This window comes from Vitreoscilla massiliensis (assembly GCF_001457815.1).
GTDB lineage: Bacteria > Pseudomonadota > Gammaproteobacteria > Burkholderiales > Neisseriaceae > Vitreoscilla > Vitreoscilla massiliensis.
Map to the genome: position 1 here is coordinate 111,677 of NZ_LN898217.1, position 225,516 is coordinate 337,192.

General features: G+C 49.9%; 240 protein-coding genes, 7 tRNA genes and 3 riboswitches (2 of these 250 only partly in view). Of the genes, 166 read left to right on the plus strand and 81 right to left on the minus strand.

The annotated features are described in order from the left end of the window. The 4 genes from BN3003_RS02785 to BN3003_RS02800 form a co-directional block, all read left to right on the plus strand. Positions 1–94: the 3' portion of a phosphatase domain-containing putative toxin gene (locus tag BN3003_RS02785; RefSeq protein WP_082625507.1), read on the plus strand. 512 nt of this gene lie to the left of the window's left edge; only the last 94 of its 606 coding nucleotides appear in the window; its start codon lies off the left edge, out of view; it ends in the stop codon at positions 92–94. 144 nt (positions 95–238) lie between these two features. Then, entirely contained in the window at positions 239–1,165 is a 927-nt protein-coding gene (pyrB, locus tag BN3003_RS02790) for an aspartate carbamoyltransferase (RefSeq protein ID WP_058305216.1), read from the plus strand. Beyond that, the gene (gene pyrI / locus BN3003_RS02795; RefSeq protein ID WP_058305217.1) at positions 1,162–1,620 is read left to right on the plus strand and encodes an aspartate carbamoyltransferase regulatory subunit; all 459 of its coding nucleotides are present in this window, start codon (positions 1,162–1,164) and stop codon (positions 1,618–1,620) included. The genes pyrB and pyrI overlap by 4 nt, the downstream gene beginning before the upstream one ends. Positions 1,621–1,762: 142 nt before the next feature. After that, a complete protein-coding gene (locus tag BN3003_RS02800; RefSeq protein ID WP_058305218.1) occupies positions 1,763–2,101 on the plus strand; it encodes a hypothetical protein in 339 nt (112 codons plus the stop codon). A 93-nt stretch (positions 2,102–2,194) separates the two neighbouring features. Here BN3003_RS02800 and BN3003_RS02805 read toward each other — a convergent pair whose 3' ends face one another. The 4 genes from BN3003_RS02805 to BN3003_RS02820 form a co-directional block, all read right to left on the minus strand. Continuing rightward, the gene (locus tag BN3003_RS02805; RefSeq protein WP_058305219.1) at positions 2,195–2,809 is read right to left on the minus strand and encodes a hypothetical protein; all 615 of its coding nucleotides are present in this window, start codon (positions 2,807–2,809) and stop codon (positions 2,195–2,197) included. A 96-nt stretch (positions 2,810–2,905) separates the two neighbouring features. Then, positions 2,906–3,205 (minus strand): I78 family peptidase inhibitor, encoded by a 300-nt coding sequence (locus BN3003_RS02810; RefSeq protein WP_058305220.1) that lies wholly within the window; start codon positions 3,203–3,205, stop codon positions 2,906–2,908. A 177-nt stretch (positions 3,206–3,382) separates the two neighbouring features. Beyond that, the gene (locus BN3003_RS02815; RefSeq protein ID WP_058305221.1) at positions 3,383–3,781 is read right to left on the minus strand and encodes a hypothetical protein; all 399 of its coding nucleotides are present in this window, start codon (positions 3,779–3,781) and stop codon (positions 3,383–3,385) included. 262 nt (positions 3,782–4,043) lie between these two features. After that, positions 4,044–4,676 (minus strand): nitroreductase family protein, encoded by a 633-nt coding sequence (locus BN3003_RS02820; RefSeq protein ID WP_058305222.1) that lies wholly within the window; start codon positions 4,674–4,676, stop codon positions 4,044–4,046. Between the two features lie 43 nt (positions 4,677–4,719). On the opposite strand from BN3003_RS02820, the gene BN3003_RS02825 reads away from it, so the two are divergent. Together BN3003_RS02825 and BN3003_RS02830 are read left to right on the plus strand one after the other, a co-directional pair. After that, positions 4,720–5,127 (plus strand): DUF3592 domain-containing protein, encoded by a 408-nt coding sequence (locus BN3003_RS02825; RefSeq protein ID WP_058305223.1) that lies wholly within the window; start codon positions 4,720–4,722, stop codon positions 5,125–5,127. A gap of 69 nt (positions 5,128–5,196) precedes the next feature. Further along, complete coding sequence (locus BN3003_RS02830; RefSeq protein ID WP_058305224.1) at positions 5,197–6,198, plus strand: adenosine deaminase; 1,002 nt, start codon at positions 5,197–5,199, stop codon at positions 6,196–6,198. 76 nt (positions 6,199–6,274) lie between these two features. On the opposite strand, the gene BN3003_RS02835 is transcribed toward BN3003_RS02830, so the two are convergent. After that, positions 6,275–6,601: a YnfA family protein gene (locus tag BN3003_RS02835; protein ID WP_058305225.1), complete on the minus strand. Its 327-nt coding sequence runs from the start codon at positions 6,599–6,601 to the stop codon at positions 6,275–6,277. Further along, positions 6,562–7,128, minus strand: a complete 567-nt coding sequence (locus BN3003_RS02840) for a hypothetical protein (RefSeq protein ID WP_147645312.1) — start codon at positions 7,126–7,128, stop codon at positions 6,562–6,564. Before BN3003_RS02840 ends, BN3003_RS02835 begins: the two co-directional genes overlap by 40 nt. 315 nt (positions 7,129–7,443) lie before the next feature. On the opposite strand from BN3003_RS02840, the gene BN3003_RS02845 reads away from it, so the two are divergent. Genes BN3003_RS02845 through BN3003_RS02865 form a run of 6 tightly spaced genes read left to right on the plus strand, consistent with a single transcriptional unit; the run spans position 7,444 to position 10,349 of the window. Continuing rightward, positions 7,444–7,677 (plus strand): RNA-binding S4 domain-containing protein, encoded by a 234-nt coding sequence (locus BN3003_RS02845; protein WP_058305227.1) that lies wholly within the window; start codon positions 7,444–7,446, stop codon positions 7,675–7,677. After that, on the plus strand, positions 7,674–7,850 hold the full coding sequence (locus BN3003_RS18315) for an oxidoreductase-like domain-containing protein (RefSeq protein WP_082625508.1): 177 nt from the start codon (positions 7,674–7,676) through the stop codon (positions 7,848–7,850). Before BN3003_RS02845 ends, BN3003_RS18315 begins: the two co-directional genes overlap by 4 nt. Continuing rightward, a complete protein-coding gene (locus BN3003_RS02850; RefSeq protein WP_058305228.1) occupies positions 7,840–8,667 on the plus strand; it encodes a PHP domain-containing protein in 828 nt (275 codons plus the stop codon). The genes BN3003_RS18315 and BN3003_RS02850 overlap by 11 nt, the downstream gene beginning before the upstream one ends. A 30-nt stretch (positions 8,668–8,697) precedes the next feature. Beyond that, on the plus strand, positions 8,698–9,000 hold the full coding sequence (locus BN3003_RS02855) for a hypothetical protein (protein ID WP_058305229.1): 303 nt from the start codon (positions 8,698–8,700) through the stop codon (positions 8,998–9,000). Positions 9,001–9,038: 38 nt separating this feature from the next. Continuing rightward, positions 9,039–9,659: an L-threonylcarbamoyladenylate synthase gene (locus BN3003_RS02860; RefSeq protein WP_058305230.1), complete on the plus strand. Its 621-nt coding sequence runs from the start codon at positions 9,039–9,041 to the stop codon at positions 9,657–9,659. Positions 9,660–9,683: 24 nt separating this feature from the next. Beyond that, on the plus strand, positions 9,684–10,349 hold the full coding sequence (locus BN3003_RS02865; RefSeq protein ID WP_058305231.1) for a site-2 protease family protein: 666 nt from the start codon (positions 9,684–9,686) through the stop codon (positions 10,347–10,349). A gap of 65 nt (positions 10,350–10,414) precedes the next feature. Here the strand turns inward: BN3003_RS02865 and BN3003_RS02870 are convergent, their stop codons facing one another. Together BN3003_RS02870 and recQ are read right to left on the minus strand one after the other, a co-directional pair. After that, positions 10,415–10,975 (minus strand): DUF2799 domain-containing protein, encoded by a 561-nt coding sequence (locus BN3003_RS02870; RefSeq protein WP_058305232.1) that lies wholly within the window; start codon positions 10,973–10,975, stop codon positions 10,415–10,417. Positions 10,976–11,007: 32 nt separating this feature from the next. After that, positions 11,008–12,849: a DNA helicase RecQ gene (recQ, locus tag BN3003_RS02875; protein WP_058305233.1), complete on the minus strand. Its 1,842-nt coding sequence runs from the start codon at positions 12,847–12,849 to the stop codon at positions 11,008–11,010. A gap of 112 nt (positions 12,850–12,961) precedes the next feature. On the opposite strand from recQ, the gene BN3003_RS02880 reads away from it, so the two are divergent. The 9 genes from BN3003_RS02880 to BN3003_RS02920 all read left to right on the plus strand — a co-directional run bounded on the left by BN3003_RS02880 (position 12,962) and on the right by BN3003_RS02920 (position 19,415). Then, positions 12,962–13,393, plus strand: a complete 432-nt coding sequence (locus BN3003_RS02880) for a surface-adhesin E family protein (RefSeq protein ID WP_058305234.1) — start codon at positions 12,962–12,964, stop codon at positions 13,391–13,393. Between the two features lie 17 nt (positions 13,394–13,410). Then, positions 13,411–13,746 carry a hypothetical protein gene (locus BN3003_RS02885; RefSeq protein WP_058305235.1) on the plus strand — a complete coding sequence of 112 codons (336 nt, stop codon included), beginning with the start codon at positions 13,411–13,413 and terminating at the stop codon, positions 13,744–13,746. Positions 13,747–13,753: 7 nt separating this feature from the next. Next, complete coding sequence (locus BN3003_RS02890) at positions 13,754–14,122, plus strand: ArsC/Spx/MgsR family protein (RefSeq protein WP_058305236.1); 369 nt, start codon at positions 13,754–13,756, stop codon at positions 14,120–14,122. Next, positions 14,109–14,777, plus strand: coding sequence for a YdcF family protein (locus tag BN3003_RS02895; RefSeq protein ID WP_058305237.1), 669 nt, complete (start codon positions 14,109–14,111; stop codon positions 14,775–14,777). The genes BN3003_RS02890 and BN3003_RS02895 overlap by 14 nt, the downstream gene beginning before the upstream one ends. A 9-nt stretch (positions 14,778–14,786) precedes the next feature. Beyond that, positions 14,787–15,203, plus strand: a complete 417-nt coding sequence (locus BN3003_RS02900) for a CopD family protein (RefSeq protein ID WP_058305238.1) — start codon at positions 14,787–14,789, stop codon at positions 15,201–15,203. Positions 15,204–15,211: 8 nt separating this feature from the next. Next, positions 15,212–15,673: a CYTH domain-containing protein gene (locus BN3003_RS02905; protein ID WP_058305239.1), complete on the plus strand. Its 462-nt coding sequence runs from the start codon at positions 15,212–15,214 to the stop codon at positions 15,671–15,673. Between the two features lie 162 nt (positions 15,674–15,835). Next, positions 15,836–17,110, plus strand: a complete 1,275-nt coding sequence (gene hemL, locus BN3003_RS02910) for a glutamate-1-semialdehyde 2,1-aminomutase (RefSeq protein WP_058305240.1) — start codon at positions 15,836–15,838, stop codon at positions 17,108–17,110. 265 nt (positions 17,111–17,375) lie between these two features. Then, the gene (gene gdhA / locus BN3003_RS02915) at positions 17,376–18,719 is read left to right on the plus strand and encodes an NADP-specific glutamate dehydrogenase (protein ID WP_058305451.1); all 1,344 of its coding nucleotides are present in this window, start codon (positions 17,376–17,378) and stop codon (positions 18,717–18,719) included. Positions 18,720–18,875: 156 nt separating this feature from the next. Continuing rightward, on the plus strand, positions 18,876–19,415 hold the full coding sequence (locus tag BN3003_RS02920) for a GTP-binding protein (protein ID WP_058305241.1): 540 nt from the start codon (positions 18,876–18,878) through the stop codon (positions 19,413–19,415). Between the two features lie 68 nt (positions 19,416–19,483). Here BN3003_RS02920 and mltA read toward each other — a convergent pair whose 3' ends face one another. Together mltA and BN3003_RS02930 are read right to left on the minus strand one after the other, a co-directional pair. After that, complete coding sequence (gene mltA / locus BN3003_RS02925) at positions 19,484–20,806, minus strand: murein transglycosylase A (protein WP_058305242.1); 1,323 nt, start codon at positions 20,804–20,806, stop codon at positions 19,484–19,486. A gap of 64 nt (positions 20,807–20,870) precedes the next feature. Continuing rightward, complete coding sequence (locus BN3003_RS02930; RefSeq protein WP_058305243.1) at positions 20,871–22,319, minus strand: capsule assembly Wzi family protein; 1,449 nt, start codon at positions 22,317–22,319, stop codon at positions 20,871–20,873. 116 nt (positions 22,320–22,435) lie between these two features. On the opposite strand from BN3003_RS02930, the gene mutS reads away from it, so the two are divergent. The 6 genes from mutS to BN3003_RS02960 all read left to right on the plus strand — a co-directional run bounded on the left by mutS (position 22,436) and on the right by BN3003_RS02960 (position 28,753). Beyond that, positions 22,436–25,033: a DNA mismatch repair protein MutS gene (gene mutS / locus BN3003_RS02935; protein ID WP_058305244.1), complete on the plus strand. Its 2,598-nt coding sequence runs from the start codon at positions 22,436–22,438 to the stop codon at positions 25,031–25,033. A 36-nt stretch (positions 25,034–25,069) separates the two neighbouring features. Next, a complete protein-coding gene (locus tag BN3003_RS02940) occupies positions 25,070–25,480 on the plus strand; it encodes a VOC family protein (protein ID WP_058305245.1) in 411 nt (136 codons plus the stop codon). Between the two features lie 108 nt (positions 25,481–25,588). Beyond that, complete coding sequence (gene hslV, locus BN3003_RS02945; RefSeq protein WP_058305246.1) at positions 25,589–26,128, plus strand: ATP-dependent protease subunit HslV; 540 nt, start codon at positions 25,589–25,591, stop codon at positions 26,126–26,128. A 55-nt stretch (positions 26,129–26,183) separates the two neighbouring features. Next, positions 26,184–26,657, plus strand: coding sequence for a hypothetical protein (locus tag BN3003_RS02950; protein ID WP_058305247.1), 474 nt, complete (start codon positions 26,184–26,186; stop codon positions 26,655–26,657). A gap of 50 nt (positions 26,658–26,707) precedes the next feature. Then, entirely contained in the window at positions 26,708–28,039 is a 1,332-nt protein-coding gene (hslU, locus tag BN3003_RS02955) for an ATP-dependent protease ATPase subunit HslU (protein WP_058305248.1), read from the plus strand. 84 nt (positions 28,040–28,123) lie between these two features. Then, on the plus strand, positions 28,124–28,753 hold the full coding sequence (locus BN3003_RS02960) for a DUF4870 domain-containing protein (RefSeq protein WP_058305249.1): 630 nt from the start codon (positions 28,124–28,126) through the stop codon (positions 28,751–28,753). 76 nt (positions 28,754–28,829) lie between these two features. On the opposite strand, the gene pdxR is transcribed toward BN3003_RS02960, so the two are convergent. Continuing rightward, the gene (gene pdxR / locus BN3003_RS02965; RefSeq protein WP_058305250.1) at positions 28,830–30,275 is read right to left on the minus strand and encodes a MocR-like pyridoxine biosynthesis transcription factor PdxR; all 1,446 of its coding nucleotides are present in this window, start codon (positions 30,273–30,275) and stop codon (positions 28,830–28,832) included. 99 nt (positions 30,276–30,374) lie between these two features. Between pdxR and BN3003_RS02970 the strand changes: the two genes are divergently transcribed. Beyond that, on the plus strand, positions 30,375–31,004 hold the full coding sequence (locus BN3003_RS02970) for an FMN-binding negative transcriptional regulator (protein WP_058305251.1): 630 nt from the start codon (positions 30,375–30,377) through the stop codon (positions 31,002–31,004). Between the two features lie 218 nt (positions 31,005–31,222). Here the strand turns inward: BN3003_RS02970 and BN3003_RS02975 are convergent, their stop codons facing one another. The 5 genes from BN3003_RS02975 to dinG form a co-directional block, all read right to left on the minus strand. Then, the gene (locus tag BN3003_RS02975) at positions 31,223–31,834 is read right to left on the minus strand and encodes an HAD family hydrolase (protein ID WP_058305252.1); all 612 of its coding nucleotides are present in this window, start codon (positions 31,832–31,834) and stop codon (positions 31,223–31,225) included. 116 nt (positions 31,835–31,950) lie between these two features. Continuing rightward, complete coding sequence (locus BN3003_RS02980) at positions 31,951–33,147, minus strand: branched-chain amino acid ABC transporter substrate-binding protein (protein WP_234333000.1); 1,197 nt, start codon at positions 33,145–33,147, stop codon at positions 31,951–31,953. Positions 33,148–33,718: 571 nt separating this feature from the next. Then, positions 33,719–34,192, minus strand: coding sequence for a hypothetical protein (locus tag BN3003_RS02985; RefSeq protein WP_058305253.1), 474 nt, complete (start codon positions 34,190–34,192; stop codon positions 33,719–33,721). Between the two features lie 10 nt (positions 34,193–34,202). Continuing rightward, complete coding sequence (locus BN3003_RS02990) at positions 34,203–35,009, minus strand: GNAT family N-acetyltransferase (RefSeq protein WP_058305254.1); 807 nt, start codon at positions 35,007–35,009, stop codon at positions 34,203–34,205. 402 nt (positions 35,010–35,411) lie between these two features. Next, the gene (dinG, locus tag BN3003_RS02995) at positions 35,412–37,544 is read right to left on the minus strand and encodes an ATP-dependent DNA helicase DinG (RefSeq protein WP_058305453.1); all 2,133 of its coding nucleotides are present in this window, start codon (positions 37,542–37,544) and stop codon (positions 35,412–35,414) included. A gap of 254 nt (positions 37,545–37,798) precedes the next feature. On the opposite strand from dinG, the gene BN3003_RS03000 reads away from it, so the two are divergent. Together BN3003_RS03000 and BN3003_RS03005 are read left to right on the plus strand one after the other, a co-directional pair. Further along, positions 37,799–38,251 (plus strand): DUF488 domain-containing protein, encoded by a 453-nt coding sequence (locus BN3003_RS03000; protein WP_199822539.1) that lies wholly within the window; start codon positions 37,799–37,801, stop codon positions 38,249–38,251. 275 nt (positions 38,252–38,526) lie between these two features. Next, the gene (locus BN3003_RS03005) at positions 38,527–38,796 is read left to right on the plus strand and encodes a hypothetical protein (protein WP_058305255.1); all 270 of its coding nucleotides are present in this window, start codon (positions 38,527–38,529) and stop codon (positions 38,794–38,796) included. A gap of 144 nt (positions 38,797–38,940) precedes the next feature. Here BN3003_RS03005 and BN3003_RS03010 read toward each other — a convergent pair whose 3' ends face one another. Then, entirely contained in the window at positions 38,941–41,508 is a 2,568-nt protein-coding gene (locus tag BN3003_RS03010) for a TonB-dependent receptor plug domain-containing protein (protein WP_058305256.1), read from the minus strand. 113 nt (positions 41,509–41,621) lie between these two features. Here BN3003_RS03010 and BN3003_RS03015 point away from each other — a divergent pair, with 113 nt between their 5' ends. The 3 genes from BN3003_RS03015 to BN3003_RS03025 all read left to right on the plus strand — a co-directional run bounded on the left by BN3003_RS03015 (position 41,622) and on the right by BN3003_RS03025 (position 45,257). Then, complete coding sequence (locus tag BN3003_RS03015; protein ID WP_082625511.1) at positions 41,622–42,737, plus strand: cytochrome-c peroxidase; 1,116 nt, start codon at positions 41,622–41,624, stop codon at positions 42,735–42,737. Positions 42,738–42,805: 68 nt separating this feature from the next. Continuing rightward, complete coding sequence (locus BN3003_RS03020; protein ID WP_058305258.1) at positions 42,806–43,837, plus strand: threonine aldolase family protein; 1,032 nt, start codon at positions 42,806–42,808, stop codon at positions 43,835–43,837. A gap of 691 nt (positions 43,838–44,528) precedes the next feature. Next, the gene (locus tag BN3003_RS03025; RefSeq protein ID WP_082625512.1) at positions 44,529–45,257 is read left to right on the plus strand and encodes a DUF4850 domain-containing protein; all 729 of its coding nucleotides are present in this window, start codon (positions 44,529–44,531) and stop codon (positions 45,255–45,257) included. Positions 45,258–45,337: 80 nt separating this feature from the next. Here the strand turns inward: BN3003_RS03025 and BN3003_RS03030 are convergent, their stop codons facing one another. The 3 genes from BN3003_RS03030 to speA form a co-directional block, all read right to left on the minus strand. Further along, entirely contained in the window at positions 45,338–46,099 is a 762-nt protein-coding gene (locus BN3003_RS03030) for a hypothetical protein (protein ID WP_058305260.1), read from the minus strand. Positions 46,100–46,161: 62 nt separating this feature from the next. Then, positions 46,162–47,556 carry a hypothetical protein gene (locus BN3003_RS03035; protein WP_058305261.1) on the minus strand — a complete coding sequence of 465 codons (1,395 nt, stop codon included), beginning with the start codon at positions 47,554–47,556 and terminating at the stop codon, positions 46,162–46,164. A gap of 143 nt (positions 47,557–47,699) precedes the next feature. Next, on the minus strand, positions 47,700–49,589 hold the full coding sequence (gene speA / locus BN3003_RS03040) for an arginine decarboxylase (protein ID WP_058305262.1): 1,890 nt from the start codon (positions 49,587–49,589) through the stop codon (positions 47,700–47,702). Between the two features lie 210 nt (positions 49,590–49,799). Between speA and BN3003_RS03045 the strand changes: the two genes are divergently transcribed. Continuing rightward, complete coding sequence (locus tag BN3003_RS03045; protein WP_058305263.1) at positions 49,800–50,183, plus strand: hypothetical protein; 384 nt, start codon at positions 49,800–49,802, stop codon at positions 50,181–50,183. Between the two features lie 75 nt (positions 50,184–50,258). Here BN3003_RS03045 and BN3003_RS03050 read toward each other — a convergent pair whose 3' ends face one another. From BN3003_RS03050 to BN3003_RS03055, 3 genes are all read right to left on the minus strand, one after another. After that, entirely contained in the window at positions 50,259–50,966 is a 708-nt protein-coding gene (locus BN3003_RS03050; protein ID WP_058305264.1) for a glutathione S-transferase N-terminal domain-containing protein, read from the minus strand. Positions 50,967–51,160: 194 nt separating this feature from the next. Beyond that, positions 51,161–51,283, minus strand: coding sequence for a hypothetical protein (locus tag BN3003_RS19195; protein ID WP_267886090.1), 123 nt, complete (start codon positions 51,281–51,283; stop codon positions 51,161–51,163). A 37-nt stretch (positions 51,284–51,320) separates the two neighbouring features. After that, positions 51,321–51,635: a cupin gene (locus BN3003_RS03055; protein WP_407701086.1), complete on the minus strand. Its 315-nt coding sequence runs from the start codon at positions 51,633–51,635 to the stop codon at positions 51,321–51,323. Positions 51,636–51,866: 231 nt separating this feature from the next. Between BN3003_RS03055 and BN3003_RS03060 the strand changes: the two genes are divergently transcribed. Further along, positions 51,867–52,253, plus strand: a complete 387-nt coding sequence (locus BN3003_RS03060) for a hypothetical protein (RefSeq protein ID WP_147645314.1) — start codon at positions 51,867–51,869, stop codon at positions 52,251–52,253. Positions 52,254–52,397: 144 nt separating this feature from the next. On the opposite strand, the gene BN3003_RS03065 is transcribed toward BN3003_RS03060, so the two are convergent. The 3 genes from BN3003_RS03065 to bioH are packed head-to-tail and all read right to left on the minus strand — an operon-like array spanning position 52,398 to position 54,840. Continuing rightward, on the minus strand, positions 52,398–53,273 hold the full coding sequence (locus tag BN3003_RS03065) for a patatin-like phospholipase family protein (protein WP_058305267.1): 876 nt from the start codon (positions 53,271–53,273) through the stop codon (positions 52,398–52,400). Positions 53,274–53,297: 24 nt separating this feature from the next. Further along, entirely contained in the window at positions 53,298–54,110 is an 813-nt protein-coding gene (locus BN3003_RS03070; RefSeq protein WP_058305268.1) for a methyltransferase domain-containing protein, read from the minus strand. After that, positions 54,100–54,840, minus strand: coding sequence for a pimeloyl-ACP methyl ester esterase BioH (gene bioH, locus BN3003_RS03075; protein WP_058305269.1), 741 nt, complete (start codon positions 54,838–54,840; stop codon positions 54,100–54,102). The genes BN3003_RS03070 and bioH overlap by 11 nt, the downstream gene beginning before the upstream one ends. 147 nt (positions 54,841–54,987) lie before the next feature. Between bioH and BN3003_RS03080 the strand changes: the two genes are divergently transcribed. The 3 genes from BN3003_RS03080 to BN3003_RS03090 all read left to right on the plus strand — a co-directional run bounded on the left by BN3003_RS03080 (position 54,988) and on the right by BN3003_RS03090 (position 57,570). Continuing rightward, entirely contained in the window at positions 54,988–55,479 is a 492-nt protein-coding gene (locus BN3003_RS03080; protein ID WP_058305270.1) for a hypothetical protein, read from the plus strand. A 258-nt stretch (positions 55,480–55,737) separates the two neighbouring features. Continuing rightward, positions 55,738–56,454 carry a ComF family protein gene (locus tag BN3003_RS03085; protein ID WP_058305271.1) on the plus strand — a complete coding sequence of 239 codons (717 nt, stop codon included), beginning with the start codon at positions 55,738–55,740 and terminating at the stop codon, positions 56,452–56,454. Between the two features lie 438 nt (positions 56,455–56,892). Continuing rightward, complete coding sequence (locus BN3003_RS03090) at positions 56,893–57,570, plus strand: septal ring lytic transglycosylase RlpA family protein (RefSeq protein ID WP_407701088.1); 678 nt, start codon at positions 56,893–56,895, stop codon at positions 57,568–57,570. Between the two features lie 77 nt (positions 57,571–57,647). Here the strand turns inward: BN3003_RS03090 and BN3003_RS03095 are convergent, their stop codons facing one another. Both BN3003_RS03095 and BN3003_RS03100 read right to left on the minus strand, forming a co-directional pair. Further along, the gene (locus BN3003_RS03095; protein ID WP_082625513.1) at positions 57,648–58,892 is read right to left on the minus strand and encodes a glycosyltransferase; all 1,245 of its coding nucleotides are present in this window, start codon (positions 58,890–58,892) and stop codon (positions 57,648–57,650) included. 16 nt (positions 58,893–58,908) lie between these two features. Further along, the gene (locus BN3003_RS03100) at positions 58,909–60,363 is read right to left on the minus strand and encodes a protein adenylyltransferase SelO (protein ID WP_058305273.1); all 1,455 of its coding nucleotides are present in this window, start codon (positions 60,361–60,363) and stop codon (positions 58,909–58,911) included. 513 nt (positions 60,364–60,876) lie between these two features. Between BN3003_RS03100 and BN3003_RS03105 the strand changes: the two genes are divergently transcribed. Next, the gene (locus tag BN3003_RS03105) at positions 60,877–61,479 is read left to right on the plus strand and encodes a LysE family translocator (protein ID WP_058305274.1); all 603 of its coding nucleotides are present in this window, start codon (positions 60,877–60,879) and stop codon (positions 61,477–61,479) included. 70 nt (positions 61,480–61,549) lie between these two features. On the opposite strand, the gene BN3003_RS03110 is transcribed toward BN3003_RS03105, so the two are convergent. Continuing rightward, positions 61,550–62,089: a YaeQ family protein gene (locus BN3003_RS03110; RefSeq protein WP_058305275.1), complete on the minus strand. Its 540-nt coding sequence runs from the start codon at positions 62,087–62,089 to the stop codon at positions 61,550–61,552. Between the two features lie 163 nt (positions 62,090–62,252). After that, entirely contained in the window at positions 62,253–63,320 is a 1,068-nt protein-coding gene (gene apbC, locus BN3003_RS03115; protein WP_058305276.1) for an iron-sulfur cluster carrier protein ApbC, read from the minus strand. 162 nt (positions 63,321–63,482) lie between these two features. Between apbC and rbsK the strand changes: the two genes are divergently transcribed. Next, complete coding sequence (rbsK, locus tag BN3003_RS03120; protein ID WP_058305277.1) at positions 63,483–64,388, plus strand: ribokinase; 906 nt, start codon at positions 63,483–63,485, stop codon at positions 64,386–64,388. Positions 64,389–64,397: 9 nt separating this feature from the next. Here the strand turns inward: rbsK and BN3003_RS03125 are convergent, their stop codons facing one another. After that, positions 64,398–64,994 (minus strand): hypothetical protein, encoded by a 597-nt coding sequence (locus BN3003_RS03125; protein ID WP_058305278.1) that lies wholly within the window; start codon positions 64,992–64,994, stop codon positions 64,398–64,400. Between the two features lie 186 nt (positions 64,995–65,180). Between BN3003_RS03125 and BN3003_RS03130 the strand changes: the two genes are divergently transcribed. From BN3003_RS03130 to BN3003_RS03190, 13 genes are all read left to right on the plus strand, one after another. Continuing rightward, the gene (locus BN3003_RS03130) at positions 65,181–67,124 is read left to right on the plus strand and encodes an autotransporter assembly complex protein TamA (protein WP_082625515.1); all 1,944 of its coding nucleotides are present in this window, start codon (positions 65,181–65,183) and stop codon (positions 67,122–67,124) included. A gap of 76 nt (positions 67,125–67,200) precedes the next feature. Next, the gene (locus BN3003_RS03135) at positions 67,201–71,061 is read left to right on the plus strand and encodes a translocation/assembly module TamB domain-containing protein (protein WP_058305280.1); all 3,861 of its coding nucleotides are present in this window, start codon (positions 67,201–67,203) and stop codon (positions 71,059–71,061) included. Positions 71,062–71,125: 64 nt separating this feature from the next. Beyond that, complete coding sequence (waaA, locus tag BN3003_RS03140) at positions 71,126–72,391, plus strand: lipid IV(A) 3-deoxy-D-manno-octulosonic acid transferase (protein ID WP_058305456.1); 1,266 nt, start codon at positions 71,126–71,128, stop codon at positions 72,389–72,391. 130 nt (positions 72,392–72,521) lie between these two features. Then, complete coding sequence (gene minC / locus BN3003_RS03145) at positions 72,522–73,373, plus strand: septum site-determining protein MinC (protein WP_082625516.1); 852 nt, start codon at positions 72,522–72,524, stop codon at positions 73,371–73,373. Positions 73,374–73,413: 40 nt separating this feature from the next. After that, positions 73,414–74,229, plus strand: a complete 816-nt coding sequence (gene minD / locus BN3003_RS03150) for a septum site-determining protein MinD (RefSeq protein WP_058305282.1) — start codon at positions 73,414–73,416, stop codon at positions 74,227–74,229. A gap of 3 nt (positions 74,230–74,232) precedes the next feature. Then, complete coding sequence (gene minE / locus BN3003_RS03155; protein ID WP_058305283.1) at positions 74,233–74,499, plus strand: cell division topological specificity factor MinE; 267 nt, start codon at positions 74,233–74,235, stop codon at positions 74,497–74,499. After that, entirely contained in the window at positions 74,496–75,416 is a 921-nt protein-coding gene (locus BN3003_RS03160; RefSeq protein ID WP_058305284.1) for a hydrogen peroxide-inducible genes activator, read from the plus strand. The genes minE and BN3003_RS03160 overlap by 4 nt, the downstream gene beginning before the upstream one ends. Positions 75,417–75,471: 55 nt before the next feature. Further along, positions 75,472–75,548, plus strand: a tRNA-Met gene (locus tag BN3003_RS03165). Positions 75,549–75,679: 131 nt separating this feature from the next. Next, positions 75,680–75,940 carry a PhaM family polyhydroxyalkanoate granule multifunctional regulatory protein gene (locus BN3003_RS03170; RefSeq protein WP_058305285.1) on the plus strand — a complete coding sequence of 87 codons (261 nt, stop codon included), beginning with the start codon at positions 75,680–75,682 and terminating at the stop codon, positions 75,938–75,940. Between the two features lie 43 nt (positions 75,941–75,983). Beyond that, positions 75,984–79,442 carry a DNA polymerase III subunit alpha gene (gene dnaE, locus BN3003_RS03175; protein ID WP_058305286.1) on the plus strand — a complete coding sequence of 1,153 codons (3,459 nt, stop codon included), beginning with the start codon at positions 75,984–75,986 and terminating at the stop codon, positions 79,440–79,442. 68 nt (positions 79,443–79,510) lie between these two features. After that, positions 79,511–80,152, plus strand: coding sequence for a hypothetical protein (locus BN3003_RS03180; protein WP_058305287.1), 642 nt, complete (start codon positions 79,511–79,513; stop codon positions 80,150–80,152). 122 nt (positions 80,153–80,274) lie between these two features. Beyond that, entirely contained in the window at positions 80,275–80,718 is a 444-nt protein-coding gene (locus BN3003_RS03185; protein WP_082625517.1) for a type II toxin-antitoxin system RatA family toxin, read from the plus strand. A gap of 60 nt (positions 80,719–80,778) precedes the next feature. After that, complete coding sequence (locus BN3003_RS03190) at positions 80,779–81,900, plus strand: DUF695 domain-containing protein (protein ID WP_058305288.1); 1,122 nt, start codon at positions 80,779–80,781, stop codon at positions 81,898–81,900. An 87-nt stretch (positions 81,901–81,987) separates the two neighbouring features. Here BN3003_RS03190 and BN3003_RS03195 read toward each other — a convergent pair whose 3' ends face one another. Further along, positions 81,988–82,479: a GNAT family N-acetyltransferase gene (locus BN3003_RS03195; protein WP_058305289.1), complete on the minus strand. Its 492-nt coding sequence runs from the start codon at positions 82,477–82,479 to the stop codon at positions 81,988–81,990. A 173-nt stretch (positions 82,480–82,652) separates the two neighbouring features. On the opposite strand from BN3003_RS03195, the gene BN3003_RS03200 reads away from it, so the two are divergent. The 6 genes from BN3003_RS03200 (at position 82,653) to BN3003_RS03225 (ending at position 89,114) form a co-directional block, all read left to right on the plus strand. Continuing rightward, positions 82,653–83,075: a DUF2147 domain-containing protein gene (locus BN3003_RS03200; protein WP_058305290.1), complete on the plus strand. Its 423-nt coding sequence runs from the start codon at positions 82,653–82,655 to the stop codon at positions 83,073–83,075. A gap of 84 nt (positions 83,076–83,159) precedes the next feature. Continuing rightward, entirely contained in the window at positions 83,160–83,891 is a 732-nt protein-coding gene (locus BN3003_RS03205; protein WP_058305291.1) for a peptidoglycan DD-metalloendopeptidase family protein, read from the plus strand. A 412-nt stretch (positions 83,892–84,303) separates the two neighbouring features. Continuing rightward, positions 84,304–86,589, plus strand: coding sequence for a TonB-dependent receptor (locus tag BN3003_RS03210; protein WP_234333004.1), 2,286 nt, complete (start codon positions 84,304–84,306; stop codon positions 86,587–86,589). 78 nt (positions 86,590–86,667) lie between these two features. Further along, positions 86,668–87,348, plus strand: a complete 681-nt coding sequence (locus BN3003_RS03215; RefSeq protein ID WP_058305292.1) for a Fe2+-dependent dioxygenase — start codon at positions 86,668–86,670, stop codon at positions 87,346–87,348. Positions 87,349–87,371: 23 nt separating this feature from the next. Next, on the plus strand, positions 87,372–88,508 hold the full coding sequence (locus BN3003_RS03220) for an alpha-hydroxy acid oxidase (RefSeq protein WP_058305293.1): 1,137 nt from the start codon (positions 87,372–87,374) through the stop codon (positions 88,506–88,508). 114 nt (positions 88,509–88,622) lie between these two features. Beyond that, positions 88,623–89,114 carry a GAF domain-containing protein gene (locus tag BN3003_RS03225; RefSeq protein ID WP_058305294.1) on the plus strand — a complete coding sequence of 164 codons (492 nt, stop codon included), beginning with the start codon at positions 88,623–88,625 and terminating at the stop codon, positions 89,112–89,114. Here the strand turns inward: BN3003_RS03225 and BN3003_RS03230 are convergent. The 4 genes from BN3003_RS03230 to rsmI all read right to left on the minus strand — a co-directional run bounded on the left by BN3003_RS03230 (position 89,111) and on the right by rsmI (position 91,437). After that, complete coding sequence (locus BN3003_RS03230) at positions 89,111–89,593, minus strand: GNAT family N-acetyltransferase (RefSeq protein ID WP_058305295.1); 483 nt, start codon at positions 89,591–89,593, stop codon at positions 89,111–89,113. The two genes, BN3003_RS03225 and BN3003_RS03230, sit on opposite strands and share 4 nt — an antisense overlap. A gap of 219 nt (positions 89,594–89,812) precedes the next feature. Beyond that, positions 89,813–89,897, minus strand: a tRNA-Leu gene (locus tag BN3003_RS03235). 509 nt (positions 89,898–90,406) lie between these two features. Continuing rightward, positions 90,407–90,491: transfer RNA gene (locus tag BN3003_RS03240), tRNA-Leu, on the minus strand. Positions 90,492–90,561: 70 nt separating this feature from the next. Continuing rightward, positions 90,562–91,437, minus strand: a complete 876-nt coding sequence (gene rsmI, locus BN3003_RS03245) for a 16S rRNA (cytidine(1402)-2'-O)-methyltransferase (RefSeq protein WP_058305296.1) — start codon at positions 91,435–91,437, stop codon at positions 90,562–90,564. A 54-nt stretch (positions 91,438–91,491) separates the two neighbouring features. On the opposite strand from rsmI, the gene BN3003_RS03250 reads away from it, so the two are divergent. The 4 genes from BN3003_RS03250 to BN3003_RS03265 all read left to right on the plus strand — a co-directional run bounded on the left by BN3003_RS03250 (position 91,492) and on the right by BN3003_RS03265 (position 93,709). After that, positions 91,492–91,842 carry a YraN family protein gene (locus BN3003_RS03250; protein WP_058305297.1) on the plus strand — a complete coding sequence of 117 codons (351 nt, stop codon included), beginning with the start codon at positions 91,492–91,494 and terminating at the stop codon, positions 91,840–91,842. Then, a complete protein-coding gene (locus tag BN3003_RS03255; protein ID WP_058305298.1) occupies positions 91,843–92,433 on the plus strand; it encodes a phosphoheptose isomerase in 591 nt (196 codons plus the stop codon). 21 nt (positions 92,434–92,454) lie between these two features. Next, positions 92,455–93,066: a BON domain-containing protein gene (locus tag BN3003_RS03260; RefSeq protein ID WP_058305299.1), complete on the plus strand. Its 612-nt coding sequence runs from the start codon at positions 92,455–92,457 to the stop codon at positions 93,064–93,066. A 118-nt stretch (positions 93,067–93,184) separates the two neighbouring features. After that, positions 93,185–93,709, plus strand: coding sequence for a hypothetical protein (locus BN3003_RS03265; RefSeq protein ID WP_147645318.1), 525 nt, complete (start codon positions 93,185–93,187; stop codon positions 93,707–93,709). A 29-nt stretch (positions 93,710–93,738) separates the two neighbouring features. On the opposite strand, the gene ptsP is transcribed toward BN3003_RS03265, so the two are convergent. The 6 genes from ptsP to BN3003_RS03295 form a co-directional block, all read right to left on the minus strand. Continuing rightward, complete coding sequence (gene ptsP / locus BN3003_RS03270) at positions 93,739–95,490, minus strand: phosphoenolpyruvate--protein phosphotransferase (protein WP_058305301.1); 1,752 nt, start codon at positions 95,488–95,490, stop codon at positions 93,739–93,741. Between the two features lie 13 nt (positions 95,491–95,503). Next, entirely contained in the window at positions 95,504–95,773 is a 270-nt protein-coding gene (locus BN3003_RS03275) for an HPr family phosphocarrier protein (protein ID WP_058305302.1), read from the minus strand. Then, positions 95,770–96,186: a PTS sugar transporter subunit IIA gene (locus BN3003_RS03280; protein ID WP_058305303.1), complete on the minus strand. Its 417-nt coding sequence runs from the start codon at positions 96,184–96,186 to the stop codon at positions 95,770–95,772. Before BN3003_RS03280 ends, BN3003_RS03275 begins: the two co-directional genes overlap by 4 nt. Positions 96,187–96,246: 60 nt before the next feature. Then, positions 96,247–97,077: a methylenetetrahydrofolate reductase [NAD(P)H] gene (gene metF, locus BN3003_RS03285; protein ID WP_058305304.1), complete on the minus strand. Its 831-nt coding sequence runs from the start codon at positions 97,075–97,077 to the stop codon at positions 96,247–96,249. 294 nt (positions 97,078–97,371) lie between these two features. Beyond that, positions 97,372–98,040, minus strand: a complete 669-nt coding sequence (locus BN3003_RS03290; protein WP_058305305.1) for a YczE/YyaS/YitT family protein — start codon at positions 98,038–98,040, stop codon at positions 97,372–97,374. A 206-nt stretch (positions 98,041–98,246) separates the two neighbouring features. After that, positions 98,247–98,495 carry a zinc-ribbon domain-containing protein gene (locus tag BN3003_RS03295; protein WP_058305306.1) on the minus strand — a complete coding sequence of 83 codons (249 nt, stop codon included), beginning with the start codon at positions 98,493–98,495 and terminating at the stop codon, positions 98,247–98,249. 97 nt (positions 98,496–98,592) lie between these two features. Between BN3003_RS03295 and purU the strand changes: the two genes are divergently transcribed. Continuing rightward, entirely contained in the window at positions 98,593–99,453 is an 861-nt protein-coding gene (gene purU, locus BN3003_RS03300; protein ID WP_058305307.1) for a formyltetrahydrofolate deformylase, read from the plus strand. A gap of 80 nt (positions 99,454–99,533) precedes the next feature. On the opposite strand, the gene BN3003_RS03305 is transcribed toward purU, so the two are convergent. The 3 genes from BN3003_RS03305 to BN3003_RS03315 are packed head-to-tail and all read right to left on the minus strand — an operon-like array spanning position 99,534 to position 100,930. Then, positions 99,534–99,893 carry a YbaN family protein gene (locus BN3003_RS03305; RefSeq protein ID WP_058305308.1) on the minus strand — a complete coding sequence of 120 codons (360 nt, stop codon included), beginning with the start codon at positions 99,891–99,893 and terminating at the stop codon, positions 99,534–99,536. Between the two features lies 1 nt (position 99,894). Next, complete coding sequence (locus BN3003_RS03310) at positions 99,895–100,455, minus strand: DUF1415 domain-containing protein (protein ID WP_058305309.1); 561 nt, start codon at positions 100,453–100,455, stop codon at positions 99,895–99,897. Continuing rightward, positions 100,448–100,930, minus strand: a complete 483-nt coding sequence (locus BN3003_RS03315; RefSeq protein WP_058305310.1) for an Lrp/AsnC family transcriptional regulator — start codon at positions 100,928–100,930, stop codon at positions 100,448–100,450. Before BN3003_RS03315 ends, BN3003_RS03310 begins: the two co-directional genes overlap by 8 nt. A 332-nt stretch (positions 100,931–101,262) precedes the next feature. Beyond that, positions 101,263–101,360, plus strand: a riboswitch (glycine riboswitch). A 28-nt stretch (positions 101,361–101,388) separates the two neighbouring features. Then, a riboswitch (glycine riboswitch) is annotated at positions 101,389–101,482 on the plus strand. A gap of 48 nt (positions 101,483–101,530) precedes the next feature. On the opposite strand from BN3003_RS03315, the gene gcvT reads away from it, so the two are divergent. The 8 genes from gcvT to BN3003_RS03355 all read left to right on the plus strand — a co-directional run bounded on the left by gcvT (position 101,531) and on the right by BN3003_RS03355 (position 110,526). Beyond that, entirely contained in the window at positions 101,531–102,628 is a 1,098-nt protein-coding gene (gene gcvT, locus BN3003_RS03320) for a glycine cleavage system aminomethyltransferase GcvT (protein WP_058305311.1), read from the plus strand. A 74-nt stretch (positions 102,629–102,702) separates the two neighbouring features. Then, positions 102,703–103,086, plus strand: a complete 384-nt coding sequence (gene gcvH, locus BN3003_RS03325) for a glycine cleavage system protein GcvH (protein ID WP_058305312.1) — start codon at positions 102,703–102,705, stop codon at positions 103,084–103,086. A 145-nt stretch (positions 103,087–103,231) separates the two neighbouring features. Further along, entirely contained in the window at positions 103,232–103,696 is a 465-nt protein-coding gene (yiaA, locus tag BN3003_RS03330) for an inner membrane protein YiaA (RefSeq protein ID WP_058305313.1), read from the plus strand. A 93-nt stretch (positions 103,697–103,789) separates the two neighbouring features. Beyond that, a complete protein-coding gene (locus tag BN3003_RS03335) occupies positions 103,790–104,362 on the plus strand; it encodes a DNA-3-methyladenine glycosylase I (protein WP_058305459.1) in 573 nt (190 codons plus the stop codon). Further along, positions 104,356–104,997, plus strand: a complete 642-nt coding sequence (locus BN3003_RS03340; protein ID WP_058305314.1) for a LysE family translocator — start codon at positions 104,356–104,358, stop codon at positions 104,995–104,997. The genes BN3003_RS03335 and BN3003_RS03340 overlap by 7 nt, the downstream gene beginning before the upstream one ends. Then, positions 104,994–106,178: an MFS transporter gene (locus BN3003_RS03345; RefSeq protein ID WP_058305315.1), complete on the plus strand. Its 1,185-nt coding sequence runs from the start codon at positions 104,994–104,996 to the stop codon at positions 106,176–106,178. Before BN3003_RS03340 ends, BN3003_RS03345 begins: the two co-directional genes overlap by 4 nt. A gap of 34 nt (positions 106,179–106,212) precedes the next feature. Then, complete coding sequence (gene gcvP / locus BN3003_RS03350; RefSeq protein WP_058305316.1) at positions 106,213–109,065, plus strand: aminomethyl-transferring glycine dehydrogenase; 2,853 nt, start codon at positions 106,213–106,215, stop codon at positions 109,063–109,065. 144 nt (positions 109,066–109,209) lie between these two features. Continuing rightward, complete coding sequence (locus BN3003_RS03355; protein WP_082625520.1) at positions 109,210–110,526, plus strand: PDDEXK-like family protein; 1,317 nt, start codon at positions 109,210–109,212, stop codon at positions 110,524–110,526. A gap of 60 nt (positions 110,527–110,586) precedes the next feature. On the opposite strand, the gene BN3003_RS03360 is transcribed toward BN3003_RS03355, so the two are convergent. Together BN3003_RS03360 and BN3003_RS03365 are read right to left on the minus strand one after the other, a co-directional pair. Next, entirely contained in the window at positions 110,587–110,925 is a 339-nt protein-coding gene (locus BN3003_RS03360; RefSeq protein ID WP_058305318.1) for a hypothetical protein, read from the minus strand. Positions 110,926–111,018: 93 nt separating this feature from the next. Beyond that, positions 111,019–111,130: riboswitch (SAM-I-IV-variant riboswitch) on the minus strand. 119 nt (positions 111,131–111,249) lie between these two features. Beyond that, positions 111,250–112,137, minus strand: a complete 888-nt coding sequence (locus BN3003_RS03365; protein WP_058305319.1) for an alpha/beta fold hydrolase — start codon at positions 112,135–112,137, stop codon at positions 111,250–111,252. A 227-nt stretch (positions 112,138–112,364) separates the two neighbouring features. On the opposite strand from BN3003_RS03365, the gene BN3003_RS03370 reads away from it, so the two are divergent. Together BN3003_RS03370 and BN3003_RS03375 are read left to right on the plus strand one after the other, a co-directional pair. Beyond that, complete coding sequence (locus tag BN3003_RS03370; protein ID WP_058305320.1) at positions 112,365–112,595, plus strand: hypothetical protein; 231 nt, start codon at positions 112,365–112,367, stop codon at positions 112,593–112,595. A 375-nt stretch (positions 112,596–112,970) separates the two neighbouring features. Beyond that, entirely contained in the window at positions 112,971–113,201 is a 231-nt protein-coding gene (locus tag BN3003_RS03375) for a hypothetical protein (RefSeq protein ID WP_058305321.1), read from the plus strand. 58 nt (positions 113,202–113,259) lie between these two features. Here the strand turns inward: BN3003_RS03375 and BN3003_RS03380 are convergent, their stop codons facing one another. Both BN3003_RS03380 and BN3003_RS03385 read right to left on the minus strand, forming a co-directional pair. After that, positions 113,260–114,306 (minus strand): Lnb N-terminal periplasmic domain-containing protein, encoded by a 1,047-nt coding sequence (locus BN3003_RS03380; protein WP_058305322.1) that lies wholly within the window; start codon positions 114,304–114,306, stop codon positions 113,260–113,262. Positions 114,307–114,443: 137 nt separating this feature from the next. Further along, positions 114,444–114,836 carry a hypothetical protein gene (locus tag BN3003_RS03385; RefSeq protein ID WP_058305323.1) on the minus strand — a complete coding sequence of 131 codons (393 nt, stop codon included), beginning with the start codon at positions 114,834–114,836 and terminating at the stop codon, positions 114,444–114,446. A 344-nt stretch (positions 114,837–115,180) separates the two neighbouring features. Here BN3003_RS03385 and BN3003_RS03390 point away from each other — a divergent pair, with 344 nt between their 5' ends. Next, complete coding sequence (locus tag BN3003_RS03390) at positions 115,181–115,684, plus strand: PepSY-like domain-containing protein (RefSeq protein WP_058305324.1); 504 nt, start codon at positions 115,181–115,183, stop codon at positions 115,682–115,684. Between the two features lie 3 nt (positions 115,685–115,687). On the opposite strand, the gene BN3003_RS03395 is transcribed toward BN3003_RS03390, so the two are convergent. Beyond that, complete coding sequence (locus BN3003_RS03395; RefSeq protein WP_058305325.1) at positions 115,688–116,572, minus strand: LysR family transcriptional regulator; 885 nt, start codon at positions 116,570–116,572, stop codon at positions 115,688–115,690. A 109-nt stretch (positions 116,573–116,681) separates the two neighbouring features. On the opposite strand from BN3003_RS03395, the gene BN3003_RS03400 reads away from it, so the two are divergent. The 3 genes from BN3003_RS03400 (at position 116,682) to BN3003_RS03410 (ending at position 118,794) form a co-directional block, all read left to right on the plus strand. Then, positions 116,682–116,981 carry a DUF3861 family protein gene (locus BN3003_RS03400; protein ID WP_058305326.1) on the plus strand — a complete coding sequence of 100 codons (300 nt, stop codon included), beginning with the start codon at positions 116,682–116,684 and terminating at the stop codon, positions 116,979–116,981. A gap of 99 nt (positions 116,982–117,080) precedes the next feature. Next, positions 117,081–117,827, plus strand: coding sequence for a dienelactone hydrolase family protein (locus BN3003_RS03405; RefSeq protein WP_058305327.1), 747 nt, complete (start codon positions 117,081–117,083; stop codon positions 117,825–117,827). A gap of 253 nt (positions 117,828–118,080) precedes the next feature. Next, entirely contained in the window at positions 118,081–118,794 is a 714-nt protein-coding gene (locus BN3003_RS03410) for an RsiV family protein (RefSeq protein ID WP_058305328.1), read from the plus strand. 118 nt (positions 118,795–118,912) lie between these two features. Here the strand turns inward: BN3003_RS03410 and ggt are convergent, their stop codons facing one another. Next, the gene (ggt, locus tag BN3003_RS03415; RefSeq protein WP_058305329.1) at positions 118,913–120,586 is read right to left on the minus strand and encodes a gamma-glutamyltransferase; all 1,674 of its coding nucleotides are present in this window, start codon (positions 120,584–120,586) and stop codon (positions 118,913–118,915) included. 134 nt (positions 120,587–120,720) lie between these two features. Then, a complete protein-coding gene (locus tag BN3003_RS03420; RefSeq protein ID WP_058305330.1) occupies positions 120,721–121,341 on the minus strand; it encodes an NAD(P)H-hydrate epimerase in 621 nt (206 codons plus the stop codon). Between the two features lie 118 nt (positions 121,342–121,459). On the opposite strand from BN3003_RS03420, the gene BN3003_RS18740 reads away from it, so the two are divergent. Continuing rightward, the gene (locus tag BN3003_RS18740; protein ID WP_058305331.1) at positions 121,460–121,975 is read left to right on the plus strand and encodes a tetratricopeptide repeat protein; all 516 of its coding nucleotides are present in this window, start codon (positions 121,460–121,462) and stop codon (positions 121,973–121,975) included. Between the two features lie 107 nt (positions 121,976–122,082). On the opposite strand, the gene BN3003_RS03430 is transcribed toward BN3003_RS18740, so the two are convergent. Next, positions 122,083–123,561: a hypothetical protein gene (locus BN3003_RS03430; protein ID WP_147645322.1), complete on the minus strand. Its 1,479-nt coding sequence runs from the start codon at positions 123,559–123,561 to the stop codon at positions 122,083–122,085. Between the two features lie 172 nt (positions 123,562–123,733). On the opposite strand from BN3003_RS03430, the gene BN3003_RS03435 reads away from it, so the two are divergent. Beyond that, the gene (locus BN3003_RS03435) at positions 123,734–124,672 is read left to right on the plus strand and encodes a L,D-transpeptidase (protein ID WP_058305333.1); all 939 of its coding nucleotides are present in this window, start codon (positions 123,734–123,736) and stop codon (positions 124,670–124,672) included. An 88-nt stretch (positions 124,673–124,760) separates the two neighbouring features. Here BN3003_RS03435 and BN3003_RS03440 read toward each other — a convergent pair whose 3' ends face one another. The 7 genes from BN3003_RS03440 to BN3003_RS18745 all read right to left on the minus strand — a co-directional run bounded on the left by BN3003_RS03440 (position 124,761) and on the right by BN3003_RS18745 (position 129,334). Beyond that, positions 124,761–125,318, minus strand: coding sequence for a hypoxanthine-guanine phosphoribosyltransferase (locus BN3003_RS03440; RefSeq protein ID WP_058305334.1), 558 nt, complete (start codon positions 125,316–125,318; stop codon positions 124,761–124,763). Between the two features lie 79 nt (positions 125,319–125,397). Next, positions 125,398–126,192: a YoaK family protein gene (locus tag BN3003_RS03445; protein ID WP_058305335.1), complete on the minus strand. Its 795-nt coding sequence runs from the start codon at positions 126,190–126,192 to the stop codon at positions 125,398–125,400. Between the two features lies 1 nt (position 126,193). Further along, positions 126,194–126,655: a D-aminoacyl-tRNA deacylase gene (gene dtd / locus BN3003_RS03450; protein WP_058305336.1), complete on the minus strand. Its 462-nt coding sequence runs from the start codon at positions 126,653–126,655 to the stop codon at positions 126,194–126,196. 114 nt (positions 126,656–126,769) lie between these two features. Further along, complete coding sequence (locus BN3003_RS03455) at positions 126,770–126,973, minus strand: glycine zipper 2TM domain-containing protein (RefSeq protein ID WP_058305337.1); 204 nt, start codon at positions 126,971–126,973, stop codon at positions 126,770–126,772. A gap of 352 nt (positions 126,974–127,325) precedes the next feature. Further along, positions 127,326–127,778 (minus strand): ExbD/TolR family protein, encoded by a 453-nt coding sequence (locus BN3003_RS03460; RefSeq protein ID WP_058305338.1) that lies wholly within the window; start codon positions 127,776–127,778, stop codon positions 127,326–127,328. A 9-nt stretch (positions 127,779–127,787) separates the two neighbouring features. Next, positions 127,788–128,450, minus strand: coding sequence for a MotA/TolQ/ExbB proton channel family protein (locus BN3003_RS03465; protein ID WP_058305339.1), 663 nt, complete (start codon positions 128,448–128,450; stop codon positions 127,788–127,790). A gap of 65 nt (positions 128,451–128,515) precedes the next feature. Next, the gene (locus BN3003_RS18745) at positions 128,516–129,334 is read right to left on the minus strand and encodes an energy transducer TonB (protein ID WP_159061378.1); all 819 of its coding nucleotides are present in this window, start codon (positions 129,332–129,334) and stop codon (positions 128,516–128,518) included. A 167-nt stretch (positions 129,335–129,501) separates the two neighbouring features. Between BN3003_RS18745 and BN3003_RS03475 the strand changes: the two genes are divergently transcribed. Continuing rightward, positions 129,502–130,137, plus strand: a complete 636-nt coding sequence (locus BN3003_RS03475) for a LysE family translocator (RefSeq protein ID WP_058305341.1) — start codon at positions 129,502–129,504, stop codon at positions 130,135–130,137. 192 nt (positions 130,138–130,329) lie between these two features. Here the strand turns inward: BN3003_RS03475 and recJ are convergent, their stop codons facing one another. Both recJ and BN3003_RS03485 read right to left on the minus strand, forming a co-directional pair. Beyond that, positions 130,330–132,024, minus strand: a complete 1,695-nt coding sequence (recJ, locus tag BN3003_RS03480; protein ID WP_058305342.1) for a single-stranded-DNA-specific exonuclease RecJ — start codon at positions 132,022–132,024, stop codon at positions 130,330–130,332. Beyond that, the gene (locus BN3003_RS03485; RefSeq protein WP_058305343.1) at positions 132,021–133,049 is read right to left on the minus strand and encodes a hypothetical protein; all 1,029 of its coding nucleotides are present in this window, start codon (positions 133,047–133,049) and stop codon (positions 132,021–132,023) included. The genes recJ and BN3003_RS03485 overlap by 4 nt, the downstream gene beginning before the upstream one ends. Before the next feature lie 293 nt (positions 133,050–133,342). Between BN3003_RS03485 and BN3003_RS03490 the strand changes: the two genes are divergently transcribed. The 5 genes from BN3003_RS03490 (at position 133,343) to BN3003_RS03510 (ending at position 140,329) form a co-directional block, all read left to right on the plus strand. After that, positions 133,343–134,644 carry a M23 family metallopeptidase gene (locus BN3003_RS03490; protein ID WP_234333006.1) on the plus strand — a complete coding sequence of 434 codons (1,302 nt, stop codon included), beginning with the start codon at positions 133,343–133,345 and terminating at the stop codon, positions 134,642–134,644. A 181-nt stretch (positions 134,645–134,825) separates the two neighbouring features. Then, positions 134,826–135,515, plus strand: coding sequence for a M23 family metallopeptidase (locus BN3003_RS19275; protein ID WP_082625525.1), 690 nt, complete (start codon positions 134,826–134,828; stop codon positions 135,513–135,515). A gap of 202 nt (positions 135,516–135,717) precedes the next feature. After that, positions 135,718–136,326 carry a hypothetical protein gene (locus BN3003_RS03500; RefSeq protein ID WP_058305345.1) on the plus strand — a complete coding sequence of 203 codons (609 nt, stop codon included), beginning with the start codon at positions 135,718–135,720 and terminating at the stop codon, positions 136,324–136,326. A 173-nt stretch (positions 136,327–136,499) separates the two neighbouring features. Continuing rightward, entirely contained in the window at positions 136,500–137,876 is a 1,377-nt protein-coding gene (locus tag BN3003_RS03505; RefSeq protein WP_058305346.1) for an exonuclease domain-containing protein, read from the plus strand. Positions 137,877–138,022: 146 nt separating this feature from the next. Further along, complete coding sequence (locus BN3003_RS03510) at positions 138,023–140,329, plus strand: Tex family protein (RefSeq protein WP_058305347.1); 2,307 nt, start codon at positions 138,023–138,025, stop codon at positions 140,327–140,329. A 478-nt stretch (positions 140,330–140,807) separates the two neighbouring features. Here BN3003_RS03510 and BN3003_RS03515 read toward each other — a convergent pair whose 3' ends face one another. From BN3003_RS03515 to BN3003_RS03535, 5 genes are read right to left on the minus strand one after another with little or no spacing between them, the layout of a single operon-like run. Beyond that, a complete protein-coding gene (locus tag BN3003_RS03515; protein WP_058305348.1) occupies positions 140,808–141,335 on the minus strand; it encodes a GTP-binding protein in 528 nt (175 codons plus the stop codon). Between the two features lie 52 nt (positions 141,336–141,387). Next, positions 141,388–142,272, minus strand: a complete 885-nt coding sequence (locus tag BN3003_RS03520) for a transporter substrate-binding domain-containing protein (RefSeq protein ID WP_058305349.1) — start codon at positions 142,270–142,272, stop codon at positions 141,388–141,390. Between the two features lie 38 nt (positions 142,273–142,310). Beyond that, entirely contained in the window at positions 142,311–142,763 is a 453-nt protein-coding gene (locus BN3003_RS03525; protein WP_058305350.1) for a chemotaxis protein CheX, read from the minus strand. Positions 142,764–142,765: 2 nt separating this feature from the next. Further along, entirely contained in the window at positions 142,766–143,131 is a 366-nt protein-coding gene (locus BN3003_RS03530) for a response regulator (protein ID WP_187119840.1), read from the minus strand. A gap of 16 nt (positions 143,132–143,147) precedes the next feature. After that, positions 143,148–145,250, minus strand: coding sequence for an ATP-binding protein (locus BN3003_RS03535; protein WP_058305351.1), 2,103 nt, complete (start codon positions 145,248–145,250; stop codon positions 143,148–143,150). Positions 145,251–146,036: 786 nt separating this feature from the next. Between BN3003_RS03535 and BN3003_RS03540 the strand changes: the two genes are divergently transcribed. From BN3003_RS03540 to BN3003_RS03605, 15 genes are all read left to right on the plus strand, one after another. Continuing rightward, positions 146,037–148,832, plus strand: a complete 2,796-nt coding sequence (locus BN3003_RS03540) for a hypothetical protein (protein WP_058305352.1) — start codon at positions 146,037–146,039, stop codon at positions 148,830–148,832. Positions 148,833–149,080: 248 nt separating this feature from the next. Continuing rightward, the gene (locus tag BN3003_RS03545; RefSeq protein ID WP_058305353.1) at positions 149,081–150,760 is read left to right on the plus strand and encodes an MFS transporter; all 1,680 of its coding nucleotides are present in this window, start codon (positions 149,081–149,083) and stop codon (positions 150,758–150,760) included. A gap of 15 nt (positions 150,761–150,775) precedes the next feature. Then, on the plus strand, positions 150,776–151,987 hold the full coding sequence (locus BN3003_RS03550; RefSeq protein WP_058305354.1) for an HlyD family secretion protein: 1,212 nt from the start codon (positions 150,776–150,778) through the stop codon (positions 151,985–151,987). After that, the gene (locus BN3003_RS03555; RefSeq protein WP_199822541.1) at positions 151,984–153,384 is read left to right on the plus strand and encodes an efflux transporter outer membrane subunit; all 1,401 of its coding nucleotides are present in this window, start codon (positions 151,984–151,986) and stop codon (positions 153,382–153,384) included. Before BN3003_RS03550 ends, BN3003_RS03555 begins: the two co-directional genes overlap by 4 nt. A 105-nt stretch (positions 153,385–153,489) precedes the next feature. Then, on the plus strand, positions 153,490–154,071 hold the full coding sequence (locus BN3003_RS03560) for a beta-class carbonic anhydrase (protein WP_058305356.1): 582 nt from the start codon (positions 153,490–153,492) through the stop codon (positions 154,069–154,071). Further along, a complete protein-coding gene (gene nadD / locus BN3003_RS03565; RefSeq protein WP_058305357.1) occupies positions 154,068–154,691 on the plus strand; it encodes a nicotinate-nucleotide adenylyltransferase in 624 nt (207 codons plus the stop codon). Before BN3003_RS03560 ends, nadD begins: the two co-directional genes overlap by 4 nt. 22 nt (positions 154,692–154,713) lie before the next feature. Further along, a complete protein-coding gene (rsfS, locus tag BN3003_RS03570; protein ID WP_058305358.1) occupies positions 154,714–155,097 on the plus strand; it encodes a ribosome silencing factor in 384 nt (127 codons plus the stop codon). Positions 155,098–155,185: 88 nt separating this feature from the next. Then, entirely contained in the window at positions 155,186–156,103 is a 918-nt protein-coding gene (locus BN3003_RS03575) for a DMT family transporter (protein ID WP_058305359.1), read from the plus strand. Between the two features lie 28 nt (positions 156,104–156,131). Then, positions 156,132–156,548, plus strand: coding sequence for an acyl-CoA thioesterase (locus BN3003_RS03580; RefSeq protein ID WP_058305360.1), 417 nt, complete (start codon positions 156,132–156,134; stop codon positions 156,546–156,548). 103 nt (positions 156,549–156,651) lie between these two features. Then, on the plus strand, positions 156,652–156,999 hold the full coding sequence (locus BN3003_RS03585; protein WP_058305361.1) for a hypothetical protein: 348 nt from the start codon (positions 156,652–156,654) through the stop codon (positions 156,997–156,999). A gap of 45 nt (positions 157,000–157,044) precedes the next feature. Next, on the plus strand, positions 157,045–157,359 hold the full coding sequence (locus tag BN3003_RS03590) for a hypothetical protein (RefSeq protein WP_058305362.1): 315 nt from the start codon (positions 157,045–157,047) through the stop codon (positions 157,357–157,359). Positions 157,360–157,463: 104 nt separating this feature from the next. Then, entirely contained in the window at positions 157,464–157,934 is a 471-nt protein-coding gene (gene rlmH, locus BN3003_RS03595; RefSeq protein ID WP_058305363.1) for a 23S rRNA (pseudouridine(1915)-N(3))-methyltransferase RlmH, read from the plus strand. A 108-nt stretch (positions 157,935–158,042) separates the two neighbouring features. Beyond that, on the plus strand, positions 158,043–159,920 hold the full coding sequence (dxs, locus tag BN3003_RS03600; RefSeq protein WP_058305364.1) for a 1-deoxy-D-xylulose-5-phosphate synthase: 1,878 nt from the start codon (positions 158,043–158,045) through the stop codon (positions 159,918–159,920). Positions 159,921–160,206: 286 nt separating this feature from the next. Then, positions 160,207–160,368, plus strand: coding sequence for a hypothetical protein (locus tag BN3003_RS18750; protein WP_159061380.1), 162 nt, complete (start codon positions 160,207–160,209; stop codon positions 160,366–160,368). Between the two features lie 149 nt (positions 160,369–160,517). Further along, entirely contained in the window at positions 160,518–161,018 is a 501-nt protein-coding gene (locus BN3003_RS03605; protein ID WP_058305365.1) for a MaoC/PaaZ C-terminal domain-containing protein, read from the plus strand. A gap of 67 nt (positions 161,019–161,085) precedes the next feature. On the opposite strand, the gene phoR is transcribed toward BN3003_RS03605, so the two are convergent. The 14 genes from phoR to BN3003_RS03675 form a co-directional block, all read right to left on the minus strand. Continuing rightward, positions 161,086–162,441 carry a phosphate regulon sensor histidine kinase PhoR gene (gene phoR, locus BN3003_RS03610; protein ID WP_058305366.1) on the minus strand — a complete coding sequence of 452 codons (1,356 nt, stop codon included), beginning with the start codon at positions 162,439–162,441 and terminating at the stop codon, positions 161,086–161,088. Then, positions 162,442–163,140 (minus strand): phosphate regulon transcriptional regulator PhoB, encoded by a 699-nt coding sequence (phoB, locus tag BN3003_RS03615; protein ID WP_058305367.1) that lies wholly within the window; start codon positions 163,138–163,140, stop codon positions 162,442–162,444. 100 nt (positions 163,141–163,240) lie between these two features. Beyond that, positions 163,241–164,377, minus strand: a complete 1,137-nt coding sequence (gene proB / locus BN3003_RS03620; protein ID WP_058305368.1) for a glutamate 5-kinase — start codon at positions 164,375–164,377, stop codon at positions 163,241–163,243. Positions 164,378–164,503: 126 nt separating this feature from the next. Beyond that, positions 164,504–164,983 (minus strand): hypothetical protein, encoded by a 480-nt coding sequence (locus tag BN3003_RS03625; RefSeq protein WP_058305369.1) that lies wholly within the window; start codon positions 164,981–164,983, stop codon positions 164,504–164,506. 132 nt (positions 164,984–165,115) lie between these two features. Next, a complete protein-coding gene (locus BN3003_RS03630) occupies positions 165,116–165,712 on the minus strand; it encodes a DUF4303 domain-containing protein (RefSeq protein ID WP_058305370.1) in 597 nt (198 codons plus the stop codon). Positions 165,713–165,742: 30 nt separating this feature from the next. Then, positions 165,743–166,201 carry a hypothetical protein gene (locus BN3003_RS03635; RefSeq protein WP_147645324.1) on the minus strand — a complete coding sequence of 153 codons (459 nt, stop codon included), beginning with the start codon at positions 166,199–166,201 and terminating at the stop codon, positions 165,743–165,745. A 95-nt stretch (positions 166,202–166,296) separates the two neighbouring features. Then, positions 166,297–167,253 carry a ribose ABC transporter substrate-binding protein RbsB gene (gene rbsB / locus BN3003_RS03640; RefSeq protein WP_058305372.1) on the minus strand — a complete coding sequence of 319 codons (957 nt, stop codon included), beginning with the start codon at positions 167,251–167,253 and terminating at the stop codon, positions 166,297–166,299. Between the two features lie 9 nt (positions 167,254–167,262). Next, entirely contained in the window at positions 167,263–168,204 is a 942-nt protein-coding gene (gene rbsC, locus BN3003_RS03645) for a ribose ABC transporter permease (protein WP_058305373.1), read from the minus strand. Then, positions 168,191–169,684, minus strand: a complete 1,494-nt coding sequence (locus tag BN3003_RS03650) for a sugar ABC transporter ATP-binding protein (RefSeq protein ID WP_058305374.1) — start codon at positions 169,682–169,684, stop codon at positions 168,191–168,193. The genes rbsC and BN3003_RS03650 overlap by 14 nt, the downstream gene beginning before the upstream one ends. 11 nt (positions 169,685–169,695) lie before the next feature. Beyond that, positions 169,696–170,085, minus strand: a complete 390-nt coding sequence (gene rbsD, locus BN3003_RS03655; protein ID WP_058305375.1) for a D-ribose pyranase — start codon at positions 170,083–170,085, stop codon at positions 169,696–169,698. A gap of 281 nt (positions 170,086–170,366) precedes the next feature. Continuing rightward, a complete protein-coding gene (gene topA / locus BN3003_RS03660) occupies positions 170,367–172,685 on the minus strand; it encodes a type I DNA topoisomerase (RefSeq protein WP_058305376.1) in 2,319 nt (772 codons plus the stop codon). 93 nt (positions 172,686–172,778) lie between these two features. Further along, positions 172,779–173,237 (minus strand): Smg family protein, encoded by a 459-nt coding sequence (locus BN3003_RS03665; protein WP_058305377.1) that lies wholly within the window; start codon positions 173,235–173,237, stop codon positions 172,779–172,781. Positions 173,238–173,252: 15 nt separating this feature from the next. After that, the gene (dprA, locus tag BN3003_RS03670; protein ID WP_058305378.1) at positions 173,253–174,356 is read right to left on the minus strand and encodes a DNA-processing protein DprA; all 1,104 of its coding nucleotides are present in this window, start codon (positions 174,354–174,356) and stop codon (positions 173,253–173,255) included. A 46-nt stretch (positions 174,357–174,402) separates the two neighbouring features. After that, positions 174,403–175,665, minus strand: coding sequence for a LysM peptidoglycan-binding domain-containing protein (locus BN3003_RS03675; protein ID WP_058305379.1), 1,263 nt, complete (start codon positions 175,663–175,665; stop codon positions 174,403–174,405). 168 nt (positions 175,666–175,833) lie between these two features. On the opposite strand from BN3003_RS03675, the gene def reads away from it, so the two are divergent. The 65 genes from def to BN3003_RS03995 form a co-directional block, all read left to right on the plus strand. Then, positions 175,834–176,337 (plus strand): peptide deformylase, encoded by a 504-nt coding sequence (gene def / locus BN3003_RS03680; RefSeq protein ID WP_058305380.1) that lies wholly within the window; start codon positions 175,834–175,836, stop codon positions 176,335–176,337. Further along, a complete protein-coding gene (gene fmt / locus BN3003_RS03685) occupies positions 176,334–177,266 on the plus strand; it encodes a methionyl-tRNA formyltransferase (protein WP_058305381.1) in 933 nt (310 codons plus the stop codon). Before def ends, fmt begins: the two co-directional genes overlap by 4 nt. Further along, the gene (gene rsmB, locus BN3003_RS03690) at positions 177,263–178,516 is read left to right on the plus strand and encodes a 16S rRNA (cytosine(967)-C(5))-methyltransferase RsmB (RefSeq protein WP_058305382.1); all 1,254 of its coding nucleotides are present in this window, start codon (positions 177,263–177,265) and stop codon (positions 178,514–178,516) included. The genes fmt and rsmB overlap by 4 nt, the downstream gene beginning before the upstream one ends. After that, positions 178,482–179,069, plus strand: coding sequence for a DUF4390 domain-containing protein (locus BN3003_RS03695; RefSeq protein ID WP_058305383.1), 588 nt, complete (start codon positions 178,482–178,484; stop codon positions 179,067–179,069). Before rsmB ends, BN3003_RS03695 begins: the two co-directional genes overlap by 35 nt. Before the next feature lie 2 nt (positions 179,070–179,071). Further along, positions 179,072–181,189: a sensor histidine kinase gene (locus BN3003_RS03700; protein WP_058305384.1), complete on the plus strand. Its 2,118-nt coding sequence runs from the start codon at positions 179,072–179,074 to the stop codon at positions 181,187–181,189. Further along, positions 181,189–182,466 carry a sigma-54-dependent transcriptional regulator gene (locus BN3003_RS03705; RefSeq protein ID WP_058305385.1) on the plus strand — a complete coding sequence of 426 codons (1,278 nt, stop codon included), beginning with the start codon at positions 181,189–181,191 and terminating at the stop codon, positions 182,464–182,466. The genes BN3003_RS03700 and BN3003_RS03705 overlap by 1 nt, the downstream gene beginning before the upstream one ends. Before the next feature lie 39 nt (positions 182,467–182,505). Continuing rightward, entirely contained in the window at positions 182,506–183,069 is a 564-nt protein-coding gene (gene rsmD / locus BN3003_RS03710; RefSeq protein ID WP_082625529.1) for a 16S rRNA (guanine(966)-N(2))-methyltransferase RsmD, read from the plus strand. An 84-nt stretch (positions 183,070–183,153) separates the two neighbouring features. Then, positions 183,154–183,408: a YfhL family 4Fe-4S dicluster ferredoxin gene (locus BN3003_RS03715; RefSeq protein WP_058305386.1), complete on the plus strand. Its 255-nt coding sequence runs from the start codon at positions 183,154–183,156 to the stop codon at positions 183,406–183,408. Positions 183,409–183,517: 109 nt separating this feature from the next. After that, positions 183,518–183,601: transfer RNA gene (locus BN3003_RS03720), tRNA-Tyr, on the plus strand. 30 nt (positions 183,602–183,631) lie between these two features. After that, positions 183,632–183,705, plus strand: a tRNA-Gly gene (locus BN3003_RS03725). Between the two features lie 11 nt (positions 183,706–183,716). Next, a tRNA-Thr gene (locus BN3003_RS03730) sits at positions 183,717–183,791 on the plus strand. 81 nt (positions 183,792–183,872) lie between these two features. After that, complete coding sequence (gene tuf / locus BN3003_RS03735; RefSeq protein ID WP_058305387.1) at positions 183,873–185,063, plus strand: elongation factor Tu; 1,191 nt, start codon at positions 183,873–183,875, stop codon at positions 185,061–185,063. A 13-nt stretch (positions 185,064–185,076) separates the two neighbouring features. Next, positions 185,077–185,152 (plus strand) — tRNA-Trp (locus tag BN3003_RS03740). Positions 185,153–185,211: 59 nt separating this feature from the next. Then, positions 185,212–185,661 (plus strand): preprotein translocase subunit SecE, encoded by a 450-nt coding sequence (secE, locus tag BN3003_RS03745; protein WP_058305388.1) that lies wholly within the window; start codon positions 185,212–185,214, stop codon positions 185,659–185,661. 2 nt (positions 185,662–185,663) lie between these two features. Further along, positions 185,664–186,197, plus strand: a complete 534-nt coding sequence (gene nusG, locus BN3003_RS03750) for a transcription termination/antitermination protein NusG (protein WP_058305389.1) — start codon at positions 185,664–185,666, stop codon at positions 186,195–186,197. A gap of 111 nt (positions 186,198–186,308) precedes the next feature. Next, on the plus strand, positions 186,309–186,740 hold the full coding sequence (gene rplK / locus BN3003_RS03755) for a 50S ribosomal protein L11 (protein ID WP_058305390.1): 432 nt from the start codon (positions 186,309–186,311) through the stop codon (positions 186,738–186,740). Beyond that, positions 186,741–187,433, plus strand: coding sequence for a 50S ribosomal protein L1 (gene rplA, locus BN3003_RS03760; protein ID WP_058305391.1), 693 nt, complete (start codon positions 186,741–186,743; stop codon positions 187,431–187,433). A 229-nt stretch (positions 187,434–187,662) separates the two neighbouring features. Further along, positions 187,663–188,163, plus strand: coding sequence for a 50S ribosomal protein L10 (rplJ, locus tag BN3003_RS03765; RefSeq protein ID WP_058305392.1), 501 nt, complete (start codon positions 187,663–187,665; stop codon positions 188,161–188,163). A 45-nt stretch (positions 188,164–188,208) separates the two neighbouring features. Continuing rightward, positions 188,209–188,580: a 50S ribosomal protein L7/L12 gene (gene rplL, locus BN3003_RS03770; RefSeq protein ID WP_058305393.1), complete on the plus strand. Its 372-nt coding sequence runs from the start codon at positions 188,209–188,211 to the stop codon at positions 188,578–188,580. 141 nt (positions 188,581–188,721) lie between these two features. Further along, positions 188,722–192,894, plus strand: coding sequence for a DNA-directed RNA polymerase subunit beta (rpoB, locus tag BN3003_RS03775; protein WP_058305394.1), 4,173 nt, complete (start codon positions 188,722–188,724; stop codon positions 192,892–192,894). A gap of 54 nt (positions 192,895–192,948) precedes the next feature. Next, positions 192,949–197,106, plus strand: coding sequence for a DNA-directed RNA polymerase subunit beta' (gene rpoC / locus BN3003_RS03780; RefSeq protein ID WP_058305395.1), 4,158 nt, complete (start codon positions 192,949–192,951; stop codon positions 197,104–197,106). 366 nt (positions 197,107–197,472) lie between these two features. Further along, entirely contained in the window at positions 197,473–197,847 is a 375-nt protein-coding gene (locus BN3003_RS03785; protein ID WP_058305396.1) for a hypothetical protein, read from the plus strand. A 243-nt stretch (positions 197,848–198,090) separates the two neighbouring features. Further along, positions 198,091–198,462 (plus strand): 30S ribosomal protein S12, encoded by a 372-nt coding sequence (gene rpsL, locus BN3003_RS03790; RefSeq protein ID WP_058305397.1) that lies wholly within the window; start codon positions 198,091–198,093, stop codon positions 198,460–198,462. A gap of 106 nt (positions 198,463–198,568) precedes the next feature. Then, complete coding sequence (rpsG, locus tag BN3003_RS03795) at positions 198,569–199,039, plus strand: 30S ribosomal protein S7 (protein WP_058305398.1); 471 nt, start codon at positions 198,569–198,571, stop codon at positions 199,037–199,039. 18 nt (positions 199,040–199,057) lie between these two features. Continuing rightward, positions 199,058–201,163: an elongation factor G gene (gene fusA, locus BN3003_RS03800; RefSeq protein ID WP_058305399.1), complete on the plus strand. Its 2,106-nt coding sequence runs from the start codon at positions 199,058–199,060 to the stop codon at positions 201,161–201,163. Positions 201,164–201,242: 79 nt separating this feature from the next. Next, complete coding sequence (gene tuf / locus BN3003_RS03805) at positions 201,243–202,433, plus strand: elongation factor Tu (protein ID WP_058305387.1); 1,191 nt, start codon at positions 201,243–201,245, stop codon at positions 202,431–202,433. Between the two features lie 15 nt (positions 202,434–202,448). Then, complete coding sequence (gene rpsJ / locus BN3003_RS03810) at positions 202,449–202,760, plus strand: 30S ribosomal protein S10 (RefSeq protein ID WP_019959443.1); 312 nt, start codon at positions 202,449–202,451, stop codon at positions 202,758–202,760. A 148-nt stretch (positions 202,761–202,908) separates the two neighbouring features. After that, positions 202,909–203,544 carry a 50S ribosomal protein L3 gene (gene rplC / locus BN3003_RS03815; protein WP_058305400.1) on the plus strand — a complete coding sequence of 212 codons (636 nt, stop codon included), beginning with the start codon at positions 202,909–202,911 and terminating at the stop codon, positions 203,542–203,544. Further along, positions 203,544–204,164, plus strand: coding sequence for a 50S ribosomal protein L4 (rplD, locus tag BN3003_RS03820; protein WP_058305401.1), 621 nt, complete (start codon positions 203,544–203,546; stop codon positions 204,162–204,164). The genes rplC and rplD overlap by 1 nt, the downstream gene beginning before the upstream one ends. Beyond that, entirely contained in the window at positions 204,161–204,472 is a 312-nt protein-coding gene (rplW, locus tag BN3003_RS03825) for a 50S ribosomal protein L23 (RefSeq protein ID WP_187119841.1), read from the plus strand. The genes rplD and rplW overlap by 4 nt, the downstream gene beginning before the upstream one ends. Positions 204,473–204,483: 11 nt before the next feature. Further along, positions 204,484–205,317, plus strand: a complete 834-nt coding sequence (gene rplB / locus BN3003_RS03830) for a 50S ribosomal protein L2 (protein ID WP_058305403.1) — start codon at positions 204,484–204,486, stop codon at positions 205,315–205,317. 4 nt (positions 205,318–205,321) lie between these two features. Next, positions 205,322–205,597 (plus strand): 30S ribosomal protein S19, encoded by a 276-nt coding sequence (gene rpsS, locus BN3003_RS03835; RefSeq protein WP_058305404.1) that lies wholly within the window; start codon positions 205,322–205,324, stop codon positions 205,595–205,597. Positions 205,598–205,608: 11 nt separating this feature from the next. Beyond that, positions 205,609–205,938: a 50S ribosomal protein L22 gene (gene rplV, locus BN3003_RS03840; protein ID WP_058305405.1), complete on the plus strand. Its 330-nt coding sequence runs from the start codon at positions 205,609–205,611 to the stop codon at positions 205,936–205,938. 9 nt (positions 205,939–205,947) lie between these two features. Beyond that, positions 205,948–206,649 carry a 30S ribosomal protein S3 gene (rpsC, locus tag BN3003_RS03845; protein WP_058305406.1) on the plus strand — a complete coding sequence of 234 codons (702 nt, stop codon included), beginning with the start codon at positions 205,948–205,950 and terminating at the stop codon, positions 206,647–206,649. After that, positions 206,633–207,049, plus strand: coding sequence for a 50S ribosomal protein L16 (gene rplP / locus BN3003_RS03850; protein ID WP_058305407.1), 417 nt, complete (start codon positions 206,633–206,635; stop codon positions 207,047–207,049). Before rpsC ends, rplP begins: the two co-directional genes overlap by 17 nt. After that, on the plus strand, positions 207,049–207,240 hold the full coding sequence (gene rpmC, locus BN3003_RS03855) for a 50S ribosomal protein L29 (RefSeq protein WP_058305408.1): 192 nt from the start codon (positions 207,049–207,051) through the stop codon (positions 207,238–207,240). The genes rplP and rpmC overlap by 1 nt, the downstream gene beginning before the upstream one ends. Then, positions 207,240–207,503 (plus strand): 30S ribosomal protein S17, encoded by a 264-nt coding sequence (rpsQ, locus tag BN3003_RS03860; protein WP_058305409.1) that lies wholly within the window; start codon positions 207,240–207,242, stop codon positions 207,501–207,503. Before rpmC ends, rpsQ begins: the two co-directional genes overlap by 1 nt. A gap of 180 nt (positions 207,504–207,683) precedes the next feature. Then, entirely contained in the window at positions 207,684–208,052 is a 369-nt protein-coding gene (gene rplN / locus BN3003_RS03865; protein WP_058305410.1) for a 50S ribosomal protein L14, read from the plus strand. Positions 208,053–208,064: 12 nt separating this feature from the next. After that, a complete protein-coding gene (gene rplX / locus BN3003_RS03870) occupies positions 208,065–208,388 on the plus strand; it encodes a 50S ribosomal protein L24 (RefSeq protein WP_058305411.1) in 324 nt (107 codons plus the stop codon). A 15-nt stretch (positions 208,389–208,403) separates the two neighbouring features. Next, on the plus strand, positions 208,404–208,943 hold the full coding sequence (gene rplE, locus BN3003_RS03875; protein WP_058305412.1) for a 50S ribosomal protein L5: 540 nt from the start codon (positions 208,404–208,406) through the stop codon (positions 208,941–208,943). A gap of 3 nt (positions 208,944–208,946) precedes the next feature. Beyond that, positions 208,947–209,252, plus strand: coding sequence for a 30S ribosomal protein S14 (rpsN, locus tag BN3003_RS03880; RefSeq protein WP_058305413.1), 306 nt, complete (start codon positions 208,947–208,949; stop codon positions 209,250–209,252). Positions 209,253–209,270: 18 nt separating this feature from the next. Further along, positions 209,271–209,663, plus strand: coding sequence for a 30S ribosomal protein S8 (rpsH, locus tag BN3003_RS03885; RefSeq protein ID WP_058305414.1), 393 nt, complete (start codon positions 209,271–209,273; stop codon positions 209,661–209,663). Positions 209,664–209,677: 14 nt separating this feature from the next. Then, the gene (gene rplF, locus BN3003_RS03890) at positions 209,678–210,211 is read left to right on the plus strand and encodes a 50S ribosomal protein L6 (protein WP_058305415.1); all 534 of its coding nucleotides are present in this window, start codon (positions 209,678–209,680) and stop codon (positions 210,209–210,211) included. A 14-nt stretch (positions 210,212–210,225) separates the two neighbouring features. Then, the gene (gene rplR, locus BN3003_RS03895) at positions 210,226–210,579 is read left to right on the plus strand and encodes a 50S ribosomal protein L18 (RefSeq protein WP_058305416.1); all 354 of its coding nucleotides are present in this window, start codon (positions 210,226–210,228) and stop codon (positions 210,577–210,579) included. Between the two features lie 21 nt (positions 210,580–210,600). Continuing rightward, entirely contained in the window at positions 210,601–211,110 is a 510-nt protein-coding gene (gene rpsE, locus BN3003_RS03900) for a 30S ribosomal protein S5 (RefSeq protein ID WP_058305417.1), read from the plus strand. Between the two features lies 1 nt (position 211,111). Further along, positions 211,112–211,297, plus strand: coding sequence for a 50S ribosomal protein L30 (gene rpmD / locus BN3003_RS03905; protein ID WP_058305418.1), 186 nt, complete (start codon positions 211,112–211,114; stop codon positions 211,295–211,297). A 1-nt stretch (position 211,298) separates the two neighbouring features. Beyond that, positions 211,299–211,736, plus strand: coding sequence for a 50S ribosomal protein L15 (gene rplO / locus BN3003_RS03910; protein WP_058305419.1), 438 nt, complete (start codon positions 211,299–211,301; stop codon positions 211,734–211,736). Positions 211,737–211,747: 11 nt separating this feature from the next. After that, positions 211,748–213,061 carry a preprotein translocase subunit SecY gene (secY, locus tag BN3003_RS03915; protein ID WP_058305420.1) on the plus strand — a complete coding sequence of 438 codons (1,314 nt, stop codon included), beginning with the start codon at positions 211,748–211,750 and terminating at the stop codon, positions 213,059–213,061. Between the two features lies 1 nt (position 213,062). Beyond that, positions 213,063–213,281 carry a translation initiation factor IF-1 gene (infA, locus tag BN3003_RS03920; RefSeq protein ID WP_019959421.1) on the plus strand — a complete coding sequence of 73 codons (219 nt, stop codon included), beginning with the start codon at positions 213,063–213,065 and terminating at the stop codon, positions 213,279–213,281. Between the two features lie 18 nt (positions 213,282–213,299). Further along, entirely contained in the window at positions 213,300–213,413 is a 114-nt protein-coding gene (rpmJ, locus tag BN3003_RS18330; protein WP_003697674.1) for a 50S ribosomal protein L36, read from the plus strand. A gap of 51 nt (positions 213,414–213,464) precedes the next feature. Next, entirely contained in the window at positions 213,465–213,827 is a 363-nt protein-coding gene (rpsM, locus tag BN3003_RS03925; protein ID WP_058305421.1) for a 30S ribosomal protein S13, read from the plus strand. Between the two features lie 18 nt (positions 213,828–213,845). Next, a complete protein-coding gene (rpsK, locus tag BN3003_RS03930) occupies positions 213,846–214,241 on the plus strand; it encodes a 30S ribosomal protein S11 (protein WP_058305422.1) in 396 nt (131 codons plus the stop codon). A gap of 17 nt (positions 214,242–214,258) precedes the next feature. Further along, a complete protein-coding gene (rpsD, locus tag BN3003_RS03935) occupies positions 214,259–214,879 on the plus strand; it encodes a 30S ribosomal protein S4 (protein ID WP_058305423.1) in 621 nt (206 codons plus the stop codon). A gap of 26 nt (positions 214,880–214,905) precedes the next feature. After that, positions 214,906–215,889, plus strand: a complete 984-nt coding sequence (locus BN3003_RS03940; RefSeq protein WP_058305424.1) for a DNA-directed RNA polymerase subunit alpha — start codon at positions 214,906–214,908, stop codon at positions 215,887–215,889. Positions 215,890–215,912: 23 nt separating this feature from the next. Continuing rightward, a complete protein-coding gene (rplQ, locus tag BN3003_RS03945; protein ID WP_058305425.1) occupies positions 215,913–216,287 on the plus strand; it encodes a 50S ribosomal protein L17 in 375 nt (124 codons plus the stop codon). A 100-nt stretch (positions 216,288–216,387) separates the two neighbouring features. Then, complete coding sequence (locus BN3003_RS03950; protein ID WP_058305426.1) at positions 216,388–216,777, plus strand: hypothetical protein; 390 nt, start codon at positions 216,388–216,390, stop codon at positions 216,775–216,777. Then, the gene (gene miaB, locus BN3003_RS03955; RefSeq protein ID WP_058305427.1) at positions 216,774–218,105 is read left to right on the plus strand and encodes a tRNA (N6-isopentenyl adenosine(37)-C2)-methylthiotransferase MiaB; all 1,332 of its coding nucleotides are present in this window, start codon (positions 216,774–216,776) and stop codon (positions 218,103–218,105) included. Before BN3003_RS03950 ends, miaB begins: the two co-directional genes overlap by 4 nt. A gap of 207 nt (positions 218,106–218,312) precedes the next feature. Continuing rightward, entirely contained in the window at positions 218,313–219,269 is a 957-nt protein-coding gene (locus tag BN3003_RS03960) for a transporter substrate-binding domain-containing protein (RefSeq protein WP_058305428.1), read from the plus strand. A gap of 64 nt (positions 219,270–219,333) precedes the next feature. Next, the gene (locus tag BN3003_RS03965) at positions 219,334–220,077 is read left to right on the plus strand and encodes an amino acid ABC transporter permease (RefSeq protein ID WP_058305429.1); all 744 of its coding nucleotides are present in this window, start codon (positions 219,334–219,336) and stop codon (positions 220,075–220,077) included. A gap of 2 nt (positions 220,078–220,079) precedes the next feature. Further along, positions 220,080–220,754: an amino acid ABC transporter permease gene (locus BN3003_RS03970; protein WP_058305430.1), complete on the plus strand. Its 675-nt coding sequence runs from the start codon at positions 220,080–220,082 to the stop codon at positions 220,752–220,754. Between the two features lie 8 nt (positions 220,755–220,762). Beyond that, a complete protein-coding gene (locus BN3003_RS03975; RefSeq protein ID WP_058305462.1) occupies positions 220,763–221,491 on the plus strand; it encodes an amino acid ABC transporter ATP-binding protein in 729 nt (242 codons plus the stop codon). Between the two features lie 399 nt (positions 221,492–221,890). Next, positions 221,891–223,255 carry a D-serine/D-alanine/glycine transporter gene (cycA, locus tag BN3003_RS03980; protein ID WP_058305431.1) on the plus strand — a complete coding sequence of 455 codons (1,365 nt, stop codon included), beginning with the start codon at positions 221,891–221,893 and terminating at the stop codon, positions 223,253–223,255. 164 nt (positions 223,256–223,419) lie between these two features. Continuing rightward, positions 223,420–224,496, plus strand: coding sequence for a histidinol-phosphate transaminase (hisC, locus tag BN3003_RS03985; protein WP_058305432.1), 1,077 nt, complete (start codon positions 223,420–223,422; stop codon positions 224,494–224,496). 42 nt (positions 224,497–224,538) lie between these two features. Continuing rightward, on the plus strand, positions 224,539–225,195 hold the full coding sequence (locus tag BN3003_RS03990; protein WP_199822542.1) for an MgtC/SapB family protein: 657 nt from the start codon (positions 224,539–224,541) through the stop codon (positions 225,193–225,195). Positions 225,196–225,301: 106 nt separating this feature from the next. Then, on the plus strand, positions 225,302–225,516 hold the 5' end (the start) of the coding sequence (locus BN3003_RS03995; protein WP_058305433.1) for a nucleoside recognition domain-containing protein. It continues 1,015 nt past the right edge of the window; 215 of the gene's 1,230 nt are visible here — the first part of the coding sequence; its start codon is at positions 225,302–225,304; its stop codon lies off the right edge, out of view.

A 225,516-nucleotide genomic window follows, 5' to 3' on the forward strand; every position in this document is an offset into this window, starting at 1 on the left:
TCACACGGTGTGGCGCAACATTCCGAAAATGTACAATCAAGACACCGTCAACCAAGTGCGCTTGGAATTGGCACGCTTGCGCGCCGCCCAATAAAGACGCCATAAAGCGGCCTGTAAACGCATCCGTGCAGGAGAATGTGGCTTTTTTCTGGCGGCAATTGGGCGTATCATATCAGCCGTTTGCGTGGCGGTTTTGTACCGCCACCGTCTTGCGATTCAGTTGCCTTGAAGGAAACCCATGCCCAATCCGCTCTATCGCCAACACGTCATCTCGGTCGCTGATTTGTCTGCCGATACCCTGACTCAGTTGGTCAAAACCGCTCTGCATTTAAAACAACATCCCCAACCTGATTTGCTCTCCGACAAACTCGTCGCCACCTGTTTTTTTGAACCGTCTACCCGCACCCGCCTCTCGTTTGAAACCGCCGCCCACCGCTTGGGCGCCGATGTGATTGGTTTTGCCGATGGCGCCAACACCAGTGCCAAAAAAGGCGAAACCTTGGCCGATACCGCGCGCATCATTTCCGGCTATGCCGATGCGATTGTGGTGCGCCACAATAAAGACGGCGCCGCGCGCGTGATGGCGGAGTTTTCCAGTGTGCCGGTGGTGAATGCAGGCGACGGCACCAACCAACACCCATCGCAAACCTTGCTCGACTTAATCACCATTTTTGAAACCCAAGGCCGTTTGGAAAACCTCAACATCGTCTTGGTCGGTGACTTGAAATACGGTCGTACCGTGCATTCGTTGGCACAAGCCCTGAGCAATTGGAACAACACCTTTTACTTCGTGGCGCCGCCGCAATTGGCGATGCCCGATTACATCACCGAAGAATTGGATGAAAAAGGCTGTGCTTACCACATCTTGGACAGCTTTGAAGAAGCTTTGAATCTGGCCGACATCGTTTACATGACGCGCGTGCAACGCGAGCGTTTCGATGAGCAAGAATTCCTGAAAATCCAAGGTTTGTATGTCTTGAAAGCGGCGATGTTGGCGAGCGTGAAACCGAATATGCGCATCATGCACCCATTGCCACGCGTGGACGAAATCGCCACCGATGTCGATGCCACGCCACATGCGTATTATTTTGAGCAAGCGAAAAACGGCGTGTTTGCGCGCCAAGCCATCTTGTCCGCGGTTTTGAATGAGGAGTTGCCAGCATGAATACCCAACAACGCAGCGTGGAAGCGATTTGCGACGGCACCGTCATCGACCACATTCCCGCCGGCTTAGGCTTGGTGATTTTGCGCCAATTTGGTTTAAACGACTTGGGCGAACGCGTGACCGTGGGCTTTAATTTGAGCAGTAAAAACATGGGCCACAAAGACATCATCAAAGTGGAAAACGTGCGCTTCGATACCGCCCAAGCCAATCGCTTGGCCTTGTTCGCACCGAACGCGACCGTGAACGTCATCACTGACTATCAAGTAGTCGAAAAACTGAGTCTGAACCTGCCTGAGCAAGTCAAAGGTTTGTTCCGTTGCCCTAACGACAACTGCGCCTCGCACAAAGAGCCAGTCATCAGCTCGTTCAAGGTCAAAACCGCCAATGGAGAAACCAAATTGCGTTGCCATTATTGCGAAAAAACCTACCCACGTCAGGCTGTGACTGAAAACTAAAACAGTACAGATGAGGTTTGCAACCTACTCAAGCGGCCTGTAACAGTGTTTACAGGCCGCTTTTATCTGTATCAAGCCTTAAAAGCGCATTGAGTTCATCTGCATTGATAATGTACACACTCTTAGAAAGACACACAATGAAATGAAAACCGTTTACGCCAGCCTGTTGGCCATGTGGCTGCTGCCCACATGGGCCAACGCCGCAACCAGCGATGCAGACCATACTAACTGCCGCGCTGATTACCACGCCGCTACCGCCATCATGAGTGCGCGCCAACAAGGGGCATCTTTGCCCAGCGTGTTGGACGAGATGGCAGGGCGCAGTGGTGCCCAAGTCGAAGCCATGGCCATGCGCGCTTACAAATTGCCGCTGCAAGAATTGGTGTACGCGCGCGAAACTGCGGTAAAAGAATTTGGCAATGCCGAATTCATGCGCTGTTTAGAGCTAGAGCAAGTTAAGAGCAAGAAGAGGTGGTTTTAAGCCTGTTTGATGGATGTGTAATGTCATGAATAAGCGGCCTGTAAATCAGTTACAGGCCGCTTATTTGTTTCTGGTTGATGTGTTGGTGTGGATTTAGACCATGCCCAAGCTGTCTACCACGACCCGCAGCAATAAGCACAAGGCCAGGCACAGACCCAAGGTGTCGACGAAAGACATGCCCCAGTTTTCGTGCAATTGGTAGGCAAGGCTGGTTTTGCCGTGGCGGTGGGCTGAGTATTTGAGCAGCGCAATTAACGGCACACTCAAACACAGGTAACAGCCAAACGCCAATAAAAACACCACGATTAATGGATTGTCGGCAGCCCAAATAAACGTGCTGAGCATAAACGCCAGCTTGAACACGCCAAAGCCGATGCAAATGGCCGCCATCGCTATCAGTATCAGGCCGCGCCGCAGCCATGTTTGCCATGCGGGTACGGCCATGCTCGGTAGCACCTGTACCCGATCAGGGTTGGGGCTGTGTTTGTCGGCATTGGGGTGGTGTCGTTTGTTCCAATAGCGCAAGGCGATTTTCGGGCGCAGATACGGCAGTGCCAAGGCAATGAGGATGACGCCGACCAAGTTTAAGGTCAGGGTGTGGCTGATGTGCAAGTGGAATACCGTTTGTAGCAACCACGGCATGAGCACGGCCAAGGCACTGGCCAATAGCAACACGGCGGCGCTGCGGCGTAAATAAGGGTGTTTCATCAGGTTTCTTAAGGGTAACAGTGCTCAGCATTATAAAACAGATGGCTGAGTCTGCTTACAGGCCGCATGAAGCGGCCTGTAAATGGATGAGGGGTTTTAACCGCAGTTGGCGTGCAAGATTTTCTTGCTGACAGGGTCGGTCACCACGGTGATGCGCATAAAGCGGTAATCCATGGTGGCCATGCCATTCGGTGCCAAATGGCGCACTTCAGTGGCGCCAGTGCGTTGCATGATTTCGGCATCGTTCAAGCCTTGCAAACCGCTGAGCGCTTGCGCTTGTTCGTTGATGCATTTGCCGGGAGCGTTGGCCGCATCGTCGGCAGGGGTGTGTTTAGGGGTGTGGGCGCAAGCGGCGGTGAGGGCAATCACGGCGAGCAAGCTGGCGTATTTCAACATGGCAGTCCTTAAACAAGTCTTGTGTGGACGCCCATTATAGAGGCGGTGTTTTTATTTGGGTGACATAGAAGGCAAGTTTTGCACAGTCTTGCATCTGCATGCGTTTGGGCAACACGGCTGATCATACAAAACACCCATGTTGCGCAGGCACACATGGGTGTGGGGAAGCGAGAGAATTTAAAAGCTTTTTTGCTTGTGCACGATTTTCACTGCCAATTCATAACAGTGGTCGATGTGGCGCTCAATGTCGGCTATGCCTTGGTGTTGCACCAGACTGCAGATTAATTGTAAGGACACATTATTGACTTTGCTGGCGTCTTGCGCGGTTTCGGCGGCCAATTCATTGACCAAGGCATACGATGCACGCCAATCGATTTGCTGCAACAATTCCGGTGCCGAGGCGACAAAATAGCTTTGACCGTGTATCGGTATCCATGAGGCATTGCGCTCGCTGATGGAAGGCTCGTGGTCAAACATAAAAATATCGCCCAAGGCATTCATGGCCACGCATTGGTGGCTGCCCAAATAAGGCACTTCCAAAATAAAACCATAGTAATTGAGTTTGATGGGGCTCATGACAGACCTCGATGATGATGATTTATTGTGTATTTTTTTGGATATAAACAGCGGTGTGACAGCTTTAAACAAGCAAAACACACGCCAATTTAGTGCAAAATACTCAACAATGAATCGCGTTTGAGTCAATAAAAATAGTGATTACAGAACAACAGTTTATGACAGTAAATTTAAAGAGCAATTGCTTTACATCAACAAAAACAGCCTGATTGAAGTCTCAATCAGGCTGTTTTGTAAAAAGCAAATATTCGTGCGGGTGAGCCTAATCCAAACGAATGGCAAATGTGTCGTCGCTGCGGCGCACTTTTTTCATGTGCAATAGCCAATCGTTGTGCTCATCGCGGTAGCCCAAAGGCAACAGCAATGTTGAGCGCAAACCTTGGGCGCGCAAATTCAAAATCGCATCGACTTTGTCCGCTTCAAAGCCTTCCATCGGTGTGCAATCGATGCGGCGTTCGGCCGCGGCCATCATCGCGCACATGGCGGACAAAAACGCTTGTTTGGCAGCGTGGTGGTGGTTTTCGGTTTCGCCCGCATGCAAGACATGTTCTAGCAAGCGTGTGCGGTAAGCATCGGTGACGCTGTCGGGTAGGTTGCGTTCGGCATTTTGGCGGCTGAAAAATTCGTTCACGCGTTCTTCGGTGTAATCGTCCCAAGCGGCAAACACCAATAAGGGCGAGCAGTTTTGCAATTGTTGGTTGCCGTACACACAGTGTGACAATTGCGCAATCAAGTCGGCATTGCGGATGACCAAAACTTGAAACGGCTGCAAACCTGAGGACGAAGGCGCCATGCGGGCGGCTTCTACGATGTAGTCAACGTCTGCTTGTGGCACGGGGGTGCCATTTAAATGTTTGGCAGCATAGCGCCAGTGTAAATCGTCCAGTAAACTCATGCTTCTGTGGTCTTTCAGGCCGCCTCTTCATGAAGGAATAGCCGTGTTGGTGGTTTTAATCATTGCCATCGTGTTGCTGATGGGCAGTGTGGTTTTGTCTGCCATTGTACCGCATCCCATCACTTGGTTGATGACGGTGATATTGGCTGTGGCTATCGCCCTGTTTATTTGGCCCAAATACCAAGCCGAGCAAAGCGTGCGGCAAAACGGGGTAGAAGTGTTGGCGCGCGTGACCCACATTCGTGAGTGGGACAGAAAAATTGGCGATGGCAATTTGCGCAGCCAGTATGAAGTCAGCGCCACCTGGACCCATCCAGACAGCGGTCAGACTTACACTTTTCTCAGCGTACCACACAGCGCGCCGCCGCCGTATCAAGTGGGGGATGAGATATCCGTGCGCCTAGACTGGGATAACCCCAAGCAATACCAAATGCAAGACTGGCGCGATTGAGCGCCGCGTAAGGAACATCACCATGTGGACACAGGCTGTGCAGCAAAGTGTCCACCAAGAAAGCAAAGTATGACGCAAAACGAATTGATACAAGCCTTGCCCAAGGCCGAATTGCATGTGCACATTGAAGGCACGTTTGAACCGGAATTGATGTTCGCCATCGCCCAGCGCAATGGTGTGGCCATTCCTTACCAAAACATAGACGAAGTCAAAGCCGCTTACCAATTTCACAATTTGCAATCGTTTCTGGACATTTACTATGCCGGTGCGAATGTGTTGTTGCAGCAGCAGGATTTTTACGATTTGGCGTGGGCGTATTTTGAGCGCTGCGCTGCCGATCGTGTGGTGCACACCGAAATCTTCTTTGACCCACAAACCCATACCGACCGTGGCGTGGCCTTTGCGACCGTCATCAATGGTTTACAGGCCGCTTGTGACGATGCCAAAAGCAAATTGGGCATAAGCTCACACTTAATCATGAGTTTCTTACGCCATTTGAGCGAAGAAGCGGCGTTTGCCACTTTGGAACAGGCCTTGCCCTACCAAAGCCAAATCATCGCCGTGGGCTTGGATTCAAGCGAATTGGGCCATCCGCCAAGCAAGTTTGCGCGGGTGTTTGCCAAGGCGCGTGAGCTGGGCTTTTTGGTGGTGGCGCATGCCGGTGAAGAAGGGCCGCCTGAATATGTGTGGGAGGCGTTGGATGTACTGAAGGTCAATCGCATTGACCACGGCGTGCGCGCCGAAGAAGACGCACACTTGATGCAGCGCTTAATTGCCGACAAGATGCCGTTGACGGTGTGTCCGCTCAGCAATTTGAAGCTGTGTGTGGTGAACGACATGGCGCAGCACAATATTCAGCGCTTGCTGAAGCAAGGCGTACAAGTGACGGTGAATTCCGACGATCCAGCTTATTTTGGCGGCTATGTGAATGCCAATTTCACCACCATCGCCGAGGCTTTGCAGTTGAGCGCAGATGAAATCAAGCAATTGGCGGCCAATTCGTTTGAATCGGCGTTTATCAGTGCCGAAGACAAGCAATATTGGTTGCAACAGATTGCTGCCATCGCTTAAGAAATCATCCGTATGAAAGCGGCCTGTAAACCTAGTAGATGGGGTTTACAGGCCGCTTTGTATTTGCTGATGAATGTTAATGGCTTTGCCACGGAGCGATAATTAACAACACGCCGCCCAAAATCACAGCCGCACCGAGCATGTCGGTGAAGCTCAGGGCGATTTTGTCTACCAAGCGCAGCCACAACAAGGCACTGATGACGTACACGCCACCATAAGCGGCATAGACGCGGCCTGACGCTTCGGGATGCAAACTCAATAAGTACACGAAAGCGAGTAAACACAGCGCGGCGATGGGCAAGAGCCAAACCGAGCCGTGTTGGCGCAGCCACATATACGGCAAAAAACAGCCCAGTAATTCCATTAAGGCGGTGATGAAAAACAAGAGGAGGGTTTTGAGCATTGTTCGGCCAAAAATTGTTGGTGTTGCGATTGTAAGGCCAAATACAAATCGTGGGCATCGACTGCCAACTCGTCGCAAGCGATGGCGACGGGAGTGTTGAACTTCTTAAAGCAGCGTTTGGCCTCGGCCTTGCGCTCGCCCACTTGCATGTCGATAAAGGCGATGGGGTGGTCGATGTGAATTAAGATGTGCGGGGTTTTTTTGTGCGGCCGGTATTCGATGCGCTCTATCGCCGCCCATGCCACGCGTGAGTCTTTGGCCAAGGCAATGCCGCCACTGCCCCAACGTATGGCCGGACGCTTGCGCACCACTTTGCGCAACGACAACCACGAATACTCGGCAAAGGTGACAAAAATCACCACCAACACGGGATAAAACAACCACGGCGAGTTCAATACGCCAAACAAAAACGTGTCGCGTATCTTGTCGGCACCGTCGAGCAACAAATACAGCGAGCCCACCACAATCAACAGCATGGGCCAGAGCGCAGCAAGCAGTAGCGATTTATTGTAATAAACTCGGGTCATGGTGTCCGTTGTGGGGCAAGATGAGGAACGGTTAAAAATGCATATGGTATTGCATCCATTGCCAAAACTGGCTTGATACAGCACAAACGGTAGTGTTTTCGCGTAAAATACACTTGGTCAGGGGACTTTATCGCCGTTCGCTATTAAAAGCATTGTGCATATAAAAAAATACCAAGCACACATGGGTTTACAATAGAGCCTGTTCAGACCTAACAGAAGCTGTGCCGATTTAAAAAGTCAGCAACCGCCCCCATATGACAGCCACAACATCCATGTCGCCGCGCTAGACGCGACGGCAGCAATAGAAAGCACACCATGAATGAAGTTTTTGATCTGCAAGCGCATGAGCACATTGCCTTGTGTGATTTGTTAAAAATAACCGGCGCTTCCGAAAGCGGCGGTCAAGCCAAGGCGATGATCAGCGATGGCTTGGTCTGGCGCAATGGCGAGGTGGAAACCCGCAAAACCGCCAAAATCAAGGATGGCGAGGTGATTACCCTGCCTGAATTTGATGTCACCATCCGTGTGACCAAAAGCGCGCTTGCATGAGTGGCTTATTGCCCGAGCCAGTAGCGCCCGAGGATTGGGAATGCTGCGGCAGCGATTGTGGCGATGCCTGTGTGTGGGAATTGTATTACCGCGACAAAGCCGCTTATGATGCGCAGCAACGCGACATCGCCCAATTGCAGCAAACAACACAGAAAGATGCAGATGAACATTGATTTGCACTGCCATTCCAATGTCTCCGATGGCGCTTTGCCACCGGCTGAGGTGGTGCGTTTGGCCAAGGAAAATGGCGCGACCATGTTGGCCTTAACCGACCACGACAATTTGCACGGCTTGCCTGAGGCGCGTGCCGAAGCGGCGCGTGTGGGTTTGCCTTTCATCAATGGCGTGGAAGTGTCGATTACATGGAACAGCAAAGTCATCCACATTGTCGGTCTGAACATGCGCGATGACGTCCCTGAGTTACAGGCCGCATTAGATGAATTGCGCAGCGGTCGCATCAGCCGTTTGCAACAAATGTCAGACAAGCTGGAAAAAAAAGGCATCACCGGCGCGTATGAAGGCGCACTGGCCTTGGCCGGTAATCCCGACAGCGTTGGCCGCGCGCATTTGGCGCGGTTTTTGGTGCAAGCGGGCCATGTGAAAAACATGCAGCAAGCGTTTAAAAAATACTTGGGCGATGGCAAACCGGCGTATGTGAAACACGAATGGGCGAGTTTGCAAGACGCGTTGATGTGGATTACCGCCGCAGGCGGTGTGGCGGTGATTGCCCATCCAGCGCGTTATGACATGAGCGCCACCAAGATGCGCGAATTCATTACCGAATTCAAAGCCGCAGGTGGTGTTGGCATTGAAGTCGCTTCCAGTTCGCATACTTTGAGCGAGCGCTTGAATTACGCCATGTTGGCCGAACGCTTTGAGCTGTATGCCAGCGCCGGCAGCGATTACCATGCCTTGCACGAAGGCGGTCAATTGGGCGTGCCGCCCGAATTGCCACCGATATGCAAACCAATATGGGAATTGTTTCACTGACACCGATAAACTGACTTTACAGGCCGCATCATGAACCCAAGACAACTGTATGTATTGAAAATGGCAAGCATGTTTTTTGGTTCTTTGATTCTGAGTTATCTGTTCACAGGCTCTGTTTTCAGTTTGTTTTCAGCCCTGTCTTTGCTGGTGACTGGGGGCATGTCGGTGTGGTGGTGGCGCCTTAATGGACGTGAGCAGCAGCAGGAACCCACAGAAGTTGCCATACCAACCGTTTACCAGTACACCCCACGTGAAAAATCTTGGTTGAAAGGTTTTTATATTTTTGCTGGCGTGATGTTGCTACTGATTGTGTGGATACAATTGGGTAAATAGCATCCGTCACAAAAGTGTTTATTTGAGGAAAACAGTGTATGGCCCAATTTTTTACCATCCATCCGGACAATCCGCAGGAACGTTTGGTGCGTCAGGCGGCGGACATCATCCGTGACGGTGGCGTGGTGGTGTTGCCCACCGACTCATGTTACGCCTTGGTGTGCGCCTTGGGCGATAAAAAAGCGATGGAGCGCATCATTACCATTCGCCACTTGGATTTGCGCCACCACTTTACTTTGTTGTGCCACAATTTGAGCGAATTGGGGCTGTATGCCAAGGTGGACAACAGCCAATTCCGTTTGCTCAAAGCGGCCACACCGGGCAGTTATACCTTTATTCTGCCCGCCACCAAAGAAGTGCCGGCGCGCACGCTGCACCCTAAACGCAAAACCATCGGTTTGCGCGTACCTGACCATGCCATTGCGCAAGCAGTGTTGTGCGAGGTGGGCGAGGCTTTGCTCAGCTGCACGCTGATGTTGCCGGGAGAAGATGAGCCGTTGACCGATGCTTACGACATCCGTGACCGTTTGGAACACCAAGTGGATGCGGTCATTGACGGCGGTTGGTGCGGTACCGAAGCGACCACGGTCATAGACATGACCGATGGTTTGGAATTATTGCGACAGGGCAAAGGCGATGTCGCGCCGTTTGGTTTATAAAGTTTATCAATAGGAAGACATATTTTGGGTGATTTTGACTGGAGCATCATCTTATTGGCCATCGTGCCAGTGTTGTTTGCATTGACCGTACAAGCGGTGGCGCAGGTATTGGCGGCGCGCCATTACGGCGACACCACCGCCGTGCAAATGGGGCGTTTGACCTTGAATCCGATGCCACACATCGATTTCATCGGCACCATCGTGTTGCCTTTGTTCAGCGTGTGGATGTTCGTCAACGCGAATTTGCCTTTGATTATTGGTTGGGTGAAACCGGTGCCGATTAATTACGGCAATATGCGCAACATCCGCATGGGCATGCGCATGGTGGCGGCTTCGGGTTGGATTGCCAACTTTTTGATGCTGATTTTGTGGGCAGTGATTCGTGGCATTACCCTGCATTTTGGCCCAGCCGCAGCGCCTGTAGCACAGATGGCGGAAATTGGCATTATTGTGAACATTGTGCTGTTGGCGTTTGGTTTCATCCCCTTATTGCCGTATGCCGGTGGTCGTTTTATCGACAGCTTTTTGCCGGCCAAATACTCGATTCCGTTTCAAAAAACCGCGATGTGGAGCAGCTGGTTGATTTTGGGCTTGATTGTGATTGCGCCTAAGGTATTGTGGCTGTACATCGCACCGATTTATGCGTTCTTTGGTGCGATAGCGCAAATGATTACCAACTTGTTCCTGTAAGTGAGCAAATGCCAATAAAAAGCGGCCTGTAAATGTTTACAGGCCGCTTTTTTGTGTTCATGGCTTTAATCCAGTTGGTATTGTTGTTTCAAACGCCGCACATCGTTGGCGCGCATCTGTACTTCGGTGCGGGCATCCAAGATGTCCATGCGCAAGAAGCGCAATTGTTGGCGGTAATACAGGTATTGCTCGCGGCTGATATTGTTGCTGAAATACAGATTGGAACTGAGTCTGTCATAGCGGTCTTCGGCGCGTTCTAACTCATCGACGGCGGTCAAATACGCAGCCGGCACTTGCTTGAAGGGGCGCAACTCGGCCTGTAAATCGTTGGGGCACACGCTGACACTGCCCAAGCCTTGCATGGCCTTGCTGAAGATGGTTTGCGGCTGGCAATACTGCTCTAACCCGAGTTGATAACCGTGTTGGTAAGCGTCGACATCGGGCACGATGCCGGCTTTTTGACACGATTTTTGGTGTTGTGCCAAACGCGTTGCCGCATAACCATTGCCACCATCGACTGTGCCGATGTGTTGCCAATCGGCTTGTTGGCATTGCTCAGGCGACAGCGTGGCGCAGGCGCTGAGCAGCATGCACACAGACAAGGTGAAAAGACCCACAGATTTCATCACATCAGCTTTCAAAAACAAGTCGATTGGGTTTACAGGCCGCTGTCACTTAACACGCCAGTGCGGTGTTCTTCTGCGGCGATGTCTTGGCACAAAGCCACCACTTCGGCGCCGTATTTGTCGATTTTGCTGCTGCCCATGCCGTAAATGCCATCCAAGGCGGCCAAGCTTTGCGGCGCGGCTTCGACCAAGTTTTGCAAAGTGCGGTCGGGGAAAATCACATAGGCCGGCACATTGTCTTGGGTGGCTCGCTGTTTGCGCCACACGCGCAAGGCTTGCCACAAACGCTCTTCGCGCTCGGTGCGCAAGACCGCTGTTGCCGGTGTGCTCAAGCCTGATTTTTTATCGCGTTTGAGCGGGCGCAGCCACAGCGATTGCTCGCCTTTGAGCACGGCTTTGGCCGCATCGGTCAGTTGCAAGGCTTGGTTGTAAGACAGGTTGATGCTGAGCAGACCGCCAGCAACGCATTGGCGCACCACTGAGCGCCATTCCTTGTCGGACAGCGTGTCGCCTATGCCAAACGTCGACAGTTTGTCATGCCCCAAGCGCGCCATCCAATCGTTGCTTTTGCCGCGCAACACATCAATCACATACGAAGTGGCAAAGCGTTGCTCGACCCGATACACGCACGACAATAGCTTTTGTACCAAGACCGTGGCATCGAAGCGTGTCGGTGGCTCCAAGCAATTGTCGCAATGGCCACAAGGCTCAGACGCCTCATCAAATTGTGCCAACAGCAATTGGCGGCGGCAGGAAGCGGTTTCGCAAAACGACAATACCGCATCGACTTTTTGCAATTCGATTTGTTTTTGCATCGCTTCGGCTTCGCCGTCTTGGATGCGTTGGCGCAGCAATACCCAATCGTTGAGGCCGTAACACAGCCATGAAATAGCGGGCAAACCATCGCGGCCAGCGCGGCCCGATTCTTGGTAAAAGTGTTCTATGGATTTGGGCATGTCCAAATGCGCGACAAAGCGCACATCGGGCTTGTCTATGCCCATGCCAAACGCGACTGTCGCCACCACGATGACATTGTCGTCTTGGCTAAAGCGCTTTTGGTTTTCCTCGCGTACCGCCATGTCCAAACCGGCGTGGTAAGGCAAGGCATTGAAGCCGTTTTCCTTCAATAATAAAGCCACTTCTTCGACGCGTTTGCGCGACAGGCAATAGACGATGCCGCTGACACTGTGGCCTTGGCTTTTGATGAATTGCAGCAATTGCTTTTTGCCATTGTTTTTTTCGATGACTTGGTAATAAATATTCGGTCGGTCAAAGCTGGCAATAAAGGTCAAAGCGTCCTGTAAACGCAAATAATGGCGGATGTCGGCACGGGTTTCTTCGTCGGCAGTGGCGGTGAGGGCGATGCGCGGGACGTTGGGAAATTCATCGGCGAGAAAACCCAATTGTTGGTATTCAGGACGGAAATCATGACCCCATTGGCTGACGCAATGCGCTTCGTCTATGGCAAATAAGCTGATGTGGATGGAATGCATAAAGCGGATGAATTTATCGCTGACCAAGCGCTCGGGGGCGACATAAATCAATTTCAACACGCCGCGAGCAATGTCATCGGCAATTTGGCGCAATTGCGCCGGCTCTATGCCGCTGTGCACGGCGGCGGCGGCGACACCAGCGGCCTGTAAGTTCGCCACTTGGTCGTCCATCAAGGCGATTAAAGGCGATACCACGATGGCCACGCCCTCGCGCAACAGTGCCGGTAATTGGTAACACATGGATTTACCGCCACCTGTGGGCATCAACACCAAGGCATTGTCGCCATGGGTGACTGCGCTCACAATCTCGGCCTGTCTGCCGCGGAATGCTTGGTAGCCGAAAGTGTCGTGTAAAAGTTGTAAGGCAGTTGCTGAGGTCATTGCGCTAAATCGGGCAGGAAAATGGGTATTTTAGACGCTTTGTGCTGCTAAATACAGTCAATTACTGCTACACTAGGCTTATCTATCAGGCAGTTAATGGACAGGAAATTGTATGTCATATAAAGTATTGGCACGCATCACCGCAATCACCACGCTCTTGGGTCTGGCCGCATGTCAAACCCCTACCGCTGGCAGCAATGATGGTGGCAAGTGGAAAAACATTGGCACTTCCGCCAATCAAAACGTGACGCATGAAATCGATACTGCAAGCATCAAACGCAATGGCGACGTGGTGTCTTACCGCACCCGCATGGTGTTGAAAAACGCCAGTTTGGAATCCACGCCGAACATCCCGGCCTTCAAAACCGGCATCAACCAATACCAAATGTATTGCAAAAACAAGACTTACCGCATTACCGACACAGAGTTGCGCAACGGACAAGGCGCGGTGGTTTACCAGCAAACCTTTGGCAGTCAAGTGCCATTGCAACGCATTACCGCAGGCTCGCCTGCACAAAAACAATTTGATTCAGTGTGCACTTAATGGATTGAGGACAGAGTATGAATTGGGTAGGCAAAGCAAGCATGGGAGTGGTTTTGGCATTGGGTTTGAGCTCGGTAGTGTGGGCGCAAACAGCAGCAGAATCTGAATTGTTGTCGGCTCAAAAAGCCTATCAAGAGGTGTTGCGTACCACCCAAAGTCAGAAATCCAGTCTGAGCACGAAACAAGAACAATTGAACACCGCCAAACAGCGTTTGACCGAGATACAAAACAGCATCAGCAAACTGGAAACAGAAGTGGCCAGTGCGCAAGCGGCAGACACGGCGGCGCAACAAGCCTTACAGGCCGCTGGTGCCAGATTGGATGCGGCTTGGACGGCAGTGAAGTCACAATGAGGAAGTCATGAAATACCGTTATTATCACAATGAGGCCTGTTCTAAATCGCGTGCGGCTTTGGCCTTGCTCACAGCAGCGGGCGTGAGCGTGGAATGCGTGCGCTATTTGGAACAAGTCCCTACGGCAGCAGAAATCGTGGGCTTGGCACAGCGTTTGGCTGTGCCTGTGCACGAGTTGGTGCGCAGCAATGAGGCCGAGTACGCCGAATTTGCCCATATTGATGTGGGCGACGACGCGGCTTGGGCGGCGGCGATACAGGCGCAGCCGCGCTTATTGCAACGGCCGATTTTGCTTAACGATGTGTCTGCTGTCATTTGTCGGCCGCCTGAATTGGCGCTGACATGGTTGGCTCAACAAGGTCATGAACGCGCATAAACACTCTTTTTGGTATTACCTAAGACGCGGCGTGTATATCAGCATACTCGCCGCGCTATTGCTGCAAGCTTGGGCTTTGTATCAAGTGTGGTATTACGCCCAGCCGCGCACCTTACAACCCGCCGATGCGGTGGTGGTGTTGGGGGCGGCGGCATGGGGCAAAAACCCATCGCCGGTGTTTAAAGAGCGCATCAATTACGGCCTGTCTTTGTACCAACAAGGTTTGGCACCGAAAATAATTTTCACCGGTGGCACGCCAGTAGAGGGTTATCCTACTGAGGCGGCGGTGGCGGCGCGTTATGCCGGCAAACGCGGCATGAAACAAGCCGATATGTTGCTGGAAACCCAGTCGCGCGACACCTATGAAAACCTGCTCAATACCCGTGCTTTGGCGGCGCAAAACGACATAGACAGCCTCATTGTGGTCAGCGATCCGCACCATTTGGCGCGCGCGCATTACATTGCCGAAGATTTGGATTTGAAGGTGCAAACCGCGCCAACACCGACCTCGCGCTATAACAACAGCGGCCGCAGCAAGCAGGCCAAGCTGTGGTTGCAAGAGAGCATGTTGTTGGTGTTGTACCAATTGGGGCGTTTGTTCCCCGACAGCCGCGATGTGGCGCGCACGCAATTATTACCATACCGCAATCTTTAGGGGCAAAACATGTATTTGTGGCTAAAATTGCTGCATGTATTTTTCACCATCATGTGGTTTGCAGGTTTGTTTGCCTTGCCACGGCTGTTGGTGAATTTGTCACAACTGACCACCGGCACGGTGGAATACCAACGCCTGTTGGCGATGGCGAGCAAATTGATGCGTTACATGACGCCGATGGGCATTTTGGCGCTGTTGTTTGGTTTGTTAACCGTCATCGTTGGCCATTTTTGGAGTGGCTGGGCGCATTCCAAAATCACCTTGGGTGTGGTGTTATTGGGTTACCATTTTTACAGCTGGCGTTTGCTGCAAGACTTTCGCGAAGGTCGCAGTGCTTACAGCCAACGCTGGTACCGCATCTACAGCGAAGTGCCCATCGTGATGATGGCTTTGGCACTGTATTTGGCGGTGTTTAAACCGTTTTAAGGACACACATGGCAGTAGAGATTGAGCGCCGTTTTTTGGTTAAAAATGAAGCATGGCGCGGTTTGGTTACCCCAAAATTGTTGTACCAAGGTTATTTGAGTGTGGAAAAAGAGCGCACCATGCGTGTGCGCATCGTCGGCGATGAGGCTTGGGTCACCATCAAAGGTTATATATCCGATGTTTCGCGGCATGAGTTTGAATACGCCATTCCCGTACAGGACGCATTGACCATCTTGGAACAAATGTGCCCGTTCAAAATGAAGAAACACCGCTATTGCATTGAGCACCAAGGCCATGTGTTTGAAGTGGACGAGTATTTTGGCGACAACGCGCCCTTGGTGGTGGCGGAAATCGAATTGGCAACGGAAGACACAGCGTTTGCTCGCCCCGAATGGTTGGGTGAGGAAATCACCCACGATGGGCGCTTTACCAATGCGTATTTGAGCCAACACCCGTATACCACATGGTAAGCGGCCTGTAAACCCAGACAGCCTACCCACATCCTCTCAGCGCTTGCGCCGTGACAATGAACATGGCGGCAAGTTGTTTTACAGTAAGCCCATGCGGCCTGTAGGCCCTAATGTGTTTTACAGGCCGCATGGGTATGAAAAATCGTGACTATGGACAATATTATGAATCGCAATGAAGCCTTATTTGAACAAGCCAAACAAGTCATCCCGGGTGGGGTGAATTCGCCTGTGCGCGCATTTGGCAGCGTTGGCGGCGTGCCACGCTTTATTAAAAAAGCGCAAGGCGCGTATGTGTGGGATGAAAACGACCAACAATACATCGATTACGTCGGCTCTTGGGGCCCGGCGATAGTCGGTCATGCCCATCCAGAAGTGATAGAGGCCGTGTGCGAAGTGGCTTTGGATGGTTTGTCGTTTGGTGCGCCTACCGAAGGCGAAGTGCGCATCGCCGAAGAAATCATCAAATTGGTGCCGAGCGTGGAACAAGTGCGCTTGGTCAGCTCAGGCACGGAAGCGACGATGTCGGCCATCCGCTTGGCGCGTGGCTTTACCGGCCGCGATAAAATCATCAAGTTTGAAGGCTGCTACCACGGTCACTCCGACAGCTTGTTGGTGAAAGCAGGCAGTGGCTTGCTCACGTTTGGCAACCCGAGCTCAGCCGGTGTGCCTGCTGACTTTACCAAACACACCATCGTGTTGGCTTACAACGATGTAGCACAATTGCAAAATACTTTCAGCCAAATCGGTGACGAAATCGCCTGTGTGATTTTGGAACCGATTGCTGGCAATATGAACATGGTGCAACCGTCGGCCGAATTCGTACAAGCCTTGCGCGGTTTGACCGAACAACATGGCGCGGTGTTGATTTACGATGAAGTGATGACGGGCTTTCGTGTCGCCTTGGGCTGTGCTCAATCCTTGCACGGCATTACGCCTGATTTGACCACCATGGGCAAAGTCATCGGTGGCGGCATGCCATTGGCGGCGTTTGGCGGTCGCAAAGACATCATGGCCTGTATCTCACCATTGGGTGGCGTGTACCAAGCCGGCACTTTGTCGGGCAATCCTTTGGCGGTGACCGCGGGTTTGAAAACCTTGGAAATCATCCAACGCCCTGGTTTTTATGGAACCTTGAATCACAATTGCGAACGCTTATTAAGCGGCCTGAACGCTGCGGCGCAAGCCGCAGGCGTGCCATTTTCAAGCCAGTATGTGGGCGGTATGTTCGGCTTTTATTTCAACGATAAAATTCCGCAAAGCTTTGCCGATGTGTCTGACAGCGATAAAAATGCATTCAAATCCTTCTTCCACGGCATGTTGGAGCGTGGTGTGAGTTTCGCGCCGTCGGCGTTTGAAGCCTCGTTTATGTCGGCGGCGCACACCGATGCCTTGATAGATGAAACCATCGCCCGCGCACAAGATTGTTTTAAAGCCTAGTTTCGCCTAGCAAAATAAACACTGATGCCAATGTTTGCGAGAACATTGGCATTTTATTTTGTTTGGCATAATTGTTCGATATCTTAATTCTAAAATACTGAATTAATTGCTTTAATATAGCAGATATTGCTTATTTCTTTCTTAATGTGGTCACGGTTTGTGCTAGAATTAAAATCAGTTTGAGTTTTATTGATTTCTAAGTGCTTGTTGCCTCACTGAACCAAGCATCGCTACTGTTTTTATCGTGTTACACAAGGATGTCATTTTGAAATACAGCAATGTGAACGAATTCCTGAATCAGGTCGCCGTTCGAGATCCAAACCAACCAGAATTTTTACAGGCCGTTAAAGAAGTGATGGGCAGTTTATGGCCTTTCATTGCCAAGAATCCCCAATATGGTGAACAAGGATTGCTTGAGCGTTTGGTCGAACCAGAACGTGCCATCCAATTCCGCGTCGCATGGGTGGATGACAACAATCAGGTTCAAGTCAATCGCGCTTACCGAGTTCAATTCAATTCAGCCATCGGCCCATTCAAAGGCGGCATGCGTTTTCACCCATCAGTCAATCTCTCCATCCTCAAATTCTTAGGTTTCGAACAAGTCTTTAAAAATGCTTTGACCACTTTGCCTATGGGTGGCGGTAAAGGCGGCTCTGATTTCGACCCTAAAGGCAAGAGCGATGGCGAAGTGATGCGTTTTTGCCAAGCCTTGATGGTGGAGCTGTACCGCCACTTGGGCCCGAATACCGACGTGCCTGCGGGTGACATCGGTGTCGGTGGTCGCGAAGTGGGCTATATGGCCGGCATGATGAAAAAACTCAGTAATGACGCCAGTTGCGTGTTCACAGGCAAAGGCATGGCATTCGGTGGCAGCTTGATGCGTCCTGAAGCCACAGGCTATGGCAATGTGTATTTCGCTGAAGAAATGTTGCGTACACGCGGCATGAATTTGAATGGTCAAACCGTGTCTGTATCGGGTTCTGGTAATGTGGCGCAATACGCCGCTGAAAAAGCCACCGATTTGGGTGCAAAAGTGGTGACATTGAGTGATTCCAATGGCATGATTTACGTTAAAGATGGCATTTCAGAAGACATGTTGCAAGAAATCATGGAGCTGAAAAACGTCAAACGCGGTCGTTTGCAGGATTTGGCCAATACCGCTGGGATTGAATACATTGCCGGTCAGCGTCCTTGGGCTGTGCCAGTTGACATCGCCATGCCATGCGCCACCCAAAATGAATTGAACGGTGACGATGCCGCGTTGTTGATTAAAAACGGTGTGAAATGTGTGGCTGAAGGTGCCAATATGCCTTCAACTTTGGACGCGGTGGACGCGTTTGTGGACGCCAAAATCCTTTATGCACCGGGCAAAGCGTCTAATGCCGGTGGTGTGGCCACCTCTGGTTTGGAAATGTCACAAAACAGCATCCGTTTGAATTGGACGCATGGTGAAGTGGATGAGCGTTTACACGGCATCATGAAGGACATACACGGCAATTGCGTGCGCTATGGTAAACAAGAAGATGGTTTCATCAACTATGTGAATGGCGCGAATATTGCTGGGTTTGTGAAAGTAGCAGATGCAATGTTGGCTCAAGGGGTGTATTAATGTGTCGCGTACAACATTAATTTAAATACTTCTTACCAGGCCCAGCATTGCGCTGGGTTTTTTTTTGCCTTATCGTATAATGCTTAAAAATAAATTCTAAAATAAAATTCAAATAGCACACCTTGCAAACACATACAGCAAGTGGGGAAAACACAGATGTTTGACCATAAAATCATCATTACAGGACCTGTTGGCGTGGGCAAAAGCACCGCCATCCGGACCTACAGTACATCTGCTGTGGTGGATACCGACGTGCGGGCAAGCGATGAAACGCGCCAAATCAAAAGCGATACCACGGTGGCCATGGACTATGGCACCATCGTTTTGGATGCAGAAACCAAAGTGCATTTGTATGGCACACCGGGGCAAGAGCGTTTCGATTTCATGTGGGAAATTTTGCGCAGTGGCAGTCGTGGCTTAATCATCTTGGTCAATGCCTTGGCCGCCGATCCTGCGCAAGAATTGCGTTTTTATTTGCATGCGTTTGCCGACATCATTAACAAAGTGCCGGTGGTCATTGGTGTCAATCAAGCGCCGAAAGACGAGCAAACTCGGGCGATGGTGGCAACATTGCAGCAAGTGGTGCAGGAAATGGGTGCAGAAGCCGAGGTATTGATAGTGGATGTGCGCAAACGCAAAGACGTGAACAAATTGGTGAAACGCATTTTGTTTTCTGACAAATTGTTCGCCGTGTAAGCATCAGACCAATAAAACACATAAGCGGCTTGGTTTACAGGCCGCTTATGTGTCATTTAAACCGTCATTTAAGGTTGGTAACGAGGTGTGTAACCATTGGGCAATAATAACCATACTTGTCCAGGATGTTTCATCTTGCCAGCCACTTCTCCTGCCGCATCGCCATAACCCCAATAATAATCGACCCGCACGCCGCCTTTGATGGCAGAGCCGGTATCCTGCGCCACAATCAGGCGATTGTGGGGTTTGTTTTGCAAGGGATGGGTGGTGGCGACAAAGATGGGTGCGCCCAATTCCACATGGTGTTTGTCGACTGCAGCCGAGTACTCACCGGTTAGCGGTGCACCCAAGGCACCGATAGGGCCTTCATCGGCAGCGCCGGTGGTGGTGCGGAAAAACACATAGCTTGGGTTTTGCCCTAACACTTCGGCCAACTTGCTCGGGTTTTGGCGCATCCATGCTTTGATGCCTTGCATATTGGTTTGGGCCAAAGGCAGATAGCCTTTGCCTGCCATATACGTTGCCACCGATTTGAATGGGTATTCGTTTTTGTCGGCATAGCCTAAGCGCACAAATTGACCAGATGGTGTTTGTAAGCGGCCTGAACCTTGAATGTGCAAGAAGAACAATTCCACCGCATCGTTGGCATAGGCCAAAATTGGTGCTTTGCCATTTAAGGCGCCGGCATTGATTTCGGCGCGGGTGTAATACGGCACAAATTGGTTGCCAACCACGCGGCCTTTGATGCTGCGGCTGCGATCGGTAATCGGGAAGGCATTCAAATTGGCGCTGTAACTGCCATTGCCGCTGATGACACCTTGGTTGGCGCCGGTGACCGCCACACGTACTTGGCCTTTGCGAATGCGGTTGTCATCGGATAAGGGCACGCTGACAAAATCAGTGGGGATGCCATAAATCGGGAAACGTGCTTGCGCGGTTGGGTGGGTATCACCCAATAATACCGGCTCGTAATAACCGGTGACCGTACCGCTGTTACTACCGTTGTCGCTCAACTGCCATGGTGTAAACAGGTTTTCAAAAAACAAGCGCGCGGCTTGGTCGTTGAGCGGGGTGATTTTGGCTTGCTGGCACACCGCTTGCCACTGCATTTTATTGCCCAACTGATTACAACCGCGTTGAAAAGACAGCAAGCTGTTTTTTAAAGACTGACCCGACCAATCTGGTACTTGGCTGAATGCGGCCGAGGTATAGCGCACCGCTTGTCCTGGGGTGCCATAGACTTGTCCCGGGGGGGTAGGTGGCAAGGCCGATTTGGGGCCACCGGTGTAAGGGCCACCACCTATTGGTTTGGTGGTTGGGCAAGCACTGAGTAACACTGCCAAAGACAGGGCGGCAGCAAGGCGGAAACGGGTCGAGGTCACTGTATTCATATGGGCTTTATATGACAAAAGCAGCCAAGGCTGCCTTTGTATTCATCGGAAATGAAATCACGCTTTATTTGAATGGCATTGATACTTTCACACCAACACCGGCACCATCATAAGTCGGTACATCGGCGGCGTAGTTGTACCACACGCTAGAATCGACGTTCAAACCATTTTTAAAAGTTTTACCGTAGCCGACTTCAAGCATGGCCATCTTGTCTGAATAAGACAGGATGCGGTTATTGTGGTTGTCGGTTGGGTTGACTTCGGCGTAAGTGACTTTGCCACTGAAGCGTTGTTGGTCAGGAGTGGACACCACCACTTTGGTGGTCACGGTTTGGGCATCGCCACCCAAAGTGTGGCCTAAAGGCGCACCGTCTTGGTAATAACCATTTTTGTAAATGTGGTGATTGTAAGTAGTGCCTTCACGACGACCAAATTCAGTACTGGTGTCTGCCCCTTCCACATACCAATTCAGAGCGTTTTGACCCAAGGCATGGCTGCCTTCTACGCCCAATAAATAAGTATTTTTAGACGGTAAGCCACCGGATTCGTCTTCACCTATGGCTTGAGCATAAACGCTGACTGGCCAGCCGGTCAGGTTTTGCAGCTTCAATTTGGCATCGAAGCCACCCAATTGGTTGCCGGGTTCATTGCGTTGTTGGTCGGCGCCGTAAGCATTGTCACCTTTGCCAATGAAGGCATTCCACAAAGACTTGCCTGATTGCGGACGGCCATCACCGCCCCATTGCATGGCACGGGAGGCACCGAGTTCAAGGTATTCGGTTGGTTGTAGATTCACACGCATGCCGATGAGTTTGGCATCGGGCACGGCTTCGTAATGTGCCAATTGACCGGCAAACACTTGGTATTGCCAACGGCCCAACCATGATAACCATGGGGTTTCAAACGGAGTTTGTTCGGCGCGTTGCAAGCTGAAGCCGGTAACAGGGCGAGCGGTATGACCCATAATCAAGCTGCCTTCTTTACCAGGGCCCCACCAGCGTTGTTGTTGACCAAATGACAGCCATTGGTTGCCCAATTTCACTGCGCCGTAAGAGCCATTGACATTGCCATGGCTGGCGCGGTCTACGCCATCGCCACCGACGGCATTGCCTTGCAAACGCAAGTCTACATAATTGTTTTGGTATTGACCTATGGCCGACAGCTGATGTTGGTCGGTGGTGGTGTCACCCAAGCCTTGACCCAAAGGATTGAAGTCGCTGGCGGTTTGACCTTGGACGATGAATTTGGCTTTCAAGGCGCTTAAGCGCGCGTTGACTTGGTCTAACATCAATTGGTCTTGGGTGGTTTGCGGTTTGGCATCGCTCAAAGCCACGGCGATTTCTTCGCTGCTCATTGGCCAAGTCGACAAGCTGATGTTGATGATGCCGCGATTGCTCAGCCAAGACAAATCTTGTTGTAATTGTTCATCCGGCAAAACCAAACCGTTTGCCATGGCGTGTGCGCCCATGAACACCAGAGAACTTGCCAAGAGAGTGCGTAACCAATGCTGCATAGCCGTCCTTAAATCATCGTAGGTCAAATAATCGCTTGATTATAGCAGTGCGGCGCGACAAGACAGAAGTGGCTTGGGTACAATAAGGCTTAATTTACATTTGTTTTAGCACAGACATGAGCGCAAAACCCACTGTTTCACCGATGATGAGCCAATATTTTGACATCAAACAACACCATCAAGACAAGCTGGTTTTTTACCGCATGGGCGACTTTTACGAGCTGTTTTTTGACGATGCGGTCAAAGCGTCGCAATTGCTCGACATCACCTTGACCAGTCGTGGCCAATTGGATGGCGAGCCAATTAAAATGGCGGGGGTGCCTTACCATGCGGCTGAGCAGTATTTGGCCAAACTGGTGAAACTGGGCGAATCCGTCGCCATGGTGGAACAAGTCGGCGATGTGGGTGCCAGCAAAGGGCCAGTAGAGCGCAAAGTGGTGCGCATTGTCACGCCGGGGACTTTGACCGACAGCGCCTTGTTGGACGACAAAGACAGCAATCGGGTGCTGGCGATTGCCAAATTGAAAAAACAGTGGGCGGTGGCGTGGGCGTCGTTGCAAAGCGGTGAGTTTCGCTGTCAATTGGTGCACAACAGTGATTTAAACCATGTGTTGGGGCGTTTGAATCCCGCCGAGGTATTGTTGGCCGACGGTAACAGTGTTGATTTGGGCAGCTATGCCAGCAAAGCCACACGTTTGAATGCGTGGCAGTTCGATGCCGACAGCGGTCGGCAATTGCTGTTGCGCTATTTTGAAGTGCAAGACTTACACGGCTTTGGTTTGGAGGGCGACGGCTATTTGCCTGCCATCGCTGCCGCCGGTGCCTTGCTCAATTACATCAACATGACGCAGCCACAAATGCCCAAGCATTTGGAAGCCTTGCAATGCGAACAAGCGCAGGAATACATCCAAATCGATGCCGCCAGCCGTCGCAATTTGGAAATCAGCCAGACCTTAAGTGGCAAAGCTGCGCCCACTTTATTGTCGAGTTTAGATTGTTGTACCACCCACATGGGCAGCCGTTTGTTACATACGTGGTTGCATCAACCTTTAACGCGCAAAGCGCACATCTTATTGCGCCAACAAGCGATTAGCGCTTTATTGCCGCATTACGCCGATTTACAGGCCGCCTTCAAACCCTTGGGCGACATCGAACGCATGGCAGCGCGCATCGCTGTGGGCAGTGCACGGCCACGGGATTTATCGGGTTTGCGCGATGGCTTACGCGTTTTAGCCGATTTGACGGTGCCGGCACATGCCGACAGCAGTTTGCTCAATACCTTGGTGCAAGTCTTGCCTGAAGGTTTGCCAGTGGCCGAACGTTTACAGGCCGCAGTCTTGCCTGAGCCGGCGGTATGGTTGCGCGATGGTGGCGTGATTAACCATGGGTTCAATGCCGAATTGGACGAATTGCGCCACATTCAAACCCACGGAGATGAGTTTTTGCTGGATTTGGAAGCGCGAGAGCGGGAACGCACGGGCTTGTCCACGCTCAAGGTGGAATTCAACCGTGTGCACGGCTTTTACATTGAATTGTCCAAAGCGCAAGCCGAGCAAGCACCTGCCGATTATCAGCGCCGTCAAACCTTGAAAAACGTCGAGCGCTACATCACGCCCGAACTCAAGGTGTTTGAAGACAAGGTAATGAGTGCACAAGATCAGGCCTTGGCCCTAGAAAAACGCTTGTTTGACGAGTTGCTGTGCGAATTACAGGCCGCATTGCCCTTGCTGCAACGCATTGCCAAGGCCGCAGCCAGTTTGGATGTATTAGCGGCTTTGGCCAAGACTGCGGCAACCGAGTTGTGGGTAGCGCCGGAATTGGTGGATTTCCCATGTGTGGAGATACGCCAAGGCAAACATCCGGTGGTGGCGGCGCAAGTGGCGCAATTCATCGCCAACGATGCGCGCTTGGATGGCAAACACAAATTGATGCTGCTTACCGGCCCGAACATGGGCGGTAAATCGACGTTTATGCGCCAAACCGCGTTGATTGTGTTGTTGGCGCATGTGGGCTCTTTGGTGCCGGCACAATCGGCGCGCATAGGCATGGTCGACCAAATTTTCACCCGCATCGGTGCTTCAGATGATTTGGCCGGCAACCGCTCGACGTTTATGGTAGAAATGTCGGAATCGGCTTATATTTTGAACCATGCCAGCGAACGCTCCTTGGTGTTGATGGATGAGGTTGGTCGCGGCACGTCGACGTTTGATGGTTTGGCCTTGGCGCAAGCCATCGCCGAATACCTGCTGCAAAAAAACAAATCGCTGACGCTGTTTGCCACGCATTATTTTGAATTGACCAAATTGCCTGAGCGCTTTCAAGATGCGTTTAACATGCATTTGAATGCCTTGGAGCAAGGCCAAGACATCGTGTTTTTGCACCAAGTCGAGGCTGGGCCGGCCAACAAGAGTTACGGTGTGGCAGTGGCCAAATTGGCGGGTTTTCCGACCAAGGCTTTACATTCGGCGCAACAATATTTACAACAATTGGAACAAAAACAACGTGAGCAACAGGCACAATTGGGCTTGTTTCAAGATTGGGAAGCCGAGGACAGCTTGGCGCCGCAGTCGCACAACACGCCTGTCAGCAGCGATGAACCTGAGCCATATGCGGCCTGTATTGAGACTTTGCAGAATTTGCAACCAGACGAGTTAACGCCGCGTGCTGCTTTGGACGCCTTGTACAAATTGCAGGCCTTATTGCCCGAAGTTTGACCTCGGTCTTAGCGTTCCAACCACAGGAGATTTATCATGAATTTCAGCCCGTTTGTGACGTTTAATGGTGATTGTGAGCAAGCGTTTGGGTATTACCACAGTGTGTTTGGTGGCGAATTGGAATTGTTGCGTTACAGTGATGCGCCCTTGTTGGAAATGCCTGAGGCGCAGATGGACAACAAAATCATGTATGCCGAATTGCAAAACCATGACCAAAAACTGATGGGGAGCGATGCGCCCGATGCCATGTACCAAGCGCAACAAGGGGTGTTGGTGGCGTGGCAAGGCGACAGTGTTGCCGAGGTCGAGCGGGTGTTTGCCGCTTTGGCGCAAGGTGGCATGGTCAGACAGGCATTGAATTACGCGTTTTGGACGCCGAAATACGGTTTGGTCGAAGACCAGTTTGGCGTGGTGTGGATGATTTCCTGTCGCAAAGATGGTGTTTAAGCGGCCTGTAAACACAATATTACACACAGCCTGCTTGATGTCAGGCTGTTTTGCCCTTATGTTTGGGGCAAACAAAGGCCTTAGGGTCGCATCAGTTAAGGAGTTAGTATGCAACAATTCGACGGCACTACCATAGTGTCGGTACGTCGTGGTGAACACGTCGCCATCGGTGGTGATGGTCAAGTCACTTTGGGTAACACAGTCATCAAAGCCACCGCCCGCAAAGTGCGCAAATTGTATAACAATCAGGTTTTGGCAGGTTTCGCCGGCGGTACCGCCGATGCATTTACCTTAATTGAGCTGTTTGAAAGCAAATTACAAAAACACCAAGGCAAGTTGATGGTGGCCGCCATTGAGTTGGCGAAAGAGTGGCGTACCGATCGCGCCTTGCGCCGCTTGGAAGCGATGTTAATCGTGGCCGACAAGCATTACACCTTAATCATCACTGGTAACGGCGATGTGTTGGAGCCAGAAGACAGCATTGCTGCCATCGGTTCGGGTGGGGCGTTTGCACAATCGGCGGCACGCGCCTTGATGGAAAACACCGATTTGTCGCCTGAAGTGGTGGTGAAAAAATCTTTGGAAATTGCGGGCGGTATTTGCATTTATACCAACCAAAACCACACCATAGAAACCTTACAAGCATAGCCCGTCTGTGCACAGTTACATGATGCGCCGCATCATTCGGAAAAAGGACATGAGTATGTTGAAACAATTGAGTTTGGGTTTGATGGTATTGGCAAGCACAGGTGCAGTGATGGCCGCAGGCATTACCGCTGAAGATGCGGGTATTTACGAAGTGGTAAAAATCAATAAAGACAACAAACCAGCCAGTTTGTCAGGCATACAAATGCGCATTTACCAAAAAAATGGCGATTGGTTGATGGACGGTAAAGACGACAATATTAAGTCGGGTCCGGCCAAGGGCAAATGGTTTGCAGTGTGCAATCAAGGCACCAAGTGTGAATTCAAGACCTCATCTAAAAGCCAATTGAAAGACATATTCCCAGATTTGGCGCGCATTCAAAAAACCGATGACATCGGTTGCATCCAAAACGACGTGCAAGCGATTTGCCGTTTGGACAGCAAAGTGCAAAAAGGCTATACCGCCTACATGACGGTGGTTTTACAATCCAAACCGCATGTGTACATGACTTTGCAACGCCGCCCATCATAATCATTACAGGCCGCTTGTGAACGAGCGGCCATCAGGAAAGCGAAATACCTATGTCAGCATCAGTGATGACACCTCAAGAAATCGTGCATGAGTTGGACAAGCACATCATCGGCCAAAACGCCGCCAAGCGCTCTGTGGCCGTGGCCTTGCGCAACCGCTACCGTCGCAGCTTGGTCGCTGAGCCTTTGCGCACCGAAATCGTGCCCAAAAACATCTTGATGATAGGCCCAACCGGTGTCGGTAAAACCGAAATTGCCCGCCGTTTGGCGCGCTTGGCCAATGCACCTTTCATCAAAATTGAAGCGACCAAATTCACCGAAGTCGGTTATGTCGGTCGCGATGTCGATTCCATCATTCGCGATTTGATTGAAAACGCGATTAAAAATGTGCGTGAAGTGGAAATCAAGAAAAACCGCGATCGCGCCCAAGATGCGGCCGAAAACCGTGTCTTGGATGCTTTGTTGCCACCGCCACGCCAAGTGGGTTTTGAAGGTGAAACCCCTGAAGCACAGCCTGAAAGCAACACGCGTCAAAAATTCCGCAAAATGTTGCGCGATGGCAGCTTGAACGACAAAGAAATCGAAATTGAAATCGCCCAAGGTGCGGCGGCCATGTCCATCATGGGCCCTCCGGGTATGGAAGATTTCACCCAGCAATTGCAAGGCATGTTTGCCAATATGGGTCAGGGCAAAACCAAGAAACAAAAAATGCGCGTTGACGCGGCGATGAAATTGTTATTGGATGAAGAAGCAGCCAAATTGGTTAACGAAGACGACATGCGTGAAAAAGCCGTGGAAGCGGTGGAACATCATGGCATCGTGTTCTTGGACGAAATCGACAAAATCGCCGGCAGCGACCGCGCCGGCGCCGATGTGTCACGCCAAGGCGTGCAACGCGACTTGTTGCCTTTGGTTGAAGGCACCACCGTGCAAACCAAATACGGCATGATCAAGACCGACCACATTTTGTTCATTGCTTCGGGCGCGTTCCATTTGAGCAAACCGTCTGACTTGATACCAGAATTGCAAGGCCGTTTCCCGATACGGGTGGAATTGGACAATTTATCGGTAGACGATTTCAAACAAATCCTCACTGGCACCGATGCTTGCTTGACCAAACAATACCAAGCCTTGCTCGCCACCGATGAAGTGCAATTGGTGTTTACCGATGAAGGGGTGGAGCGTTTGGCGCAAATCGCTTTCCAAGTGAACGAAAAAACCGAAAACATCGGCGCGCGCCGTTTGCACACCGTGTTGGAAAAACTGTTGGAAGACGTGTCGTTCAATAGCCCACGCGAAGAAGTGGTAATCGATGCCGCTTATGTGAACGAACGTTTGCAAGATGTGGCCGAACAAGAAGATTTGGCGCGTTATATTTTGTAATGACAAAGTGGTAGCATGGTCTACCACTTTATAATCGTCTTATCAGTCAACGTGTGAATTCATGTGTCAGAAAGAGGGGATGCAATGTCTTACCAAGCCGCGGGTTTTAACCCCAACCAAACCGCCATACGTTCCATGCAGCAAATTGCTGCGGGCGCGACGTCTGCCGCTGCGCCTGCCACACCAGTGGTGCAACCGATACGCTATGCCAAGGATTTACAGGCCGCTGTGACCGCGCCAGAAACCGTGGCCACGGTGGATACCGCCAGCCACACTGCTGAAGCAATCGCGACCGCTGCCGCTACCAGTGCTGCGGGTGCTGCGCATTCCAGTGGCAGCAGCGATCAAACGCCAACCCAAGCCTATGCCACCGCGCAAAGCTTGGACGCCGATGTGGCCAAAGACCAACGCGATATTGCGGCGGTGATGTGGTTGTCCAGTTTGATTTTCCTGTTGATCCCGGGCATGTTGGTGTTGCTGAATCAGAATGCCTCGCCGTATTTGAAACAGCAAGCGCGTGAGGCCTTGAATTGGACGGCGACGTTTGTGCTTGGCAGCATCGTGTGCACGATTTTGACCATCATCTTTATCGGTGGCCCGTTGCAAGTGTTATTAGGTGTGGCGCATTTGGTGTTCTGTTTGATGGGTGCTAACGCTGCTCGCAACGGTCATGCCTTCCGCGTGCCGATGACATGGCGTCCGTTGCAAGACTGATTTGAAATCATTAAATAAGCGGCCTGTAAATGTTTTACAGGCCGCTTTTGTATGGTTTTAACACCCTACAGTGTATTTACAATAATTGTTTCAATATGGCGACAGCGCTGTCCAATTGCGCTGTTGAGTAGCCACCAAAACCCAATAGCAAACCCGCTTGCTTTGCTGCACCCACATACGTCGGTGACAAGGCGCGCAGTGCCAGTCCAAGTGGCAGTGCTTGTTCTACCAAGCTGACATCGTTTATCGATGGCGGCAACAGCGCCACCATGTGCATGCCTTGGTCGCTGGGCAGCACTTGCAAAGCGGGAATCTCGGTGTGCAAGACGTGGCGCAAATGCGCTTGGCGCTGCGCATAGATTTTGCGGATGCGTCGGATGTGATTGTCAAAATGGCCGTGACACATGTATTCGGCCAACACATGTTGGTAAAAATCGGCAGTGCTGCGGCTGATGAGGGATTTGGCGCCGCGAAAAGCGGCGATTAAAGCATGCGGTACGACCACATAGCCCAAACGCAACGACGGTGCCAAGACCTTGCTGAACGTGCCTATGTAAATCACCTGTTGCGGATTCAGGCCTTGCAGGGCGGGAAAAGGCAGGCCGTGATAGCGCAATTCACTGTCGTAATCGTCTTCCACTATCCAAGCCTGTTGTTGTCTGGCCCATTCCAATAAGGCCCAACGCCGTGACATGCTCAAAGGCATGCCCAATGGGTATTGGTGCGAAGGTGTGACAAACACTGCCTGTGCCTGTATGCCTGAGGCGCTCAGTTGCGGCACCATCATACCTTGCTCATCCACATCCACTGCATGGATGTGCGCTTGTCTGTCTTGTAATACCGCCAATAAACCCGGATAAACTGGGTTTTCTATCACCGCCGTGTCATGCGCTTGCAGCAAGACTTTGCTGGTCAAATACAGTGCTTGTTGGGCGCCTTCGGTGATGATGATTTGCTCCGCATCGCACACCACGCCACGGGCTTGGCGCAAATACTGCACCAATTGTTCACGCAAACGCTGCTGCCCTTGGCTGGACTCATAACCTGTGGCGGCATACAGCGGCGACACGGCAATGCGTTTGCTCAGGCGTTGCCAATGCGCATCCAAACGCAATTGGTCTTGTGGTACGGCGATGGCAAAAGGCCGATGCGGCAGCGCCATGATGTGTTGTTGTGCCAACACCTGAGCGTGTGCTGGCACTGCACAGGTATGCGGCGGTTGCTTGGCTGGCGTTGCTAGGGGCAAGACCCCATGCAGCGGCAACTCGGCACAGACACGGGTGGCCGAACCTGCTTGGGCATGCACATAACCTTCGGCGATTAACTGCTCATATACGCTAACAATGGTGGAGCGAGCCAAATTCAGCGTGCTGGCCAAATGGCGGCTGGAGGGCAGTGCATCGTTGGGTTGCAATTGTCCCGATGTGATGGCGCGGCGCAAACAGTCGCTTAAGGCCAGTACATTGTTTTTTGGCTGTTTTTTGAAGCTGGCCAAGGCCGGAATAAGGGTGGTTTTGGACATGGGCTTGCCTTAAGTGGTCTGCTTCATTATGACCAAACTGGTACTTAAAAACAAACCAGTACTGGCTATACTGTCACAGTCTGTGATTTGGAGCTTGATATGCACTGTCCTAAAGTATTTGAAGAACACCGCGCCGAGATATTGTTGACCTTGCTACAGCAATACCCATTGGCCACTGTCATCAGCCATGCCGATGCGGGCTTGGAAGTGAATCTGTTGCCGATGTTGTTGCAACAACGCGATGGCAAGGCGTATTTGCTGGGGCACATGGCCAAGAACAATGCGCAATTGCAGGCTTTGGCGCACAGTGACGAAGTCTTGTGGCTGTTTCAAGGCCCCAATGCCTATGTGTCGCCAGCGTGGTATCCGTCTAAGCAAGAGCATGGCAAAGTGGTGCCCACGTGGAATTACATCATGGTAGAAGTGCGGGGCAAGGTGCGCTTGTTTGATGATGCGGAAGCGCTGTTGCAAGTGGTCCAAGCCTTGACGACAGAACATGAGCTCGGGCGAGCACAGCCTTGGCAGGTAAGCGATGCCCCAAGCGCCTACATCACCGCCCAATTGCGCGGCATCGTTGGCATAGAAGTGGAAATTACCAGCATGCGCGGTAAGTTCAAACTCAGCCAAAATCGCTCAGAGGAAGATCAAGCGGGTGTGTGCGCCGGTATGGCAGCCGAACAGCCAGCACATGGTATGTTGGCATGGATGCCGACGCGTGAGGCAGAGTAAGGATGGCGCAGTTGTGTGCGTTCTATTGCGGCATGGTATTGGCTACTTGCGGTTTTGTTATTGGATGTCACAGCCCAAGCACAGACAGCATGAGTATCGAGATAGGTTTGTGCTTCCGATTTATACAGAATGGGATGAGGTGAACAGAGCACACAATAGATAAATAAGCGGCCTGTAAATGTACAAAAGTATTTACAGGCCGCTTATTTATGTCGTTATTAGCAAGACACACCCAAATAGCGCAATTGCTGCGCCACGCTGTCTGCTTGTTGAAAGTGAATACTGTGTATGCCCAAAGCTGCCGCCGCTTCAATATTGGGCAGATGGTCATCAATGAACACGGTTTCATCAGCCTGCAGATGATGTTGTTGCAACACATATTGAAAAACCGCAGGATGGGGTTTGGTCATGCCTGTTTCAGCCGAAACCACCACTGCTTGAAACCAGTGCCAAAAATCGTATTGTTGGAGCAAATACACCATGATTTCACGCACATTGTCGGTTAAGGCATATATTCTGTAACCTGCTTGCGCCAGTTGCGCCACCAATTCCTGGCTTTGGTAAATGGGAATTTGTGTGGTCTTGATGTAATAAAACAAGCGTGCGGTGATTTCGGGGCTTAAGCTGTACAGCGCTTGGTATTGTTGTTGTGCCGCAGCTTCGCTGATGAGGCCTTGATTGAGTTGTTGCCATATTTCATGCTGGAAAATTTTCTGTATCCATGCCTCGGTTTGACTTGGATCGGCAAACGTCAGGTTGATGATTTCACTGGGCGACCATCTGACCAAAACATTGCCCACATCAAAAATAAGATTGCGTATGCTGGTCATGGTGGCTTTCAATATAGTAGATAGAAGTCATCATGGCATGGAGGTTTGCGCATTGCAACAGACAAAAAAGCGGCCTGTAAACATTTACAGGTCGCTTATTAACTTAAGTTTGTGACTTATTGAGCCACTTCCCATTTGCCACCTTTGATGGTGTAAATGGTCACCACACCGTCTTTCAAGTCACCGTTTTCGGTGAAGGCGATTTTACCGGTGATGCCGTCATATTGGCTGGCAGCCAATTCAGGCAAGTATTTCGCAGGGTCGTTAGATTGGGCTTTTTTCATTGCCGCAATCACGACATTGGTTGCGTCATATGCGTATGGAGAGTAAGCCACCACTTCGCCACCAAAGGCTTTTTTGTATTTCTCAGCAAATGCGGCACGACCTGGCATCTTGTCATCAGCGACAGAAGCGGTAGAAGCAAATGCACCGTCAGCAGCATCGCCGGCCAAAGTTGGGAAGTTGCTGGTTTTCAAACCATCCGCACCCATGTATTTGGCTTTCACGCCTTGCTTACGCAATTCTTTCAACAATGGCGCGCCTTGTGGGTCCATGCCACCGTAGAAAATCAAATCAGGCGCAGCGCCTTTCATGGCAGTCACAATCGCGCCAAACTCGGTCGCGCTGGTGCTGGTAAATTCAGTAGCAACTTTTTTCGCGCCAGCGGCTTCAGCAGCGGCGGCGAAGTCATTGGCCAAGCCTTCACCGTAAGCAGTTTTGTCGTGTATCACGGCAAAGGTTTTCGCACCTAAGGTTTTCACGGCGTAAGCACCCAAAGCATCGCCTTGTTGCTTGTCATTAGAAATCACACGGAACACGCCTTTAAAGCCTTGTTGGGTGAATTTCGGGCCGGTTACAGAGTAAGCAACCATAGGAATGTTGTGGTCGTTGTAGACGATAGACGCTGGCAAAGACGCACCTGTTACCAAGTGACCAATCACCGCGCTGACTTTGGCATCCACAAAACGGTCAGCCACTTGTGCTGCGGTTTTAGGGTCGGCCATGTCGTCTTCAGACATCAATTCAAATTTAACTTTTTGACCGTTCCAAGTTAAGTTTTCAGCATTGGCTTCATCAACAGCCAATTTCACACCGTTGGCAGCGTCTTTACCCCATTCGGCAAACGCACCAGTCAATGGGTTGGCAGTACCCAATTTCACCACCAATTCGCCGCCAGCTGGAGCGGTAGCGTTGCTCGCACCTGCTGGTGCAGCAGAAGCTGTTTTGTTTTCAGGAGCGCCGCCACCTTGGTTACACGCAGCCAACAACATGGCTGTGGCTACGGCAAAACCCATTTTACGTAAAGTCAACATAGTCAATCCTAACCTAATCCAATGATAAAGAATTGTGCCTGTAGCCGAGAATCAGTCACCCGTCTGGGAGTGTGTGCTGAAGCTGCAAAACAGTACAAATCGAACGCACTCTGCGGTGCATATCGTTAAGAATTGTTGCGGTTTTTAGATAAGGCGTCAAGTACAGGCCGGTGTTTGGGCACGAAAGTAGCGACCTGTCAGCATTTCTGACACGATTCTGTCATATCTTCTTTATAAATAAACGGTTAATATAGAAAATTGCAAAAAGGCATATTTTATTAGAATAATCATCTTGTATAAATGTGCAGAAATCATCGCGCAGCCATCTGGTGATATTGGTCTGTATCGAGCTAAGAAGGCTGTGGAGGTTGGATTTTTTCAGCCAGTACACACAAGGAAAGTACAGTATGCAGGCGGTATGGGTTACAGTTAAGAATGAGTATTGTTTAAAATTTAATGTCATTAATTATTAAATTATTGGCAATAAATACCGATTATGAGTCGACTGTCTGGAGGTGGAAAGTTGCGAAATTTCCCGTTTACAGCACAGAAATAAATATTTTGTGGCGTTTTAAAATTGCTGCACAAATTGTGTGTTTGAGGCGGTATCTGCGGCATAGGGCAAGGCCAAAAAGGCAAATAAGGCATCGAAATCGGTAAAGCCGATGATGTTGCCCAAGTGCACAATCTCAGCATCGTCTTCTGCCAGTTCGGCGATGCGCAGCATTAAATCGGCCAAATATTGGCGCCAAGAGGCGAATGTGTGTAAGGGTTGCTGCGGCAATTCGATGCTGTATCGATACAGTGCCCCTGTGTGCGGGTGCAGCAAGATGGCGGTATCGAAACTGCCCTCATCCAAAATCGGTATCAACACATTGTTGGTGTATTGGACTTGGATTTCGGGGGTGATGAAAAACACTTCAGGCGGCCTGAAATACAGCTCCATCATGTCAGGCAGGGTTTCTTGCTGATAGCATTGCAAGAAAATTGGGGCGAGATGTAGCGATGCCAGTGCGGTGTAACATTGTTCACGGGTCACTGGCATGATGTCATCCTTACAGGTTGCGACGGAAGTGGTGGCTGGCGATGAAGAAGTCTTTGTTGTAACACAGACTGTGCATGGCGCTGCGTTCAGGCGATACATTGGCATTCAAGTGAATCTCGGTGCAGCCGAGTTTGCGCGCTTCTACCGTTACTGCATCCATCAAGGCATTGGCATAACCACGGCGGCGGAATGTTTGCTGAGTGACGATGTCATCAATGTAAATGTAGCGACCCCAAACCAAGTTGTGAGTCAAACGGAAACCGCACACGGCCACGGCTTCTTTTTGCTCAGGCACAAACACCGCAAACAAACGGTAGCCCGCGCCGCGTTGGATGTTGTCGACTTGGTTGGTATACGATTGCGCGGTTAACAAGCTAGGGCGCAATTCCTTCATCACATCGAAGGTCAAATCGGTATCGGGTGGCAACACTTCTTTGATGGTGTAAGCCGGTTGTACCGGTTTGGGTGCGGCAGTAGGTGCAGGAGTCGCCACCGGTGCGGCTTGGGGCGCGGTTTCAATCACCGATTCGGCTTCGCCCATTTCCTTACAATCGACCAAACGCAAATCATTGTCTTGGGCGAAGTCCATCAAGAATTGGAACATTTCCGGATGCAATTCTGCCAATTTCTTGTCCACGGCCACACAGTTGACATTGTCCACGCTCAAAGGGCGCACATATTGGTGATAGGACAAGCGGCCTGTATTGAATGAAGACAAGATACCGGATAAACGTTCAGACCAGTCGCTGGGACGGAAGCGTTTGCCTTTGGTGGTGATGCCTTGAATCAGAATTTCATACGGATTACATACTTGCATAAGATTCGCTCTTTCAGGACGCGCAGACAGCGTGGGTGATTAGAATGAGCGCTATTATAACGCACTGTGGCACAGCTTAGTATCCAACTGCTGCGCCCAACAGGGGTTTTCGCGACACTTGCGTCCGATAGGCGGAACATCGGGTGGTAAATGACTGTAAAGAGCGCTGTTTGCGGACGAATGTCACTATTGGTCTGTTCATCTTAGCTATCTTACTCGGGTTCTAAACAGGTCACAGAAGCAATGCTTGTTAGCCGAGTCTGGAGTGGTTTTCATACCATGATGAATGCGGTACAGCATCATGTGTTATTGATGTGCAAGAATGAAATAAAGCGGCCTGTAAACCCTATTGAAGGTTTACAGGCCGCTTATTTAGTATTGAATGCGTAATGTGATGAAGATTTAGATGCGTTTAAACGGTGGCAGCGCCGCCAGCATTTTTTTGCCATAACTGGCCGAGGTCAAACGGCTGTCGAGTATGGTCACGCGCCCCATGTCGCTTTCGGTGCGTATCAAGCGCCCCACTGCTTGTATCAGCTTGATGCTGGCTTCGGGCACGGTGATTTCCATAAACGGGTTGCCGCCTTGGTCGGAAATCCAATCGCTGAGTGTTTTGTCGATGGGATTGTCGGGCATGGCAAACGGCAGCTTGGCAATGATGACGTGCATGCAGGCAAAGCCGGGCAAGTCCAAGCCTTCGGCAAAACTGTCCAAACCAAAAATAATGCTGACTTGGTTGGCCTGAATTTTTTGCAAATGTTGTTCCAACAAGGCCGCTTTGGGCATGTCGCCTTGCACCAATAAGGCATCCAAATACTCAGTCGGCAGGCGCAGCGCCACTTCTTGCATTTGCTTGCGCGACGAGAACAACACCAGCGTGCCTATGCCTTGTCTGAGGTCTATCAATTGGGGCAACCATTCAGCTATCATCATGGTGTGGCCGTTGGCGTCTTTGGGGCTGACCGGCAGGCGTGGCAAATACAATTCGCCTTGGGTGCCAAAATCAAATGGCGATTCCAAAGCCAATGTGGTGGTGTCGGGCAACCATTGCAAACCGGTTTGGCGCAGCAATAAATCAAAACTGCCCAAGCTTTGCAAAGTGGCCGAGGTCAATACCGCACCGGCAGCACGGCGCCACAAACGGCTGGCGAGCAGGCCAGCGCTGGAAACGGGCGAGGCGCAAAACAGATAATCAATTTTGCCTTGGCGTTTGGCCACGATCCATTTGGCCAGTGGCGGCTCTTTGTCGTGCGGCACGGTTGCCATCAAGTCCCACACCGCATTGATTTTCTCGGCCATGGCGATGGCCATGCCCAATTCGCTGTTGGTGGTGTCGATGACCATGGTGTCGCTGTCTTTGCTGCGCCGCTGCGCCGCCAAAGCATCGTTCAAACCGTACAAATGTTTCAACACCATGCGCGCGCTGATGGCGCAGTTGTCGACCAAGCCTTCCAAACCTTCGGGAATGAGACCTTTGTCCCACAGCCACAGCGGATCGCTGCCGGAAGAATTCGGCGCCAATTCGTCGGCTTGTTGCACTTGCCACATCCACTCGCTTAAGTGTTCAAGCAGGGCGGTGGCGGCTTCATCGGCCAAATTGGCGATTTCGGCCTTGTCGGCCAAGGCGGCCACTTTGCCGGTTAAGGCGGGCAAGCGTTCCAAGAAGGTTTGCGCTTGACTCAAGCTGTGCTCGGCGGCGAATTGGTTGACCGCTTTTTTGGCCAAGTGGTGCGCCTCGTCTATGCAGTAAAACGCGTTTTCAGGCGCAGGCAAAATCACGCCGCCGCCCATGGAAATGTCTGCCAACAGCAAATCGTGGTTGGCCACCACCACATCAACGGTTTCGAGCACATCGCGCGCCAAGTAAAACGGACATTCAGGCCGGTTTGGACAGCCTTGTTTGAGGCAACCATGTCTGTCGTTGGTGATGCGTTGCCACAAACCATCGTCGATGTTTTCCGGCCAAGTGTCGCGGTCGCCATTGAAACGGCGCGAGGTAAACGCATCAGCAAGCGCATGCAGTGTATCGAGTTCGGCCTGTTTGGGTTTGTGGTCCCACAACGCGGCGGCGCTGTTGTCTTCCAGTCCCAACGAGGTTTGCGCATTCATATTGGTCAATTGGTACAGGCGGTACGGGCACAAATAGCGACCGCGGCCTTTGGCCAAGGCAAAGCTCAATTCCAAGCCGCTTTTTTCCACCACAAACGGCAAATCGCGGTTGACCAATTGTTCTTGCAAGGCGATGGTGGCACTGGTGACGATGAGTTTTTTCTCACGCGTTTGCGCCATGATGCCGCCAGCGAGCAAATAGGCCAAGCTCTTGCCCACGCCTGTTGGCCCTTCGATAACGGCGATGCTTTCGCCATTGCGCTCGATTTCCTCGTCTTCACTGCTGCGGGTTTTGCTGCGGCTGAAGGCATTGGCGATTGCTGCCAACATTTCCCGTTGCGCGGCGCGCGGGCGGAAATTGGGCAGATTTTGGGCAATGTTTTTGTAATGGTCGGAAATGGCGTTTTTTTCGAGGTCGGTGAGCATGGCCACGCACTGGGATGGAGGAAACAGCGCCCAGTATAAAGCTTTCTGAAACAGAAGCCTATGCTTGTGGCACAGATGCGCTTGATTTGTGTAACCAATGTGCATCTGCCACTGGGTTTGTGTGGTCATGGCTTTACAGACCGCTTAAGTGGCCATGCGGCCTGTATGCCGCAGCAACTTGTGGCGTGAGTGTGACTCTGTGCATACTGGGCACACTGTATGGATGCGATGCGAATTTGCTCAAGGAGGGGATGATGTCTGAGGCGATGACGGTGTTCAGCTTGGGTTTTACCAAGAAAAATGCCGAACAGTTTTTTCAGTTACTGCGCGCCAACCAAGTTAAAACCGTGCTGGATGTGCGTTTGAACAATGTGTCGCAATTGGCTGGCTTTGCCAAGCGCGATGATTTGGCGTTTTTCCTGCGTGAAGTGGCCAATATTGATTATGTCGCCATGCCCAATTGGGCGCCGACCGAAAGCCTGATGAAGCAATACAAAAACGGCGACATCGCGGCCGAGCGCTTTGAAGACGAATTTATGGACTTGATGGCGCAGCGCAATATTGAGCGCGATGTGCCGCACGCCTTATTGGAACACGGCTGTTTGTTGTGCAGCGAACACGAGCCATACCAATGTCATCGCCGTTTGGTATTGCAGTATTTGCAACAGCACAGCGATTTGAACTTGGACATACGCCATTTGTTGTAACTGTTTCATACCAAGTAAAAGCGGCCTGTAAACCTGATGTTATGGTTTACAGGCCGCTTTTTATCGGTGTTGTGGTAGCAGCATGGGAATATTAAGTACGGTTTTGTTCTGTATGTCTAGGCGAAAATGGATGAGATGCTCCGTCTTTGCTAGTTCATTTACTTTAAGTTAACGCTGTATTGAAGATTTGCTAGTGTTTTCAACTCGCAAGAAGCAATACACTGCATACATCGAATCAACAAACAAACAACAACTTACAGTTAAAGGCAAACAAAATGAAAAAAACCATCATCACCACCGTATTGGCCGCATTGAGCATCTCTACTGCCATGGCAGCCAACATCGCTAACTTCACCAATGCCACCGAACAACAAAATCCATACGCACAAAGCAATGCCCAAGTGCAAAGCCAAGCCATCGCTACCGAACAAGTGAATTACGGCAAAGTGAATGGCAAAGTGGTGAACCCATTGTTCAAATACACCGGTGAAACCACTGCCAGCCAAGTGTCAGTTGAAACTTCTGGCGTGCGCGTTAGCCACTAAACTAGCTACAACGGTACTGGGTAGCACATGGGTTTATCCCTACTCCTGAAGCCAGTGTGATACCTAAAGCGGCCTGTAAACCCGATATCAAAGGTTTACAGGCCGCTTTTCCCTTATTGGCATTGATATTATTTGTATTGCTGCTTACCAGCGATACGCTGCGCCCAACCAGAATTGGCGACCGACTTCGTAAGTGCTGCTGTATTGGCTGCTGGTGCCGCCAAGATAGGTCGAGCTGGCATCGCTGCCGGCGACTTTGTTGTCCAACACATTGAGCACGTCCAAGGACAGCTCAAACTTCTGCTTGCCGCGCACGGGGATGTCGACCAAGAAACGCCAATCCAAGGTAAACGCGTCTTTGTAGCTACGCTTGGTGTAGTCGTACACACGGCCTTCCCAATCGCCACAGGCTTCCGGCTGGCTGGACTGGGCACACGACAACACCGTGCTGCGGTTGTAATGGGTATAGCCATCGCGGTAATTCAAGCGATGCGTCCAGCGCAAGTGCCATGTGGGGAAATCGGTTTGGATTTCTAAGAAAGCGTTCCACGGCGTGTTGTAATTGAATGGCGGCAAATCTTCGGCCGATTCATAGCGCTTGCCCTCAAACAGGTAATACGGCGTGGTGACTGTGGTCACGTCGGCGAGCAGCGATTCGTCGTAATTGCCTTGGTTATTGGTTTTGGTCTTTTGATAACGGGCGCCAAATTGGTAGCCCAATTGCAACGGCCCCCATTCATAGGCTTGTTTGCTGGCCAAACCCAAACTGAAGGTGTTGGCACTGGTAGCGCCTTCATTGCTCATGATTTTCACATCGTCATCGCGGCGGCTGGATTTGAATTGGTCGTGGCTGTCGCGGTGCACGAATTTTGCGCTGAGCACATGGTTGCCTAAAGTGTAATCAAAGCCGATGTTGGCCTCATCGCTGTACGGTGTTTTCAAATCGGAAGTGTCCCAAGCGACCGAATTGGCGGCGTATTTTTCAAACGTCCAATCCGATTCACCGTTATTTGGGTCATTTTTACGCGTGTACGATTCGTTATACGGCACTTTGGCGCGCAGCGCGTAAGCGAGCATGTTGCCAGCGTAATAGCGGTTTAAGCCACCAAAAACATGCAAGCGCTCATTGCCCAAGGCATCAATATTGAAGGCAAAGCGCGGGCTGATGTTGAAATTGCCCAAAAAATCATCGTAATTGAAGTTCAGGCCGGGAGTGAGGGTGACGCGGCCGAGTTGCATCTCATCTTGCGCATAAAATGAATAATTGTTGACCTGCACGCTGGTGTCGTAAGCACGGTACTTCACCATCGAGTTTTGGTATTGCTCACCGGGTATGCAGTCTTGGCAGCCATTGCTGGTGGGCGGCAAAGCCGTACCGGTATAACTCATGTAGCGGACATCTTGTGGGCGGCTGGCATGTGCTTGAGCGAGGTCTATGTTCCAACCGGCGCTGAAGCTGTGTGCAGCGCTGTCACCTGCGGCCAAGGCATCCCATTGCCAATCTTGTTTCAGCGTCCATGTTTTGGTGGTGGATTCCAAGGTGCCCAAACCGCCTTCGCGTGACCACAAACAATCGCCACTGCTGGTACTGCGCAAAGTGCACCAATCCAAGCTGTTGGAGGCTTTCCAGTTGTAATAATCATAGCCCGCATCGTAGCCTATCTTGTTTTTGTCTTGGGTATAGGCGAGGGCGGTTTCGACCTTGCCGCCGTCAAAATCGTGTTGCCAATTTAAGTTGGCGCGCCAACCGCCGCCTTCACTTTGGTAGCGGCCATTTTTGACATTGTTGGCGTAATAGGTGTTTTCATGTGGCGAGTACATCAAGGTCGCGGTCAAACGGTTGTCTTCATTCGCTTGGTACAAGCCTTTGAGCATCAACGTTTGTGCCAAACGCTTTTCTTCCACGCGTTGACCCAAGATGGTGTGGTTTTCAGGGATGCGTGATTGGGTGCGGTTATAGCTGAGCAATAAGGCGGCGTTGTCGCTTAATGGTTGATTCAAGCTGAGGTTGTAAGTCTGTTTGACAAACTCGGGTTGCACATCGTCAGTAGCGTCGATTTCGCCGTATTTTTCCACTTGCTCATCGGTGTAATGCAGTTGCGTCCAATTGTCGCGGGTGGTGCGAAAGCTGACCGAACCGCTGGCGGCTTGGGTGTCTGGGTCTTTTAATTTGGCATCGACCACACCGCCGGTAAAGCGGTTGTATTTGGCCGGCACATTGCTGTCGTACACGTCGACTTGCTGCACCAAAGCGGTATCGACTTGAAAGGCTTCAGGGCTGCCCGGTGCCAAATACATGCCGGTAGGGCTTTCAAATTCTTCTTCTGATGTGAAGCCGCTGTTGCTGGCACCGGGGTTCATACTGTCGTTATTGGAAAAACCATCGAGCATAAAGGCATTGTTGTAATACGGCTCACCATGAAAAGACACGGTGTCGGAGCTGATTTCGCCGGCTTGGGTAGATGAATTGCTGCTGTTAGAAAACTGCACTGCCGGATTGGTGCGCAGCAAATCGACGATATTGCCATTGCGCGTGGGCAGGCGCTGGATGTCTTGTTCATTCAAATGTTGCACATCGCTTCTGGCCTTGGCTTCGATGACAATCGGTGCTAATTCGGTGGTTTCGCTATTGAGCTCGTCGGCGTAACTGTGGACAGGCAAGAGGCTGAGGCAGGACAAGGCCGTTGCCAAGATGGGTTTTTGAGGAAGCATGATGTGCGTGTATGCGAGTTAAGTATTGTTAATGTTGTAAATGATAATCGTTAATGTTTATAGATACAACTTATTTTAATAATCATTATCATTTATAATAATGATTTTAGGCGATGGCTACAGCAGTGATGAAGCGATATGTGTGGGGTGGGGCGGTAATGGTGGTGTTGGCAGCGTGCCAAACCGCATCAACGCGGGTGTTTGACGGGCAAGGACAAGTGGTCTGTAATGTGGCTGAGCCTGCGTGCTTGCGTGCGGTCTACAGCGCCGACAGCCGTTATTGGCCCAAGCCGCAGATAGATGACGGGGTGGTGTTTCAAGAATTGCAGCCTTTGTCGCCCAATCCGCCGCCCGCGCCTGAGCATCCTGAACAAGTGGCTTTGGGCAAGGCGCTGTTTTTTGAACCGCGTCTGTCTGACGATGGCCAAGTCAGCTGCGCTTCGTGCCATTTGCCGTATCAAGGTTTTGCCGAAAAAAGCGCGGTGTCGACTGGTGTGTACAACCGCCAAGGCCGTCGCAATGCGCAAGCCTTAATGCATTTGGGTTCGGCGCATGGCCTATTCTTTTGGGATGGTCGTGCCAGCAGTTTGGAGCAACAAGCGTTAATGCCCTTAACCGACCACGTGGAAATGAACCAAGATTTGGCCAAAGTGCCGAGTATTTTAAAGCAAGCGGGCTATGAGCCGCGCTTTCAGGCCGCTTTTGGTGAGGGCATTAACATTGCTGCCGTGGCCAAGGCTTTGTCGGAATACCAACGCACCTTGCGACCAGAATCGACCAAGTTCGATGCGTTTTTATTGGGCGACAAGCAAGCGCTGTCGGACGAGGAATTGCAAGGTCTGCACTTGTTTCGCACCAAGGCGCGCTGCATGAATTGTCACACTGGCCAAATGCTCACCGATGGCAAGTTGCACAACCTCAACCAAACCTTGGCAGGGCGCAAATGGGAAGACTTTGGCCGCTATGAAGTGACCCAAAATATCGAAGACTGGGGCAAATTCAAAACCGCCAGTCTGCGCAATTTGAGCAAAACCAAACCGTGGTTTCACCATGGCTTGTTTGTCAATTTGCAAGGCGTGGTGGCGATGTACAACATCGGCATGCGCGAAGGCTTGGCCAAAGGCGCGCCGGCCGAGTCGCACCAGCCGCATCTAGACCCCTTGATTAAGCCTTTGAATCTGACCCCAGACGAGCGCCGCGCCGTGACCCGCTTCCTTGAAACTTTGTAAGAATGCCGTGACAGCAGTGGCGGCAGCGTTACAATGGGCTTCTTTACACATTACAGGACGCATGTCGGATGATTTCCTTGCAAAACGATTACAGCGAAGGTGCCCACCCACGCATCTTGGCTTTGCTCACCCAAACCAATCTGGAACAGAGTGCGGGCTATGGTGAAGATGCGTATTGCTTACAGGCCGCATCTCATATCCAGCAACACCTGAATGCCCCACAAGCAGCCATCCACTTTGTCAGCGGCGGCACCCAAAGTAATACCGTCATCATCAAGTCGGTGTTGCGCCCGCATGAAGCGGTGATCGCGGCACAAAGCGGCCACATCGCCGTGCACGAAACCGGCGCGATTGAAGCCACAGGTCACAAAGTCATCACCATGCCGGTGGCCAACAGCGGCAAGCTCACGCCTGAAGCGGTAATGACTGCGGTCAAAACCCATACCGATGAGCACATGGTCAAACCGCGTATGGTCTACATCTCGCAAACCACCGAAATCGGCAGCGTCTACAGCGTGGCCGAATTACGGGCGCTGCGTGCGTGTTGCGATGACTTGGGTTTGTATTTGCACATAGACGGCGCACGCTTGGGCGCAGCCTTGGCCGCCAACAGCGAATTGAGCTTGGCCATTATGGCCGAAGTGGCAGACGTGTTTTACATCGGTGGCACCAAAAACGGCGCTTTATTGGGCGAAGCCATTGTCATTGTGAATCCAGATTTACAGGCCGACTTTCGCTATGGCATGAAGCAACACGGTGCTTTGCTGGCCAAAGGCCGCATCTTGGGCTTGCAGTTTGTCGGCTTGTTTGCCGAGCAAGTGTTTTTTGAATGTGCCCACCATGCGCACGAACAAGCCATGGCTTTGGCCGATGGTTTGCGCGATTTGGGTTGCGGCTTCTTAACCGCGCCACAATCGAATCAAATTTTCCCGATTTTGCCCAATGCGGTGATTTCTGCATTGCAGCAAAAATTCACGTTTTACCATTGGCAAGACATCCATGACAGCGACAGCGCCGTGCGTTTGGTCACTTCTTGGGCAACGGAACCTGCCAATATTAAAGAGTTTTTACGTGTTACCGCCGAATTATTACGCAAATAACCTAAATACCAACCCCTTAGAATGCTATATTCGAGAAGCATTTTTTTGTGGGTTGGTTTTAAATTTTTTTTAGGCGCAGTCAAGATGAAAAGACCTTGAACGCCATCGTGCTGCATGCCTTGTCTGCTGTGGTTTTCGCCTAAAAATTGAGCAGAAGCACCATGCTCAAATCGCGGTTGCAAACGGCCGCACCCATCACCCATCACACAAAATTGCCAAGAAAAAATCACATGCTGGTATGAGTATTGCATATACAGATAGGGCGGATGTGAGTTTCGCTGGTGGCATGATTCCCTCACCATCAAGCCGCCATGGCGATGGCACAGACGCAATTACATTATGGTAGAAATCCGCTGTTGCGGCAGGTGTCGGCAGACATCATACAAAAGCCCAAACAATGGCAATCCGACTCAGACAAGCAGCAAACACACCCACATGCCCAATATTGAGAAACAACGGGCAGCGTTAAGCAAGTGTGTTCAGGCATTGAAGCACAATGCCCCATCTGTACCTCACAGGTGTGCACACGCTGTTGGTGTGTTTGGCTGAGCTTGTGTCTGACGCAAGGTGGATTTTTACCCATGGAAAACCCGCTAGAGCAGCGGCCATTGTGACCCACTTTAAGGCTCAGCCTACAGACTACACCACACAATGCCGCATCAGTGCTCAGACAGAATAAAAGGACAAAACCATGCGTCACTCTTTACTTATCGCCTTAATGATAGGCAGTTTCAGCGGCATTTCTGAAGCTCAGGCTTATGAAGCCAGCGTACCGCAATTTGCACAAGAGCGTGCGGTGCGCCAAATGCAAAACCAATGGCAAAACATAGGCAAAGTGTATTTGGCCGATGGCAAAACCTTGCCGGCTGCTGCCATCAGCGTCAACAATCCGATGGACGACGGTTTGTTGCAAGATAAGGTTGCATGCACGCCGAAAAGCTGCGATTTGAATGTGAGCCTGACTGCGGCACAAAGCGAGCAATTGCAAGCCTTGCGCATCAGTGGCATCGGTTGGGTATTGGCGCCACGCGGCTGGAAAGATGTGGAAGCGGCGGTGGGTGTGAACGGTTCGCAATCGTTCTTGTTAAAAAGCCCCGATGGCCGTGAATCCATCAGCTATTACAACAGCGGTGCCTGTGTTGGCTGTGCTTACAGTGCCGCCTCACCGTTTTTCCCGCAAGCTTTGAAACTGGCCAAAGAAAATGAATTTGGCTATAACGACCCAAGCGCGGCGATTAAAATTGTGCGCCCTAATAGCACCAATGCCTTGTTCAGCTATACCTTAAAAGGCCAATACACCACCCATGGCAAAGCGGTGTTTGACAGTGGTGAAGACATCCCTTACCAAAACCTGCGCGCTACCTTGAAACCGGCGCAACAAGATTTGGCCGGTTTGATTTTGAACACAGGCATCCATTAATGCCTTGTGATTGCTGAACACAATATTAGTTAACAAGCGGCCTGTAAATGATTTACAGGCCGCTTTCGTATGCGCAAAACTCAATAATCAATGTCGTTCAATGGAAAGTTTTTTGGAGCCACATACTGGCCTTTGGCGGCATTGAAGGGCACCCCATAGGTTTTTTGTGGGTGTTTTTTGCCATTGCTTTGATTGTTGACCTTGAACACCAATGGGTACATGCCCGCAGTGGTTTTGCCTTGGGTGTTGATGTAAAACTTGGCGTCTAAATCGGCGTATTTCTTGCCGGTTTCCGATGCGCCCTCAGTATTGTAAGACGCGCCTAGCCAGCTGCGGGCAACGCCTTGTTTCCATGGGGTGAGGATGACGTAGTGGCTGCCCGCATAGCCGTGGTGCATGTCGGCATGTTGGCTCAAATAGCCATAAGTCTTGGGGCCAAACTGGTGCAAAGACCAAGCCTTAGCGCGCGGCGCCGTGCCATAAGCACCGATGTGCTCAGGTTTGCCCTTGTGGCGCAGCTGCCAAGCATTGCCGACTTTTTGGTACACAAACAGCGCCGCCACGCCGCTGTAAGCATGCGCTTCTATGGTTTGCTTTTCGGCATAATCATAGGCATCGCCCAAGGCCAGTGCATACAAATAGCTTTGCCCATCGATGCGCACTTCGCGGCTGGGGCCAGCAAACAAGCAGTAATCCGTTTGCTGTTCATCGCGGTATTGCAAACAGCTGCCACTGCTTTTAAATTGCTTGGCCAACAGCGCGCGGGTGTCGGTGCTGGCGTGGGCGGCGGGCAACAGGCATAAGCCGCTTAAGGCCAATAATAAGGTGCGTGAGTAAGACATGGGTTTCCTTCAAGTATCCAAGCTGCAAGTATTAAAGTGTGTTTTGTGAGTTTACAGGCCGCTTAAGGGGTGTCGCTGATGGAATCATCATCGAAATGCCAGCGTGACATTTCGGCCAAATCGGCCGCCTTGGTAAACACACAAGCGGCCTGTAAGTCTATCGGCTCTGTGCCTGTTGGCAAGGCCACGTTTTGGGCGATGCGGCGGATGTTGCGAAAGCGTGCCAAACCGGAACAGCGGTAATGGCTGCGCTTGCCTTGCCGCGGCTGAAAATCCAGCCCTTGCCAAGCACCGTGCGGCGGGAAGTCGTCACACACCGCATTTAAAAATTCCACCACCGCATACACCACGGTTTTGTGCGCCATCTGCACCGCCCACTCGCCATGACAATACAGCAATAGCCATCGTCCCGTTGGCAACGGCAGCGCATACACATCGCCGGCGGCGATGTCAGCTTCTATGTGTGGATAACGCAGTTTGGCCGCGACCTTGGGCGCAGGTGCGAACAGCGGCATTGCCCACTCAGGTAGCGCTACTGCTGGTGGTCGCGCAGGCAAGGGCGGCTCGCTGCTGGGTACGGACAAATGACCAAAACATTGCTGTAACAAGGCCTCGTTTAAACCCATGTCGCTTTGCCACCATGCCAAAGGCCCACCCACTTCCACCCGCACATTTGGCCGCGCATCGCGGGCAGCGCCGCTGCGCCATGTTTCCAACAAGCCGGGGTGTTCGGGCACGTTTAAAAAGCCGCAATCGGCCAAGGCTTCGAGCAAGCTGCTGGCGGCATGGGCACGGATGCCAAACAATTTGGCCACAGGTTCTCGCACCTTGCTGTAGCGCAGCTTGGGCGGCAAGGTGCGCAGCAAGTCCAATAATTGCTGCCATTGGTACACATCGTGTGGTTGCGGCTGTGGCCATAGGGGCAGCGGCGTTTGCAAGGCTTGTTGCAACACAAACCAAGTGTGCAGCGGGCCAAAAATCGTACCGTAGTCCCAACTGTCTTGGTGCGCCAGCCACAGTTGTTGCATATCGTAGTCTGCACTGGCGGCGGGCATAAAACACTGGCGGCAAGTGCTGGAATTAACGCTGTAAGCTTGATATTCATGCAGCGGCATCGCCTGCGCCAAGGCCCAAGCCGGCAACACATCGCGCCACCATGCCGGCGCCGAACTGATGGCGGCGACAAAGGCATTACAGGCCGCTTGTTGTGGAATGCGCGCCACCAAGTCTTTGATGTCGGCCAATAGCTCGGCATGTTCAACCGTGTGTTTGGCATCTGCTCCCAAACCAACCGCGTGCAAATGCGCTTGTGCCTGTGCTTGTGAGAGGACATCTGCGGGCACAGCCGCTGTTGGGGTGGTCGCAAGCTGGTTGTCAGCAGACAAGCGGTGCAATAAGCGTGCTTCCAGCGAGTCTTGCGGCCAAAAATAGTCTGGTATCTTGGGACTGCGTGGCATCAGAGGTGCTCCTAGTGCGCATGGCGGCATCAGCCGCAGTGCTTGAGTCAAGACCCCATCTTAACCAGTGTGGCATGTTGTGACCAAATAAAAATGCGGCCTGTAAATGGTTTTACAGGCCGCATGTGCATCTACATCAGGCTTTATACGCTTAAGTAAGACGATTGTTTTAAGCCGTGGCAGAACTCGGCGAAATACACTTTTTCATCGGCATAGCTGAGGCCAGCCAAGCGGATTTTTTCCTCGTATTTGTTGAGGATTTCCTTGGAGGACAAGTGCACATAAGCCAACATGTCTTCGATGGTGTCGTGTTCTTCCAAACCGTCCAAACGCGTGCTGCCGTCGTCGTTCAAATACACATTGACCGAGTCGGTGTCGCCAAACAAATTGTGCATGTCGCCCAAAATCTCTTGGTAAGCGCCGACCAAAAACACGCCCAATAAATACGGCGTACCGTTCAAAGCGTGTATGGGCATGTTGTTTTCGATGGATTGCTGGTCTATGTATTGACCGACTTTGCCATCGGAATCGCAAGTCAAATCTTGCAATACCGCGCGGCGGGTGGGCTGCTCGTTCAAGCGGTGCAGCGGCATAATCGGCAACACTTGGTTAATCGCCCAAGTATCGGGCAGGCTTTGGAATACCGAGAAGTTGCAGAAGTATTTGTCGGCCAGCTTGTCGTTCAAAATGTCGAACACTTGGCGCTGCGAGCGTTGGTTCGCCAACAACAGCAATTGCTTGTGCATGCGTTGGCACAACACCGAATACACTTGCTCGCCCATGGCTTTTTCTTCCAAACCGATTTTGCCCTCGGCATACAGCGCCGTCAGTTCATTGAAATAGACGGTGATGCGGTGGTAAGTCTCGGTGACCATTTCTGAATCGTTGACGCGGGTATAGTCGAGCAATTTGCGTGCAGGAAACGACAGGTTTTCCACATCACCGATTTCCGGCCATTCCGATGGCAAGGTTTCCACATCGGTGACGTTCATCACCAATACCGCGTGGTGGGCAGTCATGGCGCGACCCGATTCGGAGAAAATATTCGGCACCGGCAAATCGTTTTCCAAACAGAATTCTTGCAAGCTGCTGACAATGATGTGCGCGTATTCGCTCATGGAGTAGTTAATTGAGCTGGCATTGCGCGAGTGAGTGCCGTCGTAATCAACGCCCAAGCCGCCGCCCACGTCTATGGTTTCAATCGGCAAACCGAGCGCGCGCAATTCGGCGAAATAGCGCAAGGCCTCTTTAAAGCCCAAGCGGTAATCGGCGATGTTGGCGATTTGTGAGCCCATGTGAAAATGCATCAAGCGCACATACCCAGCCAAACCAGCGGCCTGTAATTTCTTTTGGGCCGAAATCAATTGGCTGGCCGACAAACCAAACTTGCCTTTGTCGCCGCCGGTATCGGCCCATTTGCTGGAAGCCAACGACGACAAGCGCACGCGCAAACCCAAATTGGCGCACATGCCCATGTGTTTGGCTTCTTCAATGATCAAATCAACTTCGGATTCTTTTTCAATGACGATGAACACATTGTGGCCCAGCTTCTGACCAATCAACGCCATGCGGATGAATTCGCGGTCTTTATAGCCATTGCACACAATGGTGCCGCCGATAGGTGAGAATGCCAACACGATCATCAATTCCGGTTTGGAACCGGCTTCCAAACCGATGGACACGCCTTGGTCGTGGGTGGCGATGATGTTTTTCACCACCGATTCTTGTTGGTTGACCTTAATCGGGTAGATGGCGGTGTACTTAGCATCGTAATCGTATTTGTCTATTGCCTTGTCAAACGCGCCGCACAAGCGCTTGACCCGATCTTGCAAAATATCGGGAAAGCGAAACAACATCGGCAAGTCTTGGCCGCGCTGATTCACTTGCGCTACCAAGTCGTACACATCTATAGATTGTTCTTTGTCTGCACGTGGCTTTACCGCCACATGTCCTTGGGCATTAATGCCGAAATAGCCGTCGCCCCAGTGGTTGATGCCGTAGACGCTGGCCGCGTCTTCAATACTCCAACTCATGCTATTTCCTCTCATTGTAGGTTTCATGGGGCGCATGGTAACGTAAAAACTCCCTACTGTGCGGCTTGCATGGTGGCTAGGGCAGGGTTTTTACGGCACAGCTTAGGTTAAATTTGGTAAGTTTATGATTGAATTGAATTAAAAATGCAACTCGTGTGAGCGTGCACTTGTCATTTGCAGACACAATGCATTGGTATAAAGGAGTGTGGGATGAAAAAATACCTCGCAATTTTGGTGGTGGCCAGTGCCATGCCTGTGCTCAGCCACGCGGCAGTGACGTATGGCAATCAGTGGGCAGTTGGGACCAAAAACACCTTCTATCACACCTTGGAAGCGCCAGCGGGCAAATACCGTTTGGACATCCAAGCCTCAGACACCGCTCCCATCACGGTCTACCATGATGGGGCTGGTAAAAAAGCGGTGTTGTTGCGCTTGAATCAAGGGCAACAAGGCAGTAGCGGCAGCGCCGAAATACCGCTGCGCGCCACCAAACCCGGCCTTGCTTATGGCTATGCGCGCATCAGTGTGCAAGTGGGTGTGGGCCAAAAAACCGGCAGCGGCAGCTACCAAATACAACTGATACCGTTGTTTTGATGACTGAACAACGCAAGCGGCCTGTAAATCGTTTTAATAGATTTACAGGCCGCTTTGATATTGCTTACATGCTATTTAGGCGCGCGGTGGGATTTCCAAGCCTTTTTGTACCGCCGGGCGTTTGAGCCAGTTGGCGAGCACGCGGTTGACCTCGGCGTAAGAATTGAAATTGACCAAATGGCCGGCGTCGTAATACTCATTGATGTTGCGCAGCCACGGCAAGATGGCGATGTCAGCCACCGTGTATTCGTCGCCCATCATCCATTGTTTGCCGCGCAAATGTTGGTCGATAACGCCTAACAAACGTTTGCTCTCAGCCACATAGCGCTCCAATGGGCGTTTGTCTTCAAAGTCTTTGCCGCCGTATTTGTAGAAGAAGCCCACTTGTCCCATCATCGGGCCCACGCCGCCGACTTGGAAAAACAACCATTGCATGCACTCATAGCGGCGCGCCGCGTCTTGCGGAATCAGCTGGCCAGTTTTCTCAGCCAAATACCACAGTATCGCGCCCGACTCGAACAATTGCAGCGCCTGACCATCGGGCCCATTCGGGTCGAGGATGGCGGGGATTTTATTGTTCGGGTTTAAAGACAGAAACTCCGCCGACATTTGGTCTTGGCGCTCAAAGCTGACGGTGTGCGCATCGTAAGGCAGGCCGATTTCTTCCAACATGATTGACACTTTGACGCCATTCGGCGTCGGCAAAGAATACAGTTGTAAGCGTTCAGGATGTTGGGCAGGCCATTTTTGGGTAACAGCAAAATCATTCAGTGCTTGCGACATGGTGTTTCCTTTGTGAATGTGCGCGCGCAAGATTTTTTGCGCATGCAAACAGATAAGTAGCGATAGACAGTATAAGAGATACGCTGGCACGGCGCCAATGTGGCGGTGTGGGTTTGCAGTGAGTGAAACGGGTTGAATGCTATGGAGGCTGCGGTGGCTTAACTTTAACGGCTATCAATCCATGTCAGTGCTCGTCAGTGTCTGCAAGCGGTTCCGTCGCTTTGCCATTTGCCTGAGTTCAGATAACCATTGTAAGCGGCCTGTAAATCGCTAGGGTGCACAGTATCAAAACGCCAGCGGCTTAAGCCATTATCCATTGCCCATTATGGCTGTTCTTCAATAGGCCAAACACGTTTACACACTGCCGGCGGTTTCGATCACCAAGATGCGCGCCGCGCCAACAGGGTGCGCCACATGTTCACAGCCGACTTCGGCATGAAAAATATCGTCAGCTTGCAAACGCACACAGTGTTCTTGTCCTGCCTCGCGGTAAAACATGTCAACACTGCCATCGACCACCACAAACACCTCTTGGCCATCGTTGACATGCCACACATACGGCGTGTCGGTCCAATGCAGGCGCACGCTGGTATTGCCAAACCGTGCAATGTCCAAAGCGCCCCAAGCGCGCTCAGCGGTAAAGTCTTGTGGGTGGGTGATGGTGGGCATGGTCGTGCTCATTCAGAAGGGAGCTTCATCTTAAGACCAAACCCTGTTCCTGAATAGCACAATGGCACGCTTGCAGGGTAAAGAATTGTTTTTGAGTTGGTCATCTACAGTTAAATCAAGGAAAATACGCTGCTTTTGCCGCCAATAGCGCCAGTTGCGTGCGCTGCCATCTCAGGCACGGTGGTGATGTTGGTGTGTTTGCTTCTTTATTCATTGGAAAAAGGTTTTGTGATGAAAAAATTCATGTTGTGGATGTGCTTATTGGGCGCGACCCCTGTTTTTGCTGAAAACACGGTCACAGAAGTGTTTAATTACGAGTCGTTGATGGCGCAAGCGCAGGCCAATCCTGCCGAGTTAAACGAAAAACTGGCGCACGACATGGTGTTGGAAATCCAGCCCAAAGACTATAAATTCACCACCTTCAAAAACATCCTCATCCTCAGCAAGGGTGAACACGAAGCCGACCCGCAAAAAATCAAATTATTGGGTTTGTATTTCGATAACAACAGCCGCGCAACCTTAAAAAACAGCAAAACCGTTAGGGTGTCCTGCGCCAATAACCGTGCCAAAGTCGACCAAACCGTGTTAATCAGCTTGGAAGCGTGCAAAGTCTTGTAAGCCTTGCCGTCACCTTGCACATACAAAGTATTGCTATACGATGTGCATGTACAATAATCGCCATGACTGCTATGTATATGCATAAAAAGCGGCCTGTAAACATTTACAGGCCGCTTTTTTATCTCTCAAGCTGTTAAATCCGCATCAACGGTATTTCGCCAATTGCGCTTTGATTTGTGGCAAGGCTTTGCGGGCGGCTTCTTCGCCGAGTTTAATCGCTTGGTCGCGCTGGTTAAAGCCGCCGACCGCGCCCAATTTTTGCACTTGCGGGGTGATGACGACGTTGGCTTTTTTCAACTCATTGTTGAGAGCGGCCACGCTCATGATGTTGAGGCTTTGGTCTAGCTGCGCCAAGAAGCCAGTCGCGCCTTTGGCTGGGCGTTGTGAAATGTCGACGGCGATGACAAAGTTGGCGCCCATATTGCGGGCAGCGGTGACAGGCACAGGAGCGGTGAGGCCGCCATCGACGTATTTGTGACCACCGATGACGGTAGGCTGGAACACATTCGGAATGCTCACCGAGGCGCGCACGGCTTGGCCGGTATTGCCTTGGGTGAAGTTCACCATGCGGCCTGTACCGAATTCGGTGGCCACGGCGCCGAATTTAATCGGCAATTGTTGCAATGGGCGGTTTTTCACCTTGGCATTGATGAAGTCTTGCAGCTTTTGGCCTTTGATAAAACCGCTGGTCGATAAGGTCAAATCCACCAAATTGGTTTGGTCGAGAATTTGCGCTTCCAATTCCAAACGGTCTGGGCTCATGCCTGAAGCGTACAAGCTGCCGACCACCGCGCCAGCACTGGTGCCGGTGACGATGTTGACAGGGATGTTGTTTTCGCGCAGCACCTTGATCACACCGATGTGGGCGAAGCCTTTGCTGGCACCGCCACCCAAGGCCAAACCGACCACGGCTTTGGGTTTGGTTTGTACCACATTGGTTGGCGATTTCGAGGTGTTGGTCGTGCCACAAGCGGCCAAGGCCAGCACCATGGCGGTACTCAGGAATACATTCTTATTCATGTCTACTCTTTATCAATAAACAAACTATTGGGGTTTGGACGGATAAAAGCTGATTAAAGACTCATTCTCAGGCAAAAGCAATTTTTTCACCGCATGGCCAAACACGATTTCCAAGGTCACGCCACTGAGCTCACCGCTCTGTATCGCTTGGTTGACGATGGTTTGCGCGCTTTCTTGCTCATCGTCGCTGATTTGCAAGGCTTGCCAAACTTGCAACACTTCCATGTCGCGCCAGAAGCGTTGTGGGTTTTGGTAGGTTAAGTGGATGCGGTCGACGTCCATGACGGGGTCGTAAAAACCATGGTGGAACAACATGTCGCCCAAGTCGTGCATGTCGATGAAGCGTTTGTCGCTGATGCCGATGCCGTGGCCTTGCAACAAGCGCACGATTTCGCGCAAGGTGTCGGGGCCAAAATGGGTGAAATACAATAAGCCGTCTTTGCGCAACACTTCTGACCAATGATCGAACAATTCGGTTGGCTCATAATGGTGGACAAAGGCCAAATTGCTCCACAATAAGTCGGCGCTGGCGGTTGTGCCAATTTGCAATAACGAGCCTTGCACTTGCACGGTTTTCTTGCCCAACAGTTTTTTCCACATCGAGCGCTTCTTGGCGCGTTCGGCCGCGCTCAATTCCAAGTATTCAGGCCGCTCGTCCAATTCGGTTAACTGCGCTTGTGGGTAACGTTGGTGTAAGGCGTGGTGACTCAAATCAAAGTCGGCACCGATGATGGTGATGTCTTGCGGGGCGTCTTTCAAAATGCTCAAACGCTCATCCATTTGTGCAACCAAACGTTGGTGGATAAACCAATCGTTTTCTTGCCAATCAAGCTTCATGCTGGCTCCAAAATTCTTGTAATGCCGCCGCCATCAATTGCGGATGCGAAATAAACGGGGCGTGGACTGCTTTTTTAATCAATAACAGGCGCGCATGCGCCAAATGCTGGCGCAAATATTCACCCAAGCGCGCAGGGGTAATGGTGTCTTTGTCGCCGTACACGCACAACACGGGTACGCTGATGCGCGCCAAATCGGCGCGCAAGTCGGCATGGCCAGCGTATTCTTGCGCGCTTTGTAAGGCGGTCGGTGCGGCGTAAGCCGTGACCGCTGGCAATATGGCTTGTACCGCCGTCTTGCGCTCAGGTGTGTACAGGATTTGCAATTGCAAAAACTGCGTCATGGTCTTGGGATAATCGGCCTGAAACACCGGAATCATGCCCAAAAGCTTCGATTCTTTTAAACCTGCCTCATAACCATCGGCCTGTAACAATTTCGCAAACGTTGCACACAAACACAGCGATGCCACTTTGTCAGGATGGCGCAGCGCCAATTGCATGGCCACTTGCCCGCCCAAAGACCAAGCCACGACATTGGCAGGCACGTCTATTTGCGCCGCCAATTCATCGGCAAACGCGGCGGCATCAAAGTGCGTGCGCACATCGGCACCGTGACCAGGCAAATCGGGAGCGAGGATGGGAACATCGGGCAAATACTGGCGAAAATCATCATACACATGGTGATTGGCCGCCCAGCCGTGGATTAAGACGATGGGGGAGGTTAGGCTCATGGTGTGTCTTTGCTTAAATCTGGCACTGCACTGAGGCAGACGCCACAACGGCGGCTATTATGCCACGATTTGCTTAAGCAGTTGTATTTGTGTGCGGATTGTGCCACTGTTTTGCGCTGTGGATAAGCTGTTGGCGCCAGAGGGTTTATGCAAACATATTACAAATTATTGCCGCCTTTGTGCACGGGCGAGGTGCTGATACAGACCAGACACAGGCACAAATGGACAGATTATTTTATTGGCGCCACTGACCAAGCACTGGGTTTGGATGGGGCGATATTTGATGCCAGCATCGACCATAGCTTGCTGCAAGCTGGACGGGTGGATTATTTGGATGTGGCTGCGTATGTACCGGCTTTGTCGGAACGGGCAGTATCGCTACTGCCAGCAGACTGTGTGCGTGAATTGGCTTTGCATGAAGTCAATATTGTGTGTACTGGGGGCAGTGCGCGCTTTTACGCCTTCAAAGCCTTGCGCACATTGCCATTGCTGGATGCATCGCGTTGCCAATTTCTGAAGCTTGGGCCTGTGCAGCATTTGCAGAAGCCGGCATTTTTACCTCTAGACAGCGATTTTTATGTGGCCAGAGACGTTTACAGGCCGCAATTCATTGCCTATTCAGCGCCATTCATCGCCTAGATAGCAGCGCAGCAATTGGGCATTGCCTATCTACCATTCCCCTCTTAAAGCATCGTGCGTGTGTTTAGGCGGCCTGTAAGGGTATTGGCTGCGATTGCGGTGGTGCGCAACGCAAGTCATATGCTTATCTTTATCTCCCTTGTTATCACATGCCAGTGCTGCTCTGGTGAACGCGGCTTGGTTCTTGCAATCAGAGAGGAAATAAGGCGTGTGGGTGTACCACCGTCTGATGGTAACTCAATAGATAGGAGGTCGGTGATGGGCTGGACTGGTTTGAAAACTCACATGGCGCAGTGGCTGCCACCGCCACTTTGTCTGTTGTGTGATGGGGTGGCGACGCATGCGCATGCGCATGCGTGTGACGATTGTTGGGCCTTATTACAGCGCCTGCGCACGGGCAGCGATGTGTGCCCTTTGTGTGCCAAACCCAGTTTACAGGCCGCTGTGTGTGGCGAGTGTCAGCGCCATCCGCCGCATTTTGAGCGTTTGTGGGCCAGTTACCGTTTGGCTTGGCCGCTGCACAGCGTCATTGCCGCTTACAAATACCAACAACAATGGGCACATGCCCGTGCTTTGTCTGCATGGATGGCGGCAGCACCGCCGCCGTGGCTGTCTGCTGTCGCCATAGATGAGGTCGTCGCCATGCCTTTGAGCCGTGTGCGCTTGCTAGAGCGTGGCTACAATCAGGCCGCCGCCTTGGTGCAAGGTTTGCAAGCTCAATCGTCGTTAATATGTTCCTACTCTAATTCTGTTTTTATCGAACGCCAACACCGGCCGCCTCAATCTACATTAAAACATGATGAACGCATGCGAAATATCCGCGGTGTTTTTGCACTTAAAACGGATGTTAATAAGCGTAACCTGTTGTTAATCGATGACGTAGTGACCACATCTGCAACACTGAATGAATTGGCGCGAACGCTAAAAACGGCGGGGGCTGCGTCGGTGTCGTGTTGGGTATTGGCGCGGGCGTAAGTGCAAAAAATTTGACCTGAAAAGTGATGTATTGCATAGTGACGTCTGCCTAAGTGATTGATTTAACTGTTTTGCTGTAAAAATTGGCTCTAATTTACACACTGAGAGCCGGTTTAAAACAGGGAAAATTTGGGCATAAAGCCACGTTTTTTTGTTGCAACTGTGCAGCGGATTTTTGCTTAGCAAGCGGGTTTTAAAACACACACCATCAAGCTGATTGTCCATGTTTTAGTTTGTCTCTTGACTTTAGGATGAATGCTCAATCCTGCCTTGATGTACACACTTATCCACTCAAGAAAGTAGCCAAGTTTGTCTAAGAAGAATGTCTTTTTCTGCACAGTTGCCGCCGTTGCAATCAGCAGTACGCTCATCAGCCACGCTGTGGCCGATACCAACAAAACCAGCAAGAACACCATTGCGATGCCTAGCCAAAAAGCGATGGCCACCCAATTGAAACTTGCCAATCAAGCTGGCCGTGTACACATGCTGACCCCCGACTCGGTCATTCGTGCTGAGAAACTTCATCCAAGTGCCAATTTAAGCTATCAGGTTAAAGGTACGCGTTACCAACCGATTCAAAAAGTTTCAAATTTCAGTCAAGAGGGCAAAGCCTCTTGGTACGGTAAACAATTTCATGGCCGCAAAACAGCTTCGGGCGAGCGCTATGATATGAATGAAATGACTGCCGCTCACCGTACTTTGCCGATTCCGAGCTATGCCAAAGTCACCAACTTGGCCAATGGCAAAGAAGTCATCGTGCGCATCAATGACCGTGGTCCCTTCCACAGCAACCGTGTGATGGACGTGTCGTTCGGTGCAGCGAAAAAATTGGGCATGGTCAACACCGGTACCGCCCGCGTGCGCATCGAACAATTGGTTCCTGGCCAATTGGCGCAAGCAGATGCTCAACCAATGTTTGTCAGCTTACAAAAGTTTGATCAAGTGCAAGACGCGCAAGCATATTTGCAACGTGTGAACGCTTTGGTCAGCAAAGACAACCATGGTAAAAAAGTGAGCATGGTGCGTGAAGGTGGAAAATATGTGGTTCAGGTAGGCCCGTTCCAGAGCCAAGAAAAAACTGAACCCATCAAACAAGCAATGTTAACCGCGCTGTAAGGTGTGGACATTGTAGAAGCGGCCTGTAAAACATTTACAGGCCGCTTTTGTATGCGCGTTCGTTGTGGATTGGAGTTTTAAGCTGCAAAAGCTTGGGCAAACCAGCTTAACATGCCTGCGCGTTTGTGACGGGTGTCGTCGGTGTGCAATTGCTGCATGGCGGCGATGCGCTGCTGAATTTGCTTGGCATTGGCAAAGCTGTCGCGCTCGATGTGGGCTTTTAAGGCTTCCAAGATGCTGAGGATGAAGTTGTTCAAGGCATCGCTGTGTTCGATTTGATTGAGCAAGTGTTTGGCCGAGGCATATGCATCGTCCCACAGCGACAGTTTCACCGCGTGTCGGCCCAATTCATACCAAATCACATAGCGGTGCACTGGCTCGTTCACAAACAAGGTGGTGTGCGGCACCGGGTCGGGCAGGGTGATGGCTTTCTTGGCCACTTCCAAACCCAGTTGATGGCGCTCCAACACATACAAATACTCGGCAATCAAGCCCAAGGCTTCGGCGTTTTGCGGCATGGCATTGTAAGCATTCCACCACGCTTCCAGCGTTTTGGCGCTGTCATTGAGTTTGCGGTACTCGGTGCCCAAGGCGATGTAGCTGAAACGCACTTCTTCGCCGACTTTGCTGCACAATTCAATATTGCGCTCATACCAAGCGGCGGCTTGTTCGGGTTGGTTGCAATCGCGGTAAGACTGGCCGCAATAATAGGCATAACGGCGCTTGAGGGCAGGATTTTGCTCTTGCGCAAAGGCCTCTTCCAACATGCGCGCATCGTCCAAATACTTGTTGGGGTTTTGATTGCGCGCGCCAAAGCGGCCTGAAATCACATGGTAATCGCCTTCAATATAGGCTTCGTTGGCGGTGGCGGCATTCTTGGCGGTAATCACCTCATGCAAGACACCCACCCATTCGCACGAGCCATCGTTTTTTACCAGCAAACGCCGTGGATAACGGGTGGTGCGCACCATATTGGTGAGGTAGAAATTGTACAAAGTGGCAGTAAGCGTTTCGGGCAGTATAAACGTACCTTCAAAACGGTCATCGGCATCAAAGAAAAAGGCGTAATCGCTTTTGCCTTGCGCCGCTTGCAAGGCCAGTTCGCGGTTGTGGCCGAAGTTTTTCCATTCGTGTTGCAACAATTCACCGGGGATGCCGCGCTGTTGGAAAAATTCGCGTATCACCTCTTGGGTACCATCGTTAGAACCTGTGTCGGCGATGACCCAATAATCAAGGTGGATGTGCGCCAAGACATTGGTCAAGGTGTCCACAATGATGGAGGCTTCATTTTTGACAATCATGTTAAGACAGATGGTACTCATAAGCGGCCTTATTCGGTTAACTCGAACATGATACACAAATTCCCGCCGCCCAATCGGGTGGCAAGGCGGCGTAGGCTTGATATTCGGGCTGCTCGTCGTATGGATGCGACATCACCAGCGCCAATTCGTGTACGCCACTGGCGTCCCCTTGCTGCGCTTGCTCAATAGCGGCCTGTAACAGGTATTGGCGCAACACATATTTGGGATTGACCGCGTTCATGGCGGTGGCGCGTTCGGCATCGCTTAAGCTTTCGGCCTGTAAACGTTGGCGGTATAAGGTCAACCATTGCTGCAAACCCGCTTCGGGCAGTGGCCACAGCGCAGCCAAGTCGGCCGGAATGTCGTTGCCATCGCGGCTGACTTGGCTCAATAAGCGCATACACAAACTGTAATCCACGCGCTGCGCCGCCATCGCTTTCAATAAACCATCAACCAACTCTTGGTCGCCGTCTACAGGCCGCATCAAACCGAGTTTGGCACGCATGCGCGCCAAATACGCCTGTTTGTATTGCGCCACATAATTGTTCAATACTTCCACCAATTCGTCTTCGGTGGCCAAAGGCAGGAAGCACGAGGCCAAACATGACAGATTCCATTGCACGATGGACGGTTGCGCATGGTAGGCGTAACGGCCTTGGGTGTCGGAATGGTTGCAAATGTGGTGCGGGTCGAAGGCATCGAGAAAGCCAAACGGGCCGTAGTCTATGGTCAAACCCAGCGCCGACATATTGTCGGTATTGAGTACACCGTGACAAAAACCGACGCTTTGCCACGCTGCCACCAATTCGGCGCTGCGCAAACTGATGGCGGCAAACATGGCCAAATACGGATTGTCGGCCTGTAAACATTCCGGATAGTGTTGTTCCAGTAATAAGTCTGCCAACAATTGCCCATCGGTGTTTTGGCCGCGGTGATACCAATGTTCAAAATGGCCGAAGCGCAAAAACGATGGCGCGATGCGCGTGACCACGGCAGCAGTTTCCGCTTGTTCGCGGTAAACGGTATCGGGTGAGCCCATTAAAGCCAGTGCACGCGTGGTGGGGATGCCCAAGGCGTGTATGTATTCGGAACACAAATACTCACGTATCGACGAGCGCAATACCGCCCGACCGTCGGCGCGGCGTGAATACGGTGTTGCCCCTGCGCCTTTGAGTTGGATTTCCCAGCGCTGGCCTTGTGGATCGCTGATTTCACCCAATAACATGGCACGGCCATCGCCCAATTGTCCGGCCCAAATACCGAATTGGTGGCCGCTGTAGACGGTGGCAATAGGCGTTTGTGGCGGGCTTGCCAAGCTGCCAGCGAGCCACAAGCATTTGTCTGCGCTTAATGCTGCAGCACTTGGCAGACCCAGTTCTGCTGCCAAGGCATCGTTATAGGCCAGCAACGTGGGTGCGTGCACAGGCTGGACGGGGATGTGGCTGTAATGGTGCTCAGGCAGGCTGAGCAAACGCGAAGGCAATGTGTTCATGATGTGGACTTTGTGCGGTTGAGGACGGCGGTGACGCCTGACAGATGATAAACAATATGGGGGCGCAGGCGGTGAAATAAAAGCCGCGCTGATGGTGGTCGTGCTAAGGGCTGTGCTTGGCGTTGTGGGCGCCATTGTGGCGGGCTGGTCTAGCGCATTTCGTGTTAATTTAAAATAAATGTTTGAAATCAAAAATTAAACGGTAGTAATGTGCGCTCATCGGCTTGAACTCATGCCACATCTGCCAGTCCTAGAAGTGCATTATTTCCCTTATTTTGGCCGCCGAGTTTGGCGGCTTTTTTTGTTGGTTGAGAGGCCAAATTATGCGGCCTGTAAGCGTTGTCTGATCTGCCATTCAGCAAGATGCGTTTTAACGCGATGGCAGCGTGTATTACAGCATGATGCGCATTTTTTATGGCGATGGGCAATGGCCATAAATCCAATATTCTGCACCAGATTATCGCCTATAATGGCGCCACATATTGATGATTTTTCAACTGAGGATGCATGCCCATGGTGTCATGGTGGTTTATCGGTTTGGTCAGCGGCATTTTGTTTACGCCTGGGCCGACCAATACCTTGTTGGCCACAGCCGGTTTGCAGCGCGGCTGGGGGCAGGCGTTGCGTTTGATTCCGTTTGAACTGCTCGGTTATGTGGTGGCCATCAGCGTGTGGGGTTATGGCATGGCGCAATTGACGGCGTGGTTGCCACAATTGCCAACGGTGATGAAAACCATCAGTGCGCTGTATTTGGCGTTTTTGGCCATGCGGCTGTGGCAACACGCGCAAGCGGCCGATCAGGTGCTGACAGGCCGCATTTCTGCCAAGACCTTATTGGTGGCGACGCTGCTCAATCCCAAAGCCTTGTTGTTTGCCACCGCGGTGTTTCCGGCGGCAACATGGCAGTCGTGGGCAGGATATGTGACGGTAGTGGGCGAATTTGCGCTCATGGTCGCGGTGGCGGCGGTGTGTTGGATTGCTTTGGGGGCGAGCATGCGCCAACCGCAACATCCGTGGTTGAAACAAGCGCATTTGCAACGCGTGGCGGCGTGTGTGTTGTCGGCGTTTGCACTGGCCTTGTTGTGGTCGGTATTGCCGGCTGATTTATTGGTTTGAGTGGCAGATGTAATATAAAAAAGCGGCCTGTAAACGATTTACAGGCCGCTTTTTCATGCTTGCTACAGGCTTATTGCCATTGTTCCCATTCAATCACCGCTTGCGCTTCGTCGCTGATGAGCGTCCATTCGCCGTCCATGATGTTCAATTGCAAGTCCATACCGCGTGTGCACAGCGCTTGCACGGCTTCGGTGGAAGCGGTTGACAAAGCCCACACGCTGACATTGTTCAGTGTTTTGAGTTTGCTGCTTTTTTGATACCAATCTTGGGCGGTACTGCCGTAGGCGACCACGGCCACACGTTCACAGCGGGCGCTGGCTTTTCTGACCTTGTCTTCATCGGGCAAACCGACTTCAATCCACTGCGTTAACATGCCCGTCAAATCGTGTTGCCACAATGCCGGTTCGCCGGTTTCAAACAAGTCTTTGGTGAATTCCAAGCCTTCGCTGTCAGGCGTGGCGAAGCGGCAATACGCCAGTAAGCGCACCATCAAGCGTTCTTCGGTTTCGGATGGGTGGCGCGCCATCGTCAGCGCAAAATCGCCGTAAATGTGCTCGTCCATATTGGCGACGTTGATGTTGGCTTTGTATATGGTTGCTTTGAGTGCCATTGCTGCAGTCCTAAAAAATGTGCGCACAGCATATAAGATTTTGGCGGTGGCGTCAGGTTTAAGTAGCCTAGTCTTGCGAAAACAGCAAGATAGCGTGAGAGACAGATGAAAAAGCGGCCTGTAAATCGTTTACAGGCTGCTTGAATGTGTACAGCAGGATGGCTTATTCGACCACGATTTTTGGGAAGCGGCCGCTGAAGTCACGACCCATATCGGCCACTTTCAAGGCCACTTGCCATGCCGCTTGTTGGTACAAATCGGCAATCGCGTGCTCTTGCGCATGCAATTGCGCGCCCAGTCCGGCGTCCATCGCCTCGCGTATCGGCAAACTCAACGGCAGTTGTGCCAACAAAGGCACGTTTAATTTGTCTGCCAAGGCTTTGCCGCCGTCGCTGCCAAAAATCGCTTCGGCATGGCCGCAATTCGAGCACACATGCATGGCCATGTTTTCAACAATGCCCAAAATCGGAATGTTGACCTTGTTAAACATGTCGACTGCTTTGCGCGCATCGAGCAAGGCGATGTCTTGCGGCGTGGTCACGATGACTGAGGCGGTAACAGGGATTTTTTGTGACAACGTCAATTGCACATCGCCGGTGCCTGGTGGCAAGTCGATGAACAAATAATCAACCTCGTCCCATTGGCTTTGGAACAGCAATTGTTGCAAGGCTTGGCTGACCATGGGGCCGCGCCACACCACGGCTTGGTCGGTGTCTATCATAAAGCCGATGGACATGGTTTGGATGCCGCTTTCAGACACGACTGGGATGAATTTGCCGTCGCGCTGCTCGGGTTGCAAACCGGCCACGCCCAACATCGTGGGTTGGCTAGGGCCGTAAATGTCGGCATCAAGCACGCCAACACGCGCACCCATATTGCTCAAGGCGATGGCCAAATTGGTGGTGGTGGTGGATTTGCCCACGCCGCCTTTGCCCGAAGCCACGGCGATGATGTTTTTCACGCCGGCAATGGTGTTCACGCCTTGTTGCACTTTGTGCACGGCAATATTGCTGTCGATTTGCAATTGAATGTTGGCAGCGGCATGGCCGGTTGCGGCGGCGATGGCGTCGGTCAATGCGGCCTGTAAATGTTGTGCGGGATAGGCAAAGCGCAATACCACATGTAAATCGCTACCGCGCACGTCGGCGCTGACCAAGGCTTTTTCAGAGCCAAGACTGCGTTGGGTATGGGGTAAGGTGATTGCCGCAATGGCGGTTTGTATCGGGTCCACGAGCGTGCCTTTTCTGAAACGGATAGTGAGGATGAATGTGCCCTCAGATGGGGGCAAAATCAGCAGAAACAATATGGTTTTACATTGTAAGCTTTACAGGCCGCTTTTTCCTGTGAGGACAAAAATTTGTTATCCTTACGCCTTGAAATACGAAAGAACATTATGAGCAGCAATATTTTGGTGGTCGGCAGCATCAACATGGATTTGATTACGGTGTTGGCGCGTTTTCCTAAAGTCGGCGAAACCTTATTGGGTGAAACCTTTACCACCGCTTTGGGTGGCAAAGGTTCCAATCAAGCCGTGGCCGCCGCGCGTTTGGGCGCACAAGTGGCGATGATAGGCGCGGTCGGTGACGATGCCAATGGCGACGTTGCCTTGAAAATTTTGCAACAAGAAGGCGTAAATTGCAGTGGCATCGCCGTTAAAACCGGCATGAGCACCGGCATTGCCAGCATTACCGTGGCCGAAGGCGACAACCACATCATCGTGGTATCGGGCGCCAATTTTGCCTTGAACCCAGCCGACATCGCTGCGCACGAAGCCTTGTTTGCCGCTGCCGATGTGGTGTTGTGCCAATTGGAAATTCCTATGGATTGCGTGCTCTTGGCGGCGCAATTGGCCAAACAACACGGCGCGACTTTCGTGCTCAATCCTGCACCGGCGCAAGCCTTGTCAGCAGAATTATTGGCCTTGGTCGATGTGATGACGCCTAACCACACCGAATTAAAACAGGCGTTTACCTTGGCCGAAGCTGCCAGCGATGCCGACATCGCCGCTATCTTGCCAGCGCACATGCAATTGGTGATGACCGCAGGCGCGAACGGTGCCAGCCATTACAGTGCCGCCGGCAAACGCCATTGGCCTGCATTCAAAGTTGAGGTGGTGGATACCACCGGCGCGGGCGATACCTTTAATGCCGGTTTGGCCGTGTATTGGGCGCAAGGCTTGGATGTGGCGATACAGCACGCGCAAGCAGCAGCAGCTTTGGCGGTGCAAAAACTGGGCGCACAAACAGCAATGCCCACAGCGGCAGCCGTGGGCACGTTTATCCAACAACAAGCGCAATAATATTCAATATTACAGACGCGACAATTCAGATTGCATGGCAGAAATGCTGGCGCGACGGTCGGCCACTTGGCGTTCCAATTGGCTGGCATTTTTGCCTGATTTGCGCGCACTGGCCAAATTGCTTTCAGCGGCACGCAGTGCCGCTTTTTCACGGTTCAATTCATTGCGCACGATTTGCGAGCGCGTCAATTGTGGTTTCACTGCCACAGCTTTTACCGGTGCTGCGCGGTAAGCGGTTTTGGTTACTTGGGCCGCAGGCTGGTTTTTCACTTTGGTTTTCACGGCCACAGGCTCGCTGTGACGCAAATCCACTTTCAGCGCCACCTCTTTGGCCACCGGTTTGGGCAAGATGGCCACATCATCGGTTAAGGCAATCAAGGCTTGGTCTACGGCCAAATTAGAAGTGGTAGAGGCGGCCATGGCTTGGTCTGCTGCGGTCGCCGCTTGGGTGCTTAAATTGTGCTGGCGCACGCACACGCTGGTGGTGGCATTTTGCTGGCTGGCAGCACAAGGCAGCTGCGCAGGCTGAGACGCTACTGCACCGGTCAGTGAGAAAGTGGTGAATAAACAGGCCAATACGGCATGGCGACGACGAAGTATGTGCATGATTTTGATTATGATGCTAAAAATTAAAAACCAATGAATTATAAGGCTTTTTTTGTTTACTGGTGCGCCGTTCATGCAAAGCTGCGTTAAAACCTGCCAAATCGGTCGGCTCGTTGTTGCAGCGCCTGAAACTGAGTAATTACCTGTGTTAGAATTGGCCTCATTTGTGGCTTGTATGGACCGGTGATGAGGTTAGAAGTTCGGGAGAAGGTGTTCAAACCAATGCGACGTTTGGGCTTGTTGATAATGCCGGTGGTATTGTGTCCCGTGAGTGCGTGGGCATCCGAGGTGGCTGTCCAAGACGGCTTAAGCGGCATTAAACAAGCCAATTGGGGCAATGTGACCATTACCGCCCGTCCTTTGGCGGTGGCCGAACAAGAGGTGGTGAATGAGCGCAAGAAAGCGGCCGGTAAAGATGGCAAGGAAATTGAATTGCCCAAGCCGAGTGAATTGCAATACCCAATTAGCATCGAAACCGAAGACAAAGTCGCCACCGAGATGTTGAATGAACATTTGCCGCTGATTGTACAGCAGCAAATGAACACCACCATCGATGCCGAACAGTTGCAATTCTTAATTGAAGACACGCCGCAAGACGCCAAAGACATGCTCGATACCTTGGGCTATTTTAATGCCGTGGTGACGGTGGCACCGCATGAAAAAGGCTATGTGGTCAAAGTGGCCTTGGGCAAACGCACCATGATAACAAGCGTGACCATGAACTTGGCCGGCCCGATTTTGGACGATGAGAAATTGGGTGAGTATTACGCCAATGCCATGGAAGGCTGGACGGCGCATGTGGGCGAACCGTTTTTACAGGACGCTTGGAGCAGCAGCAAAAGCGCTGCCGTCAGCGGTGTGCGTCGCAAGCAATACCCATTGGCACGCATGACCCATTCCAAAGCCACCATAGACCCTGTCGAGAATTCGGCCAAAATGGAAGCCGAAGTCACCAGCAATCAAGCCATCTTCTTTGGCGAATTAAAAGTCAACGGCACCGAGCGTTATCCAGAGAGCATCGTGCATAAACTGTCCAAATTCAAAGCCGGCGACCCTTACGACAGTGATCAAATCGTCGATTTGCAAAACGCCCTAGAGCAAGACAGCCATTACAGCGGTGTGTTTGTGACGCCCAAATTCGACCAATTGCAAGGCGACCGTGTGCCCATGGAAGTGACGGTACAAGAAGTGCCGCGGCAAAAATTCGATGCCGGCTTAAGCTACGATTCGGAAGAAGGCCCTGGTATCCGTTTGGGCTATGAGCATTACAATGTGTTTAACCGTGGCTATGTCGGCTCCAGCTTTATGTCGTATAACAAATACGAGCAAAGTTTCGGTGTCGGTTTGAGCCAGCCGCGTGAAGTCGATGGTTCTTACAATACCGCCGCCATCAATTACAAAAATGGCACGGTGCAAAAAGTCAAAATCGCCGCTTGGAATGCGGGGGTATGGCATGTGAAAGAGCGTGAAAACAGCGAAATGCGCTTGGGTTTGGAGTATTACCGTGACGACAGCTATGTGGAAAACGGCCCCGACTATGGCATCAATTACGCCGCGATGTTGACCGCGTCGTGGCGTTACAACACCATAGAAACCAAGGCGCGACCACAGCGTGGCTATTTTGTGTCGGGCAAAGTCGGCAGTACCGTCGGCAATTTATTATCCAGCGCTTCGATGCAAATGGTGAAAGCCGATGCCGCGTATTATTACACCCCTGAAAAGAAAAAATACGGGACATTTATCGTGCGTGGCCAAGGTGGCTTGGTCAATGTCAGCGATGAAATGAATGCACCGCAATCGCTGTTATTCCGTACCGGTGGCGCCAATTCGGTGCGCGGTTATGAATATGAAAGCTTGGGCATACGCGGTTACGATGATGCGGTAATGGGCGGTAAAGTCATGGCCACCGCCAGCTTTGAATACCAATTACCGATTAAGCAAGACTATGCCTTGGCCATTTTCCACGACATGGGTGGCGTGTCTAACAACATCAATGACTTTACCTTGAAACACGGTACGGGATTGGGTGCGCGTTGGTACAGCCCGTTTGCACCGATTGCGTTTGACATCGCCTATGGACACGATGACCAAAAAATTCGTTGGTACATAGGCCTGGGCACCCAGTTTTAATCCCATGCAGTTTTTACAGGCTGCTTATGGGCCTGTGTTCATTTATCAGAGTATTTCAGAGTTTTGAGTATGGTGTATGAGCCAAATCAGTGTAACGAATGAAGATTTAGAACCACAAGCAGCACCCACACCACCGCCGCGCAAACCGGTTTCCAAATGGCGGTGGTTGAAGCGTGCGCTGTGGTCATTGTTGGCGCTGGTGGCGGTGTTGATGTTGACTTTGGTATGGTTGACCAAGACCGAATCGGGCTTGCGTTTTACCTTATTCCGCATCCCCGCTTGGTTTGGGGTGGAAATTACTGCCGACAAATTGTCTGGCTCGGTGTGGAATGGGTTTAAAGGCGAAAACTGGGTGGTGAAAACCGAGGGCGCCAATATTAACTTGCGCAATCTGAACATCGATTGGGCTTCGAGTGAGTTGTTTTCGCGCACCATCCATGTGCGCAAAATCGACATCGGTGAAATGCACATCGATGTGATGGCGGCCGAACCGCGTCCGAAGCAAGAATCGAAATTCCCTGACAGTCTGCGTCTGCCTGCCAATGTGCATTTGGACGAGGTCAACATAGACAAAATTACCATGGGCAAAAACCACGATGTGATTTTGAACCAAGCCAAACTGAACTACCATTACCAGCACGGCCAGCCGCACCGTTTGAACATAGACAAACTCGACAGTGTGTTTGGCATGGCCGATGGCCATGTGTCTTTGGGTGAGAGCAAACCGTTTGCCACCGATGCCAAACTGAATGTATTGGGCAGCCGCGACGGCATTACCGTGCAAGGTGGGGTAGGCCTCAGCGGTGATTTGGACGATACCTTGGTCAAAGGCAAGTTCAGCGGCCAAGGCGTGAATTTGGACATAGACGGCAAGCTGCATCCGTTTGCCAAAACCTTGAATGAGCAGTTCGACCATTTGAATATTGCTGGCGAAGGTTTGAACCCAAAAACCATCATTCCAACCTTGCCCGAAGCCGAATTGAAACTGAATTTGGCCATAGAACCGATTGCCGGCAGTAATGAATTGTCGGGCGTGTTGAATGTGCTCAACAGCAAGCCTTTGCCTGCCGATGGCAATGGCATTCCGGTAAAAAGCGTCGATGGCCAATTCAAACTCGACCACGATGGCAAGCTGGTATTGGCACCATCGCGCATCACCACCTTGCAAAAAGGGGTACTCACTGCCGCCGGCACAGTGGACGTGCCCAAGCAGCAATTGGATTTGGACGTGGGTTTGGCCAGCTTGACTTTGGCAGACGTGATTCAAAACCCGATGGCCGGCACGCTCAATGGCAATATTGCGGTATCGGGTCAATTCGATACGCCGCAAGCCGATTGGCAGCTAAAAACCGAGCGTTTGCAGTCTACAGGCCGCTTTAACATGATTAAAGACCGTGAAAACGGTCAGCAAAGCTTGAAAGTCAGCCATGCTCGCATCGCCACGCCCGATGGTGGCGCATTGGGTGTGGCCGGCACGATGAATTTGTACAAAGAGCAGGAAATCAAGCTGGCCTTGGTCAGCCACCGTTTCAATCCGGCGGCCTTGTCTAAGGATTATCCACAAGGCAATGTCAATTTGGACGCACGCGTGCTTGGTACTTTGGCCGGTGGTCCGGTGATACGCACGCTATTGGACTTGGGCAACAGCACGCTTTCCGGCGCGAAATTGATAGGCAATGGCGATGTGGTGTTCCAACAGCAACACCTGAGCCGCGCCAACCTCAATGTCTTGCTCGATGGCAACCGCATCAAAACCGATGGCAGCATCGGCAAGGCTGGCGACAAATTGAATGTCGACATCCACGCGCCGCGTTTAGACCAATTTGGTTTTGGCTTAAGCGGCTTGCTCACCGCCAAAGGCCATGTGGCCGGCGACCCGAAAAAACTCGACATCCAATTGGCCGGCACGGCCCAAGGCTTGAAATTCCAAGACGCGGTCAATGTGCAGCAATTGCGCTTTGATGTCAGCGCCTCACCCGACATGGCAGCACCGATGAAAGTGGACGTGCACGGTAACACCATGAAGTTCGGTGGCACTGCCGTCGATGTGATTAATTTGGGCATCAAAGGCACGGGTCGCAATCACAGCATACAGGCCGATGGTGGCTTGAGCATGGACAACAAACCGTACAAATTGAACTTGGCTGCGGCCGGTGGTTTGGACGACAAAATGCAGTGGAAGGGCGCGGTGTCTACCTTGGACATCAGTGGTGCTTTCAATGCCAAATTGCGCAACCGCATGCAGCTGGAAGCCGGCAGCGAACGCGTCAGCATGAGCAGCGCGGCATGGGGCTTGATGGGCGGCAGCTTGAATTTGCAAAACTTTGTGTGGGAAGCAAAAACCGGCTTGCGCACCAAAGGCAGCGCTACTGGCTTGGACATCCGCCAAATCGACAATTTGGTGCACATACCGATAGAACAAAACGTCATCATCGGTGGCGATTGGGATGTGTCGTATGGCCGCAATATGGCCGGCTTCTTGCGCTTAAACCGCCAATCCGGCGACATTACCTTGCCACAGCGCAAGCAAATGTTGGGCTTGAGCCGTTTGCAAACCGACACCCGTTTTGCTCCAGGCAGCATCAATACCAAAGTCGACATCGTTACCCAATACGCGCGTGCCAATGGGCAGGTGAACATCGGTCAAAACTATGGCAGCGCCTTCAGCAATGCGCCTTTAAGTGGCGGCTTGAATGTGGTGATTGATGACATCGCCCGCGTGCGCAATTTCTTGCCAGTGGGCATGGAAGTAACAGGGCGAGCGCAAGCCAATATCCGTTTGGGCGGCAGCGTCGGTGCGCCGACCTTGTCGGGGCCGTTTACCGGCAGCAATTTGAGTTATTTGGACCGTTCAAGCGGCCTGTATTTGAAAAATGGCAGCTTGCAATCGCATTTCTCTGGTCAGTCGTGGATTATTGAAGGCTTGACCTTCCGTGAAGGGGCGGGCTCGGCGCGTTTGCATGGTCGCGTGAATTTGATTGGCACCGATCCCGATGTGGATGTGAAAATCACTTTGGATCGTTTTGAAGCCTTATCGAAACCAACGCAGCAATTGACCTTAAGCGGCGAAGCCAATTTGCTGTATTTGCCGGTGAAAGGCTTGACCTTAAATGGCTTGGTTAAAGTCGACCGTGCGCGGTTTGATTTCCCCAAATCCAGTGCGCCGTCGCTCAGCGATGATGTGGTGGTATTGGGGCGGCCTGAAAAAGAACAATCGACCAGTACGCCGATTAATTTGGATTTGACCCTCGATTTGAACAATGCCTTCCGCTTCAATGGTCAAGGCTTGGATGTGTTGATGGGTGGGCAGCTGCGCTTGTTGGCCACGCCGGGCGACGATGTCAAAGGCCAAGGTCAAATCAAAGTGGTGCGTGGTCGTTACAAAGCCTATGGTCAAGACTTGATCATCCGCCGCGGCTACATCACCTTTATTGATGAGTTGAGCAATCCGACCTTGAACATCCGCGCCGAGCGTCGCGCCTCACCCGTGGGTGCTGGTGTGGAGGTGACCGGTAGCTTGGACAAACCAAACACGGTGTTGGTGGCCGATGAAGCGATGAGTGACAAAGACAAATTGTCGTGGCTGATTTTGGGTCGACCGTCTTCGGGCGACAGTGACGATGCGGCTATCGCCGCGGCAGCGGGCGCATGGTTGGCAGGCAATATCAATGATAAAGTCGGTATTGTAGATAATATTGGTTTGGAAACCCGCCGTACCCGCAATACCCAAACCGGTGAAATGAACGCGGCCGAGCAGGTGATTAATGTCAGCAAGCGCTTGACCAACAAACTCAGTGTTGGCTATGAATACGGCTTGACCAGCGCCGAATCGACGGTGAAACTGATTTATTATATCAGCCGTTCTTTCCAAGCCATTGGGCGCATCGGTTCTTACTCCAGTGGCGGCGAAGTGCGTTATACCCGTCGTTTTGATTAATGAATGAGCAGTGTTCAAGCGGCCTGTAATTACAGGCCGCTTGTGTTTCAGAAAGTGGCACACCATGTTATTAGGTGTTTATCAGTTGTTGTGGCGCGTGGCGCCGCCGTTGGTGCGGCGCTATTTGCGCAAGCGTGGGCGTTTGGCGCCGGCGTATTTGCAGCATTGGGACGAGCGTTTCGGCCAGCCTTATCCTGAACCTGTACAAGGGGCGATTTGGATACATGCGGTGTCGGTAGGCGAAACCCGTGCCGCCGCGCCTGTCATTGCCGCTTTGCAACAGCATTTCCCGGCTGCGCCGGTGTTGTTGACGCAAATGACGCCGACTGGCCGCGCCACCGCCGAGCAATTGTTTCCCGACGCGCAATGCCGCTATTTGCCTTATGACCGACCCGATTATGTGGCGCAATTTTTGCAAGAGCACCGCCCTTTGTTTGGGGTATTGATGGAAACCGAATTGTGGCCGCATTGGATTATCGGCGCAGCGCAGGCGCAAGTGCCGTTGTTTTTGGCCAATGCACGGCTGTCAGAAAAATCCTTACAAGGCTATCAAAAAGCCGCGTCTTTGTTCACACCCGTCATGCAAAAACTCACCGCGGTGTTTGCACAAACCGAGGCCGATGCGCAGCGTTTACAGCAATTGGGGGCACAGCAAGTCAGTGTGTGTGGCAACAGCAAATACGACATTGTGCCACCGGCCAGCGCCATGACGTTGGCTGCCGAATTTAAAACCCGCATCGGCGCGCGGCCTGTCATTGTGTGCGGCAGTACCCGTGTTGACAAGCAAGGGGTGGATGAGGCTGAGTTATTGTTACAAGCATGGCAAGGCGCAGACAGCGAGGCTTTGTTGGTGATTGTGCCGCGCCATCCTGAGCGTTTTGAGGCTGTGTTTCAGGCCGCCTTGCAATTGGGTTTCAAGGTGCAAAAGCGCAGTGATGGCGCTGCCGTTGCCGCTGATACCCAAGTGTGGATAGGCGACAGCATGGGCGAATTGTTTGGCTATTATGCGTGCAGCGATGTGGTGTTTGTCGGCGGCAGCTTGGTCGATACCGGCTGTCAAAATGTGATAGAACCGATTGCCTGCGGTAAGCCGACGCTGTTTGGTTTTTCCACTTACAATTTTCAGGCCGCTTGTGCTGCTGCTTTGGAAGCGGGCGTGGCCAAGCAAGTGAACAGCCCTGATGCATGGCGCACAGCCATCTTGGACTTGTTGCAAAACCGCCCAGAACAAGAACAGATGCAACAACAAGCACAAGCGTTTATCCATACCCATCAAGGTGCGAGTGCGCGCATTGCTGAACAAATAGCCTATTGTTATCGCAAGCCTTAGTCTGATAGCATTGATTTGGATGAACACTGCATACATGACAGTGCAGTAAAATAGGCCGTGCTTGATTGTGTCCACACAACTATCACGGTAAACTCTAGCCACTAAAATTAAGCTTTTCTTGTAGATTAGAATGAATTCACTATTTGACGTAAAATCCGCCCGACTCGATGTGCTGTCCTTGCAATTGCGCAATGATGATTTTGGCCAGTTGGAAACCGCCTTAGAGCAGCGTTTAAAGCAATTGGGAGATTTTGCGTCCATGCCATTTGTGCTGGACTTGGAACAAGTCACCAATGCGGCCGATTTGCCCATGGACAAACTCATCCGCATGTTCCGCCGCCATGGTTTGCAATTGGTGAGTTTGCGCCACCACGATGACAGCGTGGCGCAATTGGCGGCCAAGCATGGTTTGTCATTCAGTGTGTTGCCTGAGAGCGCTGCCGATATCCAAGTACGTGCCACTGCGGCGCAAATGGCACCGATTATGGCAGAGCCTGTTGCTGCGGTGGTGACCACACCGGCGGCTGAAATTGCCACAGAAACAGAATCAGGCTTGCTAAGCGACCGTTTGGCCAAAGAAGCCAACATCACCAGTTTCTATGACAAACCGAAATTGGCTGAGCCGATTGCCGATGTGCCTGCCAAACCGACGGTGGTGATACGCCAACCGATACGCACCGGCCAGCAAGTGTATGCGGAAAATGCCGATTTGATTGTATTGGCCATGGTCAGTGTGGGCGCGGAAATCATTGCCGATGGCAATATCCATGTGTACGCACCGTTGCGCGGTCGTGCCTTGGCCGGCGCAGGTGGCAATAAGAAAGCACGCATTTTTGTACAGCACATGCAGGCCGAGTTGGTGTCGGTAGCAGGTGTGTACCGCACGTTTGAACAGGATTTACCCGCTGATTTGCGCAATCAAGCGGTACAAGTGTATCTGGAAGACGATAGGCTGGTTGTGAGCGCACTTAACGCTCATTAAATCGAAGACATGATTTTAAAAACTCAGTAAGGAACGAATTGTGGCAAAAATAATTGTCGTAACTTCAGGTAAGGGTGGTGTGGGCAAAACCACAACCAGCGCCAGTATTGCCAGTGGCTTGGCACTTCAAGGACACAAAACCGCAGTCATAGACTTTGACGTGGGTTTGCGTAATTTGGATTTGATCATGGGTTGTGAGCGCCGCGTGGTGTATGACTTGGTCAATGTGATTCAAGAAGAAGCGACCTTGAACCAAGCTTTAATCAAAGACAAGCATTGCGATAATCTGTACATTTTGCCAGCGTCACAAACACGCGATAAAGATGCCTTGAACCGCGATGGTGTCGGTCGCGTGCTGAAAGAATTGACCGAAAACATGGGCTTTGAATACGTGGTGTGCGATTCGCCTGCCGGTATTGAGCAAGGCGCGTTAATGGCTTTGTATTACGCCGATGAAGCCATCGTTACCACCAATCCAGAAGTATCGAGTGTGCGCGATTCAGACCGCATCTTGGGCATTTTATCCAGTCGCAGTCGTCGTGCTGAAATGGGTGAAGAGCCGATTAAAGAGCACTTGTTGATTACCCGTTATTCACCATCGCGTGTGGTAACCGGTGACATGTTGTCGGTGGATGACATCACCGATATTTTGCGCATCCCATTATTGGGCGTGATTCCTGAATCAGGCGCGGTATTGCAAGCTTCTAACTCAGGTTCGCCAGCCATCCATTTGGCCAATACCGATGTGTCGGAAGCGTACAAAGATGTGGTGGCACGGTTGACGGGCGAAAGCCGTCCAATGCGTTTTTTAAACGATGAGAAAAAGGGTTTGTTAAAACGCTTGTTCGGAGGATAAGGTATGTCTTTATTGGATTTATTGCTGGGCCGTAAGAAGAATACGGCCGCCACAGCAAAAGATCGGTTGCAGATCATCATCGCTCAAGAGCGCGTTCAATCACAGGCTCCAGATTATTTGCCTATGCTCAAGAAAGAGTTGTTGGAGGTGTTGGCCAAATATGTGAATATTTCGCCAGACGACATCCGCATCTCACAAGAGCAACATGACGGCATGGAAATGTTGGAGTTGAACATTACCCTGCCGGAACCTAAGAAAGCCTCTACATGACCTTAACTGAGTTACGCTATATTGTTGCTGTGGCGCAAGAACACCATTTTGGTCGTGCTGCCCAACGCTGTTTCGTCAGCCAACCCACACTTTCGATTGCAATTAAAAAATTGGAAGAAGAATTGGGTGTGGCCTTGTTCGACCGCAGCAGCAATGAAATACGCCCTACCGACGCCGGCTTGCGCATCTTGGATCAAGCGCAACGGGTGTTGGAAGAGGCCGACATGATCAAGCAATTGGCCAAAGAAGAGCAAAATGAGTTGGAAGGTTCATTCAAACTCGGCTTGATTTTCACCGTGGCGCCGTATTTATTGCCGAAATTGATTGTGTCTTTGCGTGATTTGGCTCCGAAAATGCCATTGATGCTGGAAGAAAACCACACCGCCGTGTTGACCGAGATGTTGAAAAAAGGCGAACTCGATGCGATTGTGGTGGCCGATCCATATCAAGAAGCCGGCGTGGTGACCATTCCTTTGTACGATGAGCCTTTCTTTGTGATCACACCCAAAGGCCATGTGTTTGAAGAGATGGATGAGATTACCACGCAAGAATTGGCCGACGAACAAGTGTTGTTGTTGACCGAAGGCAATTGCATGCGCGACCAAGTATTGGACAGCTGTGTGGAATTGGCCAGCCGCCAACGCATCAAAGGCTTGACCAATACCTTGCAAGGCAGCTCCATCAATACCATTCGCCATATGGTGGCGTCTGGTTTGGGCATCAGTGTGTTGCCAGCGACGTCTTTAACTGAAAATGATCACATGTTATTCAGCATCATTCCGTTTAAAGCGCCAGCGCCAGAACGTCGCGTGCTTTTGGCAGCACGTCGTCACTTCGTGCGTCAAAAAGCATTAGACACCATACAAACCGCTATTTTCCATTCGCAATTGGCAGGCGTGAAGTTCGTTAATCAATAAATTTAACAAAAACTCTTGACGCAGTGCAGCAGATGAATTATAGTTACATTTCTGACGCGGGGTGGAGCAGCATGGTAGCTCGTCGGGCTCATAACCCGAAGGTCGTAGGTTCAAATCCTGCCCCCGCAACCAGTTTCTAAAAACCAGCCTAATGGCTGGTTTTTTACATTTCAGGACGCTATTTTGCCTGAGCTAAGTTACAATGAGATGGCAATGCGGTATTGATGCTTTCCCTTTCGACCCAACTTATGCGAAGGAGTGTTATGAATCCCAGTGAGAACAATCCATTTTCTTTGTGGCAGCAGTTTTGGCAAAACGCCAATCCGCAAATGGCGCCTTTCTTGCCACCGATGTCGGCCGAAGAAGTACAGAAGAAAATTTCTGAATTGCAAAGCGTCGAGCTGTGGTTAAGTTTCAATTTGCAAATGGTACAATCCCAATTGGCAGTGTTGGAACAGCAAAAGCTGTTTTTCAACTCTCTCAGTCAAATGAGTGAAAACCTCAACACGAACAAACCAGATTAATCTTGCAGCGGCTTTACAGGCCGCTTTTATTAGGCTGTAACACATGACTTTCCCTCGCTACATTCCACTGCGCATGCACACTGAGTTTTCGATAGAAGACGGCATGATACGCATTAAAGAAGCGGTTAAACATGCCAGTGCCATGGGTTTCGCGGCTTTGGGCATTTCGGATTTGATGAACCTGTTTGGCATGGTCAAGTTTTACAAGGCTTGCCGTGGTGCGGGCATCAAACCGATCATAGGGTTAGACGTGTGGGTGCAAGACGATGCCGAGGGTGAGGGCGACAATAAGCCTTACCGCTTGATGTTGATTGCGCGCAATCAGCCAGGGTTTAAGCGTTTGTGTGAGCTGATTACCCAAGCTTATGTCGATGATGACCGCGATAAAATGGATTTTCGCTTGCGCTATTCATGGCTGAAAAACGGCGATAACAGCGGTTTGATTTGTTTGTCTGGCGCGCACATGGGCAGCATCGGTCAACATTTGTTGGCAGGGCGGCCTGAACAAGCACAGCAAGTGGCGACAGAACTGGCGGCGTTGTTCCCGAACCGTTTTTATTTGGAATTGCAGCGTCTGCCGGAAAAGCCTGAATGGGAAAACGCGGTCGTAGGCAGTTTGCACTTGGCGCAGGCTTTGGATTTGCCGATAGTCGCCACCCATCCGGCACAGTTTTTGAACAAAGACGATTTCCAAGCGCACGAAGCGCGCGTGTGCATTGCCTCGGGCTATGTGTTGGCGGACACCCGCCGTCCTAAGAATTTCTACCCATCGCAGTATTTTGTGCCGGCGGATGAGTTTGAAGCGCGTTTTGCCGATTTGCCCGAAGCCTTACAAAACTCGGTCGAAATTGCCAAACGCTGTAATGTCGAAATCGTGTTGGGCGAGCACTTTTTGCCGCAATTCCCAACCCCAGACGGCATGACGCTAGACGATTATTTGGTGCATTTGTCCAACGATGGTTTGGCCGAACGCATGGCGATTTTGTATCCCGATGAGGCTGAGCGCACGGCGCGCTATCCGGAATACCAGCAGCGTTTGGATTATGAGTTGCACACCATCATCCAAATGGGTTTCCCCGGTTATTTCCTCATCGTCCAAGATTTCATTAACTGGGCCAAACAAAATGGTTGTCCTGTCGGCCCCGGTCGGGGTTCGGGCGCGGGCTCGTTGGTCGCGTATGCGCTGAAGATTACCGATTTGGACCCACTCAAATACGCCTTGCTGTTTGAGCGCTTCTTGAATCCAGAACGTGTGTCCATGCCTGACTTCGACATTGACTTTTGCCAAGCCAACCGTGGCCGCGTGATTCATTATGTGCGCGACCATTACGGCCACGATGCCGTGAGTCAAATTGTGACTTTTGGCACGCTGTCGTCGAAAGCGGTCATTCGCGACGTGGGACGGGTATTGGATTTGCCGTTTAGCCTGTGTGACCGTTTGTCCAAGCTGATTCCTTTGGAGCAAAACAAGCCGCTGAGCTTGAAGAAAGCGATGGAAGCCGAGCCGCAAATTGCCGAAATCATCGAAGCCGAAGAAGCAGATGAATTGATGGTATTGGCGCAAAAACTGGAAGACTTGACCCGCGGTACTGGCATGCACGCAGGTGGGGTATTGATTGCACCGGGCAAACTCACCGATTTCTGTCCCGTCTACCAAGCGCAAGGCGAAGACACCTCACCGGTGTCCATGTTCGACAAAGACGACGTCGAGCAAGCCGGCTTGGTGAAATTTGACTTCTTGGGTCTGCGTAACTTGACCATCATCGAGATGGCGCAAAACTTCATTAAAGAAGTGACCGGTGATGTGGTGGATGTGAATTACATTCCGCTGGATGACGCCGATACTTACCAGCATATTTTCGCTGAGGGCAATACCACGGCGGTGTTCCAGTTCGAGTCGGCCGGTATGCGCCGCATGTTGATGGAAGCCGAGCCGAGCAAGTTTGAAGAGATCATTGCCTTCGTGGCCTTGTACCGCCCCGGCCCTATGGACTTGATACCGGATTTTATCCGCCGCATGCACGGCGAGAAATTTGAATACCTGCATGACTTGTTGTCGACGGTGTTGGAGCCGACTTACGGCATCATGGTGTACCAAGAACAGGTGATGCAGGCGGCGCAGGTGTGTGGCGGTTATACACTTGGTGGTGCCGACTTGTTGCGCCGCGCCATGGGTAAGAAAAAAGTTGAGGAAATGGTCAAGCACCGCGGCATATTCGTCGAGGGTGCGGCCAAAAATGGCATTACCGAGAAGAATGCCAATGAAATTTTCGACTACATGGAAAAATTCGCCGGCTATGGTTTCAACAAATCGCATGCCGCCGCTTACGCCTTGGTTTCCTACCAAACCGCGTGGCTCAAATACCATTATCCGGCCGAATTCATGGCGGCAACGATGTCATCAGAGCTGGACAATACCGACCAGCTGAAAATCTTTTACGACGATGCCACCAGCCGCATCAACAAAATCAAATTCCTGCCGCCATCGGTGAACGAATCTTACTACCGCTTCCATCCCGAAGCGGGCAAGAAAATCCGTTACGCCATGGGCGCCATCAAAGGCACGGGTGAAGCGGCGGTGAACGCGATTGTGGAAGCACGCGAACACGGTGGGCCGTTCACTAGCCTGTTTGATTTCTGCGAACGCGTTGGCAAACAACACGTCAACAAACGCACCGTCGAAGCCTTAATCCGTGGCGGCGCGTTTGATGAAATCGAGCCGAATCGCGCCATGTTGCTCGGCAATGTCGGTTTGGCGATGGAATATGCCGACCAAAAAGCCGCCAATGCCAACCAAGGCGGTCTGTTCGACTTTATCGACGATGCTTCGGCCATGCCTGAAGTGGAAATGGAATACGTGGCGCCGTGGTCGGAATCGGACAAATTGGCCGAGGAAAAACAGGCTTTGGGCTTTTACTATTCAGGCCATCCGTTCACGCCGTATCGCGCCACCATCCGTGGATTTGCCAAAAAAGACTTGGCTGACATCAAACCTGCCGACCATAAGCAGTGGATAGGCGGCTTTGTCACCGGCGTGCGCACCATCATGGGCCGACGCGGCAAAATGGCCATTGTGATGGTGGAAGACGAAACCGCCAAACTGGAAGTGGTGGTGGCCGGCGGCTCGTATGAACAACACCAACACCTGCTCAAAACCGACCAAGTATTGCTGTTTGAATGCAAAGTCGCGCGCGATGAATACAATGGTGGTGGCGGAGTGCGCATCAATTCAGACGGCATTTACGATTTCGATGGCGCACGCAGCGCGTTTGCCCGCAGTCTGTGCCTAACCATGACGCCGCACACCGATGTGGTCAAACTGTCGGCCTTATTGGGCGGCAGCCGTGGGCAAGGCTATGTCGGTCTGAAAGTCTCATACGAACACCCACAAGTGCGCGCAGAATTAAAACCGCAAACGCCGTGGCAAATCGGCATAGACAGTGTCTTGCTCAAGCAATTGAGTGAATTGCTGGGACAAGATGCGGTAGAAGTGGTGTGGTGATGACATAAACAAGCGGCCTGTAAATGATTTACAGGCCGCTTTTTTTGAATGCAATGGGGAGGCGGTGCATGCAGGAGGAATGGGCACAAGAAAGTGCAGGGCAAATGTTGGCTCGGGTTGAATATGCACTGACACATGAGCAGGCATCCATTTCTTGGGGGCTGCCGTCGCCGCGTTGGAGTTTGCAGCAAGACCAGCGCCATCGCCGTTGGGTAGGGTGGCATTTGGGTTTCAGCATCGTGTTGGGCTTGCTGTGCCAGCAATTTGCGCCTGCAGATTGGGACGGCGTGCGGTGGCTGTGTTGGTGGTATGTGTTATTCAGTCTTATGCTGAGCATCTGGTTTTTTGTCTGCCCGTATGTCTACCCTAGGAGGGTGCTGATAACAGACCAAAATTATCCGCGCACTGAAGGAGGCATCATGCGTTTTAGAGAAGATGTGTATGCGTATTGGCGTCATGCACCACCGGCAGGCCATTGCCATTTGTATGTGCACAGAGCCAAGCTCATCATTGAGTGTGGTGCCAAACAACACATTGTTGATTTGCAAGCAGGCCCATACCAATTGGAAATCTGTGGCGGGTATGCACTGATCTTAAAGCCCATCGGAGCGGGAGAGGGTTGGATCATTATGGACACTTGGAGCAAAGACCTAGACCGGGTGGCCAAGCTATTGGCACAGCGGTTTCAGCTGCGTGTGATACGGTATTGATAAATGCGGCCTGTAAATGATTTACAGGCCGCTTTTTATGCATATTTATTTTATGAAAATAAGATAGTTGGATTCCAATTTGCTTGTGATAATTGATTAGAGCTGTGTTGAAGGGGAATGCCATGAAGACCATCCGTACTGCAATCAAAATTGCCCAGCCACAGGAGGTGGTGTTTGATTTGACCCAAGACTATTCCCGTCGTTTGGAGTGGGACCCGTATTTGAGTGAGGCCTACTTGTTGAAAGATGCGCCTGAGCCGGCGGTGGGGGTGGATTCGTATTGCAAAAACCACAATGGTTCGGTGATGGTGTCGCGTTATATTTCGTTCAACCGACCGGCAGTGGCGGCGGTGCAAATGGTCAAAGGCCCGAAAATACTGAAGCGTTTTAGTGGCGCATGGAATGTGCACAAAATTGATGCCAACCATTCAGAAGTGATTTTTACCTACCATTTTGATTTGCGTTGGGGCGTGCTGGGTGAAATGCTCACGCCGTTCGCACGTTGGCATTTCAAGCGCGATATGGACAAGCGTTTGCAGGCTTTGAAACAATATTTGGAGGCTTGAGGATATTTACAGGCCGCATCATGGTCTGTGCATGGGGTGCATGAATCTGGGGAGACGGGAATGGGGTTTTTGCAGAAGTTATTGGGCCGAGATCAGGCCATCGTCGTGAACAATGTGGTCAATGATAAAGACACGTTTTGGGCTTGGTTTCAGGCGCAGTCGCCGCATTTTCATCAAGCGGTATTGCAGCAAGAAGAAATTGAAAGCGTTTTTTTTGATCCCTTATCGGCATGGTTAGACCGCATGCACGAGGGGATTTATTTTTTGGCTGGCGAGGCCGAAGCGGGCGTGGCCGAATTGGTGTTTACCGCCGATGGGGTGTACAAGAATTTCGCCTTTATTGAGGACTTGGTGGCGGCTGCGCCCGACATTGCCGGTTGGCGTTTTGTGGCTTTGAAACCTGCCTGTCACCTAGAGGGTTTTGGCATCAATATGGCCGGACGCACATACAGCGCCGATACCTTACATTTTTACCCACGTGAAAACAGCGCTTACCCGCATGTGGTGGACATTGCCATCGTGCACAGCGATGCCACAGCCACTGAAAACGAACTCAGCAGCGGCGTGTATGTGTACATGGACAATTTGCTGGGAGAATGGGTTTCGGTCACCCACATCGACAAACTCGACATTCTCAGCCCGCGCGAGGCCACCCAAGCTTTGCGACCTATGGCGGAATTGGCAGCGTATTTGGCCAGCAAACACCAAGCGTGGCAACAGGCTTATGGCGATGTGTATTACAACAGCGACCAAGACGAGTTCGCCAGTTTTGAAGGCGAAACCGACAATGGCCAACTCATCGTCGGCATCATAGACAGTACCTTATTGGCATGGCCGCACAAGCCCTCGCATCCGTGGATGTTGACGCTGCACATAGCTTACGATGGCAGCGGCTTGAATGGCATGCCGTCCAAACACATTTACCAACAGATGGAAGCGTTTGAAGAGGCAGTGGTGGCGGCCTTGCCAGAACACGAAGGTTATTTGAATTTGGGGCGAGAAACTGGGGATGACATGCGTTTGGTTTACATTGCCTGCAAACATTTTGTTGAAGCAACGCGGGCATTGGAGCGTTTGATGCCGCAATACAGTCAAGAGATGGACATCAGCTACGATTTGTTTCAAGACAAATACTGGCTGTCGCTGCAGCGCTTCGAGCGCATGGCACATGAAGATGATTAAACCTGCATGTGTGAACAAGAGGATAAAAGCGGCCTGTAATTATTTACAGGCCGCTTTTTTAAACTTATACAGCTTACAAAATACAGCTTACAAACGTTTGCCCAATAACACCACGCTGACCTCGTCTTGGTCCAATTCACACACATTCGGCAAAGTGCCCCACAGGCTGAAGCCGTTTTTTTCAAACATGCGCACGCTCGGAGTATTGTGGGCAAAAATCACCGCAATGACGTTGCGGATATTCAGCGCCGGTGCGAGGTCTAACATGTGTTCCAGCAAGGTTTGTCCCAAGCGTTGGCCGCGTTGTTGTTCGTCCACATACAGACTGATTTCGGCGCTGATGTCGTAAGCGGCGCGGGCATAATAATCGCTGAAAGTGGCCCAAGCCAACACTTGGTCTTGCTCGTTGCACAAAACCATCATGGGACGATGCGGTTTTTGATGGGCATCGAACCAAGTTTGGCGTTCGTCTACGGTGACGGGTTTTAAATCTGCGGTCACTTGGCGGCCGGCAACTGTGCTGTTGTAAATGGCGACGATGGTGGGTAAGTCGGCAGCACGCGCTTGGCGTATCGGCATTGTGTGTATCCTTGTCACAACATTGAAGAGGGAAGACAACAGTATAAGAACTAAGTATGCGGGTAGTTACTCTAAAATTTCAAACACATGTTTGAAAAAACGTGATTCAATAGGCTCAACCATCAAAACCATTCTAAACGGTGGCATGATTTTCCTACATTTGGAGACGAGAAATGATTAAACATGTTTTATTGCTCAGTATGTTGTGTTCCGCCGGCTTGGCCATGGCGCAAGACATCTCAGGCAAATGGCGCACCATCGATGATGAAACCAAAAAGCCCAAAGCCATCGTGCAAATCAGCAAAAATGGCGACAGTTATTCAGGCCGCATCATCAGTTTGGAAGCCGGTGTGGAAAACAAATGTGCGGGCTGTAGCGGCGCGCAAAAAGGCGGCCCGTTGGTGGGTTTAACCGTGGTGCGTGGCTTAAAAGCCGATGGCGATGGCTACAGCGGTGGCAGCATTTTTGACCCGAAATCGGGTAAAACCTACAAAGCCAATGCCGAATTGGCCAACGGTGGCAAATCCCTGAAAGTGCGCGGCTACATTGGCGTGTCGGCTTTGGGTCGCACCCAAACTTGGCAGCGCGTTCAGTAAGCCCGTGCAAAAATAAGTAAGGCCGCCCATCAAGGCGGTCTTTTTATTTGCCCGCAAGCCAAGGCAGACGGTATTATCAGCCACATGAAAAAGACCGCCTTAATCACCAGTTTGTCCGTTGTGAGCGTGTTGCTCATCAGCGCTTGCCAGTCCTCATCCAATGTCGATGTGCGTACTGGCACCGGTTCACAATACAAAAACAACGGCCCCGTGCCCGCCGGCTACCACCGTGTTGTCCGCGGTGAAAACCTGTACCGCATCGGCTTGCGCTACAACCAAAGCGTGGCAACCTTGACGCGCTGGAATGGTTTGCGCGATGCCAGTCAAATTGAAGTGGGACAATTGATCCGCGTCAGCCGCAGTGCGACCGGCAATGTCGCCAGCAATACCTCAAATAAAACCACTGCCTCCAAACCGACTGGCGCTTGGTCTGCACCGAGCTCTGCGGTTAATGTCGGCAATGTGCGTTTGAGCCGGCCTGTAAGCGGTTCGGTATTGGCCAATTTCAATGGCGGCAGCAATAAAGGAGTGGATTTTGCCGGCAACCAAGGCGAGGCGATTAAAGCCGCTGGTGCGGGCAAAGTCGTGTATGTCGGCAATGCCTTGCGCGGCTACGGCAATGTGGTGATGGTGCAGCACAGCCAAAGCCTGCTTACCGTGTATGCGCACAATGACCAAATCAAGGTCAGCGAGGGCGAGCAAGTGAAACAAGGCCAGCAATTGGCCACCATGGGCTCGTCTGGCGCGGATAGGGTGAAATTGCACTTTGAAGTGCGCCAAAACGGCAAAGCCGTCAATCCGAATTTGTATTGGTAGCAGTGGGCTTTCACTACTGCTTATTTTTGATTCTCTAAGGCGATTCACTAAGCGCTTCTCCGCCAAATCACTGTTTACAGGCCGCCTCATTTGAAGCGGCCTTCGTCGTTTTGACCACACATCATCCATAAGCCAGATTTTTTCTGCAAAATCGCAGTGACTGAAAATGCGTATTAAATCAAAATGATAGCAATAATTCTTATCATTTATTCCAAAATCCATGCAGGTAAATGGATAAAAATGCTGTGAAAAACCTTTACTTAACTTTATACTACGAATCTTAAAAAGAATGATTCCTATTTATAAAGTGTTTTCACACAGATGATTAGGAAGCATGCTTGGGAAATTGCTGCCCTGTGCCAATAGTGCACAGCTCAGTCATCTGTCTAGTCTTGAAGGTCACTCAACCATTATGAAAAAAACGAATCGCAAAGCGACGTCGCGTCAAGACGCCGCTCAATACGTTGCCCCAACCATGGCAGCTTTTTTGTTGACCATGCCGTTTGCCACCAGTGCATGGGCAGCGCCTGCAGTGGAAGCAGACACTGAGTTGTCGAATATTGAAGTCACAGCGTCACCAAGCAATCCAGTGCAAGTGAAGGAATCGGCTTCAAACAAATTCACCGCACCACTGCGTGATACCCCTAAAACCGTGCAAGTGATTTCGCGTGAAGTGTTGGACCAACGCGGCACCAATACCTTGGAAGAAGCCTTGCGCTCAACCCCAGGCATCACCTTCGGTGCCGGCGAGGGCGGTAACCCAACCGGTGACCAACCGTACATCCGCGGCATCAACTCACAACAAAGCATTTCCATCGACGGCTTGCGCGACATTGCTGCCGGTTCACGTGAAACCTTTAACGTACAGCAAGTAGAAGTCATCAAAGGCGCAGACTCAGCCTTTAATGGCCGTGGCGGTGCCGGTGGCAGCATCAGCATCGAAACCAAAAAACCACAAAACACCGACTTCACCCACATTGATTTGGGCGTGGGCACAGACAAATACGTCCGCGGTAGCGTTGATACCAACTGGTCTACCGACAATGGCATGGCCTTCCGTTTCAATGCCATGGGCTTGAAAGAAGATGTGGCCGGTCGTGAAGGTCCTGAAAACAAGCACTGGGGTTTCGCGCCTTCGGTGGCATTTGGTTTGGACACCGACACCCGCTTGAGCTTGGCTTATTACCACTACCAAACAGACGACATTCCTGATGGCGGCGTGCCGTTCTTATACCCTGTGGGCAAATTGCCAACATCAGGTGAACATGTGTACCGTCCGACGTTTGGCGGCAACCGCGAAAACTGGTACGGCATGTTGAACCGCGATTTCCGCAAAGAAAAAACCGACCAAGGTACGGTGACGTTTGAGCACGATTTCAGCGAAGACATGAAATTGCGCAACGTCTTCCGCGCCGCGCGTTCTAGCCAAGACTACGTATGGACCCAACCTGACGACAGCAAAGGCAACGTACAAAACGGCATGGTATGGCGCCGTGGTAATGCGCGCAGCAGCGACACCACCACTTACCAAAACGTGACCGATTTGACTGGTAAATTCGACACTGGCGCGTTGAAACACAGCTATAACGTCGGTTTGGAATTGGCTTATGAAAAATCAGACGTACAAAGCATGGCCGTACAATCGGGCAGCAATACCTGTAAAAATGGCACGGGTGCGGCTGGTGACTATATGTGTACCGACTTGAACAACCCTACGCCTAACGACCCATGGTTGTTCGATTACACCTTGCCAGATGCGACCAAATACCGCACCAAAACCACATCTGTGTACGCGTTTGATACCATAGAATTCAACCCACAATGGTTGTTGAATGCCGGTGTGCGTTTTGACCATTATGAGTCTAGCTCACAAGCACCTGATGCGGAACGTTTCAAACGCACCGACAATTTGTGGAATTACCAATTGGGCTTGGTGTACAAACCTTTGCCTAATGGCAGCATTTACGCCAACATCGCTACCGCTTCTACCCCAGGCAACTCATTCTTGGGTCAAGGCTTGGAAGACCAAGGCATTAGCAACAGCACCACCGGTCGTAATCCTGTGAACAATGCCAACGATATGGCACCAGAAAAAACCCGTTCTTACGAAATCGGTACCAAATGGGATGTGCTCGACAACCAATTGTCGTTGACTGGCGCCATCTTCCGCAATGAAGTGACTAACACCCGTATCGTGGAAAACGGCATTGCACGCATGGCCGGTGAAAAAGTGGTCGACGGTTTTGAATTGGGCTTTACAGGCCGCATTACCGAAAACTGGGAAGTGTTCGGTGGCTATACCTTTATGAGCAGCGAACAGAAAAAATTGGCGAAAAATGCTGATGGCTCTGACAACGTGGCGCAAGGCCGTGACTTCTTCAATACCCCACGTCACAGCGGCAGCTTGTGGACCAGCTACAAAATCACGCCTAAATTGACTGCGGGTGTGGGCATGTACGCACAAAGCGATGCAGTGGGCAGCTACACCAAAAACGGTGATGCGGTATTGATCAAAGGCATTCCTGGCTACGCCCGTTACGATGCGATGCTGTCTTACCAAATCAGCAAAAATGCCAAAGCGCAGTTGAATGTGTACAACTTGACCGACAAAGAATACTACAGCTCAACTTACTCTACCCATTACGCCACTTTGGGTACAGGCCGCGCGGCAGTGGCCAGTTTGAAACTGACATTCTAAACATTCTTTGCGTTTAGGATAAAATCACAACCCCATCCTCGTTTAAGATGATGGGGTTGTTTGTATGAAGGAATGAAAATGTTGCTACAAATTCCAGCGCTGCTGAGTGTGACCGAAGCGGCGCGCTGTCGTGCATTATTGGAACAGCAAGAGTGGCAAGATGGCCGCTTGACCGCCGGTCACATCGCCCAACATGTGAAAACCAATCAGCAATTGCCGCGTGACAATGTGGCGGCGCAGCAAGTAGGGCAATTGATTTTGGAAAAGCTGGCGCAAAACCCCTTATTCATGTCGGTGGCCTTGCCGTTGAAGGTGTTGCCACCGCTGTTTAATCGCTATGCAGGCGGCACCACGTATGGCGACCATATCGACAATGCCATCTTCACCATGCCGCATACGGGCGACAAAGTGCGCAGCGATGTGTCGACGACGGTGTTCTTGAGCGATGCCGATGCTTACGAGGGCGGCGAGTTGGTCATCAGCGATACCTATGGCGAGCAACGGGTGAAATTGAATGCTGGCGATGCCATCGTCTATCCTGCCACCAGTTTGCACCGCGTTGAGCCTGTCACTGCTGGCACACGCATAGGCGCGTTTTTCTGGACGCAAAGCTTGGTGGCCTCGAATGAGCAAAGGCAAATTCTGTACGATTTGGATGTGGCCATCCAGCAAGTGTTACAGGCCGATGCCAAGAGCGAAGCTGGCCGCCGCTTAAGCGGGGTGTACCACAATTTATTGCGACAATGGTCGCACACCTAAACCCGTATTGAGGAGAGTATTGTATGACGCAGCCACAACATGCCCATATTTTACAGGCCGCATTGAGGCAGATACCGACCGAGATACAGCATGTGCGTGATTACGAAGTGTGGGCGCGCGATTTTATTGCCGACGACATTTGGCATTACATCCAAAGCGGCAGCGACCAAAACCTGAGTTTGGCCGCCAATCGCTCATCGTTTGATGACATCGCCTTGTTGCCACGCGTATTGCGTTCGGTGCACCAAGGCCATACCGGTGTCGATATGTTTGGCCGCTTTCACCGTGCACCGCTGTTGCTGGCGCCGGTGGCTTACCATGGCTTGGTGCATCCCGAGGCCGAATTGGCCACGGTACAGGCCGCGGTGGCGCTGCAAACGGCGATGGTGGTCAGCACCTTGTCCAGTCGCCGCTTTGCTGACATCCGCCGCACTGCAGAAGCCGCAGCGCATGATTTAAAGCGGCCTGTACCGCCGCTGTGGTTGCAATTGTATTCCCAGCCCACACGGAAGCAGACGGCGGCAGTGTTACAGGCCGCTGCTGATGCCGGTTTTGAAGCCATCATGTGGACGGTAGACGCGCATTACAAGCGCAGCAGTTTGAATCTGCCAGCGGGTGTGAACGCGGTCAATGTCGACATGGATGCGCAACACAAACACACCAGCCAATTGTTGGATGAGCGCTTGGTGTTCGGTTCCAGCTTTACCGAACATGCGCCCACGTGGGAGGATTTGGCGTGGCTGCGGGCGCGCACTGACAAGCCGATTTTGGTCAAAGGCATCGTCGCCCCTGCCGATGCTGTACAAGCCATTGCTGCCGGTGCCAATGGCATCGTCGTCTCCAATCACGGTGGACGGGTACTCGATGGCATGGTGTCGCCATTAACCGTGTTACCACACCTACGCGCCGCCGTGGGTGCAGATGTGCCATTACTGCTTGATGGTGGCATACGTTGGGGCACGGACATGGTCAAAGCCTTGGCGATGGGCGCCGATGCGGTGATGGTGGGGCGGCCGCAATTGCATGCTTTGGCAGTCGCTGGCATGTTGGGCGTGGCGCACATGTTGCACGTGTTGCGGGTGGAATTTGAATTGGCGATGGCGCAAGTAGGCTGTGCCCATGTGCAGGAATTGGATGAGTCGGTATTGTTCCGCGCTTGATGTCCTTATGGATGTGTCACATGCGGCCTGTAAACTTGCTGAATCGGTTTACAGGCCGCTTTGTATGCAGGTATGGCTGTAATGGTATGATGTGGTTTTTTGTGCGGGTGCAAAATGGCAGAAACGTTTTACCAACAAAGCGGCAGCAAACAAGAGCAATACCAAAGCCTGTTGCCACAGATTCAAGCCTTAATCAGCGATGAGCGCGATTTTGTCGCCAATATGGCCAATGTGTGTGCGGTGTTGAAACAGCAATTCGATTGGCTGTGGATAGGCTTTTATGTGGTGCGTGGCGAAGAGTTGGTGTTGGCGCCGTTTCAAGGCCCGATTGCGTGCACGCGTATTGCAAAAGGCCGCGGCGTGTGTGGCAGCGCGTGGGCGCAAGCGCAGACCATTGTTGTGCCAGATGTGAACCAATTTGCTGGCCACATTGCTTGCAGCAGTTTGTCGCAATCGGAAATTGTCGTGCCGATGCTATTGGGCGAGCGTTGTGTGGGCGTGCTCGACATAGACAGCGCCGACTTGGCGATGTTTGACGACACCGATGCCGAATTTTTACAGCAAGTGGTGGCGGTATTGTTGGCAAGTTCGGACGTGCCCGCTTAAAACGGGTTGTTCATTGATTCCCGCAGCGCTTTGCGCATGGTAAGAGTTGGCACTGCGGTGCCATTTTCTTTGTGTACGGTTTCGCTGGCCACACAGACAAAACCCAGACCTTGGTAGAGCGCCACATTGCGGCTGACTTCGGCGCGCACTTTGCATTCCATTGCCGTGTAACCGTGCGTCAGTGCGAGCTTTGCTAAAGCCGCTAATAAGTGTTTGACATGGCCTTGTCCACGAAAGCTGGGCAAGACGGCCAAACGCGCAAAATACAGCACATCTTGCCGCCACTGGGTTTTCACCATCGCCACAGTTTGCTGCTGGTGTTGCCACACAAAGGCGCGCATGCCATTGTGTAATTCCAGCTTGATGCTGTCTATGCTTTCATCCAAAGCACTGGAAGGCGAGGCGTCGTGGCGGTATTCGGCAAAAGCCTGTTGCATGATGTGGTGCAGTAATGCCGCGTCTTGGGTTTCAATCAACATGGACTAAGGGCAAGGTCAAAACACATACTGTAAACGCGGAAGATGACAATCGTGTGGGTATTACAGGCCGCTTATTGAATATCGTTTTGAGTAGTGGCGTGGGCGCGACATGGTGTGAGAGTTGAGGCAGATAGGGATGCCAAGTAGATGGCAGCTGCTATCGTTTTTTGCGTTTGCGACAGGCAAAAAAATAACCGCAAGAATGCGGTTTATTTTCCATGGTGCCCAGGGTCGGACTCGAACCGACACACCTTGCGGCGGGGGATTTTGAGTCCCCTGCGTCTACCAATTTCGCCACCTGGGCAGTGGATTTGGCTTACTGAAGACCGACATTATAAAGCATAATTGATGACTGTCAACGCTTTTTTGCGAGAGTTTTTTAAAAAATCGGCACTATTTTTGAAACAGCCATAAAAACAAAATCTTAAATAAATGTCGATATTGGAAATAGTTTTCTTGTGACCAAATTCCGTGCAAAAAAGAGGGATGAACAGATGTGAAGTAAGCAATAAATAAGCAAAAAATAAGGAGAGAAATGCTCAGCCATGGTCGGCAATGTGTCAAACAGTACAGTCATATGCTGGAAATCTGTGTATGAGAACATTCCCTATGCAGAAGAATCAGGTCAGGGCAGATTATTTCTTATTGCGTTGCTAAGAAGGATACTAAACATTCATCCATATGAATGACGTGCCCTGTTGGGCAAAACGAGATACTGACTAAAGAGGGTGGTACTGAAACCGACACCAGCACAATGGGATAACACAGAAACAACAGACAAAAAAATAACCGCGAATCGCGGTTTATTTTCCATGGTGCCCAGGGTCGGACTCGAACCGACACACCTTGCGGCGGGGGATTTTGAGTCCCCTGCGTCTACCAATTTCGCCACCTGGGCAGTGGATTTGGCTTACTGAGGATTGGCATTATAAGCCTATCATTTTTCTTGTCAACACAATGTCACACATTTATTTCGACTTTAATGTTAAACCCAAGTCATATAACTGTTTTTTGTTGGCAGAAAAAGTGCGGTGCACGATGTCACAGGCTTTTTTCAATGGCATGTCGTCCAATAACAGGTTTAATAATTGTTCAGCTTCGGGCGCAATCGCGTCTTCATGGCTGTTTTCGAGCGGGTGCACGATTAACACCATTTCACCGCGGCTTTGGTTGCTGTCTTGTGCCAAAGCGGCCTGTAACTCACTCGGCGTACCGATTAAGAAGGTTTCAAAGGTTTTGGTGATTTCACGTGCCAACATCACCACGCGCTCTGGAAACAAAGCCTGCATGTCGGCCAATGTGGCTTCAATGCGGTGCGGTGTTTCGTAGCTGACGATGGTTTGGGCGATGTTTTGCCATGTGGTTAACACGCTGCGGCGCTCGCTCGGTTTGGATGGAATAAAACCGGCAAAATAAAAATCAGGCGCGGTAATGCCGGCCACAGACAAGGCGGCAATCACGGCACTGGCGCCGACCACAGGTGACACTTTGTAACCCGCCGCACGCACGCCAGCGACCAAACGCGAACCGGGGTCGCACACGGCCGGAGAACCTGCATCAGACACTTGGGCAACGATTTGGCCTGCGGCCAAGGCTTCGATGATTTTGACCGTCATCGCTTGTTCATTTTGTTCGCGCACGCTGATGAGTTTGGCTTTGATGCCATAAGCGGCCAGCAATTGCCCTGTGACTCGCGTGTCTTCTGCGCACACCAAGTCTGCTTTGCTTAAAACTGCAAGAGCATGTAAGGTAATGTCGGATAAATTGCCAATCGGCGTGGCCACCACATATAATGTTTGTGGCTCTAAGCGCTCTTGGGCGCGTTCTATTAGGGGTTGTAACACTGTAGTCTCATTGGGCATTTCAATGGTGTGATACTATCATATGCGGAGAGTGGCATGCGCTTACAACATCCGACAGGCATGGCTGCAGAAGAGCGAGCTGCCCAGTATTTGCAGGCGCAAGGTTGCCGTATCGTGGTGCGCAATTGGCATTGCAAAAGCGGCGAAATAGACTTGGTGGCTTGGGATGGGGCGGTGTGCGTGTTTGTGGAAGTGCGGCTGCGCAGCTCTGAGCAGTTTGGCGGCGCAGCGGCGTCGATTACTGCCAGCAAACAACGTAAATTGCTGTTAAGTGCCCAAACCTATCTGCAAGCCGAACACCAGACCGAGCCCGAATGCCGTTTTGATGCGGTGTTAATCAATGGCGAAGGCCACATCGAGTGGCTCAAAAACATAATTGGAATGTAAATGAATTTAAGCGATCGCGTATTTGACCATTTTGCAGAAAGCATTAAGGCCAAACAAGACAACCAAGAATTATTGGCAGAGGCTACTGCCGCCGCCATCGAGTTGATGTTTGCGGCCTTGGTAAACGATGGCAAGGTATTGGCGTGTGGTAATGGCGGTTCGGCTGCCGATGCGCAGCATTTCGCCGCTGAATTGGTCGGTCGTTTTGAAATGGAACGCATGGGTTTGGCCGGCATCGCCTTAACCACCGATACTTCAGCGTTGACAGCGATTGCCAACGATTACGATTTTAACCGCGTGTTTTCCAAACAAGTGGAAGCCTTGGGTCGCAGCGGCGATGTGTTGTTGGCGATTTCAACTTCTGGCAATTCTGCCAACATCATTGCCGCCATTGAAGCGGCACACGAACGCGATATGCGTGTGGTGGCTTTAACCGGCAAAGACGGCGGCAAAATTGCGCACTTATTGCAAGACCAAGACATCTTATTGAATGTGGCGCACCAACGCACCGCGCGCATTCAAGAAATCCATATTTTGTTAATCCACGCAATCTGTGATGGCATCGATCAACTTTTAATGGGCAATGTGTAAGCGGCCTGTAAGGACTATTGCATGAAAAAAGCATTAACAGCAGCACTCATCGGTTTGAGTTTAACCCAATTGGTCAGCGGTTGCGCGGCTTTGGCCGTTGGTGGCATCGCCGCAGGTGGCTTGTCGGCATTGGATCGCCGCAGCACTGGCGCACAAGCCGATGACCAAATGATGGAATTGCAAGTGAGCAATACTGTTAATGGGTATTTGAAAGAACAAAGCGGCAAAGATGTGTATGTTAATGTCAAAACAGTCAGTTACAACCGCAATATCTTATTGCTAGGTGTGGTGCCGAATCAAGAGGCCAAAGACTTTGCCGAACGCGTGGCGCGTTCACAAACCGCTGTGAACAATGTCTATAACCACATTACCATCGGCCAAGCGCGCGACTTTAATGCCGCCCAAGACACATGGTTGACCTCAAAAATCCGTACCATGTTGTTAAAGCCACAAGGCTACAATCCCAACCATGTCAAAATCACCACCTTCAATGGCGTGACCTATGCCCAAGGCGTGTTGACGCCGGATGAGCAAGCCGCAGTCAGCGCCCAAATCAGCACCACTTTGGGCGTGCAAAAAGTGGTGACTTTGTACGAAACCTTTGTCCCAACTACCAGCACCACTTCGCCTTAAGTCGAGTTATCTGGCCGCTGCGCGGCCAGATACAGACGCATTAAAGTATTTGTGTTAAAGTGGCGGCGATATTTTGTTAATTTATCAAGGTCATATGGACACTTCGGATGTGAATACCATGGAAAACAGCACTGCAACCATCGCCAACAAAACCAAGCCACGCCGTTCGCGCATAGGCAAAGCGTTTTGGGGTCTCATTGGTTTGATGGCCATCGTGTCCATCGGCTTGATCAGCATGGCCGTTGTGGCGATGAACAAATACACTTACGCGACAGAAAACACCCAAAAACCCAAAGACCCAGGTGTGGAAATCATGGATTTGGGCGGTGGCAAAAGCCGCGTGGTCAGCGGCAATACCTTGCCTGCCAAACCGGCTGATGTGGATGAATCAGTAGTAGACAGTGGCACTTCTGGTAAAACTGCTGAAACCATGGCCGAAACCAAACATGCGGGCACGGCTTTGGTCGACAAAGTGGCGGTGAAACCGGTAACAGCGCCTAAGAAACAGCAAGTGGCGGTGGCCGAAGTCAATAATGAAGACAAGCCCAAATCCAAGGCCTCGGTTTCTGCCAACAAAGCAGACAAAGCCGCTGTGAGCAAACAACACAAAGAGTCGAATAAACAAATGGACAATTTGTTTTAAATGCAGCCTGTAACTAAAAAACCGCTGCCTTAGGCAGCGGTTTTTTGTGCATCCAATTGATTGAGTTTCTTCAATAAATCATCGACTTTGTTCGGGTCATCATTGCGCAAAATGCGCCAAACCTGTTTTTCCACCTCATCGGTATTGCTGTGCACAATCATGTTTTTCACCCGCAAAATATTCGATGGGTGCATGGAGAATTGGCGCAAACCCATGCCCAGTAACAAACGGGTATAGCGGTCGTCGCCGGCCATTTCACCGCAGATGGACACTGGTTTTCCTGCTTTGATGGCGCTGCGCAAAATATGGGTCAACAGTTTCAACACCGCAGGATGAGCCGGTTGGTACAAATAGCTGACCGCATCATCACTGCGATCGACGGCCAGCGTGTATTGAATCAAGTCATTGGTGCCTATGGACAGAAAATCCACTTGGCGCAGCAAGCTGGTCACCATCAAGGCGGCTGCAGGGATTTCAATCATGCAACCGGTGGGTATGTCGGCCTGAAACACGATGCCACGGTCAGACAATTGTTGCTTGGCCAAATCCAAATGGGCATGGCACAAACGCAATTCGCTTAAAGAACCGATCATCGGCCATAACATGCGTATCGGCCCATGCACGGCTGCACGCAAAATGGCACGCATTTGGGTACGGAACATGATGGGTTCGGCCAAACACAAGCGTATGCCGGTTAAGCCCAAGGCTGGATTCAAGGCATCGCCGTGGCTGAACCAGCGCGGGTTTTTGTCCACGCCCAAATCGACGGTGCGTATGGTCAGCGGCTTGCCCTTCATGCGTTTGACCGCATCCAGATAGATTTCGTATTGCTCGTCTTCAGTGGGCAAGGTATCGCGGTTCAAATACAAGAACTCACTGCGGAACAAGCCAACGCCGTCTATGGCATATTTGTGTGCGGTAGCGATGTCGGACGGTGCTTCAATATTGGCAAAGATTTGGATGTTGACATCGTCGGCAGTGGTGGCAGCGGTATTTTTTAACTTGTTCAGTTGGCGTTTTTGATTGCGGTAGATTTTGGCGCGTTTGCGGTATTCGGCCAAAATTTTCTCATCAGGGTCGATGATGAGCACGCCGTCTATGCCATCGACAATCACCCACTCATCGTCTTGGATGATTTGGCGGGCATTGTGTAAGGCGATGACAGACGGAATGTCCAAGCTGCGCGCCAAAATAGCGGTGTGGCTGGTTGGGCCGCCGACATCGGTCACAAAAGCAGCGACACGGCTGTCTTTGAAGAAGATGGTGTCGGCAGGCGAGATGTCGTGTGCAATCAAAATGGTGTCATCGAACAAGTCGCTGTTCACATTCAATTCGATTTCATGGCCGCGCAGGTTTTTGAAAATGCGCTCGCCCACTTGCAACATGTCTTGTTTGCGCTCGCGCAAATACTCGTCTTCGATGACATCAAATTGCTGTGACAAACGCTCAAGCTGTACTTGCAGCGCCCATTCGGCGTTGATTTCTTTTTCTTCGATGATGTCTATCGGTTCGCGTGATAAGGTCACATCGGTTAACAACATCAAATGCAAAGAGATGAACGCACCCAATTCGGTGGGGGCATTCTCAGGAATGGTATTGCGCAATTGTTCCAGTTGCCGCCGCGTCAGTTTGACCGCGGTTTGAAAGCGCAAACACTCGTCTTTCACCTCATTCGCTTCGATAGCGTAATGGGGAATGTTGTCCAATCCTTGTTGCAATAAGAGGGCGCGACCTATGGCAATGCCGCCGCCCACGGCGATGCCGTGTAACACGATGCTCATGCTGCTCCTTAGACTATTCTTCCTCGCCGAAGTAGTCGGCAATCAGTTGTTTCAAGGCATTCATGGCAGCTTCTTCGTCCACGCCATCCACTTCCAAGGTAATCACCGTACCTTGTGCGGCCGCCAACATCATCAAACCCATGATGGATTTGCCATTGACGCGACGGTCTTTGCGCGACACCCAAATTTCCGATTGGAATTGGGCGGCGGTTTGGGTGAATTTGCTGGAAGCTCGGGCGTGTAAACCCAATTTGTTTTCTATGGTAAGGTCTGCGCTGATCATGTTCGTGTCGCTTCTTCTGGTTCGTAGGTTAGTGCCATAATGCCGTTTAAGGCCGCTTCTTTCACTTCTTGGGTGAGTGAGTTCAAATCATTGCGTAATGCAGAATACTGGATGGCTTTCACCATCATCGGCGCATTCAGGCCGGTTAACATCATCACATCATCGGATTGGATGAGTTTGCGTGAGATGTTGCACGGCGTGGCGCCAAAAATATCGGTTAAGATTAACACGCCTTGGCCTTGGTTTACTTCATGTATCAAGGCAGAGGCGCGTTCCAAAATGATGTCGGGGGTGTCATCTTTGGCCACGTTGAGCAGCCTGACATTGTCAGGGCAGGGACCAAAAAAATGACTGACCAAAGAACTGAAGGCATGGCCTAAAGTTTCATGGGTCACTATGAGCAATCCTATCATGCTGCTAACTCGCTGATTAACATGGCCGATATCAGCGATATGCGGCCTGTAAGTGGAATATCAATAACCCAAACGTTGGCACACGGTCGACACCAAACCCGCTTGGTTTAAGGTGTAAAAATGCAAACTTGGTGCACCTTGGCTGAGCAGGCGGTCACACAAATCGGTAACCACGTCCAAACCCAAAGCCTTAATCGACGCCGTATCGTCACCATAGGCTTGCAATTTCAAGCGCAACCAGCGCGGTACTTCAGCGCCACACATGTCGGAGAAGCGGCACAAATTGCTGAAGCTGGCGATGGGCATGATGCCCGGCACGATGGGAATGTCTATGCCTTTGGCGCGCACTGCATCGACAAAAGCGAAATACGCATCAATATTGTAGAAATACTGCGTAATCGCTGAGTCGGCACCGGCGCGGCATTTTTGTACAAAAAAGTCTATGTCGGCTTGGGCGCTTTTGGCCTGTGGGTGGTATTCGGGGTAAGCCGCCACTTCAATGTGGAACCAATCGCCGTGTTGTTCGCGGATGAAGCTCACCAATTCATTGGCGTAGCGAAAGCCATCCATCATGCCCATGCCCGATGGGATGTCGCCGCGCAAGGCCACAATGTGTTTGATGCCATGTGAACGGTAGGTGTTCAAAATGTCGCCGATTTCTTCTGGGCTGGAACCGACACACGATAAGTGCGGAGCTGCGGGCGTGTCTTCTGCCATGATGTCGAGCACAGTTTGCAAAGTGCCATCGCGGGTGGTGCCACCAGCGCCAAAAGTGCACGAGAAAAACTCGGGGTTAAATTGGCGCAATTGTTGGCGGGTAATCGCGACTTTTTTCCGTCCTTCTTCGGTACGGGTAGGGAAGAATTCAAAGCTTAAAGGGGTGCGGTTCATTTGTTAATATTTCGCCAGAAGAAAGGTCTTAACCATACCTTAGCATCGTCTTTAGGGCAATCGTTAGCGTTGATAAAGAGTATATGCCAAGTGAGCAAAAAATGTTGGCTTATTCACATACCTGCGGCCAGTCATCAGCATTTGGAGCAAGTGCGGCAACATTCGTTCGATTTTCACGCTGGCCAAGCCAGATTAGAGTCTTCATCATACAAGAAAAAGCATAAGCGGCCTGAATTATTTTACAGGCCGCTTATAGGGGGTTTGAACGGCGCAATCGCAGCCGTAAGAATGCGCTTAATGGGCGTTTTGGTGGTGGGTGTGGGCGTGTACCCAGGCCAATAAGGCGGGTTGGATTTTTGGATTCAAAAAGCCCATGATTTTGCCTATGCTGATGGCAGCCACGGCCGTACCTATGCCGATGGCGCCCCATTGCTGTAAGAATATCCAGCACAAACTGGCCGATACCAGCACATTGATGACATCGCCGCTGATTTTGGCGCGACTGAAAGTGACCTCGAAACGGTTTTTAATCGCAAAACTCAAGGCATCGTAAGGTAAGAGCGGCAGTTTGGCGGTGAAATAGCCGATTAAGCCACACGAAATTACCCACAAGCTGATGATCAAATAAGCGGCCTGTAACCACCATGTGTTCGCTGCAGGCAAGAACGCCAATAACCACAGTGTTGCGTCCATAAAAAAGCCAAAGATGACGCTCAGCATCATTTGCAAACAGGCTTCGCGCAAATCGACACAGCGATTCAAAATCATTTGGATGGCAATAAACACCATGTACACACAGACACTGGCCGTGCCGACCGACAAGGGTGTAATCAAATGAATGGAATAGGCCAAAGAGGAAACAGGCGATACGCCCAGGTGGGCCATGATGGAAAAACTGCAACCTAAGGCCAAGATAAATAAGCCACTCACATAGAGTGTTAATCGTTTGTATATTGTTTTCATTAATACATTATATCAACTTGAAGTCCTAAAGAGTATCAATAAAAACTTTGATTATTATGGATTTTATTTAAAATTGAATGAATTTTACTGAGAATAGGGTAAGAAGCCGGCGCATTGTCCAGTAAATCATGAAAGTATTATATTGTTAGTTTGGTGAATGAATATCGGCCTGTATGTGAGCATATTGTTGCATTTGGTGAACAGCATCATTCGGCAGCTTCTGTGGGTTTACAGGCCGCATCGGGCAAGAATTTTTCTGGTAACACGGTGTGGCATTGCTGGCAGCGCAATGTGTGTTGTTCCTTGCCTATGGGAAACAAGGGCAGGAAAAACACCGACACATACGAGCGCTGAGCCCGCCATTGGTAAGTGGTGGTGGTTTGGCAAATGGGACAATTGAATGCGCCGGTTTGCACCGAGGTTTGCTTGGGGCTGATGCCGAAGATAAAAATCATAAGTAGGCTGGATAAAAAAGAGCGGCAGACGCGACATTTTAGCCTGAGCATGGCTACAATAGGGTATTGTTTTCCAGCATAAGGTAAATGCAACAACATGAGTAGCGAACACACCGCAAGACTGTTAATTCATTGTCAGGACCAAGCTGGCATCGTCCAAGCAGTTTCAGGATTTTTGTTTCACAGCGGCGCCAACATCACTTCTTTAGACCAGTACACCACTGAAGCTGTGGGCGGCGATTATTTTATGCGGGTGGAGTTTGTGTTGCCGCAGTTGCCGCAGCAATTGGACAGCTTGACCGATAATTTTACCCGCAACGTGGCTGAGCGCTATCAAATGAATTGGCGCTTGAGTTTGGTACAAGAGCGCAAGAAGATTGCCTTGTTGGTGTCCAAACACGATCATGCGCTGATGGAGTTGCTGTGGCGCCATGCGCGTGGCCAATTGCCGTGTGACATCGCCTGCGTCATCAGTAACCATGAAGATTTGCGCCACGCGGTTGAACATTTTGACATTCCATTCCATGTGGTGAAGGTACAGGCCGATACCAAGGCCGCGGCCGAAGCGCAAATCAATGAATGGGTGGCCGATTGTGATGTGTTGGTATTGGCGCGCTACATGCAAATACTCAGCGCTGAATTCACCGAACAATGGGCGATGAAAATCATCAACATCCACCATTCGTTCTTGCCTGCATTTGTGGGCGCCGATCCGTATCGCCAAGCGTATGAAAAAGGCGTGAAGCTGATCGGAGCGACCGCGCATTATGTCACCGCCGATTTGGATCAAGGGCCGATCATTGAGCAAGATGTGAAGCGGGTAGACCACCGCTATACCGTGACCGAATTGCGCCAACTCGGCGCTGAAGTGGAGCGTCAGGTATTGGCTCGCGCGGTGTTGTGGCATGTGGAAGACCGCATCATTGTGTTTGGCAATAAGACGGTGGTGTTTGAATAAAACCCGTGATGAGATGTAAAAGCGGCCTGTAAATGTTTTACAGGCCGCTTTTAAATGCATGATGCAAGAGCGTGGTGTATTCAATGATGGGGCAAGCGCCAAATCCAAATTGCCACACACAAGCAGGTGACGCCGCAGGCGCTCCATACCCACACCAATTCAGGAAAACGGTAATACACCATCCAAGTGGACAAAGCCATCATGGTGCTGGAGAGGATTTTGGCCGGCAAGGGCACGGCGCGGTGTTGCTGCCATGCGCTGACAATCGGCCCGAAGGTACGGTGTTGCAACAGCCATTGATGAAAGCGCGGTGAGGCTTTGGCAAAACACACCGCCGCCAATAACACAAACGGGGTGGTGGGCAGCAAAGGCAGGAAGATGCCTATGGTCCCCAGCGCCAAAGACACAAAGCCTGCCACCAATAACAGCCAGCGCAACATATTAAGAGGCCTTATCTTGTTTCCATAAAGCTTGCCAACCTTCTATGCCCATTTGTTCCAGCAAGGCGATGTTGCGCTCATAAATGGTCGCGGCATCGGGAAATGCTTGCATGGCTTTGTCTATGCTGGCTTCGCGGATTAAATGAAACGTTGGGTAAGGTGAACGGTTGGTGTAATTGCTGATGGCATCGGCATCGGCATCGGCAAATTGAAATTGCGGGTGAAACGGGGCAATTTGGATGATGCCGTCCAAGCCATGTTCGACCAATACTTGGTCGGTAATGTCCAAGACCTCATTGAACAATTCAAAGTCCGCAAACAAGTTAGGCTCGACCACCAAGGTGGTTTCCAAGGTGTCGGCAGGGGTGTCGCGCAGCAACAGCAATTCGCGGTCGAGCAATTCTAAAAAGTCGTCTAAATGACGGGCACGGCTGACTTCGATGCGGATCAAATCTTTGTTGTACGCCGCTTTGGCAAACGGACACAGGTTCAAGCCGATGACAGCGGCCTGTAACCAATGGCGCGTTTGGGCGCTGATGTCTTGGATGTCGGTATCAGTCATTGTGCAAATGGTTCAAAGGCAAGGCGGTGGTTTTTTTCACTTCGCGCAGTACAAAGCTCGAACGCGCGTCTTGTACGCCTTCTTGATTCAATAAGACTTCTAAGACAAAGTGGGAGAAGTGTTCCATGTCGACAAAGAAGGCATGCAACATATAGTCGGTTTCACCGGTCAGGGCAAAACAGCTCAAAATTTCTTGCCAACCTTGTACCGCTTCATCGAATTTTTCACGGCCGCCACCGGCTTTGTTCAAAGTCACGCGGATAAACGCTTGCAAGCCCAACTCTATCGCTGCTGGGCTTAACAAAGCCGCATAGCGTTGTATCACGCCCGCGTCTTCCAATTGTTTTAAACGGCGCAAACATGGAGAGGGTGAAAGGGCAACGCGTTCTGACAATTCCACATTGGTTAAGCGCCCGTTTTCTTGCAACACTTGCAAGATTTTCAAATCGATTTTGTCCAATACTATATTTTGCATATGAGTGGCCCCCTTTGCGCGCCATTTCTTCTTAGGTACGAGTAGACATTTATTTTATTTGATTTTGATTGTGCGAGTGTTCACAAATATCACAAATCAACGTTTCAGGAACATAATATGACAATATTTTAACCCAAAAGCCATTATTTTTTATAAAAAATTATGGAAATGCAAAATTGATGTGAAATATTGTTATTTTTTCAGTCTGGCTCAGGCGAAATTGACAGTGGTGGCGCTTGGGTTTGCTTGTGGTCTTGATGCTAGAGCAAAAGTTTGATTTAAAATAAGTATGTTCACCACCTTGCCAAAATATCCGATTCATTCAATAATGGCGGCGTTTGGCAGGAGAACGACGGAAATAGATAAATTTCTGTCTACCGAAGGCGCATACACCCTTAAATCGCTCAGGTAACCGGACTGCTTAACCCTCGTCTTTGCTTATCATATTCATACCAAGACGCGGCAAATCTGGAGAGTGGCTTTTGCCCACCGAAGGGGGGAAGAATGAGTCTATCATTCGAAAATCTCAGGTATCAGGACAGATAGGGAATGGCTTTTGTTACGGCAATGGCATTCTTATATTCTATGGAGTGATGGCAAATGAGTGAACCCCAAAAAACCCCGTTTTATAACGCCCATGTCGCTGCTGCAGGCAAAATGGTCGATTTCTCAGGCTGGGATTTGCCCATCCATTATGGCTCTCAAATCAAAGAACATGAATTCGTGCGTACCGATGCCGGTATGTTCGACGTGTCACACATGGTGGTAACCGACATCTCTGGCGAAAAAGCCAAAGCATGGTTGCAATACCTGTTGGCAAACGATGTAGACAAATTGAAATTCGTTGGCAAGGCTTTGTATTCTCCGATGTTGAATGAACAAGCCGGTGTGATAGACGATTTGATCGTTTACCTCTCTAACGAAGCCGAAACGGCATACCGCATTGTGTCTAACGCGGCAACCCGCGACAAAGACTTGGCACAATTCGCCAAAACTGCTGCTCCTTTTAATGTACAAATCAAAGAACGCCCTGAGTTGGCGATGTTGGCTGTGCAAGGCCCCAAAGCCATTGAAAAATTATTGCAAGCCAAACCAGAGTGGGCTGAGCAAGTGAATGCGTTGAAACCATTCGTGGGCGTGGACTTGGGTGGTGATTGGTTTGTGGCCAAAACAGGCTATACCGGTGAAGACGGTGTGGAAGTGATTTTGCCTGCGGCTGAAGCGGTGCCATTCTTCCAAGACTTACAGGCCGCTGGTATTCATCCTTGTGGCTTGGGTTCACGCGATACCTTGCGCATGGAAGCGGGCATGAATTTGTATGGTCACGACATGGGCGAAGAAATCAACCCATTACAGGCCGGCATGGGCTGGACTGTGGCTTGGAGCGATGAGCGTGATTTCATCGGTAAAGCCGCTTTGTTGCAAGCTAAAGAAACCGGCGTGCCTGAAAAACAAGTGGGCTTGGTGATGGAAACCCGCGGCGTGTTGCGTGAAGGCATGCAAGTGACGGTACCGGGTGTGGGCACAGGCGTGATTACCTCTGGTACGTTCTCACCGACCTTGAAATTATCGATTGCGATTGCGCGTGTGCCTAAAGCCACTACCGATACGGCCCAAGTTGACATTCGCGGCACCATGACCGATGTGCGTGTGATCAAGTTGCCTTTCGTGCGCAATGGTCAAAAACAATTTGATTGATTAGTGTGTAGGCGTCTTGGTGTGACAAGACGCCTTTTGTATGTAGATGAAATCTAAATGTGGAGTTTAACCTCATGAGCAATGTTCCAGCAGAATTAAAATATGTCGCCAGCCACGAGTGGTTGCGTCTTGAAGCCGATGGTTCTGTAACCGTAGGCATTACCGATCACGCCCAAGAATTGTTGGGTGACATCGTATTCGTTGAATTGCCAGAAGTGGGCGCGAGCTTGGCTGCTGATGAGCAAGCCGGTGTGGTTGAATCTGTGAAAGCAGCTTCTGACATTTACGCGCCGATTGCTGGTGAAGTTTTGGAAGTGAACCAAGAATTGGTAGACGCGCCTGAAACAGCCAACAGCGACCCTTACGGTGCTGCTTGGTTCTTCCGCATTCAACCTGCCAATGTGGCTGATTTGGATGCCTTGTTGGATGCAGCGGCATACGAAGCTGAAATCAACTAAGTCGTAATCGCATGACCATGAAGTAGCAAGTGTTGCACTGATGCAGTGAAGTACTTGCTACTTATGCTGAAAAAACACCCACTTACTCAGATTTCCTGCATGATGGGTTTACCTAAGTCGGTAAATCAAACAGGGGAGTGATGAGATGGCTTTACAAGAACCAAGTCGTGCTTTTGTGGGTGCTTCGTGGACAGCGTTGGCTGTCGGCACCATTACCTATTTGGTGGGTTTGTGGAATGCACAAATGGCCTTGAGTGAAAAAGGCTATTACTTAGTATTGCTCTTATTTGGTTTGTTTGCGGCCGTTTCCTTGCAAAAAGCAGTGCGCGATCGCTTAGAACAAATACCGGTAACCGAAATTTATTTGGGTATTTGTTGGTTTGGTTTGATCAGTTCTATCGTGTTATTGGCTGTGGGTTTGTGGAATGCCACCATGGCAGGCACGGAAAAAGGGTTTTACGGCATGAGTTATTTGCTCAGCCTGTTTGCTGCGGTGGCGGTGCAAAAAAATGTCCGCGACACCTTGCAATTTCGCCGTGAAAATGGCGATGATGCGGCAACTCATTCGGGATCGTTTTTACAACGACGGTTCGGCAAAGATGAGGAATAACCCAAGAACCGTTCACTGAACCAATCCCAGTTTCCTACCGGTGACAGCATGGCTGTGACCGGTTTATTTTTTTTGATGGTTAATTCAATTGCAATGACTTATTGCCAATTTGCAGCGACCTTGGCCGCTGACAGTACCGACCCGAATAAGCACTACCACGACCATGTGTATGGCTTTGCGGTAGCGGCAGACAATGAATTGTTTGCCCGCTTGGTATTGGAAATCAACCAAGCGGGGTTGAGCTGGACCACCATACTTAAAAAATGGCAAGGCTTTTACCAAGCTTATGCCGATTTTGACATCGCCACCGTGGCCGCGTTTGATGAAACCGATGTGGCACGTTTGTTGGCAGATGCGAGCATCATTCGCAATCGTTTAAAAGTACAGGCCGCTATATACAATGCGCAGCAGATTTTGGTGTTGCAGCAAGAGTACGGTTCTTTTAAAGCTTGGCTAGACCAACATCACCCATTGGACAAAGACGCTTGGGTGAAGCTGTTTAAACAACAATTCAAATTCGTCGGTGGTGAAATCGTCAACGAATTTTTAATGAGCACAGGTTATTTGGCGGGTGCACATGATGAAGACTGTCCAGTATTGGTACGTGTGCTGGCAAGCAAGCCTTTATTTGCACACACTGATGGACAGGATGATTCAGCATGTTAGGCATAGAAAACTATTTGGGTTTTATCGTGGCGGCCTTGGTGCTGAACATCACCCCCGGTTCGGACACGATATACATTTTGAGCCGCACCTTGGCACAAGGCAAACGTGCTGGCATCGCCTCGGTACTGGGCATTTCCAGCGGGGTGTTGATTTGGGGCTTATTGGTTTCTTTTGGTTTGGCGTCGTTATTGAAAACCATGCCTTCGTTGATGTTGGCAGTGAAATTATTGGGCGCGGCATACATTGTGTGGATAGCGGTACAGATGTGGCGTCACAGTGATTTGGATGCGGCAGCGTTACAGGCCGATGTGCATCACCTCAGTGTGCGTAAGGTTTACCAGCAAGGCATCATCACCAATTTATTGAATCCCAAAGTGGGCTTGTTCTTTTTGGCGTTTTTGCCGCAATTCATCAGCAGCGGCACGGCATCACCGTTGCCATTTTTAGTGTTGACGGCCACGTTCATCATGACTGGAACCATTTGGTGTTTGCTGTTGGTCGGTTTGGCCAGTTTGATCAGCAAACATTTGCAACATCAGCCGCGGATGGCGACTTATATCAGCCGTGGCAGCAGTGTGATATTGGGGGCGATGGGCATACACATCGGCCTGAGCAGTTTGAAAGAGGTGTTATGACCGAGGTGCAAACTGCCGAACGCATCAACATCGGTTTGGCTTTGTCGGTCTTTGTCATCGGCGTGTTTGCGTTTTTGGAAGTGTATGCCATCCAAGCCATCTTGCCGAATTTGATGCACGATTTTCAAGCAACACCGGCGCAAATTGGTTTTACGGTAGGGGCAACGGTATTGGCGGTGGCAATCATGTCGCCGTTTATGGGCATGTTGTCCGACGCCATAGGGCGCAAAAGTGTGATAGTGGCCTCGCTGTTGTTTTTGGCCTTTCCGACGGCAATGTTGGGCTTTTCCGACAGCTTGAGCCAAATGAATGTGTGGCGGTTTTTACAAGGTTTGGCCGTACCGGGCATCACCGTGGTGTTGATTGCTTACATCGGTGAAGAATTCTCCGGCAAAGCCATGACGCGTTTGATGACGCTGTATGTGTCAGGTACGGTATTGGGAGGCTTTTCAGGCCGCTTTATCTTGGGCCATTTAACCGAATACATGTCGTGGCAACACGCGTTTTGGGTGATGGCAGCGATGATGTTGGCCGGTGTGGTGATGGCGGCGACGCAATTGCCTGCCTCGAAAAATTTTGTGGCCAATGCGCATTTGAAGCCAGCACTGCAAGGCTTGTGGTCGCATTTGCACAATCGCTATGTGCTCAGTGCGATGTTATTGGGCTCGTGTGTGTTGTTTTCCTTGGTGGGGTGTTTCACCTTCATCAATTTGCATTTGGCTGCCGAGCCGTATCGCTTGGGCAGTGCGGACTTGGCCAATATTTACATGGTGTATTTGATAGGCATGGTGATTACGCCGCTGTCGACGCAAATCATCAGCCGTTTTGGTGCCAAGAAAACCGTGTTGATGGCGGTAAGCGTGTCCATGCTTGGGGTGGTGGGTACCTTGGCGACGCCTTTGTGGGGCATCGTCTTGGCCTTAGCGATTATGAGCACAGGGGTGTTCATTACCCAAGCGGCGACCATCAGTTACATTGCCAAGAACGTCACCCAAAACCGTTCTTTGGCATCGGGTTTGTATTACATGGGTTATTACACTGGCGGCACCATCGGTGCCACGGTGTGTGGTTTGGCTTATGCGCGCGGGGTTTGGAGCATGACGGTTGTGACCTTGCTCGCGGTACAGGTGTTTGCTTTATTGGTGGCGTCTTACATTATGGTGGCTCGTAAGGCGTCCTGAAAAAACGATGGTTTTTGTAACGAAGGATTCAGTTATGAATTTTAATGATTTGTTCCACGCCGATGAGTTTGTCGGTCGCCATATCGGCTTGAATGCTGACACGGCGCAGGAAATGTTGGCAGTGGTTGGTGCGACCAGCATCGACGACTTTTTACATCAAACAGTGCCCGATTCTGTGCGCATGCCAGGTGAATTGAATTTGCCTGACAGCATCACCGAAACCGATGCCTTGAAACAGTTGCGCGGCTTGGCCGACCACATCACTGTGAACCGCAGCTACATCGGTTTGGGCTATTACCCAACCCGCTTGCCTTACGTGATTCAACGCAATGTGTTGGAAAACCCAGGTTGGTACACCGCTTACACCCCTTACCAAGCTGAAATCGCCCAAGGCCGTTTGGAAGCCTTGTTGAACTTCCAACAAGTGTGCATAGACTTGTCTGGTTTGGAATTGGCTGGCGCGTCTTTGCTCGACGAAGCCACTGCTGCTGCTGAAGCCATGGCTTTGGCCAAACGCATGAGCAAAGTGAAATCAGACCGCTATTTTGTGGATGCACGCGTGTACCCACAAACCTTGGACGTGATGCAAACCCGCGCCAAATACTTCGGTTTTGAATTGGTGGTCGGCGACTTGGCGCAAGCACAAGAAGGCGAATACTTCGGTGCTTTGTTGCAATACGTGGGCAAAGACGGTGACGTGGTTGATTTGACCGACGTGATTGCCGGCCTGAAAGCCAAAGGCGCCAACGTGGCTGTCGCCGCTGACGTGATGAGCTTGGTATTGTTGAAATCTCCTGCCGACATGGGCGCGGATGTGGCTTTGGGCAACACCCAACGCTTCGGTGTGCCTATGGGCTTTGGTGGCCCACACGCGGCTTACTTTGCCTTTACCGATGCAGCCAAGCGCTCGGCTCCAGGCCGCATCATTGGTGTGTCTGTTGACGCCGGTGGCAAACGTGCTTTGCGCATGGCTTTGCAAACACGCGAACAACACATCCGCCGCGAAAAAGCCAACTCCAATATCTGTACTTCACAAGTATTGTTGGCCAACTTGGCTGGTATGTACGCGGTTTACCACGGTCCAGAAGGCGTGAAACGCATTGCTACGCGCATCCATGCCATCGCTACAGCTTTTGCCGATGCCATCCGCGCGACAAGCGGCCTGAAAGTGGTACACGACCAATTCTTCGACACTGTTTTGGTTGAAGCAGGCGTACAAGCCCACGACATCAATACCAAATTGCTCAACAAAGGCATTAACGTGCGCCAAGTGGGCGAAACCGCTTTGGCCGTTGCCTTCCACGAATTGTCTAGCGCCAAAGACTTCGCTGATTTGACCGAAGCCTTCACAGGCAAAGCTGCCAGCTTGCCTAGCGAAGCCAAAGTATCGTTGCCAGACGCGTTGTTGCGTAAAGATGCCATTTTGTCGCACCCTGTTTTCAATAGCTACCACACCGAACACGAGATGTTGCGTTATTTGAAAAAATTGGAAGACAAAGACTTGGCGATGAACCGCAGCATGATTTCATTGGGCAGCTGCACGATGAAATTGAACGCCACTGCGGAAATGATTCCTATCACTTGGCGCGAATTCAGCCAAGTGCACCCATTTGCGCCACGCGACCAAGTGGGCGGCTATTTGCAAATGATTGCCAGCTTGCAAGACTATTTGAAAGCGATTACCGCATTCGACGAAATCTCCATGCAACCTAACTCAGGTGCGCAAGGTGAGTACGCCGGTATGGTGGCGATTCGCCGTTACCAAGAGTCACAAGGCCAAGCACACCGCGACATCTGCTTGATTCCTCGCTCGGCTCACGGTACCAACCCAGCCACTGCCAATATGGCCGGCCTGAAAGTGGTCGTGGTTGAAACCGATGAACACGGCAACGTCGACATGGCCGACTTGAAAGCCCAAGCTGAAAAACACCAAGACAATTTGTCGGCATTGATGATTACCTATCCTTCAACCCACGGTGTGTTTGAAGAAGGCATACGCGAAATCTGCGACATCATCCATGCCAACGGTGGTCAAGTGTACATGGACGGCGCCAACTTGAATGCGCAAGTGGGCTTGATGCAGCCAGCTGAAGTGGGCGCAGACGTGTTGCACATGAACTTGCACAAAACCTTCTGTATCCCTCACGGCGGTGGCGGCCCAGGCATGGGTCCGATTGGCTTGAAAGCACACTTGGCGCCATTCATGGCCAACCACGTTGTGTCTGCTGTGCCACACGCACAAGCAGGTCAAGGCGCTGTGTCTGCCGCTCCGTTCGGTTCAGCCAGCATTTTGCCGATCACATGGATGTACATCACCATGATGGGCAAAGACATCAAGAAAGCCACCGAAGCGGCTTTGTTGAGCGCCAACTACTTGGCAAGCAAATTGGGCGAAGACTACCCAATTTTGTACAGCGGCAAAAACGGCCGTGTGGCGCACGAATGCATCGTGGACTTGCGTCCATTGAAAGCAGACAGCGGCATCACCGAAGTCGACATTGCCAAACGCTTGATGGACTACGGTTTCCACGCGCCTACCATGTCATTCCCAGTGGCCGGCACCTTGATGATTGAGCCAACCGAATCGGAAAGCAAAGCCGAATTGGATCGCTTCATCGCTGCGATGAAACAAATCAAGCAAGAAGCATTGAAAGTGCAAAACGGTGTATGGCCTAAGGACGACAATCCTTTGTGCAACGCGCCACACACCAACTTCAATGTCACCGACGGCGAATGGACCCATCCATACAGCCGCGAAGAAGCCGTATACCCATTGGATTACGTGCGCGAACACAAATTCTGGCCTACCGTAAACCGCATCGACGATGTGTACGGCGACCGCAATTTGATTTGCTCATGCCCTCCTATGGAAGCATATGAAGACTAAGTTTTAAGATGTGTGTGTAGTAAGCAAGCGGCCTGTAAGCAATTACAGGCCGCTTTTTTGCAGTGATTTAGTGATTTTATATACTACAATGAAAAAATTGATTTTTAATTGAATGCTAATTGAGTGAATTAGTTAACAGGGGGAATGATGCATTTGCAACAGATAGGCTTTTTTTTAACTGATATTTATCATTTATTTAAAAAGTATGAAAGAAAGCAAAATAATCTTAGTCATCAGTTTAATCTTTTTTCATTATTTGGTTATGAGCGAAATGAAAATATCCATTCTGATTTTATTGCTGAGTTGTTGAAGCCGAATGGCATGCATGGACAAGGTAGTATTTTTTTGAATTTATTTATGCAAAATTGTATACCAATACTATCAAATAAGAGTGTTAATAATTATCAAACGGCCAGTGTCAATAGAGAATATTATTTAGGAAAGGTAAATTTAAAGAGAGTTAATGGTGGTCAAGTTGATATTAGGGTTCAGTGCCAGAATCAGATATTGTATATTGAAAATAAAATTGATGCGGAAGCGCAAAATTTACAATTAGAGCGGTATTTAGCAGCTTGTAATGATGTGAATCATATTGTGGTTTTATTAACGCTTAATAAAGAATCTGAAGCTAAATATTTAGCTGAGAAAACTGAGCTTACAAATGCTATAGACAAAGGTCAGTTAGTTACTATTACTTATCAACATCATATTATCTCTTGGCTTGAATGTTGTAAAAAAGAAATGGCTGATACTAATGGCATAAGAGAAGTTATTAATCAATATTTATATTGCTTAAAAAAAATAACTAATAGGATTGAGGATAATATGAGTAAAAATGAGCTTATTGATACTATTATGCAAGATGCTCGTAGTATTAAGAGTTTTCTATATTTAAGTCAAATAGAACAAGAAGAAATTTACATCAAACTACATGCAATGGTATTCGATAAGATTATTAATATTGTTGAGGCTAAGTTTAAGACATTAATTACACCTCAATATGTGCATAAAGTTGAAAAGTGTAACTATTTGAATAGAGAACAATTCTATGCAGATAAGCGAAGTTGGCTAGGTTTGAATTTTTATAATGATGATGTTGAAAAGCAAAATTTAAGAATACGTTTTGAGTTTGCGTATCGAGAAAAAGCATGGCCGTTTATTGGGTTATGCTTTACTCCGACAGAATGTGACGGGGTTGTTAGCAAGCAACAACAATTTATACTGTCACAAGTAAAAAATTATTTGAATAGTGGTAGTCGTACAAATAAAAGTTGGCTATATCGTACAGATTTTTTTGAGCATGCAGATGAAAAAATAAATTTTGGTGAGTGGATTTATGAACCTGAACTTTTAGATTATTTATTAAGTACAAGTAGATATATGAATAATGGTTTTTCAGAAGACATAGTGAAATTTATTGAAGTGGTGTTGGAAGCATGTAAAAAATCTAAATTAGTATAAAAAGAGGCCTGTAAAAGATTACAGGCCTCTTTTTTATCTACCTAATTTCAATTCACTTTATTAATTAAACTGCACCCGTCTTTGCTTAAACTCAGCCAAACGCTGTTGTGCAAACGCGGCGAGGGTTTCTTTGATGACTTGGCTGGCTTTGAGGGTGTCGTGTATGCCTAGGCGCAATAAGTGCAGGCGTAGGCTTTGCAATTGGTTGTCCAAATCGGATTCGGATTCGGGGTCGCTGATGTCGTGTTTGGTGAACCACAATTGTTGCGATGGGATGAAGGTGAGCAAATGCGGCGTGGCGATTTGGGCGTTATTCAGTACGGCGAGTTTGATGTATTCGCTGGCGGGCACGGTGGCGGTGGTGAAGCTTAAGTGCTCGATTTGAAATTGGCTGGTCATGTTGTGTCCTTTTTAGCATTGAGGTTGCAATAGGGAATAAATCACCTTGGGTTTTTAAACACGCGGGCATAAAAATACCCACCGTTTCAAGGGTGGGGTGCGTGTGATTGCCGTTACCGGCCGCATCGATTCGTTGGAATCATCCACCTTACTTTGCGTTGCAAAGCAGGTTGGCTTAGGGTTGCCCCCACTCTTGATGTGGTTTCACTATAGGCTGAATAAGCTTGGCTGTCAAAGAAGTCTGTGCTACTTGCATAGAAGCAAATTGCATAAGCAAGCGGCCTGTAAAGCTTACAGGCCGCTTATTGCGGCATGAACACTTGATTAAGGCTGTTCGGTAGGGGCATGGATAACAGCGGCAATGCTGGCCAACACATCTTGAAACACCTCGCCGCGCTGGTGTTCGTGCAAGATTTCGTGGCGCAATTTCGGGTATTGGATGGTATTGACCTCGGCTTGCCAGTGTTGGCGCAGAAAATTGGTTAAGCGGTAGCTGCTTTTGCCAAAATTGGTGCACGGGTCTTGTTCGCCCCACAGCAACAATATCGGTAAGGTAGTGCCCATTTTCAGCAATTCTTGCGGTTCAAAAGCCATGCGCATCAGGTTCAGCATCTCTTCAAAATAGCTGATGGAAATGGGATAGCCGCAATGGGGGTCTGCGATGTAGCGGTCGACATTGTCGGTGTTGAGGCTGAGCCAATCATACGGTGTGCGGTTGGGGGCGAAGAAGTCATTGAATTTGGCGGTTTGGCGGCACAACATCGATTCTTTGTTGGCACCTTTCACCCGTTTTTCAATCACGGCGGTATGGTAGGCCAAATTGAAAAAGCGCGCGCTGCGATACGGTACACCGCTGAGAATGAGGTGGTGCACATTGTGGTGCAATTGCGCATAGCGCAGTGCAATCGCCGAGCCCATGCTGTGACCGAACAAGACATTGGGCAAGCCGTTGTCCCAATAGTCAAAATACGCGGCGATTTGTGCAAAGACATGGGGCAAACCTTCTTCACCAAAATTGCCCAATTGTTCGGCATTGTGGCCAAAGGCGCCGTGGCCAGGCAAATCAAAAGTGATGACATTGCCGCCATGCTCGCTTAAAAAAGTGGCAAATTCATGGTAGCGGCCAGCATGCTCTTGCATGCCGTGCACGATGACGAGGTTAAACGTGGGCGCAACTGTGGCAGGGTAGGCAGTGTGTATGTGTTTGTTCATGGCGTCAGAATTATTATGTGGTGCTCTTATAGATGCACAGGGTATGCCATCAATAAAAATCTGCTCTGATTTAACGCAAACAATAAACAGCTTTTGGTCAACTAAAATAGACTGTGTTTACAAAACTTTAATGACATAAGATTATAAATTTGCATAAGTATTTGATTTTTGGCATGAGCATTGCATATATGTAATTAAGATAAAAAATACTTAAAAGGGTCAATACAATGTTTACCAATATGCACATCGCCAAAGCCAATGCCACCGAATCTCAAATCGAAATGGAATTGTTGTTCTTGTCTGAATCTACCCAAGCCGCTTGCTTGGAATTGATCATGAGCTTGGAAGCCGAAGACCGCATAGCTTACTTAAACCAATTCATGCAAAAAATCGCCGCCATCAGCGCTGCCCAAGAAACTGCAGTGGCATTTGAAATGGAATGGTTGTTGGCCGCTTAATTCCCTCATAACAACAACAAGTTTGACCCTGACTTTTGAGATGGCATAGCCATCTCTTTTTATTTGTCTGTTAGATATGATCAATGGCGCAAATGGGCGCAGCCAGAGGACAGTTCAGCCCCAAAACTGACAGCATGGCGCAGCCAAAAGATGCGCAAGAGTAGATGCATAAAAAATGCACCCGACATGCTAAAAATATTGGCAATGCATTAAGCCACTGACATGCAGATGTGGCGGGAGTTTGCAGAAAATATTCAATACAAATACAGATATTTAATGCAATTAGAGTAAAAATCTTCTTAAGTAATTGATTTTTTGGCATGTGTATTGCATATATTAAAATAACTAACAAACATACTTAAAAGGGTCGAAACCATGTTTACCAATATGCACATTGCCAAAGCCAACGCCACCGAAGCTCAAATCGAAATGGAATTGTTGTTCTTGTCTGAATCTACCCAAGCCGCTTGCTTGGAATTGATCATGAGCTTGGAAGCCGAAGACCGCATCACTTATTTAAACCAATTCATGCAAAAAGTGGCTGCGATGACAGCCACCCGCGAAGCCGCCACTGTGGTGGAAACACACTGGTTGATGGCCGCTTAATAATACCGATTTCCTTTTCGACCCTTGATTGAGATGACATCCGTGTCATCTCATTTTTTTATGGTTTTGCTGCTAATGCGGTTGGCAGGCCTTGGCGGATGAGGCGGGAGTATTCGGCACTGCTCAATGAGGGATAGCTATTAACGCGTGGATTGACATGGGCATGGCGATACCAAGTTTGCATGTCCCATTGCGGTGACAAAGCCTTGAGGTCGTACAGATAATTGGGCAAATAGCCTGAGGCGATTAAGCGGTAATCCAGCGGCAGCTTGGCGCGCGACACCGATTTGGCCATGTCGTAGACCAAGGTGGTGCAATTGCTGCTGAGTGAGTTATACCAACTGGGCTGTGCACGCAGGGCATCGGCTTGCTGCAAATAGGCCAAAAACAAGGCTTGCATTTCTTGTTGACTGAGGTGGTTGATGGGGAAGAAATACACTTGCTCACCGCGCACATTGCTGCGGGTATAGACGATGTCGTGCTCATCGGCGGCAATCAAACTCAATTCAAATTGGCGAAAAAAGCCACCTATGGCCGAAAATTGTTCGTTTTGCTCTTTGCGTATCTCGATGGAAAACACCAATGGCGCTTGGTTTTTGAAATCGAAGCTGACCAAAGTGTGCGCAATTTGTGGCCCCATCCAGTACGAAGTCATCACATTCACGCCGGTGATTTGGCTCAAGTCATAGCGGCGGGTTTCCCAGCGCTCATCATAATGGCTTTCGCTGTGCCAATTGAAATTGCGCACATTGTGTAAGGTGATGGTGTTGCCATCGCGTTCGTAAGACAGTTGTTGCGCCACTTCGGGTGCCCACTGCCTGTCTTGTTTGGCCGGAATATTGAAATACCACAGCAAACCCAGTCCAAATAAAACGCTGTAGCTCAGCCACAAGCGTGGGCGATACGGTTTGAGTTTGTTTAGGCCGCTGCCCAAAGTCAGCGCCGACAGTGTGAGCCAAACAACCATCACGCTGATGGTCAGAGCCAAAGGCAGAGGCTGCTGTATCCACACCGCCATGGCCAACCACAGGCTACACAATAATATAAGCAAGGTGATGAGCAGATGCTTGCCTACACGTAAGCACAGCGCGGCAACAGAACGCATGGTGTTTACCCCATTTCAAAAGACACTATGGCTGCCATGCATGCAGCCCCATCAATGCGCTTCACTGTAAAACAACAGGCCATACATATACAAGCGGCCTGTAAAGATTTACAGGCCGCATTTGGCTAAGCACGGCTTTAAATCGCTGCCAATTTGAACCACAGGTTTAATAAAAACACCAATATCGCAATGGCGAGGCTGATGTACAAAATGGCCGATGGATGCGGCTTGCGCTTTTTCAATTTGGTGCGGGTGGCCAAGCGATTGGGGGCTGCGGTATAAGCAGGCAGGTCTTCATCTGCGCTAACGCCAGTCCACAAACCATCGGTGGCAAATTCGGCATCGTGTCCCACACTGGCCAAACGCGCATCATGGTGTTGGCGCAAATGCGGGGTGAGCAATACCTGTTTGATGTGCACCTCTTGGGTGGTATTCAATTGGTAAGTCTGCTTTTTGGCGGCGATGGCCGCCAGAATTTCGGCTTCGCTGGCATCGGCGTCTATGCCCAACCACTCATAAATATTGTCCATATGGCTGTCCTTCGATGTGATGGAGTAAGTGATGGCCTTGAAGGTGTGGGTGGTCTCACTGGTTTTTTAGCTGTTATGACAGGAATTTAGCATTGAAATAAGTTTAGATAGTGCTGGTTTTGGTTAAGAATCATTAATAAGCTCTAAACTTTAAAATGACAAAATTGAGCAGATTTGCCGATAATTGCGGCTGAAAGTGGTTACTGATAGCCACAAAACGGATGCTTTATCAGCCCAAGCATCAAAATAAGCAAACGTAAATGATTGCTAATAAACTGGTTTTTGCCACATGGCTGCCCCATGTGTTGCCATATCCCACTATGAAAATACGAAAAGGAGTGATGATGCGTAAAACGGTATGGTTATTGAGTGTTTTGCTGACCAGTGCGGTGGCCATGGCCGACACCGTGTATTTGCTGGACTCTGCCCATCCAAGTGCCCAAAGCCGGGCGCCGAAAAACAGCGTACAGGCCGCTCATTTGGCACCGGCGGCGCAGCAATTGCCTGCGGCACAAGCGCAGTGGTTGCAACAGCAATTTGCTTCGCCATTGGCGTCCTACAAGATAGACCGTGATGAGCGTGGGGTGGTGGTGTTTGAAACCGAGTTGCGCGACGGCTCGGAAGTGGATGTGGATGAACACGGTGTGTGGCGCAAGGTTGAGCGCCGCCAAGGCGTGGCCGCATCGCTGTTGCCTTCGGCGGCGCAGCAATATTTACAACAATATTATCCCAAACAGCGCATCATCCAAATCGAGCGTGATGACGACGATGGTCACATTGAAGTGGACTTGCAGCGCGGCACCGAGTTGAAATTTGATGCTACAGGCCGCTTGCTTCAAGCCAAATAAACCTTATGGCTGGCTGTGCAAAGCCTCAGCCACATACTGTACCCACGCCAGACACCGGGCGCTGGGGCTTTTCGGAAACACCGCATACAAATCGACGGCACTGGCATGGTAAGCATCCAGTGCCGTACTCAATTGGCCATTGCTCAATGCTGCGGCGATGTCCCATGGCGCTTGCAAGCTGATGCCGTGGTGTTGCAGCGTCCACTCCAACAGGATTTGGTTGTCATTGGCGACGCGCTGGCTGTGCACTTTGATGTTGTGGCTGTGCTCACCCTCTTGAAACGTCCACACATTGTTTTGTGCACCGGGCTTGGCAGTGTACAAACACTGATGTTCGGTTAAGTCTTGTGGCTGCAGCGGTTTGCCATGTGTGTGCCAATACTGCGGACTGGCGCACAGCAACATGCGGCCTGTAAGCAAACGCTTGGCGCGCAAACCCGAATCAGGCAAAGGCCCCATCATGATGGCCACATCCAAACGCGAGGGTTGCAGATTGACCTCTCGGTCGCTTAAGAGCAGATGCACCGCGATATCAGGGTGCATCGCCATAAAGCCATCAATGATGGGCAATAAGCTCTGGCGCGCAAACACGCTGGGTGCGGCAATGTGAATGTCGCCGCGCAGCGTTTGCTGCGGCTGCACCGCTTCGAGCGTGTGTTGCCATTGCCGCAGCAAGGTTTGCGCATGTTGATAAAACAATTGACCTTCTTCGGTGAGACTGACTTTGCGGGTGGTGCGTTGCAACAGCGGGCTGCTCACTTGCTGTTCCAATTGTTGTACCGCCAAGGTCACGGTCGATACCGCCAAGGCACGGCCGCGCGCCACGGCGGAAAAACTGCCGACATCGGCCACTTTCACAAACAAACGCAGTGCATCCAAAGTGTCCATTATTCGATTTTCTCCAATGATGATTTCGATTTTAGCCTATTTTTTCAACAATCACGCTGGCTTATCATGGTTTGGATACGCAGCCTGTTGCTGCGAACAAGGAAAAATCATGTCTGCACATCAATACCGCATCAGCGTTGAAAAAATCGAAGCTTCTGCCACCCGTCATGTGATGACGTTTGCAGCGAGCAACCACGACGACATCGAGAAAGTCTTGCAACATTTGCAGCGCAAATTGCCGGTCAGCAAGGCTGAGCAACAAGCATTTGCCGTGGGTTTGAAACTGTTTTCGGAAGTAGTCTTGAAACACCGCAACGAAGCGCCGTTTGACGAGTTGTTTGGCATCATTGGCAGCTTGATGCGCACGGTCAAACAATTGCCGGATGTGGCACCCACTGCCGCAGAATAGGTTTACAGGCCGCTTGTGTGTGCCAAAGTGCTTGTATTGCAAACATATTGTTCTTTATGATGTTTGCACATTGTCAATACAGAGACACAGGAGCACACCATGTTCAAACAGAGTATTTGGGCAGTCTTGGCTTTGCTGGCTGCGGGCTTTTCATGGGCAGAATTGCGGCCGGTAGATTACCGCGATGGCAAACAAGCCTTGCAAGGCTGGGTGGCCGAACCGACGGCCTTGCGCGCGCAAGGGCAAAAAGCGGTATTGATTTTGCCGGCATGGAAAGGCGTCGACAATGAGGCACGGCAAGCGGCCGAGGACTTACAGGCCGCAGGTTATCTGGCCATGGTGGCCGATGTGTATGGCAAGGGCAAGGCACCGACCGACAATGAAGCGGCCAAAAAACTCAGCAGCCAGTACAAAAGCGATTATGCGTTGTACCAAAGCCGCATACAGGCCGGCATAGATGCCTTGGTGCGCCAAGGTGCCGACCCTAAGCACATTGCGGTCATTGGTTATTGCTTTGGTGGCACGGGTGCACTGGAGGCGGCGCGCGGGCAATTGCCCGTGCGGGCGGTGGTGTCGATACATGGCGGCTTGAGCAAGGGGCAACGTGCGAATGGGCCTATCGCGCCCAAAGTTTTGGTCTTGCACGGGGCGGAGGATGCGTCTGTGCCTGAGAGCGATGTCGAAGCTTTACGGCAAGAATTGCGCGCGGCGAACAGCGATTGGCAATTGATTTACTACGCTGGCAGCAAACACACTTTCACCAATCCCGAATCGCCTGATTACAATGCGCTGATGAGCCAACGTGCATGGCAACACACACTGCAATTCTTGGCCGAGGTGTTGTAATGAAAGTACTGTAATGGAAGTGTTGTAATGAAGCACATGCTCATGCACCAAGTGCGTCATCATTAAATGCGGCCTGTAAGGCTGTTGTGACGGTATGCACTGCTGTGAGTGGGCACAGTGTCATTTTGGAGCCAAGATAAGTGGCATGGTTTGCCACTTGGTAGCGCATGCGCTTTGTAGACACACGCCGCCATTGCCACAGCCAAGCAGCATGATTATGCTGTGAACACACACTGACGCTAAAGGAGTTGTCATGAAAGCCGTGAGTCTTGCGCTGTTGTTGGCCAGCATCAGCCCGATGTTGTGGGTACAAACGCCGGAGTTAAAAACCTCGGTCACCCAATTGAGCGGTAAAGAAGAAGCGATTTGCATCATGGAAGACAGCGTGCCTTTTTGTGCGCGCTATGACGTATCGGGTTTGCACACCAATTGGCCGTGGTTAAATGAGCTCATCCGCAAGCGCGTTGAGAACGATCAGCCAGTGTTAACAGCCAAACACCTGCCTGTGCCGAAAGATTTTCCTGAGCAAACCGAGGGCAATAACCAGCGCCAATACGATGTGTCCTTGGGCAGCCATTATCGCGATTTGGTCAGCATACAATATGCGGGTTGGGATTATGGCCAAGGCGCGGCACATGGCAATCCTTACGCTTCTTATGTCACTTACGATGCCAAAACCCAACAAGCAGTGAGTTTTAAAGACATGGTGTTGCCAGAGAAACGGGCGCAGTTGGAGCTGGCATTGGCGCGCAGTTTTGCCGCATGGTTACAAAGTCAAGGCGGTGATGCTGAGGGACAAGAACAGCCGAAAATCACCGATGATGTGGTCTTCACGCCGGATGGGGTGATGTTTTACTACAATGTGTATGCACTTGGCCCGTATGCGATGGGGGCTCCAGAGTTGAAGCTCACTTGGAAACAGGTATTGCCATTGTTGAAACCGCAATGGCGGCAACGTTTGCAATAGTGATTTTTAAGAAGAAAGCGGCCTGTAAATCATTTACAGGCCGCTTTTTTATCCTTCATGATGGTTGCGGTGTTTTAAAACTCAATGTGGCAGTTCATTCATCCGCATACACTCCATATTAAGGCTGTAGCACCGCATTGTGGCCGCGACCACGCGCATCGGAGGCGGCGCTGACTTTGCCGTCTTTCACCTGTATCGCTTGGATGTCGCCCAAGCGCCAGCCTTGGTCTTCAACGGTATAACCCATCAGTTTCAATTGCGCCGCCACTTCGCCAGTAATCGGCGCGTAATCATCGTAGTAAATCACGTCTTTGGGCAGCAATTGGTGGTGGAAGCGCTGCGCGTTCACCGCTTGTTGCAAAGGCAGGTTGTAGTCGTACAAATTGTTGATGACTTGGAAGATGGAGGTGAAGATGCGTGAGCCGCCAGGGGTGCCGATGATGAGATTGACCTTGCCATCGTGGGTCATGATGGTCGGGCTCATAGACGACAACATGCGTTTGCCCGGTTCAATGGCGTTGGCATCGGAACCGACCACGCCAAAAATATTCGCCGCGCCGGCTTTGGCGCTGAAATCGTCCATTTCATCATTGAGCAAGAAGCCCGCGCCTTCTACCACCACGCCATTGCCATAATCCCAGTTCAGCGTGTAAGTATTGGCGACCGCATTACCGTCTTTGTCGAGTATCGAAAAGTGGGTGGTGTGCGCAGGTTCCAAGCCCGGTTTGACGTTTTCGGTGACAGAGATTTTTTCTGCATTCACTTCAGCCGCGCGTTTTTGCAAATAGGCATCGCTGGTAAGTTTTTTCACCGGTGCCTTGGTGTAATCGGGGTCGCCCAAATAATCGGCGCGGTCGGCAAACACGCGTTTTTCAATTTCTGAGACCAAGTGCATGTATTGCGCTGAATTCAGAGGTACATCTTTGAAATCAGCGGCGCGGTATTCTTTCATTGCCAATAGTTGGCGCAAGGCGATGCCGCCAGAGCTTGGCAATGGCGCGGTATGGATGACGTTGTCGCGCCATTTGAAGCTCATTGGTTTGCGCCATTTGACTTTGTATTTGTCCAAGTCTTCGGCACTGATGAGGCCGCCATCGCGCTGCATTTGTGCCACCAATAATTTGGACGTTTCGCCGCGATAAAACTCATTGGCGCCATTTTGGGCAATGCGGCCCAAGGTTTTGGCCAATTCCGGTTGTTTGAAGTTGACGCCGGTTTTCAAATCGCCGAAGTATTTGGAGAAATTGGTTTTACCGTTGTACATTTTTTCGACATCGGTGCGGTACAGCGATTGGGTGTCGGCAACGGTAAAGCCGTTTTCAGCATAGCCTATGGCAGGCTGGATGACGTCGGCCCATTTGAGTTTGCCAAAGCGTTGGTGCGCTTCCCACAAGCCCATGACTGTGCCCGGTACACCGGCGGCTTTGGCACCGACCACGCTCATGTTTTCGATGACTTCGCCTTTGGCGTCCAAATACATGTCTTTGGTGGCGGCTTTGGGCGCGACTTCACGGTAGTCGATGAAATATGGCTTGCCGTTCATGTACACCGTCATAAAACCACCGCCACCAATATTGCCGGCTTCGGGATAGGTCACTGCCAGTGTGAATGCGGTGGCCACGGCCGCATCGACCGCATTGCCGCCTTGTTTGAAGATGTCTTCCACCACTTTGGCGCTGTAGCCATCGGGCACGGCATACGCGGCCTGACCACTGACGGGGTCTTGGGCGAAGGTGAGGGAACTGGCAGAAATCAGAGCGGCAGACACCGCAATTTGCAGGTATTTGGACATGTGTAGCGCTTCCTCTATTGTGCTTTGAGATGACGATGGCGACGGCCATCTGGCAAATATCATAATGAAAACACCATATTCTGCCTAGCAACTTTCATGTGCGTTTGCAAACCGATTGCAAACAATGACTTGCCTCACATGCCTATGTCCAAGACCTCAATCTCGCCACAATATTTTTGCACCGCTGGCATGGTGTGGGCAGGTTTGAAGCTGTGAAACACATAACACACATCGGCCTGAAAACTGTGGGCCGCGATGTGGCCGCTGTCGGCATTGATGCCGCTGGGAATGTCCAAAGCCACGCGCAGCGCCGGTCGTTGTGAGCACGCATGCAGCAAGGCTTGCAAATCGGCGCTGAGTTCGCCGTCAAAACCGATGCCAAACACCGCATCGATGATGCAATCGTATTCGGCCAATACCGCTAACGCCGCTGCTTGTACCACGACGCTAGCGGGCAAAGCGGCCAAATTTTGCGCCGCCAAATCGGTGCTGACCGTGTCTTGCACCAAGCTGACAGTCACGTGTATGCCCGCTTGTGCCAATAAACGCGCCATCACCAAGCCATCGCCGCCATTATTGCCTTTGCCACACAAAATCCACACACGCTGTAAGTTGGCAGGCCGCTGTAGCAAAGCTTGGGTGGCGGCAGTGCCGGCGGTTTCCATCAATTGCGCGAACGAGCTGCCCGCATCTACCGCAGCTTGTTCCGCTGCGCGGGTTTGGGTAATGCTCAATACGGTGGGCTGTGTGTGCATGAAAGCGGCCTGTAAAAATAGAATGGGAATCTGTTTGATTTTACAACAGATTAAGTGCTGCGATTTTAGAGCAGATGTCGTTATACTCGCGTATTCACACAATGATAAGGGAATAAGCATGAAATTCAAATCATGGGGCATGGTGGCGGCTTTGGTATTGGCCTTGCCGAATGCGGCGTGGGCATGGCAACAAGAATGTGAACCGCAGTTTGACAGCTTGGCTCAAGTGCAAGCCCAAGCGAACAAAGGCAATGCCGAAGCGCAATACTGGTTGGGCGAGGCGTATTTTGATGGCAGCAATGTGTTGGAGGCGCCATTGGAAGTGGATTATGTGCAAGCGCGTGCTTGGTATGACAAAGCGGCCAAACAGCAAGACGCTTGTGCCCAACATGCGATAGGTTGGATGTACGACAGCGGCGAAGGCGTGGACGAAGACATGACGCAAGCGTTTGCATGGTATGAAAAAGCTGCCAAACAAGGCTTGAGCAAATCGCAATTCAATTTGGGCGTGTTGTACCGCGATGGCGTCGGTGTAGAACAAAACATGAGTGCGGCCAAAACATGGTTTGCCAAAGCGGCAGCGCAAGGTGATGAAGAAGCGGCGGCCGAGTTGACGGATTGGCCACAAGAATAAGCATCATGGATGCGTGGCAATAGGCTGAAAACACAGTCCAAGCCATGGCAATGCGGCCTGTAAACCTTGATTGGGGTTTACAGGCCGCATTGTTTGAATAGAAGTACTTATTTGCCGCGGATAAACCACCACACCATCAGCAAACCCAACAAATTTAAGCCTAAGGCCAATAAGGCAAACAATTGCTGGCCTTTGGCGCGGTAAGAAACGTTGCGGCTTTGTTGGTTGACCAATTCAGCCATCAATACCATGCCGACCATGGCGGCGATGCCCCAATACACGCCGTATTGAAATTGGCGTGCGCCCAATAAATACATCAAGATGGCCACCGGTAGCAGTGCCACCAGCAAGATGCGGCTGGCAGGGCGGTAGACAGGGTCGCGCAAATCACCGCTAAACACGCAAGCCAAGCCCAAGATGCACACGCAATACAAAGGCCAAGCCAAGGCAAAACGCAGGCCCAACACGCCTTGTGTCCACGGCATCAGGGCGCTGGCCAAGCCGATGAGGGCAAACACGCTGATGAGGATTTTTTGCAAACTCATGCCCATTAACAAAGGTGCGGTGCGGTAATCGGTGGCTTTGACATGGCCGCTGACATCACCATTTTGCGCGGCGATGTAAGCGGGGATGTTGTTTTGTTTGTCGTACAAGCGGCGGTTGCCAGGGTTGACCAACATGTTTTGTGCTTGGCGGATCAATTCTTTGTCGCGGCCTTTGAGGCGGGCATTGCGGATGGCCACTTTGATTTCTTGAAAGCTGGCATCGCCACGTATGCTTAAGAATTGGTACCAATTGTCGCGTTTGAATTGCGGTTTCGGTGCCGCAGTTGGCGCGGGCGTGGCTTTAATAGCGGCCTGTAAATCGGTGTCAGAGCTGCTGTTGATATCGCCATCGTCAAACGATAAGGCTTTGCTGGCGGCGCTGGCGAGACCGCTGTCTGTATCGGGAATCTCGTCTTGCACAGACTCAGGTTGCACGCTGACAGGCGCGGCGTGTTTGCGTTTGCCAAACGACAGCCATTTGGGCAAGCGCAAGCCGGTGTGCGGCAAACGGCTGACCGGTTCGGCCACATCGACGATGGCCGCCGCCGATTCTATGCCATGCTCGGCGTCGTAAGCGGCGCGGGTATCGGGGTCGAGCAAGGTTTCGCGCGCCAATTGGATGGTTTTGCCATTCAAGCCTTCCAATACCGCTTCGTCTATCGCATCGGCCAATTCGGCATACGAGGCTTTGGTGCGCACGCCTAAGAATTGGTACAGGTGTTCGTATTCGAGGTCGGAGCTGCTGGGGATGAGTTTGCTGTCGACATGGTATTGCGCGGCGGCAGGTGCGGCCACCGGTTCTGAAGTCGGTGCGGGGGTGCCAATTTCGGCAAACAATTTGCGGTCGTATTGTTCGCGTATGCTCGGATTGAGCAACCATTGTCTGGCCGCCGCCACGATTTTGTCATCGGCATCATCGCGCAAGCGGTAAATGGCAATACCGGCCTGTATGGATTTCTCAGTGGCTGAGGGCTCGATTTTTAAAATTTCATACAAATTTATCATGGCGGGTCTGAACAAAGACAATTCAATGTGCATCATTATGACGCTTTTTAAGGCAAATACCCAATTTAAATTGCCATCGTGGTAAACAAACGTCATGCCTTGTGGATGAATGGCAGAATTAGAGAATATCCCCCAATAGCCGCTTGTTTATCACCATGATATCAGCGACAATGTGCCAGCAAAAACCATCTTAAGTAGGGAAAACTCGGTGAAAAAACAAATCGCAATGGCGCTGATGTTGTCAGCGATGACTTATGGCGCATCCGCTGCCGAATTTATGAAACCCAATACCGAAATCAACAATGCCGGTAAACATGTGGTGATTAACATTCCGCAATTGCGTCTGTTCGTGTATGAAAACGGCAAATTGGCCAAATCATGGCCCATCGCCGTGGGCAAAGGCCGTACCCAAACCCCACCGGGCGAATACCTGATTGGTGTCAAAGCATTCAATCCGACTTGGCACATTCCCGCCAGTATCCAAAAAGAGCGTGCCGCCAAAGGCTTGCCAGCCATCAAAACCATCCCACCTGGTCCTAAAAACCCATTAGGCCCCGTGTTTGTGCGCTTTGGCGACCCTAAATTGGGTTTAGGCATACATGGCACCAGCGCGCCGTCGAGCGTACCAAGTTTTGCCAGCCATGGTTGCGTGCGTTTGCGCAGTGAAAATGCGTTGGAATTTGCCAAATTCATCGACAAAGGCTCACGCGTGTCGGTGTTGTACAATGAGTCGGCCTTGAATTTGGACGCCAGCAACAATTTGTGGTTGTCGGCTTACAAAGACCCGTACAATTTGAAAAAAATGAATCCTGCCGCGGTCAAAGCACAGGCGCAAACGATTGCGCAAAAATACGGCAAAACCGTGAATGAAAAAATGCTCACCCAAGTGTTGGCCAACCGTTCAGGCCAATTGAATTGCATTACCTGCGTTAAAGGTTCAGGCAAGGTACAAGGCGCGTTGCGCCCTGTGAGCATGACGTTCAAATCGCCACCGCCACCCCCTGCGAATGCCAATCCTACCCCATTGCCTTCTTCTGCGCCGATTACCGAGCCGGGTGACAATGGTGAAGATTACATCAAACCGCATACCCCTGTGGATTGGAGCAGCCAAAACGAAAGCCGCGATTCTTTTGCCCGTTTGTGGTAAATCGCGTTAGCATCAAAAAAAACAGGATGGGTTCTCCATCCTGTTTTTTTTATCATCACATGCGGCCTGTAAACTCAGGCCATACCGTTTAGTGGCCTTTTAAGGCGTAAATGGCAGACAGATTGCGCCAAGCGCCGCTCACGTCCATGCCGTAACCAAACACATAGCGGTTAGGCACATCCAAGCCCACATAATCGGCGGTAATTGGTTTTTCATGGTCGAGCAATTTGTTGGCGAAAACGGCGGTTTTGCATGATTTCGCACCCATGGCCATCACTTGTTCTTTGATGACGCGCATGGTTTGACCCTCGTCCAAGATGTCATCCAAAATCAACACATCGCGACCAGCAATGTTTTTGTCTTGTGGTGCGCGCGTCCAACTGAAGTTGCCGCCTTCCAATTTGTCGCCGTAGCGAGAAACGTGCACATAGTCAAAATCCAATGGGAAGCGCAACAATGGTAATAATTTGCCAGTGAACACCACCGCGCCGCCCATCACAGGCAACACCAAGGGATATGAATGACCCAAGTCACGGGTGATTTCGGCGGCCATGCGTGCCAATGCTTCTTCACATTGGGCCTCGCTGAACAACAAATCAGCGGTATCAAGTATGGATTGGGTTTCTTCGCGGTTGCGTGTCGTCATGGTGTGACTCCAAAATGGGCTCATTATACCGAGCTATGTGTTGAGATGAAATCAACAGGCGATTGAAAAAAAGTATCAATCACGCTCTAAACTGTTTGCGCATGTGCCACAGGCGTTTGCGCAGGCGAACTTCGTACAGCACAGAACTGAATCCCAGCAATAACAGTAACAAAGACAAAGGCAAGACAAAGCGGTATTGCACTTGGTGAAAACCCCAAGTTCCCAGCACGCCGCCGATGACAAAACTCACCACCAAACCGGTGCACAGCTTGAATTTGGACACGTTCACACCGTGCAAACTGAAGCGTCGTTGCTGCATGGAGTGAAACAGAAAGCGGGCGCTTTCGATGCCGATGTCGGTGACAAAGCCAGTCATGTGGGTGGAGCGGATGACGCCATTGGACAACATCGTCATCACCGTATTGTGCATGCCCATGATGAAGCACATCAACACCACCGTAATCGGCACCAACAATTGAAACCGCGCCAAACTGGCGCCAAGTAAGCCAAACAGCAACATATACGCCGCTTCTACCCACAAGGTTAATGCATACGAGCTGCGAAAGCGGGCGTGTTTCGCCCACAATATGCAAAACGCCGCATGGCAGGCGCCAGCGATAAAGCTCAACACCATCACCCCCGACACCCAGGCGATGCGCCATTCTTGCGTGTACAAATGGTCGGCCATGCGCGCCAATTCGCCCGACATGTGCGAGGTGTAGCGTGCCACCGCAAAAAAACCACCGGCATTGATGGCGCCGCCGATTAAGGCCATCACATAGCCAAACACACGGTGCCCAAAAGTATGCACATCGGCATGGCGCAAATGGGTAAGCGGCCTGTAAACCTTACGGCCAGTGGCAGGGCGGTGCATATTAGAATTGCTTGGCGCTGTCGAGCAGCAAGGTCACGGGTCCATCGTTGCACAGCGTCACTTGCATGTGGGTTTGAAATTCACCGGTGGCCACGGTCAAGCCATGGCCGCGCAGCAGCTTGGCCACCAATTCATAGCCATGGGTGGCCATTTCCGGACGGGCAGCTTGGGTGTAAGACGGGCGTCTGCCGTTTCTGGCATCGCCATACAAGGTGAATTGTGACACCAACAAGACCGCGCCATTGACATCCAATACCGACAAATTCATTTTGTCTTCGGCATCGGTAAACACGCGCAAATGGGCGATTTTGTCGGCGATGTAGCGCGCATCGCCATCGGTGTCGCCATTGCCCACACCGAGCAAGACCATCAAACCTTGCTGTATTTCACCGCTGAGGTGGGAATGATTGCCATCGACAACCTCAACTTGGGCATGGCTGACCCTTTGTACCACTGCGCGCATTGTGTTCTATCCATTTGATTCACATGGAATACATTGTAACAGAGTCGCGACGCAAAAAAGCGGCCTGTAAATGCTTTACAGGCCGCTTTCACACACACACGTGGCAACAGGCAATTAACGGACTTGGCTACCAATCACGCCGCCCAAAGCCGCACCGCCCAAAGTTGAGCCAGTATTGCCACCGATTAAGTGACCTGCAGCGCCACCGATGACCGCACCTGCGGCAGTATTGCGTTGTTGACGGTCTAAATTGGCACAGCCAACCAAAGACGCACCTAAGATTCCGATTAAGGCAAATTTTGCCACCAATGTTTTCATTGCTTGCTCCTATGGGCTGTCATCGCATATTCTGGGGCGATACAGCAGGTTGAACTTCTGACAGACGGTCTTATTTTCTGATGATTAGTGAATTTTGTCTGTGTGCCCGCGGTTAATCATGGTTAAAGCTGGCTAAGATAAGTTTAATTATTGCAATTTGAACGATTATTTTAGAGGTTTGTGCTCGAATTCTCACTAAAATGAAATACTCTGTTGATAAGTGGCGCTAGGACAAGCAGCATCGATAGCAAAATGCAGGCCGTGGCCTTACATGGGGAACGCACTGATATCAATGCGCAACAAAAAGCCGCTTGTCATCACAACAAGCGGCTTGATTACAGCAATGAAACGGTTATTGCGCCGACAATACCGGCGGGGTTTCGGTGACAAAGCCGACTTTGGTCAAACCCGCGTCTTGGGCGGCGGCCAGTACTTTGGTCAAAGCCTCGTGTTCCGATACCTTGTCGGCAGCGATGGCCAACACGGTTTCAGGGTCTTTGGCCAAAGCCTCTTTTAAGCGTTGGCTTAAGGCCTCAGGAGTGATTTCTTCGTCTTTATTGATGCCGATGTAGTATTTGCCATCGGCGGTAATGCTCAAACGCAACGGCTCTTTCGGCTGCTCTTTCAGCGGCTCTTGCTGTTTCTCAGCCGCCGTCGGCAAATTCAATGGAATCGAGTGCGTGAGCACCGGCATGGTCACCATAAACACAATCAACAACACCAACATCACGTCTACCAATGGGGTGACATTGATTTCTGCCATAGGCGTGTCGTTACCGCCGTCATTCATAGAGCCAAAAGACATGGTGTGCTCCTAGTGGTTTTTGTCAGCCAATTGCGCATGCAAATCATGGGCAAAGCTGTCGAGTTCGTTAGACAGGGTTTTGTTGCCGCGCACCAAGGCGTTGTAAGCCAATACCGCAGGGATGGCGACAAACAAGCCAGCAGCGGTGGCCACCAAAGCCTCACCGATGGGGCCGGCGACGGCGGCAATGCTCATTTGGCCAGAATTGGAAATGTTCACCAGCGCGTGGTAAATGCCCCATACCGTACCGAACAAACCGATAAATGGCGCGGTGGCACCAACAGAAGCGAGCGTGGTCAGGCCGCTTTCAAACGGGCGCAAGGCCTTGGTCATGGCATTGCGTATGTGGCGCACCATATAGGCATCGAAAGAAATTTGTGCCGACAAATTGCCTTTGTTGCTGCGCTCTTGAAAGGTGTTTTTGCTGTCTATCGACTCGGTAATCATTTGTGCCAACGGTGAGTATTGCGGATTGGCGATGCGCTGTGCTTCTTCAACCGACGAGGCTTCCCAGAATTTTTCCGCTTCGATGCGGTTGGCTTTTTTGGCCTTGATCAAGCGATAAGAACGCCAAATGATGATGGTCCAAGTGGCAATGCTCATCGCTACCAATAATAAGAAGACAAAAATCAGAACACCATCGCCCTTTTGAAATACCAAACCTAAGTTCATTTTAAAAAATCCTGTTTCAAATCATTCGTATTGCTGCCGCATTCCTTAACGGAAGTACCACAGACCTATTTGTTAATCTTAAAGGTATAAGGGCGTGAGTAAGCATTTTGTACGGGCACGCCGCCTTTCATTGCCGGCTTAAACTTACACGTCTTCGCCTTGCGCAGCGCCGCTTTATCCAAACGCGCTGAACCACTGGAACCGACCACCTCTACACTGATAATGCCACCGTCGGCACCCACAACCCAGCGCACACGCGCCACACCGGATTCACCTTTGTCTATCGACTCTTGCGGGTAATCGGGACGCAAACAACTGTCTGAGCCGGCTATTTTCACGCTGGTGGTCGGGCCATCGCCGCTGCCACCACCGGCACCTTTGCCGTCGCCACCGCCTTTATTGCCGTCACTGCCTTTGCCACTGCTATTGTTGCTGTTGCCCGTGCCTTGCGGCGAGTTGCCTTTGCTTTGGTTATTGCTGGCCAAAGCCTGATTGTTGGCTGGCTGTTGGCGTTGCTCCGGTTTTTGCTCAGGCTGTCTGTCTGGCTTGCGCTCAGGCTCAGGTTTGCGCTCCGGTTTCAGCAAAGGTTTGGGGTCGGGCTTGCGTTCGACCACAGTGTTTTCCTGCGGTTTCTTCACAATGGTGCGCTTGATTTCTGGCTCAGGCGGACGCTCACGTTTGGGTTCAGGCTTGGGCTGTACCACTGGCGTCGGTGCGGCCGCGGCAGCAGGGGCGCCGCTGCTGAGCTCAACAAACGTCAATTCCTCTTGCGGCGCCACCAATTCGGCAGGTTTGTCCTCAAAATTGGACAAAGCCCAAATGCCAGCGATGTGCAGCAAGCTTACGGCAGTAATGGTTAAGGCAAAGTGCGTGTTTTTTTTCATGGTGGCCAATTGTAACTGAGAATGGTTTTTATTAACAAGCGATTTGGCACACAATATGGCATCGCAACAGCAAAAATCTGCTGAATATACAAACCAAAGCAGCGCAGGCATCGACAGCATGGATTTGAGGCGGCAAAATAGCGTTTCCGTGTTATCAAGGTGAGCAAGTGGCTGTTTCGCAGTGGTTGTTGTTTGTGGTGAGCACGTTTTTTATTTCGGCTACCCCCGGTCCCAATATGTTATTGGCGTTTCAATATGGTCTGAATTACGGTTTTAAGAAAACCGTGTGGACTTTGGCGGGTTTGACCTGCGGGCTGGTGATTTGGTTGGTCTTGTCGATTTCCGGCGTGGCGGTACTCAGCCAGAAGATGCCAGTGGCGTTTGAAGCATTCAAATGCATGGGTGCGCTGTACTTGGCTTATTTGGGTTGGCAAGCGTGGCAAAGCAAGGGCAGCGAGATGCAAAGCGATGCCGAGCATGTGGTGCCTACGCCGTCGAAATTGTTCCGCATGGGTGTGGCGGTATCGCTGTCCAATCCGAAAGCGATTTTGTTTTTTGCCGCGTTTTTCCCCAAATTTGTCGATGCTTCCTTGCCGCAAGGTCCGCAATACTTGGTGTTAACGCTGTCGTTCTTTGTCATCGAAACCATATGGCAATTGATTTACACCGTCAGCGGCAAGGCCTTGGCGGCGTGGTTGCAACAAGGTCGCCGTTTGCAAAACCTGAATCGTGTCTGCGGCGCCATCTTTATTGTGATTGCCATCAGTTTGCTGTGGGACAGTGCCCATACCTTATTGGGTTAATCTTTATAGACTAACAAGCGGCCTGTAAGCCATATGTGTGCTTACAGGCCGCTTGTTTATTTGGCCCATGGCTAGGATTAACGATATTCACTCTGTTGATGCGGTTAAAACACCATAGGTAAGCACTTTGCCATAGCAAGCGGCCTGTAAATCCATTAAAGATTACAGGCCGCTTATTAATGCTCAACTGGTTTACAGCGCTTCCCAATACTCGCTGTGCAATTGCAATTCGTATTGGCCGCGCCATTCGTTGGCGACCATGCGGTAGACCATGCGGATGCGTTCGGGCAAATCTTCCTCGCAGCGGAAAAACATTGCCTCCACTTCGGCGCTGCCTGTTTTGCGCACGCCGGCTTTCTTGTGGTTCACACCGACCGCACGCTGCCATGTCACCTCAAATTCATCCACAAACATCGGCGGTGCAAAACCTTGCCCCCACACTTCGGCGCGCAATTGTTGCGCGGCCTGTAAGCACAAAGTATCGGCATCCAGCGCGCCATCGGTAAGGTAAGTCTGAGTCAAATCGTCGTGGCTCAACTGCTCGTTCACCGCTTGCTCAAAGGCGGCCTGAAATTCGGGCAAAGCCGATTCGGGCAAACTCAAGCCGGCCGCCATCGCATGACCGCCGAATTTGCTGATCAGATGGGGATGGCGTTTGGAGACCAAATCCAAGGTGTCGCGCAGATGCAAGGCAGGAATCGAGCGACCAGAGCCGCGCAATTCGCCATCGTCACCGGGGGCAAACACGATGGTGGGGCGGAAATAGCGTTCGCGCAAACGCCCTGCGACGATGCCGATGACGCCTTGGTGCCAATCGTCGCGAAACGCCGTGACCGTCATTTGGCTGTCGGCGACTTGGAATTCGGGCAGGTTGAGCGCTTCTTTGAGCATGGATTGCTCGATGCCGCGGCGTTCGCGGTTGAGGCTGTCCAGTTCGGCGGCCAAGGTTTGCGCCGTTAATGCATCGTCGGCGAGCAAACAGCGTATGCCTATGCTCATGTCGTCCAAACGGCCGGCGGCATTGATGCGCGGGCCGATGGCAAAGCCCAAATCAAACGGCTCGGCTTTGCGGATGTCGCGTTTGGCCACCTCAAACAAGGCTTGTATGCCCAAGGCGGCTTTGCCGGCGCGCATGCGCTTCAGGCCTTGCGCCACCAAAATGCGGTTGTTGTGGTCTAGCTTCACCACATCGGCGACCGTGCCCAAGGCCACATAATCCAGCAATACCGCTAAATTCGGCGCGGCTTGGTTTTCATAGCGGCCTGTAGCCTTGTAATGCGCGCGCAGCGCCAACAACACATAAAACATCACCCCACAGCCAGCCAAATGCTTGCTGGCAAACGTACAGGCCGGCTGATTTGGATTGACGATGGTGCAAGCGGGCAAACTGTCGGCAGGCAGATGGTGGTCGGTGACCAACACGTCTATGCCCAATTCTTGCGCCCGCGCCACGCCGGCCAAAGAGGCAATGCCATTGTCGACAGTAATAATGAGCTCGGCCTGGAGGGCAGCGGCTTCTTCCACAATTAAGGGCGTTAAGCCATAGCCGTGTTCAAAACGGTTGGGCACCAAAAAATCCACTTTGGCGCCAAACATGCGCAAGCCTTTGATGGCAATCGCGCACGCAGTAGCACCGTCGGCATCGTAGTCGGCGATGATGAGCAAGCGCTTGCCCGCGTCTATCGCTTGCGCCAATTGTGTCGCCGCCGTGTGTATGTGTTTGAGCTCGCGAAAATGCAGCAATTGCGCCAATTCATGGCTGGTTTCATTAACGCTGTGAATGTCGCGCGCGGCATACAATTGCGCCAACAACGGGCTGATGCCAGCGGCTAGCAAATCGCTGCACAGTTGCTCATTGCGGCTGCGGGTGAGGATGTGCGGTTTCATTCGGCAGATGCGGCCTGTAAATAATGCGCAAAGCCGTCACCGCCGCGTTTCCAAAACGCCAAACGGTTGCGTTTGTGCGCTTCGCACACCAAGCCTTGTGGGCCGTCGGTGATGAGGGTGATGCTTTTGAGGCTGCCGTTTTGCAAGGCCGCGTCCAGCGGTTGCAAAAAGCGCGTGTTCAAGTCGGCAAACGCGTCTTGGTAGCCCCAAATGTCGGCAAACATGCTCGGCGCTTCCAAGCTGTTGAGCCACAGGTGCGCCGCTGCGGGCGTGCCGATTTCGGCCAACCACGCTTGCGCTGCCGCCCAATCATACGGTGCATCGGTTTGCTGACGGGCTTGGCCTTGCAATAAGGGCGCATCGCTCATCAAGGCAATGTCGGCGCTGCACGGTGTTTCAGACGGCAAATCGCGCCAAAACCACACGCCATTCACTTCGGGCTGGTAAGTGGCTTGGCGCTGTTTGTTGACCGGATGTTGTGCCAACAGCATTTGTAACTCGGCCTGTAAAGTCTGCAATTTTGCCACCATGTGCGCATCATCGCTGTGTGGGCGCGGCACGGTTTTCAATTGGCCTTCGATGTCGCACACCGGCGGCAAATACCAACTCGGTTCACTCGGGCAGGTCACCAACCACAAATACTCGCGGTAAGGCAGAAATTTGTAGCCGCTGTCGGCGTTGAAGGCATTGAAGTCGCGGCAAATGTCGACCGCTTCGCGTTTGCTCAGATTCAGATTGCTGCCATCGCTGATGCTCATGCTGTGTAAGTCGACGCGCTGCAACACGGGGCTACAGAAAAACGCGGCTTGATTATCGGGCAAACCCAGCTCTTGTTTGCACTGTGCCAACAAGCTGCTGTGGCTCATACACTGAGCATATAACTGGCTGCGGCTGCACGCGTGAGTGGTGGTGTTGCCAAAACGCAACCAATTGTCCAGTGTTTCGGTTGCCGTCAATTTCGGCGTTTGACCGGTGGCGGCAGTGTGGGGCCATAATAATCCAGGCAGATAAAGCGACAGGTGCATGAGCAAGCATCCCTATGGAGACAAGACCGTCATTCTAACCCATCGCACACACAGCGTGTACTGGCGATGGTCTGGGTTTGGCGGCGGGAATTTGAGCAAACACACCTGCATCTGAATGTTAAGTGTGTTGATTGCACTGGATTAATTTTGGTCACGCTATTGTAAAGTGGTGGAAAAAGATTAGATTCAGGCCGACAAGTGGTCTTATAATTGTCACCATATTAATGAATGATAGATTTGCGCCGCCGAAGTTCGTTTGACGGCGCATTTGATATTGAAGGATAAAACCCCGCGTGTGGAATTTAAAACAATCAGCTACCGTTAAAAAAATGCGTTGGACCGCAGTGCCTGTTGCCATGGCCTTGTTCGGTTCGGTAACGGCGTTTGCGGTCAGTGATGCCAAAGAAACCCACAAGCCAGAATTCACCAAAGTGGTGGAGCGGTTGGCTAAACCGAAATTACAGCAACAACCATTGGTCGAAAGCTATTGGCGTGAAGAGCAAGTGGCCGAAGGTGAAAATTTCAACTCATTCTTAAACCGTTTGGGCATCAGCGATACCGAAGTGCACAATTTATTGGCGCAAAAAAGCTTCAGTCCCGATTTGGTCAAACTGCGTGCCAACCAAATGGTCAGCATCCAAGCCGACAACAAAGGCGGCTTGAGCGCGATACAGTTTTTCAGCGACGATGACGATGGCGAAAAAATCTTATTGGCCTTGGAAAAAGTGAATGGCACATGGCAAGCCTCTGCCAACGAGGTCGAAACCGTCACCTTGCCGACTTTGCGTGCGGTCAATGTGGTGACGTCTGCACGCGGTGCGTTGGCGCAAGCGCGTGTGCCAGTGGAAATCCGAGAAGCCATCAGTGAAATCTTCAGCGACAAATTTGAGCTCGATGATTTGAAAGAGGGCGACACCGTGCGCGTGTTGTACGAGAGCCATTATTTCCGCGGACAAGAAGTGTCTACAGGCAATATTTTGGCCTTGGAAGTCGGCAAAACCGGCCGCTTGTACCAAGCGTATTATTTTGACCACGGCGACAATACCGGTGCGTATTACGACCACCGTGGCAAAGCCTTGAGCAAAGGCGAATTCGCCAAAATACCGGTCAACGCCACCCGAGTCAGCTCGCCTTACGGTACACGTTTCCACCCAATTTTGAAGACTTACCGCATGCACAGCGGCATAGACTATGCTGCACCGAGTGGCACCCCGATCATGGCACCTGCCGATGGCGTGGTGTCGTTTGCCGGCGTGAAAGGTGGTTACGGCAATGCGATTATGCTCAATCACCGCAAAGGCATGGAAACCTTGTACGGCCACATGAGTGCGTTTGTGTCTGGCGTCAGCGCTGGTAAAGCAGTGAAAGCCGGTGATGTGATTGGTTTTGTTGGTTCTACAGGCCGCTCAACTGGCCCTCATTTGCATTATGAAGTGCGCATCAATGGCCAAGTGGTCGATCCGTCTACCGTGGCTTTGCCAGCGCGTACCTTGAGCAATACCGAAGTGGCTGCGTTTAAAGGTCGAGTGAAATCTGCCGACCAAAAAATCGCGGCGATACGCGGTTTGCCAGTGATGGTGGCACAACTGGATTAAGTCCGTATTAACGGTGTTTTAATCGCGGCCTGTAACGCTTTACAGGCCGCTTTTTTGTGTTGTAAACAAGGTGTGATTTACAAACCTTTGAATTTATTTGATAAATTTACAATTACTTAACACACAGCTTGGGTACTATCCGTCCTTTCGTAAATATTTCATTCTTAAGGATAAATCATCAATGCTGAAGTCATGGATGACGGGTTATGTTGCCGCCGCAGCATTGGTAGTGCCCTTATTTGCCCTCGCGGCGCCCAAGCCTATTTCTGCTTTAGAGCGCCACCATTATTTAATGCAAGAAACCCAATCCCACAAACCTTCGCGTTTTTTAAACCAAAACAGCGTCGCTAACAGCAGCGAAGTGGGCTTACAAAAAACGGTGGTGGCTTCCAAAGGCAAAGGCTTGCAAGTGAATGTGGCGCGCGCCACGTCTGAATACGGCACCCGTTTCCATCCTGTGTCCAAACGCTATAAATTGCACCAGGGCGATGATTACGCCGCGCCAGCAGGCACACCCATCATGGCGCCGGCAGCTGGCATTGTGTCGTTTGTTGGGCGTAAAAATGGCTATGGTAATACCGTGATGTTGCGCCACAGCAAAGGCCAAGAAACGCTGTACGCACACATGAGCCGCTTTGGTAAGAATTTGAAAGTCGGCGATGTGGTACAAACTGGCGATAAGATTGGTTATGTTGGCTCTACTGGCATTTCGACTGGGCCACACCTGCATTTTGAAGTGTGGGTGGATGGACAGCGGGTGCGTCCTGCCAGTGTGAAGCTGCCAAGCAAAGCACTCAATGCCAGCGATGCCGAAGTGTTGCGCACGTATTTGAAGCCTACGGGCAAAGCGGCGAAAACCATACAGCTTTAATACCGTATCAAATCTGAGTGTGCGAGTGTCACTATCAGTGTGAATGCGGCCTGTAAGCCATTACAGGCCGCATTTTGTGTTTGTATGCCCATTCATTAACACAGATTTAAACTATTTTAACCACGATACCAGCGTCATTAACATTGGGAGCAGGTATGATGAGGGTGTCTGTCAGACTCCATTCAAATATTAGGAAAATAACATGAATGCATTGAAATCTTCTTTGCTGGGTTTGACCGCGGCTGCGGTTTTGGGTGTGTCTGCAATGGCTGTGGCCGAAACCAAACCTGCTCCGCAACAACGTCCACAACTGACTGAACAACAGAAAGCCCAAATCGCTGACCGCCGTTTTGATCGCCGTTATGGTGATTTGAACTTGAGCAAAGCGCAACAAAGCAAAATCAAAGCGATTGAAGAGCAATACCGTCCACAAGCGCCTGCGCCTGTCAGCGATGCCGAACGCCAAACATGGGCGGCCAATGCTGAAAAATTGCGTCAAGCGCGTTTGAGTGTGATTCAAGGCAAAACCTTTAACGAGGCTGCGGCCCAACAACTGTTCACCCAAGAACAGGCTGTGCGCGCTGAAATGCAACAAAAACACCAACAACAACGCGCCCAAGGCGAGTTGAACCAATTGCGCAAAGAACACGCGATTTTCCAAGTATTGAACAAAAAACAGCAGCAACAGTATTTGGAACAAGCGAAACAACCGCGTCCGATGATGCGCAACAATGGCCCGAAAGGCAAACCACACCACCGTGGCCCAGGCCCACGTCGCATGGATGCCCCACAAGCCGCACCTGCCAAATAAGGCATTGGTCATGACATCCACCCTGTTGTTCATCCAGACAACAGGGTATTTTATTGGGCGCTGCTAGCCTGTGTGCATAAGCAGTTCCATCTTGGACTTGGTCTGCGACAGAACTTACGATGGGCTTACAGGCCGCATTCGGTTACAGTAAGGCATTGCTTCAGGGGCTGAACATGAATCAAGCACAGGTTTACGCATTTGTGGATTTGGAGACCAGCGGCGGCAGCGCCGAACATGACCGCATCACCGAAATCGCCATCATCCGCGTCGACGGCGAGACCGTCAGGCGCTACCAAACCTTGCTCAATCCGCAAACCCACATTCCACCTTTTATCACCGCCATCACCGGCATAGACAATGCGCTGGTGGCCGATGCACCGACGTTTGCGACCGTGGCCGACGAGGTGTGGACTTGGCTGCAAGACTGCATATTCTTGGCGCACAATGTGCGCTTTGATTTTGGTTTTCTCAAACAGGCATTTGCGCATGTGGGCAAGGATTTTAATCCCGAGCAATTGTGTACGGTCAAGTTGTCGCGCCGCCTTTATCCCGAACACAAACATCACGGCTTAGACCAATTGATACAGCGCCACGGTTTGCGCATGCCACAGCGCCACCGCGCCATGGCCGACGCCGATGCGATTTACCAATTTTGGCAAATGGTGCAGCAAAGCTTTGATGCCAAAACCTTACAGGCCGCTTGTCAGAAGGTGATGAATCGGCCGAGTGTGCCGGTGCATTTGCAGGCGCTGAACATAGACACGCTGTACAACGGTTATGGCGTGTATGTGATTTACGGCGACAACGATGCGCCGCTGTACATAGGCAAAAGCAAAACCGTGAAAACGCGTTTGTTGGCGCATTTTCGCAACGATGTGCGCAGTGGCAAGGAAATGCTGTTGGCGCAACAGGCGCGGCGCTTGCAGATTATCGAATGCGCGGGCGAAGTCGATGCTCTCATCACCGAGGCGCGCTTGGTCAAACAGTGGCAACCGAGTTTGAACCGCCGTTTGCGCCGAAAAGATGCGCTGTACAGTTGGCAATGGCAACGCGGCGATGATGGTTTTGATGGCTTGGTCTTGGTGGACGCGGCCACTGCGGTGTTGGATGGTTCGAGCGTGTATGTGGGCTTGTGGCACAGCCGCAGTGAGGCCAAAAAGCAGCTCAAATCGTATTTGGAACCGAGCACGCTGTGTTGGCAATGCTTGGGTTTGGAAGCCGGCATGACAGGCTCGCCGTGTTTTCGTCAGCAAATCAAACAGTGCGCTGGTGCTTGCATCGGTTTGGTTGAAGCGGCAGCGCACAATGCCGAATTGGCTCGGCGCTTAAAACCACATCTGTTGGCAAGCTGGCCAGTGGACGGTGTGGCGGTGTTAATCGAGGAACAGCGCTGGCATGTGTTAGACGATTGGCGTTATTTGGGCACGGTCAGCGATGTGCATGAGGCGACGGCGCTGTTGGCACAGCCACGGCCACGCTTGGACAAAGACATCTACCAAATCCTGTACAAACACCGCGCTTTATTGCATCCGCTGGCCAACATGCTCTAAGCGGCCTGTAAATATTAAATCAGCTGGATTAAGGTCTAAGCAAACCCTTGCACAGCCGCAATTCAACACAGTGCTGAGCCACACAGATGACAAATAGAGCAAATTTCTTTATTCTCACTCGCTTGTTTTGACCATTTTGGGACGCTATGAACATTACCCACATCTTGGCCACGGAGTTGGCGGCCAGAGCCGAACAGATACAGGCCGCAGTTGGCCTGTTGGACGAGGGCGCGACCGTGCCATTTATTGCCCGTTACCGCAAAGAGGTGACTGGCGGCTTGGACGACACACAATTGCGCAATTTGGCCGAGCGTTTGCAATACTTGCGCGAATTGGTGGAGCGCAAAGCCACCATTGTTAAGAGCATAGACGAGCAAGGCAAGCTCACGCCGGAATTGGCGGCGCAAATTGAGGCGATAGACAACAAAACCGCGTTGGAAGATGTGTATTTTCCGTACAAACCGAAACGCCGCACCAAGGCACAAATTGCCCGCGAAGCCGGTTTGGCGCCGTTGGCCGAAACGCTGTGGCACACACCGACCACCGACCCTGAAACCGAAGCGGCCAAATATTGGAATGCCGAACACAATATCGCCGACAACAAAGCGGCTTTGGACGGCGCACGCGCGATTTTGATGGAGCAATTCGCCGAAGATGCGGCCTTATTGGGGCAATTGCGTGAGCGTTTGTGGCAAGTGGGCGAAATACGCAGCGAGGTGGTGGCAGGGCAAGAACAAGGCGGCGAAAAATTCCAAGACTATTTCAAACACCAAGAATTGTTGCGTGCCATTCCATCGCACCGCAGTTTGGCCTTGTTGCGCGGGCGCAATGAGGGCGTGCTCAGCTTGAAAATCGTCTATCAACCTGATGACACGCCGATTACCGAGGCGAGCGAATTTGAGCAAACCATCGCCGCACATTACGGCATTGCCGACCAAAAACGCGCTGCCGACAAATGGCTGAAAGACACGGTGCGCCTGACATGGCGGGCGAAATTGTTCTTGTCTTTGGAGCTGGATGCGTTCAATCGTTTGAAAACCGAAGGCGATGCGGCAGCGATTACCGTGTTTGCGCGCAATTTGAAAGATTTGCTATTGGCTGCGCCAGCCGGCCGTTTGGTGACTTTGGGTTTAGACCCCGGCATCCGCACCGGCGTGAAAGTGGCGGTGGTAGACGATACCGGCAAATTGTTGGCCACCGACACGGTCTACCCGTTTCAACCGCGCAATGACAAACACGGCGCGATGGCGAGTTTGGCACGATTAATCAAGCAACACGGTGTGCAATTGATTGCCATCGGCAATGGCACCGCCAGCCGCGAAACCGACCAATTGGCGGCCGAGGTGATGAAGGCTTTGCCTGAAGCGGGCGTGCACAAATTGGTGGTGTCGGAAGCCGGTGCTTCGGTGTACTCGGCTTCAGAATTGGCAGCGCAAGAATTCCCGGATTTGGATGTGTCTTTGCGCGGCGCAGTGTCGATTGCGCGGCGCTTGCAAGACCCGTTGGCAGAGTTGGTCAAAATCGACCCGAAATCCATCGGTGTCGGTCAATACCAGCACGATGTCAATCAAGTGCAATTGGCGCACAGCTTGGATGCGGTGGTGGAAGACTGTGTGAACGCGGTCGGCGTGGATGTGAATACTGCCTCAGCACCGTTGTTGGCACGCGTGTCGGGTTTGAATGCGACTTTGGCGCACAATATCGTCGCCTATCGCGATGAAAATGGCGCCTTCAAAAACCGCAAACAATTGAAAAAAGTGCCGCGTTTGGGTGACAAGACGTTTGAACAAGCGGCCGGCTTCTTGCGCATTCAAGGCGGCGATGAGCCGCTGGATGCTTCGTCTGTGCATCCCGAAGCCTATCCTATCGTGGCGAAAATGCTTGCCGACACTGGTAGCAGCGCGGACAAATTGATTGGCAATGTGACGGTTTTAAAGACTTTACAGGCCGCTCGTTACATTGATGCGCAATTCGGTTTGCCGACGGTGATGGACATCTTGAGCGAATTGGAAAAGCCCGGTCGCGACCCGCGCGGTGAATTCAAAACCGCCACCTTCACCGATGGCATAGACGACATCAAACATTTGGTGGCGGGCAGCATCATGGAAGGCGTGGTCACCAATGTGGCGGCGTTTGGCGCGTTTGTCGATATCGGCGTACACCAAGACGGTTTGGTACACATCTCGGCCTTGAGCAAGACTTATGTGTCCGACCCACACACGGTGGTGAAAGCCGGGCAAGTGGTGAAAGTGAAAGTCTTGAGCGTGGACGTGGCGCGCAAACGCATCGCCTTGAGCATGCGTTTGGACGATGACATTGAAAACACCGGCGCACGTGGCCAAGGTGCGGGCAACGAGGGCAAGCGCGAACAACGTGGTGCGCCACGCGGCAAACGCGAAGAAGCACCGGCCAACAATGCGATGGCGGCGGCATTTGCCAAACTCAAGCGTTAAAAGAGTTACAGCAGACTTTGCAGCGATGAGCTGTGTCAGTCACCAACAAGCGGCCTGTAAGCATTTACAGGCCGCTTGTTTGATATCAAAGCGATGAGCCTGTGGTTTTAAGTCACAGAAATGTGTGCCATGCGCAGTATCCGTATCAGCACAGTTATTGAGTATTGGTGTGGGAATGAATCAACACCGTTAATGCAGTGGGTGTTTTGAAGCAGAACTAGCGGCCTGTAAACCTTTACAGGCCGCATTTGTATTGATTTGAGCCGCTAAGAAGGTGGTATCTGCCAGTGTGTCATCCTGTTGCCATAACACCGCAAGTGCTGTAACAGCTCAGTTTGGGCGAGGTTTATCAGAAACTGATAACACTGTATTGGATGCAATAGCATGATACAAACCCAGTAAAACACAGCATCGCAACAGCAATGCGGCCTGTAAACATTTACAGGCCGCATATTTAACATCGTTGACAGGCAACAGTTTAAATCGTAAAAAACAAAGTCATCACCAAGCGGCGCACGTCTCTGGCTTCGCGCACATCGACCATCAATACCGGAATGTCGTCGCGAAATTCTTCCGTCACGGCTTGGTAATATTCCAAGTCGTGGTTGGGATTTTTCTTGTCGACGCGGTTGATGCCAATGACCAAAGGGATGTGTTCATCGATGATTAAGCCTTTGAACGCATTCAGGTAAAAACGCAAGTCGGCGGCCGGGTCGGGTGCGGCGGCGTTAATCAATATCGCCAAACCCATACTGCCTTTACTCAAAATCTCCCACATGAAATCAAAGCGCTGCTGACCGGGGGTGCCGTACATGTGCACTTTGGTTTCTTCATCCAATACCACCGAACCATAATCCATGGCGACAGTGGTTTGGTCTTTCATGTTTGCAACATCATCGGACGGTCGCACCTCAGTCAAAATCGGTGCGTCGTCACTAAAAGCTTTAATCAATGTGGTTTTACCCGCACCCACAGGACCGGTAAAAATGATTTTGTGTTCAAACATGCTGTCTCCACCCTTGCTCAGGGAAATCTCAAGTGTGACTTGGACGGCAGTATCAGCTCGCTAGTGTGCCTGACGTCCAGGGTAAAAAGTTACGCGGTACCGGTTTCTTAAACCATTTAAAATAGATTTTATCGTAAGTTCCGTCAGTATAGATTTGTTTCAGGCCGTTATTTAACTGATCACGCAATTTTGTGTTGCCTTTTTTCACAGCGATGCCGATGCTCACCTGCGGTGCATCGGGCAGGGTAAACGCTTTGGTCGGAATGTCGGCATAGCTTAAGGCAAAGTAATCCATCACCGCACCGTCACCAATCACCGCATCGGCATTGTCGGCAAACATTTCTTTTAAAGCCAAAAATTGGCTGTCACGCGTGATGATGTTTTCCGCTGCCACACCGTGTTGGATGGTCATGTCTTTTTGAGACGAACCAGCCAAGGCCGCGACTTTGCGCTGTTTGCTGACCAAGTCTTGGTATTGGTTGATGTCGGTATTGCTGGCTTTAACCAAAAATGTATCACGCATGGTGAAATATGGGTAGGTGAATTCGTATTGTTGCTCACGCTCGGGCGTCATGTTCACGGTGGAGATGATGATGTCGCGTTCGCCGTTGTTGAGCGTGTTCAAAATCCCCTCCCACGGATGGGTTAACACGGTGACATTGAATTTTTGTTTGGCGGCTATGGCATACATGATGTCCATGTCAAAGCCAATGGATTGACCGTTTTCATCGCGAAACTCAAACGGGGCATACGAACCCATGGTGCCGACCAAATAGGTTGGGGCATCTGAGGGAATGCTGCTGTCCATGTATTCTGAGGGTTTGGCGATGTTGGTTTCAGCGGCACTGTTTTTGTCAGCATCCGCTTGGCACGCGCTCAATAAGCCCACACTTAACACCCAACCCAATAATGAACCCAAACGGCGATAGGCAAACATGTTTTCTCCTGTTGTGACTGGCAAGCTGGTGCGAGGCATTAAGATTTACGCAATGAAATCACGATGGCCGCTTGGTGTTTGCGCCATTCCAATGGAATCACAAACGAGCGGTCTTTGCGTGGCAACAAGATTTCATCGGGGATGCCACGGATGACGATGGGCACGGAAATTTGAAACTGCTCACCAAATTCACTGCGGGCATTGCCGGCAATGGTATTGGCCACTTCGCCGACCAAGTCGGTCATATTGTCTTCAGACAGGTCAGGCTCATTGATGCTTTGCAACATGTGCGCCAGCAAGATGCGCGGGGCGGTGAAATACACGATGCCGGTATTGTTGCCAGAAATGCCGATGATGCCGGTGTAATCATGGGCGGCAGGCATGTTGTTTTCCACCAAGAAAGGCGTGCCGACGATGATTTCTTCTTTGTCGATTTGACTGAAGTAAGTCTGCGCGCCTTCAATGAAAATTCGTAATTTGTCTTCTTTCATAATCAATCCTGCACCAATTCGTTTAAGGCTTCAATCAATTCGTCTTCGGTAAATGGCTTACAAATAAAACCACAAGCGCCCAGTTCTAAGGCTTTGATGCCGGTGGATTTGTCCGATAAGGCGGAAATCACCAAAATCAGCGTGTCAGGATTGATGGACATGATGTTGTTGATGCATTCCAAGCCATCCATTTCTGGCATGGTCAAATCCATCGTGATCACATCAGGACTGTGTTTTTTGAATTGGTCTAATGCTTCCACGCCGTTGCTGGCAGTGGCGACGAGTTCAAATTGCATGGCATTGAAGCCACGTTTAATCCGATTGCGGATGATGTTGGAATCATCCACAACCATCAATTTATACACCATGGTATGGCCTTATCGGTTAAGGGTTGAGTGGGAAGGTGAAGCTGAAACGGGTAAATTGGTTAGGCTGTGAATGTATGCCTATCTTGCCGCCCAATTTTTGCACTCGGTCTTTGACCAAGTCCAAGCCCACGCCACGACCTGCATCCTCATCGGTTTGGCCATAGGTAGAGAAGCCTGAGCTGAACAGCAAGCCCAACAATTTACGGTTATCCCATGCAGCGATTTCTTTGGCAGAGTACAGGCCGATGGCGATGGCGCGTTCGCGTATGGCTTCGTAATTGATGCCTTGGCCATCGTCTTCGATGATTAACTGCGCTTGGTTTTCGGTTTGTTGCAATTGAATTTGCACATGGCCCATAGGATTTTTCTTCTTGGTGCTGCGCAGACTAGGCGTTTCGATACCATGCACCACGGCATTGCGCAAAATCTGAATGGCAATGTCACGGATGGCATTGTCTATGGCCGGAATCGATGTGGTTTGCTCCAAGTCTTGCGTGGTCACGCGCACTTGTTTGTATTGGCGTTTGGCCAAGTCTTGTGCGAATTGCTGCAGCTTTTGCGCCATCGCTTTGCGCGGTGCTTGCGTTGGCTCGGCCGCGTGTTGGGCGGCGCTGCTTGGGCTGATGCGTTGGTTCAATTGGTCAATAATTTGCGTGAGCTTAATCAATTCATCCAAAGACACGGCCAAAGGCAAGAAATCATCGCCTGAGAGGTTAGGCTCGGCCTGTAAAGCCTTAATTTTGTCTTCAAACGCATTGCTCACATTGGTAAACGCAAACAGATTCAAGCTGGAGGCAATGCCTTTGACGCTGTGTATCTCACGGAAGATTTGTTTTAATTTGCCATGCAAATCGCTTTGGCTGGTACCGCCGGCTTTTAAGACATTGTTAATGGTGACGTTGTGTTGGTTCACGGTGCTGATGAAGTCGTTAATCAACAAGGCATCGGTGTTCAAAATCGTCGTCAACATGTCGATTTGCAAGTCGTTGTTTTCACGTTCTTGCATCAAACGCTGTTCCAGACGCACGGTGTCGGTAATGTCGGCCACGTTCACCAACACGCGGATGATGTCACGGCCGCTGTACACGCGTGAGAATTGGAAGTCCAAGAAGCGGGTGCGTTGGTAGCCAGACAAATCGTCCACGCTGGTTTCAATGCGCGACAATGGATTCAAGTCGGCAATCAAGCGTTCTTTTACCTTGGGGTTGTACAACTGCTTGATGAAACCACGGGTGGTGGTCATGTCTTCATCCGAAATCATGCTTTCGAGAATGTCGGTAAAGTTGCGTCCACCGATTTCGCGGTGACCAATAATGCCTTCCAATTCTTTGGAGTATTGGTGACCGATCATCAAGTCTTCGTCCAACAAGAACAGGCCGGTTTTTACCGTGTCCAAAATCTCGGTGGTTTCACGGCGCGCCTCATTCGCTTGCGCATCCGAGTTGGTCAGACGGCGCACGAAGTACAGCATAAACACGATGAAATACAAGACCGCCACACTGATGGCGCCCATTTGTAAGTAACGAATCAAGGTCGCTTGTTTGTGTGAGGCCGCATCCACCGCCGTCACAATCGCATTACTGCTGTTGTAAATCGCAATCGACGCACCCTGAGCCGAGTCCACCGCTTGGTCCAGAATCAACACCGGCGCACGCAAATTGGTGGCGACTTTCAGGTATTGGTCGAGTTTGCCATTGAGCAGCGTCCATTGGGTGTCGATGATGTCCAGATGGGTTTTATTCGCTGCGCTCAAGGCATTGACCGAGAAGGTGTCGCCCTCGGCATTGCTGATGTCGCCGCTTTGTTTAAACGCCAACAGAATTTTGGAAAAGCTTTCCTTACTCTTGGACAAGCGTTCTACCGTGGACTGAATGTGCGGGCTGCGGATGTCCTCACCTTGGCTCAGCTTTAAGTCGTATAAGTCACGGGTAATGGTTTGGGTCAGGCCGCGCAATTGCTGTGTCGCCGCCACTTGCGCGGCATTGCGTTCAATCAAATACGAGGTATAAATATTGAATACCAATACGGCAATCACCAACAGCAAGAACAGCAAAATGGATTTAATCAAGCCGCTATAACGTGCAATAGCCGCTGAATTGAATGTAATACGTCTTGCCATAACGGTGAACCTCGGTTTCTATTGTGTGCAAAAAGTGTGTCGCTGTTGGGTAGTGCAGGTGGTATTGCGAGTATGTGTATGTATTTGTTATGAATTAATAATGTTTATTAAGATTATTAATTCATTAACCCTCAAGTTGTCGCAAGAATATGCTATTCAGTTTACTTTTTGCAGAATTATCATTATCTTTGTGTATTCAATTTGAATATCTGCAAGCAGAAAAACTTGGCTATCCTAGTGGGGCTTAAAAAAATAAGCAACCATTAGAATAATTATTTAGTTTCTATAAAACAAAGTCTTGTTAAGTAAAATATAGATTATTAATGACAAATGGAAACTTAAATTGCATAAAATATTTGCGCATGGTCAAACAAAATTGAAAAAAACTTTATAAAGTGGCTAAGAGCATGTAGGGCTGCGCTAAGCTGTTTCATTTCACCAAAACACAATTGTAAAGTTAGAGCAGTTCAATACAATTTTTTACAAATAGAGCCAAAATTTGCAGTATGCTAAGTGGCTAAATGAATCACAGTTCAGCAAAAATACAAGCAGCACCAACTACGACAAGACCCACCATGATGGCTTTCATCGGCAATGATGCAAGGGTCAGACCAGCAGTCCTTCGACACCATGGCAGTAACAACACAGTTGCAACGCGAGTTGATTTTGTGGGCATCGCAAAATGGCTGGCCAACATCAATCAAGACAGGTTTTGCCAACAGCGGCCTGTACCATAGCGAAGAAGGGTGAAATCAACGTTGATGAAGAGAAGTGGATAAGGCAAACATGAACACACTCAAGCTGATATTGGGTTTAGGCGGTTTGGCAGAACCCAACCAAGCCACCATGGCCACGGCGCACACCTTAAGCGACAGCCACACCATTTGGCTGAACAGTCCACACCCGCACGACGCTGCCACTTCGCATCCGAATCATCTTTATACTCACATTGACTTTCCCGCGTTTGACGGCGCCGCTTTGCAAGCGAATGCGCGTGAACGCGGCATGAACATCCCCTTATTCACTCCAACCGTGTGCGCGACCTCGAGACGGGTGGCGCGTTGGTATTTTTGGCAACACCAAGCCTTGCTGTGGTCGGCTTGCGACGAGGTCATTGCTAAGCGGCCTGTAAATACGTTGGTGCAATTCATGTTGCTCATTGATGCCGGCGACCATTTGGCCAGCAGTCTGTATGTGGATTGCCTGTACCAAATTCGCCAGCGCTATCCGCAAGTCAGTTGCCATTTGGTGTTGTTGATGCCACATCCCGAACACGAAGATGTGTTGCTCAAGGCTCGTGCTGGTGCCTTGATGGCGGAATTGAATGCCTTGGGGCAACGCACTTGGCAGCCCAGCGATTTGCACACCAAGCAAGCGTATGTGTTGTCACAGCCATTGTGGGATAGTGCCCATGTGCATGGCTTGCCGCAATACCCCGAAATCAGCACCGATTACTATCAGCTATTGGCCCATGTGCAGGCCTTGATTGCGCCCAAAAGCAGTGAGCACCCGTTACAGGCCGCATGGCAAGACGAGCAGAACAAGCGCCACAGCAAACCCAAAGAGCCGCGTTTGCCGCGCATGGTGTCTTCCATGCAAGTGTCGCTGCAATTGAACATGGGGCGCTTGCATTTGGCTTTGCAACAACATGTGCAAGCACATTTACTGCAAGCCTTGGCCGATGCCGAACACCAAGCCCCAACAGCGACATTGGATGTGGTGGCACAGGCTTGGGCTTTGGATGAGCAAGCCTTATTGCTGAATGTGGCCAGCGGCGACGGCAACACGCCGGCGCCCGAACCCATCGTTAAAGAATGGCAAAAGCGCGGTGATTTTTTCATCCAACAAGCGCGGCCACACGACGGTGCTTGGGACGAGCAAATGCGCAATCTGCACGCCAATTTTCAAAAAGTGTATGAAAAACACTTTCGCGGCATGGGTGCGGAGCTGTATTACTCGTTGTCGCAAACGCGCATGGAAAATTGGGTGGCGCAACACATGTTGAAAGTGGAGCACACGATGTGGTCGCAATGCCTGAGTGGCAAGGTGAGCGTGGCGGTGTTGCTCAACCATTTTGCCGACATCCACAGCCATTACCGCCAATTACAAGAACATTACGAAATCGAGCAACGGCGCTTGGTGCAAGCGATAGACGAGCGCCGCAAACATTGGCACACCATCATGCAGTCGTGGGAGGCTGCGCCCAAACGCGACCGCGCCAAGTTGCAACAAGAATACCATTTGAATTTCATGAACCAATTGTTGGTGGAATGGTTTACCTGGCAATGCGAGTACAAGGCGGTGTCGTTTGCGTTGTATTTCATACAAAGCCTGTTGCCCGAATACCAACACATCCAAGCCAGCTTGCAACACATCACCGCCATGTGGCAAAAAGCCGCTACCAAGCAACAGCAATTGGCACACGGCACTTGGGTAGAACAACAACAGCAATGGCTGCAACAAGTGGGGGTGGAAAACAGCCACCAATACCTGTTGCAACCAGACGCGAGCATGTTGCAAGACTTGCTGCAAACATGGCAGACCCAAGCCCCAACATGGTTACACGAAGTCACCAGCACATGGATGCGCCGTTTGGGCAATTTCGCCACGTTTGAGCAATGGCAATTGTGGTTGCAACAAGGGCAATGGCAAAGTCTGACCGCGCGCATCGCTCAAGATTGCAGCCGTCAATTGATACAAGAACAGTGCACGCCAGCATTTTTACAGGCCGCATTTGCCAAACGCGTGGCCATATTGAGCAACATGCAATGGCAGCAATTGTGCAAACATGCCACCGATACCTTAAGCCGTTTGTACCAGCGCAATATCCAGCCTTTGGGCAAGGTCTTGTCCGAATTCAGTGCCCAGCAAGCGTGCGTGACGGTGTTGTATCCTGCCGCCTTAGAAACCAGCGAGGCAGTGACACAATTGCTAGAGGCGGCGACGCAGCGTTCACCTGCACCGGTGCAAGGGCGGCTCAGCACTTGCGCCGAGCGCATCGAAATTCTGTTGACCAGCACATGTTATTTGCCCGAATGGTATGGCCATGCCGCGCTCAGCGCCGCTTACCGCAGCTGCACACAGGAAGACAAATCGCTGTGGTATTGGCATGTCGATGGTGAGATTCCGGTATTGCGTGAGGCGCTCTTTGTGGCCGAAGCGCGCAACCGCGATTTGATCCGCCAGCAATTGCTGTTGGCGCAAGTGTTCAACCATTTGTATTTTTGCAAAGACCACTACAACCTCAATTTGGCCGATGGCGAGTCCGACATCAGCATTGCTGCCAATCATTTGGCCGAATTGGTCGAGCGCATTCCTTTGACGCTGGTCAGAAAAGTGCTACTTCGCAACCGTGCACTGCGCGATGGTCAAAACATGCCGGCTTTGAAATACATGCACAAGCAATTGGACATGATTTTGGCCGATTTCAGGCAACACATTTTGCCCGCAGGCGTGGATTTGGCCGATGCCGATTGGAAAGACGCTGGCCGCTATGTGGTGTGGGTGCGAGCGGTGCAACACATCAAGCAATATTGGTTGCCGCAAACTGCCAAAGAAACGGCAGTTTCAGCCAGTTCTTAATTTACCTGATTCAAAATGCGGCCTGTAAACAGTTACAGGCCGCATTTTTGGGCTCTAGGCGCTTAAATCAAAATAGGAGTAGAATCGGTAACGGTTGTCTCTGTCTGAAACACGGTCATCACGATGAGCCATCACCGTATGCCACCTGCACCCTGCTTCGGGGTTTCACAGGGGTAATTCATTTAAGTATCTTGCCATGTTCTCGCGACCGCAGTCGCAAAGACGGCACCCAGTCAGTATCGTACACCATGAAAATCAAGAAACTGTGGCAAACGCCACCCGTGACGTATACGTTTAAAAGTCACGAACAACCGGCCATGATAGGCTCTCCGGGGGTGCCGGATCACCCCACCCGACGCAAAGTGTTTTACGCTTTGGTCGGCATCGTCTTAGCCATCACTGGCGGCATGCAAAACGGTTTGCTTACCGCCGTGTTGCCGCAATTACAAGGCTCATTGGGCTTGACACCGGTGGAAGGCGGCTGGATTTTGGTGGCTTACAATATGGTCAATGCCTGCATGAGCATGTTGTTATTCAAGTGTCGGCAGCAATTCGGTTTGGCGCGTTTTATCCGTGCCATCATCTTTGCCTTGGTCTTGTGCAACCTCATCCAAGTCACCACCCACAGCTACCACAGCGAGTTGTTGTCGCGCGGCATCAGTGGCTTGGCCGCCAGCGGCATGAATGCCTTGGCCTTGTTCTATTTCATCCAAGCCATGCCGGTGAAATGGCGGCTCAAAGGCATTGCCTGTTCCATCAGCTTGTCGCAAGTGGCGCTGCCGTTTGCACGCGCCATCGCCCCGGCTTTGATGGACGATGGCAATATCCAAGCGGTGTTTTGGCTGCAATTGGGCATGTCCTTGAACGTGTTGGTCTTGGTGTCTTTATTGCCGCTACCACATGGCTACACCCAAAAAGCCATCAGCAAAACCGATTTGATTTCCCTGCTGTGTTTTGCTTGCGGGGTGGCGGCGCTGTGTGCGTTTTTCGTGCAAGGCCGCATCGTGTGGTGGGACAAAATCGAATTGGGACAATTGCTGTTGGTGGCCTTGATTGGTTTGGGCATCACCTTATTGATGGAGTCTAATCGCAAAGAGCCGATGATTAAACTCGATTGGCTGCGCAGCAAGGAATTGTTGTGGTTGGGTGTGACCGCGGCATTCTTGCGCATGGTGATGTCGGAACAAAACGTCGGTTCGGCCGGTTTGCTCACTGCCTTGGGCATGGGCAACACGCAAATGGTGCCGTATTACTGGGTCTTGACCGCAGGCGCGTTGACCGGTTTGGCGGTGACTTTGTGGTTGATGGAGCCGCAAAATCTGAAACCACCGGTGATGTTGGCGTTTTTCTGCATCGCCGTCGGTGCATTTTTGGATGTCGGTGCCAACAGCTTGACCCGACCCAGCCAAACCTATGTCAGCCAGTTTCTTATCGCCATGGCCAGTGTGTGTTTTGTCGGGCCGTTGATGATAGAAGGGATGTTGCGTGCGTTTTCCAAAAGCCCGTCCCACATCATTACCTTTATCGCCTTGTTTGGCCTGTCACAAACCATAGGGGGTCTATTGGGTTCCGCGGCCTTATCGGCTTTTCTCACCATACGCACCAAAGAGCATTTGACCCGCTTTGGTGAGCAATTGTCCAGTACCGACCCCACGGTGGCGGCGCGGATACAAGCGTATGCAGCGCAATACCAAGGCATCATCGGCGATGGCTCACTGCGCCAAACCCAAGGCGTAGCCTGCATCGTGGCACAAGCGCAGCAACAGGCGACCGTGTTGGCCTACAACGACACCTTTTGGTTATTGGGCTTGGGCGCGACCTGTGGTTTTTTGTTTGTGAGCGCGGAATGGGCGTATTACAAATACCACGGCACCAGCCACATGGCACCGGTATTGGCCGAATTGGCCAGAAAAAAAGCCAAGAAATAATTTTTGGAGCACAAGATGTCAGAATCATCAAACAACAATGAAGCACAGCGGCCTGTAAACGCAGACACAGCGCCGACCAAACCAGCAGCAGACGTTGCAGCCAAATCTGATGGCGCTGCCCAAACCGCCGTGCCAGCCGATGGCGGCAAAAGCAAGACCACAGTGTCGGTGGCCGACAATTGGCACCCACCGAAAAAAACCCGTTTGAAAAACGCCGTCATCATCGCCATTGGTTTGGTCGCCATTTCCTTGGTGTTGTACGCTTGGAAGCTGCCGCCGTTTCAAAGCGCGGTGGTGAGCACAGACAATGCCTATGTGCGCGGCCAGACCACTGTCATCAGCCCGCAAGTGACGGGCTATGTCACCAAAGTGTATGTGCAAGACTTTGAAAACGTCAGCGCTGGCACGCCGTTGGTGCAGATAGACCAACGCATTTACCAGCAAAAAGTCGACCAAGCACAGGCGCAAGTGTTGGCGGCGGAATCGAATTTGAACAACAACCAACAAAGCCTGACCTCGAATCAATCTACCGTGATTGCGCGCAATGCCAGCATTGCCAATGCCGAAGCGATGCTGAAAAAAGCCCAAGCCGATATGGCGCGGGTGCAAGAATTGGTGGGTTTGGGCTCGCTGTCGCCGCGTGAGGGCGACCAAGCGCGCGCGGCTTTGCAACAAGCACAAGCGGCGGTGGCCGAGGCGCGGGCGCAAAAAGCGGTGGCCGAACAAGGGGTGAAATCCACCCATGTTGGCAAACAAGGCTTACAGGCCGCTGTGGCGCAAGCGCAAGCGCAAGTGCAATTGGCACAAATTGATTTGAGCAATACCACCATCAAAGCCCCACAAAATGGGCGTTTGAGCGAAATCAGCGTTAAGCAAGGGCAGTTGGTCAATGCCGGTACACAGTTGATGTATTTGGTGCCCAATCATGTGTGGGTGGTGGCGAATTTCAAAGAAACCCAAACCGCCAATATCCGTGTCGGCCAAACCGCCAAAGTGCGCGTGGATGCCTTAGGTGGGGCCGAATTGACTGGCAAAGTAGAGCGCATCGCGCCGGCGGCCGGCAGTGAATTCAGCGTCATCCGTCCTGACAATGCCACCGGCAATTTCGTCAAAGTGGCGCAGCGCATCGCCGTGCGCATTCAAATTGATGCCAAACAAGACTTGGCGGCACGTTTGTCACCGGGGATGTCGGTGGAAGCCAGCGTTGATACTGGGAGCAAACCGTGAGGCGCGTGTTGGCTGCAGTGGCGGCCGTGAGTTTGAGCGCGTGCGTGCCCAAATTGCCGCCGCAACCTGCCGATGCGGCCTTAAATCCACCCGCACAATGGTTACAGGCCGCTTCTAACTCACATGCGGATTTGGGCGTGACTTTGGCCGAGCCACAAGTGTGGTGGGCACAATTGGGCGATGCGCAATTAAACCAATACTTGGAACTGGCCTTGCGCTATAACAGCGATGTCAACATCGCCGCGGCGCGGGTGCAGGCGGCGCTGGCGCAAGAGGCGATCAACCGCAGCGTGTTAATGCCGAGCTTGTCGGTGGGCGGCAGTGGCAGCACTGGGCGCAGTGTCAATGCGTTTGGCGTGCCGACCGAATCGGCCTCAGCACAACCGGTGTTCCAAGCCAGTTATGAAGTGGATGTGTTTGGCAAAAACCGCCACGCATGGCAAGCGAAAAAATGGCAAACCGCTGCGGCCGAGGCGCAGCAAGGTGCAACACGGCTGAGCGTGAGCACGGCGGTGGTGCGTTTGTATGTGCAATTGGCGGCCTTGCAGGCGCAAAAACAATTGTTGCAAAACACTTTGCATGCGCGTGCACAAGCGCTAAAAATCGCCCAAGACAAGGCGCGCGTGGGTTACAGTTCGCAATTGGAATTGAATCAAGCACAGGCCGAATACGCGGCCACCCAACAGCAAATTCCGGTGAATCAAAAAGCGATTGCGCAAAGCCAACACGCGCTCAGTACCTTAATCGGCACGGTGCCACAAGCCTTGCCCACCGCCACCAGTTTGCAAGCGTTGCGTTTGCCGGCAGTGCCAGTGAGCATGCCAGCGACGGTGCTGAATCAGCGGCCTGACATTGCCGCGGCAGCCTATGCCTTGGCGGCAACAGATGAGCAATTAAAGTCCAGTCGGGCGCAGTTTTTGCCTACGCTGCAATTGAGTGCCAACAGCGGCGTGTTATTGTCGTCGGCCTTGCACATCGACCCTGTCAGCATTTGGTCGCTCGGCGGCAGCGTGTTGGCACCGCTGTTTCAAGGCGGCCGTTTGACGGCGCAATTTGAACAAGCGACCTCGGCGCGCGATGAGGCCGCATGGCAATACCGCGCCAGCGTGCTCAAAGCCTTGCAAGAGGTGGAAGACCAATTGGTGGCCGAACAAGCATTGCGGGCGCAACTGGCGGCGCTGCATGAGCAAGTGCGCGCGGTCAGCTCGGCCTTGCAACACGCCAATAACCGCTACCACGCCGGCTATGCGCCGTATTTGGAAGTCTTGGATGCGCAGCGGGCCTTGTACCAATTGCAAGTACAGGAAATTCAGGTCAACAGTGAGGTGTTGTTGAGCCAAGTGGCTTTGTACCAAGCTTTGGGCGGAGGTTGGACGGGGTCAAAAAATGTTAACTAGAGTGAAATCCTCAGTTTTAGAGTGTTACCCAGTGAACGCTTACAGGCCGCTTGTGGTAGCATAACCGCCTACAAAAATCATCACTTAATCATCAGAGTAAGAACCATGACTTTATTATCAGAAATTTTGGATCACAATCAAGAGTTCGTCGAAGCGGGCGAATACGTACAATTTTTCAGCGATAAATTCCCAAACCGCGGTTTGGCCATTTTGTCTTGCATGGATGCGCGCATCATTGAATTGCTGAACCAAGCCTTGGGCTTGAAAAACGGCGATGCCAAAATGATTAAAAACGCCGGCGCCTTGGTGACCCATCCTTGGGGTTCGGTGATGCGTTCGTTGTTGGTGGCGGTGTTTGAATTGCGCTGCAAAGAAATCATGGTGGTGGCGCATTACGATTGCGGTATGCGTGGCTTGAGTTCGAAACACGTGTTGGAACAAGCCGAAGCGGCGGGCATTTCTGCCACCAGCATCGAAACCTTGCGCAATGCCGCCATCGATTTGGACGGTTGGTTGACCGGTTTTGAAGACGTGGGTCAAAGCGTGCGTCACTCAGTGAACATGATACGCAACCACCCATTGATGCCAAAATCCATCCCAGTACACGGTTTGGTCATTCATCCAACCACAGGCAAATTGGACATGGTTGTGAATGGCTATGACAATGTTTCGGATGACATTAAATGAAATTAGGCTTGTTTGGCGGTACGTTTGACCCGATACACAACGGTCATTTGAGCATGGCAGCGGCGTTTGCGGACGAATTGGCACTGGATCAAGTGGTGTTCATCCCCGCAGGCGACCCGTATCACAAAACCACTGCCACGCGCACTGCGGCCGTCAAACGTTTGGCCATGGTGGAAGCGGCCATTGCGAATGATGACCGTTTCGCTGCCAGCGACATCGACATGGTGCGCGAAGGCGCGACTTACACCGTCGATACGCTGCAAATTTTGCGACAGTATTACCCCAATGCTGAGATGTGGTGGTTAATGGGCATGGACTCCTTGCTCGGCCTACACACTTGGCATCGTTATCAAGACATATTCAAGCTCGCCAATGTGGCGGTGGCGGCGCGTAATGATGAAAAAATCCAACAAGTTGCCCCCGAAATGCGTGCTTTGGTGGCACAAGGCTTAAGTCAAGCAACAAGTGCAAGCAGAGGACAGCTACGTTTGTTACAATGGCAGCCTGAGGACATCAGTTCCACCCAGATACGCAATGCGGTCAAGGCGGGCACACCGATTGACGCATGGGTCCCTAAACCAGTGCGCGACTACATTAGCACCCATGGTTTATACCGTTAACCGCTTTTATGAGTTTTAGAATATGACAGATACCGTAGATTTACAAAAAATGGTCGATGTGGCCGTGAATGCCTTGGAAGACGTGAAAGGCAAAGACATTGTGGTTTTGGACGTGAGCGCCAAAACCTCGTTGTTCCAACGCATGATCGTCGCCAGTGGCGACAGCAATCGCCAAGTGAAAGCCTTGGTCAACAATGTGGCTGTGGATTTGAAAGAACAAGGTTTTGAAATCATCAGCACCGAAGGCACAGACAGTGGCGAATGGGCTTTGGTCGATGCCGGCGATGTGGTGGTGCACGTGATGTTGCCAGCCGTACGCGATTATTACGACATTGAAGCCTTGTGGGGCGGTGAAAAGCCATCGTTCCATTCGGGTCACGCCAAACCTTGGCACGCAGCTGACTAAGCTGCCGTTACCACCGAGCATCAATAGCAGCGGCCTGTAAGTTACAGGCCGCTTTTTTATGGCACACGCCAGCAAGATGGGGAATCAGATGAATTCAAAAACCAGCAGCGCCGTGGCATGTTTGCTGTTGACCAATGTGATTTGGGCGGGCAATGCCTTGATTGCGCGCCACGCCGGTGGCAGCGACATGCAGCCTTTGAGCATGAATTATTTGCGTTGGCTCATCGGCGCTTTGGTGTTGTTGCCGTTTTGTGGGCGCGAAATTTGGCAGCAGCGCAAAGTGTGGGGACAGCCGGCGGTGTTGTGGCGCATGGCGGTGTTGGCCTCTTGTGGCATGGTGGTGTACAACACCTTATTGTATGCCGCCGCGCATTACACCACTGCGATTAATATCTCGCTGCTCAATACCTGCATTCCGTTGGCGACTTTTATTACATCTGGGCTGATTTTAAAGCAATGGCCGAAACCGGCAGCGTGGCTGGGCCTGTTGATTGCGGCGACGGGTTTGCTGTATCTGATCAGCGCGGGGCAATGGCAGGTGTTGGTGTCTTTGAGCTTTAACCGTGGCGACTTGATGATGCTCATCGGCGTACTCGCTTGGGCAGTGTATTTGGTGTTGTTTATGCCGTGGGGCAGCCGCATGGGTTTGTCGGCAATGTCTATGTTGAATCTGTTGATGTGGACGGCGTTGTTCATCATGACACCGCTGTTTGTGCTGGAAGTGAGCCGCGATGGTTTGCCAGCGATGAACCAAGGCAATGTGTTGACGTTTGCCTACATCGGCGTGTTGGTGTCGGTGCTGTCGTATCTGGCTTGGAATTATGGCATCGCCCACATTGGTGCGGCCAAGGCCTCGCTGTCTTTGTACACCATGCCGGTGTTTGCGGCGATATTGAGTTACCTCATCTTGGGTGAGGGCTTAAAAGCCTACCATTGGATAGGCGGCGCCATCATCGTCATCGGTTTGGTGTTGGCGAGTGTGTTGGGCAAACAGCGCACTACATAAGCGGCCTGTAACACGATAGGAGCAAGATATGGCGGTATTTGAACAACACATCACGGTTTTGCCGGCGCATTGCGATGGCTTGGGCCATGTCAACAATGTGCAGTATTTGCATTGGGCCGAGGATGTGGCGTGGGCGCATTCGGCTGAGTTAGGCTTGGGCTTGGTGCGTTATCAGCAATTGGACTGTGCGATGGTGGCGCGTGAGCATGTGCTCACTTACTTAGCGGCCTGTTTTGCCGCAGATGTGTTGAGTGTGCAAACATGGTTGAGTCACAACGATGGTTTGCGCTTGCGCCGTCAATACCGTTTTGTGCGGGTGTCGGATGGCAAAGAGGTGTTTCGCGGCCACACCGATTGGGTGTGCGTGCAATTGTCTACAGGCCGCCCCAAACGCATGCCGGCTGAGTTTCAGGCCGCTTATGCGGTGCAAGAGACGGTATCGTAATCGGCGCGGGTCAGCAAATCCGTGGCAACACACGCAGTGTATCGCAACACGGTGCACTTATGGTTGCGCTGCTGGGCAAGCAAAATGGCTTAAGGAGTAGCTCATGGCAACACCCAATCCATACCAAAGCTCGGTGCTGGCCGAACCAGTGTCAACACTGCCGCGCAGCCGCATAGGTCTGGCGGCATTGCTGTGTGGTGGTGTGGCTTGGTTGAGTGTATTGCTGTGGGTGCTGTCTTGGTTTGGCCTGTTGGCTGAGCGGCTGCGGGTGGATGGGTCGTGGTTGGGGTTGCTCAGTGTGTGTTTGGCTTTTATCGGCACTTTATTGGGCTTGATGACGTGTTTCCAAATTGGTGTGAACAAGCGTCAAGGTGTGGTGGGTTTGGGGTTAAGCAGCCTATTACTGTTGGCTTTGCTGGGCTGGGTATGGTGGCTCGGTGAGGCGGTTTAAGCGGCCTGTAAACCCATGAATGCATGTGGAGCCAAAAGGGTGCATATGAAGGACAACTATCCTTATCGCAGCACGGTATTAAAACCGACGGTCAAGCGCGCTCGCGGCAACCGAACTTTGTCGCAACTGGCTTGGGCATGTGCGCTGGTGGCGGTGGTGTGTTATGTCTGGCGCGAGTATGCGTATGTGGCGTATGGCATTCATAATCTCACGGCTTTGGTGTTGCTGATGATCACGTGGTTTGCAGTGGGGTGTGGTTGGCTGTTGTCCATGCGGGCGCTGCTGCTCAATGCTGCTGGTCAGCCTGCTTGGGCATGGTTGTGCCATACGGCGCTGTTGCTGTGTTTGTGGTTGATGTAAGGGCATATGATGGTTTACAGGCCGCTTAAGCCTTGTTTTGCGCACTTACACCTAAAGCGACACAATCCGCTATAATCACCCATTGCCTCAGAAATGCACAATCAATGAACATCACAGTCTTGGCGGTAGGAAACAAAATGCCGCGTTGGGTCAGCGAAGCGACCGAGGAGTATGCCAAACGCTTTGGCCGCGAAATCCATTTCAGCATCAAAGAACTGAAGCCAGAAAAACGTGGTGCCGGTGTCAATGCCGAGCAAGGCATGTTGGCCGAAGAAGCACGCATCTTGGCGGCGATACCGCCAGGCAGTTTTGTGGTGGTGTTGGATGAGCGTGGCCAAGCGCCGACGTCGGTGCAATTGTCCGAACACATGGGACGCTGGTTACAAGAAGGGCAAGATGTGTGTTTCGTGATTGGTGGCGCCGATGGAATGACCGATAAGGTCAAACAACAAGCGCGTTTGATGATGCGCCTCTCTAGTCTGACCATGCCGCATGGGATGGTACGCGTATTGCTCACCGAGCAGTTGTATCGTGCCGTGTCCATCTTGCACAACCACCCGTATCATCGCGAATAAGCGGTGAAAAACGCGTGAATTTATGTGAACCGGCCGAATCAATTCCGACAAGTGTAGCCGAATCGGCTAAAATGAACCCAAGTCTTAGCACCTTACGATACCAAAAATATGACCACACCTCTATTAGACCAGATTGAATTTCCTGCTGATTTGCGCCAAGTGGCGGAAGCCGATTTGCCGCAAGTGGCGGATGAATTGCGCGAGTTTTTATTGCAATCGGTGTGCGCAACAGGTGGCCATTTCGCCAGTAATTTGGGTGCGGTGGAATTGACCGTGGCCTTGCATTATGTCTATAACACGCCGGATGACCATTTGGTGTGGGATGTGGGTCACCAAAGCTATCCACACAAAATCCTCACTGGCCGCAAGAGTCGCATGGGCACGATGCGCCAACAACATGGTTTGGCCGGTTTCCCCAAACGCTGCGAATCGGAATACGATGCGTTTGGTGTTGGTCATTCGTCTACCTCGATAGGTGCGGCTTTGGGCATGCAAGTGGCCGACCAATTGCAAGGCAAACCCAATCGCCATGTGGCGATTATCGGTGATGGTGCGATGACGGCTGGTCAGGCATTTGAAGCCTTGAACAATGCCGGCGACATGCCCAATACCAACTTATTGGTAATATTGAACGACAATGAAATGTCGATTTCACCCAATGTCGGCGCTTTGCCCAAATACTTGGCGCAATCGGTGATGCGCGATTTCAAAGGCTTGGTGAAATCGGCCAAGTCCAAATCTGAAAAAATGCTCAACAAAGTCCCCGGCATGATGGACGTGGCCAAAAAAGTCGAAAGCAAAATCAAAGAAGCGGTCGACGGCTCGCCTTTAGACCCGCATGTGTCTTTGTTTGAAAAATTTGGCTTTGATTACACTGGCCCAATTGATGGCCATGATGTGGCCTTGTTGGTGAAAACACTGAAGCAATTGCGCAGTCAAAGCGGCCCACAATTGCTGCACATCGTCACCAAAAAAGGCAATGGTTATAAATTGGCCGAAAACGATCCTGTCGGTTTTCATGCCATCAGCAAAATGGACCCAGCAGTCGGCCCCATCAAATCCACCAAAGTCAGCAAGCCCACTTACACGCAGATTTTCGGCCAATGGTTGTGTGACCAAGCCGCTGCCGATGCACGTTTGGTCGGCATTACCCCAGCCATGCGCGAAGGTTCGGGTTTGGTTGAATTTGAAAAACGCTATCCAGACCGCTATTTCGATGTCGGCATTGCCGAGCAACATGCCGTCACCTTTGCCGGTGGCATCGCTTGTGATGGCATGAAGCCGGTGGTGGCGATTTACTCGACTTTCTTGCAACGTGCTTACGACCAATTGGTGCACGATGTGGCGATACAAAACCTGCCGGTGATGTTTGCCATAGACCGCGCTGGCATCGTTGGTGCCGATGGGCCTACCCATGCCGGTGCTTACGATTTGAGCTTTATGCGCTGCATTCCTAACATGGTCATCGCCGCGCCATCGGACGAACAAGAGTGCCGCCTGTTGTTGTCGACGTGTTACCAATTGAATCAGCCTAGCGCGGTGCGTTATCCGCGTGGCAGTGGCATCGGTGCCGAAGTGGGCACGGATTTGCACACTGTGCCCGTGGGCAAAGGCGTGGTGCGTCAGCAAGGCGAGAAAATTGCCATCTTGGCCTTTGGCAGCATGGTGCAGCCGAGTTTACAGGCCGCATCTGTGTTGAATGCAACCGTGGCCGACATGCGTTTCGTCAAACCTTTGGATGAAGCATTAATCAGCGAATTGGCCGCCAGCCATGATTACATCATTACCGTGGAAGAGAATGCGGTACAAGGCGGGGCGGGCAGTGCGGTATTGGAATACATGGCGCGTCAGAAAATCTGCAAACCGGTGCTGAACATCGGCATCGCAGATGTGGTAACCGAGCACGGCGACCCTAGCGCCATCTTGGCCGAATTGGGCTTGAACGCCGCCGGTATTGAAGCCTCAATCCGCGAATTCATTTCATAATCAACTTTTTTGATGGTTTAAAAACAGCAAACTGATTGAATCCGTTTGCTGTTTTTCATTGCTACTGTTGATTTTGGAACCAATACCACAGTTTGCAGAAGCTGCTGATTTTGAATGAAAAATAGCATGTTATATGTTAGTGTTTGATTTTAAATGAAAAATAAAAACATAAGAATGAAACAAGTTTGATATAGGCCAAAACCAGTTGATATTCAGAATGTTACTCTAAAAAATCTCATTTATGATTTGGTTTCATAAGCATCTTAAAAACGGTTAGGGGAACAACATGGAATCTTCATTGGAACAGACCACTGATACCGACATGGCTACAGCAGCATTATTGGAGCAAAGCCAACAAGTGGCTCAGGCTTGGAATCAGCAAGACCCACTGAAAATCGCGCAGGATTTGAATGCCATCATTCAAAACATGATGCACAGCGCCGATTAAACCCTCACCACTGTTTCAGTGGTGTTTTTGTGTGTGGGCTCGGGCTATACCCGTTTGGGCAAGACTCTGTTACGATAGGGCGCACCCGCGCCGTGGTGTTCCGGTGGGAAGTGCGGCGTGGCATTGGGTCATACTAAGACGGAGAAGCAATGAAGAATTATACTTACGATGAATTGGCAGTGGGTCAAAGCGGTGGTTTACAAAAAACCGTGACGGCCAAAGATGTGTTGTTGTTTGCAGCGGTCAGCGGCGATACCAATCCCGCCCACTTAGACCCTGACTATGCCGAACAAACGATGTTCAAAGGTGTGATCGTGCATGGCATGTTCAGCGCTGGCTTGATCTCAGCGGTATTGGGCACGCGTTTTCCTGGTCCTGGCACCATTTACTTGGGTCAAGATTTGCAATTCAAACGTCCTGTGCACATGGGCGATACTTTGGATGTGCAATTGACGGTTGCGAGCAAACGCGACGACAAAAAAATCGTGACGTTTGATTGCGTGGTGACCAACCAAGATGGCCAAAAAGTGGTGACTGGTACGTCTACCATCATTGCACCAAGCATTTCAGTGGAGCACGAGTTGTTGGTATTGGGCGAAGTGGAAGCACCGGCAGCGCCAAATGCCCGTTTTGCAGAATTGTTGAAATAAGCGGTATCCACATTAAAAGCGGCCTGTAAACGATTTACAGGCCGCTTTTGCATTGCGTGTATGTGAATTATGCCGTGCTTAATTCTGTTGGGGCATCACTGCCCGATAAAGACACTGCTTGTGGTTTGCTGATTAAATCAAATTCTGCTGCAAACTCACTGCCTTTGCCGACGGTGGATTCCACTTCCAAACGGCTGCCGTGTTCGGCCAACGCATGTTTGGTGATGGCCAAGCCCAAACCAGTGCCGCCACTGGCACGCGAACGTCCGGCATCGACGCGGTAAAAGCGCTCGGTCAAACGCGGGATGTGTTCGGCGGCGATGCCGGGGCCATTGTCGCTGACGCTGAAACGGGCGGTGATGTGGTCATCCGTGTGCAAGCGTATGTCTATGTGGCCACCTTCGTGGTTGTAGCGTACGGCATTGAAGACCAAATTGCTCAAGGCATTGTACAAATCCAATTGCACCCCTTGTATCCACAAATTGGCGGCAATGTCGGTGCTGAAGCTTTGTTTGCCGGCGGATAAGGTAATGCCTTCTTGGCTCAATTGCTCGACCAAGGCCGACAGATTAATTGGCTGCAATTTGTTGCTGGGGTCGGAGTTTTCCAAGCGCGACAAAGTCAGCAAATCGTCGAGCAAGGTCAACATGCGGTCGCTGTCTTTTTTCATCAGCGCCAAAAACTGCTCGCGTTTGTCGGCCGGTAAATTCGGCAAGTCTTGCATGGTTTCGACAAAGCCATTGATGACTGTCAGTGGCGTGCGCAATTCATGCGACACATTGGCAATGAAATCGGAGCGGGTTTGGTTGAGCTTCTCCATCGGCGTGATGTCTTGGCTTACCAATAACTGCATGTGTTTGTCAAAAGGGGTGCGCTTGATGATGACGGTGCGCGGCAAGCCTTTGCGGGTGGGCAAGGCCAATTTCAATTCGTGCAAGGCATCGGCGGCGTCATTGGCCATGAACTGGTGAAACTCCGGTTGGCGCACCAAATTGGCCAAGATGCCACCCACATCGTCGGTTTGCAGCATGAAGTGCTCGCGCGCCACCGAATTCATCCATTCGATGCGGCCTTCTTGGTTCAAAATCATCACCCCATCGGGCATCACTTCAGAAGCATGGTAAAAACGCTGCAAGGCTAGGGTGATTTTTTGTTTGCGGCGTTTGCGGCTTTTCGCTTGCAGCATCAGTGTATTGAACACTTGCTGCCACACGCCCACGCCGGTGGGGATGGTGGAAGGCTTGGGACGTTCTAACCACGCAATCAATTGGCCGATTTGCCACAGGTGTGCAAACAACCACAGCGACAGCAAACCCAAAAACGCCATCAGGCCGTTGCCTGCACCCCAAATCAAGCCAGTGACCAAACCAATGATGGCGAACACCGCAATGGTGCGCAAGCATTGCCAGGCAAAACGGTTCATCTACGCACTTTCTTTTTGCGAGAAGCGGTAGCCCGCGCCACGCACGGTTTGCACCAAGTTTTCCAGTTGTGCCGGCGCCAAGGCACGGCGCAAGCGGCGGATGTGCACATCGACGGTGCGCTCTTCCACAAACACATGGTCGCCCCAAACCAAATCCAATAATTGGCGGCGGGTGTAGACGCGGTCGGCATGGGTCATGAAGAAATGCAGCAGTTTGAATTCGGTAGGGCCAAAATGAATGGCTTGGCCATTGCCGATGACGGTGCGCTCATTTGGGTCTAGGGCAATGCCGGCCAAGTCTATGACTTCGCTGGTCTTTTGCGGGGCACGGCGGCGCAGCAAGGCATTGACGCGTGCCACCAATTCGCGCGGTGAAAACGGCTTGGTCAAATAATCGTCTGCGCCCAGATTCAAACCCATTTCCTTATCGACATCGTCACTGCGCGCGGTGAGCAAGATGATCGGCAAGTCTTTGGTGCGCGCATCTTGGCGCAATTGCTTGGTCAGCTGTATGCCAGAGGTGCCGGGCAACATCCAATCGAGCAACACCACATCGGGCAGTTTTTCCAATAAATATGGCTTGGTAGCTTCGACGCTGGTACAGCCAGTGACATTGAATCCGGCCTGTTCCAGTGTGAATTGTATCAAGGTGAGGATGGCTTCCTCATCTTCAACCACCAAGACATTAATGGTACTCATCGCAATCATTCCTCAAATAGGCTACAAAGTGTTAAGGCTAGAGCATAATGGGCTGGTGTGACGGTATTGTGACAACGCCGCAGTATTTGTGACAGAAAGCTCAAGCAGGAGTTCGGAATGCCGAGCGTATCACCAGATTGTCACGGTGCAATACCTCTTCCTCAGCCACATAACCGAGTTTGGCCTCAATTTGGTGCGATGGCAGGCGCAGGATTTTCTCGATTTCTTCACTACTGTAATTGACCAAGCCGCGCGCCACTTCTTGACCGGCTTGGTTCAATACCGAAATCACCGCACCGCGGTGGAATTGGCCATTGACGGCCACGCAGCCTATGGGCAACAAACTGGAGTGTTTCTGTGACAAGGCAATGACGGCGCCGTTGTCGATGATGACAGAGCCTGACAATTGCAAATGCCCCATCATCCATTGCTTGCGCGCCGAGATGCGCGAGCGTGCCGGCGTGAGCCAAGTGCCTATGGCTTCGCCTTGGCTCAAACGCTGTAATAAGTTTGGCTCATGCCCCGAAGCAATCAAGGTCGCTGCGCCGCCCAAAGCCGCGCGTTTGGCCGCTACGACTTTGGTGTACATACCACCTGTACCGACGGCCGAACCCGCACCACCGGCCATGCTTTCCAATTCTGGATGGTCGGCAGCAATTTCGGAGATGAACTTGGCATCGGGATTTTTGCGTGGGTCGCTGTCATACAGGCCGCTTTGGTCGGTCAAAATCAGCAGCGCATCGGCTTCAATCAAATTGGTCACCAACGCGCCCAAAGTATCGTTGTCACCGAGCTTGATTTCATTGGTGGTGACGGTGTCGTTCTCATTGATGATGGGCACCACATTCCAGTCCAGCAGCGTGCGCAAGGTCGAACGCGCATTCAAATAGCGCATGCGGTTGCTCAAGTCTTCGTGCGTGAGCAAGATTTGCGCGGTTTGGATGCCAAATTCGGCAAACACCTGCTCATACGCTTGCGCCAAACCCATTTGGCCTATCGCCGCAGCGGCCTGTAATTCGTTCAAGGCTTTTGGCCTTGCCGTCCAACCCAAACGCTTGATGCCCTCGGCGATGGCGCCGCTGGACACCAACACAATTTGCTTGCCTTGGGCCTTGAGTTCGGCAATTTGCCCCGCCCATTTGGACAAGGCCGCCAAGTCTATGCCTTTGCCTTCGGCAGTGACCAAACTGGAACCGACTTTGATGACTAAAATATGCGCGTCTGCGATGGATTTCATGGGTGTGTGCTCACAACAACAAGGCCGTCATGATAATCCATTTAAGCTTTTATCGAAAGGCAAGCACGGCGCTGCAAGCGGCCTGTAAACTTTAAATCTGCTTTACAGGCCGCATACTTACTGACATCAATAACGGGTACGGTATTTGGCGGTGTTGAGGATTTCATCATTCCATTGTTTGGTGGTCATGTCCTTGCCCGGCGCATATTGGGAACCTTGTAAGGCATAGTTTTTGGACGCATCCAACATGCAATCGTACGAGGCTTCAAAGCTTTCGCTTTGCTGCTTGCGTTCACACACTTTCAATGCTTGTTGGTGGTCTTTTTTCAGCTGTTGCAGGTATTTCTTTTGGCTGGCATCTTGGCTTTTTTTCAAACCAGCTTGCACATATTGGTCGCCCAGCTTGCCAAAACTTTCTGCCGCAGCGAGATAGCATTCATTGATGGCTGCTTTACCTTCCATGCCACCATCTTTCAAACAGCTGACGATGTCATTGGAGATTTTTTGTTTGGCATTCAGATAGCCTTGGGTGCTGGCAAAGCTGCCCACAGAGGTAGCAAGCAATAAGGCAGCAAACAGCCATGTCGAAGTTTTCATGGTTTTCATGTGATTTCCCTTAAATAGAAACGCCCATGGCAACAGCCATGAACACAGGCATCACAGCAAGTTTAAGACCATATTCATAAATGGGATGCGGCTTGTAAGCTTCAAATCCCCTTTACAGGCCGCTTGTATTTACTATGCAGTCAAGTCATTTAAACGCGTTTGCAATACTTGGCTGAGGTTGGCGTGTTTGGCGTCGTAGCGGCGCTGGAATAAGGCGCTCAGTTCCGGCGGGTTGAGGCGGGCGAAGCTGACATCGTCGAAATCTTCATCATAGGCATCGGCGTATTGCAACCATACCCACAGCTCTTCGCCTTGGGCATTGCAGAGCAAACCTTGGCTGCGCATGTCGGCAAGCACGTTTAAGATGTGTTCTTGGTAGGTAAGGCGCAAGGCATCGTAAGCCTCATCGTCTAAACCTTCGGCCAAGGCAGTAGCGGCATTGTGCACCAAATTGGGCAAGCCGCGAAACTCGTCGCTGAGCCATTCGGAAATGCTCCAATAATAGTAAATCTTGTCGGCGTCTGTGCTGTCTTCCAAACCATCGGCTAAAGCAGCCAAGCGCTCCAGTGTGTTGCCCACAATGAAAAAGCCACAAATGTCTTCAACCATGCCCAAACCGACGGCATAGAATTGTTCGTGCGCATGGTGGTTGCGCATCCACTCAAAAGCGGCCTGTAAATAGGTGCGCAAGGCGCTATCGAGTTCGGGATGGAATGGGGTTGTGTTCATGTACACATCCTTTAAATATAGGGTATGGATTTAAACGGGCCGAGGAGGGTTTTCAGTAAACTTATCGGCTAACAGCGCCACTGACATGAAATAAATGCCCACTTGTAGAGCGAGGCTGGTGAATAGGGTAAACATGGCTTGGCTGTTAAAGCAATATGGACCGCATTGGTAGTCTGCCGGCATGAGGGAGAGGAACAAATTAATGGCACAACACAGCGGACCAAAGACAAAAAACAGGCAGAGTCGGGAAAAGACTTGTTTGAATTTTTGCTGCTTAAATGAAGGCCGCAAGGATGAAAATTTCAGTTGGCTTTTGGATACATACACAAGCAAACAAAGCGCACCCACCCATACCGGCACATGTAAGGAGTGAAATCCTGGCTCTTGTAATAACAACAGAATTAACAGAGCATTCGTGACCATCGGAATGTAAAACAGCCATTGGTTGACTAGATTGGCATCCAATGTAAGGGGTTGCTGGTCTTGCATAAGCATCTCCAAATCATCTGGTATAAAAAAAGCGTCCTGTAATCATCTTACAGGACGCTTGCGTGCTCAATAAAGTGCGATCACTCAAATACTGCTTATTGAGCGTCTTTGGTCACCAATTTCAATTCCACTGGAATCGATGCGGGGATTTGTTCGCCGCTTAAGTATTTCACGGCGGCATCGATGGCTTGTTCGCCGATTAATTTCGGTTGTTGTTCCACAGTCGCAGCCAATTTGCCTGCTTTGACTTTGGCCACGGCATCGGCGGTGGCGTCAAAACCGATGACCATGATGTCTTTTTTGGCCGCGGCAATCGCTTCTAAAGCACCCAAGGCCATTTCGTCGTTTTGGGCGAACACGGCTTTAATGTTAGGGTTGGCTTGCAAGATGTTTTCCATCACTGACAAACCTTTAGAGCGGTCGAAATCAGCGGTTTGGCTGGCAACGATTTTCACTTTGCCTTCTACTGCTTTGGTAAAGCCTTCGCCGCGCTCAATGGCGGCAGAAGAACCGGCCACGCCTTCCAACATTGCCACATCAGAGCCTGCGGCGATGGATTTCAACATATACTCGCCCGCCAATTTGCCACCGGCAATGTTGTCAGAGGCGATGTGAGAAATCACTTTGCCACCACCGGCTGAGCGGTCAACGGTAATCACTGGGATGCCGGCTTTGTTGGCAGATTCAATTGCAGAAGCGACCGCAGCCGAATCCACAGGGTTGATGATGATCAGTTTCACGCCTTGTTGAATCAAGTCTTCAACGTCGGCCGCTTGTTTAGAGGCGTCGTTTTGCGCGTCGACCACAGTCAATTTGGCTTGCAAGCTGTCGGCTTTGGCTTTGGCGGCGTCGTTCAAAGTCACGAAGAATGGGTTATTCAAGGTAGAAATCGACAAGCCTATGGTTTTGTCGCCAGTCACCGCAGTGGGTTTGGCATCGCTGCTGGCGCCAGAGGCGGCGTTGCTATTGCTGCTGGCACCGTTTTCTAAGGTACAGGCCGCCAACCAAAACAGTGCCAACATGGCCAGCACAGAGGTGAATAATTTTTTCATGGGTTTTCCTTAAGCTGTTTTTTTACGATCGAGCAAGACTGCCAATAATATGACCACGCCTTTGACCACCAATTGGAAGAAAGACGATACGCCGATGAGGTTCATGCCATTGTTGAGCACACCGATGATGAGTGCGCCCACCAAAGTGCCAAAAATCCAACCACGACCACCATTGAGCGAAGTACCGCCCAAAACCACGGCTGCAATCGCATCCAATTCATACGACTCGCCCGCAGTCGGTTGGGCAGAATTCAAACGTGAGGTCAAAATCAAGGCTGAAACAGAGGCGAGCAAACCGGTGATGGCATACACGCCGATTTTGATGCGGTCGATGTTAATGCCTGACAGTTTGGACGCTTCTTCATTGCCACCGACGGCGTAAACGCGGCGACCAAACGTGGTGTGGTGCAAGATGAAATACAAGGCGGCAAACGCCAATACCGTGGTCACGACAGGTACGGGAATGCCGAGCATATAGCCTTTGCCCATCATTTGGAACGCAATCGAGTCGCCCAAGCCGGATACAGGCCGGCCATCGGTATACACCAAGGTTAAGCCGCGGTAAATGGTCATGGTGGCCAAGGTGGCGATGAACGGTGCCACGCGGCCTTTGGTGATGATTAAGCCATTGATGGTGCCTAAAATTAAACCGAGCAACATCGCAGCGCCCATGGCCAAGATAGGATCAGTCCCTGAAGCGAGCAAGGTCGCGGCCACGGCGCCGGTTAAGGCCAAAGTCGAACCGACTGACAAATCTATGCCGCGGGTCAAAATCACAAACGTCATGCCAAACGCGATTAAGGCGCTGATGGATACCTGACGCAACACATTCAAAATATTGCTGGCAGTGAGGAAGCTGGGATTCATCGCGGTGATGACGATGATGAGCAACAACAGCCCAAAGAATGGGCCCAAGCGCGATAACAAGGCTTTGGTATTAGTGGAGGACATATTTGTCACCTCCAGTAGCATAATGCATGATGTTTTCTTGAGTCATATTGTTTTTGTGTACCTCTCCGGTGATGCGGCCTTCGTGCATAACCAACACACGGTCTGCCATGCCGATGACTTCGGGCAATTCCGAAGAAATCATCAGGATGGCCACGCCAGCTTCAGCCAGTTGATTGATGATGGTATAAATTTCTTTTTTGGCGCCGATGTCGACGCCGCGCGTGGGTTCGTCCAAAATCAAGATGTCAGGCTCAGTGCCCAACCATTTGGCCAAAACCACTTTTTGTTGATTGCCGCCCGACAGGCTTTTCACCGCCAATTGTGCATTCGGTGTGCGTATCGCTAGTTGGTCGATGAATTTTTGCACGAATTGGTTTTCGCTGGCGGGTTGGGTAATGCCCATGCGACACGTCTTGTCGAAATTGGTCAGCATGATGTTGTCTTGGATGGAAAAATCCAATAACAAGCCTTCGGTTTTGCGGTCTTCGGTAACAAAGCCGATTTTGTGTTGCATTGCCTGTATCGGATTGTGAATTTTCACCGCTTGCCCATCAATGGTGATGCTGCCACTGCTGGCTTTGCGCGCGCCAAACAGTGTTTGTGCCACTTCGGTGCGGCCTGCACCCATCAAGCCAGCCAAGACCAACACCTCACCTTTGCGCAAATCAAACGACACGTTTTCAAACACATGCGGTGCCGATAAGTTATTGACGCTCAGCTTGATGTCGCCAATGTGGTGGGCGCGTTCGGGAAAACGCTCACCCAATTCGCGTCCGACCATCATCGCCACGATTTCATCGAAGCTGGTGGTGGGAATGTCGCGCACACCGACATAGCCGCCATCGCGCAAAATGGTGATGCGGTCGCAAATGGCGAAAATTTCTTCCATGCGGTGAGAGATGTAGACAAAAGAGATGCCTTTGGCTTTGAGCTCACGCACGGTTTCAAACAAGGTTTGGATTTCGCGGTCGGTGAGGGCAGCAGTGGGCTCGTCCATCACGATGTATTTGGCATCGGAGGCGATGGCTTTGGCTATTTCCACCAATTGCTGTTTGCCCACCGATAAGTCACCGGCGCGGGTTTTCGGGTCTATGTCCAAGCCCAGTTTGCACAGCAAATCATGCGCTTGGCGGCGCATTTCGGCGCGCTTCATGATGCCAAAGCCGTAAGTCAATTCCTTGCCCAAGAACAGGTTTTCTGCCACCGATAAGTCGGGCAAGATGTTCAATTCTTGGTGGATGACATGGATGCCGCAGCGTTCCGAATCGCGTATGGATTTGAACTGCTGTTCTTGCCCATCGACGCTGATGTGACCGCTGTCTTTGTGGTGGATGCCGCTTAAGATTTTCATCAGCGTAGATTTGCCGGCACCATTTTCGCCCATCAAGGCATGGATTTCGCCATTGGCCAGTTCAAACGACACCTCATTCAACACCTGATTGCCACTGAAGGATTTGCAAATCCCCGTCATTTGTATCATGGAGTATCCTTTTAAAAAATCACGCCGCTTTGCAAAATAATATTGGCATACGGCGTGGCTTCACCCGTGCGTATGATTACTTTGGCATGGGCGGTTTGCTGTTTGAACGCCTCGTGTGACACTTGCGAGGGGTTTAAGGACAAGGCTTGCAGGTGTTGCCATAAATCTGCGTTGTGAGCGGTGATTTCATGGGCGCAAACACTGGATTCGACTGCCACATCTGCCAAAACTGCGGCCAATACTTCGGTAAATGAGGGCTTGCCCAGCGCATAGGCCAAGTCTATGCAGGTGACGCCGTCGGGTATCGGCAAGCCACAGTCGGCAATCACGATTTGGTCGGTATGGCCCAGTTTCGCAAAAATGCCCGCTAATTCGCGGTTTAAAATGCCGTGTTTTTTCATGAAAATAAACAATCTTACAGCGCTGATGAAAGCCTATGCGTGGGCATGGTTGCATCACCGCTGAGTTTAATCGGGTGGGAAAAGGCGTAATGGTAACAAATTTGAGCATTCTTTGAGTGTAAATTTGCTAAATACAACTGATTAATGGCATTTATTATCTATTTGGAATGTAGCAAGCGCAGTAAATGTCAACGCATGCAAAGCAGTTGTCACAGCAGGCTCAGACGCAATAAAAGCGGCCTGTAAATGGTTTACAGGCCGCTTATGGGTTTTAAAACAACTTATTCTTCTTCTGTTGCTTTTTTGGCTTCTGGCGCTTCAATTTGCTCCGCATAACCACATTCTTTTTGTGGACACACTTTTTCGGTGCCACGGCGTTTGGTGGTTTTGATGGTCAACAGCGGCCATTGACATTTTGGACATGGCTCGTTAATCGGTGGGTTCCACACAGCGTAATCACAATCGGGATAGGTCTCGCAGCTGTAGAACAATTTGCCATAACGGCTCTTGCGCTCAATCAAATGGCCTTTGCCACATTTCGGACAGGCCACACCGGTGTCTTTTTTCTCCAAAGGTTCGATGTAAGTGCATTTCGGTTTGCTGTTGTAATTGCTGCAACCGATGAATTTGCCAAAACGGCCTTTTTTGTAAATCAACTGACCACCACATTTCGGACAGAAACGACCTTCGACTTCGGTCGGCTCTTCCGCTGCTTTGGCGGCTTCTTCGGCGGTTTCGTTGACGTTGCGAGTGTAGTCGCAGTCTGGATAACCTTGGCAGGCGATGAAGCGGCCGCGTTTGCCAAATTTAATCATCAATTTATGATCGCCACATTTCGGGCACACTTCATCGATTTCTTCAGAGGTGATTTGCGCGCGCGGGATGTCTTCTTTTTCTTTGACTTGTTTGTCAAAGTCTTTCCAGAAGGTTTTCATCACCGGTTGCCATTTGCGTTTGCCACTGGCGATGTCGTCCAATTGGTCTTCTAGCTTGGCGGTGAAATTGTAGTCCACGTATTGGCCAAAATGCTCGGTGAGGAATTTGTTGACGATGTCACCGGTGTCGGTCGGCGTGAAGCGCTTCTGATCCAAAGTCACATATTCGCGGTCTTTCAAGGTCGAAATGATGCTGGCGTAAGTCGATGGTCGACCGATGCCAAATTCTTCCAAGGCTTTTACCAATGAGGCTTCTGTATAGCGTGGCGGCGGTTGGGTGAAGTGTTGTTCACCGCGCAGCGCGTCCACGGGCAAGACATCGCCTTCGCTCATGTCTGGCAATTTTTTGCTGCCTTCTTCGCCGTCCTCATCGTCGTCGGTGTCTTCTTCATACACGCTTAAGAAGCCGGCGAAAGTTTGAATTTGACCAGTGGTGCGGAAGATGCCATTGCCCATTGCGATGTCGACCGAGGTCAAATCGAATTTGGCCGGCGTCATTTGGCTGGCCACGGTGCGTTTCCAAATCATTTGGTAGAGGCGGAATTGGTCGTTGTTTAAAAACGGTTTGACCTCATCAGGCGTCCTGTAAATCGAAGTAGGGCGTATGGCCTCATGCGCTTCTTGCGCATTTTTCGATTTGGTTTTGTACACATTGGCCTTGCTAGGCAAGAAATTCTTGTCGAGCTTGTTTTCAATATAGTGGCGAATTTCTACCAAAGCGTCTTCAGACAAAGTCACCGAGTCGGTACGCATATAGGTAATCAAACCAATCGCACCTTGGCCAACATCAATACCTTCATACAATTGCTGTGCAGTGCGCATGGTGCGGTCGGTGGTCATGCCCAATTTGCGCACAGCTTCTTGTTGCAAAGTCGAGGTGGTAAACGGTGCGGCTGGATTGCGGCTGCGTTTTTTCTTCTCGATTTTGATGATTTTGGCTTCTTTGCCCGTCAAATCATCAATCACGCTTTGTTGTGCGGCTTCATTGGGCAGTGCGAATTGCTCGAGTTTGTCACCTTGATAATGGGTGAGTTTGGCGGCAAATTTGCTGCGGCCTTTGTGGCTGTCCAAGTGTACCGACCAGTATTCTTGCTCGGTAAAGGCTTTGATTTCGTTTTCACGTTCACAAATCAAGCGCAAAGCAGGACTTTGCACCCGACCAGCGGACAAACCGCGACGGATTTTTTTCCACAATAATGGCGACAGATTGAAGCCGACCAAATAGTCCAAGGCGCGGCGCGTTTGCTGCGCATCGACCAATTCTTGCGAAATGGCACGCGGATTGGCAATGGCGTCTAACACGGCTTTTTTGGTCACTTCATGAAAGACCACCCGCTCTTTGGGCAAGGTTTTCAGGCCGCGTTTGCCATCCAAAATTTGCTGTAAATGCCAAGAAATCGCTTCACCTTCCCTATCCGGGTCGGTGGCGAGATAGAGGTGTTCGGCTTCACGGGCGGCCTGTACGATGGCGTCGACGTGTTTGCTGTTGCGACTGACCAATTGGTATTTCATCGCAAAGTCGTTTTCAGGGTCGACGGCGCCGCTTTTCGGTACCAAATCGCGCACATGGCCATACGATGCCAACACTTCAAAGTCGGCACCTAAGTATTTTTTCAGGGTTTTGGCTTTGGAGGGAGACTCCACAATCAACAGGTTTTTCGCCATATTTGTCTTATCACTAGGTTATTTTGTGAGGCAAAGTGAGCAAAACGCAGCTTATGGCTGCGTTTTGCGGTAGGTATTTGAGTAGCCTAACCGTTATTGCATCATGGTATTGCCATGCAAGGCAACCAATAATTCATCGCCAATTAAAATGGGCAGTTCGCTTTGGTGCAGCCATAACACCATCAAGGCCAGTAATTTGGTGTGGTCGACGGTAATGTCTTCATCGGGCAATTGGGTCAACATGTGGATGATGAGTTCGCGCTGGGTTGGGCTGATGCCGCCTTCTTCTTGCAAGAAGCTTAACAAATGAATCACTTCTTCGGGCAAGATGTCCAGCTCGTATTGGCTCAACACACGCACATACGGACAATCGTCTAAGACCGAGTTATCCATGCTCAAGCTGCTGGTCAGATTTTCCAGACAGGTCAAAGCATCGTGTATCTCTTCACCGTCAAAACCCGCCTCGGCCAATAAATGACCCAAATCGTCTTGCTTAGGGCAGGTTTCCCAATCTTGGAAATTTTCAATTAAGAAGGCAATGACATCGAACATAATCCATCCACTTTATCAAGTAATTCGTTGGTAACGGCCGCCCGAAAGAGCAGCAATTTTGCCTTGTAACTCTAACTGCAGGAGTTCAGCATACACATCTGTGGCGCTGATGCCAAGTTTATCGACCAGTTGATCAGGATGTATGGGGTCAAAACCCATCGCTTTCAAGAGTGCAGTGGATTCATTAATACATGTGGTTGGGTTGGACGTGGATGCGGTCTGTGAATTTACAGGCCGCATCTGTGGCAATAATGGGCACTCTTCTAATATGTCGTGCACGGTTTCAACCAGTTTCGCACCTTGTTTGATTAAGGCATGACAGCCTTTGCTGTGTGGGTTGTGGATGGAACCGGGCACCGCCATCACTTCTTTGTTCATTTCCAAACCCAAACGCGCGGTAATCAAAGAGCCCGATTCCAGTGTCGCTTCTACCACCACGATGGCTTGCGCCAAACCGGCAATGATGCGGTTGCGGCGCGGGAAATTGTGACTGATAGGCGCGGTGCCCAAAGGGAACTCGGACAATAATAAGCCAGTGGCACTGATTTGATGGGCCAAATCCAAATTGGCAGCGGGGTAGACCCGATCGATGCCCGTGCCCAAGACCGCGATGGTCTTGCCTTGCGCATGTAAGCAGCCTTGGTGGGCGGCAGTGTCTATACCAGCGGCAAAACCTGACACGATGCACACACCATAAGCAGCCAACTCTGCCGCCATGTCATGGGCAATGTGCAAACCACTGGCACTGGCATGGCGGCTGCCAATGAGGGCAACGCTGGGCAGATTGAGCAAGCCCACATCACCGCGCGCAAACAGCAATGGTGGCGGTGAGTCGATTTCACTGAGTGCCAATGGATAGTCATCGTCGGCCAAACACAGCAAATGGTTGTCGGGATGCAGTGCTTGCCAGTCTAATGCGGCCTGTAAATGGCTTAGGCCTTGGTGCTCACGTATGGCAGTCGCGGCTTTGTTGGAAACGATTTGAGACAGGGTAGCAGCAGAGGTTTGCCAAATGTCTTGCACATTGGGAAAGGCTTGCAACAGTTTTAAGAACGTCATGGCGCCGACTTGCGGCGTGAGCGCAAGTTCAAGATGTGCCAAACGTTCTCGCTCTTGCATGGCATACTCCCACAAAAAAGCGCACCCTTAAGGTGCGCTGTGTGCATCAGTATTTGATGTAGTCGCCACGGTTGTAGCGGCCATTGTCATAATAATGTGGTTCTTGCGGATCATTTGGCGCGTGTTCGGTGGTTTCTGGGAAATCATCCAAATCACGACCCGGCTCGCGCACGGTATCGCCTATGCTGATGTTGCGCAAGCTGTCCAAAATCAAGGCATAAGACACATTGTCATTGGCTTGGTAGACCATCGCTAAGGCCAATTCTTCCGCTGGCATAGAGATGTAGCGGTATTTCGGGCCGCTGTCTTTGCCTTTGCGCTCAATTTTGTGGGTTTTGGTTTTGCGGTATATGCTCACGACCGTACCTGGGTCCACGCCTTGCACCGTCCCTTGGTTGATGGCCACGGTTTGGAATTGCGCCGCTTCGCTGACGCCATCAATAATGGACAAGACTTTGGCATCAATCGGCGATGCAGGTGCGTGTGGCATGAAGTGCAAGCCAGTGGTCAAGAAATCCGGTTCTTTCATCAAGTAGTCGTCTTTCAATACCTCAGACGACACTTCACGAATCACCATCGGTTGGGCGGTGGTGGTTGGGAATTTCAACAATGGGTGTTTCTTGGTGTAATACTCATCGTCGTTCAAGCGTTGGTTGACATCGTCTTCACGTTGTTCCCAAGCGGTTGGCTTGAAATTAACCACTTCCAATTTGCCGGTGATGGTGATTTCACGACCGATGAATTTATTGGTGTCTGGGTCGCGGATGTCTTTGGTCACGCGGTAGCTGTAATACGTACCTGGTTCGGTCAAGCCGTAAGCGTAAACGCGGTCACCCGGTGAATAAATCACGCGGTTGTCAGGGCCTTCGATGATGTAAGGTGCGTTTTTGGATTCTTCAGTAGAGATGATTTGCGGGGTGCGCATAAAGGTTTGCGCCAAGTTCATATTGATGGTGTTGATACCATAACCATCAGAAACCGTGCGCACGCCGGGTGTCAATTTAATCGTAGGAATGTTGCCGCCATCTTCATAACCCAATACCGGTTGACCATTGACATAGCGCAACACCAAAGTTTGACCGGGGTAAATCAAATGCGGATTGCGCACTTGGCTGCGATTCGCGCCCCACAGTTGTGGCCATTGCCATGGACTGCGTAAATAATGGCGAGAAATGCTCCACAAAGTGTCACCGGATTTGACGGTGTAACGGGCTGGGGCATCTTTACGTAAAGACAGTGTTTGCGCAAAACTTTGCGTTGAAATGACTAAGCCTGCGGCGCAAAGCAAGGTTATAATGGTTCTTTGCATGATTTTCCCTTATTTGTACTATTTTGACACTGCTGCCAATTTGACTAAATCATAGATTATTTGCATGGATGAAATCCAGTTTTTCAATCATATTACCTTGAAAATAATGATAGTGTCGTCAATTTAGTCATATATCCGCAGTAATTACCGTTTTTAAGGAGTGACAAGATGGCAATCTTGGACATTTTACATTATCCAGATGAGCGCTTACATAAAATTGCGCAACCTGTTGAGGCAGTCGATGAACGCATTCAGCAATTGGTCAAAGACATGGCTGAGACCATGTACGACGCCCCCGGCATAGGCTTGGCCGCCACCCAAGTGAATGTGCACGAACAAGTGGTGGTGATTGATTTGTCTGAAGACAAAAATCAGTTGCAGGTATTCATCAATGCCAAAATCACCGAGCGCGATGGCGACACTGTGTATGAAGAAGGCTGTTTGTCGGTGCCGGGCATTTTTGACAAAGTACACCGCTCTGAAACCGTGACCGTTGAAGCCTTGAATGAAAAAGGTGAGGCGTTTACCTTGCATGCCGATGGTTTGTTGGCCATTTGCATACAACACGAATTAGACCATTTGAATGGCAAAGTCTTTGTCGAACATTTGTCACGCATGAAGCAAGACCGCATCAAAACCAAATTGAAAAAACGCGAAAAAGAAGCCTCATGAAGATTGTTTTCGCAGGAACCCCTGATTTTGCTGCCAGTGCTTTGGCGGCGATACTGGCTGCCGGACACGAGGTGTTGGCAGTATTGACCCAGCCCGACCGTCCCAAAGGTCGCGGTATGAAATTGACCCCATCACCCGTCAAAACCTTGGCATTGCAGCATGGCTTGCCGGTGTGGCAGCCTGAGCACTTGAAAGATGCTGACACGCAACAACAATTGCGCGATTTACAGGCCGATGTGATGGTGGTAGCTGCCTATGGTTTGTTATTGCCAGCAGCCGTATTGAACATTCCGACCTATGGCTGTTTGAACATCCATGCTTCTTTATTGCCGCGTTGGCGCGGTGCTGCGCCGATACAGCGCGCGATTGAGGCCGGTGACAAGGAGTCTGGTGTGTGCATCATGCAAATGGATGTGGGTTTGGATACCGGCGATGTGTTGTTGATCCGTCGCACGCCGATAACTGACACGACCACAGCGGCGCAATTACACGATGATTTGGCCCTATTGGGTGCGGATGCCATTGTGGCGGCTTTGGCAGATTTGACTACATTAATCAAAGTGCCGCAGCCAGAAGCTGGCGTGACGTATGCACAGAAACTGTCCAAAGCCGATGCCCAAATTGATTGGTCACTCAGTGCTGAACACATACACAATAAAGTGCGTGCTCTGAATCCTGTGCCCGGTGCATGGACAAGTTTGCAAGGCAATGTCATTAAAGTATGGGCGAGTACGATGGTGAACACGCAGACACAAGGCCATATTGGTCAAATCATCGCTGCCGACAAGCACGGTATCACCGTGCAAACAGGCGCAGGTGCCATTTTGCTGACCGAATTGCAAGCCAGTGGCAGCAAGCGCATGGCCGCCTCGGCTTTTGTCGCAGGTCACAGCGATTTGCTTGCGCAACAATTTGAAAGACTAGCATGAGTTTGGGAAAAATCCAGTTACAGGCCGCTCAGGTGTATTTAAAAGTAGCGGCAGGTGCCAATTTAAACGATGTGTTGACGCAAGTGCGGGCGCAATATGAATGGACGCCGCAAGAGTGGGGCACCATCCAAGATTTGTCCTATGGCTCACAACGCTATCGTGGCAGCCTCAATGGTTATTTGCGTTTGCGCGTGCCCAAGCCTTTGCCTGAGCCGAAATTGGAAGCCTTGCTCATTGTGGCGATGTACCAATTGATGTACACGCAAAATGCACAACATGCGGTGGTGAACGAAGCGGTACAAGCGGCCAGTAAACTTGCCAATGGCAAATTCAAATCCTTAATCAACGCGGTTTTGCGCCAAGTCATCCGCGAAGAATGCAAATTGCCCAAAGTGGTGTTGCAAGACCCAGAGGCCAAATACAATTTTCCATTGTGGTGGATAGAACGACTCAAAAGCGATTATCCCAAGCATTGGCACAATATCGTCGCCGCCAGCCAATTGCCACCGCCATTGACGCTGCGCGTGAACCGCCGCCACATGACTGCTGAGGCTTATTTGGCGGTGCTGGCCGAGCATGACATAGCAGCCAGTGTGGTGGGTGAACAGGCAGTGCGTCTGAAACAAGCAACATCTGTTGTAAATTTACCACAGTTTTCTGAGGGTGTGGTATCGGTGCAAGATTGGGGTGCACAACAGGCCGCTTTGTTGCTGAATCCACAAACAGGTGAGCGCATTTTGGATGCATGTGCGGCACCTGGGGGCAAAACGGGTCATATTTTAGAGCTGGCCGATGTTGATTTACTGGCCTTGGATGTGGATGCCAAACGCTTACAGCGCGTGGCTGAGAACATTGAACGCCTGCGTTTACCCGCGCATTTACAGGCCGCCGATGCAGCGAAATTGGATGGCTGGTATGATGGTACGCAGTTTGATGCGGTGTTGGCCGATGTGCCATGTACGGCCTCAGGTGTGGTCAAGCGCCATCCTGACATCAAATGGCTGCGTCGCAAAAACGATGCCAACACTGTTGCATTGCAGCAACATAAAATGCTGGATGTGTTGTGGTCTACCGTCAAAGTGGGTGGTCGCATGTTATTGGCTACATGTTCGATCTTTCCCGAAGAAAATCACCAACAACTGCAGGCTATGCTCAGTCGACATGCCGATGCGCGTTTGCGTTTAGAAGAGCAACTCCTGCCGAATGATGCACAAGATGGCTTTTATTACGCGCTTATTGATAAAGTTTAGCCTATTGGCTTTGTGCTTGGGTTGGGCTGTGGCCGCCCAAGCAGAAAGCATGCGCGCTACCCGCGCAGAGGCGGTGATAGGCACGCAAGGGCAGTTAAATGTGAACAGTCGCTTCAATACCACGCTGCCTGCGGCTTTACAGGATGCTTTAAGACAAGGTGTGACCTTGAATTTTGAATTGAATTACCAATTGGTCGCGCCCAAGCTGTTGGCTTACAACATGCGCTTCAATCCTTTGGTGGATACGGTCAAGCCGGTGATTTACCGGCTGTCTTACCATCCCCTTACCGACAAATACCGCGTGACGGTGGGCACGTTTTCCACCGAATATTCCCAGCTGGACACTGCCTTGCGGGCAGTGGGCAGCATTGCCAATTGGCAAGTGCATCCCAAGTCCACATTCGCGCGTGGCGACGCCAATCAAATACAAGCCAATGTGCGCTTGAATCTCAGCAGTAACCAATTGCCCAAACCTTTTCAAGTGAATACCTTAAGCTCCAAAAATTGGAATTTGGATTCGGGCTGGGTGCGTTTGCGGGTGAGGGCGGGCTAAACATGCGCATTTTTGTGTTGGGCATGGCGGTTGTGACCATGTTATTGCTGTACATGTTGACCATTGCCACTGGGCATGCGTCGATTTTGTCTGACTATTTCTGGTGGATATTTGGCTGCAATGCACTGGCTTTGTTGGTGTTGTTGTTTATTGTGGGCAAGCAATTGTGGCAGTTGTGGCAAGACGGGCGCAAACGGGTATTTGGTACGCGCATTGCCAGACGCTTGGCCTTGATGTTTGTGCTGGTGACGGTGTTACCAGGGTTGTTTTTATTCGGGGTGTCGGCACAGTTTATCCGCCACAGCATCAATTCTTGGTTTGGCAATGAAACCGAGGTGGCTTTAGAGCGCAGTTTGAATCTGAGTAAAGTAGCGTTGGAAAACAGCGTGGAAGAGGCTTTGCGCGATGCTGTGCCTTTGCAAATTGAATTGGCCCGCGCCTTGTCTTTTCAAGAAAATGCCACTTCTTTATTGCAGCAACGTTTGCGTCCGCATGACGGTTATCGACAATTGGCGACCTGGGATTTGCACAAACAGCGATGGATGGCCAAAGTCGGTGGTGGGCAGCAATTTGATTGGCCTACTTTAAGCCGTGCCGATATGCAGAAATTGCAGCAACAAGGTGCGATTGGTGGTTTGGAGTCGATACACGATACTTTGTACATTCGTGGTTGGGTTTCGATACCAAATGTTGATAATGCTGATATCATTTTATTTTTCCGCAAACCCGTGCCCAAGGCCATCGCGCAAGATGCGATTTTAATTGAGGCTGCTCGTGGTAAATATGCGGATTTGAGTTATGCTAAACGCGGCCTGCAGACGTTTTTCCTAATGACTTTGCTGATGGCAACCCTGTTGTCCATGTCATTGGCCTTGGCGGCGGCACTGTATTTTTCACGCCGTTTTGTGGCACCTTTATCGGCTTTGGCAGATGGTACGCGTGCGGTGGCGCAAGGCGATTTCAGTCAGAAAAGTCCGGTATTGCGTGCCGATGAAATGGGCATGCTCAGCAGCTTGTTTAACCGCATGACCGAGCAATTGAATGTGGCGCAACAGTTGGCGGAGCGCAATCGTTTGCAACAAGAGCAGGCGAGAGCGTATCTGGAACAAGTGTTGGCCAGTCTGACTACAGGGGTGATTTCGCTCAATGCACAAGGGGTTTTGCGCTCTTATAATGACAGCGCTGAGCACATATTGGGCATGGATTTGTCTGTGGCTGAACACCATGCCTTAAGCGATTGGGGGCATATTTCCAGTCAATGGGCGGTGCTGGGGCAAATCGTGGTACAGGTGCTGGGTAAGATGGATGACAGTGCGCCAGTGCAAATGGATTATGTGGGCCTGGACAAAGCACAGATTTTACTCATCAAAGCCACGCGCATCACTTATGAGCAAATGTCGCATACGGTGATTGTGTTTGATGATGTGACCGATTTGGTGCAAGCGCAAAAAGAAGCGGCATGGGGCGAAGTGGCCAAACGCTTGGCACATGAGATACGCAATCCTTTGACGCCGATACAGTTGTCGGCAGAGCGGCTGGCATGGAAATTGCAGGACAAGCTCGCCGAAGATGATGCTCGCATTTTAATTCGCTCTACCGATACCATCGTGAAACAGGTGGCGGCCTTGAAAGACATGGTAGAAGCGTTTCGCAATTATGCTCGCTCGCCCGCTTTGCGGCCTGTGGTGCAGGATTTGCGGCAAGTGGTGGGTGAGGTTTTGGTATTGTACGAAAGCAGCAACTGTCAATTTCAAGCTGATTTGGGTAAGATGCCTTTAAAAGTGCGCATAGACACTGCCTTGATGCGTCAGGTGTTGCACAATTTATTTAAAAATGCGGCAGAAGCAGCAGAAGAAGACGAACATCCCGTGGTTGGTGTCAAAGCGGAGATTGAAGGGGATGTGGTGTCTTTGGTGATTGCCAACAATGGCAAAAGTTTTAACCCCAGTATTTTGGCGACAGCATTTGAGCCATATGTAACAGATAAGAAAAACGGTACAGGTTTGGGTTTGTCTGTGGTGAAGAAGATCATCGATGATCATCAAGGCAAGATCACCATAGCCAATCAAGACTCTGGTGGTGCGGTAATACGAATCATTTTGCCCAATGTGGAGGAATAATGCGCAGTACAGACATATTAATCGTTGATGATGAGGTCGGTATACGGGACTTATTGTCTGAAATCTTACAAGATGAAGGCTATACCGTAACTGAGGCAGAAGATGCTGAAACAGCTCGTCAACTGCGCAATCAAACCAGACCAGCAATGGTTTTACTGGATATTTGGATGCCGGATTGTGATGGAATCACTTTGTTAAAAGAGTGGGCACAATCGGGACAATTGAATATGCCTGTGGTGATGATGAGTGGTCATGCCAGCATAGACACAGCAGTTGAGGCGACCAAAATCGGTGCTTTGGATTTCTTGGAAAAACCGATTGCTTTGCAAAAATTGTTGACCACCGTGCAACGTGCGTTGAAATACGGTCAAATGCAGCAAGCCAGTACCTTAACCTTAGAAAAATTGGGCAATAGCGCTGCCATGAGCGGCCTGAATGCACAGTTGGTAAAGATACAAAAGAACAAATACCCCGTGTTGTTGACTGGTGAAAAAGGCTCGCCTTTTGAATTGGTGGCCCGAACCTTAGCGGGTAGTGGTACGGCATGGGTGACACCTGCGAAGCCAGAACAATTGCTGGATGCGGGTTTGGAATTGTTACAAAAAGCCCAGCAAGGCGTGTTGTATCTGGGTGATGTGTCGCAATTGTCGATTGCAGCACAACGTGCGGTAGTGGATTTGATTCAAAAAGCCGATCAATATCCTGCACGCATTGTCGCCTATTGCAGTCGCCCACTGGAAGAGATGTTGACCCAGTCTGAGTATGAATCGACCTTAATCAATGCGTTTGCCAATTCTATGGTGGCTGTGCCGCCGCTGCGCGAGCAAGCCGATGATTTGGTATCGGTCATCAATTACTTATTGGCAGAGTTGATTGAAAATCGCCAAATTCCGGTGGTGAAACTGACGGTGCAAGCACAAAATGCATTGCGTCAATACGATTGGCCGGGCAATTTAGAACAGTTAAAAAGCGTGCTCAAGAGTTTGGCCTTGAATGCCGATCACGGTACGGTGGATGCGCCGCAAGTGGTGGCTTTGCTGTCACAGTTTAAGCAGCCGCAAAGCAATCATGTGTCGGGTGGCTTCAATTTTGATTTGCCGCTGCGTGAATTGCGCGAGGAATTGGAAAAACGCTATTTTGAATATCATATTACCCAAGAAAATGGCAATATGAGCCGTGTGGCGCAAAGAGTGGGTTTAGAACGTACCCATTTGTACCGCAAATTAAAGCAATTGGGCGTGCAGTTTTCTAAGCGCCAAGCTGAGAAAGCCGATTAATCACAAGCTGCCTGTAGGCAGCTTTTTAGTTTAAGCAGTATGAAAAACAAACAACACAAACAACAAGTGCGCATCATCGGTGGCAGCCATCGCCGCCGTTTGGTGCGTTTTGATGAGGCAGAAGGTTTGCGACCAACGCCAGACCGAGTGCGTGAGCAGGTCTTTAATTGGCTGGGGCAACGTTTGCATGGGCAAAGCGTCTTGGATTTGTTCGGCGGCAGTGGCGTGATGGCATTTGAAGCGGCTTCACGCGGCGCTGAGCGCGTTGATGTGGTGGAATTAAACCGCCACACAGCAGGCACCATACGCGCTGTGATACAAGAATTGCAGTTAGAGCATGTGTTGGTGCATCAGCAAGATGCCAAAACGTATTTACAGGCCGCATCGCAGGTTTACGATGTCATCATTTTGGACCCACCTTACCGTTGGTTGGAGTGGGATACGTTGTGGTCTTTGTTGCAACAGCATTGCCACGCGGACACCTTGGTGTATGTTGAGGCAGCGCAATTACCACAACTACCTGATTGGTTACAATGGTCTAAGCAAGATGCAGCGGGTCAAAGTCATTATGGTTTGGCATTAGTGCAAGATATTGATTTATAATTGTGCTTAGGCAAATAATTTGCCAATAAGTCCTGAAACTGTAACAATATCAGGTTTGTTATGCTTAATTGATGGAAACAGCAAATGTCTTTGTTTATTACCGATGAGTGCATCAACTGCGACGTGTGTGAGCCAGAATGCCCAAACGATGCCATATACCAGGGTGATGAGATTTACGAAATCAACCCTAGCCTGTGTACCCAATGTATTGGTCACTATGATGAACCACAATGTCAACAAGTGTGCCCAGTGGATTGTATTTTGATTGATGAAGTCCATCCTGAAACTGAAGAACAGTTACAGGCCAAGTACGAAAAACTGCAAGCAGACAAAAATTAATTCAAATTAATTATTATAAAAAACAGATTGTTAATTTATTTTACGGAAATACGCTGAAAATTGATGTTGACGGGCTGCAAATGAAGCATTAATATGCAGCCTCTCTTGTGGAGGGATTCCCGAGCGGTCAAAGGGGGCAGACTGTAAATCTGTTGCGCGAGCTTCGAAGGTTCGAATCCTTCTCCCTCCACCACAAGAATCTTGTAGTTGTTGGAGTTGTAGCGCGGGTGTAGCTCAATGGTAGAGCAGAAGCCTTCCAAGCTTACGGTGAGGGTTCGATTCCCTTCACCCGCTCCAAGAAGACACAAGCCCATGTAGCTCAGGGGTAGAGCACTCCCTTGGTAAGGGAGAGGTCGGCAGTTCGAATCTGCCCATGGGCACCATAATCTTATATACTGCAACACCAATTGTGGTTTTGTTTACTCAATTATTTGCAACAAACAAACTAGGACTTAGGAATAGCCATGGCTAAAGAAAAATTCGAGCGGAGCAAACCGCACGTAAACGTTGGCACCATTGGTCACGTTGACCATGGTAAAACTACTTTGACTGCTGCTTTGTGCACAGTATTGTCTAAAGCATTTGGTGGTGCTGCTAAAGCCTACGATCAAATCGACAACGCGCCTGAAGAAAAAGCACGTGGTATTACCATCAACACTTCACACGTTGAATACGAAACAGAAACTCGCCACTACGCTCACGTAGACTGTCCAGGACACGCCGACTATGTTAAAAACATGATCACTGGCGCGGCTCAAATGGATGGCGCGATTTTGGTATGTTCAGCTGCTGATGGTCCTATGCCACAAACTCGTGAACACATCTTGTTGGGTCGCCAAGTAGGTGTACCTTACATCTTGGTATTCATGAACAAATGTGACATGGTTGACGACGAAGAGTTGTTGGAATTGGTTGAAATGGAAATCCGTGACTTGTTGTCAAGCTACGACTTCCCAGGCGACGACTGCCCAATCATCAAAGGTTCTGCATTGAAAGCCTTGGAAGGCGACCAATCAGCAATCGGCGAACCAGCAATCTTGGAATTGGCTGCGGCTTTGGATTCTTACATCCCAACTCCAGAACGTGCTGTTGACAAACCATTCTTGTTGCCTATCGAAGACGTATTCTCTATCTCTGGTCGCGGTACTGTAGTGACTGGTCGTATCGAACGCGGTATCGTAAAAGTAGGCGAAGAGATCGAAATCGTTGGTTTGAAAGACACTGTTAAAACCACTTGTACCGGTGTGGAAATGTTCCGCAAATTGTTGGACGAAGGTCAAGCTGGTGACAACGTAGGTGTGTTGTTGCGTGGTACCAAACGTGAAGACGTTGAACGTGGTCAAGTATTGGCTAAACCAGGCACCATCAAACCACACACTACATTCACTGCTGAAGTGTATGTATTGTCTAAAGAAGAAGGTGGCCGTCATACTCCATTCTTCGCTAACTACCGTCCACAGTTCTACTTCCGTACAACTGACGTAACTGGTGCAGTTACTTTGGGTGAAGGCGTAGAAATGGTAATGCCAGGTGAAAACGTATCAATCACTGTAGAGTTGATTGCGCCTATCGCCATGGAAGATGGTTTGCGCTTCGCGATTCGCGAAGGTGGTCGTACCGTTGGTGCAGGTGTTGTAGCATCTGTAATTAAATAACGACATAGTTTAAAGGCCAATGGCTCAATTGGTAGAGCATCGGTCTCCAAAACCGAGGGTTGGGGGTTCGAGTCCCTCTTGGCCTGCCAAATCAAGACTAATCGGCCTTTAGGTTGGTTAGTCTTTTTTTATTGTTAGAAAGTGCTTTATGGATAACCAGACTCAGCCTACTAAGGCTGTAAAACCAAGAATCCATTCTAAGGCAGAAGTGAAGGCTCAAGCACAAGCGGAAGCAAAGAAAAACAAAGCAGCTGATTTGGTTAAGATCGTCGTTGCCTTGTTGGTCGTTGCAGCCGCTGTTTGGGCTTTTTACGCCTTACCACAGTTAAATGTGTATGTGCGTGGACTGATTACTGCAGTGGGTGTGGTGATTGCCTTGGCAATTGTATTCTTCGCAACGCACTTGGGTAAGCGTATGATTGCTTACATTAAGAGTGCTTTTGTTGAAGTGAAAAAAGTAGTATGGCCAGAGCGGCCTGAAGCTTTGCGTACAACTTTGTATGTGGTGGCTTTTGTGGCGGTTTTGGCAGGCTTCATGTGGATGGCTGATTCGTTAATTGCGTGGCTGTTCTATGATGTGTTGTTGAAAAGGGGTTAAACATGGCTAAAAAATGGTATGTAGTGCATGCTTACTCAGGGTTTGAGAAGAATGTGCAAAAAACCCTGAAAGAGCGCATTGAGCGTGAAGGCATGCAAGATTATTTCGGTCAGATTTTGGTGCCAGTTGAAGAAGTGGTGGACATCAAAAATGGCAAGCGCACTTTAAGTGAGCGCAAATTCTTCCCAGGTTATGTGTTGGCGGAAATGGAAATGACCGACGACTCATGGCATTTGGTGAAATCAACACCGCGTGTAACCGGTTTCATTGGTGGTACGGCCAACCGTCCGTTGCCAATTACCCAGCGTGAAGTCGATGCCATCATGCAGCAAATTCAAACCGGTGGCGAAAAGCCCAAACCTAAGGTTGAATTTGAAGTGGGTCAACGTATTCGTGTGAACGAAGGTCCATTCGCAGATTTCAATGGTGTGGTGGATGAAGTGAATTACGAACGCAACAAATTGCGTGTGTCAGTACAAATTTTCGGTCGCGAAACCCCAGTAGAGCTGGATTTCACGCAGGTTGAAAAAGTTTAGTTTATTTAACAACTTGTACTTGCAAAATAAAAAAACAAGGTCTATAATTGTAGACCTTGTTTTTTTTGGGAAGCGGATGGTCCGCGTTATACCCACTATCGGAGAATCAAAGTGGCAAAAAAAGTTGTAGGCTACATTAAACTGCAAATTGGTGCAGGTAAAGCCAATCCATCACCTCCAGTTGGTCCAGCATTGGGTCAACGTGGTTTGAACATCATGGAATTCTGTAAAGCGTTCAATGCCCAAACTCAAGGCATGGAGCCAGGTTTGCCAGTACCAGTAGTGATTACTGCGTACGCTGACAAATCATTCACTTTCGTGATGAAAACCCCTCCAGCATCTGTGTTGTTGAAAAAAGCAGCCGGCTTGCAAAAAGGCTCTTCTAATCCATTGACCAACAAAGTGGGTAAAATCACTCGTGCTCAAGTGGAAGAAATTGCCAAAACCAAAGAACCTGATTTGACTGGCGCTGACTTGGATGCAAAAGTACGCATCATCGCTGGTACTGCTCGTTCTATGGGTATTGAAGTGGAGGGCGTGTAAATGGCTAAGATTTCTAAACGTTTGCAAGCTTTGCGCGCTTCTGTAGACAGCAACAAATTGTATGCTATCGACGAAGCCATCACTACCGTTAAAACTGGCGCGACTGCTAAATTTGACGAATCTATCGACGTTGCGATTAACTTGGGTGTTGACCCTCGTAAATCTGACCAAGTGGTTCGTGGCGCAGTGGTGTTGCCTAAAGGTACTGGTAAAACCACTCGCGTGGCTGTGTTCACCCAAGGTGCTAACGCAGACGCTGCTCGTGAAGCCGGTGCTGACATCGTTGGTATGGAAGAGTTGGCTGATGAAGTGAAAAAAGGCAACATGGATTTTGATGTTGTGATCGCTTCTCCAGATGCTATGCGCATTGTTGGCCAATTGGGTACCATCTTGGGCCCACGTGGTTTGATGCCTAACCCTAAAGTAGGTACTGTGACTCCTAACGTTGCTGAAGCAGTTAAAAATGCCAAAGCCGGTCAAGTTCAATACCGTACTGATAAAGCAGGTATCATTCACGCTACCATCGGTCGCGCTTCTTTCGCTGAAGCTGACTTGCGTGAAAACTTCAATGCATTGTTGGACGCTTTGGTAAAAGCAAAACCTGCTGCTGCCAAAGGCCAATATGTGAAAAAAATCGCCGTTTCAAGCACTATGGGCTTGGGCGTGCGTGTTGATACTGCCAGTACCAACTAATTAAGTTTTGGAGCGGCTTGTGAGTCATTTACAGGCCGCTTTATTGGGCTACTTATTTAAGTAGATGTCCAAGACCGTAGGGATCCGCAAGGATTTAAACTTACCCTACGCAGACGGTAGTCCCGAAATTGATTGTGTTACAAACATCTGTTTGTAAAATGTCTTTTTCTTGGTTGCCGAGCTGGGGAAACACTTCGGTGTTTCGATTATTAACAGTGGGAGGTAGACCTTGAGTCTCAATATTGAAGCCAAAAAGGCCACCGTTGAAGGCATTGCAGCTGGTATCGCAAATGCCCAAACATTGGTGATCGCCGAGTATCGTGGTATCAGTGTTGCCAATTTGACCGAATTGCGTGCGAATGCTCGTAAAGAGGGCGTGTACTTACACGTATTGAAAAACACTTTGGTACGCCGTGCTGTAGAAGGTACTTCATTTGCTGCATTGGCTGACCAAATGGTTGGTCCATTGATTTATGCTGCATCTGAAGATGCTGTTGCTGCCGCTAAAGTATTACACCAGTTCTCTAAAAAAGACGACAAAATTGTTGTTAAAGCCGGTGTTTACAATGGCGATTTGTTGGATGTTGCTCAAGTAGCTGAATTAGCCTCAATTCCTTCACAAGAAGAATTGTTGGCCAAATTGTTGGGTGTTATGCAAGCGCCAGTTTCTGGCTTTGCTCGCGCCTTGGCTGCTTTGGCTGCAAAAAACGCAGAAACCGAAGCCGCATAATTTACATTTGATTTATTTGAATTAAGATTTTAGGAGTTTAATAGCATGGCTATTACTAAAGAAGACATTTTAGAAGCAGTTGCTGGTTTGACCGTTATGGAATTGAACGACTTGGTTAAAGCGTTCGAAGAAAAATTTGGCGTTTCTGCTGCTGCTTTGGCAGTTGCTGGTGGCGCTGCTGCTGGTGCAGCTGCTGCTGAAGAAAAAACTGAGTTCGACGTTGTATTGACTGCAGCTGGCGACCAAAAAGTTGGCGTGATCAAAGTGGTACGTGCTATCACTGGCTTGGGCTTGAAAGAAGCCAAAGACATGGTTGACGGCGCACCTAAAACTGTTAAAGAAGGTGTTTCTCAAGCAGAAGCTGACGACATCGCTAAACAATTGACTGAAGCTGGTGCTAAAGTCGAAATCAAATAAGCTGATTTAAGCTGACAGGCTGGCAGTTATACTGCCGGCCTTATTTCGCTTCTTGCATAGGGTTATTAAAACTGGGCATTTCGGCGAAGTGTTTAGTCTTAACAGCCTGCCAAAAACCATCCATTCATTGGAGCTTCTTACATGAGTTACTCATTTACTGAGAAAAAACGCATCCGCAAAAGCTTTGCAAAACGTGAAAACGTTTTAGATTTTCCGTTTTTGCTTGCAACTCAATTGGATTCTTACGCTTCATTTTTGCAGCTAAATACCCCATTTGACCAACGCAAAGATGAGGGCTTACAGGCCGCATTCTCATCGATTTTCCCTATCGTTAGCCACAATGGCCATGCGCGTTTGGAATTTGTACATTACATTTTGGGTGAACCTGTATTTGATATCCAAGAGTGCCAAATGCGCGGCATTACCTTTGCCGCCCCACTGCGCGCACGCATCCGTTTGGTAATCAATGATCGTGAAGCTTCTAAACCAACGGTAAAAGAAGTTCGCGAGAATGAAGTGTACATGGGTGAAATCCCATTGATGACGCCTAGTGGCTCATTTGTAATCAATGGTACTGAACGCGTTATCGTATCGCAATTGCACCGTTCGCCTGGTGTGTTCTTTGAACACGACCGTGGTAAAACCCACTCATCAGGTAAATTGTTGTTCTCAGCTCGCATCATTCCTTACCGTGGTTCATGGTTGGATTTTGAGTTTGATCCAAAAGACTTGTTGTACTTCCGTATCGACCGTCGCCGTAAAATGCCTGTGACCATTTTGCTCAAAGCATTGGGTTACGACGCTGAAACCATCTTAACCATGTTCTATGACAAAGATGCGTTCCATTTGAGCGACAAAGGCATCGAACAAGAGTTGGTATTGGGTCGCTTGAAAGGCGAAGTTGCCAAAATCGACGTTATCGACAAAGACGGTAATTTGATTGTTGCCAAAGGCAAACGCTTCACTGCTAAGTCTGTGCGCGATTTGAGCAACGCCGGTATCGAACGCTTGAATGTTGATTTCGAGAGCTTGATTGGCAAAGTATTGGCCAAAGATGTCATCAATCCATTGACTGGCGAAGTGATTGCCAAAGCCAATGACGAATTGACTGAAGAAATCTTGGTGCAATTCCAATTGCACGAAATCGAAAAAATCGAAACCTTGTTCATCAATGAATTAGACCAAGGTGGCTACATCGCCAATACCTTGCGCGTTGATGAAGTGGAAACCCAATTGCAAGCACGTGTGGCGATTTACCGCATGATGCGCCCTGGTGAACCACCTACCGAAGATGCGGTAGAACAATTGTTTAACCGTTTGTTCTTCAGCCACGACAGCTATGACTTGTCACGCGTTGGTCGCATGAAATTCAACAAACGCACGTACGAACACAAATTGGATGAGAAATCACCATTGTGGTATCGCACCATGATTGAAGAATTGTCTGCGTTGACCAACGACAAAAACTTTGTCTTGACCAATGAAGACATCGTGATTTCGATTGCGACTTTGGTGGAATTGCGCAATGGCCATGGCGAAGTAGACGACATTGACCACTTGGGTAACCGTCGTGTGCGTTCAGTAGGTGAGTTGGCTGAAAACCAATTCCGTTCTGGCTTGGCGCGTGTTGAACGTGCTGTGAAAGAGCGTTTGAACCAAGCTGAATCAGACAATTTGATGCCGCATGACTTGATCAATGCCAAACCTGTTTCGGCTGCAATCAAAGAATTCTTCGGTTCTAGCCAATTGTCTCAGTTTATGGACCAAACCAACCCATTGTCTGAAGTGACACACAAACGTCGTGTCTCTGCTTTGGGCCCCGGTGGTTTGACGCGTGAACGCGCAGGCTTTGAAGTGCGTGACGTACACCCAACCCATTACGGTCGTGTGTGCCCGATTGAAACACCAGAGGGTCCAAACATTGGTTTGATCAACTCTTTGTCTGTTTACGCGCGTACCAATGAATACGGTTTCTTGGAAACCCCATACCGCCGTGTGATAGACAGCAAAGTAACCGACCAAATCGATTACTTGTCTGCCATCGAAGAAGGCCGCTATGTGATTGCACAGGCGAATGCCGAGTTGGACAAAGAAGGTCAATTGACCGATGAATTGGTGACTTGCCGTGAAAAAGGCGAAACCATTTTGGCCACCCCTGATCGCGTGCAATACATGGACGTGGCAACAGGTCAGGTGGTATCGGTAGCAGCATCATTGATTCCATTCTTGGAACACGATGACGCCAACCGTGCATTGATGGGTGCCAACATGCAACGTCAAGCTGTGCCTTGCTTGCGTGCGGACAAACCATTGGTAGGTACCGGTATTGAACGCTCTGTGGCGGTTGACTCTGCGACTGCCGTGGTTGCGCGTCGTGGCGGTGTGGTTGAGTCTGTGGATGCGGGTCGCGTGGTGATTCGTGTGCACGATGATGAAGCGATTGCTGGTGAAGTGGGTGTCGACATCTACAACTTGGTGAAATACACCCGTTCTAACCAATCGACTAACATCAACCAACGTCCAGTTGTGAACAAAGGTGACATCTTGGCCCGCGGTGACGTGGTGGCTGACGGTGCTTCTACCGACTTAGGTGAATTGGCTTTGGGTCAAAACATGACCATCGCCTTCATGCCTTGGAATGGTTACAACTACGAAGACTCAATTTTGATTTCTGAAAAAGTGGTAGCAGAAGACCGCTATACCACCATCCACATCGAAGAATTGAATGTGGTGGCGCGCGATACCAAATTGGGCGCAGAAGAAATCACCCGTGACATTCCGAACCTGTCTGAACGCATGCAAAACCGTTTGGATGAATCCGGTATTGTTTACATCGGTGCTGAAGTAGAAGCTGGCGACGTGTTGGTGGGCAAGGTAACACCTAAAGGTGAAACCCAATTAACCCCTGAAGAAAAATTGTTGCGTGCTATTTTCGGTGAAAAAGCTTCTGACGTAAAAGATACTTCATTGCGCATGCCTACAGGCATGAGCGGTACGGTGATTGACGTCCAAGTGTTCACCCGTGAAGGCATTGAACGTGACAAACGTGCTCAATCCATCATTGATGCGGAATTGAAACGCTACCGCAAAGACTTGAACGATCAAATGCGCATTTTCAATAACGATGCATTTGACCGTATCGAGCGCATGATTGTTGGACAAGTTGCCAATGGTGGCCCTATGCGTTTGGTTAAAGGCACTGCCATTACCAAAGAATACTTGGGCAGCATTGAAAACAAACACGAGTGGTTTGACATCCGTTTGGCCGATGAATCATTGGCAAAACAATTGGAATTGACCAAACTGAGCTTGGCACAGAAGTACGAAGAAGCCGACGCCATGTACGAGATCAAGAAGAAAAAATTGACTCAAGGCGACGAATTGCAACCTGGCGTTCAAAAAATGGTGAAAGTATTCATCGCCATCAAACGTCGTTTGCAAGCCGGTGACAAAATGGCGGGTCGACATGGTAACAAAGGTGTGGTTTCACGCATCTTGCCAGTAGAAGACATGCCTTACTTGGCAGATGGCCGTACCGTAGACATCGTATTGAACCCATTGGGTGTACCGTCTCGTATGAACATCGGTCAGATTTTGGAAGTGCATTTGGGTTGGGCTGCCAAAGGTATTGGTGAACGCATCAACAAGATGTTGGTAGAACAACGTCAAGTGGCCGAATTGCGTGCTTACTTTGAGAAGTTGTACAACACCAGCGGTAAGCAAGAAAACTTGGATGAGTTGACCGATGCTGAAATCATGAACTTGGCGCAACACTTGCGTCGCGGCATGACTTTTGCCTCTCCAGTGTTCGACGGTGCCGATGAAGCCGAAATCAAAAACATGTTGGAATTGGCTTACCCAAGCGAAGACCCAGACATGGAAAAATTGGGCTTTAACAGCACCAAAACCCAAATCACTTTGTACGATGGCCGTACCGGTGAAGCGTTTGACCGTCATGTGACTGTGGGTGTGATGCATTACTTGAAACTGCATCACTTGGTAGACGAAAAAATGCATGCTCGTTCTACTGGCCCTTACAGCTTGGTGACACAACAACCATTGGGTGGTAAAGCCCAATTCGGTGGTCAGCGTTTCGGTGAGATGGAGGTGTGGGCACTGGAAGCTTACGGTGCTGCATACACCTTACAAGAGATGTTAACTGTGAAATCCGATGACGTGGTTGGCCGTACCAAAATGTACGAAAACATCGTTAAAGGTGAACACAAAATCGATGCTGGTATGCCAGAGTCGTTCAATGTATTGGTGAAAGAGATCCGATCATTGGGCTTGGATATCGATTTAGAGCGTTACTAATTGTGGCAAACGCGTTACAGGCCGGCCTGTAACGCGTCAACAACTGGAGCTAAAATGAAAGCTTTGTTAGATTTATTTAACCCCTTGCAAGGTGCAGGTGCAGATGATGAATTTGATGCCATCAAAATTGGTATCGCATCACCTGAAACCATACGCTCATGGTCGTATGGCGAAGTTAAAAAACCTGAAACCATCAACTACCGTACGTTCAAGCCTGAACGCGATGGTTTGTTCTGTGCCAAAATTTTTGGCCCAGTGAAAGACTACGAATGTTTGTGCGGTAAGTACAAACGTTTGAAATTCAAAGGCGTGACCTGCGAAAAATGTGGCGTGGAAGTGACTTTGTCCAAAGTACGCCGTGAACGCATGGGTCACATCGAATTGGCTTCACCTGTAGCGCACATCTGGTTCTTGAAATCATTGCCATCTCGTTTGGGCATGGTTTTGGACATGACTTTGCGTGACATCGAACGCATTTTGTACTTTGAAGCCTTTGTGGTAACCGATCCTGGTTTGACTTCTTTGCAACGCCGTCAATTGTTGACCGAAGAAGACTATTACGAAAACTTGGACGAATACGGCGAAGAATTTGAAGCGAAAATGGGTGCAGAAGGTGTGCGTGAATTGTTGCGTACCCTCGACATCGAAAACGAAATTCAAGTATTGCGTCAAGAGTTGGAATCGACTGGTTCTGACACCAAAATCAAAAAAATTGCGAAACGTTTGAAAGTATTGGAAGCGTTCCAACGCTCAGGTATGAAACTTGAGTGGATGATTATGGATGTATTGCCAGTATTGCCACCTGATTTGCGTCCATTGGTGCCGTTGGATGGTGGTCGTTTTGCCACTTCTGACTTGAACGATTTGTACCGCCGCGTGATTAACCGTAACAACCGTTTGAAACGTTTGTTGGAATTGCGTGCACCAGACATCATCGTGCGCAATGAAAAACGCATGTTGCAAGAAGCAGTAGACTCATTGTTGGACAATGGCCGTCGCGGTAAAGCGATGACGGGCGCCAACAAACGTCCATTGAAATCTTTGGCAGACATGATTAAAGGTAAGGGCGGTCGCTTCCGTCAGAACTTGCTGGGTAAACGTGTGGACTATTCAGGCCGCTCTGTGATTACCGTAGGTCCTTACTTGCGTTTGCACCAATGTGGTTTGCCTAAAAAAATGGCATTGGAATTGTTCAAACCATTCATTTTCCATAAATTGGAAAAATTGGAATTGGCCAACTCCATCAAACAAGCGAAAAAATTGGTAGAGCAAGAAGTGCCAGAAGTTTGGGACATCTTGGAAGACGTGATTCGCGAACATCCAATCATGTTGAACCGTGCACCTACCTTGCACCGTTTGGGTATTCAAGCGTTTGAACCGATCTTGATTGAAGGCAAAGCCATTCAATTGCACCCACTCGTTTGTGCGGCATTCAATGCCGACTTCGACGGTGACCAAATGGCGGTACACGTACCATTGTCTTTGGAAGCACAAGAAGAAGCACGCACCTTGATGTTGGCTTCTAACAATGTGTTGTCTCCAGCCAATGGTGAGCCTATCATCGTACCTTCTCAAGACATCGTCTTGGGTCTGTATTACATGACGCGTGACAAGATTAACGGTAAAGGCGAAGGCATCATGTTTGCCGACGTCAAAGAAGTACACCGTGCTTATCAAACACGCCAAGTGGAATTGGGTACCAAATGTATCGTGCGTTTGACCGAATACGTGAAAAACGAACAAGGTGGTTTCGATCCTGTTGTGAATCGTTACGAAACCACGGTTGGTCGCGCGATTTTGTCGACCTTGTTGCCTAAAGGTTTGAGTTTCTCTCACGTCAACAAAGCGTTGAAGAAAAAAGAAATCTCTAAACTGATTAACGCCTCGTTCCGTCAATGTGGTTTGCGCGACACCGTGATTTTCGCCGACCATTTGATGTACACCGGTTATGCGTACTCAACCCGCGGTGGTATTTCGATTTGCGTAGACGACATGGAAGTGCCTGCAGCGAAAGCGCAATTGTTGGGCGAAGCCAATGCCGAAGTGAAAGAAATCGAAGAGCAATACCGTCAAGGTTTGGTAACCAATGGCGAACGCTATAACAAAGTGGTCGACATCTGGGGCCGTACTGGTGACAAGATCGCCAAAGCGATGATGGACAACTTGTCTGTGGACAAAGTGTTTGACCGCGACGGTAATGAAGTGGACCAAGAATCGTTCAACTCCATTTACATGATGGCCGACTCTGGTGCCCGTGGTTCGCCAGCACAGATCAAACAGTTGTCAGGTATGCGTGGTTTGATGGCGAAACCAGATGGTTCGATTATCGAAACCCCAATTACCTCTAACTTCCGTGAAGGCTTAACAGTATTACAATACTTTATTTCCACTCACGGTGCGCGTAAAGGTTTGGCCGATACGGCGTTGAAAACAGCGAACTCAGGTTACTTGACCCGTCGTTTGGTCGATGTGACCCAAGACTTGGTGGTCATCGAAGACGATTGCGGTACCAGCGATGGTTTCGTGATGAAAGCCGTGGTACAAGGCGGTGACGTGATTGAACCATTGCGCGACCGTATTTTGGGCCGTGTAACAGCTGAAGACGTGGTAGACCCGATTACCAATGCAACTTTGGTAGAGTCTGGCACCATGTTGACCGAAGCCTTGGTTAACGAAATCGACAACTCAGGTGTCGATGAGGTGAAAGTACGCACCCCAATTACTTGTAAAACCCGTTATGGCTTGTGCGCGAAATGTTACGGCCGTGACTTGGCACGCGGTAAATTGGTGAACACTGGTGAAGCAGTCGGCGTGATTGCAGCGCAATCGATTGGTGAACCGGGTACACAGTTGACCATGCGTACCTTCCACATTGGTGGTGCAGCGTCTCGAGCAGCCGCAGCGACCCAAGTAGAGTCTAAATCTAACGGTACGGCACGTTTCTCTAGCCAAATGCGTTATGTTGCCAACAACAAAGGCGAGTTGATTGTCATCGGCCGTTCTTGTGAAGTGGTGATTCATGATGATGTCGGTCGTGAGCGTGAACGTCATAAAGTGCCTTACGGTGCGACGTTGATGGTGCGTGATGGTGAAGTGATTACCGCGGGCCATGTATTGGCCACATGGGATCCACATACCCGTCCAATGATTACCGAGCATGCAGGTCGTGTGCGCTTCGAGAACATCGAAGAAGGCGTGACTGTCGCGAAACAAACCGATGAAGTGACTGGTTTGTCTACCTTGGTGGTGATTGATGGCAAACGCCGTGGTTCACAAGCGCGTGTATTGCGTCCAGCAGTGCGCTTGCTCGATGAAAACGGTGAAGAAATCCACGCTCCAGGTTCGGATACCCCAGTGACCATGGCATTCCCTATCGGTGCGATCATTACCGTGCGTGAAGGTCAGGAAATTGGCAAAGGTGATGTGTTAGCGCGTATCCCACAAGCTTCTACCAAAACCCGTGACATTACCGGTGGTTTGCCTCGTGTAGCAGAATTGTTCGAGGCTCGTACACCAAAAGACGCAGGTATGTTGGCAGAGGTAACTGGTACCGTTTCCTTTGGTAAAGAAACCAAAGGCAAACAACGCTTGGTGATTACCGACACTGATGGCATCGCTGTAGAAACCTTGATCTCGAAAGAGAAACAAGTGTTGGTGCATGATGGTCAAGTGGTGAACCGTGGTGAAACCATTGTCGATGGCGCAGTTGATCCGCACGACATCTTGCGTTTGCAAGGTATCGAAGCCTTGGCTCGCTACATCATCCAAGAAGTGCAAGAGGTTTACCGCTTGCAAGGTGTGAAGATTTCCGACAAACACATTGAAGTGATCATTCGCCAAATGTTGCGTCGTGTGAACATCGCTGATTCTGGTGAAACCCATTTCATTACCGGTGAGCAAGTTGAGCGCGCCGAAGTGATGATAGAAAACGAGAAAATGTTGGCAGAAGGCAAACAGCCTGCACGCATCGACAACATCTTGTTGGGTATTACCAAAGCGTCCTTGTCTACCGACTCGTTCATCTCTGCCGCATCGTTCCAAGAGACTACCCGTGTCTTGACCGAAGCTGCGATCATGGGCAAACGCGACGACTTGCGCGGCTTGAAAGAAAACGTGATTGTGGGTCGTTTGATTCCGGCGGGTACTGGTTTACATTACCACCGCAAACGCCGTCAACACACCCAAGCAGCAGAAACACCTGCAGCAGAATAATGTTGTAAGCGTGTAACGCAATCAGAAGCGGCCTGTAAATGTTTACAGGCCGCTTTTTTGTGCCTGCTGGATATGCATGTGTGTATTTATTGAGCAAGTATCGAATAGGGCACAGCAGGGTAATCTCGTCACAGCTGGCCCAAGCTCACAGCCAGTGCGACCCAATGAGTTAACTGATATTGACATGATATTGATGAATATATTGATTTAAAGCGGCCTGTAAGCCTTACAGGCCGCTTATTTTTGTGGTTTAAGCTGGGCTTCATCAAATCAAGCAAGTTCGTGCAAACCCGTGTTGTGGGGCTTTCTTTCTATGGACTATGGTGAAATGATGTGAGGTCGCCATGTTGTGCTAGGGTGGGTGTAATGCAAACCGTATTTGTGCAAATGCAGTTTTACTTATTGCTGTTGTTTTCGCTGATTGTGCCGGTGGCCATTTATGTGGGGCTGTTGTGGCGGCGGATGATTTCGCGCTATACCGTGTTGATTTTTGGTGTGGCCTTGCTGCTGATTTCTGGTGTGGACATTTACCTGTTGCAAGTGTTGGCGAACATGGCCAAAACCACCAGCTCGCATTGGGACAATACGGTGTTTTTATCGGAGGTGTCGCTGGCTTTGTATTTGCTGCCACTGACTTACGGCGGCATTGGGGTGAATTTGATTTCGCATGTGTTGATTCGCCATTTGAGCCGCGCTGAGCGGCGTTTTGAGCAAAAACATCCACCATCAGATGATGAATGAAGTGGGAATGCACAGACAGGTGAGCCAGATTCAGCCTAAAGGGCAAATGTCTCCCACTAATTTTTACAGGCCGCATGTAATTGAAGCGTGCCCACTTTTTGCTGCTAAGTGGGTTTTCTGCATCAAATTAAGTTAAAAAACAAGCGAATATCGGTGCGGGTATTTGACGCGAGGCTTGAATAGCGTCTATAATTCCGCCCTTGCTGGCATGGTGCCAGTAGTTTTTCAATGGGAACATAAGAAATGCCAACTATCAATCAATTGGTACGCAAAGGTCGTCAAAAACCGATCTATGTGAACAAAGTACCTGCTTTGGAGGCTTGCCCTCAAAAACGTGGCGTGTGCACTCGTGTTTACACCACTACTCCTAAAAAACCTAACTCAGCTTTGCGTAAAGTTTGTAAAGTGCGTTTGACCAACGGTTTCGAAGTGATTTCGTACATCGGTGGTGAAGGCCATAACTTGCAAGAGCACAGCGTGGTATTGATCCGCGGCGGTCGTGTAAAAGACTTGCCAGGTGTGCGTTACCATACTGTACGCGGTTCTTTGGACACTGCTGGTGTTAAAGACCGTAAACAAAGCCGTTCTAAATACGGTACAAAACGTCCTAAGTAATTGGCTTTTGACGTGGGCTGCCTGATGAAGGTAGTCGAGTAAGTGCTTATTTACATGAATAAGCCTGAGCAATGATGCTCAACTGAATAGAATTTAAGGAATTAAAATGCCAAGACGTAGAGAAGTCCCTAAACGCGAGATTTTGCCTGATCCAAAATTCGGTAGCACCGAATTGTCTAAATTCATGAACGTTGTGATGATCGACGGCAAAAAATCTGTTGCAGAGCGTATCGTTTACGGTGCTTTGGAACAAATCGAGAAAAAATCTGGTAAATCAGCTATCGAAGTATTCGAAACTGCTATTGCTAACGCGAAACCAATCGTGGAAGTGAAGAGCCGCCGTGTCGGTGGTGCTAACTATCAAGTTCCCGTTGAAGTTCGTCCGTCACGTCGTTTGGCGTTGGCGATGCGTTGGGTACGCGATGCTGCTCGTAAACGTGGTGAAAAATCAATGGACTTGCGCTTGGCAGGTGAATTGATGGATGCGGCTGAAGGTCGTGGCGGTGCGTTGAAAAAACGTGAAGAAGTACACCGCATGGCTGAAGCGAACAAAGCGTTCTCTCACTTCCGTTTCTAATTTAAAAAGGCGACAACCGTGGCTCGTAAAACCCCTATTTCGCGCTACCGTAATATCGGTATTAGCGCACATATTGACGCCGGTAAAACCACTACTTCAGAACGTATTTTGTTCTACACAGGCATGACCCACAAATTGGGTGAGGTACATGACGGTGCAGCAACTACTGACTGGATGGAACAAGAGCAAGAGCGTGGTATTACCATTACCTCTGCAGCGGTAACCACATTCTGGAAAGGTATGGGCGGCACATTGCCTGAATACCGTTTCAACGTGATTGACACCCCAGGACACGTAGACTTTACTGTAGAAGTAGAGCGTTCTATGCGTGTATTGGACGGTGCAGTAATGGTTTACTGTGCAGTGGGTGGCGTACAACCGCAATCTGAAACTGTATGGCGCCAAGCCAACAAATACAAAGTGCCACGTTTGGCATTTGTGAACAAAATGGACCGTCAAGGTGCTAACTTCTTCCGTGTGGTTGAGCAAATGGCCACTCGCCTGCGCGCTAACCCAGTACCAGTAGTGGTACCTATCGGTGCAGAAGACGGCTTCCAAGGCGTGGTTGACTTGTTGAAAATGAAAGCCATTTTGTGGAACGATGCCACTCAAGGTTTGACTTTCGACTATGCTGACATTCCTGCTGATTTGGTAAGCGTTGCTGAAGAATGGCGTGAAAAAATGGTTGAAGCTGCGGCTGAAGCCACTGAAGACTTGATGGAAAAATACTTGAGCGGCGAAACGCTGACTGAAGAAGAAATCGTGTCTGCTTTGCGTACTCGTACTTTGGCTGGCGAAATCCAACCTGTATTGTGTGGTTCTGCATTTAAAAACAAAGGTGTACAACGCATGTTGGACGCGGTTGTTGAATACTTGCCAGCACCTACAGACATTCCTCCAGTAGCCGGTATTAATCCTAAAACTGAAGAAGCAGACAGCCGTGAAGCATCTGATGAAGAGAAATTCTCTGCGTTGGCATTCAAATTGATGAATGACAAATACGTGGGTCAATTGACTTTCATCCGTGTTTACTCAGGCGTGTTGAAGTCTGGTGATACTGTCATCAACTCTGTTAAAGGCACACGTGAACGTGTAGGCCGTTTGGTACAAATGAAAGCCAACGACCGTGACGAGATCGAAGAAGTACGTGCTGGTGACATCGCTGCTGCGATTGGTTTGAAAGACGTTACTACTGGTGAGACTTTGTGTGCTGAAGATGCTCCTATCATCTTGGAACGCATGGAATTCCCAGAGCCAGTAATTCACGTTGCTGTTGAGCCAAAAACCAAAGCCGACCAAGAAAAAATGGGCTTGGCTTTGAACCGTTTGGCCAAAGAAGACCCTTCATTCCGTGTGAAAACCGATGAAGAATCTGGCCAAACCATCATCTCTGGTATGGGTGAATTGCACTTAGAGATCTTGGTTGACCGTATGAAACGTGAGTTTGGCGTTGAAGCGGCCGTTGGTGCTCCTCAAGTGGCTTACCGTGAAACCATCCGCAAAGAAGTGGAAGTTGAAGGTAAACACGTGAAACAATCTGGTGGTAAAGGTCAATACGGTCACGCAGTGATCAAAATGGAACCTTTGGAACCAGGTGGCGCAGGTTACGAATTTATCGACGAAATTAAAGGCGGTGTGATTCCTAAAGAATTCATCCCTTCAGTTGATAAAGGTATCCGTGATACTTTGAACAGCGGTGTATTGGCTGGCTATCCAGTAGTGGACGTTCGCGTGCGCTTGGTATTCGGTTCTTACCATGACGTTGACTCTTCGCAAATCGCGTTTGAGTTGGCCGGTTCTATGGCGTTTAAAGAAGGTATGCGTCGCGCAAACCCTTGCATCTTGGAACCAGTAATGGCTGTAGAAGTTGAAACCCCAGAAGACTACATGGGCGATGTGATGGGTGACTTGAACCGTCGTCGTGGTTTGGTATTGGGTATGGATGATGATGGTATCGGCGGCAAAAAAATCCGTGCAGAAGTGCCATTGTCTGAAATGTTTGGTTACTCTACTGATTTGCGTTCAGCTACTCAAGGTCGCGCAACATACTCTATGGAATTCAAAAAGTATGCTGAAGCACCAAACAACGTTGCTGAAAAAATCATGGAAAACCGCAAAGGTTAATTTTTAACGAATCAAGCGGCCTGTAAAGCTTACAGGCCGCTTACTGAAGATTCATTGTTCTTTAAAAGGAATTAGTCAAATGGCTAAAGAAAAGTTTGAACGCAGTAAACCACACGTAAACGTGGGCACAATCGGTCACGTTGACCATGGTAAAACTACTTTGACTGCTGCTTTGTGCACAGTATTGTCTAAAGCATTTGGTGGTGCTGCTAAAGCCTACGATCAAATCGACAACGCGCCTGAAGAAAAAGCACGTGGTATTACCATCAACACTTCACACGTTGAATACGAAACAGAAACTCGCCACTACGCTCACGTAGACTGTCCAGGACACGCCGACTATGTTAAAAACATGATCACTGGCGCGGCTCAAATGGATGGCGCGATTTTGGTATGTTCAGCTGCTGATGGTCCTATGCCACAAACTCGTGAACACATCTTGTTGGGTCGCCAAGTAGGTGTACCTTACATCTTGGTATTCATGAACAAATGTGACATGGTTGACGACGAAGAGTTGTTGGAATTGGTTGAAATGGAAATCCGTGACTTGTTGTCAAGCTACGACTTCCCAGGCGACGACTGCCCAATCATCAAAGGTTCTGCATTGAAAGCCTTGGAAGGCGACCAATCAGCAATCGGCGAACCAGCAATCTTGGAATTGGCTGCGGCTTTGGATTCTTACATCCCAACTCCAGAACGTGCTGTTGACAAACCATTCTTGTTGCCTATCGAAGACGTATTCTCTATCTCTGGTCGCGGTACTGTAGTGACTGGTCGTATCGAACGCGGTATCGTAAAAGTAGGCGAAGAGATCGAAATCGTTGGTTTGAAAGACACTGTTAAAACCACTTGTACCGGTGTGGAAATGTTCCGCAAATTGTTGGACGAAGGTCAAGCTGGTGACAACGTAGGTGTGTTGTTGCGTGGTACCAAACGTGAAGACGTTGAACGTGGTCAAGTATTGGCTAAACCAGGCACCATCAAACCACACACTACATTCACTGCTGAAGTGTATGTATTGTCTAAAGAAGAAGGTGGCCGTCATACTCCATTCTTCGCTAACTACCGTCCACAGTTCTACTTCCGTACAACTGACGTAACTGGTGCAGTTACTTTGGGTGAAGGCGTAGAAATGGTAATGCCAGGTGAAAACGTATCAATCACTGTAGAGTTGATTGCGCCTATCGCCATGGAAGATGGTTTGCGCTTCGCGATTCGCGAAGGTGGTCGTACCGTTGGTGCAGGTGTTGTCGCTTCTGTAATCAAATAATTTAGGAATATTGAGATGAAAAACCAAAAAATCCGTATTCGCTTGAAAGCCTATGATTACAGCTTGATCGATCATTCTGCTCAAGAGATCGTTGAAACTGCTAAACGTACTGGTGCTGTGGTTAAAGGTCCAATTCCTTTGCCTACAAAAATCGAACGTTTCAACATTTTGCGTTCTCCTCACGTGAATAAAACTTCTCGTGAACAGTTGGAAATCCGCACTCACTTGCGTTTGATGGATATCGTTGATTGGACTGATAAAACCACCGATGCATTGATGAAATTGGACTTGCCTGCAGGCGTGGATGTTGAAATTAAAGTACAATAATCACACTTGCTAACAATATTTTAATTTAAAACATTGATTTAAATTGGAGTGTTGTAGTATGATTGCGAACTCAGCAAATTTTTGCTGAGTTCGTTTTTTTATTACTGCCAATCAATCGTAATTGGCGCCTTTATATTAAGGAATAAACATGAGTTTAGGTCTGGTAGGGCGCAAAGTAGGCATGACTCGCGTGTTCGACGAACAGGGTGCATCTGTTCCAGTAACCGTGTTGGAAATGACTGCTAACCGCGTCACTCAGGTTAAAACCAAAGACACTGATGGCTATGAAGCTGTTCAAGTGGCATTTGGTTCAAAAAAAGCGAATCGCGTTAATAAAGCAGAAGCTGGTCACTTTGCAAAAGCAGGTGTGGAAGCTGGTGCTGGTTTAATCGAATTCGCAATCGAAGCTGGTGAATTGAAAGCTGGCGACGTAATCGAAGTATCTATGTTTGAAGCAGGTCAGTTGGTAGACATCACTGGCACTTCTAAAGGTAAAGGCTTTGCCGGTACCATCAAACGTCATAATTTCGATTCTCAACGTACTTCTCACGGTAACTCACGTTCTCACCGTGTGCCAGGTTCTATTGGTCAAGCACAAGACCCAGGTCGCGTGTTTAAAGGTCAACGCATGGCCGGTCAATATGGCAACACCAAATCAACTGTACAAAACTTAGTGGTTGTACGTGTTGATGCAGAACGCAACTTACTGTTGGTAAAAGGTGCAGTACCTGGCGCGATTAACAGCGATGTCGTGGTACGTCCTAGTGTGAAAGCGGGTGCGTAATGGAATTGAAATTAATCAACGCTAACGGCGAAGTTGCAGGCAATGTAGCTGCTTCTGATGCTTTGTTTGGCCGTGAATACAACGAAGCTTTGGTACACCAATTGGTAACTGCTTACTTGGCGAATGCTCGCTCAGGTAACCGTGCCCAAAAAACCCGTGCCGAAGTACACCACTCTACCAAAAAGCCTTGGCGTCAAAAAGGTACCGGTCGCGCGCGTTCTGGTATGACTTCGTCTCCAATCTGGCGTAAAGGTGGCCGTGCGTTCCCTAACAAACCTGATGAGAACTTCACTCAAAAAGTGAACCGTAAAATGTATCGCGCTGGTATGGCGACCATTTTGTCTCAATTGGTTCGTGACGACCGTTTGGTAGTGGTTGAAGATTTGACCGTTGACTCTCCAAAAACCAAAGCTTTTGCTGAACAAGTGAAAAACTTGGGTATGGATCAAGTATTGTTCTTGACCAAACAATTGGATGAAAACGTATTTTTATCTAGCCGTAACTTGCACAACGTTTTGGTTTTGGAAGCTCAACAAGCAGATCCTTACAGCTTATTGCGCTTTAAGAAAGTTGTTGTAACCAAAGAAGCGGTTGCACAATTAGAGGAGCAATGGGCATGAATCAAGAACGTTTAATGAAAGTGATTCTGGCACCTGTTGTTTCAGAAAAAAGTAACATGATTGCTGAAAAACGCAACCAAATGACTTTTAAAGTGTTGCCTAATGCAACCAAAACTGAAATCAAAGCTGCTGTTGAATTGTTGTTCGGTGTTCAAGTTGCCTCTGTGACTACCACTACTACCAAAGGCAAGCAAAAACGCTTTGGTCGTACTATGGGTAAACGCAGCGACGTGAAAAAAGCGTATGTTAGCTTGGTTGAAGGTCAGCAATTAGACCTTGAAGCAGCAGCTGCCGCTTCTGCAGAATAAGGAAAAGTATAATGGCTATTGTTAAAATGAAGCCGACTTCTGCTGGCCGTCGCGGCATGGTCCGTGTAGTCACTGAAGGTCTGCACAAAGGTGCTCCTTATGCTCCTTTGTTAGAAAAACAAAACTCTACCGCTGGTCGTAACAATGGTGGTCGTATCACTACCCGTCATAAAGGTGGTGGTCACAAACATCATTACCGTATTGTTGACTTCAAACGCAACAAAGATGCGATCCCAGCGACTGTTGAACGCATTGAATACGATCCAAACCGTACTGCGCACATCGCATTGTTGTGCTATGCAGATGGTGAGCGTCGTTACATCATTGCTCCTCGTGGTTTGAAAGTCGGCGCTAAAGTTGTTTCTGGTTCTGAAGCTGCGATTAAAGTAGGCAATGCTTTGCCTATTCGCAACATCCCAGTTGGTACGACTATCCACTGTATCGAAATGAAACCAGGTAAAGGCGCGCAAATTGCACGTTCTGCTGGTACTTCTGCGATGTTATTGGCACGTGAAGGCATCTACGCTCAATTGCGTTTGCGTTCAGGTGAAATTCGTAAAATCCACGTTGATTGCCGTGCAACCATCGGTGAAGTGGGTAACGAAGAACAAAGCTTGAAGAAAATCGGTAAAGCTGGTGCTAATCGCTGGAAAGGCATTCGTCCTACCGTACGCGGTGTGGTAATGAATCCAGTGGATCACCCACACGGTGGTGGTGAAGGTCGTACCGGTGAAGGTCGTGAGCCAGTTAGCCCATGGGGTACTCCAGCTAAAGGCTACCGCACCCGTAGCAACAAACGCACGAATAATATGATTGTTCGTCGCCGCTTTTCAAATAAAGGGTAATTAGATGGCACGTTCATTGAAAAAAGGTCCTTACGTAGACCTGCACTTGCTGAAAAAAGTTGATACAGCACGTGCAAGCAGCGACAAACGTCCAATCAAAACTTGGTCACGTCGTTCTACCATTTTGCCTGACTTTATTGGTTTAACCATTGCTGTACACAACGGCCGTACTCACGTACCTGTATACATCAGCGATAACATGGTTGGTCACAAATTGGGCGAATTCTCTTTCACTCGCACTTTTAAAGGCCACTTGGCTGATAAAAAAGCTAAGAAATAAGGAGTGAATAGATGAAAGTATCTGCACAACACAAAAATGCACGCATTTCAGCGCAAAAAGCTCGCTTGATCGCTGACTTGATTCGTGGCAAAGATGTTGCTTCCGCTTTGACTATTTTGCAATTTGCACCACAAAAAGCAGCTGAATTGACTAAAAAAGTTTTGGATTCTGCTATTGCAAATGCTGAACACAATGACGGCGCTGACATTGATGAATTGAAAGTGGTTGAAATTTTCGTTGACAAAGGCCCTAGCTTGAAACGTTTCTCAGCTCGTGCTAAAGGTCGCGGTAACCGCATTGAAAAACAAACTTGTCACATCACTGTGACCGTTGGTAATTAAGGAAAAACAATGGGACAAAAGATTAACCCAACTGGTTTCCGATTAGCGGTGAACAAAGATTGGTCTTCAAAATGGTTTGCTAAAACCAGCGAGTTTCCAGCTGTTTTGAAACAAGACATCGACGTTCGCAACTACTTACATAAACGTTTGAAAAACGCTTCTGTTGGCCGTATCGTGATTGAGCGTCCAGCTAAGTCAGCTAAAATCACCATTTTCACTGCCCGTCCAGGTATTGTGATTGGTAAAAAAGGCGAAGACATTGAAGTGTTGAAACGTGACTTGCAAAACTTATTGGGTTTGCCAGTACATGTAAACATCGAAGAAATCCGCAAACCTGAGTTGGATGCACAAATCATTGCAGACAACATTGCAGGTCAATTGGAAAAACGTGTGATGTTCCGTCGTGCCATGAAACGCTCTATGCAAAATGCAATGCGTGCTGGTGCTAAAGGTATCAAAATCATGTCTTCAGGCCGCTTGAATGGTATCGATATCGCTCGTAGCGAATGGTACCGTGAAGGTCGCGTGCCTTTGCATACTTTGCGTGCTGACGTTGATTACGCTACAAGCGAAGCTTTGACTACTTACGGTATCATCGGTATTAAAGTTTGGGTTTACAAAGGTGAAGCTGGTTCTCAACCACAAGTAACTGCAAAACCTGAAGAAAAGAAAAACAGAAAGGCAGGTGGTAGAAATGCTGCAGCCAACTAGACTGAAATATCGCAAACAGCACAAAGGCCGTAACACTGGCGTTGCAACTCGCGGTAATAAAGTAAGCTTTGGTGATTTCGGTTTGAAAGCTACAGGTCGTGGTCGTTTGACTGCTCGCCAAATCGAAGCTGCCCGTCGTGCAATGACCCGTCACATTAAACGTGGTGGTCGCATTTGGATTCGTGTATTCCCGGATAAACCAATTACTGAAAAACCAGCTGAAGTACGTATGGGTGGCGGTAAAGGTTCTCCAGAGTACTGGGTAGCAGAAATCCAACCAGGTAAAATGCTGTATGAAATGGATGGCGTGTCAGAAGAATTGGCTCGTGAAGCATTTGAATTAGCAGCAGCTAAATTGCCTATTTCTACTGTTTTTGTTATTAGACAGGTAGGTCAATAATGAGTGCTAAGAATTTACACGACAAATCTGTTGAGCAATTGAATGAAGAATTGGTTAGCTTGTTGAAAGCTCAGTTCGGTTTGCGTATGCAAGCTGCAACTAACCAATTGCAAAAAAGCAGCGAATTGAAAAAAGTTCGCCGTGAAATTGCTCGTGTCAAAACCATCTTGAGCCAAAAGGTTGGTCAATAATGAGCGAAAAGAAAAATGTTCGTACATTAACCGGTAAAGTGGTTAGTGACAAAATGGACAAAACCGTTGTTGTTTTGGTTGAACGTAAAGTGAAACACCCTTTGTACGGCAAAGTAATTCGTCGTTCAAACAAGTTCCACGCGCATGACGAAAACAATGAGTATGCGGTTGGCGACGTTGTGACGATTGCTGAATCTCGTCCTTTGTCTAAAACCAAAACTTGGGTTGTGACCACTTTGGTGGAAAAAAACAACACCATTTAATTATTAGGTGCTATCGAGAGGCGAATACTTGCTTAAATCAAAAGATTGGGGTAAGATTCGCTTCTTATAGTTTTGTCTCTCCCTTCGGGATCCAAGACTGGTTCATCTGACCTTATGGGTGTTCAAGCAAATGGCTTGAATGATGAGTTGAATTAAGTTGGGTATATAAAGGTAATCTAAATGATACAAATGCAGACCATGCTTGATGTGGCTGATAACTCTGGTGCGCGCCGTGTAATGTGCATCAAAGTTTTAGGTGGCTCAAAACGCCGCTATGCTACTGTTGGCGACGTCATCAAAGTGACTGTTAAAGACGCTGCTCCACGTGGCCGTGTTAAAAAAGGCGATGTATACAATGCCGTAGTGGTTCGCACTGCTAAAGGTGTTCGCCGTGCTGATGGTGCGTTGATTAAATTTGATAACAACGCAGCTGTTATCTTGAACGCAAAATTAGAGCCAATCGGTACTCGTATTTTTGGCCCTGTGACACGTGAATTGCGTAACGAACGCTTCATGAAAATCGTTTCATTAGCGCCTGAAGTGTTATAAGAAGGATTTATCATGGCTAAAATTAAATCAGGTGATCAAGTTGTTGTGATCACAGGCAAAAACAAAGGCGCTACTGGTAAAGTTTTGCGTGTTTTGGGTGAAAAAGTAGTGGTTGAAGGCGTTAACGTTGTTAAACGTCATCAAAAACCTAATCCAATGCGCGGTGTTGAAGGTGGTATCGTTGCTAAAACTGCTCCGATCAATATCTCTAACGTAGCGATTTTTAATCCAGAAACCAAAAAAGCTGACCGCGTTGGTATTAAATTGGTTGAGACTGAAGGCAAAGTTAAACGCGTTCGCGTGTTTAAATCCAACGGCGCTCAAATTGACGCGTAATAAGGTGAGATAAGAATGGCACGTTTAAGCGACTTTTACAAAGAAACCGTGGTTCCTGAGTTGATGAAACAATTCGACTACAAATCTGTAATGGAAGTACCTCGCATCGAAAAAATCACCTTGAATATGGGTGTAGGCGAAGCGGTTGCAGATAAGAAAGTAATGGAACACGCAGTTTCAGATTTAGAAAAAATTGCTGGTCAAAAACCAGTTGTGACTTTGGCTCGCAAATCAATCGCCGGCTTCAAAATCCGTGATAACTACCCAGTGGGTTGTAAAGTGACTTTGCGTCGCGATCGCATGTTTGAATTCTTGGATCGTTTGATCACCATTTCATTGCCACGTGTACGTGACTTCCGTGGTGTAAACGGTAAATCATTTGACGGTAGCGGCAACTTCAACATGGGTGTTCGCGAACAAATCATTTTCCCTGAAATTGAATATGACAAAATTGATGCATTGCGTGGTTTGAATATTACCATCACCACCACTGCTAAAACCGATGCAGAAGCGAAAGCTTTGTTGTCATTGTTCAAATTCCCATTTAAAGGTTAATTCATGGCTAAAAAAGCACTAATTAATCGTGAAGCAAAACGTGAAGCATTGGCTAAGAAATTTGCCGCTAAACGTGAAGCGATTTTTGCCGTTATTAATGACGAAAGCGCTTCAGATGAAGAACGTTTTGAAGCTCGTTTAAAATTCCAAAGCATTCCTCGTAATGCCATGCCAGTTCGTCAACGTCGTCGTTGCGCATTGACAGGTCGCCCACGTGGCACTTTCCGTAAATTTGGTTTAGGTCGTACTAAGATTCGCGAAATCGCAATGCGTGGCGAAATCCCTGGTGTGATTAAATCAAGCTGGTAATGAATGAGGGCTTAAGATATGAGTATGCATGATCCAATTTCTGATATGTTGACCCGCATTCGCAACGCTCAACGTGTTAACAAAAACACGGTTGCAATGCCATCTTCAAAAATCAAAACTGCTATTGCGCAAGTTTTGAAAGAAGAAGGTTACATTGAAGATTACAGCGTTGCTGGTGATGTTAAAGCAACCTTAGAAATCAAATTGAAGTATTACGCAGGTCGTCCTGTAATCGAGCACATCCAACGTGTGTCTCGTCCAGGCTTACGTGTGTACAAAGCAGCTAACGAAATTCCATCTGTAATGAATGGTTTGGGCGTGGCTATTGTGAGCACCTCTAAAGGTGTAATGACTGATCGTAAAGCACGTGCCAACAGTGTTGGTGGCGAATTGCTTTGCGTAGTAGCATAAGGAGTATTGTTTAAATGTCTCGTATTGCTAAAAACCCAGTTGTTATCCCTGCTGGTGTAGAAGTTAAATTTGGTACTGACGTTTTGACCATTAAAGGTAAAAATGGTGAATTGTCTTTGCCTTTGTCTCAAGATGTAAACGTTGCTTTGGAAGATGGTCATTTGACTTTCGCCGCTGCTAACGAAAGCAAACAATCTAATGCTATGTCTGGTACTTTCCGTGCCTTGGTAAACAACATGGTTAAAGGTGTTGCTGAAGGTTTTGAGAAAAAATTGCAATTGATTGGTGTGGGTTACCGTGCTCAAGCTCAAGGCAAAACCTTGAACTTGTCTTTGGGTTTCTCTCATCCTATCGCTTATGAAATGCCAGAAGGCATTACCGCTGTGACTCCTTCTCAAACTGAGATTGTGATTACTGGCGCTGATAAGCAAAAAGTTGGTCAAGTAGCTGCTGAGATTCGCGGTTATCGTCCTCCTGAGCCTTATAAAGGTAAAGGCGTGCGCTATGCTGATGAACACGTGGTTATCAAAGAGACTAAGAAAAAATAATTGAGGCTCGATAAATGAATAAAAAAGTTGCAAGACTCCGCCGTGCACGTAAAACCCGTGCCAAAATCGCGGGCTTAGGTATTGAAAGATTGAGTGTATATCGTTCTAACAATCACATTTATGCCCAAATTATCAGTGCTGAAGGCGACAAAGTATTGGCTCAAGCATCAACTATCGAAACTGCAGTACGTGGCGACTTGAAATCAGGTAGCTCAGTTGCAGCGGCTGAATTTGTTGGTAAACGCATTGCTGAAGCTGCTAAAGCTGCAGGCGTTGAAAAAGTTGCATTTGACCGTGCTGGTTTTAAATACCATGGTCGTGTAAAAGCATTAGCCGATGCTGCCCGTGAAAACGGCCTCAGTTTCTAATAGTAATTTTGGAGTTTATAAATGGCAAAACACGAAATTGATGATCGCGGCGATGGCTTAATTGAAAAAATGGTCGCAGTCAACCGCGTGACTAAAGTGGTTAAAGGTGGCCGTATTATGGCTTTCTCAGCACTGACAGTAGTTGGTGATGGTGATGGTCGTATCGGCATGGGCAAAGGTAAATCTAAAGAAGTACCTGTTGCCGTACAAAAAGCAATGGATCAAGCTCGTCGTAACATGATCAAAGTGCCTTTGAATGGTCGTACCATTCATCACGCAGTTGTTGGTAAACATGGTGCTACCAAAGTATTCATGCAACCTGCTAAAGAAGGTAACGGTGTGAAAGCTGGCGGTCCTATGCGTTTGGTATTTGATGCTATGGGCATTCACAATATCTCTGCAAAAGTACACGGTTCTACCAACCCGTACAACATTGTTCGCGCAACATTGGATGGCTTGAGCAAATTGTATACACCTTCAGATATTGCTGCTAAACGCGGTTTAACTGTTGAAGAAATTTTAGGTGAATAAGATGGCTGAGACTAAAAAAATCAAAGTCACTTTGGCTAAAAGCTTGATTGGCTGTATTGAAAAACACCGTGCTTGTGCTCGTGGTTTGGGTTTGCGTCATCGCGAACACACTGTTGAAGTGTTAGACACTCCAGAAAACCGTGGCATGATCAATAAAATCTCTTACTTGTTGAAAGTGGAGGAATAACATGTTACTTAATACAATTAAGCCAGCTGAAGGTGCTACTCACTACGCTCGTCGTGTAGGTCGTGGTATTGGTTCTGGTTTGGGTAAAACTTGTGGCCGTGGTCACAAAGGTCAAAAAAGCCGTAACGGTGGTTATCACAAAGTAGGTTTCGAAGGCGGTCAAATGCCTTTGCAACGTCGCTTGCCTAAACGCGGTTTTAAATCAGTAACTGCTCAATTCAATGACGAAATCACTTTGTCTCAATTGAATAACTTGCCAGTTGAAGAAATCGATTTGTTGGCTTTGAAACAAGCTCAAGTGATTTCTCAAAACGCAAAAGTGGTTAAAGTAATCGCAACTGGTAAAATTGAACGTGCTGTTCAATTGGGTGCTGGTATCAAAGCTACTGCTTCTGCAAAAGCTGCGATCGAAGCTGCCGGCGGTAAACTGTCTGATTAAGGTTTAATATTGTGGCAAACCCAAAAAACTCTGGTTCTACTAAGTTTGCCGACCTGAAACAACGCATCTTATTTTTATTAGGTGCGTTGGTAGTTTTTAGGATCGGTGCTCATATTCCTGTGCCTGGCGTCGATGCAGCTGCTTTAACCGAATTGTTCAGCAAAGCCAACAGTGGTTTGTTTGGTATGCTGAATATGTTCGCTGGCGGTTCATTGGAACGTTTCTCTATTTTTGCTATTGGCATCATGCCATACATTTCTGCGTCGATTATCATTCAGTTGGCTTCAGAAATTCTCCCTTCTTTGAAAGAATTAAAAAAAGAGGGTGAGGCAGGGAAGCGTACTATCACCAAATATACCCGTTATGCGACAGTTCTTTTGGCTGCTGCACAAGCATTTGGTACGGCTGTGTTTCTATACAATCAGCCTGGTATGGTTGTTACGCCTAAAGTTGAATTTTTTGTTTCAACAATTGTGTGTTTGGTTACGGGCACCATGTTCCTGATGTGGTTGGGTGAGCAAATCACCGAACGCGGCATTGGTAACGGTATTTCCTTAATTATTTGTGCGGGTATTGCTGCTGGTATTCCAGCAGGTATCAGCAAATTATTGACTCTGATTAGTCAAGGTTCTATGAGTTGGTTCACGGCCTTGTTAATTGTGGTCGGTGCTTTGGCTTTAACATATGCAGTTGTATTTGTTGAAAGCGCTCAACGTAAGGTGCCGGTGCAATATGCTAAGCGTCAAGTTGGTAATAAAATCATGCAAGGTCAATCGACTTTCATGCCATTCAAATTGAATATGGCAGGCGTGATTCCTCCAATCTTTGCGTCTAGTATTATCTTGTTTCCGACAACCATCTTAAGTTGGTTTGGTGCGGATGATAAGCTTTCTTGGTTTGGTAAAATTGCAGGCTATCTGCAACATGGCCAACCTTTGTTCATCATCTTTTTTGCTTGTGCCATTATTTTCTTTTGTTATTTCTATACCGCTTTGGTGTTTAGCCCGCGTGAAATGGCAGAGAACTTGAAGAAGAGTGGTGCTTTTGTACCAGGTATTCGTCCAGGTCAACAAACATCCGCATATTTGGAAAAAGTGGTACTTAATTTAACATTCTTTGGTGCGATTTACATTGCCATTGTGTGTTTGATTCCCGAGTTTTTAACCAGTGCGGTTAACGTTCCATTTTACTTGGGTGGTACTTCTTTATTGATTATGGTGGTTGTGACCATGGATTTCAGGACGCAAATTGCTTCTTATGTCATGAGCAGCCAATATGAAAGTTTAATGAAACGTTCGCAAGGACGTTTGGGTGGTAAGCGTTAATATGGCTAAAGAAGATACGATACAAATGCAAGGGGAGGTGTTGGAGATGTTGCCCAATGCCACCTTTAAAGTAAAACTGGAAAATGATCATGTGGTTTTGGGTCATATTTCAGGGAAGATGCGCATGCACTACATTCGGATTTCTCCAGGTGACAAAGTTACCGTTGAAATGACACCTTATGACTTAAGTCGTGCGCGCATAGTATTTAGAACCAAATAGTACGAAAGGATTCATCAGATGCGTGTTCAGCCTTCTGTGAAAAAGATTTGTCGTAATTGTAAAATTATTCGACGCAATCGCGTGGTACGTGTAATTTGCACAGACCCACGTCACAAACAACGTCAAGGTTAATTTTTTAAACCTTTTCTGATATAATGGGCAAATTTGCCTCAAGGATAACATATGGCTCGTATTGCTGGGGTTAATATCCCTAACAACGCTCATATCGTTATTGGCTTACAAGCCATTTACGGTATTGGCGCGACTCGTGCTGGATTGATTTGTCAAGAATCTGGCATAGCTACTACTACTAAAGTAAAAGATTTGACTGAAGCTCAGTTGGAATCTTTGCGTGAGCAAGTAGCGAAATTTGAAGTTGAAGGTGATTTACGTCGTGAAGTTACCATGAACATCAAACGTTTGATGGACATGGGTTGCTATCGTGGTATGCGTCACCGTCGCGGCTTACCTTGCCGTGGTCAACGCACTCGCACTAACGCTCGTACCCGTAAAGGTCCGCGCAAAGCGATTGCCGGTAAGAAATAATTAAAAGGAATTTATTGAATGGCTAAAGCAAACACAGCTACGCGTGTGCGCAAAAAAGTACGTAAAACCGTATCTGAAGGCATCGTGCACGTTCACGCTTCTTTCAACAATACGATTATTACCATCACAGATCGTCAAGGAAATGCATTATCTTGGGCTACCTCTGGCGGTGCTGGTTTTAAAGGTTCACGTAAAAGCACACCGTTTGCAGCACAAGTTGCTGCAGAAGCAGCTGGTAAAGTTGCCCAAGAGTATGGTGTAAAAAACTTAGAAGTTCGCATCAAAGGCCCAGGCCCTGGTCGTGAATCTTCTGTACGTGCACTGAATGCTCTTGGATTCAAAATTACCAGCATTTCCGATGTGACGCCTATCCCACATAACGGATGCCGTCCACCGAAAAAACGTCGAATTTAATCCGGAGTTGTTAAAGTATGGCACGTTATATTGGCCCTAAATGTAAATTAGCTCGTCGCGAAGGCAGCGACTTATATTTAAAAAGCGCACGTCGTTCTATCGACTCAAAATGCAAAATTGATACTGCACCTGGTCAACACGGTGCTAAACGTGGTCGTTTGTCTGACTACGGTTTGCAATTGCGCGAAAAACAAAAAATCCGTCGTATTTACGGCGTATTAGAACGTCAATTCCGTCGTTACTTTGCGGAAGCTGAACGTCGCAAAGGTTCTACTGGCGAATTGTTGTTGCAATTGTTGGAATCTCGTTTGGATAACGTTGTTTTCCGTATGGGTTTTGGTTCTACCCGTGCTGAAGCACGCCAATTGGTTTCTCACAAAGCCATTACTGTAAATGGCCAAGTAGTGAATATCCCTTCTTACCAAGTTAAAGCTGGTGACGTAGTGGCTGTTCGCGAAAAAGCGAAAAAACAAGTTCGCATTCAAGAAGCTTTGGCATTGGCAACTCAAATCGGCTTGCCAAGCTGGGTAATCATCGACGCTCAAAAATTAGAAGGTACATTTAAAAGTGTTCCTGACCGTTCTGAATTGTCAGCTGACATCAAAGAACAATTGGTCGTTGAGTTCTACTCTAAATAATAGCTAGATTGTTGAGGAATCGCTTAATGCAAAGCAACGCATCTGAATTTTTAAAGCCGCGTACGATTGAAGTAGAAACTCTTTCCGCTACGCGTGCTAAGGTGTCTATGGAGCCGTTTGAACGCGGTTTCGGACATACGTTGGGTAATGCATTACGTCGAATCTTGCTTTCTTCCATGAATGGTGCAGCACCGACGGAGGTAACTATCGCCGGTGTTCTGCATGAGTACTCCACCATTGATGGTGTGCAAGAAGATGTGGTTGATATTTTGCTGAACCTGAAAGGTGTGGTTTTCAAATTACACAGCCGTCAACAAGTTGTATTGAAGTTGCAAAAAAGTGGTGAAGGTGTTGTAACTGCGGGTGACATTGAATTGTCTCACGATGTTGAGGTGTTAAATCCTGAACATGTGATTTGTCATTTGTCATCTAATGGCGCGGTTGATATGCAAATTAAAGTGGATATCGGTCGTGGCTATCAATCAGTTGCAGGCCGCCGCAATCGCGACGACAACCAAGAAATTGGTGCCATCCAATTGGATGCAAGTTTCTCTCCTGTAAGCCGCGTCAGCTTTGATGTTGAGCCTGCTCGTGTGGAACAACGCACTGACTTAGACCGTTTGGTACTCGATATCGATACCAATGGCTCTGTCGATCCAGAACAAGCTGTACGCAGTGCAGCCCAAATCTTGATTGACCAGTTGTCTATTTTTGCAGACTTGCAAGGCACTCCTGTTGAGGAAGTGGTTGAGAAAGCTCCACCAGTAGATCCTATCTTGTTGCGTCCTGTAGACGATTTGGAATTAACCGTTCGTTCTGCAAACTGTTTGAAAGCAGAAGATATCTACTACATAGGCGACTTGATTCAACGCACAGAAACAGAATTGCTGAAAACACCTAACTTAGGTCGTAAGTCTTTGAATGAAATTAAAGAAGTGCTTGCGTCCAAAGGTTTGACCTTGGGTTCAAAACTTGAGTCTTGGCCACCAGCCGGCTTAGAGAAACCCTAAGTTGACTTTTAAAGGATTATGACATGCGTCATCGTAATGCTAACCGAAAATTAAACCGTACCAGCAGCCATCGCAATGCGATGTTGCGCAATATGGCTAATTCTTTGGTGACTCACGAAACCATCGTGACCACTTTGCCTAAGGCTAAAGAATTGCGCCGTGTTGTTGAGCCTTTGATTACTTTAGGCAAAAAACCTTCATTGGCCAACCGCCGTTTGGCGTTTGACCGTACCCGTGACCGTGATGTGGTTGTGAAATTGTTTGGTGACTTAGGTCCTCGTTTCGCTAACCGCAATGGTGGTTATGTGCGTATCTTGAAATGTGGTTTCCGCAAAGGTGACAATGCACCTTTGGCATTGGTTGAATTGGTTGAACAACCAGCTCAAGCTGCTGAGTAATCACAAGTATCATCAAAAACCAACCCTAGCTTAGGGTTGGTTTTTGTTTTGTATGAAGTTTTGATATGATGCCAACTTAAACCTTAACTGAGGCCTTATCATGAAAAAAGTTCTGCTGTTGACAGTGTTGTTGGGAATGATGCAAGTTGCCATGGCGGCGCGTGCTTTGCCTACCAATATGGACATTGCGGTATTGAAAAACTACCAACAGCGACAGATAGAACTCAGTCCTGATGGTTTTTCTTGGTTAAAGTTTTTTACCCTAGGTTGGTTAGACAAATCTCGCATTTTTGACATGTCAGCTGCAGTGAAAGTTAAGGATGAAAGCAATCGCTTCATTACTTATAACAAGTTATCCAGACATCTCGGTAAAGTCGTTGCTGTAAAACGTGACCCTTATAACAATATCAATGAGATATGGATATTAACCGATCGTGAGCGCGAACAATTTCGTCAAATAGCGAAGCAACGAGAAGCAAAACAACCATGAAGAAAGTTTACATTCGTACTTTCGGCTGTCAAATGAATGAATACGACTCCGACAAAATGCTGTCGGTGTTGGCCGAAAATGAAGAATTAGAACAGGTCAGTGAGCCAGAAAACGCTGACATCATTCTGTTCAATACCTGCAGTGTGCGTGAAAAAGCGCAAGAAAAAGTATTCTCTGATTTGGGCCGTGTGCGCAAATTCAAAGAAAAAAATCCTAATATCATTATTGGTGTCGGTGGTTGTGTCGCTTCACAAGAAGGCGATGTCATTGTAGAGCGTGCACCCTATGTGGATGTGGTGTTTGGGCCACAAACTTTGCACCGTTTACCGCAATTAATCGACGATAAGAAACACACAGGCAAAGCGCAAGTCGACATCAGTTTTCCTGAAATTGAAAAATTTGACCACATTCCTGCGGCCAAAGTCACTGGCGGTTCCGCGTTTATTTCCATTATGGAAGGCTGTTCCAAATATTGCAGTTTTTGTGTGGTGCCATACACGCGCGGCGAAGAATTTTCACGTCCATTAGAAGATGTGTTGACTGAAATTGTCGGTTTGGCACAACAAGGCGTGAAAGAAGTGAATTTATTGGGTCAAAACGTCAATGCTTACCGCGGTGAAATGCCGGACGGTGGCATTTGTGATTTTGCCCAATTGTTGCGCATCGTCCACGAAGTACCGGGTATTGAGCGCATGCGTTTTACCACCAGCCATCCGCGCGAATTCTCTGAAGCCATTATTGACTGCTACCGCGATTTGCCTAAATTGGTGTCGCATCTGCACTTGCCGATTCAGTCGGGTTCAGACCGTGTCTTATCGGCGATGAAGCGTGGTTATACCGCCTTGGAATACAAGTCCATCATCCGCAAATTGCGCAAATACCGTCCTGATTTGTGCTTAAGTTCGGACTTTATTGTCGGTTTTCCAGGTGAAACTGAGGCTGAATTTGCACAAACCTTAAAACTGGTGCAAGACATTGCTTTTGATTTGAGCTATGTGTTTATTTACAGCCCACGTCCGGGTACTCCGGCGGCGAATTTGCCCGATGATACACCAAATGATGAAAAAGTACGTCGTTTGGAGGCGTTGAACGAGGTGATAGAAGCGGAAACCCGTCGCATCAATGCCTCTATGGTCGGTACGGTACAGCGTTGTTTGGTGGAAGGGGTGTCTAAAAAAGACCCAAATCAAATGCAAGCACGCACTGCCAATAACCGTGTGGTGAATTTTGTGGGGAATCCGCGACTGATACACCAAATGGTAGACATCGAAATCACAGAAAGTTTTACCTTCTCATTGCGCGGCAATTTGTTGATAAACGAAGACTAGTTCCGTGTATTGAAACAAAAAAATGCGGCCTGTAAGCTTACAGGCCGCATTTTTGTTGCATAGCAGCTAGAATAAAAATGATTGTCATCAATTGTAGTCTAGATTATGATTAAAGTGAGCATCTGTTAACAATTGCAAAAATACATAACAAAGAAAACAGGTGTCATCAGATAATCCAATCATTGAAGTATTAGGAGTTTAATTATTATGTTGACGACACAAGCAACCCGCTTATCTTGTATCGCTGCAATGGTTTTGGCTTTGGCCGCCTGTGGTGATAAAGGTGCAAGCAACACTCAAGGTGGTGCATCTGGTGCGACCAATACTGCCGCCGCCGGCAATGCTGGTTCTACTTTAGACAAAATCAAATCATCTGGCGAAATCGTCTTGGCACACCGCGATTCATCTGTGCCATTTTCTTATATTGCTGACACTCCTAATCAGCCTGTGGGTTATGCACACGACTTGCAAATGAAGGTGGTCGAAGCGGTGAAAACCAAATTGAACAAACCTGATTTGAAAGTGCGCTATGTGTTGGTGACCAGCCAAAACCGCATTCCATCCATTGCCAATGGTACTGCTGACTTAGAATGTGGCTCTACCACCAACAATAAAGAGCGCCAACAACAAGTGGCATTCTCTACCGGCTTCTTCAAAGTGGGTTCACGTTTGTTGACCGCGACCAATTCAGGCGTTGCCGACTTCAAAGACTTGAAGGGCAAAAAATTGGTGACCACCGCTGGTACCACTTCTGAGCGCTACATCAAAGCCCACCAACAAGAATTGGGCATAGGTGAAATCATCTCTGCCAAAGACCATGCTGAATCGTTCTTGATGTTGGAAAGCGGACGTGCTGCAGCTTTCATGATGGATGACATCTTGTTGGCAGGTGAGAAATCCAAAGCCAAAGACCCTGCCAAATGGCAAATCGTCGGTACTGCGCCGATTCATGAAATCTATGGTTGCATGATGCGCAAAGGCGATGCTGAGTTCAAACAAGTGGTAGACGATGCCATCAAAGCGACTTACGCTTCTGGCGAAATCAATACCATGTACAAAAAATGGTTTGAATCTCCAATTCCACCGAAAAATGTTAACTTGAATTTCCCAATGTCGGAGGACATCAAAGCCTTGATCGCCAATCCGACCGATAAAGACGCATAATTCATTTGCAAACATGGCAGCCTGAAACATCGGTTTTGGGCTGCTTTGTTGTTAAGGAGTCGCTATGAATTACACATGGAATTGGGGTGTACTGTCCCAGTCTACAGGTATTGGTGATGAAACCTATCTGGATTGGATTGTTTCTGGTTTGGGATGGTTATTGACCATCGGTAGTATCGCTTGGATTATTGCCCTGTGTTTGGGTACGGTTTTGGGTGTGATGCGTACTTTGCCAAGTGCTTGGGCACGCCGCATCGGTACTTTGTATGTCACCATTTTTCGCAACATTCCCTTATTGGTACAGTTATTTGTTTGGTATTACGTGGTGCCCACTTGGTTGCCAGCGAGCCTACAACAATGGTGGGTCAATGATTTGGGTTCCAATACCACCGCATTGATTTCTGCCAGCATCGGTTTGGGCTTGTTTACCGCCGCACGGATTTGCGAACAAGTGCGCACAGGCATTGAGTCTTTGCCCAAAGGTCAAAAGAATGCCGGTTATGCCTTGGGTTTCACCACTGCGCAAATGTACAAAACCGTGATCTTGCCGCAATCTTTTCGGGTGATTTTGCCACCATTGAGTTCTGAACTCACCAACTGCTTTAAAAATGCCTCCATTGCCTCATTGGTGGGTGTGTCTGAATTGATCAGTCAAGTCAAAACCATCAGTGAATACACCCAATCGACGATAGAAGTGTATGCGTATGCCACTTTGATTTACATCGTGCTGAATCTGAGCTTGATTGCGTTGATGGGCTTGTTAGAACGCAAACTGCGGGTTCCAGGCTTGATTGCGGGAGGGAAATAATCATGTTTTTTGATGATTTGGCCATTGCATGGCCGCAATTATGGCAAGGCTTCCAAGAAACGCTGAAAGTGGTGGTGGCTGCTGCCATAGGCGGTATCTTCTTAGGCACTATCTTGGCTTTATTGCGCTTGTCGCCGATTAAGCCGTTGTCGTGGATTGCCAAGTTCTACGTCAATATGTTCCGCTCCATTCCATTGTTGTTGGTATTGATGTGGTTTTACTTTGCGGTGCCGTTTATTTATACCGGCATCACAGGGCAATTTTTACAGGGCGATATTGCGTTCAAATCCAGTGTGGTGGCCTTTATGCTGTTTGAAGCCGCTTACTTTTCTGAGATTGTGCGCGCCGGCATCCAGTCCATCAGCCGCGGTCAAACTTTTGCCGCCTACGCTTTGGGCATGACCTATGGCCAAACCATGCGCTTGGTCATCTTGCCGCAAGCCTTCCGTAAGATGTTGCCCTTGTTATTGCAACAAACCATTATTTTGTTCCAAGACTCCACTTTGGTGGCAGCGATTGGTTTAACCGATTTGTTCCGAGCCGCTTATGTGCGTGGTACCAATACCGCTGGTGGTATTTTGCCTTCTTACATTATTTTTGCAGGGTTGGTTTATTTTGCAATCAGCTTGGTGGCTACTTACGGTGTGAAAAAATTACATGCGAGGTTACGTGTATGAGCGAAGTCATGATAGATATTAAGGGCGTTAACAAATGGTATGGTCAATTCCAAGTGTTAACAGATTGCACCACTGCCATTAAAAAAGGCGAGGTTGTGGTGGTTTGTGGCCCATCAGGTTCAGGTAAGTCGACCTTAATCAAAACCGTGAATGGCTTGGAGCCCTTCCAAAAAGGCGACATCATCGTCAATGGCACTTCCATTGCTGACCCGAAAACCGATATGTCGAAATTGCGCAGCAAAGTCGGCATGGTGTTTCAGCACTTTGAGTTGTTTCCACACTTGAGCATTACTGAGAATCTGACGGTGGCGCAGGTCAAAGTATTGGGCCGTTCTATGGACGAGGCCAAGAAAAAAGGCTTGGCGTATTTGGACCGTGTTGGCTTGAGCGCTCATGCCAACAAATACCCAGCTGAGTTGTCTGGTGGTCAGCAGCAGCGCGTGGCCATCGCCCGTGCTTTGTCCATGGACCCGATTGCGATGTTGTTTGACGAACCGACTTCGGCACTCGATCCGGAGATGATTAACGAGGTACTGGATGTGATGGTGAGTTTGGCCAAAGAAGGTATGACCATGATGTGCGTGACCCATGAAATGGGTTTTGCCAAATTGGTGGCCGATCGCATCATCTTCATGGACAAGGGTTTGATTGAAGAAGACTGCAGCAAGACCGACTTCTTCGGCAGCCCTCGCGGCGAACGTGCCCAACAATTCTTAGCGAAGATTTTGCACAGCTAAGATCCCCTTACAGGACGCTTTAAGCGTCCTGTAATCATATGAGCATTCAAAATAATGCCTGCAGCTGATTTGTAAATATGCTGCAGCTTTCAATAAAATATGTAATCCTTGCGCTTAAGATTGAGCAATCAATCTAGGTGGGTGTTAATGCTAAATTTTGTGTTAATTCCAAAAATGGAGGACATGAATTCTAAGATTTTTAACTTTATTTTTTGAAAAACTTGCTGTTTTTAAAATCAAAACATTGCGTCATCAATTTTAATCCATCAAAAAAATGATAAGCATAAGGAAAATTTTATTTATTTATGTTAATGTGTCGCACTTTCGAGCAACGGATAAAAACAACACATTGTTGCTTGGATTCAAATAAGTCATTTTTGGAAAGAAGAGGACTGAGAAATGTCGGATAATCAACACGGTTTGCAACGGACCTTGAAGAACCGCCATTTGCAATTGATTGCAATTGGTGGTGCGATTGGTACCGGTTTGTTCATGGGCTCGGGTAAAACCATCAGCTTGGCTGGCCCTTCGGTATTATTTACTTACATCATCATTGGTTTGTTCTTGTTCTTTGTGATGCGTGCAATGGGTGAATTGTTGCTGCATAACTTGGAATACAAATCTTTTGTCGATTTCACTGCAGATTTGTTAGGCCCTACCGCCGGTTATTTTGTCGGTTGGACTTACTGGTTTTGCTGGGTCGTCATCGGTATGGCAGACATCGTTGCCATCACCGGCTATATGCAATTTTGGTGGCCAGACATTCCATTGTGGTTGCCTGGTATCTTCTGTATCGCGGTCTTGCTGACTTTGAACATGTTGTCAGTAAAACTGTTTGGTGAATTGGAATTCTGGTTTGCCTTAATCAAAATTTTGGCAATTGTGGCCTTGATTTTGTGCGGTATCTACTTGATTTTGACTGGCTTCGTCGGCCCAACTGGCGACAAAGCACAATTGTCTAATTTGTGGAAAGACGGTTGGTTCCCACATGGCATGAGCGGCTTCTTTGCTGCCTTCCAAATTGCGGTGTTCGCATTCGTGGGTATCGAATTGGTGGGTACTGCTTCTGCCGAAACTGCCGATCCATACAAAACCTTGCCTAAAGCGATTAACAAAATCCCAGTGCGCGTGATTGTGTTCTACGTATTGGCCTTGATGGTGATCATGACTGTGACACCTTGGAGCTCGGTTGCTCCGGATAAGAGCCCATTCGTGAACATGTTTACCTTGATTGGTATCGGTGCAGCAGCGGCCTTGATTAACTTTGTGGTATTGACCTCAGCCTTGTCTTCAGCCAACAGTGGTATGTATTCTACAGGCCGCATGTTGTTCGGTTTGGCCGACAAAAAATTGGCACCCAATGCGTTTGGTAAATTGTCTGGTAACGGTGTACCGCGCAATGGTTTGTTGTACTCATGCGCCTTGTTGTTAATCGGTGTGGGTTTGTTGTATGCCGATGGTAACGTGATGCACGTGTTCACTGTGGTAACCACCATTTCAAGTATCGGCTTCTTCTTTGTGTGGACAATGATTTTGTTGTCATACATCAAATACCGCAAAGTACGCCCAGAAGCACATGCACAATCGACTTACAAAATGCCGATTGGCGTACCGATGTGTTACTTGTGCTTGGCATTCTTTATCTTTGTATTGGGCTTGTTCTGGCAAGAAGCCGACACCCGTTTGGGCATGCAAGTAACGCCATTGTGGTTCTTGGCCTTGGCAATTTGCTACCCATTCTACAAACGCAACTTGGCCAAATAAGCGCCTTAGCGTGAAAAGATTGAAGCGTCCTGTGTTACAGGGCGCTTTTTTTATGGCCAGCTTTTCAGTATGGATGTGAATGTGTTGCGCAGACTTGTGTCTGGCGCTAAAACTCACTACATTAAGCACTTTAGTGAAGCAACATCGAAATCAAAGGAAATCGCGTGGAATCTGTATTTTGGAGTGACGGTGTGGCAGGTTTACACCCTTATGTACCGGGTGAACAACCGCAAATTGCCAATTTGGTCAAACTCAATACCAATGAAAACCCATTCCCACCCTCAGCCCAAGTGTTGGCTGCCATCGCCACTGCCGCGCAAAGCGGTTTGCAGCGCTATCCCGACCCTCAATCGAGCGAATTGGTACATGCTTTGGCGGTTTACCATGGCTTGAATGCTGAGCAGGTGTTTGTCGGCAACGGTTCCGATGAGGTGTTGGCACACGCGTTTCGTGCCTTGTATGTGAAACAAAAACCACTGTTAATGCCCGACATTTCCTACAGTTTTTATGGTGTGTATGCCGCTTTGTTTGGCATTCCGTGCCAAGCTGTGCCACTGAACTCAGAGTTGGTGGTGGATGTGAACGACTATTTGGCCATAGACCCAAACAGCGTCGCCGGCGTGGTCATCGCCAACCCGAATGCACCCACCGGTGTGGCCATTTCCTTGGCCGACATCGAACGGGTGTTACAACACTTCGGTCAAGTGGCGGTGTTGATCGATGAAGCCTATGTGGATTTTGGTGCTGAATCGGCCTGTAAACTCATCGAGCAATACCCGAATTTATTGGTGGTACAAACCCTGTCCAAATCGCGCTCTTTGGCCGGTTTGCGCATCGGTTTTGTCTTGGGTGCTAGTGAATTAATCGATGGCTTGGTGCGGGTGAAAGACAGTTTCAACTCTTACCCATTGGACAAAATCGCCCAAGCCGCTGCCGTGGCCGCGTTTGCCGACCAAGCCTATTTTGAACAATGTCGCGATGCGGTGATGTCTGAGCGCGCGGTTGTGGCGGCTGCCTTAGAAGCGCGTGGCTTTAAGGTGTTGCCATCGGCGACCAATTTTGTGTTTGCCAGCCATCCTGCTTACCAAGGTCGCGATTTGCTCGCTGCTTTGCGTGAACGGGCGGTATTGGTGCGCCAATTTGAAAAACCGCGCATTGCCGATTTCTTGCGCATCAGCATCGGTACTGTCGCCCAAAACCAAGCCTTGATTGCGGCTTTAGACGACATCTTGGCACAATAAACCACTACCGCCACCTAAGCGGCCTGTAAACATCGGGTGAACATGATGACACTGTCGGCTTTCATAGATGCCATCTCCTTGCAAAACGAGTTGGTGCAAATCTTGGTCTCGCTGCTGATAGGTTTATTGATAGGCGGGGAGCGCGAATACCACAACAAATCGGCGGGTTTGCGCACCTTCATCCTCATCAGTTTTGGCGCGTGTTTGTGCACGATATTGTCCATCAAAATTGGCGGCAGCAGCCCAGATCGGATTGCTGCCAACATCATCACCGGCATCGGTTTTCTCGGTGCCGGTGCCATCTTTAAAGATGAAAACAAAGTCAGCGGCATCACTACCGCCAGCACCATTTGGGCCACCGCCTCGCTCGGCATGTGTGTGGGCTCGGGTCACATCGCCTTGGCGATATTCGGCGCGGTATTGGTGTGGTTTGTGTTGTATGTGATGGCTACGGTGCAAAACTGGATAGACCAATACAATAAAATCATCGATTACAAATTAACCCTGCCTTCCATCAACGACATCGCCTATTGCGAAGCCTTGTTCCAACAGTTCGGTCTTAAATCCACCTTATTGCGCGAAGCCAAATCGCCGCAACAATGCGTCCTCACTTGGCGCTTGGCCGGCCGCTATGCCCAACACCAAGCCTTTTTGGCCAAGCTGCGATTGGATGCAGTCATCGAGACGTATCAATACTGAAACCAACATCATATGCGGCCTGTAAACCTTGTTAGGCAAGGTTTTAAGTGTGTTTTCCAGCAGGCTTAAGCTAGAATGGCATTTTGTTTGCAGACGGATAACGGCCATGGTATTGAGTCATATTTGGGTAGCGTTTTTCCTCATCACTTTTGTGGTGGCGTGTATCAAATTGCTGGGTGGTGACACCGAGATTTTTGAAAAAATTGTCAAAGCCATGTTTGACAGTGCCGCCACTGGCGCCACCATATCCCTAGGTCTGATTGGCATGATGACGTTTGCACTGGGCATCATGAAAATCGGTGAAAAAGGCGGCATGATTGC

Bases quoted from the DNA above. Each gene is read 5' to 3' on its own strand.
- pyrB (WP_058305216.1), top strand. From the start codon at position 239: ATGCCCAATCCGCTCTATCGCCAACACGTCATCTCGGTCGCTGATTTG.
- pyrI (WP_058305217.1), top strand. From the start codon at position 1,162: ATGAATACCCAACAACGCAGCGTGGAAGCGATTTGCGACGGCACCGTC.
- BN3003_RS02800 (WP_058305218.1), top strand. From the start codon at position 1,763: ATGAAAACCGTTTACGCCAGCCTGTTGGCCATGTGGCTGCTGCCCACA.
- BN3003_RS02805 (WP_058305219.1), bottom strand. From the start codon at position 2,809: ATGAAACACCCTTATTTACGCCGCAGCGCCGCCGTGTTGCTATTGGCC.
- BN3003_RS02810 (WP_058305220.1), bottom strand. From the start codon at position 3,205: ATGTTGAAATACGCCAGCTTGCTCGCCGTGATTGCCCTCACCGCCGCT.
- BN3003_RS02815 (WP_058305221.1), bottom strand. From the start codon at position 3,781: ATGAGCCCCATCAAACTCAATTACTATGGTTTTATTTTGGAAGTGCCT.
- BN3003_RS02820 (WP_058305222.1), bottom strand. From the start codon at position 4,676: ATGAGTTTACTGGACGATTTACACTGGCGCTATGCTGCCAAACATTTA.
- BN3003_RS02830 (WP_058305224.1), top strand. From the start codon at position 5,197: ATGACGCAAAACGAATTGATACAAGCCTTGCCCAAGGCCGAATTGCAT.
- BN3003_RS02835 (WP_058305225.1), bottom strand. From the start codon at position 6,601: ATGCTCAAAACCCTCCTCTTGTTTTTCATCACCGCCTTAATGGAATTA.
- BN3003_RS02840 (WP_147645312.1), bottom strand. From the start codon at position 7,128: ATGACCCGAGTTTATTACAATAAATCGCTACTGCTTGCTGCGCTCTGG.
- BN3003_RS02845 (WP_058305227.1), top strand. From the start codon at position 7,444: ATGAATGAAGTTTTTGATCTGCAAGCGCATGAGCACATTGCCTTGTGT.
- BN3003_RS18315 (WP_082625508.1), top strand. From the start codon at position 7,674: ATGAGTGGCTTATTGCCCGAGCCAGTAGCGCCCGAGGATTGGGAATGC.
- BN3003_RS02850 (WP_058305228.1), top strand. From the start codon at position 7,840: ATGAACATTGATTTGCACTGCCATTCCAATGTCTCCGATGGCGCTTTG.
- BN3003_RS02855 (WP_058305229.1), top strand. From the start codon at position 8,698: ATGAACCCAAGACAACTGTATGTATTGAAAATGGCAAGCATGTTTTTT.
- BN3003_RS02860 (WP_058305230.1), top strand. From the start codon at position 9,039: ATGGCCCAATTTTTTACCATCCATCCGGACAATCCGCAGGAACGTTTG.
- BN3003_RS02870 (WP_058305232.1), bottom strand. From the start codon at position 10,975: ATGAAATCTGTGGGTCTTTTCACCTTGTCTGTGTGCATGCTGCTCAGC.
- recQ (WP_058305233.1), bottom strand. From the start codon at position 12,849: ATGACCTCAGCAACTGCCTTACAACTTTTACACGACACTTTCGGCTAC.
- BN3003_RS02880 (WP_058305234.1), top strand. From the start codon at position 12,962: ATGTCATATAAAGTATTGGCACGCATCACCGCAATCACCACGCTCTTG.
- BN3003_RS02885 (WP_058305235.1), top strand. From the start codon at position 13,411: ATGAATTGGGTAGGCAAAGCAAGCATGGGAGTGGTTTTGGCATTGGGT.
- BN3003_RS02890 (WP_058305236.1), top strand. From the start codon at position 13,754: ATGAAATACCGTTATTATCACAATGAGGCCTGTTCTAAATCGCGTGCG.
- BN3003_RS02895 (WP_058305237.1), top strand. From the start codon at position 14,109: ATGAACGCGCATAAACACTCTTTTTGGTATTACCTAAGACGCGGCGTG.
- BN3003_RS02900 (WP_058305238.1), top strand. From the start codon at position 14,787: ATGTATTTGTGGCTAAAATTGCTGCATGTATTTTTCACCATCATGTGG.
- BN3003_RS02905 (WP_058305239.1), top strand. From the start codon at position 15,212: ATGGCAGTAGAGATTGAGCGCCGTTTTTTGGTTAAAAATGAAGCATGG.
- hemL (WP_058305240.1), top strand. From the start codon at position 15,836: ATGAATCGCAATGAAGCCTTATTTGAACAAGCCAAACAAGTCATCCCG.
- BN3003_RS02920 (WP_058305241.1), top strand. From the start codon at position 18,876: ATGTTTGACCATAAAATCATCATTACAGGACCTGTTGGCGTGGGCAAA.
- mltA (WP_058305242.1), bottom strand. From the start codon at position 20,806: ATGAATACAGTGACCTCGACCCGTTTCCGCCTTGCTGCCGCCCTGTCT.
- BN3003_RS02930 (WP_058305243.1), bottom strand. From the start codon at position 22,319: ATGCAGCATTGGTTACGCACTCTCTTGGCAAGTTCTCTGGTGTTCATG.
- mutS (WP_058305244.1), top strand. From the start codon at position 22,436: ATGAGCGCAAAACCCACTGTTTCACCGATGATGAGCCAATATTTTGAC.
- BN3003_RS02940 (WP_058305245.1), top strand. From the start codon at position 25,070: ATGAATTTCAGCCCGTTTGTGACGTTTAATGGTGATTGTGAGCAAGCG.
- hslV (WP_058305246.1), top strand. From the start codon at position 25,589: ATGCAACAATTCGACGGCACTACCATAGTGTCGGTACGTCGTGGTGAA.
- BN3003_RS02950 (WP_058305247.1), top strand. From the start codon at position 26,184: ATGTTGAAACAATTGAGTTTGGGTTTGATGGTATTGGCAAGCACAGGT.
- hslU (WP_058305248.1), top strand. From the start codon at position 26,708: ATGTCAGCATCAGTGATGACACCTCAAGAAATCGTGCATGAGTTGGAC.
- BN3003_RS02960 (WP_058305249.1), top strand. From the start codon at position 28,124: ATGTCTTACCAAGCCGCGGGTTTTAACCCCAACCAAACCGCCATACGT.
- pdxR (WP_058305250.1), bottom strand. From the start codon at position 30,275: ATGTCCAAAACCACCCTTATTCCGGCCTTGGCCAGCTTCAAAAAACAG.
- BN3003_RS02970 (WP_058305251.1), top strand. From the start codon at position 30,375: ATGCACTGTCCTAAAGTATTTGAAGAACACCGCGCCGAGATATTGTTG.
- BN3003_RS02975 (WP_058305252.1), bottom strand. From the start codon at position 31,834: ATGACCAGCATACGCAATCTTATTTTTGATGTGGGCAATGTTTTGGTC.
- BN3003_RS02980 (WP_234333000.1), bottom strand. From the start codon at position 33,147: ATGTTGACTTTACGTAAAATGGGTTTTGCCGTAGCCACAGCCATGTTG.
- BN3003_RS02985 (WP_058305253.1), bottom strand. From the start codon at position 34,192: ATGCCAGTGACCCGTGAACAATGTTACACCGCACTGGCATCGCTACAT.
- BN3003_RS02990 (WP_058305254.1), bottom strand. From the start codon at position 35,009: ATGCAAGTATGTAATCCGTATGAAATTCTGATTCAAGGCATCACCACC.
- dinG (WP_058305453.1), bottom strand. From the start codon at position 37,544: ATGCTCACCGACCTCGAAAAAAACGCCATTTCCGACCATTACAAAAAC.
- BN3003_RS03000 (WP_199822539.1), top strand. From the start codon at position 37,799: ATGTCTGAGGCGATGACGGTGTTCAGCTTGGGTTTTACCAAGAAAAAT.
- BN3003_RS03005 (WP_058305255.1), top strand. From the start codon at position 38,527: ATGAAAAAAACCATCATCACCACCGTATTGGCCGCATTGAGCATCTCT.
- BN3003_RS03010 (WP_058305256.1), bottom strand. From the start codon at position 41,508: ATGCTTCCTCAAAAACCCATCTTGGCAACGGCCTTGTCCTGCCTCAGC.
- BN3003_RS03015 (WP_082625511.1), top strand. From the start codon at position 41,622: ATGGCTACAGCAGTGATGAAGCGATATGTGTGGGGTGGGGCGGTAATG.
- BN3003_RS03020 (WP_058305258.1), top strand. From the start codon at position 42,806: ATGATTTCCTTGCAAAACGATTACAGCGAAGGTGCCCACCCACGCATC.
- BN3003_RS03025 (WP_082625512.1), top strand. From the start codon at position 44,529: ATGCGTCACTCTTTACTTATCGCCTTAATGATAGGCAGTTTCAGCGGC.
- BN3003_RS03030 (WP_058305260.1), bottom strand. From the start codon at position 46,099: ATGTCTTACTCACGCACCTTATTATTGGCCTTAAGCGGCTTATGCCTG.
- BN3003_RS03035 (WP_058305261.1), bottom strand. From the start codon at position 47,556: ATGCCACGCAGTCCCAAGATACCAGACTATTTTTGGCCGCAAGACTCG.
- speA (WP_058305262.1), bottom strand. From the start codon at position 49,589: ATGAGTTGGAGTATTGAAGACGCGGCCAGCGTCTACGGCATCAACCAC.
- BN3003_RS03045 (WP_058305263.1), top strand. From the start codon at position 49,800: ATGAAAAAATACCTCGCAATTTTGGTGGTGGCCAGTGCCATGCCTGTG.
- BN3003_RS03050 (WP_058305264.1), bottom strand. From the start codon at position 50,966: ATGTCGCAAGCACTGAATGATTTTGCTGTTACCCAAAAATGGCCTGCC.
- BN3003_RS19195 (WP_267886090.1), bottom strand. From the start codon at position 51,283: ATGGATAATGGCTTAAGCCGCTGGCGTTTTGATACTGTGCACCCTAGC.
- BN3003_RS03055 (WP_407701086.1), bottom strand. From the start codon at position 51,635: ATGCCCACCATCACCCACCCACAAGACTTTACCGCTGAGCGCGCTTGG.
- BN3003_RS03060 (WP_147645314.1), top strand. From the start codon at position 51,867: ATGAAAAAATTCATGTTGTGGATGTGCTTATTGGGCGCGACCCCTGTT.
- BN3003_RS03065 (WP_058305267.1), bottom strand. From the start codon at position 53,273: ATGAATAAGAATGTATTCCTGAGTACCGCCATGGTGCTGGCCTTGGCC.
- BN3003_RS03070 (WP_058305268.1), bottom strand. From the start codon at position 54,110: ATGAAGCTTGATTGGCAAGAAAACGATTGGTTTATCCACCAACGTTTG.
- bioH (WP_058305269.1), bottom strand. From the start codon at position 54,840: ATGAGCCTAACCTCCCCCATCGTCTTAATCCACGGCTGGGCGGCCAAT.
- BN3003_RS03080 (WP_058305270.1), top strand. From the start codon at position 54,988: ATGCAAACATATTACAAATTATTGCCGCCTTTGTGCACGGGCGAGGTG.
- BN3003_RS03085 (WP_058305271.1), top strand. From the start codon at position 55,738: ATGGGCTGGACTGGTTTGAAAACTCACATGGCGCAGTGGCTGCCACCG.
- BN3003_RS03090 (WP_407701088.1), top strand. From the start codon at position 56,893: ATGGCCACCCAATTGAAACTTGCCAATCAAGCTGGCCGTGTACACATG.
- BN3003_RS03095 (WP_082625513.1), bottom strand. From the start codon at position 58,892: ATGAGTACCATCTGTCTTAACATGATTGTCAAAAATGAAGCCTCCATC.
- BN3003_RS03100 (WP_058305273.1), bottom strand. From the start codon at position 60,363: ATGAACACATTGCCTTCGCGTTTGCTCAGCCTGCCTGAGCACCATTAC.
- BN3003_RS03105 (WP_058305274.1), top strand. From the start codon at position 60,877: ATGGTGTCATGGTGGTTTATCGGTTTGGTCAGCGGCATTTTGTTTACG.
- BN3003_RS03110 (WP_058305275.1), bottom strand. From the start codon at position 62,089: ATGGCACTCAAAGCAACCATATACAAAGCCAACATCAACGTCGCCAAT.
- rbsK (WP_058305277.1), top strand. From the start codon at position 63,483: ATGAGCAGCAATATTTTGGTGGTCGGCAGCATCAACATGGATTTGATT.
- BN3003_RS03125 (WP_058305278.1), bottom strand. From the start codon at position 64,994: ATGCACATACTTCGTCGTCGCCATGCCGTATTGGCCTGTTTATTCACC.
- BN3003_RS03130 (WP_082625515.1), top strand. From the start codon at position 65,181: ATGAGGTTAGAAGTTCGGGAGAAGGTGTTCAAACCAATGCGACGTTTG.
- BN3003_RS03135 (WP_058305280.1), top strand. From the start codon at position 67,201: ATGAGCCAAATCAGTGTAACGAATGAAGATTTAGAACCACAAGCAGCA.
- waaA (WP_058305456.1), top strand. From the start codon at position 71,126: ATGTTATTAGGTGTTTATCAGTTGTTGTGGCGCGTGGCGCCGCCGTTG.
- minC (WP_082625516.1), top strand. From the start codon at position 72,522: ATGAATTCACTATTTGACGTAAAATCCGCCCGACTCGATGTGCTGTCC.
- minE (WP_058305283.1), top strand. From the start codon at position 74,233: ATGTCTTTATTGGATTTATTGCTGGGCCGTAAGAAGAATACGGCCGCC.
- BN3003_RS03160 (WP_058305284.1), top strand. From the start codon at position 74,496: ATGACCTTAACTGAGTTACGCTATATTGTTGCTGTGGCGCAAGAACAC.
- BN3003_RS03170 (WP_058305285.1), top strand. From the start codon at position 75,680: ATGAATCCCAGTGAGAACAATCCATTTTCTTTGTGGCAGCAGTTTTGG.
- dnaE (WP_058305286.1), top strand. From the start codon at position 75,984: ATGACTTTCCCTCGCTACATTCCACTGCGCATGCACACTGAGTTTTCG.
- BN3003_RS03180 (WP_058305287.1), top strand. From the start codon at position 79,511: ATGCAGGAGGAATGGGCACAAGAAAGTGCAGGGCAAATGTTGGCTCGG.
- BN3003_RS03185 (WP_082625517.1), top strand. From the start codon at position 80,275: ATGAAGACCATCCGTACTGCAATCAAAATTGCCCAGCCACAGGAGGTG.
- BN3003_RS03190 (WP_058305288.1), top strand. From the start codon at position 80,779: ATGGGGTTTTTGCAGAAGTTATTGGGCCGAGATCAGGCCATCGTCGTG.
- BN3003_RS03195 (WP_058305289.1), bottom strand. From the start codon at position 82,479: ATGCCGATACGCCAAGCGCGTGCTGCCGACTTACCCACCATCGTCGCC.
- BN3003_RS03200 (WP_058305290.1), top strand. From the start codon at position 82,653: ATGATTAAACATGTTTTATTGCTCAGTATGTTGTGTTCCGCCGGCTTG.
- BN3003_RS03205 (WP_058305291.1), top strand. From the start codon at position 83,160: ATGAAAAAGACCGCCTTAATCACCAGTTTGTCCGTTGTGAGCGTGTTG.
- BN3003_RS03210 (WP_234333004.1), top strand. From the start codon at position 84,304: ATGAAAAAAACGAATCGCAAAGCGACGTCGCGTCAAGACGCCGCTCAA.
- BN3003_RS03215 (WP_058305292.1), top strand. From the start codon at position 86,668: ATGTTGCTACAAATTCCAGCGCTGCTGAGTGTGACCGAAGCGGCGCGC.
- BN3003_RS03220 (WP_058305293.1), top strand. From the start codon at position 87,372: ATGACGCAGCCACAACATGCCCATATTTTACAGGCCGCATTGAGGCAG.
- BN3003_RS03225 (WP_058305294.1), top strand. From the start codon at position 88,623: ATGGCAGAAACGTTTTACCAACAAAGCGGCAGCAAACAAGAGCAATAC.
- BN3003_RS03230 (WP_058305295.1), bottom strand. From the start codon at position 89,593: ATGTTGATTGAAACCCAAGACGCGGCATTACTGCACCACATCATGCAA.
- BN3003_RS03250 (WP_058305297.1), top strand. From the start codon at position 91,492: ATGCGCTTACAACATCCGACAGGCATGGCTGCAGAAGAGCGAGCTGCC.
- BN3003_RS03255 (WP_058305298.1), top strand. From the start codon at position 91,843: ATGAATTTAAGCGATCGCGTATTTGACCATTTTGCAGAAAGCATTAAG.
- BN3003_RS03260 (WP_058305299.1), top strand. From the start codon at position 92,455: ATGAAAAAAGCATTAACAGCAGCACTCATCGGTTTGAGTTTAACCCAA.
- BN3003_RS03265 (WP_147645318.1), top strand. From the start codon at position 93,185: ATGGAAAACAGCACTGCAACCATCGCCAACAAAACCAAGCCACGCCGT.
- ptsP (WP_058305301.1), bottom strand. From the start codon at position 95,490: ATGAGCATCGTGTTACACGGCATCGCCGTGGGCGGCGGCATTGCCATA.
- BN3003_RS03275 (WP_058305302.1), bottom strand. From the start codon at position 95,773: ATGATCAGCGCAGACCTTACCATAGAAAACAAATTGGGTTTACACGCC.
- BN3003_RS03280 (WP_058305303.1), bottom strand. From the start codon at position 96,186: ATGATAGGATTGCTCATAGTGACCCATGAAACTTTAGGCCATGCCTTC.
- metF (WP_058305304.1), bottom strand. From the start codon at position 97,077: ATGAACCGCACCCCTTTAAGCTTTGAATTCTTCCCTACCCGTACCGAA.
- BN3003_RS03290 (WP_058305305.1), bottom strand. From the start codon at position 98,040: ATGAAAACAATATACAAACGATTAACACTCTATGTGAGTGGCTTATTT.
- BN3003_RS03295 (WP_058305306.1), bottom strand. From the start codon at position 98,495: ATGATTTTTATCTTCGGCATCAGCCCCAAGCAAACCTCGGTGCAAACC.
- purU (WP_058305307.1), top strand. From the start codon at position 98,593: ATGAGTAGCGAACACACCGCAAGACTGTTAATTCATTGTCAGGACCAA.
- BN3003_RS03305 (WP_058305308.1), bottom strand. From the start codon at position 99,893: ATGTTGCGCTGGCTGTTATTGGTGGCAGGCTTTGTGTCTTTGGCGCTG.
- BN3003_RS03310 (WP_058305309.1), bottom strand. From the start codon at position 100,455: ATGACTGATACCGACATCCAAGACATCAGCGCCCAAACGCGCCATTGG.
- BN3003_RS03315 (WP_058305310.1), bottom strand. From the start codon at position 100,930: ATGCAAAATATAGTATTGGACAAAATCGATTTGAAAATCTTGCAAGTG.
- gcvT (WP_058305311.1), top strand. From the start codon at position 101,531: ATGAGTGAACCCCAAAAAACCCCGTTTTATAACGCCCATGTCGCTGCT.
- gcvH (WP_058305312.1), top strand. From the start codon at position 102,703: ATGAGCAATGTTCCAGCAGAATTAAAATATGTCGCCAGCCACGAGTGG.
- yiaA (WP_058305313.1), top strand. From the start codon at position 103,232: ATGGCTTTACAAGAACCAAGTCGTGCTTTTGTGGGTGCTTCGTGGACA.
- BN3003_RS03335 (WP_058305459.1), top strand. From the start codon at position 103,790: ATGACTTATTGCCAATTTGCAGCGACCTTGGCCGCTGACAGTACCGAC.
- BN3003_RS03340 (WP_058305314.1), top strand. From the start codon at position 104,356: ATGTTAGGCATAGAAAACTATTTGGGTTTTATCGTGGCGGCCTTGGTG.
- BN3003_RS03345 (WP_058305315.1), top strand. From the start codon at position 104,994: ATGACCGAGGTGCAAACTGCCGAACGCATCAACATCGGTTTGGCTTTG.
- gcvP (WP_058305316.1), top strand. From the start codon at position 106,213: ATGAATTTTAATGATTTGTTCCACGCCGATGAGTTTGTCGGTCGCCAT.
- BN3003_RS03355 (WP_082625520.1), top strand. From the start codon at position 109,210: ATGATGCATTTGCAACAGATAGGCTTTTTTTTAACTGATATTTATCAT.
- BN3003_RS03360 (WP_058305318.1), bottom strand. From the start codon at position 110,925: ATGACCAGCCAATTTCAAATCGAGCACTTAAGCTTCACCACCGCCACC.
- BN3003_RS03365 (WP_058305319.1), bottom strand. From the start codon at position 112,137: ATGAACAAACACATACACACTGCCTACCCTGCCACAGTTGCGCCCACG.
- BN3003_RS03370 (WP_058305320.1), top strand. From the start codon at position 112,365: ATGTTTACCAATATGCACATCGCCAAAGCCAATGCCACCGAATCTCAA.
- BN3003_RS03375 (WP_058305321.1), top strand. From the start codon at position 112,971: ATGTTTACCAATATGCACATTGCCAAAGCCAACGCCACCGAAGCTCAA.
- BN3003_RS03380 (WP_058305322.1), bottom strand. From the start codon at position 114,306: ATGCGTTCTGTTGCCGCGCTGTGCTTACGTGTAGGCAAGCATCTGCTC.
- BN3003_RS03385 (WP_058305323.1), bottom strand. From the start codon at position 114,836: ATGGACAATATTTATGAGTGGTTGGGCATAGACGCCGATGCCAGCGAA.
- BN3003_RS03390 (WP_058305324.1), top strand. From the start codon at position 115,181: ATGCGTAAAACGGTATGGTTATTGAGTGTTTTGCTGACCAGTGCGGTG.
- BN3003_RS03395 (WP_058305325.1), bottom strand. From the start codon at position 116,572: ATGGACACTTTGGATGCACTGCGTTTGTTTGTGAAAGTGGCCGATGTC.
- BN3003_RS03400 (WP_058305326.1), top strand. From the start codon at position 116,682: ATGTCTGCACATCAATACCGCATCAGCGTTGAAAAAATCGAAGCTTCT.
- BN3003_RS03405 (WP_058305327.1), top strand. From the start codon at position 117,081: ATGTTCAAACAGAGTATTTGGGCAGTCTTGGCTTTGCTGGCTGCGGGC.
- BN3003_RS03410 (WP_058305328.1), top strand. From the start codon at position 118,081: ATGAAAGCCGTGAGTCTTGCGCTGTTGTTGGCCAGCATCAGCCCGATG.
- ggt (WP_058305329.1), bottom strand. From the start codon at position 120,586: ATGTCCAAATACCTGCAAATTGCGGTGTCTGCCGCTCTGATTTCTGCC.
- BN3003_RS03420 (WP_058305330.1), bottom strand. From the start codon at position 121,341: ATGCACACACAGCCCACCGTATTGAGCATTACCCAAACCCGCGCAGCG.
- BN3003_RS18740 (WP_058305331.1), top strand. From the start codon at position 121,460: ATGAAATTCAAATCATGGGGCATGGTGGCGGCTTTGGTATTGGCCTTG.
- BN3003_RS03430 (WP_147645322.1), bottom strand. From the start codon at position 123,561: ATGATGCACATTGAATTGTCTTTGTTCAGACCCGCCATGATAAATTTG.
- BN3003_RS03440 (WP_058305334.1), bottom strand. From the start codon at position 125,318: ATGACGACACGCAACCGCGAAGAAACCCAATCCATACTTGATACCGCT.
- BN3003_RS03445 (WP_058305335.1), bottom strand. From the start codon at position 126,192: ATGCACCGCCCTGCCACTGGCCGTAAGGTTTACAGGCCGCTTACCCAT.
- dtd (WP_058305336.1), bottom strand. From the start codon at position 126,655: ATGCGCGCAGTGGTACAAAGGGTCAGCCATGCCCAAGTTGAGGTTGTC.
- BN3003_RS03455 (WP_058305337.1), bottom strand. From the start codon at position 126,973: ATGAAAACATTGGTGGCAAAATTTGCCTTAATCGGAATCTTAGGTGCG.
- BN3003_RS03460 (WP_058305338.1), bottom strand. From the start codon at position 127,778: ATGTCTTTTGGCTCTATGAATGACGGCGGTAACGACACGCCTATGGCA.
- BN3003_RS03465 (WP_058305339.1), bottom strand. From the start codon at position 128,450: ATGAACTTAGGTTTGGTATTTCAAAAGGGCGATGGTGTTCTGATTTTT.
- BN3003_RS18745 (WP_159061378.1), bottom strand. From the start codon at position 129,334: ATGAAAAAAAACACGCACTTTGCCTTAACCATTACTGCCGTAAGCTTG.
- recJ (WP_058305342.1), bottom strand. From the start codon at position 132,024: ATGAAACCGCACATCCTCACCCGCAGCCGCAATGAGCAACTGTGCAGC.
- BN3003_RS03485 (WP_058305343.1), bottom strand. From the start codon at position 133,049: ATGCACCTGTCGCTTTATCTGCCTGGATTATTATGGCCCCACACTGCC.
- BN3003_RS19275 (WP_082625525.1), top strand. From the start codon at position 134,826: ATGCTGAAGTCATGGATGACGGGTTATGTTGCCGCCGCAGCATTGGTA.
- BN3003_RS03500 (WP_058305345.1), top strand. From the start codon at position 135,718: ATGAATGCATTGAAATCTTCTTTGCTGGGTTTGACCGCGGCTGCGGTT.
- BN3003_RS03505 (WP_058305346.1), top strand. From the start codon at position 136,500: ATGAATCAAGCACAGGTTTACGCATTTGTGGATTTGGAGACCAGCGGC.
- BN3003_RS03510 (WP_058305347.1), top strand. From the start codon at position 138,023: ATGAACATTACCCACATCTTGGCCACGGAGTTGGCGGCCAGAGCCGAA.
- BN3003_RS03515 (WP_058305348.1), bottom strand. From the start codon at position 141,335: ATGTTTGAACACAAAATCATTTTTACCGGTCCTGTGGGTGCGGGTAAA.
- BN3003_RS03520 (WP_058305349.1), bottom strand. From the start codon at position 142,272: ATGTTTGCCTATCGCCGTTTGGGTTCATTATTGGGTTGGGTGTTAAGT.
- BN3003_RS03525 (WP_058305350.1), bottom strand. From the start codon at position 142,763: ATGAAAGAAGACAAATTACGAATTTTCATTGAAGGCGCGCAGACTTAC.
- BN3003_RS03530 (WP_187119840.1), bottom strand. From the start codon at position 143,131: ATGGTGTATAAATTGATGGTTGTGGATGATTCCAACATCATCCGCAAT.
- BN3003_RS03535 (WP_058305351.1), bottom strand. From the start codon at position 145,250: ATGGCAAGACGTATTACATTCAATTCAGCGGCTATTGCACGTTATAGC.
- BN3003_RS03540 (WP_058305352.1), top strand. From the start codon at position 146,037: ATGAACACACTCAAGCTGATATTGGGTTTAGGCGGTTTGGCAGAACCC.
- BN3003_RS03545 (WP_058305353.1), top strand. From the start codon at position 149,081: ATGAAAATCAAGAAACTGTGGCAAACGCCACCCGTGACGTATACGTTT.
- BN3003_RS03550 (WP_058305354.1), top strand. From the start codon at position 150,776: ATGTCAGAATCATCAAACAACAATGAAGCACAGCGGCCTGTAAACGCA.
- BN3003_RS03560 (WP_058305356.1), top strand. From the start codon at position 153,490: ATGACTTTATTATCAGAAATTTTGGATCACAATCAAGAGTTCGTCGAA.
- nadD (WP_058305357.1), top strand. From the start codon at position 154,068: ATGAAATTAGGCTTGTTTGGCGGTACGTTTGACCCGATACACAACGGT.
- rsfS (WP_058305358.1), top strand. From the start codon at position 154,714: ATGACAGATACCGTAGATTTACAAAAAATGGTCGATGTGGCCGTGAAT.
- BN3003_RS03575 (WP_058305359.1), top strand. From the start codon at position 155,186: ATGAATTCAAAAACCAGCAGCGCCGTGGCATGTTTGCTGTTGACCAAT.
- BN3003_RS03580 (WP_058305360.1), top strand. From the start codon at position 156,132: ATGGCGGTATTTGAACAACACATCACGGTTTTGCCGGCGCATTGCGAT.
- BN3003_RS03585 (WP_058305361.1), top strand. From the start codon at position 156,652: ATGGCAACACCCAATCCATACCAAAGCTCGGTGCTGGCCGAACCAGTG.
- BN3003_RS03590 (WP_058305362.1), top strand. From the start codon at position 157,045: ATGAAGGACAACTATCCTTATCGCAGCACGGTATTAAAACCGACGGTC.
- rlmH (WP_058305363.1), top strand. From the start codon at position 157,464: ATGAACATCACAGTCTTGGCGGTAGGAAACAAAATGCCGCGTTGGGTC.
- dxs (WP_058305364.1), top strand. From the start codon at position 158,043: ATGACCACACCTCTATTAGACCAGATTGAATTTCCTGCTGATTTGCGC.
- BN3003_RS18750 (WP_159061380.1), top strand. From the start codon at position 160,207: ATGGAATCTTCATTGGAACAGACCACTGATACCGACATGGCTACAGCA.
- BN3003_RS03605 (WP_058305365.1), top strand. From the start codon at position 160,518: ATGAAGAATTATACTTACGATGAATTGGCAGTGGGTCAAAGCGGTGGT.
- phoR (WP_058305366.1), bottom strand. From the start codon at position 162,441: ATGAACCGTTTTGCCTGGCAATGCTTGCGCACCATTGCGGTGTTCGCC.
- phoB (WP_058305367.1), bottom strand. From the start codon at position 163,140: ATGAGTACCATTAATGTCTTGGTGGTTGAAGATGAGGAAGCCATCCTC.
- proB (WP_058305368.1), bottom strand. From the start codon at position 164,377: ATGAAATCCATCGCAGACGCGCATATTTTAGTCATCAAAGTCGGTTCC.
- BN3003_RS03625 (WP_058305369.1), bottom strand. From the start codon at position 164,983: ATGAAAACCATGAAAACTTCGACATGGCTGTTTGCTGCCTTATTGCTT.
- BN3003_RS03630 (WP_058305370.1), bottom strand. From the start codon at position 165,712: ATGAACACAACCCCATTCCATCCCGAACTCGATAGCGCCTTGCGCACC.
- BN3003_RS03635 (WP_147645324.1), bottom strand. From the start codon at position 166,201: ATGCAAGACCAGCAACCCCTTACATTGGATGCCAATCTAGTCAACCAA.
- rbsB (WP_058305372.1), bottom strand. From the start codon at position 167,253: ATGAAAAAATTATTCACCTCTGTGCTGGCCATGTTGGCACTGTTTTGG.
- rbsC (WP_058305373.1), bottom strand. From the start codon at position 168,204: ATGTCCTCCACTAATACCAAAGCCTTGTTATCGCGCTTGGGCCCATTC.
- BN3003_RS03650 (WP_058305374.1), bottom strand. From the start codon at position 169,684: ATGATACAAATGACGGGGATTTGCAAATCCTTCAGTGGCAATCAGGTG.
- rbsD (WP_058305375.1), bottom strand. From the start codon at position 170,085: ATGAAAAAACACGGCATTTTAAACCGCGAATTAGCGGGCATTTTTGCG.
- topA (WP_058305376.1), bottom strand. From the start codon at position 172,685: ATGGCGAAAAACCTGTTGATTGTGGAGTCTCCCTCCAAAGCCAAAACC.
- BN3003_RS03665 (WP_058305377.1), bottom strand. From the start codon at position 173,237: ATGTTCGATGTCATTGCCTTCTTAATTGAAAATTTCCAAGATTGGGAA.
- dprA (WP_058305378.1), bottom strand. From the start codon at position 174,356: ATGCAAGAGCGAGAACGTTTGGCACATCTTGAACTTGCGCTCACGCCG.
- BN3003_RS03675 (WP_058305379.1), bottom strand. From the start codon at position 175,665: ATGCAAAGAACCATTATAACCTTGCTTTGCGCCGCAGGCTTAGTCATT.
- def (WP_058305380.1), top strand. From the start codon at position 175,834: ATGGCAATCTTGGACATTTTACATTATCCAGATGAGCGCTTACATAAA.
- fmt (WP_058305381.1), top strand. From the start codon at position 176,334: ATGAAGATTGTTTTCGCAGGAACCCCTGATTTTGCTGCCAGTGCTTTG.
- rsmB (WP_058305382.1), top strand. From the start codon at position 177,263: ATGAGTTTGGGAAAAATCCAGTTACAGGCCGCTCAGGTGTATTTAAAA.
- BN3003_RS03695 (WP_058305383.1), top strand. From the start codon at position 178,482: ATGGCTTTTATTACGCGCTTATTGATAAAGTTTAGCCTATTGGCTTTG.
- BN3003_RS03700 (WP_058305384.1), top strand. From the start codon at position 179,072: ATGCGCATTTTTGTGTTGGGCATGGCGGTTGTGACCATGTTATTGCTG.
- BN3003_RS03705 (WP_058305385.1), top strand. From the start codon at position 181,189: ATGCGCAGTACAGACATATTAATCGTTGATGATGAGGTCGGTATACGG.
- rsmD (WP_082625529.1), top strand. From the start codon at position 182,506: ATGAAAAACAAACAACACAAACAACAAGTGCGCATCATCGGTGGCAGC.
- BN3003_RS03715 (WP_058305386.1), top strand. From the start codon at position 183,154: ATGTCTTTGTTTATTACCGATGAGTGCATCAACTGCGACGTGTGTGAG.
- tuf (WP_058305387.1), top strand. From the start codon at position 183,873: ATGGCTAAAGAAAAATTCGAGCGGAGCAAACCGCACGTAAACGTTGGC.
- secE (WP_058305388.1), top strand. From the start codon at position 185,212: ATGGATAACCAGACTCAGCCTACTAAGGCTGTAAAACCAAGAATCCAT.
- nusG (WP_058305389.1), top strand. From the start codon at position 185,664: ATGGCTAAAAAATGGTATGTAGTGCATGCTTACTCAGGGTTTGAGAAG.
- rplA (WP_058305391.1), top strand. From the start codon at position 186,741: ATGGCTAAGATTTCTAAACGTTTGCAAGCTTTGCGCGCTTCTGTAGAC.
- rplL (WP_058305393.1), top strand. From the start codon at position 188,209: ATGGCTATTACTAAAGAAGACATTTTAGAAGCAGTTGCTGGTTTGACC.
- rpoB (WP_058305394.1), top strand. From the start codon at position 188,722: ATGAGTTACTCATTTACTGAGAAAAAACGCATCCGCAAAAGCTTTGCA.
- rpoC (WP_058305395.1), top strand. From the start codon at position 192,949: ATGAAAGCTTTGTTAGATTTATTTAACCCCTTGCAAGGTGCAGGTGCA.
- BN3003_RS03785 (WP_058305396.1), top strand. From the start codon at position 197,473: ATGCAAACCGTATTTGTGCAAATGCAGTTTTACTTATTGCTGTTGTTT.
- rpsL (WP_058305397.1), top strand. From the start codon at position 198,091: ATGCCAACTATCAATCAATTGGTACGCAAAGGTCGTCAAAAACCGATC.
- rpsG (WP_058305398.1), top strand. From the start codon at position 198,569: ATGCCAAGACGTAGAGAAGTCCCTAAACGCGAGATTTTGCCTGATCCA.
- tuf (WP_058305387.1), top strand. From the start codon at position 201,243: ATGGCTAAAGAAAAGTTTGAACGCAGTAAACCACACGTAAACGTGGGC.
- rpsJ (WP_019959443.1), top strand. From the start codon at position 202,449: ATGAAAAACCAAAAAATCCGTATTCGCTTGAAAGCCTATGATTACAGC.
- rplC (WP_058305400.1), top strand. From the start codon at position 202,909: ATGAGTTTAGGTCTGGTAGGGCGCAAAGTAGGCATGACTCGCGTGTTC.
- rplD (WP_058305401.1), top strand. From the start codon at position 203,544: ATGGAATTGAAATTAATCAACGCTAACGGCGAAGTTGCAGGCAATGTA.
- rplW (WP_187119841.1), top strand. From the start codon at position 204,161: ATGAATCAAGAACGTTTAATGAAAGTGATTCTGGCACCTGTTGTTTCA.
- rplB (WP_058305403.1), top strand. From the start codon at position 204,484: ATGGCTATTGTTAAAATGAAGCCGACTTCTGCTGGCCGTCGCGGCATG.
- rpsS (WP_058305404.1), top strand. From the start codon at position 205,322: ATGGCACGTTCATTGAAAAAAGGTCCTTACGTAGACCTGCACTTGCTG.
- rplV (WP_058305405.1), top strand. From the start codon at position 205,609: ATGAAAGTATCTGCACAACACAAAAATGCACGCATTTCAGCGCAAAAA.
- rpsC (WP_058305406.1), top strand. From the start codon at position 205,948: ATGGGACAAAAGATTAACCCAACTGGTTTCCGATTAGCGGTGAACAAA.
- rplP (WP_058305407.1), top strand. From the start codon at position 206,633: ATGCTGCAGCCAACTAGACTGAAATATCGCAAACAGCACAAAGGCCGT.
- rpmC (WP_058305408.1), top strand. From the start codon at position 207,049: ATGAGTGCTAAGAATTTACACGACAAATCTGTTGAGCAATTGAATGAA.
- rpsQ (WP_058305409.1), top strand. From the start codon at position 207,240: ATGAGCGAAAAGAAAAATGTTCGTACATTAACCGGTAAAGTGGTTAGT.
- rplN (WP_058305410.1), top strand. From the start codon at position 207,684: ATGATACAAATGCAGACCATGCTTGATGTGGCTGATAACTCTGGTGCG.
- rplX (WP_058305411.1), top strand. From the start codon at position 208,065: ATGGCTAAAATTAAATCAGGTGATCAAGTTGTTGTGATCACAGGCAAA.
- rplE (WP_058305412.1), top strand. From the start codon at position 208,404: ATGGCACGTTTAAGCGACTTTTACAAAGAAACCGTGGTTCCTGAGTTG.
- rpsN (WP_058305413.1), top strand. From the start codon at position 208,947: ATGGCTAAAAAAGCACTAATTAATCGTGAAGCAAAACGTGAAGCATTG.
- rpsH (WP_058305414.1), top strand. From the start codon at position 209,271: ATGAGTATGCATGATCCAATTTCTGATATGTTGACCCGCATTCGCAAC.
- rplF (WP_058305415.1), top strand. From the start codon at position 209,678: ATGTCTCGTATTGCTAAAAACCCAGTTGTTATCCCTGCTGGTGTAGAA.
- rplR (WP_058305416.1), top strand. From the start codon at position 210,226: ATGAATAAAAAAGTTGCAAGACTCCGCCGTGCACGTAAAACCCGTGCC.
- rpsE (WP_058305417.1), top strand. From the start codon at position 210,601: ATGGCAAAACACGAAATTGATGATCGCGGCGATGGCTTAATTGAAAAA.
- rpmD (WP_058305418.1), top strand. From the start codon at position 211,112: ATGGCTGAGACTAAAAAAATCAAAGTCACTTTGGCTAAAAGCTTGATT.
- rplO (WP_058305419.1), top strand. From the start codon at position 211,299: ATGTTACTTAATACAATTAAGCCAGCTGAAGGTGCTACTCACTACGCT.
- infA (WP_019959421.1), top strand. From the start codon at position 213,063: ATGGCTAAAGAAGATACGATACAAATGCAAGGGGAGGTGTTGGAGATG.
- rpmJ (WP_003697674.1), top strand. From the start codon at position 213,300: ATGCGTGTTCAGCCTTCTGTGAAAAAGATTTGTCGTAATTGTAAAATT.
- rpsM (WP_058305421.1), top strand. From the start codon at position 213,465: ATGGCTCGTATTGCTGGGGTTAATATCCCTAACAACGCTCATATCGTT.
- rpsK (WP_058305422.1), top strand. From the start codon at position 213,846: ATGGCTAAAGCAAACACAGCTACGCGTGTGCGCAAAAAAGTACGTAAA.
- rpsD (WP_058305423.1), top strand. From the start codon at position 214,259: ATGGCACGTTATATTGGCCCTAAATGTAAATTAGCTCGTCGCGAAGGC.
- BN3003_RS03940 (WP_058305424.1), top strand. From the start codon at position 214,906: ATGCAAAGCAACGCATCTGAATTTTTAAAGCCGCGTACGATTGAAGTA.
- rplQ (WP_058305425.1), top strand. From the start codon at position 215,913: ATGCGTCATCGTAATGCTAACCGAAAATTAAACCGTACCAGCAGCCAT.
- BN3003_RS03950 (WP_058305426.1), top strand. From the start codon at position 216,388: ATGAAAAAAGTTCTGCTGTTGACAGTGTTGTTGGGAATGATGCAAGTT.
- miaB (WP_058305427.1), top strand. From the start codon at position 216,774: ATGAAGAAAGTTTACATTCGTACTTTCGGCTGTCAAATGAATGAATAC.
- BN3003_RS03960 (WP_058305428.1), top strand. From the start codon at position 218,313: ATGTTGACGACACAAGCAACCCGCTTATCTTGTATCGCTGCAATGGTT.
- BN3003_RS03965 (WP_058305429.1), top strand. From the start codon at position 219,334: ATGAATTACACATGGAATTGGGGTGTACTGTCCCAGTCTACAGGTATT.
- BN3003_RS03970 (WP_058305430.1), top strand. From the start codon at position 220,080: ATGTTTTTTGATGATTTGGCCATTGCATGGCCGCAATTATGGCAAGGC.
- BN3003_RS03975 (WP_058305462.1), top strand. From the start codon at position 220,763: ATGATAGATATTAAGGGCGTTAACAAATGGTATGGTCAATTCCAAGTG.
- cycA (WP_058305431.1), top strand. From the start codon at position 221,891: ATGTCGGATAATCAACACGGTTTGCAACGGACCTTGAAGAACCGCCAT.
- BN3003_RS03990 (WP_199822542.1), top strand. From the start codon at position 224,539: ATGATGACACTGTCGGCTTTCATAGATGCCATCTCCTTGCAAAACGAG.